Annotated in this window: 204 protein-coding genes and 4 tRNA genes (2 of these 208 cut by a window edge); 92 read left to right on the forward strand and 116 right to left on the reverse strand. The window is 60.9% G+C overall.

Features of this window, described 5'->3' with window-relative positions; genetic code table 11:
• Positions 1-770, forward strand: the 3' end of a protein-coding gene (locus tag ACSMXM_RS05895; protein WP_460314812.1) for an SLC13 family permease. It extends 988 nt beyond the left edge of the window; only the last 770 of its 1758 coding nucleotides appear in the window; the start codon falls outside the window, past its left edge; its stop codon occupies positions 768-770.
• Between the two features lie 87 nt (positions 771-857).
• Positions 858-1196 carry a PilZ domain-containing protein gene (locus tag ACSMXM_RS05900; protein WP_460314814.1) on the forward strand — a complete coding sequence of 113 codons (339 nt, stop codon included), beginning with the start codon at positions 858-860 and terminating at the stop codon, positions 1194-1196.
• Position 1197: 1 nt separating this feature from the next.
• Here ACSMXM_RS05900 and ACSMXM_RS05905 read toward each other — a convergent pair whose 3' ends face one another.
• Positions 1198-1704 carry a DUF721 domain-containing protein gene (locus ACSMXM_RS05905; protein ID WP_460314816.1) on the reverse strand — a complete coding sequence of 169 codons (507 nt, stop codon included), beginning with the start codon at positions 1702-1704 and terminating at the stop codon, positions 1198-1200.
• A gap of 28 nt (positions 1705-1732) precedes the next feature.
• On the opposite strand from ACSMXM_RS05905, the gene ACSMXM_RS05910 reads away from it, so the two are divergent.
• From ACSMXM_RS05910 to ACSMXM_RS05930, 5 genes are all read left to right on the forward strand, one after another.
• Positions 1733-2785: an A/G-specific adenine glycosylase gene (locus tag ACSMXM_RS05910; protein WP_460314818.1), complete on the forward strand. Its 1053-nt coding sequence runs from the start codon at positions 1733-1735 to the stop codon at positions 2783-2785.
• Positions 2782-3255 carry a TspO/MBR family protein gene (locus tag ACSMXM_RS05915; RefSeq protein ID WP_460314819.1) on the forward strand — a complete coding sequence of 158 codons (474 nt, stop codon included), beginning with the start codon at positions 2782-2784 and terminating at the stop codon, positions 3253-3255. Before ACSMXM_RS05910 ends, ACSMXM_RS05915 begins: the two co-directional genes overlap by 4 nt.
• A gap of 37 nt (positions 3256-3292) precedes the next feature.
• Complete coding sequence (locus tag ACSMXM_RS05920; protein ID WP_460314821.1) at positions 3293-3601, forward strand: accessory factor UbiK family protein; 309 nt, start codon at positions 3293-3295, stop codon at positions 3599-3601.
• Positions 3602-3718: 117 nt separating this feature from the next.
• Positions 3719-4234 carry a type III secretion system chaperone family protein gene (locus ACSMXM_RS05925; protein ID WP_460316360.1) on the forward strand — a complete coding sequence of 172 codons (516 nt, stop codon included), beginning with the start codon at positions 3719-3721 and terminating at the stop codon, positions 4232-4234.
• A gap of 272 nt (positions 4235-4506) precedes the next feature.
• Entirely contained in the window at positions 4507-5370 is an 864-nt protein-coding gene (locus tag ACSMXM_RS05930; RefSeq protein WP_460314823.1) for a hypothetical protein, read from the forward strand.
• Positions 5371-5623: 253 nt separating this feature from the next.
• Here ACSMXM_RS05930 and ACSMXM_RS05935 read toward each other — a convergent pair whose 3' ends face one another.
• From ACSMXM_RS05935 to ACSMXM_RS05945, 3 genes are read right to left on the reverse strand one after another with little or no spacing between them, the layout of a single operon-like run.
• Positions 5624-6571, reverse strand: coding sequence for a LysR family transcriptional regulator (locus ACSMXM_RS05935; RefSeq protein WP_460314825.1), 948 nt, complete (start codon positions 6569-6571; stop codon positions 5624-5626).
• A gap of 52 nt (positions 6572-6623) precedes the next feature.
• Positions 6624-7595: a thioredoxin-disulfide reductase gene (gene trxB / locus ACSMXM_RS05940; protein ID WP_460314827.1), complete on the reverse strand. Its 972-nt coding sequence runs from the start codon at positions 7593-7595 to the stop codon at positions 6624-6626.
• Positions 7596-7655: 60 nt separating this feature from the next.
• On the reverse strand, positions 7656-9068 hold the full coding sequence (locus ACSMXM_RS05945; protein ID WP_460314829.1) for a sensor histidine kinase: 1413 nt from the start codon (positions 9066-9068) through the stop codon (positions 7656-7658).
• A gap of 228 nt (positions 9069-9296) precedes the next feature.
• Here ACSMXM_RS05945 and ACSMXM_RS05950 point away from each other — a divergent pair, with 228 nt between their 5' ends.
• Positions 9297-9752, forward strand: a complete 456-nt coding sequence (locus ACSMXM_RS05950; RefSeq protein ID WP_460314831.1) for an Lrp/AsnC family transcriptional regulator — start codon at positions 9297-9299, stop codon at positions 9750-9752.
• On the opposite strand, the gene ACSMXM_RS05955 is transcribed toward ACSMXM_RS05950, so the two are convergent.
• The 3 genes from ACSMXM_RS05955 to ACSMXM_RS05965 form a co-directional block, all read right to left on the reverse strand.
• A complete protein-coding gene (locus ACSMXM_RS05955; RefSeq protein WP_460314833.1) occupies positions 9712-10968 on the reverse strand; it encodes a multidrug effflux MFS transporter in 1257 nt (418 codons plus the stop codon). The two genes, ACSMXM_RS05950 and ACSMXM_RS05955, sit on opposite strands and share 41 nt — an antisense overlap.
• 40 nt (positions 10969-11008) lie before the next feature.
• A complete protein-coding gene (locus tag ACSMXM_RS05960; RefSeq protein WP_460314835.1) occupies positions 11009-11458 on the reverse strand; it encodes a hemerythrin domain-containing protein in 450 nt (149 codons plus the stop codon).
• 83 nt (positions 11459-11541) lie between these two features.
• Positions 11542-11617, reverse strand: a tRNA-Val gene (locus tag ACSMXM_RS05965).
• Between the two features lie 71 nt (positions 11618-11688).
• On the opposite strand from ACSMXM_RS05965, the gene ACSMXM_RS05970 reads away from it, so the two are divergent.
• Together ACSMXM_RS05970 and ACSMXM_RS05975 are read left to right on the forward strand one after the other, a co-directional pair.
• Complete coding sequence (locus tag ACSMXM_RS05970) at positions 11689-12150, forward strand: peptidylprolyl isomerase (RefSeq protein ID WP_460314837.1); 462 nt, start codon at positions 11689-11691, stop codon at positions 12148-12150.
• A gap of 386 nt (positions 12151-12536) precedes the next feature.
• Complete coding sequence (locus tag ACSMXM_RS05975; protein WP_460314839.1) at positions 12537-14000, forward strand: oligosaccharide flippase family protein; 1464 nt, start codon at positions 12537-12539, stop codon at positions 13998-14000.
• A 12-nt stretch (positions 14001-14012) separates the two neighbouring features.
• Here ACSMXM_RS05975 and ACSMXM_RS05980 read toward each other — a convergent pair whose 3' ends face one another.
• The 10 genes from ACSMXM_RS05980 to ACSMXM_RS06025 all read right to left on the reverse strand — a co-directional run bounded on the left by ACSMXM_RS05980 (position 14013) and on the right by ACSMXM_RS06025 (position 25669).
• Entirely contained in the window at positions 14013-14984 is a 972-nt protein-coding gene (locus ACSMXM_RS05980; protein WP_460314841.1) for a hypothetical protein, read from the reverse strand.
• A 23-nt stretch (positions 14985-15007) separates the two neighbouring features.
• The gene (locus ACSMXM_RS05985) at positions 15008-16171 is read right to left on the reverse strand and encodes a glycosyltransferase family 61 protein (protein ID WP_460314843.1); all 1164 of its coding nucleotides are present in this window, start codon (positions 16169-16171) and stop codon (positions 15008-15010) included.
• A gap of 37 nt (positions 16172-16208) precedes the next feature.
• The gene (locus tag ACSMXM_RS05990) at positions 16209-17303 is read right to left on the reverse strand and encodes a glycosyltransferase (protein ID WP_460314845.1); all 1095 of its coding nucleotides are present in this window, start codon (positions 17301-17303) and stop codon (positions 16209-16211) included.
• On the reverse strand, positions 17300-19249 hold the full coding sequence (locus tag ACSMXM_RS05995; RefSeq protein WP_460314847.1) for a glycosyltransferase: 1950 nt from the start codon (positions 19247-19249) through the stop codon (positions 17300-17302). The genes ACSMXM_RS05990 and ACSMXM_RS05995 overlap by 4 nt, the downstream gene beginning before the upstream one ends.
• Positions 19250-19359: 110 nt before the next feature.
• Positions 19360-19665 carry a hypothetical protein gene (locus ACSMXM_RS06000; protein ID WP_460314848.1) on the reverse strand — a complete coding sequence of 102 codons (306 nt, stop codon included), beginning with the start codon at positions 19663-19665 and terminating at the stop codon, positions 19360-19362.
• A gap of 4 nt (positions 19666-19669) precedes the next feature.
• Positions 19670-20740 (reverse strand): glycosyltransferase family A protein, encoded by a 1071-nt coding sequence (locus ACSMXM_RS06005; protein ID WP_460314850.1) that lies wholly within the window; start codon positions 20738-20740, stop codon positions 19670-19672.
• Positions 20741-21192: 452 nt separating this feature from the next.
• Positions 21193-21267: transfer RNA gene (locus tag ACSMXM_RS06010), tRNA-Val, on the reverse strand.
• An 82-nt stretch (positions 21268-21349) separates the two neighbouring features.
• Positions 21350-21622: an HU family DNA-binding protein gene (locus ACSMXM_RS06015; protein ID WP_460314852.1), complete on the reverse strand. Its 273-nt coding sequence runs from the start codon at positions 21620-21622 to the stop codon at positions 21350-21352.
• A gap of 103 nt (positions 21623-21725) precedes the next feature.
• The gene (gene lon, locus ACSMXM_RS06020; RefSeq protein ID WP_460314854.1) at positions 21726-24104 is read right to left on the reverse strand and encodes an endopeptidase La; all 2379 of its coding nucleotides are present in this window, start codon (positions 24102-24104) and stop codon (positions 21726-21728) included.
• 194 nt (positions 24105-24298) lie between these two features.
• Positions 24299-25669, reverse strand: a complete 1371-nt coding sequence (locus tag ACSMXM_RS06025) for a tetratricopeptide repeat protein (RefSeq protein WP_460314856.1) — start codon at positions 25667-25669, stop codon at positions 24299-24301.
• A 212-nt stretch (positions 25670-25881) separates the two neighbouring features.
• Here ACSMXM_RS06025 and ACSMXM_RS06030 point away from each other — a divergent pair, with 212 nt between their 5' ends.
• Positions 25882-26850, forward strand: a complete 969-nt coding sequence (locus ACSMXM_RS06030) for a mechanosensitive ion channel family protein (protein WP_460314858.1) — start codon at positions 25882-25884, stop codon at positions 26848-26850.
• Positions 26851-26871: 21 nt separating this feature from the next.
• On the opposite strand, the gene gyrA is transcribed toward ACSMXM_RS06030, so the two are convergent.
• The 3 genes from gyrA to ACSMXM_RS06045 all read right to left on the reverse strand — a co-directional run bounded on the left by gyrA (position 26872) and on the right by ACSMXM_RS06045 (position 31772).
• A complete protein-coding gene (gene gyrA / locus ACSMXM_RS06035; RefSeq protein ID WP_460316362.1) occupies positions 26872-29454 on the reverse strand; it encodes a DNA gyrase subunit A in 2583 nt (860 codons plus the stop codon).
• Between the two features lie 150 nt (positions 29455-29604).
• Positions 29605-30741, reverse strand: a complete 1137-nt coding sequence (locus tag ACSMXM_RS06040) for a mechanosensitive ion channel family protein (RefSeq protein ID WP_460314860.1) — start codon at positions 30739-30741, stop codon at positions 29605-29607.
• 35 nt (positions 30742-30776) lie between these two features.
• Positions 30777-31772: a DNA topoisomerase IB gene (locus ACSMXM_RS06045; RefSeq protein WP_460314862.1), complete on the reverse strand. Its 996-nt coding sequence runs from the start codon at positions 31770-31772 to the stop codon at positions 30777-30779.
• Positions 31773-31882: 110 nt separating this feature from the next.
• Here ACSMXM_RS06045 and ACSMXM_RS06050 point away from each other — a divergent pair, with 110 nt between their 5' ends.
• Complete coding sequence (locus ACSMXM_RS06050) at positions 31883-32407, forward strand: type 1 glutamine amidotransferase domain-containing protein (RefSeq protein WP_460314864.1); 525 nt, start codon at positions 31883-31885, stop codon at positions 32405-32407.
• A 1-nt stretch (position 32408) separates the two neighbouring features.
• Here the strand turns inward: ACSMXM_RS06050 and ACSMXM_RS06055 are convergent, their stop codons facing one another.
• Both ACSMXM_RS06055 and ACSMXM_RS06060 read right to left on the reverse strand, forming a co-directional pair.
• On the reverse strand, positions 32409-33836 hold the full coding sequence (locus tag ACSMXM_RS06055; protein ID WP_460314866.1) for a DUF5935 domain-containing protein: 1428 nt from the start codon (positions 33834-33836) through the stop codon (positions 32409-32411).
• Between the two features lie 6 nt (positions 33837-33842).
• Positions 33843-33986, reverse strand: coding sequence for a hypothetical protein (locus ACSMXM_RS06060; protein WP_460314868.1), 144 nt, complete (start codon positions 33984-33986; stop codon positions 33843-33845).
• 144 nt (positions 33987-34130) lie between these two features.
• On the opposite strand from ACSMXM_RS06060, the gene wecB reads away from it, so the two are divergent.
• Together wecB and ACSMXM_RS06070 are read left to right on the forward strand one after the other, a co-directional pair.
• Positions 34131-35225: a non-hydrolyzing UDP-N-acetylglucosamine 2-epimerase gene (wecB, locus tag ACSMXM_RS06065; RefSeq protein WP_460314870.1), complete on the forward strand. Its 1095-nt coding sequence runs from the start codon at positions 34131-34133 to the stop codon at positions 35223-35225.
• A gap of 5 nt (positions 35226-35230) precedes the next feature.
• Positions 35231-36418 (forward strand): TIGR04063 family PEP-CTERM/XrtA system glycosyltransferase, encoded by a 1188-nt coding sequence (locus ACSMXM_RS06070; RefSeq protein ID WP_460314872.1) that lies wholly within the window; start codon positions 35231-35233, stop codon positions 36416-36418.
• A gap of 353 nt (positions 36419-36771) precedes the next feature.
• On the opposite strand, the gene ACSMXM_RS06075 is transcribed toward ACSMXM_RS06070, so the two are convergent.
• Positions 36772-38616, reverse strand: coding sequence for a TonB-dependent receptor plug domain-containing protein (locus ACSMXM_RS06075; protein WP_460314874.1), 1845 nt, complete (start codon positions 38614-38616; stop codon positions 36772-36774).
• Positions 38617-38692: 76 nt separating this feature from the next.
• On the opposite strand from ACSMXM_RS06075, the gene ACSMXM_RS06080 reads away from it, so the two are divergent.
• On the forward strand, positions 38693-40813 hold the full coding sequence (locus ACSMXM_RS06080) for a PQQ-dependent sugar dehydrogenase (RefSeq protein ID WP_460314876.1): 2121 nt from the start codon (positions 38693-38695) through the stop codon (positions 40811-40813).
• On the opposite strand, the gene ACSMXM_RS06085 is transcribed toward ACSMXM_RS06080, so the two are convergent.
• A complete protein-coding gene (locus ACSMXM_RS06085) occupies positions 40810-41157 on the reverse strand; it encodes an arsenate reductase family protein (RefSeq protein WP_460314878.1) in 348 nt (115 codons plus the stop codon). The two genes, ACSMXM_RS06080 and ACSMXM_RS06085, sit on opposite strands and share 4 nt — an antisense overlap.
• A gap of 53 nt (positions 41158-41210) precedes the next feature.
• Here ACSMXM_RS06085 and ACSMXM_RS06090 point away from each other — a divergent pair, with 53 nt between their 5' ends.
• The 7 genes from ACSMXM_RS06090 (at position 41211) to ACSMXM_RS06120 (ending at position 52145) form a co-directional block, all read left to right on the forward strand.
• On the forward strand, positions 41211-41834 hold the full coding sequence (locus ACSMXM_RS06090; RefSeq protein ID WP_460314880.1) for a DUF938 domain-containing protein: 624 nt from the start codon (positions 41211-41213) through the stop codon (positions 41832-41834).
• A gap of 54 nt (positions 41835-41888) precedes the next feature.
• Positions 41889-43310 carry a circularly permuted type 2 ATP-grasp protein gene (locus ACSMXM_RS06095; protein WP_460314882.1) on the forward strand — a complete coding sequence of 474 codons (1422 nt, stop codon included), beginning with the start codon at positions 41889-41891 and terminating at the stop codon, positions 43308-43310.
• Positions 43310-44245, forward strand: coding sequence for an alpha-E domain-containing protein (locus ACSMXM_RS06100; protein ID WP_460314884.1), 936 nt, complete (start codon positions 43310-43312; stop codon positions 44243-44245). Before ACSMXM_RS06095 ends, ACSMXM_RS06100 begins: the two co-directional genes overlap by 1 nt.
• On the forward strand, positions 44245-45108 hold the full coding sequence (locus ACSMXM_RS06105; RefSeq protein WP_460314885.1) for a transglutaminase family protein: 864 nt from the start codon (positions 44245-44247) through the stop codon (positions 45106-45108). Before ACSMXM_RS06100 ends, ACSMXM_RS06105 begins: the two co-directional genes overlap by 1 nt.
• A gap of 16 nt (positions 45109-45124) precedes the next feature.
• Entirely contained in the window at positions 45125-45985 is an 861-nt protein-coding gene (locus ACSMXM_RS06110; RefSeq protein ID WP_460314887.1) for a peptidase, read from the forward strand.
• A 92-nt stretch (positions 45986-46077) separates the two neighbouring features.
• Complete coding sequence (locus ACSMXM_RS06115; RefSeq protein ID WP_460314889.1) at positions 46078-47967, forward strand: autotransporter assembly complex protein TamA; 1890 nt, start codon at positions 46078-46080, stop codon at positions 47965-47967.
• Positions 47967-52145, forward strand: coding sequence for a translocation/assembly module TamB domain-containing protein (locus ACSMXM_RS06120; RefSeq protein ID WP_460314891.1), 4179 nt, complete (start codon positions 47967-47969; stop codon positions 52143-52145). The genes ACSMXM_RS06115 and ACSMXM_RS06120 overlap by 1 nt, the downstream gene beginning before the upstream one ends.
• Before the next feature lie 28 nt (positions 52146-52173).
• Here the strand turns inward: ACSMXM_RS06120 and ACSMXM_RS06125 are convergent, their stop codons facing one another.
• The 3 genes from ACSMXM_RS06125 to ACSMXM_RS06135 are packed head-to-tail and all read right to left on the reverse strand — an operon-like array spanning position 52174 to position 54929.
• Positions 52174-53526, reverse strand: a complete 1353-nt coding sequence (locus ACSMXM_RS06125; RefSeq protein ID WP_460314893.1) for an SPOR domain-containing protein — start codon at positions 53524-53526, stop codon at positions 52174-52176.
• A 29-nt stretch (positions 53527-53555) separates the two neighbouring features.
• Complete coding sequence (locus ACSMXM_RS06130; RefSeq protein ID WP_460314895.1) at positions 53556-54191, reverse strand: hypothetical protein; 636 nt, start codon at positions 54189-54191, stop codon at positions 53556-53558.
• A gap of 12 nt (positions 54192-54203) precedes the next feature.
• A complete protein-coding gene (locus ACSMXM_RS06135; RefSeq protein WP_460314897.1) occupies positions 54204-54929 on the reverse strand; it encodes an AAA family ATPase in 726 nt (241 codons plus the stop codon).
• Between the two features lie 181 nt (positions 54930-55110).
• Here ACSMXM_RS06135 and ACSMXM_RS06140 point away from each other — a divergent pair, with 181 nt between their 5' ends.
• Complete coding sequence (locus tag ACSMXM_RS06140) at positions 55111-56088, forward strand: SPOR domain-containing protein (protein WP_460314899.1); 978 nt, start codon at positions 55111-55113, stop codon at positions 56086-56088.
• Positions 56089-56184: 96 nt separating this feature from the next.
• Entirely contained in the window at positions 56185-56520 is a 336-nt protein-coding gene (locus tag ACSMXM_RS06145) for a hypothetical protein (protein WP_460314901.1), read from the forward strand.
• Positions 56521-56532: 12 nt separating this feature from the next.
• Here the strand turns inward: ACSMXM_RS06145 and serB are convergent, their stop codons facing one another.
• Positions 56533-57396, reverse strand: a complete 864-nt coding sequence (serB, locus tag ACSMXM_RS06150) for a phosphoserine phosphatase SerB (RefSeq protein WP_460314903.1) — start codon at positions 57394-57396, stop codon at positions 56533-56535.
• Between serB and miaA the strand changes: the two genes are divergently transcribed.
• Entirely contained in the window at positions 57395-58273 is an 879-nt protein-coding gene (miaA, locus tag ACSMXM_RS06155) for a tRNA (adenosine(37)-N6)-dimethylallyltransferase MiaA (RefSeq protein WP_460314905.1), read from the forward strand. The genes serB and miaA overlap by 2 nt on opposite strands.
• An 18-nt stretch (positions 58274-58291) precedes the next feature.
• Here the strand turns inward: miaA and clpP are convergent, their stop codons facing one another.
• From clpP to ACSMXM_RS06175, 4 genes are all read right to left on the reverse strand, one after another.
• On the reverse strand, positions 58292-58921 hold the full coding sequence (clpP, locus tag ACSMXM_RS06160) for an ATP-dependent Clp endopeptidase proteolytic subunit ClpP (protein WP_460314907.1): 630 nt from the start codon (positions 58919-58921) through the stop codon (positions 58292-58294).
• Between the two features lie 107 nt (positions 58922-59028).
• The gene (gene tig, locus ACSMXM_RS06165; protein WP_460314909.1) at positions 59029-60696 is read right to left on the reverse strand and encodes a trigger factor; all 1668 of its coding nucleotides are present in this window, start codon (positions 60694-60696) and stop codon (positions 59029-59031) included.
• Between the two features lie 51 nt (positions 60697-60747).
• Positions 60748-60832: transfer RNA gene (locus tag ACSMXM_RS06170), tRNA-Leu, on the reverse strand.
• Between the two features lie 186 nt (positions 60833-61018).
• On the reverse strand, positions 61019-61807 hold the full coding sequence (locus ACSMXM_RS06175; protein WP_460314911.1) for a TlyA family RNA methyltransferase: 789 nt from the start codon (positions 61805-61807) through the stop codon (positions 61019-61021).
• A gap of 180 nt (positions 61808-61987) precedes the next feature.
• On the opposite strand from ACSMXM_RS06175, the gene ACSMXM_RS06180 reads away from it, so the two are divergent.
• From ACSMXM_RS06180 to ACSMXM_RS06205, 6 genes are all read left to right on the forward strand, one after another.
• Positions 61988-63022 (forward strand): rod shape-determining protein, encoded by a 1035-nt coding sequence (locus tag ACSMXM_RS06180; RefSeq protein ID WP_460314913.1) that lies wholly within the window; start codon positions 61988-61990, stop codon positions 63020-63022.
• Between the two features lie 27 nt (positions 63023-63049).
• Positions 63050-63973 carry a rod shape-determining protein MreC gene (locus ACSMXM_RS06185; RefSeq protein ID WP_460314914.1) on the forward strand — a complete coding sequence of 308 codons (924 nt, stop codon included), beginning with the start codon at positions 63050-63052 and terminating at the stop codon, positions 63971-63973.
• Positions 63970-64542: a rod shape-determining protein MreD gene (locus ACSMXM_RS06190; protein WP_460314916.1), complete on the forward strand. Its 573-nt coding sequence runs from the start codon at positions 63970-63972 to the stop codon at positions 64540-64542. Before ACSMXM_RS06185 ends, ACSMXM_RS06190 begins: the two co-directional genes overlap by 4 nt.
• On the forward strand, positions 64539-66431 hold the full coding sequence (gene mrdA, locus ACSMXM_RS06195) for a penicillin-binding protein 2 (protein ID WP_460314918.1): 1893 nt from the start codon (positions 64539-64541) through the stop codon (positions 66429-66431). Before ACSMXM_RS06190 ends, mrdA begins: the two co-directional genes overlap by 4 nt.
• A 28-nt stretch (positions 66432-66459) precedes the next feature.
• Complete coding sequence (gene rodA, locus ACSMXM_RS06200) at positions 66460-67536, forward strand: rod shape-determining protein RodA (RefSeq protein ID WP_460316363.1); 1077 nt, start codon at positions 66460-66462, stop codon at positions 67534-67536.
• Positions 67537-67622: 86 nt separating this feature from the next.
• A tRNA-Lys gene (locus ACSMXM_RS06205) sits at positions 67623-67698 on the forward strand.
• Positions 67699-67756: 58 nt separating this feature from the next.
• Here the strand turns inward: ACSMXM_RS06205 and ACSMXM_RS06210 are convergent.
• Positions 67757-67972 carry a hypothetical protein gene (locus ACSMXM_RS06210; protein ID WP_460314920.1) on the reverse strand — a complete coding sequence of 72 codons (216 nt, stop codon included), beginning with the start codon at positions 67970-67972 and terminating at the stop codon, positions 67757-67759.
• A 5-nt stretch (positions 67973-67977) separates the two neighbouring features.
• Between ACSMXM_RS06210 and ACSMXM_RS06215 the strand changes: the two genes are divergently transcribed.
• On the forward strand, positions 67978-68514 hold the full coding sequence (locus tag ACSMXM_RS06215) for an AAA family ATPase (RefSeq protein WP_460314922.1): 537 nt from the start codon (positions 67978-67980) through the stop codon (positions 68512-68514).
• A gap of 180 nt (positions 68515-68694) precedes the next feature.
• On the opposite strand, the gene ACSMXM_RS06220 is transcribed toward ACSMXM_RS06215, so the two are convergent.
• The 4 genes from ACSMXM_RS06220 to ACSMXM_RS06235 form a co-directional block, all read right to left on the reverse strand.
• Entirely contained in the window at positions 68695-69714 is a 1020-nt protein-coding gene (locus ACSMXM_RS06220; RefSeq protein WP_460314924.1) for a DUF1611 domain-containing protein, read from the reverse strand.
• A 66-nt stretch (positions 69715-69780) separates the two neighbouring features.
• Positions 69781-70794, reverse strand: coding sequence for a dipeptide epimerase (locus ACSMXM_RS06225; RefSeq protein ID WP_460314926.1), 1014 nt, complete (start codon positions 70792-70794; stop codon positions 69781-69783).
• Between the two features lie 10 nt (positions 70795-70804).
• Complete coding sequence (locus tag ACSMXM_RS06230; protein ID WP_460314928.1) at positions 70805-71818, reverse strand: serine hydrolase; 1014 nt, start codon at positions 71816-71818, stop codon at positions 70805-70807.
• Positions 71819-72042: 224 nt separating this feature from the next.
• Positions 72043-73293 (reverse strand): alpha/beta hydrolase, encoded by a 1251-nt coding sequence (locus ACSMXM_RS06235; RefSeq protein WP_460314929.1) that lies wholly within the window; start codon positions 73291-73293, stop codon positions 72043-72045.
• Here ACSMXM_RS06235 and ACSMXM_RS06240 point away from each other — a divergent pair.
• Together ACSMXM_RS06240 and ACSMXM_RS06245 are read left to right on the forward strand one after the other, a co-directional pair.
• Positions 73249-73839: a response regulator transcription factor gene (locus ACSMXM_RS06240; RefSeq protein WP_460314931.1), complete on the forward strand. Its 591-nt coding sequence runs from the start codon at positions 73249-73251 to the stop codon at positions 73837-73839. The two genes, ACSMXM_RS06235 and ACSMXM_RS06240, sit on opposite strands and share 45 nt — an antisense overlap.
• A 90-nt stretch (positions 73840-73929) precedes the next feature.
• Positions 73930-75270 carry an APC family permease gene (locus ACSMXM_RS06245; protein ID WP_460314933.1) on the forward strand — a complete coding sequence of 447 codons (1341 nt, stop codon included), beginning with the start codon at positions 73930-73932 and terminating at the stop codon, positions 75268-75270.
• Here the strand turns inward: ACSMXM_RS06245 and ACSMXM_RS06250 are convergent.
• Positions 75267-76952, reverse strand: a complete 1686-nt coding sequence (locus ACSMXM_RS06250) for an amidohydrolase family protein (protein WP_460314935.1) — start codon at positions 76950-76952, stop codon at positions 75267-75269. The two genes, ACSMXM_RS06245 and ACSMXM_RS06250, sit on opposite strands and share 4 nt — an antisense overlap.
• A 324-nt stretch (positions 76953-77276) precedes the next feature.
• On the opposite strand from ACSMXM_RS06250, the gene ACSMXM_RS06255 reads away from it, so the two are divergent.
• Together ACSMXM_RS06255 and ACSMXM_RS06260 are read left to right on the forward strand one after the other, a co-directional pair.
• A complete protein-coding gene (locus ACSMXM_RS06255) occupies positions 77277-79460 on the forward strand; it encodes a TonB-dependent receptor (RefSeq protein WP_460314937.1) in 2184 nt (727 codons plus the stop codon).
• 13 nt (positions 79461-79473) lie between these two features.
• Entirely contained in the window at positions 79474-80151 is a 678-nt protein-coding gene (locus ACSMXM_RS06260) for a cysteine hydrolase family protein (RefSeq protein WP_460314939.1), read from the forward strand.
• Between the two features lie 687 nt (positions 80152-80838).
• Here the strand turns inward: ACSMXM_RS06260 and ACSMXM_RS06265 are convergent.
• A complete protein-coding gene (locus ACSMXM_RS06265) occupies positions 80839-81567 on the reverse strand; it encodes an SDR family oxidoreductase (protein ID WP_460314941.1) in 729 nt (242 codons plus the stop codon).
• A gap of 196 nt (positions 81568-81763) precedes the next feature.
• Between ACSMXM_RS06265 and ACSMXM_RS06270 the strand changes: the two genes are divergently transcribed.
• Positions 81764-84523, forward strand: a complete 2760-nt coding sequence (locus tag ACSMXM_RS06270) for a TonB-dependent receptor plug domain-containing protein (RefSeq protein ID WP_460314943.1) — start codon at positions 81764-81766, stop codon at positions 84521-84523.
• Positions 84524-84681: 158 nt separating this feature from the next.
• Here ACSMXM_RS06270 and ACSMXM_RS06275 read toward each other — a convergent pair whose 3' ends face one another.
• Positions 84682-85779, reverse strand: a complete 1098-nt coding sequence (locus ACSMXM_RS06275; RefSeq protein ID WP_460314945.1) for an isopenicillin N synthase family dioxygenase — start codon at positions 85777-85779, stop codon at positions 84682-84684.
• 309 nt (positions 85780-86088) lie between these two features.
• Between ACSMXM_RS06275 and ACSMXM_RS06280 the strand changes: the two genes are divergently transcribed.
• From ACSMXM_RS06280 to ACSMXM_RS06290, 3 genes are all read left to right on the forward strand, one after another.
• Positions 86089-87075, forward strand: a complete 987-nt coding sequence (locus ACSMXM_RS06280; RefSeq protein WP_460314947.1) for an ABC transporter substrate-binding protein — start codon at positions 86089-86091, stop codon at positions 87073-87075.
• Positions 87076-87413: 338 nt separating this feature from the next.
• Complete coding sequence (locus tag ACSMXM_RS06285; protein ID WP_460314948.1) at positions 87414-90290, forward strand: TonB-dependent receptor domain-containing protein; 2877 nt, start codon at positions 87414-87416, stop codon at positions 90288-90290.
• Positions 90291-90446: 156 nt separating this feature from the next.
• Complete coding sequence (locus tag ACSMXM_RS06290; protein ID WP_460314949.1) at positions 90447-91322, forward strand: amidohydrolase family protein; 876 nt, start codon at positions 90447-90449, stop codon at positions 91320-91322.
• Positions 91323-91325: 3 nt separating this feature from the next.
• Here the strand turns inward: ACSMXM_RS06290 and ACSMXM_RS06295 are convergent, their stop codons facing one another.
• From ACSMXM_RS06295 to ACSMXM_RS06305, 3 genes are read right to left on the reverse strand one after another with little or no spacing between them, the layout of a single operon-like run.
• Entirely contained in the window at positions 91326-91772 is a 447-nt protein-coding gene (locus ACSMXM_RS06295) for a nuclear transport factor 2 family protein (protein ID WP_460314951.1), read from the reverse strand.
• 13 nt (positions 91773-91785) lie between these two features.
• Positions 91786-92598, reverse strand: coding sequence for an amidohydrolase family protein (locus ACSMXM_RS06300; protein WP_460314953.1), 813 nt, complete (start codon positions 92596-92598; stop codon positions 91786-91788).
• The gene (locus ACSMXM_RS06305) at positions 92591-93952 is read right to left on the reverse strand and encodes an MFS transporter (RefSeq protein WP_460314955.1); all 1362 of its coding nucleotides are present in this window, start codon (positions 93950-93952) and stop codon (positions 92591-92593) included. Before ACSMXM_RS06305 ends, ACSMXM_RS06300 begins: the two co-directional genes overlap by 8 nt.
• 168 nt (positions 93953-94120) lie before the next feature.
• Here ACSMXM_RS06305 and ACSMXM_RS06310 point away from each other — a divergent pair, with 168 nt between their 5' ends.
• From ACSMXM_RS06310 to ACSMXM_RS06320, 3 genes are read left to right on the forward strand one after another with little or no spacing between them, the layout of a single operon-like run.
• Positions 94121-95140, forward strand: coding sequence for a peptidyl-alpha-hydroxyglycine alpha-amidating lyase family protein (locus ACSMXM_RS06310; protein WP_460314957.1), 1020 nt, complete (start codon positions 94121-94123; stop codon positions 95138-95140).
• 29 nt (positions 95141-95169) lie between these two features.
• Entirely contained in the window at positions 95170-96378 is a 1209-nt protein-coding gene (locus tag ACSMXM_RS06315; RefSeq protein WP_460314959.1) for a uroporphyrinogen decarboxylase/cobalamine-independent methonine synthase family protein, read from the forward strand.
• A gap of 51 nt (positions 96379-96429) precedes the next feature.
• Positions 96430-96936 (forward strand): MarR family winged helix-turn-helix transcriptional regulator, encoded by a 507-nt coding sequence (locus tag ACSMXM_RS06320; protein WP_460314961.1) that lies wholly within the window; start codon positions 96430-96432, stop codon positions 96934-96936.
• An 84-nt stretch (positions 96937-97020) separates the two neighbouring features.
• On the opposite strand, the gene ACSMXM_RS06325 is transcribed toward ACSMXM_RS06320, so the two are convergent.
• From ACSMXM_RS06325 to ACSMXM_RS06335, 3 genes are read right to left on the reverse strand one after another with little or no spacing between them, the layout of a single operon-like run.
• The gene (locus tag ACSMXM_RS06325; protein ID WP_460314963.1) at positions 97021-98388 is read right to left on the reverse strand and encodes an MFS transporter; all 1368 of its coding nucleotides are present in this window, start codon (positions 98386-98388) and stop codon (positions 97021-97023) included.
• Between the two features lie 26 nt (positions 98389-98414).
• Complete coding sequence (locus ACSMXM_RS06330; protein WP_460314964.1) at positions 98415-98741, reverse strand: carboxymuconolactone decarboxylase family protein; 327 nt, start codon at positions 98739-98741, stop codon at positions 98415-98417.
• Between the two features lie 24 nt (positions 98742-98765).
• The gene (locus ACSMXM_RS06335) at positions 98766-99581 is read right to left on the reverse strand and encodes an HpcH/HpaI aldolase family protein (RefSeq protein WP_460314966.1); all 816 of its coding nucleotides are present in this window, start codon (positions 99579-99581) and stop codon (positions 98766-98768) included.
• A 148-nt stretch (positions 99582-99729) separates the two neighbouring features.
• On the opposite strand from ACSMXM_RS06335, the gene ACSMXM_RS06340 reads away from it, so the two are divergent.
• The 3 genes from ACSMXM_RS06340 to ACSMXM_RS06350 are packed head-to-tail and all read left to right on the forward strand — an operon-like array spanning position 99730 to position 102273.
• The gene (locus tag ACSMXM_RS06340; protein ID WP_460314968.1) at positions 99730-100938 is read left to right on the forward strand and encodes a cobalamin-independent methionine synthase II family protein; all 1209 of its coding nucleotides are present in this window, start codon (positions 99730-99732) and stop codon (positions 100936-100938) included.
• Positions 100939-100940: 2 nt separating this feature from the next.
• A complete protein-coding gene (locus ACSMXM_RS06345) occupies positions 100941-101870 on the forward strand; it encodes an alpha/beta hydrolase (RefSeq protein ID WP_460314970.1) in 930 nt (309 codons plus the stop codon).
• Between the two features lie 13 nt (positions 101871-101883).
• Positions 101884-102273 carry a carboxymuconolactone decarboxylase family protein gene (locus ACSMXM_RS06350; protein WP_460314972.1) on the forward strand — a complete coding sequence of 130 codons (390 nt, stop codon included), beginning with the start codon at positions 101884-101886 and terminating at the stop codon, positions 102271-102273.
• Positions 102274-102275: 2 nt separating this feature from the next.
• On the opposite strand, the gene ACSMXM_RS06355 is transcribed toward ACSMXM_RS06350, so the two are convergent.
• The 4 genes from ACSMXM_RS06355 to ACSMXM_RS06370 all read right to left on the reverse strand — a co-directional run bounded on the left by ACSMXM_RS06355 (position 102276) and on the right by ACSMXM_RS06370 (position 107781).
• Positions 102276-102743: a GlcG/HbpS family heme-binding protein gene (locus ACSMXM_RS06355; RefSeq protein WP_460314974.1), complete on the reverse strand. Its 468-nt coding sequence runs from the start codon at positions 102741-102743 to the stop codon at positions 102276-102278.
• Positions 102740-103378 (reverse strand): c-type cytochrome, encoded by a 639-nt coding sequence (locus ACSMXM_RS06360; protein WP_460314976.1) that lies wholly within the window; start codon positions 103376-103378, stop codon positions 102740-102742. The genes ACSMXM_RS06355 and ACSMXM_RS06360 overlap by 4 nt, the downstream gene beginning before the upstream one ends.
• A 71-nt stretch (positions 103379-103449) precedes the next feature.
• Positions 103450-104787, reverse strand: a complete 1338-nt coding sequence (locus ACSMXM_RS06365) for an MFS transporter (protein ID WP_460314978.1) — start codon at positions 104785-104787, stop codon at positions 103450-103452.
• Between the two features lie 87 nt (positions 104788-104874).
• Positions 104875-107781 (reverse strand): TonB-dependent receptor domain-containing protein, encoded by a 2907-nt coding sequence (locus ACSMXM_RS06370; RefSeq protein WP_460314980.1) that lies wholly within the window; start codon positions 107779-107781, stop codon positions 104875-104877.
• Positions 107782-108003: 222 nt separating this feature from the next.
• Between ACSMXM_RS06370 and ACSMXM_RS06375 the strand changes: the two genes are divergently transcribed.
• The 5 genes from ACSMXM_RS06375 (at position 108004) to ACSMXM_RS06395 (ending at position 113437) form a co-directional block, all read left to right on the forward strand.
• Positions 108004-109407: an MFS transporter gene (locus tag ACSMXM_RS06375; RefSeq protein ID WP_460314982.1), complete on the forward strand. Its 1404-nt coding sequence runs from the start codon at positions 108004-108006 to the stop codon at positions 109405-109407.
• Complete coding sequence (locus ACSMXM_RS06380; protein WP_460314984.1) at positions 109379-110275, forward strand: amidohydrolase family protein; 897 nt, start codon at positions 109379-109381, stop codon at positions 110273-110275. Before ACSMXM_RS06375 ends, ACSMXM_RS06380 begins: the two co-directional genes overlap by 29 nt.
• Positions 110272-111078 carry an amidohydrolase family protein gene (locus ACSMXM_RS06385; protein WP_460314986.1) on the forward strand — a complete coding sequence of 269 codons (807 nt, stop codon included), beginning with the start codon at positions 110272-110274 and terminating at the stop codon, positions 111076-111078. Before ACSMXM_RS06380 ends, ACSMXM_RS06385 begins: the two co-directional genes overlap by 4 nt.
• Before the next feature lie 177 nt (positions 111079-111255).
• Positions 111256-112479, forward strand: coding sequence for a hypothetical protein (locus tag ACSMXM_RS06390; protein WP_460314988.1), 1224 nt, complete (start codon positions 111256-111258; stop codon positions 112477-112479).
• On the forward strand, positions 112472-113437 hold the full coding sequence (locus ACSMXM_RS06395; protein WP_460314989.1) for a methylenetetrahydrofolate reductase: 966 nt from the start codon (positions 112472-112474) through the stop codon (positions 113435-113437). The genes ACSMXM_RS06390 and ACSMXM_RS06395 overlap by 8 nt, the downstream gene beginning before the upstream one ends.
• A 28-nt stretch (positions 113438-113465) precedes the next feature.
• On the opposite strand, the gene ACSMXM_RS06400 is transcribed toward ACSMXM_RS06395, so the two are convergent.
• The 4 genes from ACSMXM_RS06400 to ACSMXM_RS06415 form a co-directional block, all read right to left on the reverse strand.
• A complete protein-coding gene (locus tag ACSMXM_RS06400; protein WP_460314991.1) occupies positions 113466-115139 on the reverse strand; it encodes an MFS transporter in 1674 nt (557 codons plus the stop codon).
• A 69-nt stretch (positions 115140-115208) separates the two neighbouring features.
• Positions 115209-117296, reverse strand: coding sequence for a PQQ-dependent dehydrogenase, methanol/ethanol family (locus ACSMXM_RS06405; protein ID WP_460314993.1), 2088 nt, complete (start codon positions 117294-117296; stop codon positions 115209-115211).
• Between the two features lie 57 nt (positions 117297-117353).
• On the reverse strand, positions 117354-118544 hold the full coding sequence (locus ACSMXM_RS06410) for an alpha/beta hydrolase family protein (protein WP_460314995.1): 1191 nt from the start codon (positions 118542-118544) through the stop codon (positions 117354-117356).
• A 24-nt stretch (positions 118545-118568) separates the two neighbouring features.
• Complete coding sequence (locus tag ACSMXM_RS06415; RefSeq protein WP_460314997.1) at positions 118569-119783, reverse strand: FAD-dependent monooxygenase; 1215 nt, start codon at positions 119781-119783, stop codon at positions 118569-118571.
• Positions 119784-119941: 158 nt separating this feature from the next.
• Here ACSMXM_RS06415 and ACSMXM_RS06420 point away from each other — a divergent pair, with 158 nt between their 5' ends.
• Complete coding sequence (locus tag ACSMXM_RS06420; RefSeq protein WP_460314998.1) at positions 119942-120763, forward strand: IclR family transcriptional regulator; 822 nt, start codon at positions 119942-119944, stop codon at positions 120761-120763.
• A gap of 12 nt (positions 120764-120775) precedes the next feature.
• Here ACSMXM_RS06420 and ACSMXM_RS06425 read toward each other — a convergent pair whose 3' ends face one another.
• The 11 genes from ACSMXM_RS06425 to ACSMXM_RS06475 all read right to left on the reverse strand — a co-directional run bounded on the left by ACSMXM_RS06425 (position 120776) and on the right by ACSMXM_RS06475 (position 131673).
• Positions 120776-121747, reverse strand: coding sequence for a VOC family protein (locus ACSMXM_RS06425; RefSeq protein WP_460315000.1), 972 nt, complete (start codon positions 121745-121747; stop codon positions 120776-120778).
• Positions 121748-121767: 20 nt separating this feature from the next.
• Positions 121768-123096 carry an LLM class flavin-dependent oxidoreductase gene (locus ACSMXM_RS06430; RefSeq protein WP_460315003.1) on the reverse strand — a complete coding sequence of 443 codons (1329 nt, stop codon included), beginning with the start codon at positions 123094-123096 and terminating at the stop codon, positions 121768-121770.
• A gap of 10 nt (positions 123097-123106) precedes the next feature.
• Positions 123107-124051, reverse strand: coding sequence for an SMP-30/gluconolactonase/LRE family protein (locus ACSMXM_RS06435; protein WP_460315005.1), 945 nt, complete (start codon positions 124049-124051; stop codon positions 123107-123109).
• A gap of 86 nt (positions 124052-124137) precedes the next feature.
• Positions 124138-125028, reverse strand: coding sequence for an amidohydrolase family protein (locus tag ACSMXM_RS06440; protein WP_460315007.1), 891 nt, complete (start codon positions 125026-125028; stop codon positions 124138-124140).
• Positions 125029-125268: 240 nt separating this feature from the next.
• Entirely contained in the window at positions 125269-126642 is a 1374-nt protein-coding gene (locus ACSMXM_RS06445) for a hypothetical protein (protein ID WP_460315008.1), read from the reverse strand.
• Complete coding sequence (locus tag ACSMXM_RS06450) at positions 126635-127177, reverse strand: flavin reductase family protein (protein ID WP_460315010.1); 543 nt, start codon at positions 127175-127177, stop codon at positions 126635-126637. Before ACSMXM_RS06450 ends, ACSMXM_RS06445 begins: the two co-directional genes overlap by 8 nt.
• The gene (ribB, locus tag ACSMXM_RS06455) at positions 127161-128309 is read right to left on the reverse strand and encodes a 3,4-dihydroxy-2-butanone-4-phosphate synthase (protein ID WP_460315011.1); all 1149 of its coding nucleotides are present in this window, start codon (positions 128307-128309) and stop codon (positions 127161-127163) included. Before ribB ends, ACSMXM_RS06450 begins: the two co-directional genes overlap by 17 nt.
• Positions 128299-128679 carry a carboxymuconolactone decarboxylase family protein gene (locus ACSMXM_RS06460; protein ID WP_460315013.1) on the reverse strand — a complete coding sequence of 127 codons (381 nt, stop codon included), beginning with the start codon at positions 128677-128679 and terminating at the stop codon, positions 128299-128301. The genes ribB and ACSMXM_RS06460 overlap by 11 nt, the downstream gene beginning before the upstream one ends.
• A 21-nt stretch (positions 128680-128700) precedes the next feature.
• Positions 128701-129660, reverse strand: coding sequence for an alpha/beta hydrolase (locus ACSMXM_RS06465; protein ID WP_460315015.1), 960 nt, complete (start codon positions 129658-129660; stop codon positions 128701-128703).
• Entirely contained in the window at positions 129660-130853 is a 1194-nt protein-coding gene (locus ACSMXM_RS06470; protein WP_460315017.1) for an LLM class flavin-dependent oxidoreductase, read from the reverse strand. The genes ACSMXM_RS06465 and ACSMXM_RS06470 overlap by 1 nt, the downstream gene beginning before the upstream one ends.
• Positions 130854-130863: 10 nt before the next feature.
• Complete coding sequence (locus tag ACSMXM_RS06475; RefSeq protein ID WP_460315019.1) at positions 130864-131673, reverse strand: alpha/beta fold hydrolase; 810 nt, start codon at positions 131671-131673, stop codon at positions 130864-130866.
• A 103-nt stretch (positions 131674-131776) separates the two neighbouring features.
• Here ACSMXM_RS06475 and ACSMXM_RS06480 point away from each other — a divergent pair, with 103 nt between their 5' ends.
• From ACSMXM_RS06480 to ACSMXM_RS06490, 3 genes are all read left to right on the forward strand, one after another.
• A complete protein-coding gene (locus ACSMXM_RS06480; RefSeq protein ID WP_460315021.1) occupies positions 131777-132691 on the forward strand; it encodes a LysR family transcriptional regulator in 915 nt (304 codons plus the stop codon).
• A 102-nt stretch (positions 132692-132793) separates the two neighbouring features.
• Positions 132794-133315, forward strand: coding sequence for a VOC family protein (locus ACSMXM_RS06485; RefSeq protein ID WP_460316364.1), 522 nt, complete (start codon positions 132794-132796; stop codon positions 133313-133315).
• Positions 133316-133413: 98 nt separating this feature from the next.
• Positions 133414-134214 (forward strand): IclR family transcriptional regulator, encoded by an 801-nt coding sequence (locus ACSMXM_RS06490; RefSeq protein WP_460315022.1) that lies wholly within the window; start codon positions 133414-133416, stop codon positions 134212-134214.
• Between the two features lie 32 nt (positions 134215-134246).
• Here the strand turns inward: ACSMXM_RS06490 and ACSMXM_RS06495 are convergent, their stop codons facing one another.
• Positions 134247-135755, reverse strand: a complete 1509-nt coding sequence (locus tag ACSMXM_RS06495; protein ID WP_460315024.1) for an aldehyde dehydrogenase family protein — start codon at positions 135753-135755, stop codon at positions 134247-134249.
• A gap of 207 nt (positions 135756-135962) precedes the next feature.
• Here ACSMXM_RS06495 and ACSMXM_RS06500 point away from each other — a divergent pair, with 207 nt between their 5' ends.
• From ACSMXM_RS06500 to ACSMXM_RS06510, 3 genes are read left to right on the forward strand one after another with little or no spacing between them, the layout of a single operon-like run.
• Complete coding sequence (locus ACSMXM_RS06500) at positions 135963-137609, forward strand: GMC family oxidoreductase (RefSeq protein ID WP_460315026.1); 1647 nt, start codon at positions 135963-135965, stop codon at positions 137607-137609.
• A gap of 3 nt (positions 137610-137612) precedes the next feature.
• Positions 137613-138824, forward strand: a complete 1212-nt coding sequence (locus tag ACSMXM_RS06505; protein ID WP_460315028.1) for an acyl-CoA dehydrogenase family protein — start codon at positions 137613-137615, stop codon at positions 138822-138824.
• The gene (locus ACSMXM_RS06510) at positions 138821-139909 is read left to right on the forward strand and encodes an acyl-CoA dehydrogenase family protein (RefSeq protein WP_460315030.1); all 1089 of its coding nucleotides are present in this window, start codon (positions 138821-138823) and stop codon (positions 139907-139909) included. Before ACSMXM_RS06505 ends, ACSMXM_RS06510 begins: the two co-directional genes overlap by 4 nt.
• Before the next feature lie 16 nt (positions 139910-139925).
• On the opposite strand, the gene ACSMXM_RS06515 is transcribed toward ACSMXM_RS06510, so the two are convergent.
• From ACSMXM_RS06515 to ACSMXM_RS06525, 3 genes are read right to left on the reverse strand one after another with little or no spacing between them, the layout of a single operon-like run.
• Positions 139926-140258 (reverse strand): carboxymuconolactone decarboxylase family protein, encoded by a 333-nt coding sequence (locus ACSMXM_RS06515; protein WP_460315032.1) that lies wholly within the window; start codon positions 140256-140258, stop codon positions 139926-139928.
• On the reverse strand, positions 140255-141109 hold the full coding sequence (locus ACSMXM_RS06520) for a p-hydroxycinnamoyl CoA hydratase/lyase (RefSeq protein ID WP_460315034.1): 855 nt from the start codon (positions 141107-141109) through the stop codon (positions 140255-140257). The genes ACSMXM_RS06515 and ACSMXM_RS06520 overlap by 4 nt, the downstream gene beginning before the upstream one ends.
• Before the next feature lie 40 nt (positions 141110-141149).
• The gene (locus ACSMXM_RS06525) at positions 141150-143279 is read right to left on the reverse strand and encodes an acetate--CoA ligase family protein (protein WP_460315035.1); all 2130 of its coding nucleotides are present in this window, start codon (positions 143277-143279) and stop codon (positions 141150-141152) included.
• Between the two features lie 249 nt (positions 143280-143528).
• Here ACSMXM_RS06525 and ACSMXM_RS06530 point away from each other — a divergent pair, with 249 nt between their 5' ends.
• From ACSMXM_RS06530 to ACSMXM_RS06540, 3 genes are all read left to right on the forward strand, one after another.
• The gene (locus tag ACSMXM_RS06530) at positions 143529-144458 is read left to right on the forward strand and encodes a cupin domain-containing protein (RefSeq protein ID WP_460315037.1); all 930 of its coding nucleotides are present in this window, start codon (positions 143529-143531) and stop codon (positions 144456-144458) included.
• Positions 144455-145378, forward strand: a complete 924-nt coding sequence (locus ACSMXM_RS06535) for a DUF6282 family protein (RefSeq protein ID WP_460315039.1) — start codon at positions 144455-144457, stop codon at positions 145376-145378. The genes ACSMXM_RS06530 and ACSMXM_RS06535 overlap by 4 nt, the downstream gene beginning before the upstream one ends.
• 64 nt (positions 145379-145442) lie before the next feature.
• Complete coding sequence (locus ACSMXM_RS06540) at positions 145443-146855, forward strand: aldehyde dehydrogenase family protein (protein ID WP_460315041.1); 1413 nt, start codon at positions 145443-145445, stop codon at positions 146853-146855.
• Positions 146856-146932: 77 nt separating this feature from the next.
• On the opposite strand, the gene ACSMXM_RS06545 is transcribed toward ACSMXM_RS06540, so the two are convergent.
• Genes ACSMXM_RS06545 through ACSMXM_RS06595 form a run of 11 tightly spaced genes read right to left on the reverse strand, consistent with a single transcriptional unit; the run spans position 146933 to position 160625 of the window.
• Positions 146933-148105 (reverse strand): MFS transporter, encoded by a 1173-nt coding sequence (locus ACSMXM_RS06545; protein WP_460315043.1) that lies wholly within the window; start codon positions 148103-148105, stop codon positions 146933-146935.
• Positions 148102-149274: a lipid-transfer protein gene (locus ACSMXM_RS06550; RefSeq protein ID WP_460315045.1), complete on the reverse strand. Its 1173-nt coding sequence runs from the start codon at positions 149272-149274 to the stop codon at positions 148102-148104. Before ACSMXM_RS06550 ends, ACSMXM_RS06545 begins: the two co-directional genes overlap by 4 nt.
• Complete coding sequence (locus ACSMXM_RS06555; RefSeq protein ID WP_460315047.1) at positions 149271-149690, reverse strand: MaoC/PaaZ C-terminal domain-containing protein; 420 nt, start codon at positions 149688-149690, stop codon at positions 149271-149273. The genes ACSMXM_RS06550 and ACSMXM_RS06555 overlap by 4 nt, the downstream gene beginning before the upstream one ends.
• The gene (locus tag ACSMXM_RS06560; protein WP_460315049.1) at positions 149687-150820 is read right to left on the reverse strand and encodes an acyl-CoA dehydrogenase family protein; all 1134 of its coding nucleotides are present in this window, start codon (positions 150818-150820) and stop codon (positions 149687-149689) included. The genes ACSMXM_RS06555 and ACSMXM_RS06560 overlap by 4 nt, the downstream gene beginning before the upstream one ends.
• 10 nt (positions 150821-150830) lie before the next feature.
• A complete protein-coding gene (locus tag ACSMXM_RS06565; RefSeq protein ID WP_460315050.1) occupies positions 150831-151775 on the reverse strand; it encodes a bifunctional MaoC family dehydratase N-terminal/OB-fold nucleic acid binding domain-containing protein in 945 nt (314 codons plus the stop codon).
• Positions 151775-152950: an acyl-CoA dehydrogenase family protein gene (locus tag ACSMXM_RS06570; RefSeq protein ID WP_460315052.1), complete on the reverse strand. Its 1176-nt coding sequence runs from the start codon at positions 152948-152950 to the stop codon at positions 151775-151777. Before ACSMXM_RS06570 ends, ACSMXM_RS06565 begins: the two co-directional genes overlap by 1 nt.
• Positions 152950-154764, reverse strand: a complete 1815-nt coding sequence (locus ACSMXM_RS06575) for a long-chain-acyl-CoA synthetase (RefSeq protein ID WP_460315054.1) — start codon at positions 154762-154764, stop codon at positions 152950-152952. Before ACSMXM_RS06575 ends, ACSMXM_RS06570 begins: the two co-directional genes overlap by 1 nt.
• Positions 154761-155615, reverse strand: coding sequence for an alpha/beta fold hydrolase (locus tag ACSMXM_RS06580; RefSeq protein WP_460315055.1), 855 nt, complete (start codon positions 155613-155615; stop codon positions 154761-154763). Before ACSMXM_RS06580 ends, ACSMXM_RS06575 begins: the two co-directional genes overlap by 4 nt.
• 2 nt (positions 155616-155617) lie before the next feature.
• Positions 155618-156424 carry a Coq4 family protein gene (locus tag ACSMXM_RS06585; RefSeq protein ID WP_460315057.1) on the reverse strand — a complete coding sequence of 269 codons (807 nt, stop codon included), beginning with the start codon at positions 156422-156424 and terminating at the stop codon, positions 155618-155620.
• A complete protein-coding gene (locus ACSMXM_RS06590) occupies positions 156421-158241 on the reverse strand; it encodes an acyclic terpene utilization AtuA family protein (RefSeq protein ID WP_460315058.1) in 1821 nt (606 codons plus the stop codon). The genes ACSMXM_RS06585 and ACSMXM_RS06590 overlap by 4 nt, the downstream gene beginning before the upstream one ends.
• A 5-nt stretch (positions 158242-158246) precedes the next feature.
• Positions 158247-160625 carry a TonB-dependent receptor gene (locus ACSMXM_RS06595; protein WP_460315060.1) on the reverse strand — a complete coding sequence of 793 codons (2379 nt, stop codon included), beginning with the start codon at positions 160623-160625 and terminating at the stop codon, positions 158247-158249.
• 197 nt (positions 160626-160822) lie between these two features.
• Here ACSMXM_RS06595 and ACSMXM_RS06600 point away from each other — a divergent pair, with 197 nt between their 5' ends.
• From ACSMXM_RS06600 to ACSMXM_RS06610, 3 genes are read left to right on the forward strand one after another with little or no spacing between them, the layout of a single operon-like run.
• Positions 160823-162529 (forward strand): class I adenylate-forming enzyme family protein, encoded by a 1707-nt coding sequence (locus ACSMXM_RS06600; RefSeq protein ID WP_460315062.1) that lies wholly within the window; start codon positions 160823-160825, stop codon positions 162527-162529.
• Positions 162530-162534: 5 nt separating this feature from the next.
• Positions 162535-163416 carry an amidohydrolase family protein gene (locus tag ACSMXM_RS06605; RefSeq protein ID WP_460315064.1) on the forward strand — a complete coding sequence of 294 codons (882 nt, stop codon included), beginning with the start codon at positions 162535-162537 and terminating at the stop codon, positions 163414-163416.
• Positions 163416-164414 (forward strand): Rieske 2Fe-2S domain-containing protein, encoded by a 999-nt coding sequence (locus ACSMXM_RS06610; RefSeq protein WP_460315065.1) that lies wholly within the window; start codon positions 163416-163418, stop codon positions 164412-164414. The genes ACSMXM_RS06605 and ACSMXM_RS06610 overlap by 1 nt, the downstream gene beginning before the upstream one ends.
• Positions 164415-164474: 60 nt before the next feature.
• On the opposite strand, the gene ACSMXM_RS06615 is transcribed toward ACSMXM_RS06610, so the two are convergent.
• Positions 164475-165116: a helix-turn-helix transcriptional regulator gene (locus ACSMXM_RS06615; RefSeq protein ID WP_460315067.1), complete on the reverse strand. Its 642-nt coding sequence runs from the start codon at positions 165114-165116 to the stop codon at positions 164475-164477.
• Positions 165117-165642: 526 nt separating this feature from the next.
• Here ACSMXM_RS06615 and ACSMXM_RS06620 point away from each other — a divergent pair.
• Together ACSMXM_RS06620 and ACSMXM_RS06625 are read left to right on the forward strand one after the other, a co-directional pair.
• Positions 165643-168030 carry a TonB-dependent receptor gene (locus tag ACSMXM_RS06620; protein WP_460315069.1) on the forward strand — a complete coding sequence of 796 codons (2388 nt, stop codon included), beginning with the start codon at positions 165643-165645 and terminating at the stop codon, positions 168028-168030.
• A gap of 8 nt (positions 168031-168038) precedes the next feature.
• Complete coding sequence (locus ACSMXM_RS06625) at positions 168039-168860, forward strand: SDR family oxidoreductase (protein WP_460315071.1); 822 nt, start codon at positions 168039-168041, stop codon at positions 168858-168860.
• Between the two features lie 3 nt (positions 168861-168863).
• On the opposite strand, the gene ACSMXM_RS06630 is transcribed toward ACSMXM_RS06625, so the two are convergent.
• Together ACSMXM_RS06630 and ACSMXM_RS06635 are read right to left on the reverse strand one after the other, a co-directional pair.
• Positions 168864-170483, reverse strand: a complete 1620-nt coding sequence (locus ACSMXM_RS06630) for a GMC family oxidoreductase (RefSeq protein WP_460315073.1) — start codon at positions 170481-170483, stop codon at positions 168864-168866.
• Positions 170483-171028, reverse strand: a complete 546-nt coding sequence (locus ACSMXM_RS06635) for a VOC family protein (RefSeq protein WP_460315075.1) — start codon at positions 171026-171028, stop codon at positions 170483-170485. Before ACSMXM_RS06635 ends, ACSMXM_RS06630 begins: the two co-directional genes overlap by 1 nt.
• A 142-nt stretch (positions 171029-171170) precedes the next feature.
• Here ACSMXM_RS06635 and ACSMXM_RS06640 point away from each other — a divergent pair, with 142 nt between their 5' ends.
• A complete protein-coding gene (locus ACSMXM_RS06640) occupies positions 171171-173540 on the forward strand; it encodes a TonB-dependent receptor (RefSeq protein WP_460315076.1) in 2370 nt (789 codons plus the stop codon).
• Here the strand turns inward: ACSMXM_RS06640 and ACSMXM_RS06645 are convergent.
• A complete protein-coding gene (locus tag ACSMXM_RS06645) occupies positions 173537-174355 on the reverse strand; it encodes a TIM barrel protein (RefSeq protein ID WP_460315078.1) in 819 nt (272 codons plus the stop codon). The two genes, ACSMXM_RS06640 and ACSMXM_RS06645, sit on opposite strands and share 4 nt — an antisense overlap.
• Complete coding sequence (locus ACSMXM_RS06650) at positions 174355-175410, reverse strand: alpha/beta fold hydrolase (RefSeq protein WP_460315080.1); 1056 nt, start codon at positions 175408-175410, stop codon at positions 174355-174357. Before ACSMXM_RS06650 ends, ACSMXM_RS06645 begins: the two co-directional genes overlap by 1 nt.
• 119 nt (positions 175411-175529) lie before the next feature.
• Here ACSMXM_RS06650 and ACSMXM_RS06655 point away from each other — a divergent pair, with 119 nt between their 5' ends.
• Complete coding sequence (locus ACSMXM_RS06655) at positions 175530-176087, forward strand: carboxymuconolactone decarboxylase family protein (RefSeq protein WP_460315082.1); 558 nt, start codon at positions 175530-175532, stop codon at positions 176085-176087.
• Positions 176088-176090: 3 nt separating this feature from the next.
• On the opposite strand, the gene ACSMXM_RS06660 is transcribed toward ACSMXM_RS06655, so the two are convergent.
• Together ACSMXM_RS06660 and ACSMXM_RS06665 are read right to left on the reverse strand one after the other, a co-directional pair.
• Positions 176091-177059, reverse strand: coding sequence for an alpha/beta fold hydrolase (locus ACSMXM_RS06660; RefSeq protein ID WP_460315083.1), 969 nt, complete (start codon positions 177057-177059; stop codon positions 176091-176093).
• Between the two features lie 17 nt (positions 177060-177076).
• Positions 177077-177934 carry a LysR family transcriptional regulator gene (locus tag ACSMXM_RS06665; protein ID WP_460315085.1) on the reverse strand — a complete coding sequence of 286 codons (858 nt, stop codon included), beginning with the start codon at positions 177932-177934 and terminating at the stop codon, positions 177077-177079.
• Between the two features lie 104 nt (positions 177935-178038).
• Here ACSMXM_RS06665 and ACSMXM_RS06670 point away from each other — a divergent pair, with 104 nt between their 5' ends.
• Complete coding sequence (locus ACSMXM_RS06670) at positions 178039-179118, forward strand: Rieske 2Fe-2S domain-containing protein (RefSeq protein ID WP_460315086.1); 1080 nt, start codon at positions 178039-178041, stop codon at positions 179116-179118.
• A gap of 22 nt (positions 179119-179140) precedes the next feature.
• On the opposite strand, the gene ACSMXM_RS06675 is transcribed toward ACSMXM_RS06670, so the two are convergent.
• From ACSMXM_RS06675 to ACSMXM_RS06705, 7 genes are all read right to left on the reverse strand, one after another.
• Positions 179141-180691: an AMP-binding protein gene (locus ACSMXM_RS06675; protein WP_460315088.1), complete on the reverse strand. Its 1551-nt coding sequence runs from the start codon at positions 180689-180691 to the stop codon at positions 179141-179143.
• A gap of 85 nt (positions 180692-180776) precedes the next feature.
• Positions 180777-181301 (reverse strand): flavin reductase family protein, encoded by a 525-nt coding sequence (locus tag ACSMXM_RS06680; protein WP_460315089.1) that lies wholly within the window; start codon positions 181299-181301, stop codon positions 180777-180779.
• Positions 181302-181442: 141 nt separating this feature from the next.
• On the reverse strand, positions 181443-182567 hold the full coding sequence (locus tag ACSMXM_RS06685; RefSeq protein WP_460315090.1) for a Gfo/Idh/MocA family protein: 1125 nt from the start codon (positions 182565-182567) through the stop codon (positions 181443-181445).
• Positions 182564-183409 carry a sugar phosphate isomerase/epimerase family protein gene (locus tag ACSMXM_RS06690; protein ID WP_460315091.1) on the reverse strand — a complete coding sequence of 282 codons (846 nt, stop codon included), beginning with the start codon at positions 183407-183409 and terminating at the stop codon, positions 182564-182566. The genes ACSMXM_RS06685 and ACSMXM_RS06690 overlap by 4 nt, the downstream gene beginning before the upstream one ends.
• A gap of 8 nt (positions 183410-183417) precedes the next feature.
• Entirely contained in the window at positions 183418-184176 is a 759-nt protein-coding gene (locus ACSMXM_RS06695) for an SDR family NAD(P)-dependent oxidoreductase (RefSeq protein ID WP_460315092.1), read from the reverse strand.
• A 14-nt stretch (positions 184177-184190) separates the two neighbouring features.
• On the reverse strand, positions 184191-185423 hold the full coding sequence (locus ACSMXM_RS06700) for a hypothetical protein (RefSeq protein ID WP_460315094.1): 1233 nt from the start codon (positions 185421-185423) through the stop codon (positions 184191-184193).
• The gene (locus tag ACSMXM_RS06705; RefSeq protein WP_460315096.1) at positions 185420-186676 is read right to left on the reverse strand and encodes a sulfotransferase family protein; all 1257 of its coding nucleotides are present in this window, start codon (positions 186674-186676) and stop codon (positions 185420-185422) included. Before ACSMXM_RS06705 ends, ACSMXM_RS06700 begins: the two co-directional genes overlap by 4 nt.
• Before the next feature lie 296 nt (positions 186677-186972).
• On the opposite strand from ACSMXM_RS06705, the gene ACSMXM_RS06710 reads away from it, so the two are divergent.
• Genes ACSMXM_RS06710 through ACSMXM_RS06785 form a run of 16 tightly spaced genes read left to right on the forward strand, consistent with a single transcriptional unit; the run spans position 186973 to position 201289 of the window.
• Positions 186973-187866 (forward strand): VOC family protein, encoded by an 894-nt coding sequence (locus tag ACSMXM_RS06710; protein WP_460315098.1) that lies wholly within the window; start codon positions 186973-186975, stop codon positions 187864-187866.
• Positions 187848-188750: a CoA transferase subunit A gene (locus ACSMXM_RS06715; protein WP_460315100.1), complete on the forward strand. Its 903-nt coding sequence runs from the start codon at positions 187848-187850 to the stop codon at positions 188748-188750. Before ACSMXM_RS06710 ends, ACSMXM_RS06715 begins: the two co-directional genes overlap by 19 nt.
• Before the next feature lie 7 nt (positions 188751-188757).
• Positions 188758-189543, forward strand: a complete 786-nt coding sequence (locus ACSMXM_RS06720; RefSeq protein WP_460315102.1) for a CoA-transferase subunit beta — start codon at positions 188758-188760, stop codon at positions 189541-189543.
• A 2-nt stretch (positions 189544-189545) separates the two neighbouring features.
• The gene (locus ACSMXM_RS06725) at positions 189546-190439 is read left to right on the forward strand and encodes an enoyl-CoA hydratase (protein ID WP_460315103.1); all 894 of its coding nucleotides are present in this window, start codon (positions 189546-189548) and stop codon (positions 190437-190439) included.
• Complete coding sequence (locus tag ACSMXM_RS06730; RefSeq protein WP_460315105.1) at positions 190436-191521, forward strand: NAD(P)H-dependent flavin oxidoreductase; 1086 nt, start codon at positions 190436-190438, stop codon at positions 191519-191521. Before ACSMXM_RS06725 ends, ACSMXM_RS06730 begins: the two co-directional genes overlap by 4 nt.
• On the forward strand, positions 191521-192270 hold the full coding sequence (locus ACSMXM_RS06735; protein WP_460315107.1) for an enoyl-CoA hydratase family protein: 750 nt from the start codon (positions 191521-191523) through the stop codon (positions 192268-192270). Before ACSMXM_RS06730 ends, ACSMXM_RS06735 begins: the two co-directional genes overlap by 1 nt.
• A 2-nt stretch (positions 192271-192272) precedes the next feature.
• On the forward strand, positions 192273-193436 hold the full coding sequence (locus ACSMXM_RS06740) for an acyl-CoA dehydrogenase family protein (RefSeq protein ID WP_460315109.1): 1164 nt from the start codon (positions 192273-192275) through the stop codon (positions 193434-193436).
• 11 nt (positions 193437-193447) lie between these two features.
• On the forward strand, positions 193448-194422 hold the full coding sequence (locus ACSMXM_RS06745) for an acyl-CoA dehydrogenase family protein (protein ID WP_460315111.1): 975 nt from the start codon (positions 193448-193450) through the stop codon (positions 194420-194422).
• Positions 194423-194426: 4 nt separating this feature from the next.
• Positions 194427-195581, forward strand: a complete 1155-nt coding sequence (locus ACSMXM_RS06750; protein WP_460315113.1) for an acetyl-CoA C-acetyltransferase — start codon at positions 194427-194429, stop codon at positions 195579-195581.
• Between the two features lie 27 nt (positions 195582-195608).
• Positions 195609-196523 carry an SDR family oxidoreductase gene (locus tag ACSMXM_RS06755; RefSeq protein WP_460315115.1) on the forward strand — a complete coding sequence of 305 codons (915 nt, stop codon included), beginning with the start codon at positions 195609-195611 and terminating at the stop codon, positions 196521-196523.
• A 2-nt stretch (positions 196524-196525) separates the two neighbouring features.
• Positions 196526-197677, forward strand: coding sequence for an acyl-CoA dehydrogenase family protein (locus ACSMXM_RS06760; protein ID WP_460315117.1), 1152 nt, complete (start codon positions 196526-196528; stop codon positions 197675-197677).
• Complete coding sequence (locus ACSMXM_RS06765) at positions 197678-198460, forward strand: SDR family oxidoreductase (RefSeq protein WP_460315119.1); 783 nt, start codon at positions 197678-197680, stop codon at positions 198458-198460.
• Positions 198457-198924, forward strand: a complete 468-nt coding sequence (locus ACSMXM_RS06770) for a MaoC family dehydratase (protein ID WP_460315120.1) — start codon at positions 198457-198459, stop codon at positions 198922-198924. Before ACSMXM_RS06765 ends, ACSMXM_RS06770 begins: the two co-directional genes overlap by 4 nt.
• Before the next feature lies 1 nt (position 198925).
• Positions 198926-199315 carry a nuclear transport factor 2 family protein gene (locus ACSMXM_RS06775; RefSeq protein ID WP_460315122.1) on the forward strand — a complete coding sequence of 130 codons (390 nt, stop codon included), beginning with the start codon at positions 198926-198928 and terminating at the stop codon, positions 199313-199315.
• Positions 199308-200510 carry a thiolase family protein gene (locus ACSMXM_RS06780; protein ID WP_460315123.1) on the forward strand — a complete coding sequence of 401 codons (1203 nt, stop codon included), beginning with the start codon at positions 199308-199310 and terminating at the stop codon, positions 200508-200510. Before ACSMXM_RS06775 ends, ACSMXM_RS06780 begins: the two co-directional genes overlap by 8 nt.
• A gap of 29 nt (positions 200511-200539) precedes the next feature.
• Entirely contained in the window at positions 200540-201289 is a 750-nt protein-coding gene (locus tag ACSMXM_RS06785; RefSeq protein ID WP_460315125.1) for an SDR family oxidoreductase, read from the forward strand.
• Between the two features lie 37 nt (positions 201290-201326).
• Here the strand turns inward: ACSMXM_RS06785 and ACSMXM_RS06790 are convergent, their stop codons facing one another.
• From ACSMXM_RS06790 to ACSMXM_RS06820, 7 genes are read right to left on the reverse strand one after another with little or no spacing between them, the layout of a single operon-like run.
• Positions 201327-202481: an acyl-CoA dehydrogenase family protein gene (locus ACSMXM_RS06790; protein ID WP_460315127.1), complete on the reverse strand. Its 1155-nt coding sequence runs from the start codon at positions 202479-202481 to the stop codon at positions 201327-201329.
• Positions 202478-202951, reverse strand: a complete 474-nt coding sequence (locus ACSMXM_RS06795; protein WP_460315128.1) for a nuclear transport factor 2 family protein — start codon at positions 202949-202951, stop codon at positions 202478-202480. Before ACSMXM_RS06795 ends, ACSMXM_RS06790 begins: the two co-directional genes overlap by 4 nt.
• Positions 202944-204035 (reverse strand): DUF1214 domain-containing protein, encoded by a 1092-nt coding sequence (locus ACSMXM_RS06800; protein WP_460315130.1) that lies wholly within the window; start codon positions 204033-204035, stop codon positions 202944-202946. Before ACSMXM_RS06800 ends, ACSMXM_RS06795 begins: the two co-directional genes overlap by 8 nt.
• Positions 204032-204811, reverse strand: a complete 780-nt coding sequence (locus ACSMXM_RS06805; protein ID WP_460315133.1) for an SDR family oxidoreductase — start codon at positions 204809-204811, stop codon at positions 204032-204034. The genes ACSMXM_RS06800 and ACSMXM_RS06805 overlap by 4 nt, the downstream gene beginning before the upstream one ends.
• Positions 204801-206042: an NADH:flavin oxidoreductase gene (locus ACSMXM_RS06810; protein WP_460315135.1), complete on the reverse strand. Its 1242-nt coding sequence runs from the start codon at positions 206040-206042 to the stop codon at positions 204801-204803. The genes ACSMXM_RS06805 and ACSMXM_RS06810 overlap by 11 nt, the downstream gene beginning before the upstream one ends.
• A gap of 23 nt (positions 206043-206065) precedes the next feature.
• The gene (locus ACSMXM_RS06815; RefSeq protein WP_460315137.1) at positions 206066-206830 is read right to left on the reverse strand and encodes an SDR family NAD(P)-dependent oxidoreductase; all 765 of its coding nucleotides are present in this window, start codon (positions 206828-206830) and stop codon (positions 206066-206068) included.
• 1 nt (position 206831) lies between these two features.
• Entirely contained in the window at positions 206832-207620 is a 789-nt protein-coding gene (locus ACSMXM_RS06820; protein WP_460315139.1) for an SDR family NAD(P)-dependent oxidoreductase, read from the reverse strand.
• 176 nt (positions 207621-207796) lie between these two features.
• On the opposite strand from ACSMXM_RS06820, the gene ACSMXM_RS06825 reads away from it, so the two are divergent.
• The 4 genes from ACSMXM_RS06825 to ACSMXM_RS06840 are packed head-to-tail and all read left to right on the forward strand — an operon-like array spanning position 207797 to position 211017.
• Positions 207797-208570, forward strand: a complete 774-nt coding sequence (locus ACSMXM_RS06825) for an SDR family NAD(P)-dependent oxidoreductase (RefSeq protein ID WP_460315141.1) — start codon at positions 207797-207799, stop codon at positions 208568-208570.
• Positions 208571-208586: 16 nt separating this feature from the next.
• Positions 208587-209768 carry a sulfotransferase family protein gene (locus tag ACSMXM_RS06830; RefSeq protein WP_460315143.1) on the forward strand — a complete coding sequence of 394 codons (1182 nt, stop codon included), beginning with the start codon at positions 208587-208589 and terminating at the stop codon, positions 209766-209768.
• Entirely contained in the window at positions 209765-210217 is a 453-nt protein-coding gene (locus ACSMXM_RS06835; RefSeq protein WP_460315145.1) for a nuclear transport factor 2 family protein, read from the forward strand. Before ACSMXM_RS06830 ends, ACSMXM_RS06835 begins: the two co-directional genes overlap by 4 nt.
• A complete protein-coding gene (locus tag ACSMXM_RS06840) occupies positions 210214-211017 on the forward strand; it encodes an SDR family NAD(P)-dependent oxidoreductase (RefSeq protein WP_460315147.1) in 804 nt (267 codons plus the stop codon). The genes ACSMXM_RS06835 and ACSMXM_RS06840 overlap by 4 nt, the downstream gene beginning before the upstream one ends.
• 94 nt (positions 211018-211111) lie before the next feature.
• Here the strand turns inward: ACSMXM_RS06840 and ACSMXM_RS06845 are convergent, their stop codons facing one another.
• From ACSMXM_RS06845 to ACSMXM_RS06870, 6 genes are all read right to left on the reverse strand, one after another.
• Positions 211112-211870 carry an SDR family NAD(P)-dependent oxidoreductase gene (locus ACSMXM_RS06845; protein WP_460315149.1) on the reverse strand — a complete coding sequence of 253 codons (759 nt, stop codon included), beginning with the start codon at positions 211868-211870 and terminating at the stop codon, positions 211112-211114.
• A gap of 20 nt (positions 211871-211890) precedes the next feature.
• The gene (locus ACSMXM_RS06850; RefSeq protein WP_460315151.1) at positions 211891-212349 is read right to left on the reverse strand and encodes a nuclear transport factor 2 family protein; all 459 of its coding nucleotides are present in this window, start codon (positions 212347-212349) and stop codon (positions 211891-211893) included.
• A gap of 6 nt (positions 212350-212355) precedes the next feature.
• On the reverse strand, positions 212356-213255 hold the full coding sequence (locus ACSMXM_RS06855) for an NAD-dependent epimerase/dehydratase family protein (RefSeq protein ID WP_460315153.1): 900 nt from the start codon (positions 213253-213255) through the stop codon (positions 212356-212358).
• A gap of 18 nt (positions 213256-213273) precedes the next feature.
• Positions 213274-214110, reverse strand: a complete 837-nt coding sequence (locus ACSMXM_RS06860; protein WP_460315155.1) for an SDR family NAD(P)-dependent oxidoreductase — start codon at positions 214108-214110, stop codon at positions 213274-213276.
• 146 nt (positions 214111-214256) lie between these two features.
• Positions 214257-215321, reverse strand: coding sequence for an alkene reductase (locus ACSMXM_RS06865; protein WP_460315156.1), 1065 nt, complete (start codon positions 215319-215321; stop codon positions 214257-214259).
• Positions 215321-215938, reverse strand: a complete 618-nt coding sequence (locus ACSMXM_RS06870) for a nuclear transport factor 2 family protein (RefSeq protein WP_460315158.1) — start codon at positions 215936-215938, stop codon at positions 215321-215323. The genes ACSMXM_RS06865 and ACSMXM_RS06870 overlap by 1 nt, the downstream gene beginning before the upstream one ends.
• 132 nt (positions 215939-216070) lie before the next feature.
• Between ACSMXM_RS06870 and ACSMXM_RS06875 the strand changes: the two genes are divergently transcribed.
• The gene (locus ACSMXM_RS06875) at positions 216071-217768 is read left to right on the forward strand and encodes an FAD-dependent oxidoreductase (RefSeq protein WP_460315160.1); all 1698 of its coding nucleotides are present in this window, start codon (positions 216071-216073) and stop codon (positions 217766-217768) included.
• A gap of 47 nt (positions 217769-217815) precedes the next feature.
• Here ACSMXM_RS06875 and ACSMXM_RS06880 read toward each other — a convergent pair whose 3' ends face one another.
• On the reverse strand, positions 217816-218733 hold the full coding sequence (locus ACSMXM_RS06880; RefSeq protein WP_460315162.1) for an alpha/beta hydrolase: 918 nt from the start codon (positions 218731-218733) through the stop codon (positions 217816-217818).
• 15 nt (positions 218734-218748) lie between these two features.
• Between ACSMXM_RS06880 and ACSMXM_RS06885 the strand changes: the two genes are divergently transcribed.
• Entirely contained in the window at positions 218749-219921 is a 1173-nt protein-coding gene (locus ACSMXM_RS06885) for a helix-turn-helix transcriptional regulator (protein WP_460315164.1), read from the forward strand.
• A gap of 42 nt (positions 219922-219963) precedes the next feature.
• On the opposite strand, the gene ACSMXM_RS06890 is transcribed toward ACSMXM_RS06885, so the two are convergent.
• From ACSMXM_RS06890 to ACSMXM_RS06925, 8 genes are all read right to left on the reverse strand, one after another.
• A complete protein-coding gene (locus ACSMXM_RS06890) occupies positions 219964-220737 on the reverse strand; it encodes an SDR family NAD(P)-dependent oxidoreductase (protein ID WP_460315166.1) in 774 nt (257 codons plus the stop codon).
• Positions 220734-221882: an LLM class flavin-dependent oxidoreductase gene (locus ACSMXM_RS06895; RefSeq protein ID WP_460315168.1), complete on the reverse strand. Its 1149-nt coding sequence runs from the start codon at positions 221880-221882 to the stop codon at positions 220734-220736. Before ACSMXM_RS06895 ends, ACSMXM_RS06890 begins: the two co-directional genes overlap by 4 nt.
• 106 nt (positions 221883-221988) lie before the next feature.
• Entirely contained in the window at positions 221989-223479 is a 1491-nt protein-coding gene (locus tag ACSMXM_RS06900) for an FAD-dependent oxidoreductase (protein ID WP_460315170.1), read from the reverse strand.
• Positions 223476-224513, reverse strand: coding sequence for a 4-hydroxy-2-oxovalerate aldolase (gene dmpG, locus ACSMXM_RS06905; RefSeq protein ID WP_460315171.1), 1038 nt, complete (start codon positions 224511-224513; stop codon positions 223476-223478). The genes ACSMXM_RS06900 and dmpG overlap by 4 nt, the downstream gene beginning before the upstream one ends.
• The gene (locus tag ACSMXM_RS06910; RefSeq protein WP_460315172.1) at positions 224510-225454 is read right to left on the reverse strand and encodes an acetaldehyde dehydrogenase (acetylating); all 945 of its coding nucleotides are present in this window, start codon (positions 225452-225454) and stop codon (positions 224510-224512) included. Before ACSMXM_RS06910 ends, dmpG begins: the two co-directional genes overlap by 4 nt.
• 12 nt (positions 225455-225466) lie before the next feature.
• Positions 225467-226246 carry a fumarylacetoacetate hydrolase family protein gene (locus ACSMXM_RS06915; RefSeq protein ID WP_460315173.1) on the reverse strand — a complete coding sequence of 260 codons (780 nt, stop codon included), beginning with the start codon at positions 226244-226246 and terminating at the stop codon, positions 225467-225469.
• Complete coding sequence (locus tag ACSMXM_RS06920; protein ID WP_460315174.1) at positions 226239-227054, reverse strand: alpha/beta fold hydrolase; 816 nt, start codon at positions 227052-227054, stop codon at positions 226239-226241. The genes ACSMXM_RS06915 and ACSMXM_RS06920 overlap by 8 nt, the downstream gene beginning before the upstream one ends.
• 24 nt (positions 227055-227078) lie before the next feature.
• Complete coding sequence (locus ACSMXM_RS06925) at positions 227079-228287, reverse strand: acyl-CoA dehydrogenase family protein (protein ID WP_460315175.1); 1209 nt, start codon at positions 228285-228287, stop codon at positions 227079-227081.
• 213 nt (positions 228288-228500) lie between these two features.
• On the opposite strand from ACSMXM_RS06925, the gene ACSMXM_RS06930 reads away from it, so the two are divergent.
• A protein-coding gene (locus ACSMXM_RS06930; RefSeq protein WP_460315176.1) for a TonB-dependent receptor crosses the window boundary here: on the forward strand, positions 228501-230686 show its 5' portion. The gene runs 49 nt beyond the window's last position; only the first 2186 of its 2235 coding nucleotides appear in the window; it begins with the start codon at positions 228501-228503; the stop codon falls past the right edge of the window.

Raw genomic sequence — 230686 nt, forward strand, 5'->3', positions numbered from 1 at the left:
AGGGCCGCCTTTCCATCGTAGCGGCCGGCCCCCGTGCCGCACGCGCAAAGCGGCCGTTGAGGACGATGGAAATTCAGGCTGGCGACCAGCTGTTCATTCATGGGTCGGCGTCGGTGATCGCCGAATTCATTCCCAATGCGCGATTGCTGGAAATCGGTCGCCACGACCTGCAGGATGTGGATTATCGACGCGCCGCAATGATCATTGGGATCTTTGCGACCGCCATCGCCGCCACTGCTTTTTTTGGCGCGTCGCCAGCTATCGCCTTCGTTGCCGCCGCGGCGCTGATCCCCGCTCTTCGCTTGCTACCGGCGGATGAGATCTATCGTAGCATCGACTGGCCGGTTATCGTTCTATTGGCAGCGATGATCCCCGTGGGGCAAAGTTTTGAAACGACTGGGGCGGCGTCAGACGTTTCGCAATGGCTATCGGCTACACTGTCCGATGCACCGGCGTGGGCCGCGCTATTCGCCTTGGGTGCGATTACGCTTCTGCTATCGGCCATCCTCAATAACGTCGCGACCGCGATCATCATGGGCCCGGTCGCATATCAGATCGCGGAATTGAGAGGGTTCGACAGCGATGCGGCCCTTTTGGTCGTTCTGGTCGGCGCTTCGGCGGCCTTCCTCACCCCGATCGGGCATCAGAACAATCTGCTCGTAATGCGTCCTGGAGGTTATTTGTTCAGCGACTTTGCACGAATGGGAGCGCCGCTCTCTCTTCTGATTCTGATCGTGGCCACGGCGTACCTGACGGCGTTCTCGCTCTGAGCCGGTCGATAGCGTGCTGAATTGAAAGGACTGATTAATCCTCACGCGCTATTTATTTCCCTATAAAACTGGAGCCAATGCCCGGCCATGACGGCACTGACAGAAATAAAGAAGCGCGACGAACGCGCGCGCATCCTCCGCGCCGGTATCGTCCGCGTCGACGACCTGGAGCGCAAAGTATTGATTCGCGACATTTCGGAATCGGGCGCCCACATTCAGTGCGACGTGGAATTGCAGATCGGCGAAGAAATATTGCTCAGCTTCAGCGACTCCCCGCCATTGCCGGCGACCGTACGCTGGGAGAAGGGCGATCGGTTCGGGGTTGAGTTCGAGCGGCGCATCGAGCTGGATTCCAGTGGCAAGCCCACCGCTGCGGCGCTGAACGCCGCCCGTAGCCAGCGATCCTTCGTAAGCTGGAAAAAATAGCCTAGCCGATTTTCGGCGGGCCTTTCGTCACACTGATCTGCGCTGCGAGCGATTCGAGCGCGCTGCGCAGATCGTCGTTCGCCACGGCCTTTAATTCCTGAGTTGTCTCTGCCGACAGGGGTTCGGCTTCTTGGCGAACCGCTATGGTCAGCCGCTTCGGCGCAGCCTGCCCCTGCCGGATGGCCATTCGCGATACGGCGCCATAACCGAAATAGCGGTTTACGCGTTCCAGGATTTGCGGCGCCTCGTGTTGAATGGCGAGCGCATGCGCACCGTGGACCGATAGATTAAGCGTTCCACCGGCGCGTTTGCCCTGCGGAAAGCGGATCGAATCGGGACTGGACTTGCGGGAAACATCCTCCCCCACAATCTCTGGCCAGCGCGCGACAATGGCGCTTTCGACAAAGCCGAACTTGTGGAACGACTTGCGGCCCACCCGGGTCACCAATTCGGCGACCGAGCGTGCATGTCCGATCCGGTCGGAGGAGAATTTGCCGCGCTTGCCCATTAAGTGTTCATCCTGCCAGAAGCGGGGCATGAGCACCATAGAGGCCTCAGTTTTTCAACGTGAACTGCTGGGATGGTACGATGTCCACGCACGTGCCTTGCCCTGGCGCGTACCCCCCGGATCACAGGCACGGCCAGACCCTTATCGGATCTGGCTGTCGGAAATCATGCTGCAGCAAACCGTGGTCGCGACGGTGAAGGATTATTTTTACAAATTCACGACGCGATGGCCAACGGTCGAGGCACTGGCGCAGGCCCCGGAAGAGGATGTTTTCGCCGCCTGGGCAGGTCTGGGCTATTATGCCAGGGCGCGAAACCTTGTCGCATGCGCCCGCCAGGTGGTGGCGCGGGGCGGATTTCCGGACACGGAGGAAGCACTGCGCACGCTGCCCGGCATCGGCCCGTACACCGCCGCCGCGATCGCCAGCATCGCCTTTGGCCGACCCAGCGTCGTGGTTGACGGGAACGTGGAGCGGGTCATGGCCCGCCTCTTTGCCGTGGAAACGCCGCTGCCCGATGCGAAGCGGGACCTGGCCCGCCATGCCGCCAGCCTGACGCCTGCCCATCGGCCCGGCGACCATGCGCAGGCGCTGATGGATTTGGGCGCCACGATCTGCCGCCCCACGTCCGCTTTATGCCTTGCCTGCCCTGTCCGGCCCTTTTGTAAGGCAGCCGGGCACAGTCCCGAGCGCCTGCCGCGAAAACGCAAAAAAGCGCCGAAGCCTGAGCGCGTCGGGACCGCCTGGTGGCTAACCCATGGGCCGGATGTCCTTCTGGTAACGCGCCCGGCAAAGGGGCTGCTGGGCGGCATGCGCGCTCTGCCTGCCAGCGATTTCCTCACCACCCCGCCGTCGGCGGCCATCCCTCCGGCAGCGGCGGACTGGACGCAATTGCCACGCCCGGTATCCCATATATTTACGCATTTTCGTCTGACACTTACCGTAATGGCGGCAGACATAAGCGGCAGTCCGCGTCCCGATGGGCTATGGCATTCAGTTACAGATATTGAGAATGCGGGCCTGCCGACGCTATTTGCAAAAGCTGCGCGGTTGGCAACGGCCAGCAAATGGAGCACCACATGACAGACCGACCGCTTCCCGCCCGCGCCATGCTGATCGGCGCGGCTATCGTCCTCCTGGTGGGCATCGCCCTGGGGTTTCTCTTTGGTCCGCAATCCGGTGCAGCTTGGTATAACGCCCTTCAGAAGCCGGCCCTGACCCCGCCCGGATGGTTGTTCGGCCCGGTTTGGTCAGCGCTTTACATCATGATCGGTGCTGCCGGCGGACTGATATGGCGCGACAGCTTCAACCGCGCACGTTTCTGGTATTTGTTGCAATTAGTGCTGAACTTTCTCTGGACGCCGGTTTTCTTCGGCATGCAGAGGCCTGATTTGGCCCTCGGCTTGATTCTGGCGCTGATCATTGCCGCCGTGGTTGCCACCCTTCGCATGGGCGCCGTTTCGCGTCTGGCGGGGTGGCTGATGGTCCCCTATCTTGTCTGGATATCGTTCGCTGCGGTCCTCAATTTCCGCATCTGGCAACTAAATGGCTGAATCCCTATCTGGGCCCTCACAAGACAAGGACGTTCCTATGCAAAGCCAGAACAAATTTTTCGATGACCTTTCCCGCCTCGCGACAGGCGCCGCCGGCACCATGGCCGGAATGGGTCGCGAGATGGAGGGCCGCATGAAGGAGCGGCTGCAGGAATTCGTCGGTGGCATGGACATGGTCAGCCGCGAGGAATTCGATGCGGTCAAGGAAATGGCCGCAAATGCCCGGGCAGAGGTCGAGGCACTGCGCGCGCGCCTTGAGGCTCTCGAAGGGAAAGCATCGGCGGATGCAAAGCCTGCCCCAAAGCAGCCGAAAATGTCTGCTAGCCCGCCAAAGGACGCTGAATAACTATATCTGGTAGGTCTTCCGTCCCCTTATCCACAGAAATTCCAATTGACGGGGTTGCGCGGACTCGGGATGTCCGGGCAAGCTTCACCCAATGTTGAAGGTGCCGGGGGTTTCGACCTGATGATCGATATCGAATATGCCGAGGTAGACACTGCGGCGCCGCCACTCGATATGCTCGCACATTATTTTGAGGCTCATGGTTGGGGCTTTGAGCGACTGGGCGAGGACGAGATCGTTGCCACTGTCGACGGCAGCTGGACCAAATACCAGTTGCGGGCGCTCTGGCGCGCCGAGGAGCGCGTTCTTCAGTTCATTGCTTTTCCCGACGTCCGCGTCCCAATCGAGAGCCGCAGCCGAATTTACGAGACGCTATCGATCATCAACGAGCAGATGTGGCTCGGTCATTTCGAAATGTGGTCCTCTGACGGTACGCTCGCCTTCCGCCACGGCGTGATGCTGGACGAGGGCGACGGTGATGGCGGCATCTCGCTTGGCCAGACAGAAACCGTCGTAGAGGCGGCAATTGACGAGTGTGAACGCTATTACCCGGTGTTCAATTTCGTACTTTGGGGCGCAAAGTCGCCCCGAGAGGCGCTGGAAGCCGCGTTGGTCGATACCGCCGGCGAGGCCTGACGAACGGCTGAGCGCCTGCCCGGGTGCCTTCAGCCCCCTGTCAAAGCCGAGACAGGATGGCGCCGCGAACTTGCTTTACATTAAACAATAGCGAACGGCATTTACTTCTGCCGGACTGCCCTTGGGCTATGGGCTCGAGTCTGGTACAAGCATGAAAGAATAAGGAACGACCTGCACGCTTCTTCGCGTTGCCGGACCGTTCTCGCCTGTCCACGGGGCATGTGAACGGTAAGATGCCATTACCAATTCCACCCACTCTTCAAGGAGACATTATGCCGACTACTACCACAAATAAGGAAATCAACAGCGCCAAAGCCGACATGTCTTACAGTTACGGCCACCCCGACCCCCGGAATTACTTCCGAGAGCTTCAGAAGGTCGATTACCGAATTCCGGAACTTGCAAAACCGGTTTTCACCACTTTGATTCAGCATCTGGAGGAGCGCAAGAACGCCCCAGTCCACGCATTGGATGTTGGTTGTTCATATGGCGTGAATGCCGCATTGCTGAAGCATGACCTCAAAATGGACGATCTCTATGCGCGCTGGACCGACCCCGCGCTTGACGCTGCCACGCCGGAACAGATGACGGATGCCGACCGTCGGTTCTTCAGCGCCCTGCCCGTCGCAAACCCCGCCGCTATTTATGGCCTCGACCCCTCTGCACCTGCGATCAGCTATGGCGAAAATACCGGCCTTCTCGATCGCGGCATGGCAGTAAATCTGGAAGAAGACGAATTGTCCGACGTGGCCGCGGATACGCTCGCGCCCGTCGATCTCGTAATGTCCACGGGCTGCGTCGGCTACGTAACGGAAATCAGCTTTGCAAAGATGATCCCGGCCTTTGCCGAAGGACGCCTGCCCTGGATGGCCAATTTCGTCCTGCGCATGTTTCCCTTCGACCCTATCGTCAATGAGTTGGGGAAACATGGATATGTCACCGAAAAGCTAGAAGGCGAGCAGTTCATTCAACGCGCATTCGCCTCCGCAGAGGAACAGGAAGGCGTTCTCGATAAATTGAAGGCGCAGGGGCTCGATTCGTCAGGAGAGAGCGAGGGCAATCTGATCGCTGAATTTTACCTGTCCCGACCTGCACAGGATGCGACTGTTCCTCTTCGCGAGTTGGCAATTACATAATGCGCCTAAAACCGCGTTGATAAGACGGATCGTCTAAAGATCAGCTGATGCAGGACCGCCGGGAGGCAGATGGGGAGAGACAGGTGGGGCTCCCGGCTGGGGAGGGAGGGAGGAGTAGCCGGGAGCCCAATCGAAATTCCGCGGGGAGGATGCGGAGAAGATCGATGTCTGCGGGGCAGTTCGTGACCGCCGCCGATGAAGAGTATATGCAATATCGACGAGTCGTTGTGCAGTGCACAATAATGCAGGTTAGCTATGCGACAGGTGCATGGCTTGACATGCTTCTCAGCTCCTCCGGTGCGAAATCCAACGGCTCGGACGCCATGCGTTTCAGAATGAAGTCCCGCATTACCTGCATCCGGATCGACCCGCGCAACTCTTCCGGATAGATGAAATAGGTCCGGAATACAGGCCCTTGTTCGTCCGGTAGAACCACGTTCATTCGCCCTGACGACATGATGAGATAGCTTGGCAGCGCCGCAATGCCTGCCCCGGCCTCGACAGCCTGAGCAAGGCCATAGATGCTGTTGACGGTCAGCGATGGCACGCGCGGCGGTCCGGTGCGGCCGACTTCCAATGACCAGTTCACGCCGCGAATCGGACCTGGGGCCGGTTCGCCGAAACCGATCAACCTGTGGCGGTCTAAATCTGCCGCCGTGTCGGGGATCCCCATTTCCTGCAGATAGGCTGGAGATGCACATAATCTGTACCGCACCGCCTCCAGCCGCTTTGAAACCATTCCCTGCTGCACGGGGGGGGCGAAACGGATCGCGACGTCCGCTTCGCGCCGCGCGAGATCCAGATCCTCATCGCTTAGCGATAATGAAACATAGATTTCGGGGTATAGCGGCATGAAATCCGCCATGGCGCGCGCCAGCCAGGTCGAGCCAAAGCTGATCGTCGTCGTGACGCGCAATTCGCCGGTCGGCTTCCCCAGCGATTGTTCTATCGACTGCCGCGTGCGTTCGATCTGATCGTAGGTATCCGTCGCGGTTGCCGCCAGCTTTTCGCCCTCGTGGGTCAACGCGAGGCCACGTGCATGCCGGTGGAACAATTTCGCGCCCAGCGCCTCTTCCAGTGCGCCGATCTGCCGCGACAGGGCGGGCTGGCTCATGCTGAGATGCCGGGCGCCTTCGGTAAAGCTCCCTGCCTCGGCAACTGCATGAAACAGACGCAGCTTATCCCAGTCGAACGCACTCATATTGATGTCCCCTCCCCGCGGGCCGCCGCTCCCTCGCGGCAGAACCTGGCGGCTATTCCGCTGCCAGGCTCTCCGGCTCAGCGGCTTCCTCGGCGCCCAGCAGGCGTTCGGCCTCCAACGCGGCCATGCAGCCCATGCCGGCAGCGGTGACGGCCTGACGATAAAGATGATCTTTCACGTCACCCGCCGCAAAGACACCGGCCACGGACGTGGCCGTCGAATCGGGGGCGGTACGTATGTAACCGTCGTCGTCCATATCAAGCTGTCCCTTGAACAGATGCGTCGCGGGATCATGGCCGATTGCGATGAACAGGCCGCTTACGGCCAGTTCCCGGTCCGGCGCACCGTCGGTGCCGGTCAGTCTTACACCGGTGACGGAAAGGGGATCTTCGTCGCCAATGACGTCGGCGACGGTTGAATTCCACACCGGCTCCACCTTCTTGTTGGCAAACAGGCGGGCCTGGTTCGTTGCATCTGCGCGCAATTCGTCACGCCGATGGATCAGATATACCTTTTCGGCAAAATTCGTCAGGAACATGGCTTCCTCAACGGCGGTGTTTCCGCCGCCGACGACGGCAACCGTCTTGCCCCGATAGAAGAATCCGTCGCATGTCGCGCACGCGCTGACACCAAAGCCGCGGAACTTCGTCTCGCCCTCTACCCCAAGCCAGCGTGCCTGCGCACCGGTCGCGATGATCACGGTGTCGGCCAAGATCGTCCCGCCGGATTCCAGTTTCAGGGTAAAGGGACGGCGCGACAGGTCAACCTCCGTCACCATATCGTCGCGAATATCAGTCCCCAGATGGCGGCATTGCTCCTCCATCTTCATCATCAGGTCGGGACCCATGATGGACGTTTCGCCGGGCCAGTTTTCAACGTCCGTCGTGATGGTCAGCTGACCGCCGGGCTGCAACCCCCGGATCATCACCGGCGACAGTGCCGCACGCGCCGCGTAAACAGCAGCCGTATAGCCTGCCGGCCCCGATCCGATGATCGCTACCTTCACATGTTCGTCTGTTGCCATTTGGCGGCCTGCCCTTCTGTGATTCGTCTGCTAAAAAGATTTAGGGAGGGGAAGGTGCGATTACGAGACTTCCGCGTCGAATTGAGGTCGTACCGGCGGCAGGTTCATCTCGAACGCGGTATCGCTGATCACGAAGCGCCCTCCATTCACCGCCGCCAGACGCTTGAGAATTCGCAAGGTGAAGGCAAGGCCCAGAAGCGGCGGGTCGGCATCTTCAGGTGCCGAAATACGGTCGGTCAACAGCGCTCGCTCGCCAATATTTATCAGCGCCCTTGGCATGGAAATGGAGAGGCTGCCCTGTCCGCCCGATATGCGGATGGTGGCATTGTTATCGCTGAACGCCAGGATAGCCGTCAGCAGTCGTGACACTGCCCGATAAAGCGTGGTCGGTTCCGCATGTAAAGGCGAGGCGTTTGCCGGTGCCTCAAAGCTCAAGCGCACACCGCGTTCTAACGCCAAGGGTGCGAAATCCTCGGTCAGCCTGTCGATCAATTCCTTGTGGGTTGTCACTCCAACCGAGACATCGTCGCGTCCATCCTCAAGCGCGGCGGCATCCCCCAACGCGTCGACCGCCGCCAGCAATCGTTGGGCATCCATGATAATAGCCCGGGCGCCCCTGCGATGGCTTTCCGGTGCCGGACCAAGAACCTCCCGATCTATCATTTCCGCATAGCCCAGAATGGCGTTCAGCGGCGTTCTGACTTCATGCGCGACCTCTGCGACCGTGTCGGAAGGCACACCCAGCAGAGCGACTTCGCCATCGCCCCGCACGCGGCCGCGATAGCCAAGGAATGCCCCCGTGTCGGGATCGAATTTCGGGCTGCCAGACAGCAGCAGGTAGCCCGATCCTGGTCGGGCCACCCTCTGGTTCCTGAAGGGCGCACAGCGGCGCAACAGACGGTTCATGATCTCTGGTTGGGCATATTCGAGGGTTCCCAGCCGATATTTCTGGGCGTCGCCAAATGCGGCACCTCCCAGGGTAATCAGTCCCCGCGCGTCAGACGACCATGCTACATCCTCGCCAACAGATCTGGCCGCCCCGCTTGCAGCCTTGGACCGTTCGATCCTGCGAATGAGTTCAGAGACGTTCGATACTGCCTCTCCAATAGCGGGCGACACTGTTGCAGGGGTCTCTTCGGGGGCTGAGCGCGGTGCTGGCGACGGATCCCTCGCCTTATTGTCGTCGGCGTAACTCGCGGTCCCTTCGCGGGCGTCCACGTCCTTGATCTGCGTGCGTCTGGGCGCAACTGCCAGGAACCGCTCCACCCGCTCACCCACGCCGAGAGACCGCGCGCCCTTTGACAGCCGCCGGCGCTGGTCGGCATCCAGCAGGCTTCGCAGCTGCACGAGCCGGCGCAGGGCGGTAAATCGATCGGCAGGCGGTACCCCGTCAATCTTCTGCGAGAGGACATCCACCAATTGGATGCACGCGCGGACGAGGGTACCGGCATCGCCGGCGACAGGCCAGGCCATTACGGTTCGCAGGCGCTGATCGATTCGCATGTGAAAGGAAAAACCAGACCTTTGCATCTATGGAAAGCACATATTAGCAGGGCGAGCTTAATATCCTCTTTGCAGTAGGCTTTTTAGGGCGGGCCCCTATCCATTGCCTGTCAGCAAACGTAACTTTATACCATTTTTGAATTAATTTGGGGAAAGGCATTTCTCCGGGGAGGCATATTGCGAAAGAAGACACATCAATTGGACGAAGTTGATCGGCAAATTCTCCGGCATTTGCAAACGGAAGGACGGTTAACCAATGTCGAACTGGCTCAGCGCGTCGGCCTGACCGCACCTCCTTGCCTGCGCAGGGTAAGGGCGCTTGAGGAGGCGGGCATCATCAACGGGTATCACGCAGATCTGGAACCTGCGGAGCTTGATTACGGGATTACCGTATTCGCGATGGTCAGTCTGAAAAGCCAGGCGGAGGCCGACCTGCAGGCGTTCGAGAAACACGTCGCCACGCTGGCACCGGTCCGCGAATGCCATATGTTGAACGGCGAGATCGACTTCATGCTGAAAATCGTGGCGCGCGACCTAAAGGGTTTTCAGCAATTCCTGACCAGCGAACTGACGTCCGCACCGAATGTGGAGCATGTCAAAACATCTCTGACGATCAGGACGTCAAAGCGCCTGCCTGGCGTGCCGGTGGATTGAATATTCCCCGGAACCACCAAAGGGCGAAGAGCAAGGAAACGAAGCAGACGACGGCGGTAGCCTCGCTTGCGGGCATAGGCAGCAGGGATGTGACGGTTGCCGCGATGGCACCCACGCCGAAACCGCATGCGCCCAACAGAGCCGATGCCGCGCCTGCCCGGCGTGGGTCAACGCTCAATCCCCCGGCATTCGCATTACCGGCGACAAATCCATAGGTGGCTAGGATCAGGAATAGCGCCGACATTATTCCATAAATGCCGCCGAAACCGGTGAAGGCCACCACCATGAGAAGGCCGCCAAACAAAACACCCAGACGGTTTGCAATCCGCATGATATTGTCTGCGCTATATCTATCCAGCAAAAGGCGATTGACCTGCGTGCCCGCGATCAGGCCGGCCGCATTCATCGCAAATAGCCAGCCAAACATTGTTTCCGACACGCCATATTGCAGGATCAAGATGGCAGGCGCGCTGGAAATATAGGCGAACAGGCTCGCCTGATTGAACGCCTGCCCCAACATATAACCGCGGAAACGCTGATCACCGAACAGGGCGATCATACCGGCGAAGAAATTCTCCCCCCGCGCCAGCGTGGCAGTTTCCGCTGTACGGCTCTCGCCCAGCGATAGGACCACCCAGAAGCCGAGCAGGGTCCCATAGGCAGCGAGCAGCCAGAATATGTACTGCCAGCTTGCAAAGGCCAGGATCGTTGAACCCAGCAGGGGCGCGAAAATGGGTGCGACGCCCATGACGAGAATGATCCATGAGAAAACCCGGGCCGTATCCTGATGATCGAAGCGGTCGCGCACCACGGCGCGCGCGATGACCAAGGCAGCGCAGCTTCCGAGCCCCTGAACGAAACGAAGCGCGATAAGCTGCCACGCGCTGGCGGCAAACACGCACAGGACCGAGGCAAGGACGAACAGAGCGATGCCGCCGATCAGTGGCGGACGGCGCCCTAAACGGTCTGACAGGGGGCCGTAAAACAGCTGCCCCAGCGCAAGTCCCGCCATCAGCGCGGCAAGCGTCTGCTGCATCTGGGCGGGACTCGCCCCGATATTTTCCCCAATGGCCGGTAGTGCAGGCAGATAGAGGTCAATCGACAGCGGGCCGAAAGCGGTCAGGCCACCCAGCAATATAATCAGCCAAAGCGAGGGTTTCGCGCGACCCTCATGGCTTGGGGCCGGACCTTCTGCAGGTACCGGCCCCAAAACCACTTCGGAATCTTCTTCGGGACGGCGACGCGCGCCGGTGGACCTAGGCAGCTTCTACCTCTTTCTTCTCTGCAGGCTTACGCTCTTCGAACTTGCCGCCCAGTTCCTCGGCACGCTCGTCAGAAATGTGCTTTTTGGCGTGCGGGAACATTTCTTCTTCTTCCTCATCGATATGATGTTCGTATCTGTGCTTCAGTTTCAGGAACGTTGCTTTCCAGTCCTCGCCGGTCGTTTCCATTTCCTCCAGCGTCGATACATATTCATCGATCTGCTTGTGTTCCGCCACTGAATGGCGGGCTTCATCCTGTTCGTCGGGATCTGCCATCATTTCGGCGTAGAGCGTCTGCTCTTCGGCGTTCGCATGGCTCAGCGCCTCCGCCTTGAACTTTTCGAACAGTTTCTGGCGCGCATCGGCGTCGGCCTCTGCAAGCTCCGCCAGTATCTCCCGATGCTGATCGTGATCGCGTTTCAGGAGGGTAAAGATATCGGCCATGGACGTTCTCCGCATTAGGTTTCTACACCGATGACTACGCATCAGGGCGACCTAGGTTGCGCCGGGACGGCTCACGACGGGGATGGTGGGCGCTGACGGGCTCGAACCGCCGACCCTCTCGGTGTAAACGAGATGCTCTACCAACTGAGCTAAGCGCCCCTTCCCAGCCTTCTGCCAAGCCGTTATGGCCTGTGCAATCCCATTCCCATTATTATTTGGAGACCCCCGACATGGCGGACCCGACGACCCTGATCCTTTCGCTCGACACCTCGGAAGATGCGGAGGTGTGGATCAAGCTGCGTCCCGATCTGGCACCGAATCACGTCGCACGTATTTCGGAACTCGCCAGCGACGGTTTTTATGACGGCGTCGTATTCCACCGCGTCATTCCCGGCTTCATGGCGCAGGGCGGCGATCCCAGCGGCACCGGCATGCACGGCAGCGACAAGCCCGACCTGAAGGCGGAGTTCAATTCAGAGCCGCACACGCGCGGCACGTGCTCCATGGCACGGGCGCAGAACCCCGACTCGGCAAACAGCCAGTTTTTCATCTGCTTCGAGGATGCGGAATTTTTGGACGGACAATATACCGTCTGGGGTCAGGTGACCGAAGGCATGGAGCATGTCGATGCGCTGCCAAAGGGAGAGCCCCCCGCAAAGCCGGGCAAGATCGTCAAGGCGCGCGTTCAGTAAGGCACTTTTCTTTGAAGGGGGGGCGTGGGAGTCCGCTGCAGTTCAGCTGCGATCAGGCCGGCTGACCCCACTGCTCCCTCCGGGATCGCACCTCCGACCAAGCGGTGTATTCGAACAGGCGCCAGATCCCGCGTTGAATAACGAATCTGGTTGGCCAGCGCGCAGCCGAAGAGGCACGCCGTCTGGCCACCAGAACGCCACTCGATCACTGAAGAAGGCCTGAGAGCGGCCATCCTTCCAAAGAGTCACCGAGCGGACAGACCGCTGGTTTTCAGACGATTGGAACGCGTCGCTTCTCTATGGGAAAGCGCGTATCCAGTCAGCCGGACCCAGAGCCGGGCAATAGCGCCCGATACTGAACAGGAGTGTACGAGTTGACGCTGGGGATGAAAACGCTTCGGGGCGCGAGCGTGATGGTCAGTTCCCAGTTGATCGCTCAGCTTGTCAGACTGACCAGCACGGTCATTCTGGCCCGCCTGCTCATGCCCAGCGATTTCGGCATCCTGGCGATCATGGTTGGCGTGAAGGAGGTTGTCGGCCTTGTGCTGTCCTTTGGGCCTGGCAGCTATCTGATCCGTGAAGCCGATATCGACGAGCGGAAATATAATACCGCCTTCACGATTAATGTCATTCGCGGGCTTTTGATGGCGCTCGCAATAGCGGCCCTTGCTTACCCGGTTTCGGTTTTTCTGGAAAATGAGAAACTGATGCCGATCCTCTTGGCTGGATCGCTGGGATCAGTCTGCATCGGCTTCGTCAATCCCGGCCTGCTGATGCACAGCAAAAACATGAACTTCGGCCCTCTGGCCAAGGTTTTATTGTATAATGCCCTGTCCACGGTTCTGATGACCATCGCGCTGGCTCTCATTATCGAAAGCTATTGGGCGCTGGTGATAGGGTCTATCTGGGGGTCGGTATCGGAAGTCCTGTTCAGCTATCTGATGCACAAGTTCCGACCGAAATTCTCCCTCTATGGCGTCAGGGAGATGTTCTCTTTCACCGTATGGGTATCGCTTGGATCCTTCCCGGTGGCCCTGGCGACGCGAGTAGATACATTCGTGCTGGAGCGGTTCGTCGGGACGGCGGCCGTGGGCATTTTCTCGACGGCCAAATCCTTTGCCCAGATGCCCAATACGATCTTGCTAAGCGTCAGTCAGAAGGTGTTTTACAGCACGTTCAGCGCCGTTCGTGAGGGCAAGCAACGCGAAGCCTATGTCTACATGGAGTTGATCGGCACGATCATCGCCATTCTTGCGCCCCTGATGGTTGGGTTCGCGCTGTGTGCCGCAGAAACCGTACCGCTGGTGTTCGGCGAAAAGTGGCTGGCGATGATCCCGCTGGTGCAGTTCCTCCCGATTTTCTTTCTGGCACAGCTAATCGTCAACAATGCCCATTCCCAGGTTCTGAAGGACGGGCGCACAAAGCTGCTGACCGTGCGAGGCTTCGCCCTTTTGGCCATTCGCGCACCTCTGCTGATCACTGGCGGCATCCATTATGGTTTCAACGGGGTGGTCGGCGGCTTTCTGTTGTCCGGCCTGCTGATGATCCTGTTCGATATATGGCTGGTACGCACCGTTCTGCCGGTCCGTGTGGCGGACTATCTTTCGCGCCTGTGGCGGCCAGTGCTGTCCGTATCTGCCATGGCAGCGGCCTGCCTTGGCATTCCGGAGTTGCTGAACATCGACACCGGCATCCTGTCCCTGGCGATCAAAATGGTGGTGGGCGCGGCGGTCTATCCGGCGGTCAGCTTTGCCCTGTGGAAGCTTTCGGGATCGCCGCAGGGCCCGGAGCGGCGGATCGTGAATTTGACCGAGATGGCTCTGGCCAAACGAAAACGGCGCAAAGCCTGAGCCCCCGCCTCCCTACTGGCGGGGTTCGCGCGCCCGACGATGCGCGGAGATCATGCCGCGAAAGGAATGCCAGCGGCTGGTGCTTCTCCGCGCGCGCCCGACAGCCACCGCAAGCTGCGCGCCGCCGTCCCCGGCAATACGCCGCACCGCCTCCATACCCGCCTGATTGACGTTGGTTGCGGCCCTGAAATCCGCCAGCGCCGCGTTCACCGACTCTGCGTCCGTCGCGTACCAGCACCCCTGCAAGGGCCAGGAATATATGACGTATTTTCCCTGCCCGAGCGCATCCAGAACCATGCGAGGCAGGCCATCATGCTGCGTAAGGCGCAGAAGCACCCCTGCCCGGTTCCATACGCCCTGCATGTCCGACACCCACCCGAGGCTCTCGACATTCCCGAAATGCGCCAGACAATGTGTATCGTCGCCCACAATGATGAAGGAGAGATCCGGGTTCGCCGCAATAGTCTCGGCAATCAGAGGTTCGCGGTAAAATTCCTTCCTGCTGGCGGGCAGATATACGAGGACGGCCGGGCACGGCCTGGTATCATCGGGAACACTGTCAGGCTTTAGCTGGCTTACCGACGGAACGAACACGGCATCGACACCGATTTGGGCCAGTTCCAGAACCAGATGTTCGGCCATGGCGATGTTCAGATCGATGGCGCGACCGAAGAAATGCGTCAGCTCTACGGCTTCTGCATCGTCGGCAGCCCTTAGGACGTCCGTACCCACCCAGACGCGGATGATACGACAGCCGAACAGTCGCGCCATGTGTAGTTGGCGGGCAAAATAGCGGGTGGGCTTGCCGTAGACAGTGACGATGACAAGGTCGTGCGAACGCACCAGCTTTAGCCAGCGGCGCTGGTCGGTTGTTTCGGCGCCCTCCGAAAAGCTGACCTGCAGCCCCTCCTCCTGCAATACCGACCCGATGCTGAGGGCGGGCGCTGAATGGGTCGCCGGCTCGCCCGCGATAAGGACACGCACAGGTCCACGTGACGCGACGCCTCTCACGGCAGGCGGGACAATACGTCCTCCAGACGAGCCGGATCGACGGACATATCCTTTTCCAGCGGATGCCCGCTGCCGACGGAGGTGCTCGCAACAATGTAATAATCATGGCCAAGAGCGGCGGCGAGAGCATAGAAATTGGGATTGGGGAAACCCGGATCCGCCATTTCGATGATGACTGCACCCGGCGGACAGAAAAGCATGTTTGTCATCCCTGCGCCATGCGGAGCGCAGATGACGCTGGCATCCTTCATCAAGGCGAGCTGCTGGCGAAAATCGAGTTCCTCCATGAAAACCTTTTCGAAGCCAGCGGGCTCCAGAAGTTTCCACAATTCATCCTCATTCAACAAACGCCTCCGCTCGGCGCGTTCCCTGCTGATAAATATGCGGCGGCCGATGACCGGGCGGCTGGGTACGCCAAAGGCGACGGGCACTTTACGCAACAGATCGGGCCGGAAACGGTCAGTCTCCAACAGGGTAAGTTCGCCAACCAGAAGGGGCGAATTCATGTCGAATTTAGGGAGGCTGTCGAAATCGATGCCGATTATGTCAAGGGAGTCCCGCATCGTCTTTGGCAGATCCGCTGGCATTAGCAGATCATCCGTCAAGCCAAGCTCCTGCATCAATATCAATTTCGGCAGATGCGCGGTCAACCAGTGCGAATAATTGTGATATACCCTTTCCGCAAACCATGTGGCTTTTTCGATGCGGCGCGGCGGCCCCGCACGTCTGATGAATTCACCATGCCAGAACCGGTAGCGGATTTCCCTTGTGATCAGCGCTTTGCTGTCTTCGTTGATGATACAGGGTACAAAATCGTTGCTGCGCGCCGGATCGCGGTAAAAGGATATCAGGCAGTTCGGCATTGTCGCCCGCAGGGTCTCGCCGCTTTGCCGGGACGGCACATCCCGGAATGAATAGCCCCACCAGCCGGGATCGGCTGGAAGGGTCCGGAGATTCTCTACATTTTTCGGCAGGGGATTGGTCGCGGGCTCAGCGGTGTGGACCACTTCTAGTTTGACCCGATCGCCTGCGCGCCCGGCATATTCCTTCAGGCTTTCCTGCTGCACGGAGCGATAGCCGACCCAGCGACCGGGAATACCCGCCGCAACGGCGGCTTCAGCGATCGGCTGCACCAAGGGTCCGAGCAGAGACTTTATCATCGATGTTCTGCGATCATCGGCATCGCCGCCCGAATCCTCACGCCGCAATAGCTTCCACGCGGTTCGTCGGCCATAGGTCGGTCAGCAAAGATATATGGTTATTAATGTTGGATTTTTCGGCCTGAACGAAGCCAGCCTCGCGTATGTCCTCAGGAACCGGCTGGCTGATGATCTTTCGTGCCTCGTCGATGGTGTCGAACAGGAAGCCGGCATCGCCGATATATTGCTTCAGATCCGGCCTGATATTTGCCATGCAGACGCCGACGCCTGCCGCCTGCGCCTCTGCGATCGCCATGGGCCATCCGACTGTCGCCATGTCGAAATTCGCGGTATAAACAAGCCATTGATGCTTCTTATATTCGGGGGGCATCTCTTCCGGTTCCAAAAGCTCACTAAAGTGGACCGGGCTGCCATGCGCCTTGTTCACGTCTTCCAGACGTTCGGAATGATAGCCGACTGGATAGAGATTGAACTGCCGGCTGGGCATTGAGGCGGCCAGTTCTATGAAATCATCCATCTGTTTTTTCGGCGTTACCACCCCGGTATTCATTATCGCATCGCCATTGGGGGAGCGATCGCGAAAACTTTCGACATCAACGACGGGAAAGCAGTCGATAATCTTACCTTCGGCTACCCCCTCGCGGATCAGCCACGGGCGCTGAAAGGGAAAACCAAGAACTCCCAGACATTGGTCGTCGTTCAGCAGGGGGAGCGCTCTTCGGATGCGATCGGCAGATCCATGTAGCGCATCGGGACGTCCCACCAGCTTTTTGATGCGTGGTTTTAATCCGCGCGGACGAAGGGGAAGCACGTCGAATGAGTGGGAACGGATCGTATAGGGTACGCCCAGCCGCTGGGCTATTTCCGCAACCAATTCGACGCCAAAGAAATAATGGCCATGGATGACGTCGGGTTTGAATTCCTGGCCGAATTCCACGGCTTGATCCGCGGACTCCAGGGCCGTGAAAGGCAGGTGGTTCTTATACGGGCGATCGGCCGGCTTCATCGACAGGATCGCCACCTCGTATTCATCACCCAAAGCTTTCAGCTCATTCTTCACATAGGTTTGTGAAAGCTGTGGAAATTCTCGGACGACGTAAAGCACGCGGATTTTCGAATTGGCGTTTATCATGACGTTCTCCGGGGCTTGAATGGCCTTTTAATCGTGTCAGGCACCAAAAGAGAGGCGAGGACCGAAACGGTTCTTTTATCGAAAGGCTTTTGGCGAAACGCATTAAATGCCAGGCGTCGCCCGGCAGACGGGTTTCGAACGGACGGACGCATTGTTCGATCCACACTTTCCAGTAAATATTCATGCGCCAATGAATGTCGTTTCAGCGCATCCTTGTGCTTGGCGAAATATTGATCCCGCGCTTTTCGATTTCGTTCTGCGTGACGCGAGCGACGCTCCCCGGTCCCACCTTCTTGCTCATCATGATGGATGATTAGGGGTTCGCTGACGCATGCGATCTTGTACTTGCGTGCAATCCGGGTCCAATAATCATGATCTTCTATGGCCAGCAGATCAGTGTCAAAAAACCCTACGTCTGCTGAAACGGAACGCCGCACCATTCCGCTGGAGGGTGCCCCATGCAAAATGTTCTTCAGAAGAAGCGTGTCGTACAGATCACCTTGCTGACACGCTTCATCGCGCAAGATGGTATCCTCCGATTTGTAGGTCAGCGAACCTGTGTACAGCATACCGACGTCACATGATTGCTCATCCATCATGGCCAGTTGAAGGCTTAATTTGTCCTGCAGCCATTCATCATCGTCATCGAGAAAGCACACCAGGGCGGCGCGTGCCTCTCTCAAACCCCTGTTGCGTGCGGCAGCTACGCCCATGTTTTCCGGCTGGGGGATATATCGAATGCGCGCATCGTCGAAACTGGTCACCAGCGCTTCGATAGCCGCGGACGGTTCATCGTCCACGACCAGGAGTTCGAAATCCGCCATGCTCTGGCCCAGGACGCTACGCATTGCACGTCGCAGTTCATCTGGGCGGGCATAGGTCGGTATGATGACACTGACACGGGGAAGTTTGGTCGGATTAGCAGTTACCAGCGTCGAAGAAGAGCTGGCCGGGATGCGTGCGGCGGTTTCCAATCCCCATTCCGGGGCGCGTCCATAAACTGAACCGTCGGCTGGTTCAGGCAAGCTCCGAGGCTTCGAAGAGCGCCCACCAATTTTCCGTAGCCGCTCGCCCAAGGGCAGCAGGTTCGACGCCTTATCCTTGAAATCCACAGCGATGGCGGGATCTACGGATGCGGCATCCTTGGCAAGCAGCCAATAGGCGTCGGATAGAGCGGCCCGACATTCCTGGAACCTCCCCGCCGCCTCGATCGCCTCTCTGATTTCGAGGAGACTGCTCGCGCGGCTATGCAATCCATCCCGCTCGTTTCGCTGGCTGCTGACCGACTGCTGGCCCCCCTCCGGCACTCTGCGATACAGGGAGATGCAGTCCCCGCTGAACTGCAGCGACGTACCGCGTGCGAAGGCCCGCATCATCAGTTCCCCGTCCTGATTGACTTTGAGCCTCTGATTCCATCCCCCGCTGTGAAGGAAAGCGTCTCGCGACCACAGCACACCACAAGGGGGAATGTACCAGCCCCTTAGCCACGCCGAGATCGGGTCATCGCCCCGCCTTCGTGGTGCACAGGACGGAGGCCGAACCATCCAATCATCATCCTCCAACTGAAGGCGACACCAGCTACCTGTTGCTATACCGGGCTGGATACGAAGGAGGCTTGAAAGCTCGCTCAGTACGTTCGGCCCAAGCACATCGTCGGCATCCATGAACATGACATGTTCTGAACTTGTACACGCAAATCCAGTATTTCTCGCGGCGGGGGCGCCCTTCTCCTTTACCTCGACTACAGCGATCTTATCGGAAAGAGCGCGAAGGGCACAGGCAATCTTCAGACTGTCATCCGAAGACCCGTTGTCGGCGATGATGATTTCAGAAGGGGGGAGCGTTTGCTCCAGGACAGAGCCGACGGCCTGAGCCAAATAGGGCGCGGCATTGAAGCATGGAATCACGACCGCGACGTCATGAGGAGTGGCAACAAGGGGATTCATCTACAATATATGCCGCCCATTACAGGCATCCTCCGCTCCCGCCGGGAATAGCGCGCCTTGCCCAGATTTCTGCCAAAATAACATCCATGAAGAGCGAACGACTATGGCAATCAAACCGCAACGACGGATCTCTGCGATGACGCTTCCACAACGATGAAATCGGAATAAGACACGCCGCGCTTCGCAAGCGCCTCCTGCATTACTTTTCTGATGGTCCTCAAATTTTCCTTCAGAACTACTTTCATGCCCTGCTTGTCCATTGGGGAAATCTGGCGTTGCGTTACTCTAGAAACCGGCACGTGAAAAAGCACGCGGCGGTTCTCCACAATCGCGGGGATGGAGCAGGTTGCGCCATCTTCCTTCATTTCAGCTTGGCTGATCATAATGACCAGCGATTTGCCGACGCGTGAACCCATGTCCCTAGCGGTCACTGGCAACCTCACACTCTTGTGCCCCCGCCGCCTGACGACCCACAGGCGTTCTGCGAAGGGTATCGAGGAAATTTGTTCTTTCGGAGAGGGGTCGATTTAGCGGTGCCCGGAGAAGACTCTCGATTAGCCGCCTTCCATATAAAAAATATGCCTCAGCATCCTTATGCCGCGAGGGAATGGCCAAAAAGGTTCGATGAACAAAAGAGGGCCCCTTGGCGCTTGCCCAATAAAGCGCCTTTTCCATACTTTCTTTTTCAGCGCCCAACAGAATTTCCAGGTGCGCACCCTTCTCAGGCAAAAAGTTTCTATACTTTTCCAGTACGTTCAGAGCATTCATCGAATGGCGTATAGCATTGTCGCGAGAGCTGAGGCTGTTCGACTGATAATGGATTGTCGCCAGTTTTGCCCACGTGAAGGCCCAAGGCCCTGAGCAATGCAGCGCGACATTCAGAAACATGTCCCGATCGACTGCCGAGGGCAGTTTCGGATCGCAGGGCCCTGCCGCCGGAAACGCATCCCGCCTGATCATGAACGTTCCAGGCGCGATGAATGCGCCCGGAAGCAGCTGCCGAAAGGGATCCACCAGCTTGAGGGAGCTTCCGTCACGGATGAAATCCACGCCCTCTTCAACCAGCTTCGGACGCAAATAACTTTGATTTCCTATTGTGCCGTTTTCGCGGCGCAGCGCGTCACCGAAACAAACGACGGCATCTTTGTTTTTCGAATGAATAGACTTAAGGCTGGCTAAAGTGTCCGCGTGATATTCATCATCTGCATCGACAAAGCTCACGAAATCACAATGTGCGTGCGAAACCGCATGGTTCCGCGCATTTGCAACGCCAGCATGCTCCTGCCGCAGTAAGGTTATTTTAATTCCAAGGGAAATTGCGGCGGATTTGACAACATCAGCAGTTCCGTCGGTGGACCCATCATCGCAAACCAATATCTGGTCAAAAGGTATACTTTGTGAAGCAACACTTCGAAGACATCTTTCAATAGTCTTCGACGCGTTGAAACAAGGTATAACTGCAGTCACTGTTGGATAGGAATTCACCTTCATCTTAAGTAACACCGCGCAAAAATATGATTTACAGTCACAAAAAGCTACTTACGGCTTATCCTGAAATGATGCATTAACTTAGATCATTTTGGACATATATTTGTACCACTCAATCAAACTGAAGGATCCGCTAGCCAATAGACGCGATGCCTGATCGTTCCGCGCCGCCGCGGCTGAACCAGTTTGGAGGCTATTCCCGAACCGGGCTGAGCGGGGCCAAACCACCTGCTCAAGGAAAGATTAGAGGCTCGTCGTCGGTAACACGGGCAAGCTAGCCGTTCCGGTCAAACGGACGGCAGAGACCGAAATTTAAAGGAAACGGGCGGTCGACGAAGTGGATTGAACGGAACCCTGCCCGGGTCCGCAACGCCAGGATGCCTGAGCCACATATGTGCGGCGAGAGGGATGCAGATTTAGCAGGCAGGTGATCGCAGGCTAAATCACTGAAATCATGGTGGGCGCGGCAAGGTTCGAACTTGCGACCCCTGCCGTGTGAAGGCAGTGCTCTACCGCTGAGCTACGCGCCCACATATGTCAGAAGCTGGCGCGTATAATGCCAAGGCTGCGACGCGTCCACAAGCAACAGGCCGGCCCTGGCATTTGGATAGTTTAGTTGACCGCGTCCTTAAGGCCTTTGCCAGCCTTGAATTTCGGTTGGGTCGATTCTTTGATCTGCATCGGTTCGCCGGTGCGCGGGTTGCGCCCCGTCGACGCTTTGCGCAGCGCTGTCGAGAAAGTTCCAAATCCGACTAGGCGGACTTCATCCCCGGACTTCAATGCAGACTGTATACTGTCGAACACTGCGTCTACCGCCTTACCCGCATCGGCACGGCCGATCCCCGCCTGATCCGCTACCGAGGCGATCAACTCCTGCTTGTTCATCAACACTCCCCTTCATACACACCGGCCGCTCCTGCAGCGGCGGGAACCTTAAACGTCCCGGCCCGCTGCAAGTCAAAGGCTTTCCCGGAATAATTCGTGGCGCTTAATGCCGAATTGACGGCGCCTGGGGGTCAGGCTCGGTGGCAAGTGTCTCCGGCTCTATCCACTCGATCGCCTCCAATGGTGCCGTCAGGGCCAGTTCCAGCACCTGATCGACATGGCTGACCGGATGAATGTCCAGCCCTTCCGTGATGTTCTTGGGGATCTCTGCCAGATCCTTCTCATTCTCCGCCGGGATCAGAACCGTCTTGATACCGCCGCGCAGGGCAGCAAGCAGCTTTTCCTTCAACCCGCCGATGGGCAGGACGCGGCCCCTCAGTGTGACCTCACCCGTCATTGCCACATCCTTGCGAACGGGAATGTCGGTCAGCGTGGAGATAATGGCCGTGACCATGCCGACACCGGCGGACGGACCATCCTTGGGCGTTGCTCCTTCAGGAACATGAACGTGAATGTCCCGACGCTGAAAAATATCGGGCTTTATGCCATATTCCGGCGCGCGCGCCTTGATGAAGCTCAGCGCGGCCTGAATCGACTCCTTCATCACGTCGCCCAGCTTGCCCGTTGTCCGGATCTGCCCCTTGCCGGGTACCGTAACCGCCTCCAGAGTCAGCAATTCGCCGCCGACCTCCGTCCAGGCCAGCCCTGTCACCGCGCCGATCTGATCCTCTTCCTCGCTTGCGCCGAAGCGGAACTTCCGAACCCCGGCATATTCGCCCAGATTATCTGTCGTGACCGTCACGCTTTCGGTGGCGTTCTCGATGATCTGGCGCAAGGATTTGCGCGCCAGTCGCGCGATTTCCCGCTCCAGCGTGCGAACGCCCGCCTCGCGCGTATAATAGCGGATCAGGTCGCGCAGTGCGTCATCCTCAAGGGCGAACTCGCCCTTCTTCAGGCCGTGTTCCTTGATCTGCTTGGGCAGAAGGTGCGACTTGGCAATCTCGACCTTCTCGTCCTCAGTGTATCCCGACAACCGAATGATCTCCATCCGATCGAGCAGCGGCTGAGGCATGTTCAGCGAATTGGCCGTCGTGACGAACATTACGTTCGACAGATCATAATCGACCTCCAGATAGTGATCGTTGAATTTCGAATTCTGCTCCGGGTCCAGGACCTCAAGCAAGGCAGAGGACGGATCGCCCCGGAAATCCTGCCCGAGCTTGTCGATTTCATCCAGCAGGAACAGTGGATTCGACGTACCCGCCTTTTTCATGTTCTGCAGAACCTTGCCAGGCATGGACCCAATATAGGTGCGCCTGTGGCCACGGATTTCCGCTTCGTCGCGAACGCCGCCCAGCGATTGGCGAATGAATTTGCGGCCGGTCGCCTTCGCGATGGAACGACCCAGCGAGGTCTTGCCGACGCCGGGCGGGCCGACGAGGCACAGGATCGGCCCCCTGACCTTCTTGGCGCGGGTCTGCACCGCCAGATATTCGATAATCCGCTCTTTTACCTTTTCCAGACCATAATGGTCCTCGTCCAAAATGCGCTCCGCCTCGATCAGATCCTTGCGCGTGCGGCTCTTCTTCGTCCAGGGCAGGCCCAGCAGGACATCCAGATAGTTGCGAACAACCGTCGATTCCGCAGACTGCGCCGCCATCGATTTCAGCTTTTTCAGCTCGGCCGTGGCCTTCTCCAGCGCTTCCTTGGGCAGGCGCGCCTCGACCAGCTTTTCCTCATATTCCGAGATTTCATCGACGTCGTCGTCGCCCTCCAGCTCACGCTGGATCGCCTTCATCTGCTCGTTCAGATAATATTCGCGCTGCGTCTTCTCCATCTGACGCTTGACGCGGCCTTTGATCTTTTTCTCGACCTGCAGGACACCAAGCTCGCCCTCCATCAGGCCCAGAACCATCTCCAGACGCTTACCGGCATCCGGCTCGGCGAGTAGTTTCTGCTTGTCGGGAATCTTGACGTTCAGGTTCGACGCGATTGCATCCGCGGCGCGTGCGGGGTCGTCCAGCTGCTGCACCTGAACGACGACTTCCGGTGCGATTTTCTTGTTCAAACGGACATATTGCTCGAACTGTTCGCCAGCGGAGCGCTGAAGCGCCTCGACCTCGTCGCTCGCCTCTACCACATCTTCCAGGGGGCTGAACTGACCCGAGAAGAACGGCCCTTCGGTCGACAGGCTTTCAACCTGCGCGCGCTTCTGTCCTTCGACGAGCACTTTAACCGTCCCATCGGGCAGCTTCAGCAGCTGCAGAACAGTGGCGACTGTTCCCACCTCGAATAGATCGTCGCCATCCGGATCCTCCACGGACGCGTCTCGCTGCGACAACAAAAGCACGCGCTTATCGCCCGCCATCACGGCCTCCAGCGCCTTTACCGATTTGTCGCGCCCGACAAACAGGGGCACGATCATCTGCGGGAATACGACGATATCGCGCAAGGGAAGTACGGGAAGGGTTTCGCTTGTCATGAAATCTGCTTTCTCAGCTCCAAATTTGGAGCCATGGTAGGTGTGTCGTCGTCCATATGGGAGCCACTTCGCCTCCCTGCAATAAACCGATTATCGCAAGAAAGCGTGTACGCACGGCCGGCTTGTCGCTGCAGTCCCAAAAAAAGGGGCTGCGCCATTCAGCGCAGCCCCTCAATATCCACTCCTGAGGTTACTCAGCTACCGCTTGAATCCGGGTTAGCTGGCGCTGGGGCGGGAGCTGGCGTCGGTGCGGCTGCCGGGGCGGCAGCTGGCGTCGGCGCGGCAGCGGCGGGCGACTCCAGATTGTCCACATGCGCCTCCCAGAAGCGTGCGATGCCACCCTGCGTACCGCCCGTAACCTTTGCGAAGGCCTCGCGGGCGCCGGCAAGATCGCCCTGGCGGGTGAGCGCGATGCCCAGGCGGGTGTTGGCCTCGGCTTCGTCGATTCCGCCCTTTTCCATGGCCAGACGGTATAGACGCGCCGCCTCTTCGTTTTCGCCATATCCCAAATAGGCCGTGGCCGTAGAGAGGGCGAGCCTTCCAGTAGCCTCGCCCTCTGCTTCATCTGCAAGACCAGACAGTTCGCTGCGGTCCCTGCCGAGACGATCCTGGATCACGGAATTCACGTCCTGCGCGAAGGAGGTGGAGGCACCCGGATCGCCGGCAGCTTTTGCTTCTTCCATGATGGCATTCGCCTCACCGACATAGGCTGCGCTGTTCGCGGTATCCGCATAGTCAATATAATCGCTGCGGGTACGCTGACCATTCACCTCACCCTCCGGCTGCAGCGCACCAGTGTCGTGCATCAGGCGAAACACATCGAGATCGGACTGATCGGTCGTTTCCGCCCCGTCGCGGAACAGTACCAGCGTGTCACGCCAATGCGACTCGGTGGGGTGCGCGCGCACCAGCGACAAGGAAGGCTGCATAATATCCTGCTGATTGTCATACGCGATCTTCAGCACCTGACGGTACCAGGCGGGATCCGCGGGCTCGCCGGTGGCTTCCTGCAGTTCGATGGCTCGCTGGAAACGAGGCATTGCGCCCACCTCATCGCCGGCCTGCAACTGCATCACGGCGACATTGAACACAGCCGTCGGATTTTCCGGGTCCGCAGCCAGCAATTGCTCAAAATACTGAGTTGCCGCGGCTTGGTCGCCACGCTCCAGCGCCAACCGGCCAAGTTCCTGATACAGGCTGGAACGGGCGGTTGCCGACATAGCCTCACTGTTTGAATCCAGCATTCCCTTGATCGCGGTCTCACGCAGAGCGGCGTCGCCGGTCTGGTCGGCGATATTGAAGCGGAACTGATTGAGATAATAAAGGTCGTCCGGCTTCTCAGCGACGCCCTCGGCTTCTGTCAGTTTCTGGGTTGCCGTGGCCATATCACCAGCCTGGATCGCTTCCTGAGCTTCTGAAATTGGCTTCACAAACTTCCTCGAGAAATCCGGCGAATAGGCTTCGGCTTCCTCCTGCGCAGCTACCGCCGTTGCGGGCAGAACTGTTGCGGAAAGTCCGCCCATGGCAAGTGCGGCACCAAGGGCGAAACGGGATACGAATTTCATATGCTAGACTCCAATATCGTCAATTTCAGCGGGCGTATCTTTGCCACCCTCAAACCCTAATATGAAGGGGCCGGGGTGAATACGCCTTGAACGTGCAACGTGCTGCTGCACCGTCCGTTGCATGAATATGGTCTGGTCGGAGGAGAATAGTCATTCAACAGGATCGATCAGCAAATGCCGTCGACGCGACCATTCGGCAGCCAGCGGAATTGGTGAACGAGCAGTTGCGAGAGATCGTCGCGGGTTTTTACCGTTCGATACCCAACATCATTGCTGGCATCATCTTTTTGCTGATTGCCTGGCTTGTGGGAAAACTCGTCAAGCGCGGCATTGCCTCGCTTGCCGCGCGCCGGGGACGCCCCGATCTTGGAACGTTGATCGGCACGTTGGTTCAGGGCGTCTTTATGATTGCCGCCCTGCTGACGGCCGCTGCCATCGTCTTTCCCAGCGTACAGCCTGGCGACGTGCTGGCGGGTTTGGGCGTCGGGTCGGTGGCAATCGGCTTCGCCTTCAAGGACATATTGCAGAATCTTTTCGCAGGATTGCTGATCCTCATTCGCCGCCCGTATGGCATTGGCGACCAGATCGTCGTCGACGAGTTCGAGGGCACCGTGGAGCAGGTCGAAAGCCGTGCCACGATCATAGAAACCTATGATGGACGGCGTGTCATCATTCCGAACAGCGACATTTATACAAAGGCCGTCATCGTGAACACGGCACATGCCCAGCGTCGTGACGAATATCTTGTCGGTATCGGCTATGGTGACGATCCGCTTGCCGCTGCGGAGATATTTCGCGTGGCTATCCGGGATGTGCCCGGAGTCCTTATAGAGCCGCCCGCGGAGTGCTTCCCCTGGGAATTGGCCGATAGTACGGTCAACCTGAAGATGCGCTGGTGGGTGCTTTCCAGAAGAACGGATATGGTGATGACCCGCGCCCGTGTGCTCGCGGCTGTCTATAATGCAGCCAAGGAGGCGAGCATCGATTTGCCCTTTCCAACTCAGGTCATGCTGTTTCACGACCAGACCGAAGAAACCGACGGGGACCGCACCGCGCAGCGGGAGGGATGGCCCGCAGGAGAAAAGCCCCCGCGTCCCGCCCGGCGGGCAAGGGGCGCGATGTTGGAAGAGGCAAATGTCGAAATGGAGATTGGTGACGGCAAGGGGCAACTGGCTGGGTAGGCCGCTGCCCCCTATCCCAACTTATTCTCCGTCCGGAATTTCCGTATCGATGATTGAGGAATCCGCCTCTACCGTCTTCGTGCCGGTCGACTGATCGTCGGAGTGGTCCTCGTCCTCGTCTTCTTCCAGGATCTTTGCGGCGGACACGATCTTCTCATTCTCCGCCACCTTGAACAGCGTCACACCCTGCGTGGTACGGCTGGTAATACGAACGTGGGTCGTCGGTATGCGGATCAGTTTGCCCTGGTCGGTGACGAGCATCAACTGCGCGCCTTCCTCAATCGGGAAACTCGCCACGACCGGCCCTGTCTTGGTCGTCATGTCGATATTGGCAACGCCCTGCCCGCCCCGCTTGATACGACGATATTCCTTGGATGAGGTCTGCTTGCCAAAGCCGTTCTGGCTGACTGTCAGGATCATGTCGGCACTGTCATCGCCTGAAATCACGGACAGTGACATGACCTTGTCATCGTCCTTCAGCGTAATGGCACGAACGCCCGTCGAGGTGCGGCTGGTAAAGGACCGCACGTCGGTGGACGAAAAGCGTATGGCCTTGCCATTGCGTGTCGCCAGGAAAATATCCTGATCGTCTGTGCAAAGCGCCACGCCGACCAGCGCGTCGTCCGACCCTTCGTCGAAACGGATGGCCAGTTTCCCTCGCGTCGGGATGTTCGTGAACTGGTCCATGGAGTTACGGCGCGCAGAGCCATTCTTGGTAACGAATATGACGCTCAACGCACCCCACTCCGCCTCATCTTCGGGCAGCGGCAGGACCGTGGAGATCGTCTCCCCCTCCTCCAGCGGCAGCAGATTGGCCATGGCGCGGCCGCGAGACTGCGGAGTGCCCTCCGGCAGTTTCCAAACCTTCAGACGGTAAACCTTGCCGGCTGAAGAGAAGAACAGAACCGGGGTGTGAGTGGACGTCACGAACAATTGCGTGACGACATCCTCGTCTTTCATGTTGAGACCCGAGCGACCCTTGCCGCCGCGCCGCTGCGCCCGATAAACCGACAAGGGCACACGCTTGATATAGCCGGTCATCGTCACGGTAACGACCATTTCGTCCCGCTCGATCAAATCCTCGTCGTCTATGTCGTCGAGGTAAGGCAGGATTTCGGTCCGGCGCTCGGTCGCATAGGCGTCGCGAACTTCCATCAGCTCGTCGCGCATGACATTGTAAAGCCGGGCCCGATCGCCCAGAATGTCGAGCAGATCCTCGATGGTGTAGCTGATTTCCTTCAGCTCCCCAGCGATCTCTTCACGGCCGAGTTGAGTCAGGCGATTAAGGCGCAGATCCAGGATCGCCTTCACCTGCACATCGGACAGACGATAGGAATCGCCGTCGACCGCCGCGCCGCGCACCCCCTCACCTTCGACGAGAGCGATATATTCCTCGATCTCTGCCAGGTCCCATTCCTTGGCAAGCAGCTCGTCGCGCGCGACGGCGGGACTAGCCGCACCGCGAATGATGCGCACCACCTCGTCCATGTTCGAGACGGCAACGACCAGGCCGAGCAGGATATGTGCCCGCGCCCGCGCCTTGGCGAGCTCGAACTTGGACCGGCGGGTAATCACTTCCTCGCGGAACCGAATGAACGCCTCGATGATGTCGCGAAGGTTCAGCAGCTCCGGCCGCCCGCCGCGAATGGCAAGCATGTTGAAGCTGAAGGACGTTTGCGCCGGGGTATAGCGATATAACTGATTGAGGACGACGTCCGCCGACGCGTCCCGCTTCAATTCGATAACCATGCGCACGCCGTTGCGGTTGGATTCGTCGCGCACTTCGCTGACGCCCTCGATGCGCTTGTCCTTTACCGCATCGGCGATCTTCTCTTCCAGATTGTCGAGACCGACCTGAAACGGCACCTCTGTAAAGACAATGCGTTCCGCCCCGCCCGGGCGCTGTTCGATGACCGAACGCCCCCGCATGATGACGCTGCCGCGGCCGGTCGTGTAGGCTGACGCCATGCCGCCCTGCCCCATGACGTACCCCCCGGTGGGAAAATCAGGAGCGGGCACGAATTCCATCAATTCCTCGGCGGTAATCGCCGGATTTTCGATATAGGCCAGCGCAGCATCGATGACTTCGCCCAGATTATGCGGCGGAATATTGGTGGCCATGCCGACGGCGATGCCGCCCGCGCCGTTCACCAGCAAATTAGGGAATCGCGCCGGCAGGACAGACGGTTCGCTCTCCGACCCGTCATAATTGTCGATGAAGTCCACCGTATCCTTGTCGAGGTCGGTGGTCAGCTGTTCCGTCACGCGCTCAAGCCGCGATTCCGTATAGCGCATGGCCGCGGCCGCGTCGGGATCCTGGCTACCGAAATTGCCTTGGCCGTCGACCAGCGGCACGCGCATCGACCAGGGCTGCGCCATCCGGACGAGGGCATCGTAGATCGCGCTGTCGCCATGGGGGTGATATTTACCCATGACATCGCCGACGATACGCGCCGACTTGCGATAGGGCCGCCCGGCGACATAGCCGCTTTCGAATGCGGCATAAATAATACGCCGGTGCACCGGCTTCAGACCGTCGCGCACGTCGGGCAGCGCCCGGCTGACGATCACGCTCATGGCATAATCGAGGTAGGAGGTCTTCATCTCCTCCGTGATGTCGATGGGGCGGATATCGTCATCGCCGCCGCCGGTAACGGGCGTGTTATCGTCCAAGTTTTCTGGGTCCTGCCATCGTGGAAGTTCGTGACAATTCCCTTACGGCAGCAGCCCCTGAAAGGCCAGCAAAAGCTCCCCTTAGCTGACTGCCTCCGCAACGCCACGGGGGTCGACCGGACGACCGTCCGGGCCAGCAAGGAACTGCGTCTGCGTGGGATAGGCAAAATCGACGTCCAGTTCGGCGAAGCGTCGCGCCATGGCGAACATGATATCCTGCCGCCGCTGCATCATTTCGCCGTAATCCGCACTTTCCGAATAGAAAACAAGCTCATAGTCGATCGAACTGGCACCAAACTGAAATGCGTGGTTGCGGTCGAATGTGGCACCCTCCGTGTTGGCGACAATGGTTTCCACCTCCTTCTGCAACTGTTCCAGGAGATCGGGTGTCGTCTGGTAGGTAACACCATATTGCAGGATCACGCGCCGACGCTGAAACAGAGCAAAGTTGCGGATATTATCTTCCAGCAACTTGGTATTCGAGATGATCACCTGCTCCCCGTCGAGGGCGCGAATGCGCGTTGTTTTCAACCCGATATTTTCAACGGTTCCGGTCGTTTGTCCGTAATTGATGACGTCCCCTTTCTTGAAGGGCTTGTCAAAGATGATCGACAGGGCGGCGAACAGGTCGGAGAAAATGCCCTGTGCCGCAAGGCCGATCGCGATGCCGCCAACGCCAAGACCCGCAACCAGTGCCGTGATATCGACACCCAGATTGTCGAGGATCAGGATGACGGCCAGCGCCCAAACGATGATCGACACGAGCAGACGAATGATCCCCATTGCGGTCTGCAAGGTCGATTCGTCGCCATGGGGGTCATTGGCCTTGCGGGCGATGACCGCCAGGACGAATTCGCGCGCCCAGATGGCCCCTTGAACGACGGTCGCGACGGTAAAGAGGAAACTGATGAATGTCTGGAAACCAGCGGGCGCATCCGCCGTCAGCATCACACCCTCGGCCGCCACCGCCGCGAGGAAAAAACTGTTTGTACGCTGAATGATACGCGCGAAGATTCCGCGCCAGCTGTAAACGCCGTGTCGGTCAGGATCGCCGGCAATTTTCTTCAGCCCCTCGCGTATGAGGACCAGGACCAGATAGAGGACGACAGCCGCACCCACATAAAGCAAGGCATCCTGGGAATCCTCGCGCGCCCACACTGCGATCTGATCCAGCGACTGCGTGACCCGCGAAACGGGTTCAGTAATCTTCTCTTGCATCGGGAACCCCTCGGACATGTCCCCGCGATCGGGGTTCAGGCGGCTTCGCGCCTCAGAAATTCAATGAGACCACGCTCGTTTGCCGACAGATAAGCCGTCCGTCGAGGAAGTTTCAACCCCGCTGCCGCCTTGCACCCGTCCTCCTTGACGCACGCGATCAAGGCAGGATGCACATATGATTTACGGCTGATCGCCATGGTGTTGCCCAATTGCTCCGCCACCGGGGTCAACATCGCCTTCAGGGTCAGGCCTCCGTCTGACTCGATGATCTGCTGAAAGGCGATCACACTGGCATGCCAGGTGCGGAAATGCTTGGCCGTGAAATCAGTGCCCATCGCCGCCCGGATATAGTCATTCACTTCGCAGGAACTGACGCTGTGCGCCTCGCCATCATCGTCGCGCCAGGCGAACAGGCGCTGTCCGGGCAGGTCGTGGCAGCGCCGGGCAAGACGCGCCAGCGCCGCATCCTGCACGCGCAGGCACCGCGCCTTCCCGCCCTTGCCGACAAAATCCAGATAAAGGCTGTCACCGCGAACCACCGCGTCGTCCTCCGTCAGCGTCGTCGCGCCCCGCGTATCGTTTTCCTTTGCATAACTGTCATTTCCCACCCGCAACTTGCCAATATCCAGCAATCGCACGGTCGCAGCGAGCATCCTTTCGCGCGACAGGGTCCGGCGGCGCAGATCCGCCTCCACCTGCTTCCTCATGGCCGGAAGGGCATCACCAAAGGCTGCGGTTCGGGAAAACTTGTCCGCCTCCTGCGCTTCGCGAAATTGCGGATGATAACGATATTGTTTGCGCCCACGGGCATCGCGACCGGTTGCCTGCAAATGTCCGTTCGGCCAGCGGCAATACCAGACATTTTCATAGGCGGGCGGAACGGCGAGCGAATTCAACCGCTGAATCTCGTCTTCTTGCGTAACCCGATGCCCCTCAGGCTGAAAATAGTGCCAGGATTTATAACGCCAACGACGGGTCAGGCCCGGTTCGCTGTCGTCAACATAACGGAGTTTGGGGATCGGATGGGGCATCGGTGATGATGCAAACGCCGACCCGGCCATCCGGGTTCCCAGCGCCTGCCTGGAACTAGAAGCCGATCGACATGTTGAGGGAAAAGCCCCTTATTACAAAGGATTGATATATGTCAAAGCGTGTTCTCATTATCTCCATGGAGGCTTTTGAAAAGTCCGAACTCTTTTACCCTCGCAGTACCCTGATCGATGCGGGCATCGAAGTCGTCGTGGCCTCGAAGGAGATGGGCGAAATTCGGTCAATGGACGGCCTCGACTGGTCCGATCCAATAGAGGTGGATAGTACATTTGGCGATGTGAGTGCGGCCGATTTCGACGCCCTCCTGATCCCCGGCGGGGTCGCCAACCCCGATACCATGCGTGTCGAATCCCAGGCCGTCGATCTGGTGCGTGCTTTTGTTAAGGCAGGAAAGCCGGTGGCCGCCATTTGTCACGCTCCGTGGATGCTAGTTGAAGCAGACGTCGTGAACGGAAAGACCGTCACGTCCTATCCCACCGTTCGCACCGACCTGAAGAACGCTGGCGCCAAGGTGGTGGACCAGGAAGTGGCAACCGACGGCAATCTTATCACCAGCAGGAATCCCGACGATCTGCCGGCGTTCACCAACGCCCTCATCGCCGCCCTGAACAAATAGCTTATTCGGCAGGCAGCGCGCCGGGGCGCAATTTTGTATTTTGATTACGTGCCCCGGGTTTGGCCCGCTTGACGATAACCGGGACATTCCTTGCGGCGGCGATTTGATCGGAACGCAGATAGGTCATGGCGACAGTCAGCGCGACGAAGTGATAAAAGGCCGGTTGCAGCGCGATGCCGACGAACAATGATCCGGTCATATAGACGGGGATCGTCGTCGACATCGCCGTGCCGAACGTTCGAAACCACTCGCTTTCTTTCAAAAGGGGACTGTCCTCCGGCTCCGTCTTTTGCAGTTTGCGCTCCGTCTTCACCAAGTTGCGAGACCTGATCCAAACGAGGACCACGATACTGATCCAGAGCAGAAAACCGGGAATGCCCTGCTCGCCCAGCATTTCGAAATAGCTCGAGTGAAATGCGCGCGCGCGGTCTTGAACGGAGTAACTGGTCGTGTCGGTGTTCCCGGCCTCACCGGTAGTTTTCGACATATCGATAGTAACATTATTGATTTTATAGACGTTAAAGCCGCCCCCAAGCGGGTTTGCTGCCACGTAACCCAGCGTCCAATCCCACACCGCCAAACGCGTCGACGCGGACTGATCCGATTGCACCGCCTCCAGGGTGGACATGCGGTCGGTGAAGCTTTGCGGCAGAAAGGGTATGGAGATCAGAGCGACAAGCACCAGCGCCGTTGCGCTGATCATCTTGTTCTTGCTCCGCAGCCACACGAACCCAGCCAGTGCGGCCATCGCGACGAGGCCGGTTCGTGCCTCGGCACCGATCGTGACCAGCACCATCGACAGCGTGATCCCCAAAGCGGCCAGGAATGTAACCTTCGAAGGCTTTATGAAGCTGTTATATTTGTAGAACCACCATAGCAGCGGTACGATTGCCAGCGACGTGGTTGCCAGGGTCGATCCCTCGTAAAGCCCAGTATTATTGTTCACCAGGAACAGTGAAGATCCATAGCCGCCGCCGCCCATCAGAACCTTGCCACCAGCTGAAAGCGTAATGGCGCTGATCGAAAACAGAATGACCGCAAGCGCGGCTTCGATCCGCACACGGGTGGTCAGGACGAGCGGTATGAAAGCCGAAAACAGCAGCGCTTTCGTTACCCAGTCGAGCTTCACGGCACCGTCAGGGACAACCATCCACCCGTAGGTGGACATAGTCATATACCCAACCAGCAGAACAACGAGCGTCTGCAGGGCGCTGAAGCGAAACTTCTTTTCCTTATCGAGAAACAGAAACGACAGAAACGCGCCTGCGCCCAGAATCATGGCAACCGGAATCTGGTTGAATACATAATAGCCGAGACGCTGCGGCTGTAGAAAGTCGATCCACAAATATCCGAGGGCCATGAAATATGGCAGCCGAAAGTTCACCAGGATAAACGAGAACAGGATCGCCAGAAGAAGGAGGTCGCGCATTGCCGGTCAGCGTCCGCGATTTTTGCGCGTTTGATTTTTCAACGGATTTTTTCGCTTCTGCCTTGCTTGTTCATTCTCGAATTTGAGCACCTTCCACAGGAAGACGGCCATCATTCCGTGGGCGGCGAGAAGAGCAAGATTGTCGATCATGGGGCGGTCGCCTGAACCCGAATTGCGGGCAATTGCCCTTAAGATTGCCGTAGCATAGCGGCATTATGTTGCCGTCAGGTTTACAGCCTCGCGCTACCTCCGCATAGGGGGTCCCGCTCTCATTATCAGAAGGCCCCTACGATCATGCCCGCAATCGTCCATCTGATCGCCGCCGCCCGGCCCAATTTCATGAAGGTCGCGCCGCTTTATCACGCGCTCGCCGGGGCGGACGACTTCACGCCTGTCCTTATCCACACCGGGCAGCATTACGACGCAAACATGTCCGACGACATTTTCGAGGATCTAGGTCTGCCGAAGCCGGATCACCACATGGGGGTCGGCTCCGGCAGCCATGCCGAACAGACGGGCAACGTCATGATCGCATATGAAAAGATCGCGATGCAGCAGCGCCCCGACTGGCTGGTTGTGGTCGGCGACGTCAATTCGACCGCTGCCTGCGCCATGGTGGGGGCAAAGCTTCATATTCCCGTCGTGCACCTGGAGGCGGGGCTGCGTTCGCGCGATCGCGGCATGCCAGAGGAGATCAATCGCCTGGTGACGGATGTGCTGTCCGACGTCATGTGGACCCCCTCCCCCGACGGCGACGAGAATTTGGCCGCAGAGGGAATTCCCGCCAGCCGCGTCACCCGCGTCGGCAATATGATGCTGGACAGCCTGGAGATCATCCGGCCGAAACTGGACGCGGAGAACAGCGCGGCGAAGTTCGGTCTGACCCCCGGAAAGTACGGCATCGTGACTTTGCATCGTCCGTCCAACGTCGACGAACGCGACAAATTCACCGCCATATGTCACCAATTGGCGGAGGCGGCGAAGCATGTGCCGCTGATTTTCCCCATGCACCCCCGTACGAAGGGGAAAATGGCGGAGTTTGGACTGGAGAGCGTTCTGACCGACGCCGGCATCCAGATTGTGCCGCCGCAAAGCTATCTGCCCTTCATGTCCCTGATGAAAGACGCGGGCATCGCCATTACCGACAGCGGCGGATTGCAGGAGGAAACGACCTATCTGGGCATTCCGTGCCTGACCCTGAGGGACAATACAGAGCGGCCCATCACGATCACGCAGGGCACCAACCGGCTGGTCACGGCTGAAACGCTGCTTTCCGAACTGAAGGCGGCGTTTGCCGCCGACGCGCCCGCGCCGATAAAGCCAGAATATTGGGATGGCGCGACCGCTGGCCGGTGTCTTGACGACCTGCGGCGCCGTACTGCGGCGTAAAGCCAGTGAAAATCCTGCATGTCCTTGACCACTCGCTGCCGCTTCACAGTGGCTATTCCTTTCGCACACGGGCGCTGGTCGAGGGGCAGAAGCGGCTTGGCTGGCACCCCATCATGGTCACGACGCCGCGCCATACAGGGTCGGGGCCGGACCCGGAGACCGCCGAGGGGCTGACATTCTACCGCTCGCCCACCGCTGGACGGCTCCCCCTGCTGGGTGAACTGAACGCGACCGGCAAAAGGGTCGCCCAGTTGATCCGCCAGGAGCGTCCGGACATCGTTCATTGCCATTCCCCGGTTCTGACCTTTCTGGGTGCCCAGAAGGCCGCCCGCGCAGCGCGCCTGCCGCTGGTCTATGAAATCCGCGCCTTCTGGGAGGATGCAGCGGTCGGCAATGGCACCGGCACGGAGGGCGATTTCAAGTTTCGCATGACAAAGGCCATGGAAACCAGTGCCTGCCGACAGGCAGATGCGGTCGGCGCGATCTGCGAGGGGCTGCTGCACGACCTTAAGGGTCGCGGCATCGATCCCGCCAAGCTGTTTACCGTTCCCAATGCCGTCGACCTGGAGCAGTTCGGGACGCCCGTTCCAAAGGACCATGCGCTTGCCGCAGAATTGGGATTGGCGGATGCGGATGTTGTTGGGTTCCTTGGTTCCTTTTACGATTATGAAGGACTGGACGACCTGATCGCCGCCGTGCCCCGACTGACAGCCGCCTGCCCCAAAGCCCGCCTGCTGCTGGTCGGCGGCGGACCACGGGAGGACGCGCTGAGGGCGCAGGCCGCCGCACTGCCAGAGCCGGACCGCGTCATTTTCACCGGCCGGGTGCCGCATAATGAAGTCGACCGCTATTATTCGCTGGTCGACGTGCTGGCCTATCCGCGCAAGCCGATGCGCCTGACGGAACTGGTTACCCCGCTGAAGCCGCTGGAGGCCATGGCGCAGGAAAAGATGGTCGCCGCGTCGGACGTGGGTGGCCATCGCGAACTGATCGAGGACGGCGTGACCGGCACCCTGTTCCGCGCGGGCAGCAGCGACGCGGCAGCCGACGCCCTGATCCACCTGTTCGCGAACCGGGACATATGGCCGGGCCGTATTCGGACGGCGAAGAATTGGGTTGCGGCAAATCGAAACTGGGATCGCACCGTTCAGAATTACGTGCCTGTTTACGAACGGCTAAGCCGCAAGAGCTAGAAAGCCGGAACCGCCAAATCCGGGCGTTTCCAGCCCCGTATGGCGAAGTGGACAGCCCCTGTGCGGTTCCGCAAACCGGACAAAGTGCACACTCAGCGCGCGCGCGGGCGCGGCGGACGCTGACCCGGCGCGTGACCTGACCGATGATCCACCGCGACGAGTAAAACCAATGAAATGGTGTCGTCCGAAATCCTATTTTTCAAACAAATTTCATCAGTTCGTGACGATTTCTTCTAGCCTGTGGCAAGACGGACACCAATCTGTGCGGTTGGTGTCCGCTTCCCTGCAAGGCTCGTGTCCGCTTCCCTACATGGCGGCAGGAGCAGCTTTGTTGAGGACCGCGAATCGACCGGTCAGAACCTGACCCCGGCGCCAATGCTGGCGGTTATGCCGAGCGCGGGGACGCCGGCACTTTCCTGATAGGTTTCGTCGAACAGATTGCGCAGCTGCGCGCGAACGAACAGGCTGTCGGTGACGGGCACCTCTGCCGCCGCGTCGACGGTGACGAAGCCGCCCAATTCCGTGACGCCCGTCGGGATTGAGGAATCCACGCTGTCGGATGCACCCAGGAGGGAAAGGGCAAGGTTCACGCCGTTCTGCCATGCCCGCGAGACATACAGGCTGCCCTGCCATTCCGGACGGCTGCGTAGAGACGGCGTTCCCGGCGGCACATCGACGTCCAGCCAGGACACGGTCCCCCGGATCGACCATGGCCCCAGATAGATATCGGCCTTTGCCTCTGTGCCGCGCGTATCGACCCCTGCCCGGTTGACGTTGGTGAACTGTGCGGGGTCGAAATCGATCAAGTCGGTATAGCGCGTGTCGAAATAGGTCAGCGTGACACGGCTGCGGGTTCCCACCATCTGGCTGATGCCCGCTTCCCAGGTCCGGCTGCGCTCTGGCCGCAGGTCGGGATTCGCCAGCAATGGATAGGCCAGCGCGAAGAGGCTGGGGAGCCTGTAGCCCTCAGCATAGGAGGCGAAAACCGATGGCCCCGCCAGGGCAAGCTGCCATTCCGCGGCGGTACGGAAGGTCCATTCGGCGGACAGATCCTCGGGATCGTCCATGCGCACACTGCCAGTCAGCGCAAGCCGCTCGACGGGGACAGTCGTGGCCTCCGCAAAGACGCCGACGCGTTCCCGTGAAATATCGAAGGCGGTGGGCACCATCATGCCGAAATCCACCATGCCTTCGCTGTCGCCCGTTTCCCGGACAAAGCCCGCGCCAGCCGCAACGGAAAGGATCTGGCCAGCATCCCACCTGATCGCGGCATCGGCCTGGTAACGGTCGAATCGCGTGTCGCTGGTCAGCGCCGGAACGGCATCGAACACGCCGGCAAAGATCGCCGGCGTGTCGATCTGCGCATCCGTCCGCGACCAGCTGGCACGCAATTCCGGACGCAGAGCGCCTTTGGTTGCCACGGCATCGACAGCCATCAATGTAAAGCTGCCCTCCCGCTGCTCTCGCTCGCGATTTGCAGCGAGGAGAACGCCGCCGCTGTCTTCTGGAAATGCAGAGCGGTCATGATCGCTGCGCAGCGCCGTCGCGCCCAGTGCGACCGGCCCTGCCGACGCCGTTGCCCGGCCGATGAATTGCGTCCTTTCGAGGCCTGACTGCTGTTTCTCGCTGAACCGGTCATAGCGATTGGCACCAAGAAGAATTCCGCCATCACCGATCGGCACGGACAGCGTGCCGGCCAGATCGCTGCCACCATCAGTGTCGAAGTCGGCGGACAGATCGCCGGCCAATGTTTCCCCAGGTGAACGCAAGCGTATGTCAACGACGCCCGACAGCGCCTCGGCACCCTGCACGGCGGACAAGGCACCGGGCACAATCGCGACTTGCTCCACAAGATGCGGCGAGAGCTGGGAAAGGTCGAAGCCACCCCCCTGTGTGTTGGTGGGATCTGTCACCAGTGCCCCTTCGAGAAGGACGGCAGTGAAATTCGGTTCGCCACCACGAAGGGCCAGATAGGTGCTGCCGCCAAGTCCGCCCTTGCGAAAGGCGCGGACGCCGGACGCGCGCGAAAGCGTATCGGTCAGGCTGGGTGTATTTATCGCCGCCAGATACCCCCGTTCCAGAACCGTCGCGCTGGGCGCGGGTGGTGCCGTCCGTGCGGCGGACACCACGACATCCGGTTGGGCAAAAGCGGGTGCAGCAAGCAGCGTCGCCGCTGCAATGGCAAAACGCACGGTCATCATTATTCCTTTTGTAGTGAGGTTCGCCTATGGGCGCGCTATGGCCCGGCGACGGTAGAGGAAAGAGGATCGCTTCATGGCGAAACGCGCTGCAATATTGGCACTTCAAATGCTGCTCGTCACCCTCGGCGTTCGCCTGGGCGCGGAAATGGCGCAATCGGTCAGAATCATTCCAAAGGCGCTGTTGCACCTGCCGGAGGTCGTGTTCGGCGCGGCGGACATGCGTACCGTCATCCTTAGCGTTTTTGTCGCCGTCCTGCTGGCATTCATCGCCAATCGATTCATCAATGGCTGGGACATATTTGCCAGCGCGCGACGGTTCGCGAAGGAGCTATACGCCTTTCTGACGGGCATTATCGCCGCATCGCTGTACCTGTTCCTACTTACCGGTGTGAACTTTTCGCCGGAACTACTTCTCGACGCGACCATATTCAGTGTCCTGTTCCTGCTGATCGCCTTTGCGATCGTGCGTCATGCGCGGAAGGTGGAGAGCGCGCCGAAGGCGTTCGGCGCGGCGTTCATCAATATCTTTACCCTGCTGAAATCGCCCTGGGCATGGCTGGTGGTCACATTCGCGCTGACCCCGGTCGTGATGGCGTACAAATTCACGACCGACCGCGATTTTGCCGCTGCTGTCACGAATCTGCGCGTGTCGGCCAATTCCGCCAGCGATCTGCCCTACACGCTGGTCAATGCGGTCGGTGACACCCGGTTTGAAACGCCCATCATGGTGCAGTTCGCCGACAGCGACCCATCGACAATGTATGTGCTGGAGCGGAACGGGCGACTGTATCGCACCGATTATCCCAGCGGAATGAACAAGACGCTGCTGCTGGACCTGCGCGCCGCCGTGGGCGACGTGGAAATGGAAAACGGCGCGCTGGGATTCGACCTGCACCCGCAATTCGGCACCGACAGCGAAAACAGCGCCTTTCTGTATGTCTATTACACCGAATTCCGCGCCGATGGGCAAACCAACCGCCTGGAGCGTTACGACATGTCCCCGTCGACAGAGGAGGAGCGCCGCGCGACGCGCCTGCCGCTGATCGCGCAGGAGCGGAACGCAGATGGCTATCATAATGGCGGGTCGGTGGAATTCGGCCCCGACGGCATGCTGTATCTGGCGCTGGGCGAAGCATCCGACGCCAGTTGCCATCAGCGCATCGATTGCGGGTTCAAGGGCGGCATTTTCCGCATCGATGTCGACATGCAGGGTGGCACGATTTCGAAGCCGATCAGCCGCCAGCCCGAAAACGGCAGCAGCGCAAATTATTACGTCCCTGTCGACAATCCCTTCGTCGGCACGCCCGATGCGATGGAGGAATTCTGGGCACTGGGCCTGCGCAACCCCTTCCGCATCGGATTTGACAGCGAAACCGGCGAATTATGGGCGGGCGAAGTCGGCTCTACTGTGTGGGAGGAGGTAAACCGCATTGAAAAAGGCGGCAATTACCAGTTCCCCTATATTGAAGGCCGGGAAGTTCAGGACGGCAAAACGAAGCCCGAGACAATCATCGGCACCGAACATCCACCGGTCTACACATATAAGCACACGGCATTCCTGCGCTCCGTGATCGGCGGATCGCCCTATCACGGGTCTGTCGTGGCAGAGGCGGATGGACATTATGTCTTCCTCGACAATTATTCCGGGGAGGTCTTCACACTGCCGCTGGATGCGGAAACCGTTGAGACGGTCGATGTGCTGGCGCGCGCCAAGAATGTCGCACAACGCGGCCCGACCAGCCTGATCCAGGCACCCGACGGCAATATCCTGATCACCGTCATGGGCGACAATGACCAGCCGACCGGAATGGTCGCAAAGCTGGTTTCATCCGACAGCGATGAGGGCGAAGCCGCCGCGGAAGAGGCTCGCGTCGCGGAGAATGCCGCCCCCGCCACCGCACCGCTGAGCCCCGCGCAGGTCAACAGCCTGTGGGGTACGAACTGCGCCCGTTGCCACGGTGCAGAAGGCAGAGGCGATGGTCCCGATTCACAGGAACTGGGCGCCTATGTCCCCGACTTCACGGATCCGAATTACCACAAATGGCGCAGCGACGAGGCCCTGAAGCAGGTGCTGATCGGCGGCGGCAGCGCGGTCGGACAATCGCCGATGATGCCGCCGTGGGAGGGCGTGCTGTCCGACCGTGAAATGGACAGCCTGATCCAGCATGTCCGCGACTTCGAGGATGAAGGCTAGGCGAGGAAGCTCTCAACCTCGCTGGCCGGACGGCAAAGGCGGGCGCGGTCACCGTCTATGACAATGGGGCGATTGATCAGCACGGGATTTGCGGCCATCGCGTCGAGAATCGCGTCCTGATCGTCCGACCCTCGCAAACCGAGGTCCTGTGCCAGCGCCTCCTTCGAGCGGAACAGGTCCGTTGGCTGCATGTCGCCGTTTGCCAGTACGCCCGCGATTTCTTCTCGGCTGGGCGGTTCCTTCAGATATTCCCGCAGCACATATTCGTGCCCATTATCGTCCAGCCACTGGCGCACCGTGCGCGCGGTACCGCAACGGGGATTGAACCAAAGCGTTACGCTCACCCTTAATCTCCTTAATGGGATAAAGGGACCGAACTACAGCAAGGGCGATCGGCATGACAAATGATCAGGAATCTGTAGCGCTGCGGTCTTCCCCAGCGGCGCTTCGCAACCGGCAGCCGATCGCCGATGTTTTGGAGGGATTCCTGCCAGATGGCGGCCGGGTTCTGATGGTGGCCGAGGGGTCAGGCGAACATGCCGTCTATTTCGCGCGCCGGTTTCCGCACCTGCAGTGGCTGCCGACCGACCGGGACGAGGAGTCGCTTGCCTCCATCGCGGCATACCGCGCGGCGGAGAAACTGGACAATCTCGCCGCGCCGACCCTGCTGGATGCGGCGAGCGGTGGCTGGCCGTCAGAAAGCGTCGAGGCGATCCTGTGCATCAACATGATCCACATCTCGCCATGGTCGGCGACCATTGGCTTGATGGAGGGCGCGTCCCGGAATCTGGCAGGGGGCGGTCATCTTTATCTGTATGGCCCTTTCTTGCGGGACGGCGTTGCGACCGCGCCGTCGAATCTTGCTTTCGATGAAAGTCTGAAGATGAGAAACCCCGACTGGGGCATACGCCGACTGGACGACGTGGTGACGCTGGCAAAAGCGAAGGGGCTGACACTGGAAGATGTCGTTGAAATGCCTGCAAACAACTTGTCGGTTGTTCTTCAACGGAACAATGCGTGACGTTCATTTTGCTGCGCTGCGGAACTTTGTAGCTGCGCAGCGCTTGATATAGCGATGCCATTGCAAGAAAATTTCAGTGAGATGTATGGGACCAGCGGCGAAGTCCGCGCGCCCTATGCCGGTTTGTCCGAATGGCTGAGCGAAATGTCTGTCGAGGAACTGGCCAAGCGGCATGGCGCCGCTGAGCTCGCCTTTCGGCGCATGGGAATTACCTTTGCCGTCTATGGCAGCAATCAGGGCGATGAAAAGATCATCCCCTTCGACGTGTTGCCACGCATCGTTTCCGCCAGCGAATTTTCCGATCTGGAAGCCGGCATTGTGCAGCGCATCAATGCCCTGCAAATGTTCCTGGCCGATATTTACGGGCCGCGGGAAATATTGAAGGCGGGCATCATCCCGCCGGAACTGGTGCTGGCCAATCCGCAATTTCAGCCGGCCATGACGCAGATCAAACCGCCGGGCGGCATCTATTCCCATATCAGCGGCATCGACATGGTCCGTACCAAGGACGATTTCTTTGTGCTGGAAGACAATCTCCGCACTCCGTCGGGCGTTGCCTATATGCTGGAGAACCGGGAGGCGATGCTGCGCCTGTTTCCCGCCCTGTTCCAGGAACACCGCATCCGGCCGGTCGACATCTATATCGACTATCTGCAGGACATGATCCGCGCCGTCGCACCCAAATCTGCACGGGGAGAGCCGACCGCCGTTGTCCTGACGCCGGGTTCGCTGAACAGCGCCTATTATGAGCACAGTTTCCTCGCCGACCGTCTGGGCATCGAGCTGGTCGAAGGGTCGGATCTGTTCGCCGATAATGGCTGCATGTACATGCGCACGACCGAGGGACCGCAACGGGTCGATGTGATCTATCGCCGGATCGACGACGACTATCTGGACCCGCTGGCTTTCCGCCCCGATTCCATTCTGGGGATCGCGGGCCTGATGGATGCCTATGAATGCGGCAATGTCACCATCGTCAACGCCCCCGGCACCGGCGTGGCGGATGACAAGGCGATCTATTCCTATGTCCCCGAAATCGTCGAATTTTATACCGGTGAGGCGGCGGCGTTGAAGAACGTCGAGACCTATCGTTGCCGCGAGCCGGATGCGCTCAAATATACGCTCGACAATCTGTCGGAACTGGTCGTCAAGCGCGTCGATGCGTCGGGAGGATATGGCATGTTGATCGGTCCTGCAGCCACGCGGGCGGAGATCGACGAATTTGCCGAGCGCATCAAGGACGATCCCGACGGTTATATCGCGCAACCGACCCTGTCGCTTTCCACCTGCCCCACGGTCGTCAGTTCGCAGATTGCCGAACGCCACGTCGATCTGCGCGCATTCGTGGTGTCGGGCGCGGAAAAAACCTGTGTGGTTCCCGGCGGTCTGACGCGGGTTGCATTAAAAGAGGGATCGCTGGTGGTAAATTCCTCACAAGGTGGCGGCACCAAGGACAGCTGGGTGCTTGCAGACTGATGCTTAGCCGTTCTGCCTCATCCCTGTTCTGGCTTGGCCGTCATGTCGAGCGCGCCGACTTCATGGCGCGTCTGATGGAGGCTGCCTATCGCTTTGAAACGCTGCCACAACCGGACAAGAATTCCGGCTGGGCAAGCGCGGTAAAATCCTCCGGCACTGCCGAGCTGTTCGACGCGAAGGATGTGCCGCCAAATCGGGATGCCGTGACGCAGTTCCTAGCGCTGGATCCCGATAATCCCAGTTCGATCCGTTCCTGCGTCATGAAGGCGCGTAACGATGCGCGCATCGTCCGTGCAGCCCTGACGCGGGAGGCGTTCGAAACCCTGAACCAGGGGTATATCGAATTGTCCGAGCGCATCAGCCAGAAGGGCCGGCCGGTGGACATGGTGAACTTGGTCGACCGGGTGAAACAGGAGGTCCGCAACTTTGAAGGGGCCATTTGGCGGACCCTGGTTCGCGGAGAGAATTTCTGGTTCATCCGGCTGGGAACGCTGGTGGAGCGCGCCGACAATACCGCGCGCCTGCTGGACGTGAAATACCACACGCTGCTGCCTGAGGGAGAGGCGGTTGGCGGCGCACTGGATCAGGCGCAATGGACCGCCGTGTTAAGGTCGGTCAGCGCGGTGACCGCATATCGTCACATCTATCGCCAGAACCTGAAACCCTGGCTGATCGCCGACCTGCTGATCCTGCGTGAAGACCTGCCGCGTAGCTTGTGCCACTGCATGGAGATCACCAACGAATATCTGCAGGATCTGCGCGCGGCGCACGGACGGGTCGGCCCTGCAGATCGCCTGGCAAAATCAATCCTGATGGACCTGAGGCGCACGGACGTGGACGAGATCTACAAGAAGGGGCTGCACGAATTCCTGCAATCCTTCATCAACGACAATAACCGGCTAAGCCGACAGATCGGGGAGCAATTTTCGTTCTGATGCGCATCACGGTCAGCCATATCACCACCTATCGTTACAGCCTGCGCCCCAAGCGGGTGATGCAGTTGCTGCGTCTGACACCCGAAAGCTTTGAGGGGCAGAACGTGGGGAAATGGTCGGTCGACCTGAACTGCGATGCCAGGTTGCGGTCGAAGCGAGATGCGCATGGTAATATCGTGCATCTACTGACCGTCGATGATGTGCCAGATGAGCTGACAATCACGGCGGGCGGTACGGTCGACTGCGAAAATACCAGCGGCGTGACGGCGGGACTGGCCGACCCCCTGCCCGCGCTCGTTTATTTACAGACCACCGATCTGACCAAACCCAACGCCGTCATCACTGAATTTGCGAAAGACGTGACATCAGGGACCAGCAATCAACTGTCCCAGACGCACAAGCTGCTTGCCGCAATATATGAACGGATGACCTTCGAAACGGGCGCGACAGATGTCACCACCAGCGCCATCGAGGCATTCGAGCGGCAGAAAGGCGTATGCCAGGATCTGGCGCATCTGTTCTGCGCAGCCTGCCGCTCCCTGGGGATACCGGCACGCTATATTTCGGGACATTTGTTTCGTCAGGATGGGATGAACGATCAAAGCGCGTCGCATGCCTGGGCGGAGGCACATGTGAACGGTCTGGGCTGGGTCAGCTTCGATCCCGCACACGGAATTTCGACCGACGAACATTATGTGCGGATAGCGGCAGGCATGGATTACCGGCAGGCGGCCCCCATCGTTGGAACCCGAACGGGCGGAGGCATGGAAACGCTGGATGTTATCGCCAGAACAGGCGCCACCCCCCTTCGACAGTCGCAAAAGCAGACGATGGGCGCTATGAGTCAGTCGCAACAACAATAGTTCGCGAAGGGCTTTCATGACATATTGCGTAGGGATGCGGGTCGACGCCGGGCTGGTGATGATGGCGGATAGCCGCACCAATGCAGGCGTCGATAATATCAGCGTTTATCGCAAGCTGCATATTTATGACCGGCCGGACCGCTTCGTTGCGATATGCACGGCCGGCAGCCTGTCCGTAACGCAGGCTGCACTGTCGCGTCTGGACGAGGGTCTGGAGATGGAGAAGGGCGACGAAGAACGTGCCACCATCGATAATCAGCCGAACATTTTTCGAATAACGCAACTGGTGGGACAGGCCCTGTATCGCAGCCGCAACGAGGTTCGTGACGCGCTGAAAAAGGACGGCATCCGCTCTGGAGCATCGATATTGCTGGGGGGCCGTGTGGGGCGGGAACCGATCAAGCTATTCCGCATCTACGATGCCGGAAACGCCATCGAATGCCGCCCGGAGAACCCGTTTCTTCAGGTAGGCGAAATCAAGTATGGCAAGCCGATCCTGGACCGCGCGCTCAGTTACGATACCAGCATGAACGAGGCGACGAAGATCGGCCTGATCAGCTTTGATTCCACCATGCGGTCGAACCTGGCGGTCGGACTACCGATCGACATGGTCATGCTGCGCGATCACGAAGGGTCGAAGCCGATCGAACATACGATCGAGGAGGGCGATAAATATTTTACCCGCCTGTCCCGTACCTGGTCGAACAAGTTGCGAAGCGCGACGGCGAGCATCGAAAGGCCGTCCTTCGTTCCCGAGCGCCCCAATGATGAGCCCCGCGACGCCGAGGAAGTCACGCCGCCGAAACGTAGAACGGTCGGCGTACCGCAAGCGCAGGAACAAGAGGAAACCGATAATACGCGGCAACAGCAGGGCTGAGCGGCACCGGCCCGCCGCCGCCGGGCGCGGCGACCGCTCATATCGACGAAATTCAGCTTTCGTGCAGACAAGAGAGCGTTAGGGGCGTTGGCATGCGCGTCCGGCTCAGCATCCTTGCCCTTGCCCTATCGGGCACCACCGGAGTGTGGGCGCAGGAAGCCACGCCCCGACGCACGCCCTTGCCCCCTATTCCAGAGATCGAAGCCGACTGGCGCAGCCTGTTCGGAGAGCTGGAGGAAGAGGATGAGGACGTAGAGGCCCTGACGGCAGATGCGGCACCGCTGCGCTATCAACTGTCGCGCGCATCGCTTTCGCAATTGCCGTTCGCGGCCGAGTTCCGCGATCTTTCACTGCTGGTGGCGGGCGAAGGCGATGTGGTCCCGTCGCTGGCCGAACTGAACCGCCGCGTGCGGGTGGACCGTGACGTCCTGATGCAATTATTGCGTGCGGAAGGATATTACGACCCGCTGGTCGACGTGCGGGTAACCATTCCCGAAGGCGAGCCCAACCGCCGATCAGTCGTTTTTGAGGTCGATACCGGCCCGCTCTACCGTTTCGGCGAGGTAGACGCACAGGGGCTGGACATTGCCGAGGGCGACCCCGTGCAGGCAGAGGAGGTGCTGGCCGCCGTCACCGAACTGAACCTGCGCCTTCCCCGGGAAGGCTACCCATTCGCCGAGGTTGCGGAGCCGGAAATCGTCATCGACCACGAAACCAGGCTGGCATCGATGGATCTGGCGGTGGACCCGGGACCGCGGGGCAGGTTCGGCGACATCGTCGTATCGGGGGACGATCCGCCATTTGGTGCCCGTCACGTTGCCCGCCTGACCCGGTTCAAGCGCGGCGATGTCTATAATGCCGAGGAAATCGACGATCTTCGCCGCGCTTTGATTGCCACCGGACTGGTCGGCAGTGCGGATATCACGCCTGTGCGGGGCGACACGCTGCCCGAAGGTGAGACCGAGGTTGAGTTGAATGTCGCGCTGAGCCCCTCGCCGCCACGCACACTGGCGGCGCAGATCGCCTATGACACCGAGGATGGCTTTCGTATCGAAGGAAGCTGGCAACACAGGAACTTCGTGCGACCGGAGGGCGCCCTGACCGGCAGCCTGGTGGTCGGCACGCAGGAACGGCTGGCGGCAATCGACTTCGTGCGGTCCAATTATAAAGCGCGCGACGTCGCCCTTGGCGGCCGCATCGCGGCATTTCAGCAGGACCGCGATGCGTTTTACAGCCGCGGATTTGCGCTGTCCGGCTTCTATGAGCGGGAAACGAACCTGATCTGGCAGAAGCGCTGGACCTATCGGCTGGGGCCGGAGCTCGTACTGGCACAGGAACGCGATCGGTCGGCCATTGTCGGCGTACCGGCGGCGCTTCGAACCTATTATATCGCAGCGTTCCCGGCGCAGCTTTCCTTTGATGCAAGCAACGATCTGCTGAACCCCACAGAGGGCGTTCGCCTGCTGGGCCGACTGAGTCCCGAAGTTTCTTTCGAGGGCGGATCCTTCTTCTATAGCCGGGCAGAAGTCGCCGCCTCTACCTATTTGCCGCTGACAGAGGATGACAGCACCGTCATTGCCCTGCGCGGACTGGTGGGCAGTATCCTCGGTTCCAATCGGCGTAACATCGCGCCGTCCCGCCGCTTCTATGCCGGGGGTGGCGCGTCGGTGCGCGGATATGGGTTTCAGAATGTCGGCCCCAGCGATGCGGACCGTGACCCCCTGGGCGGGCGCAGCAAGGTCGAGGCAAGCATCGAGGGGCGTTACCGCTTCGGTGATCTGGGTGCCGTCGCCTTTGTCGACGCGGGGCAGGTTTATACCGGCGCCGCGCCGACGTTCGACAGCCTGCGCTATGGCATCGGCATCGGCGCACGCTATTTCACCCGCTTCGGCCCCGTCCGCGCGGACATTGCGACACCGATCAACCGCCGGCCCGGTGAAGCGCGTGTCGCGGTCTATGTCTCTATAGGTCAGGCGTTTTGATGCGGGCGCGCGCGATCTTTGGCTGGGCGGCCCTGTCGGCCTTCGCCCTGGTGCTGCTGGGGATCCTCCTGCTGCTGCTTGCGGATACGCAGGCGGGTCGCAACGTCCTGGCCCGCCAATTGTACCGGATCGCCCCCGAAAGCGGCCTGCGCGTGGAGGTCGGGCGCCTGGAGGGTTCCATCTATGGCGACCTGATCATCCACGATTTGAAACTGAGTGACCCGCAGGGGATATTTCTGACGAGCCCTCGCATCCGGCTCGACTGGCATCCGCGGCGCTTTCTGTTCGACAATATTCTCGACATTGACGAAGCCAGCGCTGCGCGCGTCGATCTTCTGAGAATTCCCGAACTGCGCCCCGGCGAAGAGGACGGGCCGCTGCTGCCCGATTTCGATATCGACGTCGACCGCGTCCACGTCCAAAATCTTGTCCTGGCGGAGGCGGTGGCGGGAGAGTCACATCGCCTGTCGCTCAACGGCAATTTGCTGACCAAGAACGATCGTGCGCGCGTGGCCTTGGCCGCGACGAGCCCCACGGGCGGCGATCATGTGCAATTTTTGCTTGATGCGGTGCCGGATGCCGACAGGTTCGTCTTGGAAGGGCAGGTTCGCGCGCCCCCCGGCGGAGTGCTGGACGATATGACCGGCCTTGGCCGAGGCCTGCTCCTGAACGTGGATGGGAAGGGCCGCTGGTCGCACTGGCGTGGTACGCTTGTCGCGCAACTGCTGAATGCAAGCGGGGATGGCAATGAAGGTGCGGGCAGGATCGCCAGTCTGGGCGTTGATGCCGTCGACGGTCGTTTTCGGGTGACCGGCCAGATCAACCCCGCGCTGTTGGCAGGCGGAATGGTCGAACGGATGGCGCCCAATGGCGTTCGCATTGACGCCAGCGCGGCAGCGAATGAAGAGCGCATTCCGTTCATCCTGCAGGCGCGGGCGGACAGCTTTAGCCTGGACGCGCGCGGCGCGACCGACAGACAGCTTGGGAATTTGTTTGATGCGCAGGCGCGCATCGCCCTTCTGGATCCCCCCGCGCTGATCAGGACGCTGACAGGTCGAGATATCTGGATGCAAGTGTCAGCGGAAGGACCACTGACGGGACCGGAGGTGGGCTATGAGTTGAGCGCCGATTGGGCCGCGCTGGGCGATCAGCGCGTGGACCAACTTACCACAACGGGCCGCGTCCACGGCAGCGATTCACTCGCCGACTTCACGCTGGATGCCCGCTTCGACCGGTTGAGAGGTGCGGGCGACCTGGTCGAACAGCTGAGCGAGCGCGCGCGGATCAGCGGCCCGCTAACCCTGGACGACCTGGTGGTGCGTGGCAGCGGCACGAAGGCGACGACACGCATGCTGTCCGCGACCGCAAATTTCGCACTGGACCTGCAAACCGGGCGCTTTGACGTGCGTACAAAGATGAACCTGCCAGCTTATCAGGTGCCGGGCCTGGGGGTGGCAGCGGTCGATGGACGCCTTCGCCTGCAGCCGGATCCCGCACAGCCGCGAAAATTGCGTATCTCCGGCCCCGTCAACGCGCGGCTGACCCGGCTGGACAATGAATTTCTCCGCTTCGTCTTTGGTGGCCTGCCGCGCGGGGAAGCGAACATCGTCAGAACCCCGGACGGAACCATCGCCCTGTCGCAAGTCGTCGTCAGGGCGCCCGAGCTGTCGATGCGGGGATCGGGATATTACCGTCTGGGGCAGCAGATCGAATTCAGCGGACGCGGCGTGCAGGAGCGGTTCGGCGATCTGGCGGTCACGCTGAACGGCGACATCGGCAGGCCGCGCGCCGACGTCGTGGTGGACAATTACAGCCTGGGGCTGCCCATCTCGAACATCTCCGGCACCTTCATTCCTGCCCCCGACCAATATGATTTCACGGCGCGCGGCAGCACCATTCTTGGACCGCTGACGGCAACGGGCGCGATCGACACCAGGCCAGGTCAAATTCGCTATCTGCTGCAAGACATCGAACTGGCGGGGGTGAAGGCAAGCGGCGTGCTGACGCCGACGGACGGCGTACCGGTTACCGGAACCTTGGCAATTTCGGGTTCCGGTGTCGACGGAACCGCAAGATTTTCCGAGGTCGACGATAATCAGCGCATCGTCATCGCCGCAGGTGCGAAGGCGGCCAGCTTCGACCTGGACCCGTCGGTCGGGATAAGGCGCGGCAGCGTGCTGGCCAATTTGTTGATTACGCCCGACGGCAATCGCACGGACGGACGCTTCGATCTTGCCGGTCTGCGATTTGGCGCGCTGACCCTGTCCAGCGCGCAAGGGAAGTTCGATCTGGCGGAAGGCGGCGGCAGGATCAGCGGCAAGGTAGAAGGCAGGCGCGGCACATCCTTTGCCCTCAACATGAACGCGGAAATGGCGAGCGACAGGATTGCCGTGCTGGCCGACGGCGATGTCGGTGGCGCACCAATCAGTCTCGAATCCCCTGCGCGCATCACCCGCAGGGAAGGCGGCGGCTGGAGCCTGGCACCCGTCACGCTGGACCTTCCCCGCGGCGATGCCACGATCGAGGGTAGTATAAACGGCGAAGCGGTGCTGAACGCGACGTTCCGGCGGGCAGGCCTGGAGGTGCTGCAGCTGGCACTACCCGACATTCCGCTGTCAGGCATCGCCACCGGAGAGGTGCGAGTCCGCTTTGCGCCGGGAACGCTGCCGCGCGGGCGTGCAACCTTCGAAATCAATGATTTCACCCGCCAGACCGGCATTCTGGCCCAGCCCGTCGACATCGCGATGATCGCGGTCATCGACGAGGACAGCGCCGCCATCCGTGCAGCGTTCAAGCAGGACGGACGACCCATGGGGCGCTTTCAGGCACGTCTGCCGTCGATCCCGGGCGCGGCGGCCGACCCGGTCCTGCAGCGGATTGCGAGAGCGCCCGTCTCTGCCCAATTGCGCTTTCGCGGACCCGCCGAGGCGATCTGGCCGCTGGCAGGTATCGACACGATCGGCGTGGGCGGCCCACTTGCCGCACGTATCGATATTGGCGGCACTGTCGGCGAACCTGATCTGCAGGGCGCGCTGCGGTCACGCCGGCTCGGCTTTGAAAGCGTCGCCAGCGGAACCGTGATCGAGGATATCGTTCTGGAGGGGCGCTTTGACGGATCGCGCCTGGTTCTGGATCAATTTTCTGGCCGCGACCGAAAGGGGGGAACGGTGACAGGTTCCGGAACCGTCGATCTGTCGCTGTCGCGCGGTTTCCCCATCGACGTCCGGTTGCAGACGCAGGACACCACGCTGGTCGATATCGATACGCTGGAAACGCGCGTGACCGGCCCCATCACGATCAAAAGCAGTCCGGAAGAAGGCGCCCGAATTGCTGGCGATCTTAATGTGGATCGCGCAAGCTATACGGCCGGGCGCGAACTGAGCGAACAGATCCCCGTCCTGAAGGTCCGCGAGGTTAATTCGGATCTCGTTCGAGCCCCGCCCCAAGCGCGCGCCGACACCACATGGCAGCTCGACGTGCAGACGACCGCCAATAACCGGCTTTATGTCAGAGGACTTGGCCTTGATAGCGAATGGTCCTCCGCACTGCGCCTGGGCGGGCCCGTCACGGAACCGCGCCTGACAGGCACTGCCAGACTGTTGCGGGGCGATTATGATTTTGCCGGACGACGGTTCGAGCTGACAAGCGGAGAGGTCCGCTTTGGCGGCGCCTACCCGCCTGATCCTGTCCTGAACATTCGGGCGGAAGCGCGCGTGGAGGGTTTGACCGCGCAAATCGCCATCCGCGGTCTTTCCAGCCAGCCGGAGGTTACGCTGTCCTCCGTCCCCGCCCTGCCGGAGGATGAAATCCTCGCCCGGGTATTGTTTGGAACGTCGATCCCAAATCTTTCCGCCCCGGAGGCGTTGCAATTGGCCGGAGCGGTGGCGGCGTTGCAAAATGGCGGTACCAGCGCGCTGGATCCGATCGGCGCCGTCCGGCGTGCCATCGGCATCGATCGCCTGCGCATCAGCGCTGCCGACGCGCAGACAGGCCGGGGGACCGGTGTCGCCGCCGGCGAATATCTGGGAAGGCGGACCTATGTCGAAGTGTCGACAGACACGGAAGGGGTATCCGCCACGCAGATCGAATTCGCTCTGACGCGCGCTTTCTCACTTTTGGGCCGCGTCGCCAGCTTTGGCGGCAGCAGTGTCGCGATCAGGGTTTCAACGGATTATTAGAGTTTCCGAGAGACGTTAAATCAATGTTTTACGCATTATTCTTGCTTTTCCGTACAAAGCAATTGCCCCCTGCGGCTTTTACCGCATCGCACAGGATCCCGGCATCGTCGCAATTGTCGAAACGCCCTACGGAGAGCCGGTAATAGGTACGCCCCTCGACGTCCGCTTTCGACTGGATCGGCTGGTAATTCGATAGAAACTCATTGCGAATCTTCAGCGCCTTCCAGTTTTGAGTGAGGCCCTGCGGACGATCATAAGCGCCCAATTGAACTAGCCAAGATCCCTGACCTGCCTTTGGCAAAGTCTCTGGAGCCGTCGAAATTTGCGAGACCTTTTCAATTTCTGCCAAGGGTTGAGGTTCAGACTTCGCTTGTGACGAAATGTCTTCGTTTTGCGACTCTTTCGGCGCTGTCGGTGCCGTGGACATGCGTGCGGACTGCTGAGTCGGGACAGGAACGTCCACCTTGTCGATCCTGGGCATGGCGCTTTCGCGAGCCGCATCGACAGATAAAGGCGCTGGAGAAAATTGCATGTCCCCTTCGGCGCTTTCGGTCGCGGCAGATGCCGTTTGCACGGAAGAAGGGTCTGCAGGCGGTATCCACGCCAGGGCCTCCGGGCGGCCCGGATCGCCGAATACCGGATTCAGCTTTAGCAGCATTGCTGTCCGCCAGGCCGTATCCTCACTGATGGAGAGCGCGGCCCATTCGGCGACGCGCTGGTCCACCTGTGCAGGTGGCAGATCGATTCCCGCCGTCACCCGGGCAAGGCTCCAGTCACCCGACAGAGCCTGCGCCAGCGCAAGATTCTGCCGGGTTTGCGATGTCGACGTGCCAGAACGAACCGCCGACTCCAGCAGGGATTTGCCACGGTGCATCTCACCCAGCAGAACATAGGCAAGGCCCACGTCGCCCGCCAACGCCGGCTGAGCCGCAAGTTCGCCAAGCAGGACATGTGCCCGCGCGGTATCACCGCCAGCGAGCGCCGTGAGCGCCGCGCCGAATTTGTAAGTATCGGAGGCGGGGTTCATCGCGATCAGGTCGGCATAGGCCTCTGCGGCGCTTTGCAACCGTCCTGCGGCGAAGTAGCTGGTGGCAAGCGTGCGCCGCGCCTCTTCATCCTCCGTGTCAAAAGCGACCGCATTTTCGGCTAGGTTTACGGCGAGATCGAGATCGCCGGCCCGCCGCGCCTGCTCAGCCCTCTCTGCAAGGCGTTCGCCGCCACGTTCCGCCCGACTGGCAACTTCCTCAATCAGCGCCTTGGTATGAACCGCGTTTTCCAGTGATGCGGCTTCATTCTGCTGCATGCTTTGGCAGGCGCCGACAGCCAGTCCGGCCAGGGCGATGGCAGTCGTCGCAAATAGCCTTGCTCCAATGCTTGGCATGTTATGCTCCTTGAAGCTCTGAATAAGCATCATGCGGGAAGATCAGGAAAATGCTTGCTTAGATATTCATCGACCGCCTGAGCCACGAGCTTTTGCGCGCTTTTGTGCGCAAAGGCCGTGGCCAAGCGCAGACGCAGATGCTGCGGGCCGTCCAGCCGCAATGTGAAGGCCGATTTCGCCTTCGACCCCGGAGCCGCGCGCGTGACGGGCGGCCGCTCCCGGCGCGCGGGTTCCGGAATGCTGAGCGCATCGTCGGGTTCGCTTTCCCGTGCCAGCCGCGCGAGAAACGCCGACTGTTCCGCCAGCGCCTGCTCATCCTCGGCAAAATCCTGCGCCGGTGCGCCATGGTGCGATGCGACGGGAGCAGCATGTTCCTCCCTGCCCGGCTGAGCAATATCATCGGCGCTAGCGCGCATCTGCGCGGGCTCAGGCGTTGCCTGCGGCTGCGCGCCCCGCCCGTCTGCCGAAGGAAGTAGTGTTTCTCTTTGTTCGGGCGTCAGCATGTGTGCGCCTCCCATATCGTTCCACCCGCAATCGTCCTCGGCGGCGGTTCTGTCGCCCTGGTTGAACCGATACGCCTGGGGGCGCATTGCGGGCCTGGCGCCGCCCTTTCGTGCAAGCAGGCTGCCCGACAGGGATCCGAAGGATGCTTCCGGTGTCATCATCGTTCCCGCCCCCTAAAATGCGGCCTTGCGGCCAAAGCCCCCGGCGGCGCGCGGATGCGAAGTCGCGACAGCGCCGACCATCGGCTGGCCCGGAACATTGAACACGGTGCGCCGGAAGTTCCGTTCCAGCCTGTCGGCGACGTAGGACCAGAGTTCCTGGATCTCGAGAGCGGATTTGCAGTTTGGATCGATCTCCATGACGGTGCGGCCGTCGATCATGGAGGCTGCATAATCGGTCCGCTGATGCAGCGTGACCGGTGCAAGCGTGCCATGCTGAGACAAGGCGACGGCAGCCTCATATGTGATTTTCGCGCGCGGGGTCGCGGCATTGATGACAAAGATCAGGGGCTTTCCGGCGCGCTCGCACAGATCGACGGTGGCCCCCGCCGCCCGCAGATCGTGTGGGCTGGGCCGGGTCGGTATGACGATCAGCTCGGCGACGGAAAGAACGCTCTGGATCGCGACGGTGATGGCGGGCGGCGTGTCGATTACGGCCAGGCGGAAACCCTGTTGCCGCAGCGCCTCCAGATCGGCGGCCAGGCGCGCGACCGTGGTCTGCGCAAAGGCGGGGGCATCGTTTTCGCGCTCGTTCCACCAATCGGCCAATGACCCCTGCGGATCGATATCGATCAGAACGACCGGGCCGGCACCGGCCCGCTCCGCCTGTACGGCCATATGACCGGACAGGGTGGTTTTGCCAGATCCACCCTTCTGTGACGCTATCGCCAGCACCCGCATTTGGACGACCCCAATCCATAGACACGAAACCTTGTCGGCCGGGTTTAACCGGCAGCAGCCTAATTTTCGGTAAAGGCCGAGTTCAGCGCGGCTGTGCCATGATCGTGCGATGACGGGATAGACCCGCAGGAGGAAAGGCGGTTAGGTAGTCTTGCACCACCATCAACACGGAAAGAATATCGTGCGGATCACCGCCTCCCTTCTCGCTACGTTCCTGCTCGCCCTGTTCATCACGGGGCCTGCACCGGCGTCGACGAAGGAGGGCGTCGAAAAATGGAAGCAAGGCGCCTACAAGGAGGCCGTGATGGCCTGGCTGCCCCCGGCAGCGCGGGGCGACGCCAATGCGCTGTTCAATCTAGGCCTCGCCTCCCGCCAGGGGCGCGGATTGCCTAAGGACTTGGAAAAGGCCGAGGATTTCTTTCGTCGCGCCGCCGAAAAGGGTCACAATCCGGCGCGCACCTATCTGGGCATCTTTCTGGCGCGAAAGGGCCAAGATGACGAGGCAATTCGCCTGTGGCGGCAGGCGCAGCGCGCGGGGGAACCCTACGCGCACTATATGCTGGGCATAAAGATGTTCAACGGCGAGGGGGTGAAGAAGGACTGGCCCCGCGCCTATGCCTATATGCTGGTCGCGCGGAATTCGGGGCTGGCGCAGGCGGAGCGCGCGATCGTCAAGATGGATGCGAATATGCCGCCCGCCGTGCGGGAACAGGGACGCAAACTCGCCGATGACATGATGGCCGGCCGCAGCGATGGCGGCGGCGCGGAGCCAAAGGCCAGCAATGCGGAGCGGGCCGTTGCGGAGACTGGCGGCGACACGCCCCCCGCCCCGCCAACCACGCGCGGCGACAGCGTCCTTGCCAATCGCGAGGCCGTCCCCATCGACGCGGAAACCAACTCGACTGCATCCGTGCGACGGGCCAGTGGCTACCGCGTCCAACTGGGTGCCTATGGCCGAGAACCCCTTGCGAGAGAGGCGTGGGCGGCCATGCGGGCCGCAAACCCCGAGATCCTACGCGACATGCAGCCTGTATTCCTGCAATTCGATGGCGGGATCCGCCTGCAGATTGGCGAGTTCGCAGATCGTTCAGAAGCCCGCGCGCTGTGCGGGCGGCTGGAGGCGGCCGGGCGGGCCTGCTTTGTCGCGCCAATCGTCTGAAAGACGCCCATGATCGTGTCGGTGGCTTAACGAAAAATTTGTGACAGGCGTCCTAAGCCGCGCCGAACGATCAGATTCAGGATCCGGGGGAAAAGCGTGGCTGAACCGATTTGGCTGCACGACAGGGTGAGCGAAAAATCCGCGCGCCCGATATGCATTCTCTCAACGAAAGCAGCCCGCTGGCCCTGCCGCATCGGCAGGCTGAGTGCCGCAGGCGCCTTCGTCGAAACCATGGCGCGCCCTACGCTTGGCAGTCCGCTCGTCCTTGTTCATCCGGTCATTGGCGGCATTACCGGCACCGTCGCCGGTCACGCCCTGAATGGCGTATCGCTGTCGTTTGAATTGACCGAGGAATCGTCGGCCTTCGCGCTTGCTGTCACAGCCAATGACATGACGATTTCACCACCAGCCCCAGTGCGCGCTCGCGAATAGGTTGCCCGGACCCTAATTAGGTGCGCCGGCGCCCAGCCCCACCGCATAGAGCACCGTCGACAGGTCGCCATTCCGAATCCGTACGTCGGCCGCCTTCGCAAGCGCGGGCTTGGCGTGGTACGCGATGCCGAGCCCGGCCGCCTCGACCATCAGCAGATCATTGGCGCCGTCCCCGATCGCGATTGCCTCGTTACGGGTGATGCCGAGCGCAAAACATTCCTCGTCCAATACGGCCAGCTTGCGCGCCGCATCGACGATGGGCCCCTCCGTCAGTCCGGTCAGTTGTCCATCCTGCCGTTGCAGCACATTTGCCACAACCCGGTCGAAGCCGAGCGCCTGCCCCACCGGTTCGGCAAAGGCCGTGAAGCCGCCCGAGACGAGGACGGTGCGGATACCGGCCGCCTTCAGGCCCGCGATCAGCTGTTTAGCGCCCGAGGAGTGCTTCACACGCATGTTCAAACAGTCGGTGATCGAGCTTTCGGCGAGGCCCTTCAGCAGCGCGACCCGTTCCCGGAGGGCGCCCTCGAAATCCAGTTCGCCACGCATCGCCGCCTCCGTCACGGCGGCGACTTCCGCCTTCAGGCCAGCATAATCAGCCAGTTCGTCGATGCACTCGACGGTGATCATGGTCGAATCCATGTCGGCAACGAACAGCCGGTGGGCGCGGGTATCCTGCCGCTGCACGAAGATGTCGGCGTGCGGGAGGGCATCCTCCAACCGGTCGCGCAGGTGGCGGGGTTCGTCCGTCTGGCAGATCAGGTCGACGGCCCGCCCCTCCTGAATCCAATTCAGGTCGTCGCTGCCGCAGGTTTCGCTGGCAAGCGCGGCGTCGCGGACCGATAGTGCCGGGGTGCCGACGATAGTGACGACGAACATGAAGACCTCCGATAAGCAGATGGTGGCGGTCATCGCAGGACCGACCGCCACGGGCAAGTCCGCGCGCGCGCTGGAGCTTGCGAGATCGCGTAATGGCGTCATCATCAATGCCGACGCGTCGCAACTGTACCGCGACCTGCGCATTCTGTCGGCCCGCCCCTCTCCGCATGAGGAGGCTGCCGCCCCGCACCGCCTTTATGGTGCCAGGGACGGCGCCTCGCCCGCGTCGGCCGCGGAGTGGGCGGATATGGCAAAGGAGGAGATCGCGGCGGCGCATGCTGCCGGGTGCCTGCCCATTCTGGTGGGCGGCACCGGACTATACCTAAAGGTTCTGTTTGACGGGATTGCGCCCGTTCCCAACATCCGCGCCGACATAAGGGACGAGGTGCGCGCGCTGTCTACCGGCGATCTGGCAGCGGCGCTGGCACGGGAAGATCCGATCATGGCGGGACGGCTGCGGCCCAGCGATACGCAACGGCTGGCGCGGGCGCTGGAGGTGCGGCGATCTAGCGGTCGATCGCTCGCGGACTGGCAGGAGGAAACGGCGGGCGGCATTCGGGCCGAAGTCGAGGCCGAGGTCCACCTGATCGACTTGCCAAGGGCGGACCTGTTTGCGCGCTGCAATACGCGGTTCGACGCGATGGTGCAGGCAGGGGGGATGGAGGAAGTCAGGGCTCTGGCGGAACGGCAGCTATCGCCAGATGCGCCGGTCATGAAGGCGATCGGCGTGCCGCCCCTGCTCGCCTATCTGAGGGGCGAGGTAGCCTTGGACGAGGCAGTGGATCAGGCGAAGCAGGACACGAGGCGCTACGCCAAGCGCCAGCAGACCTGGTTTCGTACGCAGGGGCCGAAGCTTAATTCGGCCCCTGCGCGTTAACCTTTACTTTACAATAATTTAGCTTTTTTCGTCGGCATCTTCGGCGGGTACGGGGCGCTTCTCCATCACCTCGTCGACCATGCCGAACTCCTTTGCCTCATTGGCCGACAGGAACTTGTCGCGCTCAACGGCGGTCTCGATGGTGCCGATGTCCTGCCCGGTATATTTCGCCATCAGCTCGTTCATACGATGCCGGATGCGAAGGATTTCCTTGGCGTGGATCTCGATATCCGTGGCCTGACCCTGCATGCCGCCAGATGGCTGGTGGATCATGATGCGCGCATTGTTCAGCGCGACACGCATGCCGGGCTCGCCTGCGGCGAGCAGGAATGCGCCCATGGACGCGGCCTGACCCATGCAGACCGTCCCGACGCGAGGACGGATATATTGCATGGTGTCATGGATCGCCATGCCGGCGGTGACGACGCCGCCCGGCGAGTTGATGTACATGTAGATGTCTTTTTTGGGATTCTCGCTCTCAAGATAGAGCAGCTGCGCCGTGATCAGCGTCGCCATGTGATCTTCGACCTGCCCCGTCACGAAGACGATGCGTTCCCTGAGCAGGCGGGAATAAATGTCAAAGGAGCGCTCGCCCCGGTTCGACTGTTCGATGACGATAGGGACGAGAGCGGACATCGGGTCTTGCATAGTGGGTCTTTCGTTCGGGAACTGCGTATCACAAGAAGTCGGATGACCGCGCGCCCAAGTCAAGGGCGGCCGCCCCCCGTCTCGTGACGAAACGGGGGGATTGGCTCCTACTTCTTTTCAGCAGCCTTCTTCGCGGCCGGCTTTTTGGCGGCAGGCTTTGCGTCGGCCTTTTCGTCAGTCTTGGCTGCGGCCTTCTTGGGTGCGGCTTTCTTGGCCGGTGCTTTTTTGGCGGGGGCTTCCGCATCCGCAGCAGGCTCGGCCGCCTTCTTGGCCGGAGCTGTCTTCTTGGCTGCCGCCTTCTTTGCAGCGGGCTTGCTGTCCTCGGCTTCGTCCTTTTTCGCGGGAGTCTTCTTTGCCGCCGCCTTGCTCTCTCCGGCTTCGCTGTCCTTTGCCGGAGCTTTCTTTGCAGCGGCCTTTTTCTTCGGCGCCGCCTTCTTCGGTTCCGGCGTTTCGTCCTCGTCCTCAATTGCGGCGGTCAGGTCTTCGCGTGTGACCTTGCGCTCTTCGAGTTCCGCATTTTCAAGAAGGAAATCAACGACCTTGTCCTCAAAGAGAGGCGCACGCAGCTGGGCAGCGGCCATCGGATTTTCGCGGAAATATTTCACGACCTCTTCCTGCTGGCCCTGATATTTCTGCGCTTCCTGGAAGATCAGCTGGTTCATTTCCTGCTGGGAAACCTGCACGCCCTGCTGCTGGCCGATTTCCGACAGAAGCAGGCCGAGGCGCACGCGGCGTTCCGCAATACGACGATAATCGTCCTTCTCCGCCTCCAGCTCCTTCATCGCCGCGTCCTTGTCGTCGGCATGGGACGCTTCGTGCTCAAGCTGCTGCCAAATCTGGTCGAATTCAGCCTCAACCATGCTGGGGGGCACGTCGAAATCGTACCGCGACGCCAGCGTGTCGAGAAGCTTGCGCTTCATGTGCGTGCGGGTGAGGTTCTGCAGTTCCTGATTCAGCTGACCGCCGAGCAGTTCCTTCAACTGATCCAAGCCTTCGAGGCCCAGATTCTTTGCCATTTCGTCGTCGACCTTGGCTTCCTTCGGCTTGCGAACCTCGTTCACCGTGACGGCGAATTCGGCATCGCGACCCTTGAGGTAGGCGACGTTGTAATCTTCGGGGAAAGTGACCTTCACGGCTTTCGAATCATTTGCCTTCACGCCGACAAGCTGATCCTCGAAACCGGGAATGAGACGGCCGGAGCCAATCTCCACAGTCATGTCTTCGCCGGTGCCGCCCTCGAAAGGTTCCCCGTCGACCGTGCCGACAAAGTCCATGGCGACGACATCGCCCGTTGCGGCCTTGTAGCTCTTGGGCGCTGCCTCAAAGGATTTTTGCTGCTCGGCAAAGCGCTGCAGCGCCTCCTGCATTTCGTCCTCGCCCGCCTCTACGACGAGCTTTTCGAGCTTGATCGGTTCCATGTCACCGACATCGACGGAAGGCAGGACTTCCAGCTCCATGCCGAATTCGACATCCTTGCCCGCCTCACCGGATTTCAGGTCGACCGAAGGCTGGCTTGCCGGGCGCAGTTCCTTTTCGGACATGACCTTCTGCACGCCCTCCTGAACGGCCTTTTGCAGGGCTTCGCCATACAGCGCCTCTCCGTGCATCTTGCGCACCAGATTGGTCGGCACCTTGCCGGGGCGGAAGCCGGGCATGCGAATCGTCTTCGAAACCTGCGTCAGTTGCGCATCGACACGGGCATCCATGTCCGCCGACGGAATGGTGACGGTGTAGGCGCGGGCGAGGCCCTCGTTCTTCGTTTCTTCGATACGCATGGGTATATGTCGGCCTTCTGTTATTCTGAGCTGTCGCGAGCAGCGGGCGAGTGGTGCGGACGAAGGGACTCGAACCCCCACATCTTTCGATACCTGGACCTAAACCAGGCGCGTCTACCAATTCCGCCACGTCCGCATGTGAATAGGAAGCGCCGCGCTCTATAAGAGATGGACGAATAGGGCAAGGCGGGAGGCGTTGGCCTGATGCAGACACGCCATGGCCGGCTCTAACGCCGCGAAGCTGGCGAGATTGCCCTGGTTCGCGGCGTTTGGCTGTCGGTGATTGGGCTCGAGTCGGGCTGTGGTCGGCACCGGGCATTTCCTACGTCCGGCATTCACTGCCGAACATTCGAAGTTTAAGTCCGTCTGCGGCGTCCAGGCGGGCGCCTATCAGAAACTCTATATTGCCTGCCGGGCCGGTGATCGGGCTTTGCGTGATGCCGAGGACGGTCCAGCCCATAGTGGTGGCCAGCCATTCACGCACATCCGAGCAGACGCGCTCGTGGATTGCGGGATCGCGGACGACGCCGCCCTTTTCGACATGGGCGGGTCCAGCCTCGAACTGCGGTTTGATAAGCGCGACCAGAAAGGCGCCGGGGGCAGCGAAACCGAGCGGAGTTTCCAGCACCTTTGCAAGCCCGATGAAGCTGGCATCGCAGACAATGATATCGATGGCTTCGGGGATCTGGTCGGGTGTCAGGTGACGCGCATTGGTCTGCTCGTGCACCAGGACGCGCTCGTCCTGGCGCAATTTCCAGGCGAGCTGGTTGGTACCGGAATCGACGGCATAGACACGCCGCGCGCCGTGGGTCAGCAACACGTCTGTGAAGCCTCCGGTCGAACTGCCGACATCGAGGGCGACCATGCCCGCCGGGTCGATACCAAAGTGTCGAAGCCCGTGTTCCAGCTTCAACCCACCGCGAGAAACCCACGGGTGATCCTTTCCGCGAACCTCCAGCGGCGCATCCGCGGCCAGCACATCGCCGGCCTTCGCGATGCGGCGCTCGCCCGAAAAAACGAGCCCCGCCATGATGAGCGCCTGCGCCCGCGAGCGGCTTTCCACGAGGGCGCGCTCGGTCATCAGGAGGTCGACGCGTTTCTTGGCGGGCATGACAATCGGGCCTTGGTATATACTCTTTTAACCCCCTCATGACATGGTCGCGAGCGGGATGCGACGGGAAGGATATGACGTCTTGCCGACGCGAACTCTTCCTCGCAAAGCGGAAGTTGCTGCGTTAAGGATATGCGATCCCGAAACAATGCGTTTTCGCAACGAAAGTTTGATTCCATCATGTTCAGCCGATTTCTTTCTTTTCTGAGCCAAGACATGGCCATCGACCTCGGCACGGCGAACACGCTCGTCTATGTGCGCGGTGAGGGGATCGTGCTGAACGAACCGTCCGTGGTTGCCATCGAGATGATCGACGGCCGCAAGAGCGTGAAGGCGGTCGGCAGCCAGGCGAAGATGATGATGGGCAAGACCCCCGGCACGATCGAGGCGATCCGACCGCTGCGCGACGGCGTCATCGCAGATATCGACGTCGCCGAGCAGATGATCAAATATTTCATCCAGAAGGTGCAGAAACGGAAATTTTTCTCCAACCCCGAAATCGTCATCTGCGTGCCGTCGGGCTCCACCAGCGTCGAGCGACGCGCCATTCGCGACGCGGCAAACAATGCGGGCGCAAGCTCTGTCTATCTGATCGACGAACCGATGGCCGCTGCGATCGGTGCCGGCATGCCGGTAACGGAACCGATCGGGTCCATGGTGGTGGATATTGGCGGCGGCACGACCGAAGTCGCCGTCCTGTCGCTGCGTGGGCTTGCCTATACGACGAGTGTCAGGACCGGCGGCGACAAGATGGACGATTCCATCGTGTCCTATGTGCGGCGCAATCATAATTTGTTGATCGGCGAGACGACGGCAGAGCGGATCAAGGAAACCATCGGCACCGCAAAGCCGCCGCGCGACGGAGTCGGCGAAACGCTGGACATCAAGGGCCGCGACCTGATGAACGGCGTGCCAAAGGAAATCACCATCAACCAGGCGCAGATCGCCGAAGCATTGTCGGAACCGGTCAGCCAGATCGTCGAAGGCGTGCGTCAGGCGCTGGAAAATACGGCGCCGGAACTTGCCGCTGACATCGTCGACCAGGGTATCGTCATGACCGGCGGCGGCGCGCTGCTGGGGCAATTGGACGAGGTGATCCGCGACGCAACCGGCCTGCCCGTCACGGTCGCCGACGACCCCCTGACCTGCGTTGCCATCGGCACCGGCCGTGCGCTGGAAGAAGATGTCTATCGAGGCGTGCTGACCACGCAGTAATCGCCGCGAACAGGGAGACAAGCGACTGTGGCCTGGCCGCCCCGAAAGGTACGAAGCGGCACGACGCGGCGACAGCGGACTCTTGCCTTCCTGGGACGCAGCTTTCTGCTGCTGGTCATCGGGATGGCGCTGGGCCTGCTGATCATGAGCCGGTTCGCGCCGGACCGGTCCGAAGGGCTGCGCGGCATCGGCGCAGACATGGTCGCGCCCGTCTGGCGGGTCGTGCAGGTGCCGGTGGAAACGGTGGCCGGGATCTGGAACAATGCCAGCGCCTATATGGACGCTGCCCGTCGCGTAAAAGTGCTGGAACGGCGCGAGGCGCTGTACCGGCAAGAGCGTCTGAAATACGAAAACGCGCTGCGCGAAAACCGCGAGATGAAGCGCCTGCTGGACGTCGTCGATCCGGCACCCGAGCAGGTAGGCGTGTTTGCCGTTTCTGGCGCGGCAGGAGGCGCCTATGCCGCGCAGGCCCTGATTTCCGGCGGGTCTCGTAATGGCGTCGATGCAGGCCAGCCGGTCAGAAGCGACGTCGGCCTGATCGGTCGTACGCTGGAGGTCGGGCGCTCCTCCTCCCGCATCATGCTGATCACCGATCCTGCCAGCCGTATTCCGGTCCGCGTTGTCAGGACAGGCCTGCCCGCCCTCGTCATCGGGACCAACCGACCGACAATGGATGTCGACCTGACCGGGCCAACGTCCAACCAGGTGGCGATCGGCGACCGGCTGGTGACGTCGGGTGACGGCGGCCTGTTCGCCCCTGGCATCCCCGTGGGCACCATCGTCGCCACGGGGGGAGAAATGCCCCGCGCCCGTCCCGCAGCCATCCCATCCCTGGCCCAAATGGTGATCGTGGACCGACCCTATATCAGCGAGTTGACCCCGTCGCCGCCTGTCGACGATGACAATGCGCCGGAGCAGGCGCTGCCGCAGGCTTCGCCGTCCGCCCCATGAAGCCACCCATCAAGGACCGGGGCTATGTAAGCCACCGACCATGGGGATCGCTGTCCAACCGGGAACGCGGCACCATCGTCGCCAGCAGCCTGCGTGCGTTCATCGCCCCCATCATCGTGTTCGTGGGACTTTGCCTGTCCACCGCGCCGCTGTTCACGCCCTGGCCGGCCTGGCCAAACCTGGGCCTGGCGCTCGTTTTTTTGTATGCGCTGTACCGGCCCAATCAATTGCCGGTCTGGGCGGCCATGCCGCTGGGTATCGTCGCGGATGTGGTCTTTGCAATGCCGCTGGGCGTGAATGCCGTGCTTCTGCCCCTGTTCATGTTGGCCATCATATGGATGGATCAGCGAACGGCGCGCGTGCACTGGTTGGCCGACTGGCTGGTATCGGTCCCTTTCATTTTGGGATATCAGCTTATCTTATGGAGGCTGTGCCTGCTGGTGGGCGAGGTGGATGCCCCCGCCCTGCCCTTCATAACGCAGGGCCTTGCCACGCTGGCGGCCTTTCCGCTGGTCGCGTCAATTTTCGTCAGGACGCAGCGCCGCTTTGTCGACAAGGTCAAGGAATGAAATCGGACGTCGAAAGAGACCGCACATTTACGCGCCGCGCGCTGTTCGTGGGCGGTTTGCAGGCGGCCGCGGGCGCTCTGATCGGCGGGCGGATGGTCTATCTGAGCGTCTTCGAGGGGGAAAAATACGCGACGCTGGCCGAGGATAATCGGGTTGCGGTCCGCCTGATTTCCCCCCGCCGCGGCTGGCTGACCGACAGGACCGGGCAGCCGCTGGCCATCAACCAGCCGGAATATACGCTGGAACTGATCCCTGAACAGGTGCCCGATATCGCGGCCACTCTGCGGCAGTTGCAAGAACTGATCGTACTGACGCCGGAGGAAATCAAACGGATCGAGGAGGAGGCGGGAACGCGCCCTGGCTATCTGCCCATACAGGTGGCGGGGAACGTCGATTGGGAGGCCTATACCGCCATCAATGTCCGCCTGCCCGAACTGGACGGTGTGCAGCCGGTGCGCGGGTTCAGCCGCTATTATCCAGATGGCGAGGCCGTCGGCCATCTGATGGGCTATGTCGCCGCCCCGACCCGCGAACAATATCTGGAGGCGGATAAAGACCCGCTGTTCCTGCACCCTGCCTTCAAGGTGGGCAAGGACGGCGTCGAACGCACAATGGACGAACGGCTGCGCGGTGAACGCGGTGCCCGGCGCGTGGAGGTCAATGCGCGCGGACGTATCATTCGCGAACTCGATACACGCCCCGACACGCCGGGCGAGAATATCCGCCTGTCCATCGACCGCGATTTGCAGGTTTTTGCGGCCCGGCGGATCGGACCGGAATCGGGTTCCGTCGTTGTTCTCGATACGATGACGGGCGAGGTGCTGACGATGGTGTCCATGCCCGCATTCGACCCCAATGCCCTGTCCGACGGCATCAGTTACAAGGAATGGGACGCCCTGACCGGGGACGAGATGAACCCCCTGATCAACAAGAGCATTCAGGGGCTTTATCCGCCGGGATCCACCTTCAAGCCGGTCACGGCACTGGCGGCGCTGGCCAATGGCGTCGACCCGCTGGACCGGGTGATCTGCAATGGCGGCTATCAGCTGGGTCGGCACCGGTTCGCCTGCTGGCGTCGCGGCGGCCATGGCTATGTCGACCTGGACAAATCCATCTACCAAAGCTGCAACGTCTATTATTACACGCGCGGACGGCAAATCGGCATCGACGCTATCCACAGCATGGGCGCCAAGCTGGGCCTGGGCCAGACCTATGACACGTTGCAATTGCCGAACCAGAAGGGCGGTATCCTGCCCGACCCGGCCTGGAAGCAGGAGCGCTACGATCAGGACTGGCTGGTGGGCGAGACGCTGAATTCATCCATCGGCCAAGGTTATAATGCCCTGTCGCCGCTGCAACTGGCCGTAATGGTGTCGCGCGTCGCATCCGGAAAGAAGATCATGCCGACGCTACTGGCCGGCGTTGGCGAAACCAGAGAAGCGGTGGACATCGACCCGGAACATATGGCCGCCGTCCGGCATGCCATGGATCTATGCGTCAACGGACCCGCCGGCACAGCCGGTCGATCGCGCCTGCCACTGGAAAATGTGCGCATGGGAGGAAAGACCGGTACGGCGCAGGTGCGCGCCCTCGCGAAAAACCGGGGCGGTTCGATCCCCTGGAAATACCGGGACCACGGCCTGTTCGTGGCGTTCGCGCCGGTCGAAGAGCCGCGCTATGCGATCAGCGTCACCATCGAACATGGCGGTGGCGGGTCGGTGGCGGCGGCGCCTGTCGCGAAGGATGTGATGACGTTCCTGTATGACAAGGACAAGGCGATGCAGTCGCTGACGCGGCTGGAGGAAGGCTGGAACCGCGACCGCATTTCCGCCGAGCTTGTTCCCTCCCCTGAAACGGAGGCCGCGCGTGGCGACCCTCGCCCTACCTGATCGCATAGGCCGCCTGCCCTGGCTGCCTATGGGGGCCATATTGGCGCTCGGCCTGTTCAGCCTGCTGGTGCTTTATTCGGCGGCGGGTGGATCGACTGCGCCGTGGATGACGAACCAGGGCATACGTTTTGCCGCACTGTTCGTGATGATGCTGGTGCTGAGCCAGTTCGACGTCACCTTCTGGCTGAAATGGGCCTATCCCTTCTACGGCGCATGCTTCGTCATGCTGGTGGGGGTCGAGGCGGTCGGCCAGTTGGGCGGCGGTTCGCAACGTTGGCTGAATCTGGGCATCATCAATCTGCAGCCGTCCGAACTGATGAAGATCGCCGTAGTGCTGGCCCTGGCGCGCTATTTCCACACTCTGCCACGGGTAAGGACGGCGGCGCTAAGCAGTCTTGTCCTGCCCGCCATCGTTATCGCGTTTCCTGCAGCGCTTGTCATGTTGCAGCCCGACCTCGGCACGGCGCTGACCATAATCTTGGGCGGGGCGACGATCGTCTTTCTGGCGGGCGCGCGCCTGTGGCTGTTTCTGACCGCCGGTGCCGCGGCCATCGTCGGCGTCCCGCTCGCCGTAAAGTTCCTGCTGAAGGAATATCAGCAGCGGCGCGTGCTGATATTCCTGGACCCGGAAGCGGATCCTCTTGGCGCAGGCTATCACATCACGCAGTCCAAGATTGCCATCGGATCAGGCGGCGTCGGCGGCAAGGGTTTCCTGTCGGGCACACAGAGCCATCTGCAATATCTGCCAGAGCAGCACACCGATTTCATCTTTGCGACGATGGCAGAGGAATGGGGCCTGATCGGCGGATTCTTTGTGCTGTTCTGCTATGCGATCATTCTTAGCTGGGGCGCCCATACGGCACTGACAGCGAAGGCGGTGTTTTCCCGCCTGGCTGCGATGGGGCTGACCGTGACGCTGTTCTTCTATGTCTTCATCAACCTTGCCATGGTCATGGGCTTCGCGCCGGTGGTGGGCATCCCCCTGCCGCTGATGAGCTATGGCGGCAGCGCCATGCTGACGGCGCTTCTGCTGATGGGAATCCTGATCTCCATCCATCATCAGAAGGACCGGGTACGCCTGCGCGACGGGCCGGGGCGCTTCTAAGCCTTTACAAGCGTCGCACACGCCCCTACATGCGCCGCTTCCCGGATGTACCACCTCCGGACGGCGGCCCCTTTCGCGGCCCCAGTGGATGCATAGCTCAGTTGGTAGAGCAGCTGACTCTTAATCAGCGGGTCCTAGGTTCGAGCCCTAGTGCATCCACCATTATTTTTATTGGCGTTTTTCCGGTTTCCAGTCAGACGCGCCATCCTCAGTTGGGCGGTCAGTTGGGAGCTTTAACCCTATTTTCGAGCTTCCGAATGGCGCTTGCCGCCAGCCCGGAATCGCGTTTCAGATAGTGCGCGTCGAGTATCGCGCCGACATCCTTAAGGCTGTGCCCGGTGATCGTCGCACTCTCCGCTTCGCTACACTCCGCCAGCGCCAGTCGGGTCACGGCGGTCCCGCGCAGATCGTGGAACGTGACGCCCACGAAGGACACAGAAAATGACTGACCATCTTCACGTCCTCACGGGCGGTCCGGGTTCGGGCAAAACCAGTCTGATCAATGCCCTGGCCGCCGAGGGAATCCGAACCATGCCAGAGGCTGGCAGGGCGATCATCCAGGATCAAACGGACATTGGGGGCACCGCTTTGCCTTGGGATGATCGAAAAGCCTTTGCGGCATTGATGCTAGCATGGGAAATGCGTTCCTACCGTGAGGCCGCGAGCGCGGACGGCCCCGTCATCTTTGATCGCGGCATTCCTGACGTAATCGGCTATCTGCGGCTGTGCGGGCTGCCCGTGCCCACTACCGCGATTCGGGCAGCCGAGCAGCGGCGCTATGCAAGCAAGGTCTTCATCGCTCCGCCTTGGCCAGCCATCTTTCAGGAGGACGCCGAACGCAAACAGAGTCCGGCAGAAGCTGAAGCGACCTATAATGTGATGATCGATGTCTATTCGGAGCTAGGTTACACGCTGGTCACGCTCCCTCGGATATCAGTTGCCGCACGAACGAAGTTTGTTCGCGAGCAGATAGGCTAATTTTCCAACCTGTCATTGTTCTTGGAGCGGCAGCCATGATTAGCTGTCTGTCATATGGATGGACTTCCAGCGCCGGTTTGACAAATCCGTAGCCGCCTCAAATGATCGGGGCCCTCAGGGCGAAGTCGGGAAGCATTCGCCTGTCCAGAGCCTTTAGTGTTTGCGGTCCAATTCAGCGCATCAGGCCAAGCACGCGTCGACCAGGCGATCAAATTGCTCCCCACCCCGCATCGGATCGGCAACAGGCATTCCCAGCCGCGCGCTTTCACGCTCCATCAGCGCAACCGCATCTTCTGCGGACAGGCGGGAGGTATTGAACGAGACGCCTGCACATCGCACTGCCTTGTTGGTGAGCGATGCATGGCGAAGGTTCAGGTCGAGGGCGTCTTCAACCGTTGCGACGGGGAAGCCTGCGGTGCCCAGCATTCTGGTGCGGCCGGGCTCATGACACACGACCAGCACGTCAGGTTGGCTTCCGTGGAGAAGCCCTAGCGAAACAGGCGCATAGCCAGGATGGAACAGCGATCCTTGCCCTTCGATGACATCCCAATGATCCTCCGCAGCGGCGGGCGAAAGGATTTCGGCGGCGCCCGCTTCGAAATCTGAGACCACCGCGTCCATCGGCATGCCGCCGCCCGCAATCATAATGCCGGTCTGTCCGGTCGCGCGAAAATCCGTGCTCTTGCCACGGGCAACAAACGCAGCGGTCAGCGCCATCGCGGTATATTTTTTCCCGAGATGACAATCCGTGCCGACGGTGAGGAGGCGTTTGCCCGTCCGTTTCGCGCCTGTTGCCACGGGAATATTTGCAGGGGGTGTGCGGATGTCGATGAGCCTGCGCCCGTGGCGGGCTGCCGCTTCGACCAGTTCGGGAATATCGCCAAGCCTCGCATGAAGTCCATTCACCAGGTCGAGCCCGACGGTGATGGCTTCTAACAGAGTAGGAATCCAGGCGGCGGAAATGAGCCCGCCGCGATTCGCCACCCCAATCACGAGCGAGCGGGCACCTCGCTCGGCGGCTTCAGCGAGGCTGATGCGGGGTAACCCGGTCGCAACTGCATCGTCCGAGGTCACATATTCGCCGATGCATTTCTCGGGCGCCCAATCGCGAAGGCCAAAGGCTGTCTTTGCATAGCCGGGTTCGGTTTCGTCACCCAGAAACAGCAGATAGGGCTGTGGCAGAACGACAGTGGTGGTCATGAGAATCCCTTTGTCAAAGATGTTGGTTTCGCGCTCGGCAAATAGCGTTTGTCGGAAGGGGCCGGGTTAGGCGGCGCCGATACACCAGCCCCAGACAGTTTCGGGGCACCAAACGGTTCCGTCCCGATATTCGATGCTAAGCTCGCGATCCTGAGCGAGAAATGTCGGCCCATCGAGATCGACGATGTCGCACAGCTGACCGAGAATGAAGGCTGGCGCCATCGCGAGGCTCGATCCAGTCATGTTTCCGACCATCACGTCCAGGCCGAGTTGGCGGGCGGTCTCCGCCATCGCAAGCGCCTCGGTCAGGCCGCCGCTCTTGTCGAGCTTGATATTGACGACATCGAACCGCCCGACGAGCCCGGAAAGATCGGCGCGTGTCAGTGCGCTCTCATCTGCGGCAAGGGGAATGGAGCACTTAAAGCCGTCGAGATCAGCCTCGGCACCCCGTGGTAATGGCTGCTCAAGGAGCGAAACGCCTGCGGCCTCCAGAACGGGAAGGAGTTTCGCGAGCGCCTTCACATCATAGCCTTGATTGGCGTCCACCCCTAGCCAACAATCGGGGCGGGCTCGACTGACCGCCCTTACGCGTTCACTGTCCACCGCGAGGTCGCCCGTCAGTTTGAGCTTAAGCGCGCGGGCGATCGAATAATCAGCCGCGGCATTCGCCATCAGATCGGGCGCTTCGGCACCAAGCGTGAAGGCTGTCAGGAGGGGGCGTGGCTCGCCAATACCAGCAAGATCCCAGACTGCGCGTCGGGTCTGGCGAGCCTCGAGTTCCCAATATGCGCAGTCGAGGGCATTTCGCGCGCCGCCGGCGGGCAAGCGATCTTGCAGGCCAGCGCGACCGATTCCCGCTTCAATGTCACCCCGCACGTCTTGGAGCGCGGCAATCATCGTGTCGAGATTGTCGTCAAGATAATAGACGCCGGTTGCCTCACCGCGCCCCGCATTGTCACCGTCGCTTAATGTCACGACGGCGACCGGGGTACTTGTGAACAGATGCCCTGAAATACGAAACGGTTTGTTTAATTTCAGATCTTCAACGGCGATACTCATCGTCAGCCTGTCGGTCGACATGACTGGCTCCTTATCGATCCAGGAAAGGGCTGTTGAACAGGAAATAGTCGCGAATCGACCGGGACATGTCGGCGATGACTGGCTCGCCGCCTTCTTCCCCCAAAGGCCCCTTTTTGATGAAAGCCACGATGACGATCTGCCCGGCGTCGTCCGGCAGCGTGACGACGCCCACATCATTGACCGAACCGCCGAGCGTTCCCGTCTTGTCGGCCACGACCGTTCCCGCGGGCATGCGACCCCGGATGCGGGCGACGCCGGTGGTTGTCCGTTCCATTATACCAGTTAGGATTTCCGTACTTTCCGAACTCAGGAACTTTCCCGAGAAGAGGCCGGTAAGAAGCGTCGCCATGCCGCGGGGCGTCGCCGTGTTCTGAGGTGCATTGTAATAATGCGGGTGCGGTGTGTGACTGCCGTCCGGAACCTGGCCGGCATCGACGGCCGCCTTGTAGACCGCGTTGAAGGGGCCGCGCGGCAGTTTCAGAAACCGCTGAAGCGATGCCGCTGTGTCCTCGTCTACGCGGACGCCCGTGATGTCATTTTCCCGCAACCAGGCCGTGACAGCAGGCGCCCCGCCCGCGATTTTCACCATGACATCGGTCGCCGTATTGTCGCTGACTGTGAGCATGAGTTCGAGCCAGTTGAGGAGCGAGAGGCTGACCCCGGGATGTATCAGGTGATCGGCGACGATGGGGGACGGCACGCGCATATCCTCTTCAAGAAGGATCATCTGATCGAGGCGCAACCGGCCGGCATCCACATCGGCAAATATCTTGCCTGCAACGGCGACCTTGAACGTGCTTGCCATGGGGAATGGCTCATCAAGCGCCATTCCGATTACCGGCCCCTCTCCATCGAGACGCCAGGCAGCGACGCCGACAACGCCTTGAGACTCCTTCGCGATGCGTTCGAGTTCATTCGTGAGCAAGGCAACGGCGGCATCGCCCGCTGGCGGATTCGTCTGCGCGTTGCTGACTGTCGCGCAGCTCAAAAGCACCGCCAGCGTCGTTCCTAAAACCATCTTCATGCCGAATTCCTCTCGAAAATCTGAAAAAGCCTAAATGTGAGTTGACGGATGAATGGCGAGGCCGCCGGTAAATGGCGCTGCCCGCTGCCATGAATGATCAGGCCACCCCGGATGACAAACTCATGTGTCGGGTTGGGTCGGGACCAGGCGTGAAAGTTCGGACTGGTCGGCAATGCGGCGACCGCACGTGTCATGAAGGTGAGAATTCGCATTCTGGGTGACCTCTATTTTTTGGCGGGCGTCGATTGGAAAGGACGGGTACAGGCCAGCAGGTCCGTCGACGGCGGCGCAGAATTGGAGGAGCGCAGGCCACGAGACCTGGCTTGTTCAAGCACCCCCGAACTTGCAAAGCGCACAGCGCGGGCAAGGAAGGATGGCACCACAGAGAGATGGTCCTCATCGTCAAATTCTACGTACTGGACCTCAAGTTGCGGCGGCCCCGCGTCGCGTAATCTTTGCGCAAGCCAGCGAGCATGATCGACCTGCGCCATCTCGCGCGTGATACAGCGGCTCATCTTCACCACGGCGGCGCGATCTTCTGCCGCTACCGAGGATGCCGCCAGTGTGTCCTGCGCGGGAGATGATTTTTGCTCGAGCCCTCCTACAGTGATCAGCAAGCGTCGGGGAGCAGGTAAGTCGCGTTGTGCAAAAGCCTGCAATTCCCGGTTTATGGCGCGGTCCCCCCACCAGATGCTCGGACTGCCCGCGGCATAGGTCTGGAATGAATCCGGGCGGGTGAACAAGGCGTGCAGGACCAGCAATCCGCCGAGCGAATGCCCCGCCAGGGTTTGCTGCGACCCGTTGATCGGAACGCGCTTCGCAACCGCTGGTTTGACCATGGTTTCGATGAAGGTCAGGAACGCGTCGGCTCCGCCAATCGCGCCATAGGGCGGATCGAAACGGTTGTTCGGCAAGGTTGCACGATCCGCCGGGATCGTCATGTCAAATATCCGGCGGTCGTTGCTGAACTGCGGATATCCGATCCCCACGATCACGGTGGGACCGAGCAAGTCTTCTTGAAGCCGCGCCGTTTCGACAAGCGTCGCAAAGGACCACTGGGGATCGAGTGCATAGATGACCCGATATCCTGTGGCTGGCGCCGGGGTTTGCGGGAGGGCGATGGAGACCGAATAGACGTCACCTTTCCGAGAGGTCATCGACCATTGCTCTGTTCGCTCGATGCTGAAATCGGCTTCGGCGCGGGCGGGCAAGGCGACTAATGCCAGCAGCAACGCGCCGACCAAACCACCTGCCCCGCCCTGCCGCCCGGGCTGCAACGGGCCGTTCAAGAGAGTAATGCGTTCGAAGAGCTTTGCGCGGAGCTCGCGACGTTTATCCCGTTCCAGAATTTCATCGTTTATGTTTTTCGAGACAGCGCGCCCCCCGTCCTCACTCAAACCAATCTCGGCTTGCCATGGCTTCAGAACCGGATGAGCGATTATATAAATGGCCTTTATGCGCTCGACCCGTTTCATCGGCTGACCGTGGAAGGTGCAACCGGTCTGTTCCGGATGCAGGACATCATGCCAGAGGCGTTTCTAAAGTCAGAATATTTCAAACACTTCTACCATGACACGAGCGTCGTCGACGAGGTGCGCTACGTCGTCCGGGCATCGCCGGACACATCGATCCACATCTTCATCGAGCGCGAAGGTAAGGACAATCTGTTCAACAAGGCGGAGATGCAGATTCTCCAAGATTTGACGCCGCTCGTCTGCGCCTTCGTCGAAGCGCAGCAAAACTGGCAGCGTCAGACGCTTCAGGCGCCCGCATCGGGCGCCCCATTATTCGATCTTCGCACGCAGATCGAAGGGCTGAACGGTGGCGTCTTGACCCCTCGGGAGGTGGACACCGTCGAGCTTATGCTCAAGGGGCATTCGACCAAGTCGCTCGCCCGTGTCCTCGGCATCGACGGCGGCACGGTCGCAAATCACAAGCGCAATATTTATTTCAAGCTGGATGTTCATTCAGCCGCCCAATTGTTCGACCTGTTCCTGCGAAGCCTGACGCTGGACGGTTAGGCGATCTCACCGCCCTTCTGTGCTATCTTTGATATTTCGCCCCCCCGCGCGCGGGCCTAGCCTCGGCCTTTTCCGGCCAAGAGGCGAGCTTTGACCCAGGAATTTTCCAATCTTCCTCGCCGCCTGAGTGGTTGGTCGCTGGGCGCGATAACAATCGGAATTGTGATCGGCAGCGGAATATTCCGTTCGCCTTCGGAAATCGCCGGACTGGTCGGAACCCCTGGCAACGTCCTTTTGGTCTGGCTCGCTGGCGGACTGGTCACGATGTGCCTCGCGCTCAGCCTCGCCGAACTTGCCGCCATGTTTCCGCGCTCGGGCGGACTTTATTCTTATTTGCAGGAGGCTTTCGGCAACCGGTCCGCGTTCCTGTTCGGTTGGACCTTTTTCCTTATCAACCCCGCTAATTGGGCGGCGGTCTCACTCATTTTCGCGGACTATATTTCCGCCGTCTATCCACATGGCGCCGGTTACGCAAAATGGCTCGCAACGGGCGCCATCCTGCTTGTCAGCCTTGTGAACATCGTTTCGATACGGCTCTCCAGCCAGTTCAACTGGCTATTCACGGTCATAAAAGGCCTGGCCCTTCTTGGTCTTTCGGCTGGAATCCTGCTTTCGTCGCAAGGCGTATCCTTGCCTGGGGTCGACCCGGGATTCAGCCCGACCGTGGGCGGCTGGGGTGCCGCGCTCATTGCGGTGCTCTGGCCATTCGAGGGCGTTGCCGCAGCAGCTGCGCTGGCCGGTGAAGTCAAAAATCCGCAGCGCAACCTTCCGCTTGGGCTGATCGGCGGCACGCTTTTCGTCATGCTCACCTATTTGCTCATCAATGCCGCCTTCCTGAGCGCTCTTTCCGTTCCCGCGATCGCGGCCTCCCCGTTCGTGGCCGCTGACGCGGCAAGAGCCGTAATGGGGGACTGGGGCAGTACCATTATCGCCGTTGCCGCCATCATCGCTACATTCGGCGCGCTCCTTGCGGGCGGGACCTGTGACCCGCGCGTGCTCTTCGCGATGGCGGAAGACAGGCTCTTCTTTTCAAAGGTCGGCGCAGTCCATCGTCGATTCCAGACGCCGCATGTCGCCATCATCGTCACCGCCCTGTTGGCGGTGGCCTATGTGTGGGTTCGTACGTTCGAAGAGCTAGCTGCGCAGTTCGTGCTCGGCATGTGGGTTTTTTACGGCTGGTGCGTCATCGGGCTCATCAAGCTACGCATAAGTCGTCCCGACCTGCCGCGACCCTATAAAGTGCCCTTGTATCCCTTCCTGCCTGTCATATTCGTCCTTGCAAGCGGTGCCTTGCTGGCCAATGCCTTTGTCGAGATGCCGGTCACCAGTCTCGCCAATCTTGTCGTTATTCTCCTCGGACTCCCGATATATTGGCTGTGGGTCTCTGCGAGAGGCAAGCAGGATTCCGGGGCAGCCGACCGCAGCGGCTAGTCGGCGGCAGGCAACTCGGGCCGGCGGATGGGGCGTCCCGGAAAGGCGCTGCGGTCGAGCACCCCCTTTGCGATCACCGGGGTTCCCGAGACAATGACCCATCTCATCCCTGAAGAGGATTGCGACGGTGTGCTGAAGGTCGCACGATCAGTTACTGCTTCGGGATCGAAGACGCTGATGTCGGCATCCGCCCCCACCTGAAGTCGGCCTTTGGAACGCATTTGCGGAACCGCTTTCTCGAGAATTTGCGCAGGCACCAGCGTTATGCGTCGCAGCGCATCGGGCAAGCTGATGAGGCGACGCTCCCGGACATATTCGCGCAAGAAGCGCGAAAAGGTCCCGGCGCTGCGCGGATGGGAAAAAGCATTGGCAGGCAGAGGCCATTGATCGCCCGATTGCATTTTTCCATCCACTGTCCAGGGCATCGTGTCCGATGCGATCGCACTGCCAGGGAACAGAACCGCCTGATCGAGCATGGCTTGGTCCTGAGGCGAACTATCGGTGCGAAGATATTTATAGACGATGATCGCACCCGGATCCTTTGCCTGCAGCGCTTTGAACGAAGCCTCGTCCAGCGCCCTGCCTTCATATTCGAAATCCTCGTATCGCACCCCGCCAAGGCGTTCCTGCCAGTTCGGACCCCGGAACATCGCGGCGCCGATAACAGTCGACGCGGCCGGATAGGGATAGGATTCGACCGTGATCGGCACTTGATGGGACTGGGCATCGGCGATCAGGCGAAGGACACGCGGGATGTCGCGGAGCGTCGTACTGTTGAGGTGCGACACATGCATATGCGCGCCGGTAGAGGCCGAGACCGCCACCATCTCTTCGAATGCTTCAAACGAACTCAGCGGCTCTTCGGTGCTGATAAAGCGGACATGGGTAAATGTCGGCACGTCGTAGCTGGCGGCGAGACGATTGATTTCATAATATTCCTTACGACCGCTGGGTGGCGCATAGCCGAGATTGAACCCGATGCCGAGCGCGCCCTTGTCGAGAGCCGTGCGCAATATCGATGCCATCGATTCGATCTGGGCGTCCGATGCGATCTTGCTGGACCAATTTGGAAAATGGGCTGCCTTCTGAAACGCTTCGATGGAAGGCGTGAGCGGCAATTGGTCCATGACGGCCTGCCGAGCCGCGGCCCAAGACGCCGACGCCCCATAGTGAATGGGACGCCCTTCGCGCGCCATCTCGGCATAATAGCGATCGATCGGCAGCATGCCGAGTTCAAGTTCGAGGGCGGTGGTCACCCCGTCAAACGCCTGCATGCGCGCCGCCGGCAATTGTTGCCCATGAGAGTGAAGATCGATGAAGCCGGGCGAGACGACCAGGTTGCGCGCATCGATTAGCCGGCGAGCGCGAATATCGTCTGTGGTAACGGCGACAATCTTGCCGCCGCTGATTCCGACGTTGCGGATCGCATCCAATCCCGTTTCGGGATCGATGACCCGGCCACCGATAATCGCAAGATCAACATCGGCCCTAGCGCTTGCCGTGCCGCCAACCGCGAGGCTAATGGCAAAGCCAAGCAGCAGAGCTGCGCGACGCAGTCGAGAAACTCGACGGCTCGCCGAGGCGCCTGCCGCCACCTTGCGGTTCCGCCCGCTGATGCTTCGCAGGCCGTGTCCCGGACACGTCCCTGCACCCCGCACGAGGTTTCGTTTCGTTGTGGTCATGGCGATGGCCCCCGTTTCTGTTCGGGCGCTTGCCGCACCCCGTTTTCGGCTTCGAATATGCTAATGGGCCGATCGGGGATGATCCATGACATGAACATGACGGTCGCCGCCTGGAAGGCCGTCGCCCTCCGATCAGTGTCATCAACCGTCGCAGGCCGCAGCGCAGGGCGCCGGGGAGTGCCGCAGGATGCGGCCGCCCACCCCGACCGTCATATTTACGACATATCGGCCCCTGGTGGGCCTCGATAGACAATTTGAGCAGGCGAGAAGCTCCTCACCGAGCACGCCTGTGATTTTGACTATCGCTAAATGGGGGAAAACCACGTGACCAAAGCCACTGACGCTCTGACTGGGATTTCGCGCCGGACCAAATCCTTAGTGGCGCTGCCGCTCCTCGCTTCGACGATGATGATGCCCAGCCCCTCCTTCGCCCAGGCTTCAAGCGCCCAAGCTTCAAGCGCCGATGCCGACGAGCAACTGTCGGGCGAGATTATCGTGACAGCGCGAAAGCGCGAAGAGCGCGCGATCGATGTTCCCGCTTCGCTCAACGTCTTTTCAGGAACCGCGCTCAAAGACAGTGGCGTGAACTCGTTGACCGACCTTCAATATCGCAGCCCGGGACTGAACATCGCGGTTTCGGGTGGGACATCCCGAATTTCGTTGCGCGGCGTCGGGACCAACATCGCATCCGGGTCCGCATCCGTTGCTGTCCATGTCGACGGAATTTACATTCCGCAATTGCGATTTGCCCTCGCGGAAATGTTCGACATCGACCGGGTGGAAGTACTCAAGGGCCCGGAAGGTACGCTTTACGGCCGAAACGCCACCGGAGGCGCCATCAACCTGCTATCGAAAGCGCCCGGCGATAGGTTTGGTGTAGACGGTTATGTCGGCTACGGGTCTTATAACCTTGTGACGGCGCAGGCCGGCGTAACCGTTCCCTTTGACGAGCGCGGGGGCGTCCGCATCAGTGCGGCCTTTGCGAACGACGATGGCTATACGCGTAATCTCAATGCGCTGGGCGGCGAAATTGATGACCGCAACTATATGGGCCTTCGCTTGCGCGGTCGCTATGACCTGACGGAAACGCTGACGGCCGACGTGACTGCGCAATATTCGCGGGACAAGGGGACGTTGGGATTCGGCAGCAGCAACAACCCCGATTCGCCAGTCTACGCCAGCCTTCCTCCGCAGCGGGAGTCGCCCCGCCGGATCAACGTTGACACCCTGCCCAGCTTCATTGGCGAAGGTCTGTTATTGTCGGGTACGCTGACCCTCGATCTTGGCGACGTGACGCTCAAGTCGATCACCGGCCATCTCGACTATGACACCGACAATATCGCGGATGTCGACGGATCGGGCGGACACATCGGCTATACCGATTCCACCGCCACCAATAATTTCTTCTCTCAGGAATTTCAGCTCTCCGGTGGAACGCCCGGCGTGGTGAACTGGACGGCAGGAGCCTATTATTCGCGCGAAACCTCCAACAGCCGAGGCATCGAGATCGATGCGGACTACCCGGATCCGACCCCCTACCTCTACACAGATCAAAGCTTGCGCACCGGTGGCAGAAGCTATGCCGTCTTCGGGGAAATCACAGTTCCGCTCGGTGAAAAGCTCTCGGTTCTCGCCGGTGCCCGATACACGCACGAGAAGCAGGACGCGGAGAGTTCATTTGCGGCTCCGCTCTTTTTTCCGGAGCCCATCGACACATCGGGTTCGACCAAGGACGATGCCTTCACGCCAAAGCTGCTCGTGGAGTATCGTCCGTATGATGGCGGGAAACTCTATGCGAGCGTGACTCGCGGCTTCAAGAGCGGCGGCGTCAACCTTGGTACGACGGCCAACACCTATAAGCCGGAGAAGATCTGGGCCTATGAGATCGGAAGCAAGAACAGCTTTGCGGATGGTCAGTTCGAACTGGGGCTCGCTGGCTTTTACTACGACTATACCAACCTGCAGCTGCGGTCGGTCCTGTTTACGCCAAACGGCATCATCATCGAGGTCAACAATGCGGCAAAGGCGCCGATCTATGGCGCGGAGGCTTCGCTCGTTGCGCGACCCGCGGACGGTTTCACGATCGACGCGAATGCCGCCTATCTCAATTCCGAGCTCAAGGGCTTTGTGTCGCCTGTCACCTTGACGGAACTAACCGGGCTGCCGCTTCCGCTGTCGCCGAAATGGAGCTTCACCGCCGGCGCCGAATACGCCGCAACACTCGGCAATTCGGGCAAGATCACCTTGCGCAGTGAAGTCACCTACCAAAGCGCGGTCTATTTTCCTCAATTCGCGGACATCGACCGTGAAAGGCAAAAGGGTTACGCGCTGCTCAACGCCAATTTGCGCTATGACCTGCCAGGCGACGACATCTACGTCGCGTTGATCGGGCGTAACCTGACCAACACCACCTACAAACAGCAACGTTTTTACTTTGCCGGCTTCGCCGACATTGAAAACTACGGCCCGCCGCGCATCGTCGAAGCGCGCGTAGGCTTCAAATTCTAGATCGAGACAGACCATGATCCGCGCCCAGCCCTTCAACTACCCTTATGATGAGCAGTTCGACCCCAAGAAAACGGCTTTGCTGGTCATCGACCTTCAGGTGGATTTCCTTCATGAAGACGGATATTTCGCGCGCAAAGGCTATGATCCGGCGCCACTTCGTTCGATCATTCCCGTTGTGAAAGAAATGGTAGCTGCCGTTCGCAATGCCGGCTGCCGCATTATCTGGACGCGGCAAGGTTATCGATCCGACCTGGCCGATGTTACGCCCTATGATCATTGGCGAACTCGGCGTGCCGGCATCGACCTGACCGATCCTGAAAATACTGCGCTGGTGCGCGGCGGACCCGGATACGAAATCCTTCCGGAACTGATGCCCGCACCGGACGATATCGTGGTCGACAAAACAGCCAATGGGGCCTTTTACCAGACGGATCTCGAAATCATTTTAAAGTCACAGGGTATCTCGCATCTTCTTTTTTGCGGCATCACCACGGATGTATGCGTCCATACTACGCTTCGCGAAGCGGCGGACCGCAAGTTCCAGTGCCTGCTGGTACCTGATGCTTGTGCGAGCGCAGACGCATATGCCCATGATGCGGCGATCCATATGGTAACGGTGGAAGACGGCGTCTTCGGCGTCGTTGCAACCGCTCGCGACGTAATCGAAGGACTGGCCCGCGTGCGCGGATAGGAGCTTTTTAGGTCTTCGTTCGCAAAAAAGACCCGCGTTCCCGATGCGCCGCGTCAGATCGCGCCGTGTGGCAACGCGAGTGAACCTTGACGAACAGTATCTTTGCACGGCGAGGGGAAATTTCGTAGCGCGGCTTTGTTCTGGAGCGGGGCGATTGCGGATCAAGCTTCACGCTGGCCCGTGCCGATTAAGCCGGCCTACTTCCGGAAAGGATGTTGGTTATCAGCAGCCTGCATCTTCGCATGTTCCGACATGGCGTAAGCGTCAGGTCGCCCCGGGTCGCTTCCACGGCCACCTTCGCCTTGAACTGCGCGCTGTAGCGCTTTCTCGTCGTCTTCATTCCCGCCCATTCCTTCAGGTCGGGATGAGCTTTGCACCCTGTAGGAATTTCCGGGACCACCTCGCATCCATCCGGCTTGCTCTTTCAAGATCCTAGCCACGTCTGAGCATGCGACTTCGTCGAGGGCGGCACGCGGGACGGTCGCAAGTTCCGGGGTCCGAACAAGACGTCGTTATCGTGTCTAGACGCCCCCAAGACAGTTGGACTTTCGTTTGTAACCGATTGATTCTCGGCAAGCCATTCTTCCCCAGGTTGGGGAAATATCTTTTCAAATCAACACTCCTTCAAGGGCTCTTAATCAGCGGGTCCTAGGTTCGAGCCCTAGTGCATCCACCATTTTCCGCCCCTCAGCCCCGGCCCAGATAGGGTTGCTCTATCGGGAGCAGCGTTGCCGACAGGAGGTTCGCTTCATCCGGCATGGAGGCCATCGTCACTATGGCCTGCGCGACCGTCGAACCGGCCATGGTTTTCGGGCCGACCTTTGACAGATCCTCTGGCTTTCCGGCGAGTTCGGTAGCTGTGGAGCCTGGGTGGATGATGGAGACGGTAATGCCGTGCGGGCGCCCCTCCAGCGCGAGGCCGCGGGTCAGTCCTTCAAGTCCGTATTTGCTCGCCGTATAGGCGATGGCATTGTCGCGCGGCGCCTGCGCGGAAATGCTGCCGATATTGATGATGCGGCCGCGACTGCGCGGAACCATGGCGCGCATCGCCTCCCGTGCGCAGATAAAGGCCGCCGTCAGGTTCAGGTCGAGCGTCTGCCGCCAGGTGTCCAGCGGCATGTCGATGGCGGAACCGTGGGTGGTGGCGCCGGCATTGTTCACCAGCAGGTCCACGGGCCCCATCTCCCCGGCCTGGGCGAACAGCGTCTTTACCTGGCCCTCGTCGGTGACGTCGGTCGGGCATATGCGCACATCCGCAGGCCCTAGCTCATCTGCCAGTTCCTGCAGCCGTTCCCGCCGCCGTGCTGCCAGGACGAGCCGCGCACCCTCTGCCGCGAACGCCCGCGCCACTGCCGCACCGATGCCCGACGATGCGCCGGTGATGATCGCGATACGTCCGGATAATCTGTCTGTCATGATTTAACGCTCCTGCTGGCGATCGATCGCCGGTCTCTGCACGGTTCGACAATGATGGATAGCCAAGGTCCGTAAATATGACAATCGCGAACGATTGTTGTTCATGACGAATTGTTCTTGCACATTTGATATTGTCAGCGCATGAGTCCCGCCCGACTCAAAAAATAAATAAACATTTGAGCTGGGGAGATCTCCGATGGCACATTTCAAGTCCTGCCTGCTATTGTCCGGTATCAGTCTAATATCTATTGGGTATGAACAGGCATCAGCCCAAGTTGTTGCCGACACTCCTGCTGTTGCGAACGAAGGCAGCGCATCTGACAGCGAAGCCATTGTCATTACCGGAACTCGTATTTCGGAATTCGATGCGCCAACGCCTGTAACCGCGATCAGCCAGGACGAATTACAGTATAAGGCCGTTCGCAGCGTATCGGAGTTGATGAGCGATGTTCCGGCACTGCGCACGAACCAGAATACCGGCCAATCCAGCGAACCGGTCGGCGCCAGTAATCTCGATCTGCGCGCACTTGGCCCCTCGCGTACTTTGTTGCTGCTGGACGGGCGCCGCGTCGCCGCGACCGATCCGACCGGCGCATTCGACACGAACGTTATCCCCACAGCGTTGATCCAGAGGGTCGAAATCGTCACCGGCGGCGCATCCGCCGCCTATGGCTCCGACGCTGTTTCGGGTGTCGTCAACATCACCCTCGACGACCGCTTCTCTGGCGTGAAGGGGGACGTTCAGAAGGGCATTTCCACCTATGGCGACGTGGCCATCACCGCGGGGTCGGCGGCGGCGGGGCATGGCTTTGCCGACGGGCGTTTCCACGTCGTCGGGTCCATCGACTATTACAAGAATGACGGCCAGCTGTTTCAATCATCCCGCCCTTGGGGCCGCGATGATTATGCACTGGTCAGCAATCCCGGCGACGGCCCTGCCCGTATCACCGCCGCCAATGCCAGATTTTCGCAACTGACCTCCGGCGGTGTCACCGCACTGAACAGCATCCCGGCCCTACGCGGCCTGCAATTCGGCCCCGGCGGCACCGTTCGGCCATTTGAATATGGAACCCTGGTCGGCACGTCCTTCATGGTCGGCGGCGATGGCGGAACGCTGGCACCGCAGGCCAATATCTTTCCAGAAGTAGAGAGGCTTTCGGGCTTTGGGCGCGCGACATTCGACGTGTCGGAAAGCGTGAGCCTGTATGCCGATGCGCTGATCTCCAAGATCGACATTTTTTCCGACGGCACCACGGCCACCGATCGCGGTACGCTGACGATCCAGCGCGACAACGCCTTCCTGCCGGACGAAATCGGGTCGATCCTGGATGCTAACGATCTGACATCGTTTCGCATGGGCCGCATCGCCACCGAGGAAGGCCCCTTTTCCAACACAGTGGATTCGACCGTCCGGCGCTATGGCCTGGGCGCCAATGGCGCGTTCGCGGGATGGGATTGGAACGTGGGGGCGCAATTCTTTCGCAATGACTACGACCGCGAAGATGGCAATAACCGCAACCTTCGCCGCTTTAGCCTCGGCATAGATTCCGTGCGGGCCGGCGGTCAGGCGGTGTGCCGCGCGCAGGTGCTGAGCCCCGGCAGCAGCGACCCCGACATCGCGAATTGCGTCCCGATCAACGTGTTCGGCGACGGCTCCATCAGCCAGGAGGCGCTTGATTATTATCTGGGTACAGCCGTCCTGCAATCGCGGCAGGAGCAGGACCTTTATTCTGCCAGCATCTCCGGTTCCCCGTTCCGAACATGGGCGGGCGACGTGGATATTGCCGTGGGAGCGGAATATCGAGAGGATCGCATCGACGCCTCTTCCGACCCGATTTCCCAGGCGAGCGGATATATCACCGTCAACCCGAAACCGCTGAGCGGATCCGTCAATGTAAAGGAAGCCTTTGCAGAGATCGTCGTCCCGCTGCTGGACGATCAGCCCTTCGGATATCTGCTGGACGTGAACGGCGCGGTTCGCCTGACCGATTATTCGACGAGCGGCACGGTGACGACGTGGAAGGTGGGCGCCAATTATTCACCCTTTGCCGATTTGCGCCTGCGCGGCACCTATTCCCGCGATATTCGGGCGCCGAGCGTCAACGAACTGTTTTCCGGGCAAAACCAGCTGATCCGTAATTTGATCGATCCGCGCGACGTTGCGCCGGACATCAAGAACCCCACTGTGACGGAACTGACCGGCGGCAATCCCAACCTGACGCCGGAAACGTCGAAGGCGTGGACCGCAGGATTCGTTTATACACCCGAATGGGCCGGCAACCTGCGGCTGTCGTTCGACTATTATTCGTTCGATATCAGCGATGCGATCGTATCGCTGACAGGGCAGCAGATCGTCGATAATTGCTTTAACCTGGGCCAGGATGCGCTGTGTAGTGCAATCAGCTTTGGCGATGGCGGCGCGATCAACAGGGTGGAGGCGACGCTGGTGAACGCTGGCGCGCTGAAGTCGGATGGCTTTGACGTTGCGCTCGATTATCGCGTCCCAATCGGGAACGGCGACATCACCTTCCGGGGGCTTGCGACCTATATTGACGAACTGACCACTACCGTCAGCGGCCAGGACAGCGATGTCGCGGGACAGGTGGGTCGCAGCGGCGGAGTACCGCATTGGCGCGGCAATCTTTCCGCCCGTTACAGTGATGACCTGTTGGCCGCCGGCGTTCAGGTGCGTTACGTCGACAGCGGCACATATCAGAACGATTATGAGGAGGGTGTCGATATTGACGACAATTCCATCCCATCGCGAACTTATGTCGACATCGACCTGACGGGCAAGATCGGCGATCATTGGCAAATCTATGGACAGGTCGACAATATCTTCAACGTGGACCCGCCCCTGGCGCCTCTGCCCATCACCTCACCCAGCTATAATGGATCCCCGTTTCACGACGCGATTGGACGGTATTTCCGCGTTGGCGCACGCTTCGCGTTCTAGGACGCCAAAATCCAGTGATGACCGGGTGCACATTGCGACCTCCGGACCCGTAGGGTGTCCGGAGGCCGCCTCCGCATCATGCCCTCCGACAAGCAATCACGCGGAGCGCCATCCCCCATGCCATGCCGGGAGGCGTGGGCATGTGGGATGAAACTGGATCAGACCATTTCTGGATAATGGATATTCGCGACGTCGGGGTGCGAGCGGATGCGCGCCTTCAGGTGGTTCATGCCCACTTCGCGGAAAATGGGGTTGGCGGGATCCGTGCTGACGCCGCGTTCCACCTTCTTGAGTTCAGGCGGCAGCTCGATGACGGGCACCGTTCCGTCATGACTGGCCCCCAGGAAGAAGGCCGCTGAAAAGCGCTCCGTTCCCGGTGGCGGCGTGTCGACGGCATGAACATCTGCGCGTACGAAACCGTTGGTGGCCAGCTCAAGCAACTCACCCGTGTTGACGACGAAGGTATTTGGAATGGGGGGCGCCTCTATCCAGCTGCCATCCTGCGACTGCACGCGCAAACCCGGGAGGACATCCTGCAGAAGGATGGTCACGAGGCCGCCATCCTTGTGTGCCCCAACACCCTGCCGCGAGCCGGAACTGTCGCGCCCCGGATAGCGGAGAATTTTCAGATGCTGGCGCGGGCCGGAGCGATACAGCGGCGCAAAGACGTCCTCCGTCTGGCCAAGCGCCAGTCCAATGGCCTTCAGGACGTCGATACCGAGCTGCGTCACGGCCTCCTGATAGCGCAGCACGATCGATTTCAATTCCGGCATTGCAGGCGGCCATTGATTGGGGCCAAGCGCCCTTTTCCAGATGGCCGCGCCGGAGTCATCGGACACCGCCTCTTCCTCGCGGTCGAAATCGACCTGCTCTCGCCAATCCTGCTGGCCGCCGGTCAGTTCAAGGCCCGCGCGATTATAACCGCGGAAATGCGGAGAACGCGTCATTTCGATGGCGAGCTTGTCCTGCGCCGGCAAGGCAAAGAAACGCTTGGACGCGGCAATGAATTCGGAAATCAATTCCGGGTCGACCCCATGGCCTGCGATGTAGAAAAAGCCATGTTCGTGCAGAACTGTCCTGAGTTTTGCAATCAGCTCCTGGCGCTCCCGCTCCGCCCCATGCATCTTGGAAAAATCAAGAATAGGAAGCGATTCCGTATCATCGGATGGTGAGATAAGACTATCAACAGCCTTGGGCGAACATTCTGCAGAGTCCAGATCGACAAGTTCTGCGTGCTCTTCTTCAAGAACGGCCATTGTTTATCCTCCTACCCAAAACTCATTATCTTTATCATCAGCTGCGTGCCTACTTTGACTATTTGCAGCCAATTTTTTCTAAGAATGACGTTTGGGTGTCAGAGAATAAACCACATTCGTTCCCACACATCGCAGTGGGCGATGGCCCACTATTCCTCAGCGACGATATTCGCAGCGGGCGGCCTTTGCCTGTTGTCGGGGCGCTGGCATTATTTCTTACCCCCGCAGAAGATCACTCCGCGGCGTGCCCCTTGCCAAACCGGTGGCAGCATCTAGACGTTATCACCCTGGCTGTCATTGGAGCGAGATATGAGACGACCCCGTTTTGCTTTTTGCGCGCTGGTCACAATGATGGCGGCGTCTCTTATCGGCTGCAGTACGCCGGGGGCCCCCTCGCCCGACGGCCAGGATCTGCGCATACGGGCAAATACGGGGGCGATTGAATCGGCGCCCCTCCTCTATGCGGCACGCGATTTTTACCCCGGTGGGCTGCCGGTCGAGAAAGGCGCCATCCCTAATCTGGTCGGCGCGGAGAATATTGCGGGCGTGTTCGATGCCGGCCCCGCCGATGTCGCCACGCATGCCGAGACGCAGGCGTTGCGCTATTCCATCGAGCACCCGGAAATCCGTATCATCCTGACCCTGACGGAGGGGCATTACCGCATCGTCGCCCGCCGATCTGCCGGGATCGAAACGCTTAGCGACCTGAAGGGGAAACGCATCGCGACGATCCCCACGACGTCAGCGGGCTATTTCGTTCACCGCATGCTGCAAAAGGAGGATCTGGGCTTTTCCGACATCGAGGCGGTTCGCGTCCCGATTGACGAAATGGCGAACGCCCTCGCCACCCGCCAAGTGGACGCCGTAGCGATCTGGGACCCCTATGGCGAACGTGCCGCCCAGGCAGTGGGCGACGATCTGATCAGCTTTACCGATCCAGAAGTCTATAGCGAGATGTTCAATCTGAACACGACCACGGCGCAACTGCAGGACCCCGCGAAGCGCCAGCAGATCGTCACGCTGGTACGCGCCATTATCGATGCATCGTCAGCGCTTCAGACGGACCCGGAGGCGGCGCAGCGCTTGGCTGCGGAACGTACTGGCTTCGCGTTGGAAGACGTGACTGGCTCTTGGTCGCACCTGTCATTTCCCGCCGCCATTCCGGACAAGCTTCTCGACATCATGGTCGCCGAGGAAGTGTGGCTAGCGCAGCAGGAGGGCCGTAGCCCACGCAGCAGAGAGGCGATCAAAGGCCTAATAGATTCAAGTATCTATGAAGAGGCGCTGGCGCGCTGATGCAGGGTCCCGGTACCTCCGCTCACCGCCGCGCCCGCGCTTACCTGACTGGGGGCGGTAGCTGATTGGCGAACCGAGCCGCTACTGCCTTGGTTCGCGCGCTTGCCCCGCCCTCGTCGCGAACGGGCGAAGTGGAAGAAGAAGGGCTGCGCGGCGCACTGTCCTGAAAGGCGAGAATACCGCAGCGTGGGGCTGTGAAGACGTCCTGAGATGAGACAAATATATCATATTGCATTCGTCATCAGCTAATTTTAAGGCGGATCAACGTTGCGTTTTTACGAATGCGATTCAACAAAGACGAACCTTAAGTTTCGTCAATCGATGGGGAGGAATTAGCGATGATACACGCCTGCGAGCGCTCGACCCGGCAATGGCTGAAGGTCCTGTCACTGACCACGGCAATGACAGCGATCGCTGTACCCGCCTGGGCACAGGAGGGCGCCCCCGACGAGGGCGCCGCGGCGCCAGCCACCGTCCAGGCGAATGACGGCGATGTTGCGGAGATCGTCGTTACCGCGTCCCGAACAACGCAGGACGGTCTGCAGGCGCCGACGCCGACACAGGTGGTGGGAGACGCTACGATCGAGCGGCAGGCTGCCACGACCGTCATGGAGGTCCTGAACCAGAACCCGGCATTCAAGGCGACCCGCTCGCCCGGTGCCAATGCGACCAACACATCCAGCCCGGCGCAGGCCACTGCGGATCTGCGGGCGCTTGGCGGTCAGCGGACGCTGGTTCTGGTGAACCAGTCGCGCGTCGTGCCCTTCGCACCCGCAAGCAATCTGGGTACGCCCACGACGACCGACCTTAACCTGTTCCCAACCATCATGATCGAACGCGTGGACGTCGTCACAGGCGGCGCCTCGGCTCTATATGGTTCGGACGCGGTCTCCGGCGTCGTCAATATCATCATGAAGAAAGAATATGACGGGGTTCAGGTCGTCGGACAGACAGGTATTGCCGAAGAGGGCGACTATCGTACATTCCGCGGCGGCTTCATCGCCGGCACCAACTTCGACGATGATCGCGCAAAGGTTGTCATCAGCGCCGATTATTCCGACAATAACGGCGTTCCCGACATCTACAGCCGCGACTGGGGCCGCGAGGAGCAGTTGATCGTCAGCAACGGACAGCGGGCGAGCAATGGTCGAGAAGCCTATATCCTTGCCCCCAATGTCCATAATAATCTGGGCCAGGCGGGCGTCATCACCAGCAATATTCCCGGCCTGCGGGATATGACGTTCAATCCGGACGGGACGCTGCGCCCCTTCCAGCGCGGGGAAATTTCCGGCGGTTCGACGATGATCGGCGGCGAAGGCCAATCCATCATCACCGACACCTCCCTGGTCCCCGCAGTCGAACGCCTGACCGCCTATGGCTCCATCTATTATGACATATCCGACAGGGTGACGGCATATGTGGAGGGCGGCTGGTCACGGTCCGTCGGCACTCTGGCTGGCGTTCCCATACGTCTGGCGAATGTCACGATCCAGCGCGACAACGCCTTCATCCCTCAAGGCGTGCTCGATCGCCTGCCGGATGACGTCCAAAGCTTCAACATGAGCCGTATCGCCTATGATATCGACAATAATTTGTACGAGATCACCAATGAGACACCGCACGCAGTGGCAGGCGTTGAGGTTGAGCTGGCCGACACGTGGCGCATGGATGGACACGTATCCTACGGGGTTAACAACTACACATCCAAGACATTTGAAAATCCCATTCGCGCGAACCTGAATTTTGCGCTGGACGCCGTGCGGGACCCCAACACCGGCAGCATAGTGTGCCGCGGCGTTCTGGAAGGAAACCCCGCTGCCGCCGGCTGTCAGCCACTGAACCTGTTTGGCGAAGGCAATTCCACGATCGCGTCCCAGGAATATATCTGGGGCGAAGGCATCAATAAAGTGAAGTACGATCAGCTGACGGCCGCTGCGAACGTTGTCGGCGAACCCTTCGACACATGGGCCGGCCCCGTCGTCGTGGCGTTCGGCGGCGAATATCGCCGGGAAACGCAGGAACTGACGGCGGACGAAGTGGCCTCGAACAACGGCTTTCTGACAGCAGGTAACGCCGTCCCCTATGAGGGCAAGTTCAACGTGAAGGAAGGTTACGTCGAGGCGACCGTGCCCCTGCTGGACGATCTGCCGGGCGCCCGCACGCTGAACGTGAACGGCGCGGTCCGCTATGCCGATTATAGCAGCGTAGGTGGTCAGACGGCCTGGAAACTGGGCGGCGTGTGGGAGCCGTTCGACGGGTTTAATATTCGCGTTGCGCGCTCCCGCGATATTCGTGCACCTGCAATCAACGAAATAGCGAGCCCGGGCAGTAATGTGACGAACAATGTCACTCTGGTCGTGGACGGAGTGACCAAGAACGCCGTCATTCCGCAGAATACCAGTGCTGGCAATCCAAACGCAGAAGCGGAAACCGCAGATACCTGGACGGCAGGTTTCGCCTATCGCGGTAGCGGAGCGCTGCGTGGACTGGGTGCGTCGGTGGATTACTATAATATCAAGATCAACAACGCGATTACCAACCTTTCCACGGTCAATATCGCCAATCTGTGCAGCCAGGGCGAAGATTATTTCTGTAGCCTGTTCAGCTATGGCCCCGACACGAGCACGGCCGACCCGAACGACCGGATCCAGACGGGCCTGGTCGCCGGATCCCTGAACGTCGGCGCGTTCGAGCAGGAAGGCGTCGACATGACGCTGAACTATAACACCAATGTCGGCTTCATGGGCGATGGCGGGCGTTATTCGATCAATGCCAGCGGCACCTATATCTTCCACGCATATGTGGATTCAGGTACTGGCGCGCCGCCGGTGGACAGGGCGGGCGAGAATGGCTGGGCCAATCTGGGCGCAATCCCGACCTTCCGGGGAAACCTGTCGCAGACACTTGGCAATGACAGCTTCGAGCTGACCCTGCAGACGATTTTCATCAGCAAGGGTAAGCAGGACGTGCTTTACAACACGCAGCCGTCGAACACGATCAACGACAATACGGTTCCCGCCATCACCTATTTCAATTTGTTCGGCAAGATCTTTGCCGGGGTAGACCGGGACTTCGAATTGTTCGGCGCCATCAATAATCTGTTCGACAAGGATCCGCCCCCCACCCCGTACATCATCCTGAACGGACCGGTGAACGGCCAATATTACGACAAGGTTGGACGGAATTTCATGGTCGGTGTGCGCAAGAAATTCTGATCCACCTCGCCTCCCCCGCCTGGAGGGCATCCTTCATGGGTGCCCTCCTTTTCGGAAGGTTCGAGATCCGTGCAACGCACTGTCAGGACATGGATGGCATTCGTGCTGCTGACGTGCCTGCCGGGATTTAGGGCGTCAGGAGAAAGGCACGAGACAATGCTGTTCGATACACACGCGCATTTCTTTTCCAATGATGTCGCCAGATATCCCATAGATACCGCCGGTGCGCGCGAGGGCGCCGACGAACTGCGAAAGCGTGTGCTCAGCGCCCCGTCAACGGCGGAGATCATCCTGAAATCATGGGATGGCCTCCATGTGGAGGGCGGCGCCGGGGTGCAGTATAACAGCACCTATAAAACCGATAATCGCTATCTGATGGACGTGTGCGACTCCCATCCCGATCGGATCGGGGCCGTCGTCATTCTGGATCCTCAATCGGCCGATACACCCGCCCTGTTGCGCAAATTCGTCACCGAACGCGGCGTGACCGGAATCCGTATGACGGGATTTCCGGACAGCACCGGCCATTATTCCTATCTGGAAAGCGAGGCGGCGCTCAACGTCTGGGCAGAGGCCGACAAACTGGGCATTGCGGTCGTCCTGATGTACCTGCCGGGACGACGGCCGAGCGAGGCGGCGCTGACGCGGATTGGCCAACTGGCCGCACGCTTCCCACGCCTGCCGGTCGTTCTTGACCATATTGGCTGGCCAGCGGCGGAAAATGCGCCCGATTTCGGACTGGGTGCAGCCCACCACGCCCTGGCGGCGAAGAAGAATGTCTATTTCAAGCTGACGACGATCAACCTGAACGTCCTCGACGCCGCAGGCATCCCCTCTGACCAGTTCCTGCGGCACGTCGTCGATCTGTACGGCGCCGACAGGCTGATGTGGGGATCGGATTTCGGCAATACCAAGGGGGAGTTCGCGGATATGGTTCGCCGGGCGAACGCCGCCACCGGCCTCCTTACCGAGGAGGAGCGGCGCAAGGTCTTGCACGATACGGGCAAGCGCCTGTTCGCGCGGCGTAACTAGCGCTCAAGTAAAATTAAGCTGCGCACCGCCGCGAAACAGGTTTTCCAGCGTCCGGCTGGTGCACAGCCACCGCCCCTCTTCATCGTCCCAGCGAAAAATTTCCTTTGCACGGCTGATGCGGGTCGGCGCGGTACTTTCCAACGGCGCCTCTCCATCGGCGGCCCATAGCAGCATATACCATGTCGCCTCCGCCGTGCCGTCATCGGAGAAGTCAGCGCGAAAATTGCTGTAAGCGTGAACGGCAACGCGCGCGCCGCGCGCTTCACGCCAGGAATAGAAATCCTGAATGGCCTCGCGACCCTCCAGATTGAGCTTGCCCGAGCGGTAAACACCCTCCGGGGCGTAATATTCCCCAGCGCGACGACCCCAGTTCGTATCGACGTCATGCCAGAAATCGGCCACCCCCATCTCCAGTTCAGCCGACGCAATTGCGCGCTCTTTGCGGTTCATGGGATACTCCCCTTCAGGAAAAATAAAGTTCAATAGCGGTGTCGTCGATGGCCGCGCGCACATGGCCATCGGGAACGAGGCGGCGGTAAAGCGCCAGCGCGGCAGGAAAATCGACCTCCGCCTCGTGATTTATGAAGGGGGCGTCGCTGCCCCATAAGAGGCGCTCAGTCCCCGCCTCTGCCAGCAGGCGATCCGTGCATGCTTGGGCGTTCGCAAATGGCAGGCGAAAGCCCGCCGAGATCTTCACCCAGCAATCGCCGGCGGCCACCGCCCGAAAGAGCGCGTCCATGCCTGGTCCGCTCGCCCCCTCCTCACGCAAAGGAACGCCGAAATGATCGACCACGACCCGGACGCCACTTTCGATGAAGGGTGGCAGGAGGGCGGGCAGGTCGGCGGCACCGGCGAGCAGTTCGACATGCAGCCCCGCATTCGCGAGCCGCTGTAGGAAGCCAGCCCACGGTTCGGATGTGAGGTCAGGAAACTGCTGCAGCCGGCGCCAGACCAACCGCACCCCGACTACACCCACCGCTGCCAGATCGCGCAGGCGGGCGGCGGATGTTTCCGGCGTCAGGATCACGGTCGCGCGCAGATTTGGCGCCGTGCGAAGTGCCTGTAGTGTGTAGTCATTATAATCACCGTAAAGGCTGGCAGCAGCGATCACCCCGTGGGAAAGGCCGTTTGCCCGCAGATCGGCAAGGTAGTTTTCCACCGAATAATCATAGTCGGGCCGAGAATGCGCCCCTGCCGCGAACGGCATGTCACAGGTAAAGATATGAGCGTGAGCGTCGACCTTGGGCGCGGTAGCCCCTGCCCCATCCTCAGCCATGTTTCAGATCGGCCCGCGTAATTTTCGGCGCATCCCGCAGGCTCATGAGCCAGAACGAGAAGAGTCCTGCGGATGCCAGCGGCACGGCCAACAATGCGAAAATTCCGATAGGCCCGTAATTGCCGTTCAGGACGACATTGCCGAACAGCGGGGCGAAGATCGAGGCGACCCGCCCTGCGCCATACGCCCAGCCAACGCCGGTCGCCCGGTGACTGGGGGGATACAGCGCAGCCGCCATCGCGGCGATGCCCGCCTGTCCGCCATGCTGAAATATGGCCATCGCGCCCACGGCGACAAACATGCCGATGCCGGGCGCGAGCACGCCAATCATTACCGCGCCGACGGCGGCGAGCAGGAAGGTGCCCGTCATGACGATCTTGAACCCAAAGCGGTCGATGAACACGCCGATGAAGATCATGCCGAAGAAGCCGGCGATGGTGTTCGTTGCATTGATCGTGGCAACCTGCTGCCAGTCGAGGCCGATCACATCCTTGAATATGGTCGTCTTCCAGACTCCGGCGGTAATGAACACGAAACTGGAAATCGCGACCGCCCACATCAGCAATGTCTTCATGCGATGACCGGGTCCGAGAATGTCGGAGACCATGGTGTGCTTCTTGCCGTCCCGGGTCGGTCGCGGCTGCGCCGTTACGAGAACCGGGGCCGCACCGCGCGGCTGCATCCGCTTTGCCACACGGTTGATCTCCGGATCCTGGGGATTGCGGGCTGCGATCGAGCGCAGGGATTCCGGCATGAAAAACCAGATGAGCGGCAACATCACTCCCGGCAGCACGACCGCAATCCAGAAGGCGCCTTGCCATCCATAGGGTTCGAGCACGAAGCCCTGCATTCCCGCGCCCAGAAGAGCGCCGATCATGGTTCCCGAAACGGTAATCGTGCTCATGGTCGACCGCAGGCGTTTTGGCGCAGCCTCTGACGCCAAAGTTACCAGAATGGGGATCATCGCCGTTCCGCAAAGGCCCGCGATGAAACGGCAGATCGTAAAGGGCACCAGCGAGGTGGTATGCAGAATGGCAAACGCACTCAACGTCATGCCCGCATAACAGAGGAACAGAACGCGCGGCCGACCGAGACGGTCGGCGAGGGGCGGAATGACGAAGGCACCCAGCAGCATACCGATCTGCTGCGCGATCATCGCCGAAGTAATGTCTGTCCGGGCGACCCCGAAATCCTCAGCCAGGTTCGGCAGCACCCATCCGACGACATAAAGCTCGTAACCGTCAATGGCCGCGAGCGCCGTGCACATGATCAATATGGTCAGGTGAAACCTGTTGAATTTCAGATTGTCGAGGAATTCCTCGACATCAACTGTTGCCGTGCCCTTGTCGGACATTCCGGTCCTCTCCCCACAGGTGTAACCCCGACCTGAGCAACAGGGAGGGCAAATTGTCAATCGCCGTTATCATATGGCATTCATCATTTGCAAACGCGAACTGAGGTCGCCATAGTCGCCGCAATGACTGTCCGTGTCGTCTGGACGCGACGCATCTTGGGGAACGATATGCCGCCTGCCGCGGAAATGGCCGTGCCGATATTTGACGTCGACGCGCATTGGGAAAAAATGCCTGCAGGCTTCAGCCACCGTGACGTTACCGGCGTCGCCACAGATTCAAAGGACAGGGTTTTCCTGTTCACGCGTTTCCCCCATCGGGTGCTGATTTACGATCGGGGCGGCAATTTCATCGGCGCGTGGGGGGACGAAATCTTCACCATGGCGCACGGCCTGACCATCGGACCCGACGATCGGGTATATTGCGTCGACAATGGTGACCACAGCATCCGCGTCTTTTCCCTGGAGGGAGAGGCGATCATGACGCTGGGTGTGCCGGGCGAGCCATCGGATACTGGATATGAGGCGAACCCGCCCTACGAAGTGCATGCCTGCGAATGCATCCGCTATCCGGGAGGACCTTTTAACGGTTGCACCAATCTTGCCGTGGCGCCGAACGGTGAGTTGTTCGTGGCGGACGGATATCGAAATTGCCGCGTCCACCGCTTTACGGCAGAGGGCGAGCTGATCGGATCCTGGGGCGAGATTGGAACCGGACCGGGCGAATTCCACCTGCCGCACGGTATTGCCTGTGACGCCGAAGGGCGGGTTGTGGTCTGTGATCGCGAAAACGACCGCATCCAGATATTCTCTCCAGAGGGGGAATTTCTGGAGGAATGGACCGACGTGCAGCGCCCCTGCGATATCGCCTTCGACGGCGATGGCCTGGCCTATGTCGCGGAATTATGGCGGCCAAAGGGAAAGAAAAGCTTCGTCCATGGTGAAATGATGGAAGACCGGCCGGGCCGCGTCAGCGTTCTGGACCGAAATGGCAAGGTGCTGGACCGGTGGGGCGGCTCGTCATCCGCGCGTCACGAACCGGGCAATTTCATCGCCCCACATAGCATTACCGTTGACGGCCATGGCGATGTTTATGTGGCCGAAGTCACCTACAGCTTCGCGCTGCGTCCCGGCTGGATCGACGAAGCCCATGCCGATCATCAAATTCAGAAATTCACCCGCCGGCGCTGACGCGCCGCACGCTACCCACGGAGATAATTATGCGTCGTTCCACAGATCATATCCTTACCACGCACGGCGGAAACCTGCCTCGACCCGCGGATCTGGACGAACTGCTGGTGGATGCCGGCAGCAATCGCGATGCCATCGACAAGCGGCTGCCCGTTGCGGTTCAGGAGGTCGTCGACAAGCAGATTGAGTGCGGTCTGGATGTCATCAATGACGGCGAATATGTGAAAGCGGCCAATATGGGCAGCTACACAGGCTATGTGCAGGCGCGCGTGAACGGCTGGGAGACGCTGCCCAAGGATCCGTCCGCCACGCCGAAGCGCGCCGGGCCAGGCGAGCGCGACCGGCGCGACTTTCCCGGCTTTTATGACTCCGGCCTGTGGTTCGCGGGCGCGGGCGGACCCGTCCGCCCCGGATTCATGACGCCGGGCAAGAAACCACAGCCCAAGACCGACGAGAAAGTGTGCACGGGCAAGCTGGAATATGTCGGCCAGGAGGCAATTCAGGCGGACATCGCCGCGCTGAAAAAGGGGCTGGAGGGAAAAGGCGAAGTCGACGGCTTCATCGCCGCGCTGGGTCCGCTGAGCGCCGGTGCGGGCGCGCGCAACGCATATTACGACAGCGAAGAAGACTATATGATGGCCGTCGCCGAAACGATGCGCGAAGAATATAAGGCCATTACAGATGCCGGCCTGGTCGTGCAGCTGGACGAGCCCGAATTCGCCACCGCGTGGATGTTCTATCCGGACTGGTCCGTCGATGACTATCGCAAGCATCTGGAATTTGCGGTCGAGGTCATCAACCATTCGCTGAACGGCCTGCCCGAGGAGCTGGTACGCTTTCACATGTGCTGGGGCAGCGGACATCGGCCGCACGTGCACGACATCGAATTCCGGCACATCGTCGACCTGCTCTACAAGGTGAATGCGCAATGCTACACATTCGAGGCGAGCAATGTGCGGCATGCCCATGAATATCATGTGTTCGAGGATGCCAGGCTGCCCGACGGAAAGATGATCGCGCCAGGCGTCGTCGGCCATTTCACCGATCTGGTCGAACATCCGGAGCTGGTAGCGGAACGGCTGGTCAATTATGGCCGCCTGGTCGGCATGGAAAATCTGCAGGGAAGCACCGACTGCGGCATCGGGTCCCGCGTCGGTCATCCAGAGATTGTGTGGGCAAAGCTGTCTGCGCTGGCAGAGGGCGCGGCGCTGGCGTCCAAGCGGCTGAAGGCGGGCTGACAAGGCGGGCGGCAACTGGACACGGACCGCGCGATCCGACAATAGGCGCGCATGGCAAAAGCCACGCAAAACAAAGCCCCCGCCAGCACACATTCCATACTGCACCTGGTGAAACAGGTGCAGTACAAGGCCTATGTGCGCTTGGAGGACGTGTTTCAGCCGTTGGGCATTACGGCCGTTCAGTTCCGCCTGCTGACCACGCTGTCGACCATGCCCGGCACATCATCGGCAGAACTTGCGCGTCTGTACGACGTCAAGCCGCAGACGATGATCAAGCAAATTGCGATGCTGGAAAACAAGGAACTGATCGAACGCCGGGTCAGCGACACGAACAAGCGTCGCCTGGAATTGCGGCTGACGCAGGCGGGCGCGGATACTCTGGCCGAATGCCGCAGGGATTCACGCGCGATCGAGCGCGATATTCTGAAAATCCTGAGCGCCGAAGAGCAGCGCGACCTACGAAGAAGCCTGACCAGGCTGCTGAATTCGTTGGAAGACAGTGCCAAGCCGGAAGAATTTACGCCGGAATATAGCCGTCCCGGCGTTCAACGCGGCTGATCCACAAGAAATTTGAAAGGGAGATCGCCACCTCCCCCACCGCCCGGTTGTAACTGGGGGGCGGGAGATAATGAGCGAAACCGTCTAGTGCGCGGTCGCGCGTCCAATGGTGGTCAGGGGTTTGACGGTCAGCAGGAACAGGATCACCAGACCAGCGGATGCCAGCGGCGCGGCGAGCAAAAGGAAATAGCCCAGTGCCCCCCAATTCTGATCCAGTGCCAAGGCTCCATAAAAGGGCCCAATGGTAGATGCCGCCCTGCCCGCGCCGTAAGCCCAGCCGACGCCGGTTGCCCGATTCCTGGTCGGATAGAGCGTAGAGGCAATGGAGGCGAGCCCGGCATGCGCCGCATGCTGCGCCGCCGCATTAATGGCCAGGGCCACGTACATCCCCCATCCCGGCGCGAAGATCGCCATGCCAATGGCCGCAGCGGACGCGATCAGGAAGTAGGACGGGACGATCGCCTTAAAGCCAAAACGGTCGATCACCATGCCGATGGTCACCATGCCGACGGCGCCGAATATCACGCCGATTCCGGTGGTGATGCCCACCGCATGCCATTCGAGCCCTACAAGATCGCGGAACACGGTCGTTTTCCACGTGGCGGCGCTGATAAAGGCAAAGGAGCTAATGAAGCCAAGCCACAACAATATGGTGGGAAGCGCCAGCCCCGGAGCAAAGAGATCCTTTACCAACGTAAAACCGCCCTGGCGCTTTTCCGTTACCTGGCGCGGGGCAATGGTGATGGGATCATTGTTCGGGTTCAGTTCCGCGAGGATCGCCAGCAGCCGGGGATCCTTCGGGTCGCGCGTCGCGATGAACTTTGGCGATTCCGGCAATAATGTAATCATCACCGGTACAAGGATCAGCGGCAAAGCCGCACCGATGTAAAAGGCGATGTGCCAGCCAAAGGGCTCCAGCAGAAACGCCTGCATCAGCGAACCCAGGATCGCGCCCGGCATGGATCCGGCAAGCACGATCGTCACCATCGTCGAGCGCTTGCGCGCAGGCGCCAGCTCGGACGACAGTGCAACCATATTGGCAATGACCGCACTGGCAAACATGCCGGTGACAAGCCGCGCAATCGCCAGCTGCCACACGGTCTGGGTGAAAATCGTCACGAAACAGCAAGCGGATACCGCAAGCAGGCAATAGATCAGCAGGCGTTTACGCCCGATCTGGTCGGCGATTGGCGCGATGAAATAAGCGCCCAGGACCATGCCCGCCATCTGCATGGACAGCACCCAGGTCAGATCGGTCCGCTCCACGCCGAAATCGTCGGATACCATCGGTAGCACCCAGCTGAGTACGCCTAGGTCGAAGCCGTCCACCAGCATCGCCATCGCGCCGATCAGCATGACGCGCCAGTGAAAGGCGGAGAATTGCACGTTGTCGATAAAGGTTTCGATGTCGACCGGCTCGGAACGAGGAGCGGTGGCGTCGGCTTCTGTCATCCCAGATACTCCCCTATATTGGCTGCTTATTCAGCGGCCTTTGCGTCGACGATGGTCTTCAGCTTTCGGGCCGCGCTGACCGATACCGGCCAGCCGGCGTAGAAGGCGATATGCGCAATGGCCTCCCCCAGTTCCTCCACCGTCAGACCGTTTTCGATGCCATATTCCATATGGCCCTGGGCCTGATCGCGGTTCAGCGCGATCAGGCAGGTGATCGTAATCAGGCTGCGATCGCGGGGTGATAATTCCGAGCGCTCCCACACCTTCCCGTAAAGAATGTCCTCTGTCAGTTCGTCGAGCAGAGGCGCGACGTCCTTTAGTTCGCGGCCACGTCCACCAGCGGGTCGTTTCATCTTTTATGTCCTATCTCTGCTGTGTCAGGATTTGCGGTGCGCATCGAAATTCGCGGCCGCCGATTTCAGCGCGCCACGCAGGAGGCCGAGGTCCGATAGCCAGGCGATATATTTGACACCGCGGGCGACGTAGCTTTCCAACTGCTCGGCATTGCTGACGACGGTGCCGATATGCTTTCGCCCGGCAGCAACCTCGATCACGCGGTCGATGGCTGCCACCACATCGGGATGACCGGCATTGCCGGGATGGCCGAGCGACTGGCTGAGGTCGCCCGGGCCGATGAACAGGACATCGAGATGCTCCACTTGGCAGAGCGCCTCTATATCCTCGACCATTTCCTTGTTTTCGACGTGGACGCTGACCAGCGTTTCCTTGTTCGCCCGCTCCTCATAATCCGGACCGGACATACCGTAGCCTGCGGCGCGGCAGGCGCGGGCCGAACCGCGTTCCCCGATAGGCCAATATTTGGCATAGCGGATCACCTCCTCAACCTGCGCAGCGCTTTTCAGGGATGGCACCTGGATGCCGCCGGCGCCGCTGTCGAGAACGTGAAGGATATTCGCCTCGCCCGCGTCCGGGGTACGCACGACGCTGCCCATGCCAACGCGCTCGCAGGTGCGAATGATATTTTCGATGCCCGCATGGGTGTAGCAGCCATGCTCTGCATCGATGATCAGAAAGTCGAAGCCGGACAAGCCGAACAGTTCGGCAATCGCGGGCGAATCGAACTTGAAAAAACTGCCAAAGACGGTGTCTCCCGCCTCCAATTTGCGCCTGACAGACCCGTCGAACACTGCTTTCTCCCCTTCTGGCACCCCCGTCTGCCATGTCTCACGCATGGTCTCCAGAGTCGCTATTTACAAACTTCATTCAACATGGCACCAAAGATACTATAAGCCAAGCTTTCATAAATCGGCACTTTTAATCGGCATTTCCTTCTCCGTCTGCCGGTCAGTGAAGTCGATAGCATCAGAAGGGGAGTATCGTATGAAGCGTAGCACCGATCGCATCCTAACCACGCATGTCGGCAGCCTGATCCGGCCCGTAAACGTGTTGCGGCACATGATGCACAAGGCCCTGGGCGAGCCGGTGAACGAGGCGGAATTCGAAGCCGATGTTACAGCAGGCGTGGCCGAAGTCGTCGCGAAGCAGGCCGAAATCGGCATCGACATGCCGAGCGACGGCGAAATTTCAAAGCCAAGCTTTCACAATTATGTGACCGATCGCCTAGGCGGGCTGGAACAACAGCCGCCAGAAAAACGCGGTGCCTATTATGCGAAGCTGAGCGAGGAATTCCCCGGCTTCATGAAGCAATATAATGCCATGTACAAAACCATGTGGATGTCGCCGGAGCTGGACGAGGAAAAGGTCCGAGAGGCCGTTTCGATGCCGATGCCACGCAGCCATGTGGTCGGCCCCATCACCTATGAGGGCCATGACGCACTGCAGCGGGACCTCGACAATTACAAGGCCGCGCTGGAGGGCAAGGAGTTCGTCGAAGCCTTCATGCCGTCGGCAACCCCCGCCCGCGACGATGCCGAGGCAGGCGAGGTTTACGAAAGCACGTCCGCCTATCTCTATGCGCTCGCTGATGCGATGCATGAAGAATATAAGGCCATCGTCGACGTCGGCTTCGTCGTTCAGTTGGACTTGGGCCTGCCCTCGCGCAATCAGGTGCTGCCCGGAAATCCCAATCCCTCCCCAGAGGATCTGCGGCGCGCATCCGAAATGCAGATCGAGGCCTATAATCACGCCTTGCGCGGCATACCCGAGGACCGCGTCCGCTATCATATGTGCTGGGGCAGCATGAATACGCCGCATACGACCGACGTGCCGCTGACCGAGGTCGTCGATCTGATCCTGAAGATCAATGCACAGGCCTATGTCATCGAAGGCGCCAACCCGCGCCACGAACATGAGTGGACGGTGTGGAAGGATGTGAAGCTGCCCGACGGCAAGATCCTGGTGCCCGGCGTGGTCAGCCACCAGACCAATGTGGTCGAACATCCGGAACTGGTCGCCATGCGCATCGAGAATTTCGCCAGTGCCGTAGGCCGCGAAAATGTCATCGCGGGCACGGATTGCGGCTTTTCCCAGGGCTGGAACATGGCGCGGGTCCATCCAGAGGTTCAATGGGCCAAACTGTCCGCCCTGGTTGAGGGTGCGGCGATCGCCTCGCAGCGCCTCTGGAACTGAACTTGGCGGCACCCCCCGAACTCGCAGACGGACTGGCGGAATATATCGAGACGGTCCGCGCCGGCACGGTGGGGCGGACGCTTTCGCTGGAACAGTCACGCCTGATCGCCGATCGGGATGCCGCCGCCATCGCCTATCCGCGGCCACAGGGGATGACGGTGGTCGACAGTTTCGTCGTTACCGCGGGCCGGGAAACGCCCGTGCGGATCTATCGCCCGAAGGTGGAGACTCGCGCGGCGCTGGTGTATTTTCATGGTGGTGGGTTCACGACCGGCAGCATCGAGAGTTACGATGCACTCGCCACCGCCCTCGCGGAAGCTGCGGAGGCCGTCGTCATCAGCGTCGGTTATCGCCGATTGCCCGAGGCGACGACGCGGGCGCTGCTGGATGAAGCGGTCGATACGCTCGCCTGGACAGTGCAAATGGCGGACCTGCTGTCGATCGATCGTGACCGCATTGGCGTCGCAGGCGACAGCGCCGGAGCCTTCATTGCGACGCAATTGGTGATCGCGGCACGCGACGGTGCCGCGCCCCTGCCCTGCTGCCAACTGCTCTGCTATGGCATGTTCGACATTGACGAGACGCGGACTGCGTATCGCGAGGCCGCTGATCCGGTTCTGCCCCTGCCCATTCTGGAAGCAATCATTCAAACCTATCGCGACCGCGACCGCGATGATCCCGCACCACCACCGCCGCTTCAACGCGACGGTCTGCACGGCCTGCCGCCGACGATCATACTGGCTGCCGAGCATGATCGGATGCGCGAGGAAAATGCGGAATATGAGGATCGGCTTCGCGCCCACGGCGTGACAACGACATTTCGCGTGGCGCAGGCAATGCCGCACGGCTTTTTGCGCGCGGTGCGCTTTTCAGAAGCGGCCAGAGACGAAATGCAATGGCTGGGCAACGCCGCCCGGCCCTATCTTAAATAAAGAGGAACCAGACATGGCATTAAAGACAGATGATCCCGCCTTCCAAAAGGGCCGGGAAATGCGGAAACAATTGTTCGGCGAAGCAAGCGTCGAACGGCTGGACGCGGCCGACGATTTCCACGAACCGCTGGAAAATTTCGTAACGTCCGCCTGTTTTGGCGAGACATGGTCTCGCGAGGGCCTGACGCTGCGCGAACGCAGCATGATCACCATGGCAATCTGCGCGGCGCTGAACCGCCATGTGCCGCTGAAACGCCTGACCAAATGCGCGGTCCAAAACGGCGCGACGAAGGAGGATATCCGCGAAACGCTGTTGCAGACGACACTTTATATCGGCGTCGCGGGCGGCGTCGAAAGCTGGGGCCTGGTGGCAGAGGCGCTGAAGGAAATCGACGCCTATTAGGGCTATTCGGGGCGGCTGGCGCTGAGCCCGGCCGCCTCTACCCCGGCCGTGCCGCAGGCAGCATCCTCTTCGGATTTTGCGCCGGACGTCCCTACCCCGCCCAGCAATATGCCATCGGTCGTATAAATGGGAACGCCGCCGCCAATAGCGGCAACCGTCGGCATGTTCGCGGGCGGTTTCATGGCGGCGAGATCCGCCGTCTTGCGACCGGATTTCGACGAAGATTCAGCTTTCCATCGTGCGATTTCGCCTGCTGCGGTCGATACACCATCCATATGCGCGGATGTGATCGGCCGGCCGTGTGCGTCCATTACGAAAAGCGTTATTTTCAGATCACGCTCCCCCGCCCAGGCAATGCAGGTATCGCGGATCGTCGCCGCGCTGGCATAGTCGAGCGCGGGACGCAGGGACTGCGCCGCAGCGGGCCCAGCGAGCGCCACGCCCGCTGCAATGATCGCGATTGTCTTCATGTCCGTGCCTCCAGATAGTCGATGATCTCGTTTCTTTTGCTCGCATCGTTCATGCCGGGCATCAGCATCTTTGTCCCGGGAACGAAGCCCTTAGGATCGGCGAGATATTGATCGAGCGTTTCGCGCGACCAGCGAACATCCAGATCACGCATTGCCGGCGAATAATTATAGCCGCTCTGCGCGCCCGCCTCAGCGCCAAACACACCATTGAGATTTGGTCCCAGCTTCTTCGGCCCATCGCGTTCAACGCTATGGCAAACCGCACACATCGCAAATGATGCGGGCGGCTTTGCCGGTGACGATGCCTGCATTGCGGGTTCAGCCTGCGGCGCGATATGCGTCGCTGAAGTAACGGCGGCCGCGGTAGTGGGAGCGGTCGCATATGACGCGAGTTGCACATTGCCGGCATCCGCCACCGGCTGCTCCTCAGCAGGTTCATCCAGTGCAGCATCCTGCAGGCCGTATTCGTCTGCCTCAGCAGGCTGAAAGCTCGGAGTGCTGGCTTGCCGTACGACTGGTTCGCCCATGTCTTTGGCCGTTGTAACCGCGCCGCTATCCTGTTCGCCGCAGGCCGAGACCAGCAGCCCAGCTATGCAGACCGCTGTGAAGGCCCCGACAGGTACAACATGCTTCATGAAATCATCTTTCCGGTGGACCGCTTCAGAGGCGGCAGAGTTACTACGCATCGCCCGTGCCTCGGCGCGTTTTACGACGCAATGCCCTGGTCACGACGAGTCATGGCGAGAAAGAATGCCGACAAGGCGGGAATGATCAGGATCGACCCGAAGATCGCCAGAACCCAGAAGCGGCCCAGGTCAGCACCGATCGCGACGCCGCCGGCCAATGGCCCGACGATCCCGCCTATGCGTGCAAACCCCATCATGATGCCGAGGCTGGTGTTACGCAGAGTGGCGTCGAAAAAGTTCAGATTGACCAGGATCAGCGCCGTATAGCTGCCGACATTGAAGAAGCCCCAAAGTGCTGCCGTTGCGATGAGCGCCATCACGGCACCAGTTGGAACGCTGGTCAGGATGAACATGGCCACCGCTGTCGCAAGCAGGAAGATGATCGTGATCCTGATTTCGCCCACGCGTCGCGCCAATGCGCCGACGCTGACATGGGCGATGATGCCCGCCCCAGAGGAAAACATCCCGGCGATTCCGATGCGGGTCATGTCGAGACCGGCCATCTCGAGAATCTGCGGCTTGAACCCGGCCATGAACGCGCCGCTGCTGGTGAAGCTGAAGCCCGCGAGACACAAAAGCCCAAGTGCCAACCAGAGGCTTTTGGGAAAGACGGAGAAGCCGCGCCTCTTCTTTGACTGGGGCGCTGCTTCTCGAGGGGCTGGCGGCATTTCGGCATATTCCGGCTGCCCCATTCGGCGGAACGTCGCGTTCAGCCGTTCAAGCGCACGAGCGGGTCGACGCGCGACCAGATAGTCGGGGGATTCGGCAAGTAGAAAAAATGCGAGGATAAATGAGCTGAAATTGAGAACCGCGGCCGCCCAAAAAATCGCCCTCCATCCATAGGGTTCGATCAAAAGCGCCGCCAGCGCCCCACACAGCATGCTGCCAAAGGAATATCCGGTATGCAAAATGCCGACGAAAAAGTTGGAGCGCTTCTCATTGCTGAATTCGGCAACCGTAACATTCAGGGTAACCACCAGGGCGCCCAGCAAAATGCCGGTTACGAAACGCAGGCCGAGAAGCAGGGGTAAATTGTGAACGATGGCCGTCGCCACAAGCAGCACCGACAACAGGCCAAGGATCCAGACCGTCATGGTGCGGCGCCCGACACGGTCGGCGAAGGGAGACAGAAATATCGAACCCACCGCAATGCCAACGGGCGTGGCGGTGTAGGCAACACCGAACGCCGCCGGGGATATGCCCCATTCGGCGATCATCACCGGACCCGCATAAGCAAGCGTGACGACATCTACTCCGTCCGCCGCATAGGCAAGCACGCATAGGGCGACGACGGCGTATTGATACCAGCCCATGGGCGCCTGCTTGATACGGCCTTGGGGCGACGCTGGGTCCATCATCTTGAATGCTCTCCGACATGATCAGGAACAAGCGCACCGGGCGCGCCCAAAGGGACACCCGGTGCGCAAACTGAGCCTGCAGGTCGGCTAGAAGCGAAGACGGACGCCTCCCACATAATAGCGACCGATCTTGTCGAACATTTGGGAGTTGGCAATTGTCGGCTGCACGATGAAGTTCGGTGCGATCGGTGGGTCGACGTCAAACAGATTGTCGATCTTGCCATATAGTTCGATGCCGTCGGTCAACTGATAAGCCGCGGAGATGTTGGTGTAGAGGCGGCCGTTAATATCGTTCTGGTCGGCAGGCAGGTTGACGTCATCAACATAGAAGGAACGGAATTTGCCGCCACCGATATAGCGGAAGAAGAGACCCGCCCGCCACGTATCGGCGGTATAGGTCAGATCCAGATTGGCTTTCCATTCCGGTTGTCCGGAATAGTCGGTGGCCAGGTCGCCGACATAGTCGATCGTGCCGCCCTCAGTACCAAGAAGCAGCTTGTCGACCCAGTTTACGAGAAGCCGCGAGCTGAACGAGCCCGGCCCGATCGGCATGCGATAGGTCGCCTCGAAATCTATACCCGACGTTTCGGCAGTATTTACGTTCAAAAGCGTTGCCTGCACCGAATTGATCAGGTTATCGGCGCCCAGGGTGATGAAATCGCAATATGAATCAATATTGGCCACGAAACAGTTGGAAATGATCGTCGCTGCCGGCAGCGCCGTAATCGCATCATCGATTTTGATGGAATAATAATCGATCGACGCGTTGAAGCCCGGCAGGAATTCAGGCTGTACAACCACACCGATGGAGCGCGTGTCCGCCTTTTCCGGTGTCAGGTTCGGATTGCCGCCCGTCAGCGACGTAATGAAATAGGACGGCGGGATGGAGTTGTTGGAATTCGACCGGGGATCAGGTTCGCCGCGGATGACCTGATTCTGTCCGGAGAACAGTTCGTTGACATTGGCGGCGCGGATGTCGCGCGAAATGGTTCCGCGGAAACGCACTGACGGTATCGGCGAATAGTTCATGCCGATCTTCCAAGGGACGACGCCGCCGCTGGAACTGTAATCGGCATAGCGAACCGCGCCGTTGATTTCGAGATTGTCCGCGAACGGCTTCCCCTCGGCAAGCGGAACGCCGACCTCCATATAGGCCTCTTTCACGTTCAACTTGCCCGAGAAAGGCTGCTGGTTAATCGACCTCCAGTCCCGCATTTCGGACCGGGGGTCGCTGACGCTGACGATTTTTTCCCGGCGATATTCGGCACCGACGGCGAATGCCACGGGGCCAGCCCAGGTGGAAAGCGGCGTACCCCGGAAGTTCAGACCGAAGACATCCTGATCCATGTCCGCCTCGTAAAAGGACGTGCCGCGGTAGTAATCCTTTGCCGCGTTGCTGATCGAGCCGGGGCCGAATACGTTGATCGGAACACAGGCCGGGTCGTTATTCGCCGCGTTACCGTCCGCGTTCACGCGACAGACTGGCTGCCCGCTATTGGGATCGATGACCGAGTCGATTCCGCGCACCCAACGGCTCTCGCTGCGGTTGTTGACGGATTCCTGATAAAAGGAGTTGCGCGAAATTTGCGCATAGGTGTCCCAAGACCAGCCACCCGCAATGTCACCCTCTGCGCCAATGGCGAAGCGGCTGACCTCGGTATCGCTATTATTTTCGGAAAAGCCGTCATCCAGATTCATGCGACCGAAACCAAACGACTGAATGTCATTATCGATCATTATCTGGCGAATGCCTTCGTCGAGAAATGCATTGTCCTGCTGGATAGTCAGCGTACCATTATCGTAATTCGGAGCGAGATCGGACAGAACCTGGACCTTGCTGTACAGTGCGTCGGCCCAGATGCTGGTGCTGTTCGATACTTCGAACGAAAGACGCCCGAAACCCGAATAGCGTTCGATATCGACGCCGATATTCCCTTCGTCGGTAATATTCACGCCATCACCGTCAAGCTGAAAAACGGTACCGACCGGATTGCCGAACTCGAATGGCTGCGGCTCGCCATTTTGGCCAAACTGGATACCGTAGAGCGGGCTGGTCGTCGGCTGGCCTGTGATAAGACCGCCGAAGGTCATCCTTGAAAATGTCGGAAAGTCGGCAATCATCTGCGACGGAACGGTGCCCGGCGGATTCGTGAACAGGACCGATTGATTTCGGCCCCATGGGCGGCTTGCCACCGCGGTCTGCCCGGTATTGTGATAATAATCACCCGCGACGGTTACATGCAGCCGGTCATCCAACAGCCTGTCGCCATATGCGGCGGAGAGGATGGGCCGCTTGAAGTCGCCATATTTGGATTCGCCATAAGAAGCATCGACCTTCAGTCCCTCGAGACGTTTATCGAGGTTGAAGTTGATGACACCCGCAACGGCGTCCGAACCGTAAGCGGCCGACGCACCGCCGGTAACGACGTCGACACCACTAAGGAGAGCGACCGGGAATACGTTCGTATCGATGCCGCCAAAGGGGTTCGTCGCCGCAATGCGCCGACCATCGAGCAGGATCAGAGTTTTCTCGCGACCGAGCGCGCGAAGGTCGGGCTGGTTCTGGCCGACCGGCTCGCTGGAGCGCCCAACGTTCCAGTTCATGCGCAGCTGCGGAATGTCGGCCGCTAACTCGGCGACCGCACCGAAGACCCGATCCTCGATCTGCTGTTCACTGATCGAGGTAACCGGAGTCGGCGCACTGAACCCGTCCCCCAAACGCGAGCCAGTGACAACGATTTCCTCAGCGGAAGAATAGCTTACCGGATCGGCAGGGGTGGCTGCCGTATTTACGCTGACATCCGGAACCGCCCGATCGCTGAGGTCGGCAGCGGGGTCGACGCGGCTGTCGGGCGGCGTCGCCTGTTGCGCAAGTGACGGCGCCGACGTCATCATTGTTATTGCAGCAATGACGGAAAAGCTGGCTCCCGTCAGCCCCCGCCGGGGCAATCCGCTCGTGAGCCGTACGTCGGTTTCCAATTGTTCGCGCGTCATTTCGTACCTCCCCAAATTCCTTGCCAAGAGCGGCTAGTTTTCATCCCCGGATCGTTCGACCGGGCTAGCGTCGCCTGAATGTTTTCATTCTAGGATGACGGACATCGGTCGATTATGACAAACACATATTCGAGACAAGAGCTAATTAGTCAAAGACGAATTATGTTTGACATTTGCGGATGGTCCTGATCCGATCAACTGTCAGTCGCTTGGGAGGCAAATGTGGCAGCGGTACAGAATAAGTCGCGCGGGTGGTCGCCAGAGACCATGAGCCCCTATCAATATGCAATTATTGCGCTTTGCTGTATCGCCAACATCGCTGACGGCTTCGACGTGGTGTCGCTGGCTCTGGCCGCCCCTGTCCTGTCGACGGAATGGGCGATGGACCCCGCCGTCCTCGGTTCGCTGTTCAGCGCCGCCGCCGTCGGCCTGACGGTCGGGGCCTTTCTGGTTGCCCCTCAGGCAGACAAACTCGGTCGACGACCAGTCATGCTGATCGCGCTTGGATCTCTGGCCGCAGCGCTGCTGCTGACCAGTATCGTCTCAAATATTTGGCAGCTCCTCGTGCTGCGCTTCATCACCGGCATCGGTTTGGGCACGCTGGTCGTCTGCCTGAACACTACGGTCGCCGAGTTCGCGAGCGAAAAAATGCGAAACCTTGCGCTCGCCATTCTCCACACGGGTTTTACAGTGGGCATGATCCTTGGCAGCGGGATCGCAACGCTCGTTCTGGAGCCGATTGGCTGGCGCGCGATCTTTTTTACGGCAGGTCTGCTGAACGTCGCGACCTTTGTCTTGGGCTTCATGCTGCTGGGAGAATCTCCTGCCTTTCTGGCAGCGAGGAAGCGTGCACGCGATCTGGTCAAGCTGGACCGGCTGGGAAAGCGGATGCGCATTCTCAATCTGCGGGAATTGGTGATTTCCGGACTGTCGACCTCAGCGGACCCTTCCGAAGGGAAATTCCGCATGCTGCTTTCCAACGACCTGCGTAACCGTACGATCCTGCTGTGGCTGGCGTCGCTGACATATGCCATCGTCGGATATTTCCTGATGAACTGGAAACCGACGATCCTCGCCAATGCGGGCCTGTCGCCCACGCTGGCGGCGGCGAGCGGTATGGTGACGGGGTTGTGCGGCGCGCTGGGCCACCTCGCCATGGGCATCTGGGGGCGCAAGGTGGGCGAGGGGAGGCTTACCGCGATCTTCTTTACCGCATCGGCGGTGACGCTGGTCATGTTTGGATTGCAACCGCCCGTGCCGATCATCCTGCTGGCCATTGCTGGGCTGACGACGTTCTTCGTCGTGGGTGCCTATACAGGGCTGTTCCTGGTTTCAGTGCTTATGTACCCGCCTGCGGCCCAGAACACCGGACTCGGTTTCGTTGTCGGCTTCGGCCGCATCGGCGCCATTATCGGACCCATGATCGGCGGTTTCCTGTTGAGCGCCGGGTTCGACCGCATGGCGACCTACTTTATCTTCTCCGCGATCGCGATCATTCCGGCCATTACCATGCATATGGCCAACCGCCTGGCCGCCCGCGACCTGCGCGCGGCGGAGGAAGATGCGCGGGCGCCCGCCAATCCGGAAAGGACACCCGATGCCGAACGCAGCGGTCAAGCTGTTTGATACCCACGCGCATTTCTTCACCAGCGACACCGACGCCTTTCCGGTGGACGTCACCGGTGCACGCGAAGGCGAAGATGCAATCCGGCAGCGTATTTCGAAAGACCCTATAGACGCGGAACGGCTGTTGAACCTGTGGGACGAGACCGGCGTAACGGGCGGCGCGGCGGTTCAGTACAACACGATCTACAAAACCGACAATCGCTATGCCCTGGCTGTGGCGGATCAGCACCCGGATCGCGCGTCCACAGTCCTGATCCTGAACGCCGCCGCACCCGATACGCCGGCGATCATCCGCGAACTGGCAAAGGCGCACAATGTCGCCGGCCTTCGCCTGTTCGGATATCCTGACGAGAGGGGCGAGTATCCCTGGCTGGATTCCTCGGCTGCTCTGAAAAGCTGGGAAATGGCCGCGTCGCTGGGCCTTTCCATGGTCGTCATGTACGCACCGGGTCGGCCGTCTGCAGCGGCGTTGCAGCGGATAAAGGGGCTGGCCCGGCGCTTTCCATCCACGCCGATCGCGATCGATCATTGCGGCTGGCCAGCGGTGGACAGCGGCGACGAAGGAACCGTCGGTGCCGAGCATGCCGCCCTTGCCGATGCAGCCAACATCCATTTCAAATTCACGCAAATAAACCTGAACCGCTTCCAGGAAAACGGCATCGACCCTGCCCGCTTCGTACAAGAAATGGTGCACGTTTTTGGCGCGCGCCGCCTGATGTGGGGGTCGGATGTGGGCAATACGACCGTGACGTATGGGGACATGGTCGCCCAGGCGATTGCCGCGACCTCTCTGTTGAGCGAGGAGGAGCGGGTGCAGGTTCTGCACGACAATGGACAAAGGCTGTTTGGGCGGGGAGTCGCGATTTGACCAGCGAGGTTGCCGACCCCCCGATCATCGACACACACTGCCACGTCTTCACGCAGTCGATGCCGCTGACCGATACGGCGTGGACACGGCCCGGCTATGATTATCCCGTCGAAACCTATCTGGCTGACCTCGATGCCCATGGTGTCGCCTTTGGCGTGGTGACAGCGGCCAGCCTGTTCGGCGATTATAATGATTATACGCTGCGATGCCTTGACGCCCATGACCGGCTGCGCGCAACGGTCATGCTGGACCCTGCCACAGGTGCCACGGAACTGGCTGACTTGCGCCGGCGCGGCGTGCGGGGGGTACGTTTTCAGATCGCGATGAGCGACGCCCTGCCCGATCTGTCATCCTATGGCTTTCGCCGCTTTGTCCGCCGCCTTGCCGATGCGGATCTGCATCTGGAACTGAACCTGTCAGGGCCGCAACTGGCGAAGATGCTGCCGGCGCTCCAAGATCAAGGCGTAAAGATCGTCATCGACCATTTCGCCCTGCTGCGATCCGAAGGGGAGATGGAGGGCGAGGGTTTCGTCGCGGCGATGAAGTCCATCGAAAACGGCCGCACCTGGATAAAGCTGTCCGCCGGCTTCCGCCTGCCGCCCGCAGCAATCGCCGGTTATGCTGCGCGACTGCTGCAGATGGCTGGCCCGGAACGGCTGCTGTGGGGAAGCGACGCGCCCTATGTCGGGTGCGAAGACCGGATGACCTATGCCGCCGCGCTGCAGATGTTTTACGATATCGTACCCGATGGGCGCACCCGGCGGGAAATTTCAGACAGCGGCCTGCGGCTGTACTTTTTCTGATCCCTGCCCTGCCCTGCCCCGGTCCTGTCCGGCGGCGCGTGGGTCATGGCCCACAGCCGGGTTGGGAGCGAATATGGTTCACCTGCCGCGGGCGCCGCCGCATCGTGCAAATCAACAGCAGTGTTCGACGACGGGATACCCTGAGGACAAACGAACTGCATAGCCGAGGGGACGATCATGGCCGAAGCCGCGACTGCAGCGAAATATCCGCATCAGGGACAGGACCCCGATCACGATGCAGCGGTCCATGCCCCGGATAGCAGGGCACCCAAGGATTTCCGCTTTTACGACAATCGTCAGAAATACCTGATGTTCGTGAATACCTGTTCTGAAAAATGGGTCGTCGCAGACCGGGCCGCCCGCGAGCTGACCAAGCTGAAGCCACAGCCGCCCGCCGTGCGGTTCTTCGATGCGGGCATGGGCGACGGCACGGTGCTGGCGCGGGTGATGCGGTCCATGCATGCGGCCTATCCGCGTTTCCCCTTCCTCATATCCGGAAAGGAGATCAGCCTGGAAGATGTCCGCCTGACGCTCGACAAGATGCCGGACCGCTTTTTCGAACATCCCGAAACGGTTTTGGCGATAACCAATATTTCCTATGCAGACGCGCCCTGGCTGGTTCCCGCCAACAAGGAATTGCGCGACCGTATGGTTTGGAAAACCGTCGCACTGAAAGGTGAAACGACTGCGGAATTCGAGCGTCAGATCCTGCAGCTGCAGACGTTTCTGGCCAGCAATTGGCGCACGAAGGTATCGGAAAAGACCGGCAGTCTGGTGCCGGAGACGCCCACCACGCTGATCCTGTATAGAGAGGATTGCGCGTTCCTGCTGAACGACATCATTCCGCAAAAGGACGCGCCGCGCGCCGATTATGATCTGATCATCGCCAGCCAACCCTTTCGGCTGAGCGCCAGCATAGAGTTCAAGGCCGGGCGTATCCTGGCGCCGCTCGCCCGGGGGCTTCGCGAAAAGGGGCGGCTTCTCGGCATTCATTCCGCGGGAAATGATCCAGGGCTGGAGATCATTCAACAGGTCTGGCCGCAGGAGGACCCGTTCACGACATCGCGCTTCATGCTGCTGGATGCCACGCGCGCGGCGCTGGGGGACGAGGCGAAACAGTTCAGTTTCAACCCATTGCCAAGTTCCGAGGCGCTGTTTCGATATGAAATGCATACCCTGCCCGACGAGATCGACAATGAGGCCGCCTCCATCGGCACGTCGACGCTGCTCGCCGCGTGGAATGCCGCAACCTACGTCGCCCAGATCGACGAAGAACGCCTGTCAGAGGCGATGACCAATTCGGGCTATCTGGACGCCACCCGAAAGATCCTGCGCAAGAACGGCGAGCTTTGGTTCAACGACGAGAGCTACGTTGTCGTGCGGGAGAGCGGCAGTGTCTGAGCGCCCACTGCGCGCAGAGGCTGGACCGGGCGCGCGAGCCGCGAGGGCGGCGCCCGAACAACTGCACAGCAGGATCGCCGCACTTGCGCGCAATGCATCCTATGAAATCGCGGCGGGCGAGCCAGACACACTCGATGCCGCGGCGGAGATGCTTCCGCCGGGTTGTGCGATCTCGATCACCTGGTTGCCAAAGGACGATGACGTCACCCGCATTACCGCCGCCCGCCGGGTTCGAGAGAGGGGATTTGTGCCCGTACCGCACATCGCCGCCCGCATGGTGGAAAGCGAAGCAAATCTGGCATCCCTTCTGGGACGGTTGAGCGATGCTGCCGGTGTCGGGAAGATACTCGCGATCAGCGGGGATGCGCGACATTCACACGGGCCATTTGCCGACAGCAGCGCGATGATCGCCAGCCACGCCTTTGCCGAGGCCCGTCTTGAGGAGGTGGCCCTCGGCGGTTATCCCGAGGGTCATCCCGGCCTGGATCGGGGGGAACTGAATCATATACTTGATGCCAAGATCGCGAAGCTGCGCGAGTTGGCGATCCGGCCCAGTATCGTCACGCAATTCTGCTTCGACGCCAAGCCCATCGAATGGTGGCTGCAAGATTTCCGCCAGCGATATGAGGAAGTGCCCGTGCGCATCGGACTGGCAGGGCCTGCGGGAGTACGCACGCTGATGCGCTATGCCCGCATTTGCGGCATCGGCCCGTCTGCTAAGGCACTAGTGTCGAGGGGTGCATCTATTGCCCGCCTGCTTATGGAATCGACCCCCGACCCCATCATCACCGACCTTGCCGGCTCACCAAATTATCAAAGCTTCAAGCCCGTAGGCTTTCATTTTTTCCCATTCGGCGGGTTAGAGCGCACCGCTGAGTGGGTTACGGCAATTGCCGCCGGGCGATTTCGTCTGCGATCCTCTGAATCGGGTTTTGCAGCAGATATAGCCAAGCCCTAGCGAGGTGGCGTAGAACTTCATCACCGCGTCAGCTTGCATGCTCGTTATAATCTCGCGCCACGAAGCCGTCGCTTCCGGGCTGTGCCTCCACATAATGGGCGGGGTGAACCTCCAGCATGCGGTGCACCTCAGGCTGTCCCGGACCCTTATGCAGGGCGAAGATTCGCTCGCGAAAACCGCTATCGGCATGGGTTCGCCGCTGATTATGGCGGACATATTCCAGCCAGGTCGACACGTGATAGCGCTCTATCCACAATTCGGGATCGGCGAGATCGCGGTACAGCGCCCATCGGCGTGCGCCGTCGCGCCGTCGCACGCGCCGCCATTGCCGCATCTCGTTCAGGAATTCTGGAACGTCCGCGGGGGCGATGCGATACAAAATACTGACGGCCACCGGCCCATTGCGCGCCTCCACCGGCACGGCCGTATCCGGCGTCGTCCAGCGGCGGAGCGGGTCGAGGTTCAGGTCCTCGAATTCCGGCAGAGGGAGGAAGCGACCGACAATGATGCTGCCCAAATGAAGCGCGGCGCAAATTGCCAAGGCAAGCGGAATGCCCATATTGTCGGCAGCAATGCCGAACAGCCAACTGCCAAGCGCCATACCACCAAAGATCGCGGTTTGCTGCACCGAGATTGCCCGCGCGACGACCCAGCGTGGAGAGGCGAGCTGTATGGTCACGTTCAGCGTCGACATGCCCAGAATCCAGCCGCACCCCGCCAGCGCCAGCGCCGGCATCGCGGTAAACAGGCTGCCGCTTAGTGCTGTTCCGGCCGCGCCGATAGCAATCAACAATGATGCAATCGCCACGATCTTTTCAATATTCAGGCTGCGGCGCAGGCGCGCGCTGGCGAAGGCGCCGCCTACGGCACCGGCACCGAAAGCGCCAAGCAGCAGGCCGTAGATCAGCGCGCCGCCGCCGATAATGTCCCGGGCGATCACGGGCATCAAAGCAGTAACCGCGCTGGCGGAGATGGCGAAGATGGCAGAACGTGCGATGACGACCAAATGATGCGGCGACATCACGAAGTAGCGCAGGCCACTGGTGACCGCATTGCCGATCCGTTCCGGCGGCAATTCTTCATCTGTTGGCGGCACCTTCCATCGCAGCAACACCGCGATCAGGGGCAGATAGCTGAAACAGTTTACTGCAAATGCGGCGGCAGAGCCCGCCGCCGCCACGATCGCGCCGCCAATGGCAGGCCCCCCACTGCGCGCCACGTTGAAGGCGATGCTGTTATAGGCGACGGCCGCAGGCAGGACCGGCTTTGGTACTATATCCCCGACGGTCGCCTGCCACGCGGGACTGTTCAGTGCCATCCCGCAACCGATCATGAACGTAAAGCCGAGCAGCAGATAGGGGGTGATCAGGTCGCTAGCTGAGAGAAAGACGAGGGCCAAAGATACGAACAGCATCAGCCCCTGCGCGACCAGCATTACACGGCGCCGGTCGAAACTGTCGGCAATGGCCCCCGAAAGGAGTGCCAGCAACATGATCGGCAGCGAGGTCGAGGTCTGCACCAGCGCAACCATAGCGGGTGAGCGGGCAATTTCCGTCATCAGCCACGCCGCGCCGACCGATTGAATGACGTAGCCGAGATTTGACACAAGGTTCGCCAGCCATAGCGAACGGTACAGAGGAATACTGAAAGGAGATGCAGGAGGAGACGTTTCGGCCAAGCTGTTCGCACCTCCACCGGTCATCCGTCTGCCCCACCCGATCCAGACTATGCCTATACAGGTTTTGGAAGATCTTGCCTTATCATCCTGCGATCAGTCCGCGATAATTTCATCCCAGTCTTCATTCGCACGACCCACCAGATAAGCGCGGATCGCCTGCGCATCGTCTTCGCTGATCAGATCGGCAAAGCTGGCCATGCCCATTTCGCGCCGAGAGCCGCCAATGACGATGTCCATGAATTCGGCGTGGGTTTCCGGCGACATCATACGCAGATCCTTGATCCCGCCGCGCGCCTGTTCGCCGTGACAGGCGGCGCAATAATCGGCGTAGAGCTGTTCGCCCTGTGCAATGACTTCGGCAGAGGCGCCCGTATCCTCCGGCCGCGTTAGGCCGGGACCATCGTCGGCGACCGGCGGCAGTTCAGCGGTTCCGCCCAATTTGAACACCAGCAGGCGTGGCGATTCCGACAGGGGAAAGCCGAGCGATTTCGCGCTTGTGGAGTGGGCGAGACCGCCGCCCCAACCGGCATTGACGGCGATATATTGCTCGCCATCAATCTCGTAGCTGATCGGCGCTGCAATCGGCACCTGCTGGACCGGCATTTCCCAGACCTTTTGCCCGTCATCGGCGCGATAGGCGGCAAAAGTGCCGCCCACCGTGCCCTGGAATACTAGATTGCCCGCCGTCGCCAGGATGCCGCCGCTCCCACGAACCGGATAGGGTACGCGCCAGCTTTCTTTCTGGGCCACCGGATCCCAGGCGGTCAGCCAGGTCTTGTTATACTTCGCGGCAAATTCGGCGGCAGCCTTTCGCGTCAGATCATAGCCGGTGGTCGAAATACCCAACTGGCTCATCTGTCCGGGCGTCTGCTCGAAATCCGGGTTGACCGAATAGGCCATATACATTTCGGTGACTGGAAAATAGGCGAGGCCCGTCTGCGGACTGTAGGCCATGGGGTTCCAGTTATGGCCGCCCGCTGGCCCTGGCGACACGATTACCGGCGTCTCTCCATAACGCGCTTCGGGATTGACGATCGGTCGGCCATCGTCGTCGATACCCAGCGCCCAGTTCATGGCCACGTAGGGTTCCGCCGAAATCAGTTCGCCGGTCGCACGGTCCAGAACATAGAAAAAGCCGTTCTTCGGGGCCTGCATCAAGACCTTGCGCTGCCTGTCGTCGATGTCGAGGTCAGCCAGGATCATCGACTGAGTCGCGGTATAGTCCCATTCGTCGCCGGGCACCGTCTGATAGTGCCAGACGTATTCGCCGGTATCCGCCCTTAATGCGACGATTGAGGACAGGAACAGATTGTCGCCCCCTTCCGGGCTGCGATAGCGCAGTGGCCACGGGCCGCCATTGCCGACGCCCAGATAAACGAGATCGAGTTCGGGGTCGTAAACGATGGAATCCCAAACGGTACCGCCACCACCGCGCTTCCACCATTCGCCGGTCCATGTCTTTGCGGCCATCTCCATAGCCTCGGACTCAAAGCCGTCGGCCGGGTTGCCAGGGACCGTGTAAAACCGCCAGATCTGTTCGCCGGTCTCAACATCATAAGCGGTAACATAGCCGCGCGCCGCACCCTCTGCGCCGGCATTGCCGATGACAACCTTACCGTCATAGACGCGCGGGGCGCCGGTGATCGTATAGGGCCACACCGGGTCGAAGGTTTCAACACTCCAGACGGGGCTGCCCGTCTTCGCATCGACGGCGATGACGCGTCCATCCAGCGTGGCAATGATGATCTTGCCATTCCACGCAGCAAGGCCGCGTGTGACGATATCGCAGCAGGCGTCGCGCCCCTTTTCACGATCCACCTGCGGATCGAAGCGCCAAAGCTCCTCGCCCGTTTTCGCGTCATAGGCGACGGTCACATTCCAGGGTTCGATATTATAAAGCACCCCGTCAATCATCAGAGGCGACGCCTCGACGCCGCGATCGACGGGCAAATCGGCGAACCATGCCAGATTGAGATTCGACACATTATCGGCATTGATCCTGGAAAGCGGGCTGAACCGCTGCTCCCCATATGTGCGGCCCGGCGCCATCCATTGGCCGGGAAACTGGTCCGCCGCCGTCAACCGATTATGATCGACCTCTGCCGGCCCGGCCCAGGACGTCATATGGATCGCCAGCGCTGCCGCCCCCGCCGTAAGAAATAGCTTTTTAACCTGCCTCATAGCGATCTTCTAATTCCCTGGTTTTCAGCGGTCGAACAGAAGGAGCGACGCCTGCGATCATCGCTGCAACAAGCCCTTGCGCTCGCTCCAGTCTATTACGGTGTCGATGCACTTCTTCAGATGTTCAGGCTGGCCGACATAATAATGCGTCGCCCCCTTCAGGCTGAGATATTCCTTATCGGGGGTGGCAAGCGCATCGCGGATCGCGGGATTGTGCGTCGCGGGTACCGCTTCATCAGCCGTATTCTCGATCTGCAGAACGGGCGTTTCATGGATCTTTGCCGCGTTCATCGGCCCCTTGGCATTTGACAGATCATAGCTCCACTGGCTGAGCCACGACCGCAGCGTGCTGTAACGCGCCAGACCCACCGGCCCCACGTTCACCGTCTGGGGATCACCCATATAGGTCCAGTTCGGCCGCCGCTCCGACGGATCGATTTGGGGGTCCAGCCAGCGAACGTCGCACATGGTGCGATGCGTGACGAAGGCGCGTTCCCGCTCTGGTCCGTCCTTCGCATTCAGGCGCGCCAGCTCGTCCTGGGCCCATTTCGTAATACGCCGGTTGCGCGCGCGCTGCGCCTCCCGAAAGCGCATTACAAATTCGTCGCTATAGGGCGGCTGATGCAGGCAATCGGGCGAATAAATATCGAATTCGGGGTCGCGATTGTCGGGGTCGAGTTCGTCTGTAACCGACGGGTCCAGCCACTCAGTCAGCGTTTCGGCCCGCGACAGATGTGCGGCAATGAAGATCACGCCGTCCGCCCGCGGCAGCTTTGCCGCGATCAGGTCGACGGGATCGCCGGCCGGGGTTTCGGTGATGTCAGGGTTCTCGGCCTGCGCCTGATAGAAGAGCGACAGGGATCCGCCGCCCGACCAGCCGACCAGAACGACCTTCTCATAGCCCAGCTCTTCGCGAGCAAAACTGATCCATTTGCCGAGATCGATTGCAACCTTTTCAAAGATAAGGGCGGTGTCGTTCCGCGGATAGCGGCTCGCCGCGCAAAGAACGTCGAGCCCCGCATCCGCAAGCGCCGTTGGCATCGGCAACAGATGCAGAACCGACGTCGGGTGCATGAATATATAGACCGCCTTCGAACGTGAATTGGGCACGCCGAGCAACTGCCCTTCCAGGTTCACGGCGCCGGAATTTCCTGCAAACCCATAGGTTTCCGTAAATTTCGGATTATCGGCAAATGAGACGATGAGCGGCGTTCGCGTCCACGCGGCCTTGCTGTCGTTCAGGGACATAGGTTCAATTTTCCGTAATTCAGTTCAGGCCGAGATAAGGTCGTCGAAGGGGACGCTGGTTGCGTCATATTCGAACAGCCATTCATAGCGGTCGACCACCTTGTCCGCGGCCCATTGTTCGTCGACATATTTCTGCGCACCGGCAGGGTCGGCGAGCGCAGGATTATGGAAACGCTCCGTATTCGCGTTCGCACCCTGCACAGCCTTTGTCGCACGCGGAATGCGCAGCCGTTGATAGGCGTCCAGCGCCTGATCCATTGAATCGAACTCCTCGAATGCTCGGGCGAGGATGCAGCCATCCTCCAACGCCTGAACGGCACCCTGAGCGAGAAAGGGAAGCGAGGGATGACACGCATCCCCCAAGAGGGCGATGCGCCCCTTTACCCATTCCTGCATCGGCGCACGCGCGATCAACGCCCATTTGAAGGGCGTCGGGATCGCCTCGATATAGGCGTGCACATCCTCGTGCCAGCCCGGGTAATCCTCGTGGAACTCCTGATTTGTTCCGGCGGTGGACCAGGATTCCACCTGCCAGTCCTGCCGCTCCACAACGCTGGTGAAGTTCATCAGTTCGCCGCCCCGGATCGGGTAGTGAATGACGTGTCCGCCCGGCCCGATCCAGTTGACCCCCACGGGCTTTGCCAGCGCGGGCGGCAGTTTCTCCATCGGAATGACACCGCGCCATGCAACAATGCCGGTAAATTGCACGGGGCCTGAGCCGAACAGCTGCTCTCGCATCTTTGAATGCACGCCGTCGGCGCCGATGACGACGTCGAATGTCTCGGCCGGCTTACCGTCCAGATTGACCGTGACCTTCGATCCATCCTGCTCGACGGAGGTGCAACGACTGGCGAGGCGCACCGCCTGAGGATCCAGCGTGTTTACCGCCTTGTAGAGGATCTGATGAAGATCGTTCCGATGAACGGTGATGTAGGGATAACCGTAGCGTTCCACGGATTCGGTTCCGAGGTCGAACAGCTTCCACGTGTCCCCGGTATTCCACAGCCGGATCTCCTTCCCCTGCGGGACGAAGCAGGCCTTCATCAGTTCTTCCTCAATCCCCAGAGCGGCAAGAATCCTGACACCATTGGGGCTGACCTGCAGCCCGGCCCCAACCTCCTGCAGCTCGGGAGCTTGTTCGAAAACGGAAACGTGGAAGCCACGACGCATCAGCGCCAGTGCGGCGGTCAATCCGCCAATACCCCCACCGACGATTCCGATCTTAATATTTTTTTTCAAAATTTCGGCCCTTCCTACGGACGATTTGAATAATCATAACGAATAGTGTTCGTCAATATCATACACATCTAAACGTCGCCGCAAAGACCAATCCCGCCATGACTGGACACGGATGGCTTGCGACGGCAGGTAGGCCGCATGCGAGAAATGGAGCGACAATGCGCAAGGCATTGAGCGAGGCTGGAGGAACCAGTCGCCGCGTTCAGTCAATTGAAGTTGGGTTTCGGATCCTGCGCGTCCTGAGGATGAGCAGCGGGCCGCTGCCCTTGCGCGAAATCGCCTCAAGAAGCGGCATGCCGCCCAGCAAGGTGCACCTGTATCTGGTCAGTTTCGTGAGGGAAAAGGTCGTCTATCAAGAGGCGGATACCGGGCATTACGGCTTGGGATCCTTCGCCATTCAACTGGGCCTGGCGGCGATACGCCAACTGGATGTCGGCGAATTGGCAAGTGGCGTCCTGAGCGACCTGAGGGACCGCACGAAATGCGCGATCTACCTGTCCTTGTGGGGTGACCGGGGGCCGTGCATCGTGGCAAAGGCAGACGGCGCTCTGCAGGGCGCATTCGCCGTGCGACTGGGATATATTCTGCCGCTGACAACAACTGCTACGGGATTGATCTTCTTGGCGCATTTGCCAAAGGCGGAAACCGAAGGAGCGCTTGCCGCGCAGGTCGGATATGAAGGGGGCCGCGGCGCCGGCAAGCCGGTTGGAAAGCGCGACCTGGCCAAGGTTCTGGCAAAGGCGCGCAAGGATGGTTACGCTTCGACCGTGGGGATGTTGCACCGCAATTTTTCCGGCATTTCTGTACCTATTTTTGATTATAACGAACAGATTGCAGCGACCCTGACCCTGCTGGGTCCCGCGGAATTCATGCTGGACGACAAGCAGCAGGAATTATTGTCGCTGCTGTCTGCCGCCGCCGCCGAAGTGTCGCAGCGGCTTGGCGCCCCCGGCGAACTGCCAAGCGAGGGAGCGGCCTGAATCAGACCGAGGCTATCTGCCCGGCGCGGACTTGTTCGTTTCGAGTATAAAGTCCGGCGCTCTTCGGCCTGCCGCCGCCGCCTCCAGGCGCAGTTTCAACGCCTCGGCACGTTTTTCCGGGCCGAGCCAGGATCGCTCGTGCCCCCAAAAACTGGGGCCATAGTCGCACTCGAACGGCTGCCAGTTTTGCGGATCGATCGAGCGGCCACCCCAGCCATATTCGACCATGAAGGATGAGGGCGTGCGCGCGTAAAAGGACGTCATGAAATCATTGGTATGGCGGCCAAGTGTGACCCCAATCCGCTCTTCTTCCAATTGCGCCAGATCGTACGCCTGACCGACATCGTCCATGGAATTAAGTTCAACCATCAAATGGTGGACCCCGTCCTCGCCGGTCTGGACCACGGCGAAGCTGTGATGGCGGCTGTTGAGGTGAAAGAAGAAGGCGCGAAAGGGGCGCAGCGAATAGTCGCTGAGGCGAAACCCAAGCAGATCGGTGTAGAACGGCAATAACTGATCGGCGGACTTTGCCGTCAGCACGACATGGCCGAGGCCAAGCGGGCCGGTCCGAAATCCACTGATCGCCCTGCCCGGAGCGAATTTGTCTGTAGCCCGGGCGGCACCATGGAAGAGTTCAAGGCGATTGCCCAGCGGATCGTGCGCAACGATCAGATCGGCGACGCGGCGTTGTTCGATCAAGGATGCGGACGCCCTTTCCACGCCGTGCCCTGCATCGCTGAGCCGGGCCGCAACCTGCGCCAGGGCATCGGCGTCCGCGACCTCCCACCCCATGGCGGAAATGCTTTCCCGGTCTCCCTCGGTGACGAACAGGCGTCCGGCGCGCTCGTCGGTACGCAGGTTGAAGCCGGTCGCCGCACGATCCGCCAATTGCATACCAAGAAGGCCGGTCGCGAAGCCGCCCCAATCGTCCAGCCGCCGCGTTTCGATCACGACGTAACCCAGCGATTGAAGAAGCGGCTCCATTCCTAATTTTTCATCGTCGCTCAACCCTTTGCGGACTGGGCGGCCTTGCGCTTGTCCTCTGGATTTTCTGCGACCGGCGCCATGGGATCGTCCGCAACGACGGCCAGTCCGCCGCCACGATCGGAACGGGTATTCTCGAACTGGCCGGCCTCCTTCTTTCGCAGGCCATAGCTGCGGACGTCGGGGATTTGATCGGCGGTCGGCTCCGGCATGCGCTTCTTCCGGGCCAGGGCCTTTTCGACATAGGGTGCGAGTTCAGCCTCTTTCTTGGCGAGGCGTTCCTCTTCTCCTTCGTGCAGGCGCGGCATCGCGGTGTTCGCGAACAGCTCAAGGGACTCGCAGATATGATCGTGATTGGCGGGCCCTGTCTGCTGCACAAAGATGATCTGATCGACGCCTACATCGGCATAGGCCTTGCAGTGATCGTAAACCTGTTCCGGCGTGCCGATGCCGCCATTGCCGTGATTGTCCTCAATCGTGTCCTCGGCTTTCAAAAAGCCTTCCCAGACTTTGGAATGACCCGGCTTGGACTTCCCGAAAGCTGCGTAATGGCCAAGCGAATAGCCGAAATATTTAAAGCCTTGCGAGCCGCGGTCGATCGCGACCTGCTCATCCTCGTTCACGGAAAGCGCCGTGACGATGGCGAAGTTCGGGTTTACCGCGTGACCGATCGGCACGCATTCATCAGATTTGATGATGTCATAATATTCCTTCACCCATTTGCCGGCCTGTTCAGGGGCGGCAAAGCCGAAGACCAGCGCGCCCATGCCGTTGCGCGCAGCATGGAGGATCGTGTCGCGGCGCGAGCAGGCAACCCACAAGGGCGGGTGCGGTGCCTGTATCGGCTTCGGTACGACGTTTCGGCAGGGCATTGAGAAATGCTCGCCCTCATAACCCGGATAGGGGTTCATGGTCAGCATGTTGGCGCATTGTTCCGTCGCCTCTCGCCACATGCCCTTTTTCAGGTCCGGGTCGACGCCAAATCCCTCCAGCTCCATCGCCGTCCCGCTCTCTCCGGTACCCCATTCGATGCGGCCGCCAGACAGGAGGTCGAGCGTCGCAATACGTTCCGCGACACGGGCAGGGTGATTGATGAGCGGCGGCATGACCGAAATACCATGTCCCAGCCGCATGCGCTTCGTGCGCTGCGTCAGTGCGCCGAGAAAAACCTCGGGGGCGGAAGAATGCGAATATTCCTCAAGAAAATGATGCTCGACCAGCCAGGCATAATCATAGCCAAGCTTGTCGGCGAGCTCGAGCTCATCGAGCGCATTGTTGAAGATCTTCATATCCTTCTCGGCACTGAAGGGGGCCGGGGATTGATGTTCGTAGAAAAGGCCGAATTTCATGATTCTGTCCTCACTTATTGTCCGGCTCGGCGGGGAGTGGCCCACGCGGAACCGGAATGCCGGTGATTGAAAGGCGGATGCGGTGCAGGCTGCGCGCACCGGTGAAATAGAGGGTGCGCCAATCCTCATCGCCCCAGTTCAGGTTCGATGTGCGCCCCTCCAGAAGGATGGTGCCAAGGTGCTTACCGCGAGGGTCCATGACCCAGATGCCCCCGGGCCCGGTGCAATACACATTACCCCGTTCATCGACCTTCATCCCGTCGGGGCCGCCGGGGCGGTCGTCGCCGCGCATGTCGCAGAAGAGGCGCGCACTGCCGAGGTCGACCATGCCGTCCTTTTCGACATTATAGGCCATGATCAGCTTGCGATGCTGATTGCTGTCATTGACGTAGAGGATGCTTTCGTCCGGCGAGAAGCACAGGCCGTTTGGGTTGATAAGATCCCGCACCACCATGTTGATGCGCTTTAGGTCGGGCGAAACGCGATAGACCCCCGCCGCGTCGATTTCCGGCGGATGATCCACCGGCGTGAACGGCACCTTTGGTGGCGGATCGGTGAAATAGACCGCGCCGTCGGATTTGACGACGACATCGTTCGGCCGGTTGAGTTTCATGCCGCGATAATTGTCGGCGATGACCGTCACGCTGCCATCCGTTTCCTCGCGGTCTACGCAACGGCTGAAATGGTGACAGACTACCAGGCGCCCTTCCCGGTCAAGTGTCTGGCCATTGCCGTTTTTCGTGTCTTCCTTGTCGACCGTAACGCCGGCGTCCGGATCCCAGCGCATGCGGCGGCTGTTGTGAATGTCACTGAACAGCAGATAGCCGCCGTCCGAAATCCACACGGGCCCCTCCGCAGGGCCGGTCGGCCCGCCATATCCGCGTCCAAGTTCTTCGCTGTCGACACCAGGGGGAATGAGGGCATCAATGGCAGGATCTAATCGTTCAATAGGCATAGCTGGCGTCTCTCCCCGCCTGCTGCATTTGTCAGTCAGGCTTATAACAGCCTAGCTGACACAATCATGCCCGTTTGTAAAGGGGATCAGTCCTCCCTCTGCCGGGCCGATGGATTCCATCCCAGCAATCTCATGCAGTTACCCCCCATGATTGCTGCCTTTTGCTGGGCATCAATTTCGTCGCTGTGAAGCAGCATGTCGCGTGTCTCGCTGTAGAGTCGGCCTCGATCCCGAAGGTCCTCCCCCGTCTTGGCCATACGAAGGCGTGTATAGTCGCTGGCCCACATCAGCCGCTCGGCCCCGAAGGCGGCGATGACGCGGTGCATATATGGCCAGGTGTCGGCGAACGGATATGATTGCCGCGACAGCAGTGGAAGCCCGCAGATCTTCACGTGAACATTTGGAAATTGTGCAAGGCGCAACAGCCCATCCAGCCGATCCCAAGGATCGTCTCTGGGGGGAGAGACAGGATGCTGGCTGACGCCAAGATGGTCAATCACGACCGGCAGGTTCGGATACCGTTCAATGAACGGTTGCATCGCGGCTGCCTGACCATGGGTCGACAGAAAGAGAGGCAATCCAAGTGCCGCCGCCGTCTCAAATCCCGGGTCCATCGCGCCGGAAAGGAACCCCTCCGACAATTCCGTCGTCCGGAAATCGGTAACGAGCAGACGCCCCGCAGCTATGTTCGCGTCCCGGTGCGCCCGCTCGATGGCCCCGGCAAGTTCGTCGCCCTTTTGCTGGAACGTCTCCACCCCAATGAAGCGATCGCCATAACGGGCAACGCATGCCTCTATGTAGGGAGCCGCCGCCACGACCAGCGCGGCATCGACGCCAACGCAGTCCATCGCCTCCCGCGCGAGTTCGACGTTGATGAGCAGTCGCGCCGCATCGGGCAGATCGTCCGGCACGTCGCGCGGCGGCGACGGTTGGTGAATCTGAGCATCTACGATGGGAAATGCGGCGGTTTCGGTCATTTTTAAATCCTCAGTGCGTCCGTGAAGGCGGCGCGCGAAAAATAGCCCGCCCACAGGCCGCGCATTTGATATCTTCCGATGGCTCCCCCGCGCCGGTCGCGGGTTCGGCGGCGGAGTGGTCACAGCAGGCGCAGCCGGAATGGACAGTCGCCCGGTCGAGGGCCGCCAGCATGTCCTCCGTCCAGGCTGCACCGCAAAACGGGCATTGAGGGCCGGGTTCAGCATTGGAAGTCATAGAGCTCATTGCAGACGCCCGCGGCGCGCTATCATGAAAATCTCGTCATTGAACCACAGACCACCATGGCGCTGCAGCACGCTGCGGGTCGCCTCAAGATATTTGTCGTTCGCCAATGCAGAGGCCATTCTCTTGTCTTCGATCTGCGCGACATAGCTGGCAGCGTTCCAGGCGCCGAACAAAGTGGAACTGCCGATCGGCATATCCTCACTGATTTCCGAGGGCAGCGCGCGGATGTCGTAACGGAATAGAGCCTTTTCGTCGGTCAGGTCGAGAAAGCGGTAATCCCGCGCCGCCGGCCCCAGATCATCGGCCACGGCATTCATGATGGTCTTTCGATCCGTGTCGAACGGGGTTTCATCGGGCCAGATCTGGCGGATGATCTCCATGCCGGGATCATTTCCATGGCTATGAACGCCCATCAACGTACCGTTGGGGCGCAATGCCTTCACAAGCGGCGTGACAACACGGCCGGTTTTGAATTCCAGCGGCGCGCGGGCGCGATACGGCTGCGACAGCAGAACGAAATCGAAATTCGCCTCCGCATAACCGCGCCTTGGCACAATTGGATTCAGCATGAAGCCATGATCCTTGCGATAAAGGATCAGCACCACGGGCGTCTTGTAGAGGGGATTGCCGGTGGAGGACGCAATGCGGGTCTGCCAATGCTGCGCCAGAAACGGCTCAAGCTGCGATATCTGCTCCTCGAACTCGCCGGCCGAGGTTCCTTCGAGGGCGACCTCCTTCCACACCATGTTACTGGCGGCGGCCGCATTTTCGGGCTGCAGGTTCGCAGCCTCTGAATATTTCAGGTTGGTCATGACCAGGACCGTGGCGGAATGTTCGCGCAGGCGATCCGGCATTTTTTCAAGGGTCAGCCGGATATTCTCCATGCTGATTTCCTTGGCGACCACGTAAAATGGGACCCAGGGATGGCGCCGGTGCAGTCCGCGCAACATGCGCGCCAGCGTAGTGCCGTCGCCTGCGCCGCCATCGAACAGTCGAATTGCGGGCGGACGCGGCTGCGTACGGCTAATCTCCTCCACTGCCCGGTCAGCAATGATGTGTTTTTCCGTCGTCGTATTGACGAACATCAGATATTTTTGACGATTATCGTAAAAGCGGAATGTCTGTTCGGGGCGCAATTCCGTGCGCAGGCCGCGAATACCGGAGCGCAGGGCATCCGCCGACGCGCCGCCCTGTTCCTCGATAAACCTGTGGACCCGCTCGACCGTCTGGATGGTGACACGACCACCCTGCTGCAGCCGGGTTACAAGCTTGCCGTCGTTGACAGCCAGCCGACCAAAGGTCGACTGAGCCATCTTCATGCGGCGGCAGGCATGGTCTATTTGTTCAAGCAGTACTTCTGCGTCATTCACCTTGCGCCGCCGTCCCTTCCGGCGCCAGCGGACATGCCCGGGTATAGCAGCCGTCCAGATAGATCAGTGGATCGACGTCTCCGCAAATTCGCACCTCGTCGACGCGTCCGATGATGATCGCATGCGTCCCATATTCCAATATGTCCTGATATTCGCATACGAAATTCGCCTGCCCCTCGCGCAGCAGAGGCGTCCCGCACGCGGCGGAATCCCAATGTCCAAGCCGAAACCGCGCCTCCCCCTTATTATCGCCGAAGCAGGCCTGGGAAATATTGGCCTGGTCGGAATGAAGGATATTGACGCAAAAGTTCGAACGCAGCGACAGCGGCTCGTACAGGCTGGCATTGCGATTGACGCAGACCAGCAGGGACGGCGGATCCATGCTCAGTTCGCTGACGGCGGTGGCGGTCATCGCCCACCGCTTTTCCCCATGCCATGCAGTGATGACGGCAACGGCCTTGCCCAGACGGCGAAGGCCCATTCGCATTTGTTCCGGCAAGGGCAGGTCCGCGAAATTCTCAATAGTCGTTGCCATCATCGCTAAGCCTTTCTCTGCCAGTGATGTTGAGTCCGTACCCCTCGATGCCGGACAGGCGCGCTTCGCTGTCCGTCAACAGGGTGATATCCCGTACCCCAAGGTCCAGCAGGATCTGCGCGCCCACACCATAATCGCGGATGCGCTGGTCGCTGGTTGGCAGGGCCGAATTTGTCCGCCTTTCCGACACAGCCTTGGCCGAAGGGTCACGAATGAACACCATGACGCCGGGATCGTCGCTCTGTCCGATGCGGGTCAGCGCGCGGGCCACATATTCTCGCCGCGCAGTAAAAGGGCCAAGAAGATCGGAGACCAGATCCATACGGTGCATTCGCACCAATGTTGGACGGTCGGCGGCGATCGATCCGCGTACCAGCGCGACATGTTCCAGATCGTCGATCAGACTGCGAAACACCGTCAGCCGGAAATCGTCGCCATAGATGGTTTCGAACTCTTCCTCATGGACACGGGCGATCGACCGTTCCGTGCGGCGGCGATAGCTGATCAGGTCGGCAATCGTGCCGATCGGCAAATCATGCTCGCGCGAAAATTCGATCAGCTGCGGCATGCGTGCCATGGTGCCGTCTTCGTTCAATATCTCGCAGATGACACCAGCCGGCAGCACGCCGGCCAGGCGCGAAACATCGACGGCAGCTTCTGTATGGCCTGCACGCACGAGCACCCCGCCAGTGCGCGCGACCAGCGGAAAGACATGGCCGGGGGACACCACATCGTCGCATCCCTTTGATGGATCGATGGCGACCGCGATGGTCTGGGCGCGATCATGCGCAGAAATGCCGGTGGTAACGCCTTCCCGCGCCTCTATCGAGACCGTGAAGGCCGTGCGGTGGCCGGAGCGGTTTTCCGCCACCATTGGAGGCAAACGCAGGGTTTGCGCCCGCTCCGATGACAGAGCGAGGCAAATCAGGCCGCGGGCGTGCCGCGCCATGAAATTGATCGCCGCGGGCGTCGCGAACTGCGCCGGAATGATGACGTCACCCTCATTCTCGCGATCCTCGGCATCGACCAGAATATACGGCCTGCCGTTCCGCGCCGCCTCGATAATGTCTTCAATAGGGGATACGGCCGACGTAGTGTCGGTGTCCGTAATCTCCGCTTCCTCAATAAGCACCGGATTCCTCCAGGGCCTGCCGGACGTGGCGCCAGCTATCCGAGACGGAGGGAAGCCCCGTGTAGATCGAGGCGTGAACGAGGATCTCGCGCAGCTCCTCCTTGGTAACGCCATTGGCAAGCGCGCCCTTTACATGGTTGCGCAACTGGTCGGGGCGCGACTGGCCGATCAGCATGGCGATGGTCAGCATGCTGCGCGTACGCCGGTCGAGGCCGGGGCGGCTCCACACGTCACCGAAGCACAGACGGGTGACCAAATCCTGTAATGGATCGGTGAAATCGTCAGCCTCGTCTATACCGCGCACGCCCGGTTCGCCGAACATATCCTGCCGCATGGCGCGACCGCGTTCGTAAAGCTCATCCTTTTTCAAGATCGTCTCCTTCTCCGCCCGTCAGGCGGACATTTGTGATGTGAGGGCCGGTATCGTCTGGACGGCCAGGCGAACTTCTTCGCGGACAGCCGGCGAAACACCGGCGGCGCGCAGAAAGCCGTGGATCATGCCAGGCGCGATACGAAAGGTAACGGGCACCGACGCAGCGGCGAGTTTCTGTTCAAGCCGCCGGGCATCGTGCAGCAGCGGATCATGTTCCGCCGCGACGATATGGATCGGCGGCAACCCTGACAGGTCGCTGCGATCGACCGGTGCAGGGCCGCCATCCGGGCCACCGCATTCGCGAAACAGCCGCGTATAATTTTCGATGCGATCGGGGGTAAGTAGCGGGTCGAGCGCACCCCGATAGGCTGGATCGCCACCATCCATGGCAAATGCGCCATAGAATAGCAGCAGCGCCGAGGGGGCTTTCTGTCCGTCCGCGTCGCGGGCGTTGGCGGCGCTGACGAGGGCAAAGAGGGCGCCGACGCTGTCTCCGGCAAGGAACAGCGCGTCCGAGTCCGCGCCCAGCAATCCCGCATTGCGGCACACCCAGGCAAAGGCTTCGTCACAATCCGCCTGCGCGGCAGAATAGGTGTTTTCCGGCAAGCGCCGATATTCTACGCTGACGACGATGGCGCACGCTGCGTGGGCAAGTTCCGCAGCCACGATGTCGAAACTTTCGATACTGCCGAGGGCGAAGCCGCCACCATGGAAGTAGCAGATCGCAGGCCGCTGACTCTGACCACCCGGATCGAAGACGCGGACCGGCACTTCGCGGCCGGGCAATGAAATGGCGGTGTTGAAGCGGCGAACGTGCCGCTTGTGCTGTCCATCGAACCGGCTCGCCATAAGATCGCCGTTCAAGCGTATTCCCGATAAGTCGGCCGCCGCTGGCTGGGCACGGAACAGCTCGACATAGCGGGCGATGCCCTCGGCCAGGTGAGGCGGATCGTCTCGAACGGGCTGGGCCGCAGCCATCAGCCGACCGCTTCGTACCGTACGTCTTCGACGGGTACGTCCGTCAGTTCAGCAAGGCGCGGCGCGACTTCGCGGGCAAACAGGGTCAAATTGTCGACCGTGTCCTCATGGCCCAGTTCGCCCGCCTGCCCCATCATCAACAGATTGCCGAAGCCGCCTGTCTCATCATGGAAACGGGCAAGTTGGTCATAGACCTCGTCCGGCGTTCCGACGAACATCAGGCCCGCCTCCATATATTCCTCAATGGTGCCATCCACCGGTAGCGGCTTGCCATTGCGCATCTTTGGCCGCATCGCGTTCGGGTCCGATTTTACCATGCGGACATTTGCCTCGACCGGATTGAAGCCGCGCGGATTGCGGAATTGCGGGTCGAGCCTGGCCGCCGTGGTGAAATAGCTTTTCATTTCCTCAGCGCGCCGAAACGCCGTCTTGCGATCCGAAGCGCAGGCGATCAGCGCCAGATAAGCCAGCTTGTCGCGTTCCGGCTGCCGCCCGAATTCCTGCGCATAGGCCTCCCGATAGCCGGCGAACACCGACCGGGCGATGGCACCCGACAGGAATGTCGCGCAGGTATAGCCAAGCTTGCCGTAATTGCGTCCGCTCGACGCACTGGATGCAGTCATCCAGATCGGCGGATGCGGCTGCTGGATCGGGCGCGGCCACATGCTCGCCGTACGATAATGAAAATGCTCGCCTTCCCAGGAAAAATTGTCACCTTCATTTCCCAATGCCGCGAGGATCAGGTCATGCGCCTCCCAGAAACGGTCCATGAAACCGGTGGGCTGACGGTTCGACATGAAAAGCTCGTAGGAAGCCCCCTTGACCAGACCGACCTCGAGCCGCCCGCCGGACAGCGCGTCGACCATCGCGATTTCCTCTGCCACTCGTAGCGGGTTGGAACGGTTCGCGAGCGGAATACCGAGAGCGAGAAGCCGTGCATTCTGCGTCTGCCGCGCCAGGATCGCCAACGTTGTCATGCAGGACGTCGACATGCATGTCGCCGCTGCATGATGCTCGTTCACCATGATGTTCAGCCCAAGCTCGTCGGCGAGCAGATATTCGTCGAGATAGCGGTTGAGCAATTGCCCGGCCGTCTGCGGGTCGCAATGATGCTGCGGCAGGGTGACGCGCATCGCGCCAGGTACCTCGAAGGCGGGGTGGTAGGCCTGCTCGCTGAACTGCCAGACTTTCATGCCGATCTCCTCAGGCTTTGTTTTTGACGCCAGCGAAATCGCCGATCAGCGTGCCAAGCTGCTCGGGCTGGTCGGCGTGGACGCAGTGCCCGGCATCCGGGATCTCGCGGACCTCGGCCCGGGGCAGCGCCTTGGCAAAACGGTTACGATATTCGCTGCGAACCAGGCGGTCATCCGCGCCCCACACGATCATGGTCGGGCAGACGATGCGATGCAGGCGGCCCGACAGCTTCGGATTGAACATATAGGGCGACCAGCCATAGAGGCTGAGCGCCTCTTCCCCGCGCATTTCACGGCGCAGACGATCCTCCGGAAGGGCGCTGAGCTCCGGCTCGTGTCGCCCAATGCGCTCATTCAACTCGGGCCGGGACAGCATGAAGATGTCGGTGACGTGGCTTTCGCGGCGGTGCGACGTACGCAGTCCAAGCGGCGAAATCAGAACGAGTTCCGAGGCGCGGCCGGGTTCTTTCGTAAGCGTTTCCGCTGCCACCCAGCTGCCGAACGAAGAGCCGACCACCGTTGGCCGCTCCAGCCGCAGCGCAGCCATCAGGTCGAGGTAAAAATAGCCAAGATCATCCACCCGGTCGAGATTTTCGGGACGCTGAGAGGCGCCAAAGCCCGGGTGCCACGGCGCATAGACGCAGTAAGATCGCGCAAGCTCTCGCAACAACGGCGCGGCGCCCTCGACGCCGTCAATTCCGTGCAGGAACAGCAAGGGAGCGCCGGACCCGGCAGTGAACAGCTCCACGTGCGTGCCTAGGACATCGAGCGTCGATATCGTTCCGAAATCCAGCTCCTGAAGTGCCGTCGCGGTCATCATCGCTTCCCAAGGTTCCTTCTTTGCGATGAAACTCTCTTTCAATGACCGATAGGTCCAATTCTTTGTTATTGATCTTTCGATAACCGAAAGGCATCTATCGGCGATGGAGCTTCGCCATCTTCGCTATTTCCGCGCCATAGGGCGGGAGGAGCATTTCGGCCGCGCGGCCCTGCAGCTGCGTGTGGCACAGCCGGCTCTGACTCGGCAGATCCGCGACCTGGAGGAGGAACTGGGCGTCGAGCTGTTCGAACGGCTGCCCCGCGGCGTCAGGCTATCGGACGCCGGTCATGTCTTTCTGCGCGAAACCGAAGAAATACTGTCGCAGGTGGACCGCGCCGTCGATCGCGCCCGCAAGCTGGCGAGCGGCCACATCGGCACCATTCGCGTGGGGTTGAGCGAGATCATTTCCGGCCATGATTTCATATCCAATGGACTGCGCGCCTTTCGCGAGCGCGAACCCGGCGTGGTTCTGGACCTGAGATCGATGAGCTCGATGCAGCAGATCATGGCGATCAAGGACGGGCTGCTGGACGCAGGCATTGTTTACGACGCGCATATCGACGATCGCGATGCGGCGCTGCTGGCGCAAAGCCATCTCGGTAACGGCCGAACCATGCTGGCGGTGCACGACGGCCATCGCCTGGCAGAACGTGCGTCCGTCGCCATGGCGGAGCTGAGCGAGGAGCCGGTGTTGTGGCCGACGCGCAAAACCGCGCCCGGCTATTACGACCGGCTGATGGCGGCGTGTCTGGCTGCGGGGGATCCACCGCGCGTGGTGCAGGAATGCACGACCAATTCCATCATGCTGAGCCTGGTCGCGGCCGGCATGGGCATTGGATTCGTCACCGCGACGCCGCCCCTTTCGACCTTTCATAACATCCGACTGGTGCCGATCACCGACTTGGACCTGAGTTTCGACGTCTTGCTCGTATCCAGAATTCGTGACAATTCCGCCGCCCTGCACCGCTTCGTTGAAATGCTGAGTGGCGATCGAGAACTGGCCTCTGGTTCAGATTAACTGACGCCGTCGGATCCCCAATTTGTGGTTGACAAGCGGTTACTGCTGCCGATGCTATTGGCGCACGGGCATCGTCCTGCTGACCCAATTTTTGAGGATATCATGACAGACGCACGAAAGCTTAATGGGCTGTATCACTTCGCCTATCCTTGCAGGGATGCTGAGGAGACCCGGCACTTCTATGAGGATATTCTAGGATTACCTCTCGTGAATTGCATGATTAGCGAAAAGGTGCCGAGTACTGGCGAAGAGCAGCCATATGTTCACTTTTTCTTTGAATTGGGCGACGGCTCGTACATCGCGTTCTTTGACCTCGGACATAATGAGAAACCCCTTCCCTCTCCGAACACGCCTGCGTGGGTAGAGCATTTTGCCATGGAGACCGACAGCGTCGAAAATGTCGAGGCCATGCAGAAACGGCTGGCAGAGCATGGCGTCGAGACCACGCCCGTCGTCGATCATGGATTCGTTCGGTCGGTATATTTCTTCGACCCGAACGGACTGCGCCTTGAAATCGGCACTCGCACAGAAGAGCCGGGTTTTCTGAAGAAGGCCGCGGACGAGGCGCACGATATACTGAACAGCTGGACAAAGCGGAAGCAGGCCCTGCTGGAATCCGCCTGATCCCCTGTTGCGACTGCCTGCGGAGAGGATCGCCATAAACTGGACAGAAGCACCACGTCCGGGCAGGAAGGCGCGACCATAATCGGGCGAAGGTTTTAATGGCGGCAAGCGGACAATCTCGTCGACGCGTCCAGTCGATCGAAGTGGGATTTCGGGTGTTGCGCGTCCTGCGCATGGCCGACGGCCTGTTGCCGCTGCGGGAAGTTGCGAAGCGTGCCGAAATGCCGCCCAGCAAGGTCCACCTGTACCTGGTCAGCTTCATCCGCGAAAACATGGCCTACCAGGACGCCGCCACCGGCTATTATGGGCTCGGCTCCTTCGCCATTCAGTTGGGGCTGGCCGCCGTCCGGCAGGCGGACGTGGTGGGGATAGGGTCGCGTATGCTGGGGCCGCTGCGGGACGAGACGCAGTGCGCGGTCTATCTTTCCCTCTGGGGCGATCGGGGTCCCTGCATCGTGGCAAAGGCCGATGGGAACCTGCAGGGAGCCTTTGCGCTGCGACTGGGATATATACTTCCCGTGGCGACATCCGCGACGGGCAATGTGTTCCTGGCGCATCTGCCGCGCGAAGACGTTGAACGGGTCATGGAGATCCAGGACGATGCCAGCGCCAGCGGAGTGTCGCGACGGCTTCCAAAGGAAGAACTCGACAAGATCGCAGCAAATGTTCGTGAGCAGGGTTTTGCGTCGACCGTAGAAAGTCTCAACAATAATTTTGCGGGCCTTTCCGCGCCGATCTTCGGCCCCGGCGGAGATATTTCGGCCGCCCTCACTCTGCTTGGATCGGCGGATTATATCACTGGAGAGCGCAAAGATGCGTTTCGCGATCTGCTGCTGGAGGCAGCGGAGACGGTAACCGACCGCCTGGTAGAGGCAAAGGCCGAACCCGCCGACGCGTGATTAAGCGCGCCGGCACCAGGTTGAAAGCATGCCTATAGCGCCATCGCCACCGCCTTCGTCTCCGTATAGGCCTCGATACCTTCGCGGCCATTTTCGCGCCCCCAGCCGGACTGCTTGAAGCCGCCAAAGGGCAAGGCCGGGTCGAGGCCGCCGCCGTTCACACGGACTGTGCCTGCCTTCAGCTTGCGTGCCAGTTGGTGCGCAGCAGATAAATTGTTGGTCCAGACAACCGCCCCCAGGCCATAATCGCTGTCGTTCGCCTCTGCCGCGATGCGGTCGAGGTCTTCGTCGCTGAAGGACATGGCGCAGAGGACCGGGCCGAAAATCTCTTCACGCCGCACCGCCATGTCGGCGGTCGTGCCGGTCAGGACTGTTGGCGGCACGAAATTGCCGGCGCCGCCAATTTCATGCCCGCCGGTGTGCAGATTGGCGCCCTCCTCTACCCCATGCCGGATATATCCATGAATACGATCGCGTTGTGTGGGAGAGATCACCGGTCCCATCTGCGTATCGGATGCCAGGCCCGGACCGATCTTCAGCCCCTGCGCGATCTTCGATACGCCCTCCACGACTTCATCGAAATGGCGCTCGTGGACGAACAGCCGCGAACCGGCATTACAAATCTGGCCGGCATTCGCGAAAATGGACATGGCCGCGCCGGGAATCGCCTTCGTGACGTCGGCGTCCGGCATGATGATCACGGGCGTCTTGCCACCTAGCTCAAGCGTCACACGTTTGAAATTTCCGCCAGCCGCGCGCAGGATCAGGCGACCAACTTCCGTCGATCCGGTAAACGTCACTTTGTCGACCCCCGGATGTGTCGTCAGCGCAGCGCCCGCCGTTTCACCAAAGCCGGTCAGCAGGTTGAAAACGCCAGGAGGGAAACCGATTGCCTCAATTAACCTTGCGAGACGCAGCGCCGTCAGCGGCGTTTCCTCTGCGGGCTTCAGAATGACCGCGCATCCAGCGGCAAGGGCCGGCGCAATTTTGGAAACCGCCATCGCCAGCGGCGCATTCCACGGGACAATCTGCGCCACTACGCCAACCGGCTGCTTCAGTGTATAGGCGTGCCAGGTTCCCGGCCCGGAAAGAGAAATCGTTTCTCCGTTCAGTTTCGTCGCCCAGCCGGAATTATAGCGCAGTGTGCCGATCGCATGCGGCAAATCGAAATTGCGCGCGTCGCGGACGGGCTTGCCATTGTCCAGCGTTTCGAGCGCCGCAAACTCGTCCACAGACGATTCAAGCGCATCGGCAAGACGTTCCAGCAGGCGCGCCCGTGCCGCAGGCTTCATGTCGATCCATGCTGGGTCGTTCATCGCGCCCCGTGCAGCCTCCACCGCGCGATCGACATCGCGTTCTCCGGCCTTTGCGACATCCGCCAATTTATCGCCGGTTGCCGGGTCATGCGTGGCGAAGGTTTCCCCCTCCAGCGCGTCCACCCAGGAACCGCCAATGTACAGTTGATGACGCTGCGCTGCGAAGGCGCGCGCTGCATCCAGAGATGGGATCTCAGCCAATTTCGGCGTTGCAGAAGCGGTCATACAAGTCCTCCCAATTCAAATATTTCGACACCAGAATGCTTTTTCCGACGTTAATTTACAGTGTGGGACCTAACCGAAGGTGTTAGCTGTTGTCGAACGGTATTTGTCATGGCAAAACGTTTGCAGCTTATAATCGGTCCGCACAGGATCGGGTGCGCGGGGAGGCACGGATGGACGCGGTTTCAGGAATGCGCACGATTCAGATGATTGATCCGAGCCATTCACGTCATGGATGAGGAATTCGATTATATCATCGTTGGTGCCGGTTCCGCCGGATGCGTACTCGCAAATCGCCTAAGCGCGAGTGGCGATGACCGCGTCCTGTTGCTGGAGGCAGGGGGAAGCGACCGCAACTGGCTGTTCAGCATGCCGCTGGGCTTCATGATGACGGCATCCGACCCAACCTATGATTGGGGTTATGAAAGCGAGGCCGACGAGAAGCTGGGCGGGCGCAGCCTGCCCATTCCGCGCGGGCGGGTTCTGGGCGGCTCCTCCTCTGTCAACGGAATGATCTATATGCGCGGCCATTCCGGCGATTTCGATCGCTGGCGGCAAATGGGCTGCCGGGGCTGGAGCTATGACGATGTGCTTCCCTATTTTCGGCGCATGGAGACCAGCTGGCGCGGCGCTGGCGAATATCACGGCGACAGCGGCCCATTGCATGTAACTCCGGTCGAGGGCGAACGCCTCCTGTCACGGGAAATTGCCGCGTCAGTGCAGGCCGCAGGCTATGAGGAAAGTCCCGACCTGAGTGGTGAACGGCAGGAGGGATTTTCACGCTGCGAAGTCACAGTCGACCGCAACGGCCGCCGCGCAAGTACGGCACGCGCCTATCTGAAACCTGCGCTCGGACGTTCGAACCTGACCCTGCGCGACAGATCCCACGCGCGGCGCATCATCATCGAGAACGGCCGCGCGTGGGGCATCGAATATGAACGGAGCGGCGTGCGGCACCGCGTCCGCGCGAAGAAGGAGGTCATCCTGAGCGGCGGCGCGTATAATTCGCCGCAGATGCTCATGCTGTCCGGTATCGGCCCGCGCGAACAGTTGGAGCAGCACGGAATCGAGGTCATCGTAGATGCACCCTCAGTGGGACGCAATCTGGCGGAACATCCCCTCGTCTACATGACCTATGCGGCCAGTCGGAAAAACACCTTCCTCAATGCGCTGCGGCTGGACCGGGCAGCGCTTTCCGTCCTGCGCTGGGCGCTTACCGGCGGCGGTCCGTTCGCCAGCCAGATCACCAGCGGCATTCTGATGCTGAAAACACGCCCCGAACTGGCGCAACCCGACATCCAGCTGGTGTTCCTGCCCGTACGGCTCGACGCCAAGCTGTGGACGCCCCTGATCGGCAAGCGGCAGGAGCATGTCTTTTCAGTCATGGTCATGCAATTACACCCGGAAAGCCGAGGCACCGTGGAATTGCGCTCCGCCGACCCGCTGGAACGGCCGCGCATCGACCTGAACCTGCTGTCCACGCCGCGCGATTTCGCCGACATCAGGGGCGGCATTGAGGCGGTTCGGAAAATTTTCGCCGCCCCACCCCTTAACGACATGGTGTCGCGAGAGATTTCGCCCGGTGCGGAGCGTGAGGGGGACGATGAACTTGACCGCTTCATCCAACAGGGCCTTCGCATCACGCAGCACCCGTCGGGGACATGCCGTATGGGTGAAAATCCGGACGCCGTGGTCGACAGCGAACTGCGCGTGCGCGGCGTGGAAGCGCTGCGCGTCGTCGATGCTTCGATCATGCCCGCCATTCCCGGTGCGAACATCAATGCGGCCGTCATCATGGTGGCCGAACGGGCTGCCGACCTGATCCTCGGTGCCACACCCCTGACCTCGGAAGACTGATATATGGATTTGGGCTTTTCGCCAGACGAAGAAGAATTCCGCGCAGAGGTGCGGAACTATCTGCAGCGGAATATACGCGCCTGCATCCGCGAGGTCGTTCTGGAAGAGCAGCCCCTGCCCCGCGAATGGAACGTCGAGGCGCAGCAGATATTGAACCGCGCCGGCTATGCCGTGCCACATTGGCCAGTGGAATGGGGCGGGCGAGACTGGTCTGCGGTGAAGCGCGCCATCTTGTCCGAGGAAATCGACAGCATGGGGGTGCCGCGGCCGCTGCCCTTCAATGTCGCCCTGATCGGCCCCGTCATCGCGGCGTTCGGCAGTGAGGAGCAGAAGCGCCGATTCCTCCCTGCGATCGCCAATCTGGACATGTGGTTCTGCCAGGGCTTTTCAGAGCCGGATGCCGGTTCCGATCTGGCATCGCTGAAAACCAGTGCGGTTCGCGAGGGCGATGGCTATCGGGTCAATGGCCAAAAGACCTGGACCACCTATGCCCAGCATGCCGACTGGATCTTCTGTCTGGTTCGCACCTCGCGGGAGGAGCGCAAGCAGCAGGGGATTTCCATGATGGTGATGCCGATGAACAGCCACGGGATAACCGTCCGGCCCATCCGATCGATCGACGGAATCCACCACATCAACGAAGTGTTTCTGGACGATGTCCACGTTCCCGCAGAGCATTTAATCGGAGAGGAAGGCAGAGGCTGGGACTACGCCAAATATCTGCTGGGTCAGGAGCGGACATCGATGGGCAATGTCGGCTTTTCCCGCCGTCGGCTGGCCCGCATACGAGCGCGGGCGAGCCAAACCTCAAGCAGAGGCTGCCGGATCGATGAACCCGCCTTTCGCAGGCGGCTGACCTGGGCGGAAATAGAGCTGCAGGCTCTTTCCATCACTCAGATGCGCGTGATCGACGAGGGCAGCGCTCGTGCCACGGGCTCAGCCGGCCCGGACCCGAAAACGTCGATCCTGAAAATGAAAGGGGCGGAAATGCTGCAACGGGCCTCGGAACTGCTGCTGGACACCATGGGGCCGGAAGCCATGTGCAATGGCACCAGTTTTGAGGGAGGCGACCCTCTCAGGGAGGAGGGCAGTGAACGATCTGCTATCGTCTCCGCCTATTTCGGCTCTCGCAAATATTCGATCTTTGGCGGTTCCAACGAGATCCAGCGCAACATCCTCGCCAAGGCTGTGCTGGGACTGGGGAAGCGCACATGAACTTCGGGTTGAGCCATGAACAGCAGATGCTTTCCGACAGCGTTGACCGGATGATGACGGGGCACGCCCAAGCGGCTGCCGCAGATCCGATTTCACATTGGCAGGATTATTGCGACCTTGGCCTTCCGGCGCTCAGCCTGCCTGAAGCGCAAGGCGGATATGGCGGTGCCGAAGAAGTGATGATCGCTTTCACTGCCTATGGGCGCTATCTGGCGGAGGCGCCTTTGTTGCAGACCCTTCTTTCAGGGCGTGTACTGTCGGAAGCGGGCGGTGAACGGGCACATGATTTGCTCGCCCGGATAATCTCAGGACAAGCCCGCGTCGCCCTGTGCCTGTGGGAACCGAATAGCGGCTGGCACTGGGACGCGCCCCAAACCAAGGCTGATCCCATGGCGCAAGGTTGGCGTTTAAGCGGCCAGAAAACGGCCGTGCTCGACGCAGATACGTCCGTGTGGCTGCTTTGCCCTGCCCGAATGGCAGATGGCATCGGCCTGTTTCTGGTGCCGCCCCACAGTGATGGCGTAAAAATCAAAACTATGCGCACGCCGGACGGGCGTCGCGTCGCCAATTTTGCCTTTGACGGCACTTACCTGCCCGCGGACGCAGACATTGGAGATCCGACCAAGAACGGCGCACTCCTCGCCCGCGCCATTGACGAGGGCATTGCCGCTGTTTGCGCAGAAATGGTCGGGGCGATGGATCGACTGCTGGAAATCACCGTCGAATATATGGAGACGCGTAAGCAGTTCGGCGTGTCGATCGGATCCTTTCAGGCGTTGCAGCACCGCGCGGCGGACATGCTGATCGAAATCGAGCAGGCAAAATCAATGACATTTCATACGGTTGCCGCTCAGCGCAAGGATGCGGCCAACAGATCATGCAACGTGGCGGCCGCAAAGGCATTGGTGAACCGCGCGGCGCGCTTCGTCGGGCAGCATGCGATCCAGTTGCACGGCGGCATGGGCATGACGGAGGAATATCCGGCCGGACGCTATTTCCAGCGGCTGACAGTGCTGGAGATGATGTTCGGAGACACCGACCACCACCTGTCGCAGGTCGAAAAGGCGGGCGGGCTGACCGGCTAACCGGAATGCCCGCCGCTCAATCGGCGGCTTCGCGCTTCTTCACCACCTCAAGAAAGATGCGCGATGCAGTGACCGATGCAGGCCAGGATGCGTAGAAGGCGAGATGAAGGATCGCCTCCCCCAGTTCCTCCTTCGTCACGCCATTGTCGAGCGCGAGGCCGATATGCGCCTCCAGCTGCTGGTGCCGGTTTGCGGTCGCAAGAGCGGCAATGGTCAAGAGCGACCGGTCACGCTTGGCCAGTCCCTCCCTTTCCCACACCTCACCATATAAAATGCGGTCGGTCATCTCCGTGAATGCGGGAACAACCTCGCTCAGTTCATCTCCGCGCTTTCCGCTGGGCCGCTTCACTGCTCTGTCTCCGCATCGCGATGATAATGACCGAGACCGGGCTTGTAGGTCTTTTCATCCAGGAATTGCTTCATGCCCTTGTCGCGGCCCTTTTCGGTGTCCACGAACGTGGTCTGGTCGCCCTTTGCCGTCAGATATTCCGCCGCCTGTTCCCAATCGAGATAGCGGGAATATTTATATGCCATGCGCGCCTGGCGAAGCACGGTGGGGTTCTTTTCCAGAAGCACCTTGGCAAGTTCCCGCGTCCGCTCGACAAGTCGATCCGCAGGTACGGATTCGTTCACCAGGCCCAGTTCCTTGGCGCGGACACCGTCGAACTTCTCTCCGGTCATGACGTAATACATCGCTTCACGGTCGCCCATGACCGTTGCGATTGCCTTTGACACCACGCCGCCCGGGATGATGCCCCAGTTGATTTCTGACAATCCATACGTGGCATCATCCGCCGTCACGGCCAGATCGCAGCAAATGAGGGGGGTAAAGGCGCCGCCGAAGCAATAGCCGTGCACCATCGCGATAGTCGGTTTCGCATAGTGCATCAGGGTGCGCCACTGCCACGCCCGCGTTTCGCGATAGGCGCGATGCCGCTCGACATCGGAAACGGCGTCGGTGTTTCTGAAAAATCCCTGCAGATCCATGCCCGCCGAAAAGGCCTTGCCCTTGCCGGAGAGCACGATGACGCCGCAGCGATCGTCAAGCTCCAGCTCGTCGAGCACCCGGTTCATGTCGCGCGCCAGATCGACGCTCATGGCGTTCCGCTTCTCCGGGCGGTTCAAATAGACCCAGGCGATGCCGTCCTCGAATTCTACGAGGACATTGTTCCCTCCCGGTATCGGTGCGCTGTCGTTCATGCCGTTTGTTCCTTCCATGACTTTGTTCTTGCGAGGCGGGTCAGCGGGTTACGACAAGGGCATCCAATGCCGTCACGCCCTCGCCCACACCGTAGACCATCAACGGGTTGATCTCGATTTCCTCTATGCCGATGGGCGCGCGCACGGCGGCGCCCAGGCGCACCACTGCATCTGCCACGGCCTCCACGTCGCGGGCGCTCCGGCCCCTGAACTCCTCCAGCAGTCGGGCGCCGCGAAGGCCGCGAATGCGATCGACTGCCCGCGCATGAGAAATATCGGCAGGCAGCAGGATCGTCGCGTCGAGCGCCTCTGTCAGCACACCCCCCAGACCCACTAGCAGCGAAGCCCCCCATTCGGCGTGATGGCGGGCTCCGACGATCATCTCGACGCCCGGCGCGCTCATCCGCTCGACCAGAACACCGTCGATCTCGGTCGTGCCGATATTCGCCATCAGCCGGTCCCATTCCGCCAGCAATCCCGCCTCGTCGCCAATATTCAGGATAACGCCGCCCGCGTCGCTTTTATGCGACAGTGCCGCCGCCTGCGCCTTCAACACGACGGGATAGCCTATTTCCTGAGCTACGGTGCGGGCAGTGTCCCGATCCTTGACCAGTTTTCCGTCCGGCACCCGAATACCCAGATCACGCAAAAAAGCCTTGCCGACATATTCCGGCTTAACGCCCGCAGCCGGCCAAGCTGATAGGCCCGTCGCGGGTGCGGTACGATCGTCCGCACCCTTCAGCGCATCGGCATAGCGCGAAGCCGCCGCAAAGGCTCGCATCGCGCGCTCTGGCGAGCGGTATAGCGGCGTTTCGCTTTCAATCATGGCCGCGCGAAAATCGGGGTCGAGTGGCGATTCATCGCCGATGACCGCCACCGCGACCGGCTTTGAGGAGGTCAGCGCCTCCGGCACGATGGCGTCGGCCTTGGCCCGCTGCTGCGCGGGGCCGCCGCCCGTCACCGACAGCAACAAGCCGCCGACCTTCTCATCCGCCAGCATAGCGGCCGTGGTCGTGCGGAAAATCGTGGCGTCGGCATAGCCCGTCGTGCCGATGTCGAGGGGATTGTCGATTTCCATATTGGCAGGCAGCAATCCGGCGATACGCTCCCGGGTCATGTCCGTCATCGGCGCCAGCGTCAGACCGACATCCTCTGCGAAGTCAAAGCTCATCCCCCGCACCGCGCCGGAATTCGTGATAATCCCCAGATCGCCGGTCGCCGGCTTTGGAAAGCGGTGGAGCAGCGCAACCGTATCCAGCAGTTCGTCCATCGTATCGACCACGACGACAGCTTCGTTCTCGACCGCCGTACGCATCAATGCATGATCGCCGACCATCGCGCCCGTGTGGGATTGGGCCGCTTCGCGTCCACGGCGGCTACGGCCCGGATGCAGAACCACAACTGGGATGCCGGCGTTTCTCGCCCCGATAGCGGAGGCCAGGAACGCCGCTGGCTCACGAATTTGTTCGGCATAGATCGCAATGGCGTTGGCGCTGCGCTCCTGAACGATGAAATCGATGACATCACTCGTCTTCGAAACCGCTTCGTTTCCGGTGGCTGCCGCCAGAGAGACCGCCACGCCGCGCCCCAGCATGGCCGCGCGAATGGCCGACGAGACAGCACCGCTTTGCGCTATGACGGCAACATTGCGCCGCTGTCCGACGGGCATCGGGTGCAGGGGTTCAAAGCTGAGGGCAGCTCCGTCGAGATAATTGACATAGCCGAGGCAATTCGGCCCCAGCATCGCCATCCCCGCCCCCCGGCAAATACTGGCAAGCTCCTCCTGGACGGCAAGCCCCTCTTCACCCGCCTCAGCAAAGCCGGATGCGAATATGACGAGGCCGCCGACGCCCCTGTTCGCGCAGGCCCGCGCCGCGTCCAGAATGGCCTTTTGCGGAATGTTGAGAACCACGGCATCGACACCCTGTGGCAGTTCATCCGCAGACGGAATGCAGGGGCGACCGGCGATCTCGCTGCGCGTCGGGCTGATCAGGTGGACAGGCCCGTCAAAATCGAAACGGTCGCAATTGGCGAGGATCGCGCCGCCCATCGTCTTGGGATCAGGCGAAGCGCCCGCAATGGCAATCGAGCCGGGACGAAACAGCCGCGTCAGGCCACGTTGCGCCGCTTGCCGTGGGGTGTCCGCGTCCTGCTTCTGCACCGTCGCCATCAATCCAGCTCTCCTATCCCCAAATCAGCGTTCTTGCGTGACGCCGAACGCAATTTCCCGCCGCGGACCGATATGTCCAATGCCGTTTCTACAGCACTTCGATAGTAGCCAGATATGGATACACGAGAATAAGTTTTGATAACGATGAGGTATCGGCCTGCCTTTGGGAAGGAATTGGACCCATAGCTGCCCCCCGGATAGTCTGGACCAAGGCTGGCAAGAACAGCACAGCGCTTGGGAGAGGATTTTATGTACGGTCGCAACGATTTGCGGACGAGTCTCACGACGAGCGCTGCCAAACCTACTGCGACAAGTTTTCAGTCCGCCAGTTATGCACCGTTCTACGATACGGATCCCCAGGAAACATCTTCATCCGCACGCACATGGTATGCGCGCGGTCAGACCATGATCGTCGCGTATAGCGAAGTTGAGGATGGAGCCGTTCTGGAGCGGACAGGGCAGATCGACGAATATGCCGTAGTCCTGCCGGATGAGGGTGCGGAACTGGAAATCGAATTCGAGGACGAAACCAGCGTGATGAGCGGCCGCGCCGTCGCTTTTGTACCTGATGGCGACAGCCGCGTCACGGTACGGAAGGGTGGCCGGATGCTGCGCCTCTTCACGACCCGCTCCACTGACCTGGCAGAGCGTTGCGTGAATGCCGCCGCCTACAGGCAGCCCGATCCCAATGTCGCCGAATTCCAGCCTTGGCCTGACCCCGTCGGCGGCCGCAAGGTGCGCGTCTATTCCGGCAGCATCCCGGGAGAGGAGGGCCGCTTTGGCCGTCTGTATCGGGGCTCCACAATCATGGTGAATTTCGGCGACGGACGCGTCGGCCCCCGCGCGGCAGACAATCTTTCGCCGCACCATCATGATGATTTCGAACAATATTCCATTGCCCTAGACGGTGATTACATTCACCATCTGCGCTGGCCCTGGATTAGTGATTCCACGAAATGGCTGGACGACGATCATGAACATATCGCCGCCCCGTCCGTGGCGGTCATTCCGCCACCCGCGACACATACGTCGCAGGGCATCGCCCCCGGACTTAACAGACTGCTGGACGTCTTTTGCCCGCCGCGCATGGACTTCTCAATGAAGCCGGGCTGGGTGCTGAACGCGGATGAATATCCAATGCCAGAGGACACGACCAAAACACAGGAATCCGACCAATGACCGACCGCATCGAAAACCTGCTGAAGGGCGCCATCGACCTGCATTGCCATTCCGGCCCGTCGGTGATGCCCCGCCGGCTGAACCATGTCGAGGCTATCAAGGAAGGTGAAGCCGCCGGCCTGCGCGCAATCCTGTTCAAGGATCATTATTATTCGGTGACACCGGTCGCGGCCCTGCTGGACGAGATCATGCCGGGGAAGGTCAAATTGCTGAGCGGCGTTCCGCTGAACAATACAACGGGTGGCCTCAACCCCTATGCGGTCGAGCATGGATTCAAGCTGGGCGCGCGACTGGTGTGGATGCCGACCTTTTCCGCGGCGAACCACATTCGCCATTCCCACCGGAAGCAGTTCCTTCCCACCAAGGAGAAAATGCTCGACCCGACCATGCTGACCGTGATTGACGAGCGCGGCGCGCTGAAGGACGAGGTAAAGCAGATCCTGGACCAGATCGCCGAATATGATGCCGTCCTGTCGGCGGGCCATTTGCACATCAGCGAAATCTGGCCCCTGTTCCGCGAAGCGAAGGAACGCGGTGTTACCCGCCTTCTGGTGAATCACCCCAGCTTTCTGATCGACGCGAACCACGCCGATCTGGGCGAACTCGCCTCAATGGGTGCCTATCTGGAGCATAGCTGCTGCATGTGGGCCGGCGTTCAGGGAAAGAATTACACCGCGGAGGGCCTGAAGGGCCTGATCGAAGCGGGCGGCGTTCCCAACACAATCATCGGCTCCGATCTGGGCCAGGTCGGTAATCCGACACCGGTCGAAGGACTGCGCTACGTTATCCAGATGCTGATCGATCTGGAATATGACGATGATGATATCCGGCGCCTGATCGGCACCAATGCCGCAACGCTGATGGGTCTGGAGACTGCCGAGGCGGAAGAGCAGACCTCGCGAGTATCGGCGGTCGCGTAAAAGCGACGGTCGGGTTTTGTGTAACAATGCCAGGGCCTGTCGCCCCTCGACGGAGAATTCGAAAATGAAGCGCGAGTACCACCTTACCATCGATGGTCAGCCAGTACCGGGCGCCAGCGCATTCGACGTCATCAATCCGGCAACCGGTGAAGCCTTCGCACAATGCCCAAAGGCGGATGAGGCGCAGCTGGAACTGGCGGTCGCCGCGGCGCGTCGCGCGTTTGCCGCCTGGGCTGCGACGCCGATCGAGGAACGCGGCAAAAAGATCGCCGCGATCGCCGACGCCATCGAAGCGCGCATTTCAGAATTCGCATCCCTGCTGACCGAAGAACAGGGAAAGCCGCTAGACCAGGCAACGGGCGAAATGAAGGGCACCATCAATGTGCTGCGCGCATTTTCGGAGATGCGGCATGAGCCAAAAACCATATTGGATGGCGGTGGAAAGCAGGCAGTCGAATATCGCAAGCCGCTGGGCGTGGTCGCGGCCATCGTGCCATGGAATTTTCCGGTCATCCTGCTGGCGAACAAATTTGCGCCCGCCCTGGTCGCTGGCAACACGATCATTATAAAACCAGCGCCCACAACACCGCTCACCGCGCTGTTGTTCGCGGAAGTGTGCCGAGACATTCTGCCGGCCGGTGTGGTCAATCTGATCTGCGACGAAAACGACTTGGGGGCGCTGCTTTCCTCTCACCCAGAGGTGGACAAGGTGTCCTTCACCGGTTCGACAGAGACCGGCCGGAAGGTGATGGCGTCAGCAGCGGCCGGCCTGAAACGCATAACGCTGGAGCTGGGCGGCAATGATGCTTCCATCGTCCTCGACGACGTCGACCCCATCGAGACGGCGCAACAGGTGTTCAACGGGGCAATGCGAAACGCCGGCCAGATCTGCGTTGCCATCAAGCGCGTCTATGTGCCGGAGGCGATTTACGACGAGTTCTGCACCGAACTCGCGCGGCTGGCGGAGGAGGCTATCGTCGACGATGGCGCCCGGCAGGGAACGCAGATCGGTCCCATCCAGAACCGGCAGCAGTTCGAAAAGGTTTCCGCGCTTTTGGATGAAACGCGGGGGCATGCCCGCATCATCGCGGGCGGCAAGGCGCTGGATCGGCCGGGCTATTTCATCCCGCCCACCATCGTGCGCGATATTGCCGACGACGCCCTGCTGGTAAGGGAAGAACAGTTCGGCCCCGTCCTGCCAGTGCTGAAATATACCGAAATTGACGATCTGATCGAGCGCGCGAACGGCACACCCTACGGTTTGGGGGGGACGATCTGGAGCAAGGACGTCGCGCGGGCGACGCAAATCGCCCAGCGCCTGTCGACCGGCACGGTCTGGATCAATCAGTTGATGGCAATCGATCCCCGCATCCCGTTCCGTGGTGCAAAGCAATCCGGCATTGGTGTCGAGGGCGGCCAGGCGGGTTTTGAGGAATATACGCAGGCGCAAATCATCAACACCGCCCTGCCCGCCTGACACGCCGCAGGCCGCCACCCTGTTCCATGCCTCCAAGGACCCACCCGCCCCACGGTGGCGGGTGGGTCTTTAGGTTTTCAGTTCCGGCGCCGCATGTAGCGATATAGCGTGAATAGGAACGATAAGAAGGTAAAGGCCGCCACCGCCCGGAAAGCGCCGTGCCGCGTCAGGGCGACACTCATCGGTTCGACAACGAACGGGTTCAGGAAGTCGCCCAGGAAGATCGCTGAATAAAGCATCGCGATGGCGCGATCACGGATTTTGTCATCCGCCTTCACCGCCAGGGTGGAGATCATGTGGGGCATATAAAGCCCCGCCGAAATACCGGTAATCACGCACCCAATGGTCGCCGCCAACGGGGTTTGTGCGAAGCCGAGCAATCCAAGGCCCAGCGACCAGTTGAGGAACGCGACAGGAAAAATACGTTCAAGCCCGATCCATGCAGCAAGCCGTCCATAGCCAAAACCGCCGATCATCGCCCCGACTGACGCCATCACCGCGATACGGCTTACCTGCGATGGTTCATCGATACCGATTTCATCCAGCAGGAAGGACAATTGTGTTGTCGTCATCATCAGCACGACGCCGAAAACAACGATAACCAGATAGAATGGCCACAGCGACAGCAGGCTCGCATCCGGCTTCATTGCCGTGCCCGGTGGTGGAACGGCAACAGGCGCAGGCTGCGTCGCCTTTCCACGCGCAATGAATAGCAGCGCGAGCAACAGAAAGCCGAAGCCGTAAACCGCGAAGGGCAGCCGCCAGCCCCCTAACGAGCCGAGTTCGCCGCCCAGGAGGATACCGCTTATTCCGCCGACGGAACCCAAGGCCCCCTTGATACCTAGCAGCTTCGCCCGTTTTACGGCCTCATAACGTGCGGCGATCAGTGCTGTCGTCCCGATCCCGACGAAAGACGCCGCAACGCCCAGCAGGAACCGTGAGCCGAGCATGAGCGGCGCGCCCGAAACATACAGGCCAGCCGTGCCTGCAAGCCCATAGAGCGCGAGGCCGGCCAGCAACAGGCGGAAGGTACCGACGGCCTTCACCGCAGCCGCACTGAGGAAACCGCCCGCGATCAATCCCAGCGCCGGAGAGGTCATCACCGCCTGAGACAATTGCGCGCCCTCACTGCCGCCACCGAAAGATTCGGCGAGCATCGGCAGCACCGGGATCAGCACCACCAGGACAAGCGCGGTGGTCGCCGACCCGGTCATCAAGACGCCGACGAATAGACGCTCGCGGAGGGTCAAGCGGGGCCCAGTATCAGACCGCTGGTCGGAACGCCCGTCCCCGCCGTCACAAGCACGGGGCCGTCACCCGGCACCTGATTGACCGACGTTCCGCGCACTTGGCGCACACCTTCGGCAATGCCGTTCATACCGTGAATATATGCCTCACCAAGCTGGCCACCATTTGTGTTGACCGGCAGCCGTCCGCCGATTTCCAGATTGCCCTCTCGCACGAACTCCTTTGCCTGACCCTTTGGCGCAAAGCCAAATGCTTCGAGCTGTGTAAGGACATAAGGCGTGAAGTGGTCATACAGTGTTGCCGTGCGGATATCGGCGGCCTTGACGCCCGCCTGTGCATAAAGCTGCTCCGCAACCAGATCCATTTCCGACAAGCGGGTTATGTCCTCTCGATAATAGCTGGTCATCATCTGCTGGTCGTCCGCTGCCCCCTGTGCGGCTGCCCGAATGATTGCGGGCGGCTGGCGCAGTTTCTTCGCGCGTTCGGCGCTCGTGACGACGATCGCTTGCGCACCGTCCGATTCCTGGCAGCAGTCGAGAAGGTGGAGCGGCTCCACGATCCAGCGCGATTGCTGATGCTCCTCCAGCGTGATGGGCTGTTCGTAGAACCAGGCGTTCGGATTATTGGCGGCATGCCGCCGGCAAGCGACGGAAACACGCCCAAAATCTTCCGACGTCGCGCCGCTTTCGTACATGTAGCGCTGCGCCGCCATGGCGACCCATGATGCGGGCGAGAGCAAACCGAATGGTACATAATAGCCGTAATGGGCGGATTCCGCGTTCGGTACGGGCGGCGGCGTGTAACCGCTGCCAAAACGGTACTGCGACCGCTCGTTCATCGCTCGGTAGCACACCACCACCTCCGCCACACCCGTTGCAACCGCCATGGCCGCCTGCATGATCGGCGCGCAAGCCGCTCCGCCGCCATAGTGAACGCGGCTGAAAAACTTCAGCGACTTGCCACCGATGTTACGAAAAACCTCGATCTCGGGGTTATTGTCCATCGTGAAAGTGGACAGGCCATCCACCTCTTCGCGGTCGATGCCGGCATCTTCCAGAGCCGTGGTGATTGCCTCTACGGCCAAGCGCAATTCGGATCGGCCGCTATTTTTGGAAAATTCGGTCGCGCCAATGCCGACGATTGCGGCCTTTCCGGATAGAGTTCCGCTCATGCCGCACCTCCGAAGTTCAATTTCACCGTCGCGCCGACATGTTCGCCGATCGCATTGCGGCCGCTGACACGCACTTCGACCTTGTCGCCCTGAACCTCGGTGACTTCGCCGGTCAATTTCATGGTATCGCCAACGAAATTTGGCGCGCCAAGCTTGATATCAACACTGTCGATACGCGCCGCAGCGCCGCACCAGTCGCTGACAAAACGCTGTACGAACCCGTTGGTGGTCAGGATGTTCATAAAGATATCCGGCACGCCGGTGGCCTGCGCCGCCGCCTTATCGTGGTGCACATTCTCGAAATCATTGGTCGCAATCGCGCTCGCGACGATGGCCGAGGCGGTGATCGGCACCACCAGTTCGGGAAGTGACTGGCCGACGGCGATGTCGGAAATGTTCACAGTCTGATTGCTCATGTCAGTGTCTCCGCGCGTTTATCCGCAATGGCCGCGCCAATGACGGACAGCATGGGATTGGCGCCACCCAGCGTCTCGCCGATCTGCGTCGCATTCAGAAAGAAACGATGGATGGGATAGGTAATGTCTGCCCCCATGCCGCCGTGCAGATGCTGCGCCGTATGGACGACACGATGGCCACCCATCGCTGCCCAATATTTGGCGCTGGCAATATCCGCCGGTTTCAGCTCGTCGCGGTCCAGCTGCCATGCCGCCAGCAGCGACGTGGACCGCATCGCCTCTACATCGATAAAGGCATCGGCGGCGCGCTGTTGCACTGCCTGCATGGAACCGAGCGGCTTGCCGAACTGAATGCGACCGCTGGAATATTCAGCGGTCCGGCGCAGCGCCTCTGCGGCAACGCCGACCTGGCGCTGGGAAAGAGCGACCTGGCCGCGCGCGATCAGGTCAGCAACGATCTGCGCGCCATCTTCGATATTCCCGATTAGCGCGTCGCCGGAGATGGACACATCGTTCAGCGTCAGGAGACCCTGCGGCTCGCCATTCGTGCCCGTCTGCGCTTCGATGCTCACTCCGCTTGCGTCGGGTTCGATCAAGAAAAGTGCCGGACCCGTTTCAGCCTGAGCGGTAACAAGGATCGCTGCGGACTGAGCGGCATAGGGAACCGCCGTCTTGACGCCCGAAAGGCGCCAGCCATTGCCGTCCGCTGTCGCCTTTGTCATCGGGGCATGAGGATCGACATTGCCAACCTCCTCTACCGCCGCAGTGATCAACAAGTCACCGGCAATGACGCGGGGCAGCCAGGCTTCTTTCTGCTCAGCGCTGCCGTGGCGGTCGATCGCCGTGGCAGCCATCGCGATGGTCGGCGTCAGCGGCAGTGGTGCCAGGGTACGGCCCTGCTCCTCGAGCAACAGGCCGAGATCCACGACGCCCAGGCCAAGGCCACCCGCCTGTTCCGAAATGGCGAGGCCGAGCAGGCCCGCTTCCGCAAGCGTACGCCATAGATCAGCATTATAGGGTTCGTCGCCAGCGGCGAAATCGCGCAGCGCTTCATCGCTGGTGGCATCGCCCAAGATGCGCGCCGCCAGATCGCGCAATTCGCGCTGATCATCGGAAAGGGTGAAATCCATTTAAAATTCCTCAGGAAAGACGGAAGGCGGGCAGAATGTAGCCGGGTTCGACCTCGACAAAGTCGACCTCAACCTTGCGGCCAATCTCCACCTCTTTCGGGTCGGCATCGAGGACATTGGCGACGAGGCGCACGCCCTCTTCCAGCTCTACCAGCACCACCGGCAGGGGATATTCGAAGCCAGGCAGACGCGGTTGGTGCATCACGACGAAACTGTGGATCGTCCCGCGACCACTGGATTCAACGATGTCGAACTCCAGCGAGCCGCTGACCGGGTCCATTGGCCCCGGCGGATGGCGAAGACGCCCATCCGTGGATTGAAACAACAGCTTACGATTGGACAGACCCTCCCAGTAGAAGGCGTTGTCATGCGTAATTGCCGGACGGGGATGCGGGAATTTGTTCTCGCCGCCCTCTTCCGTCGCTTCCGCTTTCGGCTGTGCCAGGTTCGGCTTGAACTTCAGGACGCGGAACGTCATCCGCCCTACCCGCTTGTCCGAGGCATCTGTGAATTCATAACGCAGTGTCACGAAATGCCCGATGCCCAGCGCGGTACGCTTTTCATCGGAAACATCGTCCACGATCGGCGTCGAGGTAATGACATCCCCCGGCACCAGATAGCGATCATATTCCTGGCGCGTATTGGTCGCGACAACGCCGGTATAGCCCGCCTCGTCAAAGAGGTTCAGCACCGCCATACCCTCCTCGGCGGTGCGTCCGCCGGGCCGATAGGGTGCCATCGTCCACACCTCCAGCATCGCCGGCGGTGCGACGATACCCGGATGACCGGCCGCCTTTGCGGCGGACTCGTCAAAATATATCGCATTCGTCTCGCCCATCGCTTCGCACCAGCGACGGATCATCGGCACGTTCACCGGGTCGCGCGCCGTCGCCGGCTGATTGGCGGCACGGCCAACCCATTCGCGGGCCTGTGCCAGCAAGCTGTCGTCAGTCATCAGCGCGCACCCCGCGGCATGCCAAGGCCGACCTGCGCCACCATGTCCCGCAGCACCTCGGCGGTGCCGCCGCCAAAGGTGTTGATCTGGCACTTGCGATATTCACGCTCTATCCTGCCGCGCAGCACCGCACCCGCGGATCCGTCACGCACCAGACCCGCCGGGCCAAGCACGTCGAGCAGCAAACGCATCACCTTGATGACGCTTTCGGTACCAAACACCTTCAGGCCGCTGGCGAGATCCGCACGGGTCGATCCCTGCGATACCTGAGCGGCAACGCGATTGCCCATCACCTCGACCGCACGCAGCAGGGCATAGGATTCACCCAGCGCCGACTGTACCCAGGGTACGTCGATCAGCTGCTTTCCATCGCCTGCCTTTGTCTCCCGCGCCCACGCCGTGACCTGATCAAAGCAGCCATTTGCGCCGTAGGTTAAGGCGGCAAGACCGATACGTTCGTGGTTGAGCTGCTCCGCGATCAGGCGCCAACCGCCGTTCACTTCGCCAATGACCATGTCCGCAGGAACGCGCACGTCTTCGTAATAGGTGACGTTCGTGCGGAAACCGCCCACCGTCCAGATGGGCGAGACCGAAAAGCCTGGCGCCTTCGTGTCCAGCATCAGGATCGTAATGCCCTTGTGCGGCGGCGCGTCGGGGTCTGTACGTGCGGCAAGAAACACAAAGTCCGCGCCCTCAGCACCGCTGGTGAAGATCTTCTGTCCGTTAATGACGTACTCGTCGCCATCCAGCACGGCGCGGGTCTTCAGGCTGGCAAGGTCGGTGCCTGCACCCGGCTCCGAATAACCGATGGCAAAGATCAGTTCGCCAGCCGCAATACGCGGAAGGATGTCCGCCTTCTGCTGTTCCGTACCCAGCCGCATCAGCGCAGGGCCCACCGTGTTGACGGTGACGAAGGGGAACGGCGCCTCTGCCAGCACCAGTTCTTCCAAGAGGATTTTCTGCGTCAAGGGGTCCAGGCCGCGACCACCATATTCAACGGGCCAGCCGGGCGTCAGCCAGCCATCTTCACCCATTTGCTTGATGACCGCGCGGTAGGCGGGGCCGCTCTCCGCGTCACGAGTGGCCTCGCGCACTTCGTCGGTCATGATTCCGTCAAGATATTCACGGAATTCCTTCCGCAAGGCCTTCTGCTCGGTCGTGTAATCGACGTCCATCATTGCGCTCCTTCGAAGGGGGAAATGCCGAGACGCTCGAGCGTCTCGGAGGTGACTGGTTGATAGGTGCGTGCTTCCGGATCGGCGACGAACAACACGTCGTCGCCGGCTTGCGCAGGGTCATATCCCTCACGCTGCAATTCCACTTTTCGCAATTTGAAAGTGGTGGTCATTTCCGGCGCGGCCGAAATGCGGACAAATACCGGCACCGCATAATGGGCGAGATGCTCCTCCGCGAAGCGATAGAAAGCCTCCGGGTCGAAATCGGTCGCATCCGCATAGGTCAGCGATACCATACCGGCCCGGCCCTCCGTCTGCGGCACCTTGACGCCATAGACGTTCACGATCGACGGCCCGGGGAAATCGGACAATACCGTTTCAACTTCCAGCGTCGCGACATTCTCGCTCTTCCAGCGGAAGGTATCGCCCACCCTGTCGACGAAAAAGAAATAGTCCTCCTCGTCGAAACGCACCAAGTCGCCTGAGCGGAACCACGCATCGCCGGGCTTGAACAGATCGCGGATCAGCTTTGCCTCGGTTGCCTCCTCGGACGTATATCCTTCAAAGAAGCCACCGACCCCATTGCCGCCCAGGACCTCCGCGACCAGCTCACCCACTTCATGCGGCTTAGCCTCTATAACGTTTCCATCGGCGTCGCGGGCATGATCGTCGGCCTCCATATCCCATTTCAGGATGCGGATGTTCGTCGCCTCCGGATAGGGCAGCCGCCCGACCGAGCCGACGCGATTATCGACGTTTGTGATGCCGTAATTGGCCTCCGTCGATCCAAGCCCCTCGATGATCTTCTCGATACCGAAGCGCTCTACAAAGGCGGTCCAGACTTCGGATTTCAGCCCGGCGCCGCACATCACGCGCAGGCTGTGGTCGCGGTCATTGGGTGCGGGCGGCGTCGCCAGCAGATAGCGGATGACCTCGCCGATATAATAGGTCGCGGTGATATTGTGACGTTTCACGTCCTCCCAGAAACCAGACCGGCTGAACTTGCGTCGCAAGACAAACGGACGCCCCTCCGCCAGGGCAACCGACGGCACGACCATTCCGCCCGCGCCATGGTAGAGCGGCAGGAAACAGTAGAACGTGTCCTCCTTGCCGAAGCCCATCAGGCCCGCCATCATCTCCCCCGCATTCAGGAAACGCATGTGGCTCATGCGTGCCGCCTTGGGCAGGCCGGTCGTTCCGGACGTGAAGATATAATAGAGGGGATCCGACATCACGATGCCGTCGCGCACTGAAGGGTCGGGATCCTTGTCGTCCACGGCCTCGACGGCTGCGTTCCAGTCACGCCAGCCATTGTCGCTGCGGTCCTCGCCCGTTTCCGACTGTTCGAAGATCAGGGCGGGACGCTCTTCCTCGCTCAGATCTGCGATCGGCTCGGCAAGTTCAGACCCTACCAGCACCGCCTTCGCCTTTACCTGGCGCAGGGCATGCGCCAGCACCGGCCCCGTCGCACTGGTATTCAACAACGCTGTAACGATCCCCGCCTTTGCCAGGCCCAGCCATGTCAGCACGAATTCCGGCCGGTTGAGCATCATCAGCGCAACCACGTCGCCGCGCTTCAGCCCGGCCTGTGTTGCGGCATGCGCAATGCGGTTCGCGCGCGCGTTCGCCTCGCGGTAGGTAATCGCCTCATCCTCGAACAGGATGAAATTCTCATCGGCGGAATCGGCAACACGCTCCTCCAGCCGGTCGGCGACGGTGTAGCTCTTGTCGCGGGCAAAAGGCGCCACCCGCTCATAGCCCTGCATCAGGCGACGCATCGTTTCTTCGCGCGGGGGGGCGACGAACTCACTCATACTGCTTCTGCTCCCTCATGTTCCAGGAAGGGCATCAGCGCGTCCAGGAATGCATCATTGTCATCGCCCGCGACCATGTGATGCGCACCGGCGATCTCCACGACTTTTCCCGTGGGCAATAATTCCCGGAATCGCTGGACGCCCGCGTCCGATACGATCTCGCTGTTCGTGCCACGCACCAGCAGCAGCGGGACCGGCACGGCCTGCACCGCCTCGGTCAGGCGGCGATTTACATCGTCCATGTTCCAGCCGTCCTGAGGCGCGACGAAGGCCGGATCCCAGTGCCAATACCAGCGGCCGTCGGATTTCTTGCGCATGTTGCGCTTCAGACCGTCCAGCCGCTCCGGTCGTGGTCGGTGCGGCAGATAATCCGCCACTGCATCCGCCGCCGCCTCCAGCGTGTCGAAACCTCGGGATGTGTTACGCATGAAACCGACGACCTGTTCGCCGCCCTTCGGCTCCATCCACGGCACCACGTCGACCAAAACGATTGAGCGCGCCGTGGCATGCGGCGCCTCTCCCACTGCGAGCAGCGATGCGAGGCCGCCCAGCGATGCACCCACCAGAGCAGGTGGCTGGTCAAAGGTTGCAATCACCTGGCGAAGGTCGTCCGCAAAGGCGCCCAGCGCATAGGTGCCGTCGGGCGACCATTCGCTGTCGCCATGTCCGCGCATATCAAGCGATACGGCGTTGAAGCCGCGCGCAGCCAGCGCCTCCAGCGAACTGCCCCAGGCATTTCGTGTCTGCCCGCCGCCGTGGAGCAGCAGGACGGGGGCACCATTCTGCGGACCCTGCTGGCTTGCCCGAAGCTCCAGGCCGCTCGCACCCGTGTAGGACAGCGTCGATACCATATTCAGGTCCACAGAGCCGACGGCGTTGCCGTATCAGCCTCGCGCGCGCCGCGAACGCCCAGCTTTTCACGCGCTTCCTCGATGGGCAGGTCGAAGACGTCCTCATATTTCATCAAGTAGAGAGGCTCGGATTCGCGGCCTACTTTCGAACCACGCTCGACAGCATCCAGCACGCTCAGCCATGTTTCGGGATAGTGCAGCACCGCCCGCGTCAGGATGCGGGTCGATCCGAAAATCGAAAAGGCGGACAATTCGCCTGCCAATTCGGGGCTCATATGCACGAACAGGTTGGTCAGACGCATATAATAGGGCACCAGCTCACCAATGAAGTCAAAGCCCCCGGCGCCCATGATGTGCTCCAGATCGTGCGTTTGCCCGGCGCGAAGCTGAAAATATTCGAAATCGTTCTTCGGCTCAAAACGGGGGACGATCTCAACCTCCAGATCGTTCTGCTTCAGCTGATTGTAGAATGTGCCGCCGACGGTGCCTTCGGCATATCCCGCGAGATCCTCTCTTTCGAAGGTCGATGAAAATCCTTCCTTGAACCAGGCATCAAGCGCCGGGTTCTTTTCGCGCTCGGCGGCAAAGAGGGCGTTGATGTGATCGACGTCCTGGATCTCGCGCATGATCATGACCAGCTTGATCGAATCCGATGGCGTCGGGACGTCGGGCCCATTGCGCCGCAACAGGTGCGTCGACACCCAGTCGCGCAGGCGCGGATCGTTCAGATATTTGGACGAGCTGACCAGCGTGCTGCTTTCCGTCTCGATCTGCTGGATGCCCTTCATCAGGTAGGAATAGTCGTTCATTTTAACGCTCCGGATGCTTGATGCCGCGACGCTAGCCCGTCCGCGACGGATTTCGGGACCGGGACCGGGAATGGCAGGAGGACCTGCCCCATGCCCTTCGCCGCAGGGTCGACCCCCGTGCCCGTCAGGATACCACCGCCCAACGAGTCATGCAGAACGAAGTTCAGCGCGGAAAGGCCCGGCACGTAAAACCGCTCTACGCGCGGCGGCTGTCCATCGCTGCCGCAATGGGCGAACCATTGCGATACCGCCCCCTCGTCCATCGCCGCTGCGATCCAGGGAAGATATTCGGGTTTGCGGGCGATCACCGCGACGTTGAACAGGCTGCCCTTGTCGCCGCTGCGCGCCCAGGCGAGGTCCACGAGTTCCACCTCCACCATCGGCTCTTCGGCGGCGGGCGCCGCTGGATCGGGCGTCGGGTGCGGAGTCGTTTCCTTCCCGGCTACGTCGGCGACATCCCAGCTTTCCCCGCCCATCGTGACCTTGGCGGTCACCCGTGTACGATCAATCAGACAGGCGAAAATGCCGGTCAGCGGCAGGACCGTCGTGGCAAGATTGATGGCCGTCCCCACCGACATCGTGGTGATGCCGGATGCCTGTTCTCGGGCGAACAGACCGGCACCCTGCATCGTGGGGTGATCCACGCACAATTTCAGCACGACCTCGCGCGAGCCCGTGACACGGGCGTTCGCGCCAAAGCTCGCTTCCTCTCCGATCACGAATGCGGAGGTGCGGGTGAAATCTGGCATATTGCTACCGCGCAGCAAGGCGCGGCCGCGTTCGATAAGCGCATCAGCCTGCCGCCGCGCCTTGTCACCAGCTGACTGACCGATAATCGGCGTCAGCGCAGTTGTGCGCCAGCCCGCATCATAGGTGGCGCTGACCTTTAGATATGGGGTAGGCGGGCGCCCCTTGGCACCGTCAACCTTTACGCGATCCGGACCGACGCCCTCGATCCGCACATCGCTGAAGTCGCAAGCAACATCAGCGACCACATAATCTGCGGGGTTGCTGACCTCATAAAGCAATTGTTCTGAAACGGTCCCGACACTTACCAGGCCGCCAGTCTCTTTCGGCTTGGTGATGATGACGGATCCGTCGGCATGACACTCCCCGATAGGAAAGCCGATCCGGTCCCACCCATCTACCTCCTGCCAGTCGGTGAAGGTGCCGCCAGTGATCTGGGTACTGCATTCCAGAAGATGCCCGGCCAGAGTTCCCGCCGCGAGCAGATCGTGCTGATCGCGGGTCCAGCCGAATTCATGGATCAGCGGACCTAGCACGATCGCGCTGTCCACAATCCGCCCGGTGACGACGATATCAGCGCCTCTTGCAAGCGCCTCGGCGATCGGAAAACCGCCCAGATAGGCGTTGCATGTAAGCAAGCGGTCGGGAAGAGGCGCGCCGGTGAACATGTCCCGTACGCCCTCGGTGCGTAACGTATCCGCCAGCGGCAACAATTCGTCGCCGCCAATGGCGGCCACCTTCAGCGACAGGCCCTCTTCTGCAATCTTCGCTTCCAGCGCCTTTGCCAGACCCAGCGGGTCCAGCGCGCCGGCATTCGCAACCACCCTGATGCCCTGACGAGCGATTTCATGCAGGTGCGGCCCGACGTGAACCGTCAGGAAATCGTCGGGATAGCCCTTGGCCGGGTCCGCTTCTCGAATCCGACCGAGCATGCCCATGCTTGCTTCGGCCAGATAATCGAACACCAGATAGTCGAGGTTCCCCGCCCCCAATAATTGGGGGACGCCGAGCGCGCTGTCAGCGAAATAGGCTGATCCGCCCGCTATGCGAATTGCGCGCTCGACACCCATTCCCATTAATACTCGATGCGGAAGTCGATACCGAACGTCCGCGGCAAGCTATATGTATTGGTTGCGAAATTCAGCGATCCGAAATCGATCCCGGATACGCGATACTTCTCGTTGGTCAGGTTCTTCGACCAGATGCCGATCTGCGTATCTACCCCGCCGATTTGCAGTTTCGACAGGCTGATCCGCCCATCCAGCAGGCCAATTCCGCCCGATGCGATGTCGTCATCGAACGGAGCGAAACGCGGCACGACGTTGAAATTGATCTTACTACGATAGGTGTAATCGAGCCGGGCAGAAAGATCGCCGCCCATGACGTCATACATCGTATATTGCGCGCCCAGATTGGCAGTCGTGCTGGCAGAATAGCTGAACTGCGCTTCGTCCGACACATCGACTTCCTCGCCGATAGCAGGATCGAACACGTTGAAAGTGTCGAAATCCCGGTCGGTATAGCCCACCGAGCCGTTGATCCTGAGACCGTCGACCGGGGCCGCGTCGAATTCCAGTTCGACGCCCGTGAAGCTAGCGCTACCGGCATTGACCGTGACGCTGGCAGCGCCGCCCGTTCCCGCCAGGAACTGGTTCAGCTGCTTGTCCTTCAACTCGGCGTAGAAAACCGTACCGTTCAGACGCAGCCGACGATCGAACAGCTCCGACTTGATACCGGCCTCGTAATTGGTCACCTCCTCGGGGTCGTAACCCGAGTTGACGGAGCGCGCATTGAAGCCGCCCGCCTTGTACCCCGACGCAACGCGGCCATAGACGAGGACGTCTGGTGTGGCCTGATACTGCACCGTTGCGGCATAGTTGGTTGCGTCGAAAGAGCGCTCAAGGTTGCGGACCAGCGATGCCGGACCGGTTTGCTCAAGCTCTTTCTTGTCCTTCGTATAGCGAAGCCCACCGATCAGGCTCAGCTTGTCGGTTACTTCGAACGTAGCCTGTCCGAAAACGGCCTTCGATTCATTGATCGTGGAATATTCCAGCAGGTTCGTCAGGTTTGCGCCGCCCAGGCCGAGGCCGGGCACCTCGAGCACGAACGTATAGGCCTGAGGATTGGACTCCTCCGCCTTCTCACGGAAATAAAAGGCACCGACGACATATTCGAACCGATCGCCGATATTGCCGAGAATATTGAATTCCTGGCTAAACTGGTGCTGCTCGTCGAACTTGTCCGCGCCGAACAGCGAAACCGGCCGAACGCCTGGGGTTCCGGGGCTGACCACCAAACCCAGCAAGCCTTGATTGCCATCCAGGTCGGTGTTGAGCGTGTCATTGTCCCACTCCCGGTAGCCGGAAATGGACCGCAGCATAAGATCGGGCGTGATATCGAGCTCTGCCGTCAACGTATGGGCGAGCGTCTTGTCCGTCACAAACGTGCCTTCGGAGCGGATGGTGTCAATACGATCCAGCGACGGGCCAACAAGCGGGGTTCCGCCGAAGGACGGGGAATTGCCGAAAAATTCAAGCTGATTGGGGCCAACGACCGCCAACTGGCTGGCTGGCGCAACGGCGTCGGATCTTGTCCAGTCGAACGTGTAGTTCAGACGGATTGCAGTGTCATTGTCGAACGCCACGGCGACGCGCGCTGCTTCATTATTATAGGCGCCCGGATCCTGATCGTCCGACCTGTTTATGTCGTCGACATATCCGTCGCGTTCCTTGTGAAAATAGGATGCGGTGGCGCGAATGCCACTGTCACCCAGATTGCCGGTATCGACGGTCACGCGCCCTTGCAGGGCATCATAATTGCCGTAGCTCAGCAAGCCGCGAACACCGAATTCCTCAGAAGGTTTGCGCGTAATGAAATTCACCGCGCCGCCCGTGGTATTGCGACCGTAAAGCGTACCCTGGGGCCCGCGCAGCACCTCGATACGCTCCAGATCGACGATATCGAAAATTGAGCCGGTGGAACGTCCAACGACGACGCCATCGATATAGACGCTGACGGGCGCATCGGCGGTCAGGATCGGCTCGGACTCGCCGATACCGCGAATGTGCACGATCAGGTGCGACGTCGAATTCGGACCCTGCGTCGTCGTCAGGTTCGGCGCGATCGCTCCCAATTGTTCAGCAGAGGTGATGTTACGCTGCAGGATCAGGTCTGAATCGACCGCGCTGACCGCCAGTGGAACACGCTGCAGCGATTCGCTGCGCTTTTCTGCAGTGATAACGATCTCCTGCAGACCACCGCGCTGCGGCGGTACGGACGGATCATCGGCCTGCTGGTTTTGCACCGCGGTGTCGCCGATGACCGCATCATCCTGAGGTGTCGTTGTCTGAGTTGTCGTTGTCGCGTCCTGCGCCGCGGCCGGCATCGCGGCCAGCGCCAGATAAACTGCCGTTCCAACTGAAAGCGCACTCATGCGCCGTGCACGATTTGTCATTATCTCTCCCCACCCGAATTTGTTTTCTCTGCTCCGCACGGGCCGGCGTCGCGAAAGCAGTATCCTAGGGGAAGGATGTCGCCGGGTGTGGCCGACGGATGTTCGAATCTCCGCATCTATGTTCCAATCGAATCATCAAGTGGCCGAGCGGAGCTGTGGACGTTGCTGTTCGCCGGTTGTCGGGGGATAGTGAATGCATGCAAAGTCCATCTTCCGAAGAGCAGATTTCTGCTTCGACATGGCCAGACCCCGCCAGGGATCAGCTGACCGCCCCCGGTGCGCCGTTCGAACTTCACGAAATTACTCTGGACGGCCGACGCCTGCGCGCATTTCGCAACGCCCCCCGCTCGCTCGGCACGATCTTTCAGGAGGCGGCCTGCCATGGAGACCGGATCTGTCTGACGGGGCTGGATTATTCGCTGACTTATGCGGAAGTGCTGCGGCGCGCGGCCATTCTTAAGGGGGAACTGGAGGCGGCAGGACTCGCGCAGGGCATGCGTTGTGCCGTCGCCATGCACAACAGGCCAGAATGGGTGATCGGCTTCATCGCCATCGCGGCCCTCGGCGCCACCCCCGTCCTCATCAATTACAGGGCCTCTCCTGCCGAACTGGCAAGTGCCATAGCGGAAACCGAATCGGCTGGCCTGATCGCCGAACCGGAAATAGTTGCCAGACTGGCACCTGATTCAGTGGTACGCGAACGTCTTTGGCTGACCGCCGGATCGGATGTTTTTCCAAAAGCTGCGGTGCTTCCGGATCTTTTCGAAAGCGCGGCGGCGCCTGCTCTGGATCCCGTTATCCAGGAGCCGGAAGATGAAGGTGTTATTATCTTCACCTCCGGTACGTCGGGCCATCCAAAGGGCGCGCTGATCTCACATCTCGCGCTGATGAACATGGCGGCTGCTATCGACTATGCGACGCTTTACGGTGCCGCACAGGCGGGCATGGATATCGCGGCGCTGGCAAAAATGGCGGCACAGTCGCAGCCCAGCGCCATGCTGGTCTTCCCCCTGTTCCATACGGCCGGCGTGATCGCCGTCCTGCTGCCAAATCTGCGGCGCGGCGGAAAGATGGTGATGCTGGAACGCTGGCGGGTAGAGGATGCTCTCACGCTGCTGGAGCGAGAGAAGGTCAGTGGCTTTTCCGGAAGCCCCGCGATGCTGTGGGACCTGCTGAAGGCAGACCGGCAGGACCGGGATCTTTCCGGCCTTAGATTCCTGTCGATCGGGGGCCAGGGCATCAGCATGCGGCTGCTCGACGAATTGCGGGCCGGCTTTCCCGGACTGTCCGTCGGCATCGGCTACGGCCAGACCGAAACGGGGTCGGTGAACGGCATTAGCGGCGCAAACCTGATACAGCGGCCAACGGCCACCGGGCGGCCGCTACCCATCGTCGATCTGCGCATCGTTGACGAGGAATATGCCGATGTCCCACCCGGCGAGGTGGGCGAAGTGCTGGTCGGCGGGGTGACGACCATGCGCGGCTATTGCCGCCGCCCCGCGGAAACCGCGGAGGTGATGCACGACGGGTACATCGCCACCGGTGACCTCGGCCGCATCGACGAGGACGGTTACCTTCACATTTCGGACCGCAAGAAGAACATCGTCCTGTGCGGGGGCGAAAATATCGGCTGCGGAGAGGTCGAGGATGCGGCCGTCAGCCATCCCGAGGTCGAACAGGCCGTGGCCTTTGGCCGCCCCGACGACCGGCTTGGCGAAACGCTGCACCTCGCGATCATTCCAGCAGACGGCTGCGATCCCGACCCGGAGGCGGTTCAGGCGCATATCGGCGGCCAGCTTGCCCGCTACAAAATACCGCGCTCGGTCCACCGCGTGGACGGTTTCCCGATGAATGCCATGGGCAAGGCGGACCGCCGCGCTTTGGCAGCAAAGTTCAAGGAGTAGCCCAAATGGCATTCCCCACAGATGTTCGCGTGATCGATACCCTGCTGGGCATTCCCGTCAGCGAGACGAATTCGGAATGGTACGAAGCGTTCAAGCCACTGCTGATGGACCAGGAAAGCCGCGATCAATTCGCGATGCCGGCGCAGTACATGTTCAAGAATGTGCCGAAGGCAAAGGGCGTCGACGATTACGCCGCCTATACGATCGAGCAGATGGATGCCCACAACATCGCGGTTGCCCTGACGGGCGTTGACGACGGTTCCCCCGTCCTCGACGCTGCCAAGCGTTTTCCCGGTCGCTTCGCATTCGACCTGCCGATCAATCCCAATCGCGGCATGGAGGAGGTGCGGAAAATACGCCGCCTGAACGAAGAGGTGGGCCTCAGCAGCGTCTCCGTCTTTCCCTGCGGCCTGAACCCGCAGGTGCCGATCGACGACCGCAAGATGTACCCGATCTATGCAACCTGTGTTGAGCTTGACCTGCCGATCTTCGTCAATGTCGGCGTGCCAGGCCCGCGCGTGCCGATGTTTCCGCAACATGTAGAGCGCGTGGACGAGGTCTGCTGGTTCTTCCCCGACCTGGTTTTCGTGATGCGTCATGGCGCAGAACCTTGGGAGGATCTGGCCATAAAGCTGATGCTGAAATACCCGAACCTCTATTACGCAACCAGCGCCTTTGCACCGAAGCACTACCCGAAGGCGATCATCGACTACGCGAACACGCGCGGCGCCGACAAGATCATCTATGCCGGCTATTTCCCGGCGGGCCTCTCCCTCGAACGCATTTTCCGCGAACTGCGCGATGTTCCCTTCAAGGACGAGGTGTGGCCCAAATTCCTGCGCGACAATGCGGCGCGCATCCTGAAAATCGATCCGGAGACGCTATGATGACAGCTACAGCTACACGCACGCTGAGCGCAGAAGAACGCGGCATCACCCTTCCTTTGCCCTTTGGCTGGTATGTCGTGGAATATGGCGAGGATCTTGCCGTCGGCGAGGTAAAGGCGATCCGCTATTTCGGCAAGGAGCTGGTGCTCTGGCGCGGCGAAGACGGCCAGGCCCGAATGCTGGATGCCTATTGCCGTCATCTGGGCGCGCATCTGGGTCATGGCGGCCGGGTCGAGGGCAATGCCGTCGTTTGTCCGTTTCACGCCTGGGCCTATGACGAGCGCGGAACGGTCGTCGACATCCCCTATTCCAAATCGATCCCGCCCCAGGTGAAGCGTCCCTGCATGCGGACCTGGCCGGTAGTCGAGCGTAACCGGCTGATCTGGGCGTGGTACCATCCGGAAGGCGCGGACCCCATGTGGGAAGTCGAAACGCTGCCTGAGGCCACGGACCCGTCCTGGTCGGAGTGGCAGCGCCGCGAATGGCACGTCAACGTGCACATTCAGGATATGGCCGAAAACGGCGCCGACACGGCGCATTTCCGCTACACCCACGGCACGGCGGACTTCCCCGACCAGAAGTCCGAATTTGACGGCCATGTCCTCCGCACGCTGATCTCCGCCAAGATGGAGACGCCGCGCGGCACGGTGGATGGTGCTATCCGCGCCGTCAGCGTGGGACCGGGTCAGTCATGGACCCGCTTTACCGGCATTTCCGAAACGCTGTTGATCGCGGCCGTTACGCCGGTGGATATCGACATGGTACATGTCCGCTTCAACTTCTCGCAGCCGAAGGAACAGGCAGAAGGACCCGGCGCGCGCGTCGCTGCGGCGATCATCGCCGACGTCAACAAGCAGCTGGAACAGGACAAGCGCATCTGGGAGCACAAGATCTATGAACCGCGCCCGATCCTGTGCCAGGGCGACGGCGAAATCGACCGGTGGCGGCGTTTCTATTCGCAATTCTATGCCGAACCAAAGCGCGAACAGGCTGCCTGAATCACGTGCAGCAGGTGGGGAAGTTCGACGGCGGCCTACCGTCCCGCTTCCCCACATCCGTTAGTTGAGTACGGGCTGCTCGCTGCGGAAGCGTCCGGGGGTTGTCCCCATGGATTTGCGAAAGGCCAGAGAAAAACTGCTCGTCGACGAGAACCCGAGCGTCGCGGCGATCTGCTTTAGCGGCTGATTGCCAGACCGCAGCAGCATGCAGGCGCGTTGCAACCGCACCTCCTCCACGAACTGGTGTACGGTGCGGCCGGTGGTGCGCTTGAAGGTACGGACCAGATGGCCCGGGCTCACCTCTGCAATGGATGCCAGGTCCGCAATCCGGACGCGTTGACCCTCCGCCGCGTAGACGAACTCCTCGATCCGCTTCAACTGCCAGGATGCGAGCGTTCCGGTATATTGCTTCAGCCGGACCTTCGCCGCCTCGAAATAACGTCGTATGTCCACCTGCAGGGCGGTGGCGAGCCCGTCGACAAGAATATCGCTGCCAAAACCTGGGCAACTTGCCTCGCTGCTCAGGCGCTGCATCGCGCTCCAGATGTTGGTATCGCGGACATCGCCGCACATCGCCAGAAAGCGCTGGTCCGCAGGATCGAAATTCGCTGGCAGGAAACCTTCCGGCATGGTGCAGACGGATAAATGGCGATCCCCGCCGGGACCGGTGGCGCTGATCGAGGCGCCGGCCGGAACGAACATCAACTTCCCCATAGCGATCATGCGACTTCGCGCATTATCAGTATAATAATATCCGACGGAACTTCGCGGTAGATCGGAACAGAGTGCAAGGAGGTCATGGCCCGGCGAGCGGGTATGATTGGATGGGCGCTCATATTGATACGTATATACGTGTATACGCGCCCGGTCAGTTACGAGCTCGGATAACGTCCGGCCTGCTGCCATTACTGTTCCTCCCAAAGACCCATCTTTTTGCGGACCTGGGGTCATCTATAGCCGATCCCGGCACCCTCGCCACCATTGAAATTAAGCATATGCGTAGCAACCAGTGCCGATGGTTGCGCAAGTCGTTAGTACCGGAGCAAGCGTCCCATCGCGCAGTTTTTCAGGCCAGAGCGACGCAACGTTGTAAAATCATCACAATGCGTAGGCATCTTGCCCGTGTTGTACGCGAACATGGTTGACCGGGATAAAAGTTTCTCGCATTGCGTCGCGGCACAAAAGACGACCGGCCGGGTGCCGGCTATTTTCTTGAGGGGATAACATCATGCTGCTGCAAAAAGCTTTATTCTATCGTTGCACGACCGCAATAGCGCTCGTCATTTCTGCTGGCACCGCTCATGCGCAGATTGCCCCCGTCGAGGAAACCGCCGAACCCGCCGCGCCGAATGCGGACGTCAACCGCGGACAGATCGGAGAGATCGTCGTTACCGCGCGTCGCCAGTCGGAATCCCTGCAATCAACACCAATCGCAATCACGGCACTCGACAGTGGCGCCATCGCGAAACTGAATATCACCGAGGTCGACAAGATCGCGGATGTCGCACCAAACCTGATCATCAGCCAGCAATCCTCTTCGCTATCGGCGGCATCGATCAATATTCGCGGCATCGGCCAGACCGACCCTTCGCTGGGCCTGGACACCGCGGTCGGCATCTATCTCGACGGTGTCTATATCGCCCGCAGCGCCGGCTCGATCTTCGACCTTGTCGATCTGGAACGGATCGAGGTTCTGCGCGGTCCGCAGGGAACTCTCTTTGGCCGCAACACGACCGGTGGCGCCATCCAGCTCGTGTCGCGGGAGCCTGAAGACGAGTTCGGACTGTCGCTGAGGGGCGGCTACGGCTCGCGTAACGACTGGTTCGGTCATGCCCGCGTCGATACAGGCCGCACCGATGGATCGCCCTTTTCTGCTTCGATCAGCTATTTTCACCGTGAACGCGACGGATATTTCGACAATCTCTTGACCTCGTCGGACAAGGATCCCGGATCACTGAATGCCGACGCCGTTGCCGTCGCCATCAAGGCCGACCTGAACGATGTGCAGCTCTCATACGGCTTTGACTTTGACAATCGTGTCGGCGCTCCAGGCTTCTTTCAGACGGTGGCTCTCAGCCCCGCCGCGCTCGAATATTATGGCAATTCCCCCAATTTGGGCGGCGCACCACTGCAATTCGTAGGTGCGGACGAGCGGCTCGATTCAGGGCTTCAGGCGCCAGGCGCTCCCGGCGATTTCCGGTCGCGCACGCGCAGCATGGGCCACAATTTCACTGCCGAGTGGGAGGTTTCCCCGGCAATTACGCTAAAATCGATAACCGGCTATCGCGATCTTCTGCTCGATAATGTGCTGGGGCTTAGCGGCCAGGGCGATCTGAAGGGACTGGTCCTCGACCCCGTCACAGGCGGCGTGAGTGTTCAGTCCGTCACACCCTATAACGGCGTCAACGCTCCGCAGAAGCAGGATCAGTTTTCAGAAGAGCTGCAATTGCTCGGCAATACAGGCGACTTCAGCTACGTCCTGGGCGCCTATTATTTCGAGGAACAGGTTTCTGAAGATAACCAACAGAAACTTACGGCGATCATTGACGCGAACGCGGGCACGGGAAATCCGCCACTCTATCTCGGCATCAATCTGAACCCCCGGGCGCGCTATAGCCAGGAATCGAAATCCAAGGCCGTATTCGGGCAAGTCAGCTGGAAGCCGAGCGCACTTGAGGAAAAACTCGAGCTAACCGGCGGCGTTCGTTACACGGAGGACGAGAAATCGGTTCTGCTTCAGAACGAGGCAAATGGCGTGTCTTCAGTGATCGGTCCGGCAGAGGGCACGGTAAAATATGATGATATTTCCTTCCTCGCATCCGCCAGTTATCAGGTCACACCGGATGCGCTTCTTTATGGTAAGTTCTCGACGGGGTATAAGTCGGGCGGCTTCAACCCCCGTGCGGACGAATTGAACTCGTTCGAACCTGAGAAGCTGAAATCATACGAAGTCGGTGCAAAACTGGACCTGTTCGATCGCCACCTCCGCATCAACGCGGCGGCGTTTCTCAATCAATATGACGATCTGCAGGTGCCGCAATTTGCTGCGGGCACCGGCGGCGCATCGACCTTGCTGGTCAACGCTGGCGAGGCGGAGTTCAAGGGCGTGGAGCTGGAGGTCACGTTGGTTCCCGTTGACGGCCTCACTTTGTCTGGGGCCGTCGGTTATACCGACCCTACTTACCAACAGTTCCTGTTTTTGGACCCGACAACGAATACGGTCAGCGATATCGCGGACTCAGCCCGTTTCCCGAACGTAGCGAAGGTCAATTCCAACATCGCCGCCGAATACATCTTCCCGCCGATGGAATTTGGCGAAATCCAGACCCGCGTTTCCTATTCCTACCGCAGCAAAGTGTTTTTCTATCCTAACGATGCGGTGAATCCTTACCAGCAGCAGGTCTCTTCGCCCGCTACGAACACTGTGGATGCGCGAATTGCCCTTGCCGATATTCCGCTAGGGGTCCGCCTAAGGGGTGAAATCGCGGCAATCGGCGAGAATTTGCTGAATGAGGATCAGGTGCTCTACGGTATCGACTTCGGCGCGCTGGGCTTCGGCGGTAAGTTCTACTCGGAACCGCGCCGTTTCGCTGTCCAGTTCAAGCTGAACTACTGAGCGACGGCATGAGCGAGGCCGATAATCAGTGGCGTGACAAAGGCGCCGTTATCACCGGTGCCGCCAGCGGCATCGGACTCGGCCTCGCACAGGCCGCCCATGAACGCGGCATGCGTGTCATGCTGGTGGACCGTGATGCTGATGCGCTGGCGGATGCGTGCAAGACTTTGGACGGCGCCATCGCGGTCCCGACGGATGTTACCGACCAGGCGGCGATGGATACCCTGGCAGAGCGCGCGTTTGGCGAACTGGGCAACGTCGCCCTGCTGTTCAATAATGCCGGCATCATGGCGACCGGCTTCAGTTGGGAAATAGAGCCCGCACGTTGGGAGGCGTCCTGGCGCGTAAATGTGGAAGGCGTGCTGAATGGTATGCGCGCCTTCATTCCCAGGCTGCTGAAGGCGGGCACGCCCAGCCGGATCATCAACACGGCATCGGTTGGCGGCTTTCTGCCCAGCCCGCTAATGAGTCCCTATAGCGCCACGAAATTCGCGGTCGTTGCGCTGACCGAGGGACTTAAGGGCGAACTTGCGATGATCGAAGCCCCCGTGTCCGTCAGCCTGCTTGCGCCCGGACCGGTTCGTTCGGCGATCTTCGACGATCCATTCGGCGAAATCGTCGATCCTGCGACGGGCGGCTTCGTCGAACATTTGCGCGGCATGATCGGCGCACACGGCATGGATCCGGGCGACTTCGCAGACAAGGTATTCAAGGCGCTGAACGCGGGCGAATATTGGATCGTGCCACAGCCCGAGGCGCTGGATCCGGCGCTGGAAGCCCGCTATCGCATGATAGCAGAACGCTCCCAGCCCGACTTCAGCCTCGGCTGAACCTTATTTTAGCATCATTTCTGCGGCCTTTTCGGCGATCATCATCGTCGTCGCATTGGTGTTGCCGCTGACGATTCTGGGCATGACCGACGCGTCGGCCACACGCAATCCATCGATTCCACGCACCTTCAACTGAGCTGTTACAACGGCATTGGGATCGTCCGCCTGGCCCATGGAGCAGGTGCCAACGGGATGGAAGATCGTATTGGATTTCTCGCGCAGCCATGCGTCCATGACATCATCCTCCACAATGTCGGCGCCCGGCTCGTCCTCGGCGATGCGCCAAGGCGCTAGCGCCGGCTGCGTTCCAATCTTACGCGCAATGTGGATTGCCGCGCGCAACGTCGCCATGTCGCCGGGTGTGGCCAGATGGTTTGGCTCGATCCGCGGCGGTGCCATCGGGTCCGCCGAACTCAGCGAAACGCGCCCACGGCTTTCCGGATGCAGCGCCACCATATCCAGGGAAAACCCGTCAAAAGGTTCGATCCCCTTGCGACCATGGTTTGCCATGACCCCGGGAATGAACTGGATTTGCAAATCGGGTCGATCAAGTTCGGGTCGGCTGCGGAGGAACCCGCCTACCTCCATCGAATTTTCAGCGCCCAGCCCATCGCGGCGCAGCAGATAACGCAGTCCGATCAAAGCGGCGCGAAAGCCCTTCGTGCGCGACCAAAGCAAAGGCAGCGGCGAACGATAGGTAACGGCAACATCCACATGATCTTGCAAATTGCGCCCTACGCCCGGCAAGGCGGCGACACTCTCAACGCCGACGTCGCGCAGAGCCTCCGGATCGCCCATACCTGACAAAAGCAGAATTTGCGGCGATTGCATGGATCCGGCTGACAGAACGATCTCTCGCCGCGCCGTGATACGCCGGACTTCCGGAGAGTCGCCTAGCCTGTATTCCACCGCCGTGGCGCGCCCCGCCTCCGTCACGATACGCGTGACGTGCACACCCGTCGTCGCCATCAGATTATCACGCGAAAGCGCGGGGATCAGGAACGCGCGCAAGGCCCCCGCCCTGCGCCCACCTTCGATATTTACCTGATAACGGCCAACGCCAAATTGGGATTCGCCATTGAAGTCCGCGCTTTCCTCATATCCCGCCTGCTTTCCCGCATCGATAAACGCCTGATACAGCGGCTCTGAAGAATGGCCGAACCGCACCGGCAAAGGCCCTCCCTTGCCGTGGTAGCGGTCGGCCTCTCCCGGCCCGTCTTCCGACCGGCGGAAATAGGGCAGCACGTCTTCATAGCTCCACCCCTCCAGACCCATCTGCCGCCACTGGTCGAAATCGGCGGCATTGCCGCGCACGTACAGCATGCCGTTAATGGATGAGGAACCGCCCCAGCCCTTGCCGCGCGGAACAAAGGTCGCGCGTCCGCCCAGCGCCTCCACGGGTTCGGATTCAAAAGCCCAGTTGCTGACATTTCGGTCACGCATCAGCGTCGCCATGCCCGCCGGCATTGTCGTCAACAGGCCGTTATTGCGTCCCCCCGCCTCCAGCATGACAACCTTATTTGCGCCATCGGCGCTCAGGCGGTTGGCCAGGACACAGCCGGCCGATCCCCCGCCAATGATGACGAAATCGGCGCTTTCTGGTGGTATCTTGCTGTGGGGCATCAGGAATCGGCCGCCGCGTTCATGTCGATCTCCCTGATCGGATCGCCGCCCGACCAGGCTTTCGTTTCCGCAATTCCAGCATCGATCATGGCGCGCATTTCCTTTCCTTCGATCAGTTCGAACAGCACGTTTGGTTCGTCGGGATCTTCCATATAGGCGACCTGTACTGCCGCATTGTTCGCCTTGAAAACGGGGGTGAGACCGCGGCTGGACATTTCATCGATCGCCGCATCAAGATCGTCGACCAGCCAGGCTGTATGATGGATCCCCTTCAGCGGAGCGCCGTTCGCATCCTGATAGGGGTTCGGTCCGCCGCCCTTCAGCTGGATCAGTTCGACCTGCACATCGCCCTGATAGGCAAGCGCCACGTCGATCTCCACCCGGGTTTCCCGGCTGCGATAGATTCCATCGAGAACCGTGTTGCGATAGATCGTCCAGGGGGCGAGGCCGACGCGTTCGTGCCATCGGTTCACCGCCTCATCGATATCGGCGACCAAATATCCCACCTGATCTAGCGTGCGTTTCCTTGGATCGGCGTGCGCCATCCCATCCTCCCCCTCGGATATTTTCGTCTTTCGTAACCATTTGCCTGATCGCGTAGCAGATGCAACGCTCTCGTACGCATTTTGTTGTCGATCCCCAAAAAATGGTTCATGATCGTCAGAAAAAACGAACCGGGAGGGAATCATGAAAAGCAGTAAGACGCGCATTATTACGAAGTTGATGTACGGCATCAGCGGCCTCGCCCTGCTGCCTGCGGCAGCACAAGCTCAGGAGGACAGGGTTCAGGCACCCGCGGATGCAGGCCAGGTTGCGCCTTCCGCCGTGCAATCCGGGGGCATCGAGGAGATCGTTGTCACCGCGCAGCGGCGAGAGGAAAACCTTCAGCAGACGCCAATCGCCATTACCGCGATCACGGCGGACAGTCTGCAGGCGCAGGGCATCACCGACCTGAGGGGCGTCGTGCAGGCATCCCCCAGCCTTTATTTCGCGCCCTACCCCAGTTCAACGACCACGCTGGTTCTGTTCATGCGCGGCCAGGGCATCGGCGACCCTAATATCATCACAAAGGATGGCGGCGTCGGCCTGTATGTCGACGGCATCTACCAGTCGCGACCGCAGGCATCCACGTTCGACCTGGCCGACGTAGAGCGCGTCGAGGTTCTGCGCGGGCCGCAGGGTACGCTATATGGTCGCAATACGACCGGCGGCGCCGTCAATATCATCAGCAAGAAACCGACCGGCGAGTTTGGCGTCGATGGGCTCCTTTCACTTGGCAATCTCGACTATCGGCGCGCCTTGGTGAATGTGAATCTCGAGGAATTCGCAAATCTGAAGGTAAAGCTGACAGGTCTTTACAGCCAACGCGATGGTTGGGCGGAAAATGCGCCGGATACGAGCGGCGTGCCGGACGCGAACGACTTCCAGGCAGATCGAAAGCACGCGATCCGCGGCGCCGTTCGCTGGGAACCCGATCCCGACGTAACGGTGGATTTCTCTGCCGATTACAGCAACCAGCGCACGACACCGGTGCGCTATGTCACGGAAAACGAGTTCGCTCCTATGCTGTTCCCCGGCTATGATTCCGATCCGGAGCAAAGCTATCGGCCAGTCTATCTGCCCTACAGCTATGTGAAATCAGACGGCATGACGCTGATCGGGGAATGGCGTCCTTCGTCGAACCTGACGCTGCGCTCTCTCAGCTCCTATCGGAAGATCGACGTCAACACACGGCAGGATTACGTGGAAGCGTTCCTGGCGCCATTCTGGGCGTTCGATGACGTGCAGTCGACCACATATACCCAGGAATTTCAGGCAGTTGGAGGGTTCTCGTCCTTCGAATATGTCTTTGGCGTCTACTATTTTAACGAGGATGCAAGCCATGTCCTGCAAGCGGACATCGGCACCGGCACGCCCGGCCAGCGCCTCCTCGTCGATCGTACGACGAATGCTGATTCCATATCCAAGGCTGTCTATGGCCAACTGACCTGGACGCCAGAGTTCGCGGAGGACAGACTGGATATCACCGTTGGCGGCCGGTACACAAAGGACGAGCGATCTGCCGACCGCATACGCATTTCGCGTCTCTTCCTCGGCGAAACCTCTCCGCTGGTAGCGCGTCGTTTTAACGGCGCCGGTACGATCATACCTTTGGCAAACATCCCTGGCGAAACCGACGTCGACAACACGAAGTTCAATCCATCGGCAATCGTGAACTTCCGCCCCAGCCGCAACCTGACCCTCTATGGAAAAGTTGTCACGGGCTATAAGGCGGGCGGGTCCAACGAGGCATCGCCAACCTTCACGCGTACCTTTGGTCCGGAATCCGTCACCAGCTACGAACTCGGCGTGAAAAGCGATCTCCTCGACCGGCGGCTACGCGTAAACCTCGCTGGCTTCGTCGCAAAGTATAAGGATTTGCAGCTCGATATCTCGGCGGACGCACAAGACGCCTCGTTGTCCGATACGTTCAACGTCGGTCGCGCCACCGTTAAAGGGCTTGAAGCGGACGTTACCGCCCTTCCCTTTGACGGGCTAACGTTGCAGGCGAGCTATTCCTATATAGATTCAACGATCAAGGGCGTTGACGCTCCTGCTGGTTCGATCTTCGATCCCGCGGTCAATCCCGGATCGCCTGTCAATGTTGGCGACGACATCACCGGCTATTTCGTGCTGCCCTTCACACCCAAGCACAGCGTGCGATTGTCAGGCGACTGGACCATCCTGGAAAATGCCAGCGGTACGCTTGCAGCGCACGCCGATTACACGTGGAAGGACGAAGTGTTTACGACCGCCGGCGACGGTCCATCCGTGCCGTTCGGTCGCGATGCTCCGATCAACGAAAGCTATGCGCTGCTGGACGCGCGATTGACCTACACGTTCGAGCTGAGCGGCGGGCGTGCAATATCTGTCGCCGCGTGGGGCAAGAACATACTCGACAAACGTTACCCTGGGTTTGTGATCGGGTCTGGCTCAATCATCGACGGTTATCAGAACCAGGCAATTTCCTACGGTGATCCAGCTACTTACGGAATAGATCTGGGCTTTTCCTTCTAAAGCAGGCCCAGGCGGGTGAGCCGCGACAGCATCGCGCGCTCGCCCGCCGCTCCAGGCTCTGCCGGTTCGAGTTCCAATTCCACCAGGCCGGAATATTCCGCCTCTCCCAGGGCAGCGATGATTGCTGCCCAGTCGAGCGATGCACTCCCTGCCCCCGGCTCCACACGCCCCGGCAGATCCGCGATCTGGACCATGCCGAGCACAGACGGGTTTTCAAGGATGGCCCCGGCCGGGTCGATGCCGTGCATGGCAAGATGCGCCACATCGACATTCAGCCGCACGCCGGGATGCGCTGCGGCGCTCACAACGCCTTTCGCATCGGCAAAGCTCTCGATTAGCGCACCGGGCGCATATGCGGCATGTGTCGTCTCCACACACAGCATGATGTCGCTTGGCGCAGCCCGGTCAGCCGCCCGCGCAAGATTTTCCGCCATCGCCTGCAATTGCTCGGGTCGGCCCCGCCCCCGGTCCAGACCGGTGACGCAATTGATGGTACGACTGCCGCTGCGCCGCGCTGCATTCAGACTGGCAGGCAAGGCGTCCAGCGCCTCTCCGCTGCTCCAGCACGGCTGATCCCATCGCAGCGGATCGTGGACGAACGACCCCATCGCCATACCGCGCGCCGAAAGCCCCTCGCCCATCGCGCTCTGTACCTTTGGCGGACGCAGGGTGAGGAAATTATCGAAGACCCCAGCCAGGCCGTATTCCGCCATCGCCGCGATCTGCGTCAGCGGGTCCATAGCTGCTGCACTTTTCGCGAACAGCGGCTGGTCGGGCGCGCGCACGCCCAGATGACCTGCCACACGCAGGGGCATCACGGCGCCAGCGTTTCAAGAAAGGCAAGCAGGGCCGCATTGAACGCTTCCGGCCGCTCCTGCTGGACGAAATGTCCCGCCCCCGGAATGGCGATCATATCCCGCAGGCCGGGAACGCGCTGCCGCATGCGCACCTCCCAATCCGGAAAAAAGCCGAATGACGGGTCGTCCGCTCCATAAAGGAACAGCGTGGGCACTTCGACATCGGCATCTGCCCATTCATACCCCTGCCGCCAGTTCATGTCGGCAGTTCTGTAGGAATTCAGCCCTCCGATCATGCGTCGCATCGGGTCGGCATGGTCGTACCCCGCGACGAAACTGGCGAACTCCTCCTCGCTCAGCCACTGCCAGGGCAAAGGCGGCGCGGGCGGAAGAACGTCAAGATAGCCGGTGCCCTCCATCGGCTTTTGTTTCCACGACCATAAATCGCCCCCCGCGCTGAGCGCGTGAAAGATCCGGCGCAAGAATTCAGGAACAGCCGCACCCAATTCTCTGTCGGCGGGGCCTACCCTCTGGAAATAATGGAAGTGAATGAAATGTTCGGCTGCCATCGCGGCGAAGCGTTCGCTTGGCAGGTGATCGGGCGATGCGACCAGCGGCGCAGCCGGCGCGTCGGGCGCGGCGGTTTCTTTTCGGCCGAGCAGCGCGCGTCCGGCCAGATCGAAATCATAGGGTATGGTCGCCACCAGCGCTTGCGTACGCTCGGGACTACGCACGGCGAAGTTCCACGCATATTGTGCGCCGAAGTCCTGGCCTACAATGACGGCGCTCTCGGCACCGAAATAATCGAGAACGTCATGTAGATATTGGTGAATGCGATCTGCAGCATAGGCTCGCGGATCCAGCGGCCGGTCGCTGCCGCCATAGCCCAGGGAATCGATCGCGACTGCGCGCCAGCGCGCCTCGGCCACCGGCGCCATCTGGTACCGCCAAGACCAGGCCAGGCCAGGAAAGCCGTGCAACATTAAAACCAGCGGCCCCTGCCCCTTCGCCACCGCGCGCAGGGCGACATCGCCGCACTCTATCCGGTGTTCAATCAGGCCTTTCTGTGACATGCTTCCTCCCCAGCCACGCAAATCATGGTGTCTTGTCGTTTTTACTTAGGGTATACGTAGCCGATAATGACAACAATGCTGCAAATGCTCGTGCGGCATCACGACGAGGGAGATGGAATATGCGGATCGATGTACCTGCGGATCATGCCGACAACCCCTATGGCTACGCTGCCGAGCATCTGGCGCCTGAGATCATGACGGCCGGCGGCCACTTCTCCCACGCGGTCTACCAACATTCGAAACTGTCATTGCGAGAGTTCGAGGGTGCGCGCGTCCGCACGGCAGAAATCAATGGTTGCATGGTCTGCCAGCAATTCCGCGCAGCGCGCGACGTGGGCGCGATGTTCGCCGCGAACGGCATGCGCGACGCGCACACTGTTGCCGACAATGGACCTGCCCCGGACGAGGCATTCTATGCCGCCGTGCCCGAATGGCGAACGTCGCCGGTTTTCAGCGAACGGGAACGGCTGGCGATTGAATTCGCCGAACGCTTTGGGACGGAGCCAAAGGCGCTCTCCGCGGATGACGCATTCTGGACGCGGATGCACGATGCCTATTCGGATGCGGAAATCGCCGACCTTGCCAACAGCGTTGCTGCGTGGGTCGGCCTTGGCCGCGTCGCGCATGTGCTCGGCTTCGATCAGGTATGTCTCCCCTTCGCCGAGGCCGCCGAGTAGGGCTCAGCGAAGCTCCGCCAGGAATTCCACCATCAGGCGGCCGACATCGTCCGGCCTTTCCAGCTGGATCATGTGGCCGGCCTTAGGCAGCATCTCGATCCGGCGCACATCGCTATATTGCTCCTGAATTGCGCCAATCGGGTCGTCGCCGTGCCACGCCTCCAGGTCGACATCGTTTTCGCTGCCTATGAAGTAGAACGGGCGCGTATTGGGTTTTCCGCGCCACGGCGCACGCTGGTGCCAGCGCAGATCCATGGCACGATACCAGTTCAGCCCGCCGGTAAAGCCCGACCGGCTATATTCCGACACATACCATTCCAGTTCCCATTCCTGCAGCCATGACCATGGCAATGGCGGCGTTTCCGGCAGTGCATCCAGATAGGTGGTGCCAGGCGGATGCTTCCATACGTCGAGATAATGATAGTCGCCCGACAGGGCGTAGAATACCTTGCGCAGAAATTCTCGCGGCGCTGCGTCGAGCGCCGCATCCGCAGGGCCGACGGGCCGAAAATAGTCGATATGAACGAAATGATCCTGTGCCCATTTCGCCGCCTCCTCCAGCGGTGAAATGTCGGAGCGATCCGGCCAGGCGGGGTTTTCCAGCGCGATGATCCCGCGCACCCGCTGCGGATCGCTAAAGGCCAGATCGTAAATGGAAAACAGTCCGAAATCGAGACCTGCGAACACTGCCTCCTGCTCTCCCAGATGGTCCAGCAGGCCCCTCAGGTCGCCGACGGTATGTGGCACGTCGTAGGCGTGATGATCGGCGGGCGCCTCTGTCTGCCCCATGCCGCGCATGTCGGGCGCCACCACGCGCCAGCCCGCCGCCGCCAGTCGAGGGATCTGGTGGCGCCAGCTAAGCCATAAATGCGGGAAGCCGTGGCACAGGATAAGCAGCGGCCCCTCCCCCTGCTCGACATAATGCATCCCAATCCCATTGATCCTCGCATATCGGTGCTGCCAGTCCGCCATGATCCATCTCCCTACCCCTATTCCTGCCCCGCGATGAACTGCGCCACAATGTCTGCCGCCGCATCGCGAAAAGCCGCGACCGCCGGCTCGATCGCAAGATCGCCGCGATGTACGACCCACAAGCCTGCCGCGGCAGAGGCAGGTGCCTTGGTTTCAAGCCGTCTCAGCCGTTCATCGGCATCGCCGACCACATGCCAAATCCATGCCGATCCCAGTCCAGCGCGAACCGCGTCCACCATCGCCGGCATAGACCCGACTTCCACGCCCGCCGTGCGGTCTCGCGGTGCGTTCAGGCGCGCCCATGCTTGCGGGTTGGCCAGCATCATGGCGTGGCTCCAGGCGACACGGCGGGCCGGATCCACATCGACACGGACGTAGCGCGCCTGATCGAAATCAGCGATGCGTGCACCGGCCAGATCCGCCGGCTTCGTTCGCGCGATGGTAATGCCGATGTCGGCATGGCGCTGCTGAACAGCCGCCGTCGCATCCTTTGCACTGACGATCTCTATCGCCACTTCCGGCCGCAGGGCAACAAAGGGACCGAAATAGGGCAGCATCAGATTGGCGATACCGGCGGTCCCCGCCAAACGTAATGGGCTGCCTGCCTCTCGCCCGCTGCCGTCCAGATCCCCCTGCAAGCGCGTCATCGCCCGCTCCATCGCCGCTGCGGCGCGCAAGACGGCCTGTCCCGCCTCGGTGGGCCGATATCCGGACACCGTCTGCTCCCATAAGGAGCGCTCCGTCGCACGCTCCAGTCGCGCAAACCGACGCCCTACCGTCGTGCGATCCATTCCCAGCTTACGCGCGGCCGTGCTGTAATCGCCGGCCCGCACCGCCGTCTGGAATACCCTTATGTCATCCCACTCAATGGCCATATGTGCATGGTTGCACAGACGGTGTGCATTCCACAAGCGCCCTCGACGTGGTAAAATCCTTCCCAAAGAACTATATTCTACCCCATGGGAAGAGGAGATTTATAATGGCAACCACCGCCGAATACAGGCTGGGCGATCATACGTTTGCACGCGGCTGGCACATGATCGCCGACGCGTCGAAACTGGGCAAGGCGCCCATGTCGCTGCGCTTCTTCGCGAAGGATCTGGTCCTTTACCGCGGCGAATCCGGCACGGCCCGCCTTGTCGACGCCTATTGTCCGCACATGGGCGCGCATCTGGGCCGCAACGAAACGTCCTATATCGTCCGCGACGATGAGCGTATCGAGGGTGAGTCCATCCGCTGCCCCTTCCATGGCTGGCGCTTCGGCCCCGACGGCCGCTGCAACCATATTCCGTACAGCGATCAAAAGCCGCCAAAGGCCGCCTTCATCAACACCTATCAGGTGGTTGAGCGCGCCGGCATCATCTGGATGTGGCACGATGAAGAAGGCAATGAGCCGGATCATCCCCTGCCGGACTTTGAAATGTGGGACGATCCGTCCTGGGTGCGCTGGGAAATCGACGATCTGGGCGAGTTACCGCAACACCCGATCGAGGTCGTGGACAATATGACCGACTTTGCGCATTTCGGGCCGATCCATGGCTCTCGCGATGTCGAATATTTCTACAATGAATTCGAAGACCATGTGCAGTGGCAGATCTTCGGCGCCGGTCACCGCACCCTGGTAGAAGAAGGTGCAGGCCTGCTGGAGCTCGACACCTGGTACACCGGTCCCGCAATCCTGCAATCCTATATGCGCGGCACCTTTCCCACCCATATGCTGATCGCCCATACGCCCATTGAGGACGGCAAGATCCACGTATGGCATGCGTTGATGGTGAAGACCGACAAGGAGCAGGCGACGGAGGAGGATATCCCCACCGCCCGCGCCTATCAGAAGGCAAGTGCCGATGCGTTCGGCCAGGATTTCGAAATCTGGTCGCATAAGCGCCCCTGCTTCGCGCCCCTGATGGTGCGCGGTGACGGACCGACGGACAAGTGCCGGATCTGGTACAAGCAGTTCTACAACCCGATCGGTCGCGCCGACGAATTCCAGAAGCGCGTCAACGGCCGCCACGTCATGGTCGACAAGCGCAGCGACGAGGATCTGAAAGTCGCCTGATCCCGCTTCCCGCTGCCGCGGATTACGCAGCGCTCTCCTGTTTTAACAGGAAGCGCTGCACCTTCCCGGAGGCATTCAGCGGCAATTCGGCCACCCATTCCACGGAACGGGGCGCCTTGTAATTCGCCATCGCCTCCCGGCACCATTTTAGAAAGGCGTCGCTGTCCTGCGATGCCCCCGGCGCGGGCACGATAACGGCATGGGCCACCTCGCCGAGCCGGTGGTCAGGCTTTCCCACGACTGCCGCGCGTGCCACGTCGGGATGGTCCAGCAGGCGTGCCTCGATTTCTGCGGGATAGCAATTGAACCCGCCCGAGATGAACATGTCCTTCGCACGGTCGGTTATGCGCAGATACCCGTCGGCGTCCTGTGTGGCGATGTCCCCGGTACGCAGCCAGCCATCCGCGTCAATGGTTTCAGACGTCGACTTTGGGTCATCGAGATATCCCTTCATGACGTTGAAGCCGCGCACCAGCAATTCACCCGGCTGGCCCACCGGCACCTCATTATCTTCAGGATCGACCAGCTTCACCTCGACACCCGGGATCGGCGTTCCGCAGCTGTTCGCAACCAGCTCAGGCGGGTCGCCCGAATGGGTTGCGCTAACGACGCCGCAGGCTTCCGTAAGGCCATAAGCCGTCAGCACGTCGGAAATCCCCAGTTCGTCGCGCATCCGGCGGATCAGCGTCGGGGGGACGCTCGCCGCGCCCGTCACCGCCAGACGCAGGGACGACAGATCATGCGACGCACGGTCCGGCGCGTCCAGCAAGGACTGGAATATGGTCGGCGGGCCAGGCAGCACCGTGACCCCCGCAGAGGCAACGCGCGAAAGTATGCCGCTCGCATCGAAACTGGCGACCGGCATTGCGGTCGCGCCGCGCAGCAGACAGGCGAGCCACCCGGCCTTGTAGCCAAAGCTGTGGAAGAACGGATTGACGATCAGATAGCGGTCGCCCGCGCGCAGGCCAACGGCATCGCTCCACGCTTCAAAACTGCGCAGATTTTGCTCATGCGTACTCATCGCGCCCTTCGGGCGGCCAGTCGTACCCGATGTGAAAAGGATGTCCGCAACATCATCCGGCTTCACCGCGTCCACATGCCGGTCGAGCTCGTCCGCGGATACGCCATCGCCAGCGGCACACCAGCCGGCGAAATCATCGTCCAGAAACACCGTTTCTTTCAGTGCAGGCAGGTCCGCGTCTTGCAGCATCGCCGCGAAATCAATTCCCAGAAAGTCGCGCACCGTGAACAGCCACGCCGCCTCGACCCGGCTCAGTGTCTCGCTGGCCTCGCCGCCCTTGAAACGCGTGTTAATGGGCACCAGAGACATGCCGATCTGTTCGGCACCGGCGGCGGCAAAGATCCACTCGGCACTATTGGGCGCCCATATGGCAATGCTCTGGCCCGGCCCTGCGCCCCGTGCCAGTAGAGTGCGGGATACCGCATCGGCACGGGCACGCAGCTCAGCAAAGCTCCAGCTTTCGCCGCCTTCACACTCGATCGCCGGATGATCGGACCACGCCGCCGCCGCGTCGCGCAGCAGCGCGCCCATTGTCGCGCGTTCAGGAATCATATACCGCACCCTCTCCAATTTTTGATTACGCAATAGGAGAGTATTTAGGCTTCCGCAACGCGATTTGCGTAGCAATTTGCCGCGATCATCCCATCATCAGAGCATTCACGCCGGTATAGCGACCGTCAATATAGACCAGCGGATCGATGACGCCATGCGTGCGCACATCTTCCACCTTGCCGACAAAGATGCTGTGGGTGCCATATTCGAAATGCGCATCGGATCGGCAGAGAATGGCGGCCTGCGCGTCGGCCAGCACGGGAACTTCGCCATCATGATCCCAACTGCCGATTTCAAAACGCGCCTCGCCCTTCACACGGCCGCCGCAATGATGCGACAGATCCTCATGCGCGCGGCTGAGAATGTTGATCGCAAAGCGTTCGGCTTTCAGCAGCACTGGATGAATGGACGCGTTCTGGTTCACGCATGCCAGTACGGATGGAGGCTCCATGGAAAGCGCGTCTACCGCAGTCGCCGCCATCGCATAATTAACGCCGTCCTGGCGCGCAGTGATGATCATGACGGATTTTGCCAGCCGCCGCAGCGCCAGCTTCGTCTTGTCTGCAATCGCTTCCAGCGTCGGATCGGTTTCTGCCGTTACCTCTGTCATGCCAGCACCTCACCAACGATTGGCCCACACATCTTCATCTGCAACATTATATCCCTCACCATTCTTCGCGCATCTGCTGCGCACGTTTGAATTGCACTCCTGTCTGTCAGGAATGCCGTCGTTCCGCATCGTCCAGACGGACTATATTGACGGCGGAATGTCCACCCATTGGCTTTCCCTGGCCGACCGTCGGCAGGCGTCCAGAACCGCCTGCCCCTGCACAGCATCCTCAAATGTCGCGGCAATTTCCGGCGCATCGACATCCTCCCCCTCCATTCGCTTACGCAGTTCACGGAACAGACGGGCATAGGGTTCCACGTCGATCCCCATCGTGTGCCAGCGGTCCTGCTCGGTCTGGATCAGATCGGCCACTGGGAAAGGCGTCGGCGGCGGATAGACGAGGTCGTCCGGCATCGGCACTTGCCTGCTTCCCTCTGTATCCATTAGCCAAACCTGCTCCGGATCGCCGAACTGCGCGCCGCTCTGGATCCAGGCACCGCCCTTCGTGCCGACCACCTTGGTGGCTACGATCAGCGGGCCGGCCGCCGCCATTGCCGCCATCAGCGTACCGCGCAGCCGCCCCTCGCCGGCGAACTGCACGACATAGCTGTCGTCGGCGGTCATATGCGGACGGCCGGGCGCCATGGTTTGCAGGACGGCGCTGACGCGCTCGATACGCCCAAAGGTCGAGAGCACCTGATCTATCATGTGCGTACCGAATGCGCCCAGAAATCCGCCACCCTGTTCCGCATCCTCCCACCACGGGCTCAGAGCCTCTGCCGGATCCTGCAGACCGGGCTGATGAAAGATGCGCAGAAACTGCAGCGGCTCGCCAATGGCGCCCGAACGGACCACCCGCCGCAACAGGGCCTGCGCGCTGTCGAAACGAAACTCCGCGCCCAGCATATGGATGATGCCGGCCTCCCGCGCCGTCGCCAGCATTTCGCGCGCCTGATCCAGATCGCGCGCAAAGGGCTTTTCGCAGACAATATGCCGCCCTGCGGCGATCGCAGACATTGCCGGCGAATGATGTGCGTGCGGCGGCGTGGCGACTGTCACGACCTTGTTTTCGGGATCTTCCAGCGCCTCTTCCAACCGGTCGGTGGCCAGCGGAATATCCAGGGGGGCGGCACGTTCCTGCGTTCGCGCACGGTCGCGGCCCACAATGGCACGCACCTCGAATCCTGCCAGCCGCAGCGCGCGAACATGCGTGAACAGGCCGAACCCGGTTCCGACGACGATAGCGCCCGGTTGTTTTTCGCTCATTCCTTGTCCCCTTCGATCAGACCTTTTGCTGCGCGCATGCATTCCGTCGCCACCTCTTCGGCACTGCGACCGGCAAACGTATCTGAGAATACCTCTACCGCCACCGGGGCGGCTGTACCGGTCTCTGCCAAAGATGCCTGCAGCGCGGACAGATTCATCTCCCCCGCCCCCGGTACCAGCCGCGAATGCGCCATTGCCTCATCGAGATCAGCCTCCGCAGCGGCGGGGCCGTCGCCGATCTGAACGGCAAAGATCCTGTCGCCCGGGATCGACTCCAGCGTTTCCAGCAGCGAGCCACCGCGAAAGAAATGCCAGCTGTCGATCATCAGCCCGCCGTTCCGCGCACCAGCGGCGTCGACCACGTCCCACGCAGCCTCCAGGGTCGGAACGCTGCCCGTGGGAATGAATTCCAGCGCCACATACAGCCCCGCCTGCGCGGCCCTTTCGCATATGTCCCCAAAATGCCGCGAAATCAGCGATGACGGATTCGCGGCGCCCAGCAGGTCCGCTATGCTGACGCCGCGCGCGCCTACCCGCTGGGCCAGATCAAGGACATGATCGGGCGTCATTCGCCGCAGAAATTCGACCAGCCACTGCGGCATGTCCTGCTTTCCGGACGCACCCGGCAGCCAATTGCCGATGATCTCCACCTCGCTGATCCACAGGCCGGAATCGGCGATACGGGCGCCCACCGCCTCCGCATTTAGGCCCTCCGCTGCCCATTTTTCCAGATCTGCGGCGAACAGGGATATGCCGGCGAACCCGGCTGCACGCGCTGCATCCAGTCGTTCCTGCAGACCGAAGGCCTGCATGGTGCCTGCCGCAAGGACGAGGTCGGGCATCACGATGTTCATCCCGAGACGGTAAATCCGCCGTCGACCGGCAAGACCTGGCCGGTGATCCAGCTTGCCGCTCCGCTCGACAGAAACAGCACTGCCGCGGCAATGTCGTCCGGTTCGCCCAGCCGCCCCATGGGCGTGCGTTCCAGCGTCGGCGCGGTCCAGCGGGGATCGTCGAACGTGCCGGCCGTCATGCGGCTGCGCGTCAGGCCCGCGGCCACCGCATTGACGCGTATGTTTCGCTTGGCCCATTCGACCGCCAGCACACGCGTAAGACCCAACAGGCCGGTCTTCGCCGTACCGTAGCCGGGGATCAGTCCAATGCCGAAGAAGGAGGTCATCGACGCAATACCGATCACCGACCCCCCGCCGTTAAGCTGGCTCTGCGACAGCGCATCCGAACAGCCGCGCGCCATGCGAAAAGCGGAAGAAAGATGCATCGACAGCGCGCGGTCGAAAACCGCCGGGTCCCATTCGTCGAGTCCGGTCGATGCAAGCGCCAGACCGGCATTGTTCACGAGGATATCCAGCCGCTGCTGCTGCGCCGCGACGGCATCGATCTGGTCGCCCTGCTCTACATCCAGTTGCAGATAGCGATAGCCGCCAAGGTCGGAATCATAATCGCCCGGACCGGCGCGTGTGCCCGTAATGGTCACATCCGCACCAGCCTCCCGATATGCTGCGGCAATGGCGGCGCCCAGTCCGCTCGTGCCGCCCGTCACCAGCACATTGGCCCCGGAATAATCAAAGCTCAGATTTTGAAACGCCATATCCGCTCGCTCCCTCAATCGGTGATTTCGCCACTCACAATAGGCGTTTCACCCTGCAGCATCTCGCGCCCGCCCTGCTGAAGATCGGACAGCTTCACGCGGTACAGGGTCACTTCGGGCGGCTCGCTGTCTGTCTTGATAAAGCGCAGGCTCATGCCACCATGGGCATGTCCGTCAGGCGAGATCCAGTTGCCGCCAATGCCCGGATCGGTGGCGGCGACGACAATCAAAATGCTGCCATCGGGTTCGGCAGTGGCGCGGTACTTCTGCACATGCCCGCCGCCATCCTCATAATTGTCGAGATTTTCCTGCCAGATATTACATAGCTGAAAGATCCAGTAGTCGCATGGCACCGGCATGAAGCGGATCACCAGGGCCTCGTCGCTTGCGCACTCCCAGGTGCCGAAGCCATGATGACGATCGGGCACGCCACCGTTCGACAGATAGACGGCACGGCTGAAGCGTATGCGATTGGGACGCTTGGCCAGATTGTCCTGCCACCAGCGCCGCACCAGTTCGCAATAGCCCAGTACCACCTGCCCTGCCTTGGCGAGCGCGTCCGCCATGTCTGCGGGACGCAAGGGGCGCGGCGCGGCGCCGTCCAGCCGCTCTATGCACATGCTGGGCGCAATCGTTTCCTCGCGCAGATGATAGACGGTACGTACCAGCAGGCCGACACAATCCTCTGTGATGGGCAGCCAGGCGACGTCGCCCTCCGGCTTTTTCCGACTTGCGATGACTTCGAAGTCGCCATTGGCGTCGAACGGGATGGCATCGCTCTGTATGAAACCGGTGGTGGTCAGCGTTGCCGGATCGAATTCCTTCAGACCCTCCGGTCCCGCCTCCGCCCAATCGCGCGCGCCAATGTCACCCGGCTGCGGCGCGCGCCACGACGCGATGACGAAATAGGGGATGGAGCCGCGATTGCCGGTGATGCGATAATCGTGCCGGCCATCGACAAATTCTGCCAGCAAATGGTCCTGATCCGGCGACTGAAAATTTATCCCCTGCCGCCATGGCGTATCGCGCAGCCGGGGCCGCTCCGGCTCGCAATTCTCGACGAAGCGTTCGAAACCGTTTCGCATCAACCGAGTCACGAAGCGGTACCATTCGGCACGATCCAGATCGTCGATATCGTCACCGAAGCGATCGACCAGACCGCCCGCGCGCCGGACCTGCTCGCAATAATCATCCCAGGCGCCGCCGCTAAGCAGGCGTTCCGCCTTCCTGCTTTCCAGCTTGCTCATATCCGCTCCCCTTTCACCGTTTCGCGTTTCACGGGAAAGCGGTCGTAGTAGAATTGGAAACGCTCCCTCACCGCGCCAATATCGACACCGAAATCGCCGATCAGGTCATAACTGACGCGGCCGTGTTTCCCGCGCGGATTATCTGCCAGAAAGCCGTCAATGCGCGCCTCTGCCTCCGTCGTCAGCTCCAGGTCGGCCTTTGCATAGACGCGGGCGACGGTGGCCTTCTGATCGGCCATATATTCATGAAACAGGATGTCGATCGACTGGTCATCCGGCACCACGTCGCGGTCGCGCACACAGGCCCGCAGCAGCCGCTCGATGCGGTCGATCCAATATTCGGCCAGCTCCGTCAGATCGATCCGCGACCGCCGAATTCTGTCGCCATAGGCCAGCATCGTAATCGCCGACTGCAGCACGGCGACGGGGTCGCGATGGGTAATGGGCACGACCGCGCCGGGATGCACGCGCATCAGTGCCGGCAGGTTTTCCATATGCGGCGGCGACTTCACCACCCAGCGATTGGGTCCACGCAACCAGGTCAGCGCCTGCATCACGCGCCGGGCATAGCGGTAATGCGGCGTCTGGTCGTGGGCATCATAATAGTCACGCCAGCGGTAGGGTCGGCTCAACCATTCCGGCAGATAGGAGGAAAAGTCCGGCCCTTGCAGCTCGATATCCTCGTGAACATGCTCGGGTGCCATTTCGTGCATCGCCGGCATCAGGGGCAGTACCGCCTCGAACCCGCCCCACATCTCGCGCGTTCGCACATGCCTCGGGTCCGGCTCGCCCGCTTCGCCCGGCACGGGGATCGGCTCCATCGTTTCCCATAAGGGCGTGGAGCGCAGGCGCGGATCCGTAGCCAGGATGTTGACCAAGTGCGTCGTGCCCGATCGCGGCAGGCCGGCAACCATGATGGGCCGGTCGATGTCGACCTCGCCGATTTCTGGATGTCGGCGGAACAGGTCCTCGATCCGCAGCCGCGTGCTCGCATAGCGCACACACTCGCCAAACAGGGTCGCGCGCCCCAGGGGGCCAAGTCCGCCATCCTCGTCGAAGCTGCGCAGCCAGACCGCCAGCCGTTCCTTGAAATCGTCCTCGCCGAAATCCCGCAGCCCGGTGGCAGCCCGGGCCGCGCCGAGAACAGCCTCGACATCCATGTGCACTTCGGGGGCGGCGGCGATGGCGTCGCGCTGCATCCGGGTCAGCTCGGGGTGGGCCAGATCGTCGATCAGGATCGTATCTTCAGCCATTGGCCATACCCGCCATGGGTCCGATACGAATTTCCGGGATGCACAATTCGGCCGAGCCCTGCATCATCCTTCCTCCTCCCATTGTCGGTTTTCCGACTTGGGACGAAGCATAGCGCGCGCTCGCACACAGAGACAAGGCAGAACAGCGCCCGATATTTCGCGACACGTAGTATTTTTGCGCCTTTTGCTACAATGTGCGTACTGATTTCCAGATTTTGAAACGTAAGCTGCTTGAAACGGCGATTGCCTGCGGATAGGGAACCGGCAAGCAATAATAATCGGAGACGCATTTCGACATGGGGGTTCGCTCGCTCGCTTACATACGCATCGAGGCACAGGATCTTGATGCCTGGCGCAGCTTCGGTGAAGGAGTCGTCGGTGCTGCCGCGACCGCCGAATCAGACGCCGACACCTTGTTTCTGCGCATCGATGACCGCCCCTGGCGGTTCTGCATAGAGAAGGGGTCGCGCGATCACTTCATTGCCGCCGGTCTCGAATTCCCTACAGAGGAGGCCTTTCGCGAAGGCGTGGCAAAACTGCGCAATGCGGGCGTCGAACTGACGGAAGGCGATGCCGCCACCATCAAGCATCGCCAGGTGAAGGGCATGGTCATGTGCCAGGATCCGGGCGGCAATCATCTGGAGCTTGTTTGGGGCAATCCGGTGGCGGGCACGCCGTTCGTTTCACCGGCCGGCGTTTCGCAGTTCGTAACCGCCGACATGGGCCTGGGTCACGTCGTATTTCCGACCGACAAATATGAGGAGACGCGCAGTTTCTATAAGGATCTGCTCGGCTTCGGCGACAGCGACGAGATGCGTGTCATGTTGCCCGATGGGCCGGAACAGGGGCTGGGCATGAGCTTCATGCACGCGACAGGACCGCGTCACCACACAGTGGCTGTCACCGAATTCCCCTCCCCCACCGGCCTTATCCATACAATGGTAGAGGTCAGCACCATCGACGAGGTCGGCCTGGCGCTTGACCGCGCGGTGAAGGCGGGTGTGCATATTTCCTCGTCGCTCGGCCGGCACACGAACGACAAGATGATCAGCTTCTACATGCGAACGCCTTCCGGCTTCGACATCGAATATGGTTGCGATGGGATCCAGACGCACGACTGGTCGCGCTACACGCCGACCGTAACGGCCAAGGAAGACCTTTGGGGCCATACATGGGATTTCGGAAATTGAGTGCCGCCCTCGACAAGCGCCTGACCGCCGATGCGGCTATCGAAACGCTGCGCGACGGCATGACCATTGGTATTGGCGGCTGGGGACCGCGGCGCAAGCCCATGTCCCTGGTCCGCGCCATCATCCGCAGTGATCTGAAGGATCTGACGATCGTCGCCTATGGCGGCCCGGAAATCGGCATGTTGCTCGCCTCCGGCAAGGTGAAGAAGCTGGTCTACGGCTTTGTTTCGATGGACTTGATTCCTGCCGATCCATTCTTCCGACAGGTCCGCCAGAACGGCGGTGTCGATGCGCGCGAACTGGACGAGGGGTTGCTGCAATGGGGCTTGCGCGCTGCCGGCATGCGGGTCCCCTTCCTGCCGACGCGCACCGGCCTTGGGTCCGACGTGATGACCGTCAATCCGGACTTTCGCACGGTCACCTCGCCCTATGACGATGGAGAGGTGCTGCTGGCGATGCCGGCCATCCACCTGGACGTAGCTTTGCTGCACGCGAACGTCGCCGACCGGCTCGGCAACACGCTCGTTCAGGGCGCCGATCCCTATTTCGACGAATATTATGCCCGCGCTGCGGAGCGGACTTACGTCTCTGCGGAGAAGGTCGTGGAGCGCATCGCCGTCGATGCCGACACCGCCAAGGCCAACCGGTACGAACGCTGCTTCGTCACCGGCGTGGTAGAGGCGCCGGGCGGTGCCCATCCCACCAGCAACCCTGACGATTATGGGTGGGACGTGAAAGCGCTGAAGGCCTATGCTGCCGCCGCGGACGCGGAGGATGGATGGCAGGGCTATCGAGACACTGTGATCGGCGACAGTGAGGCCGATTATTTCGAACGCTTCGGCGGCACCGATGCCGTCTCCGCCATTCCGCTTCCTGTTTTCTGAGGCTCTGATGACCGACGAATATACTCTTGCCGATGTGGCGATCGTCGCCTGTGCCGATGCATTTCGCGGCAATGGCGAAATTATTGCCTCCGCATTCGGCGCCATCCCTCGCGTCGGCGCGGGCCTGGCCAAGCTGACCCATACGCCCGAGTTGATGATGACGGACGGAGAGGCGTTCCTGGTCGAGGAACCGCGCGTGATCGGCGGCAAGGTCGAAACGCCGGAATTGTCCGGCTACATGAATTATTCCCGGGTGTTCGACATTGTCTGGTCCGGCCGTCGCCATGTGATGATCGGCCCGCTGCAAATCGACCGCTGGGGACAGACGAACCTGTCTGCGATCGGAGACTATAATTCTCCGAAGATCGCCATGCTGGGCATGCGTGGCCTGCCGGGGAACAGCATCAACCACATCAATTCCATGTATGCCGGCCACCATTCGAAGCGCATGTTCGTTGAGGGCGAGGTCGATGTTGTATGCGGCGTTGGCTATAATCCCGACCGATGGGCGCCCGGCATGAACCGGGACGCGGTTGATATGCGCCGGATCGTCACCAATTTGTGTGTCATGGATTTCGAGGGGCCGGACCACGCAATCCGCGTGCGCTCCCTTCATCCGGGCGTGACGTTCGATCAGGTGCAGGAGGCAACGGGCTTTCCGCTGCTGCGCGCCGACGATCTGGGTGAGTCCCCGCCGCCGACGCCAGAGGAAATGGCGGTGATCGAACGGCTTGATCCGAAGAACACCCGCGCCTCTGCGTTCAAGGAAAACCAGACCTTCCGGAGGAACTGACAATGGCAGATGCGTCCGCCGCGCCGGAGGTCCGCTACGAAACGGACGAGCCGGTCACCTATAATGTCGTCGACAATGTCGCCTGGGTCATGATGAACCGGGTGCAGTACAATAATGCACAGAACAGCCAGATGACCTATGCCATCGATGCGGCGTTCAAACGCGCGGTCGACGACGAAAATGTGCGGGCGATCGTTCTTGGCGGGGAAGGCAAGCATTTTTCCGCCGGTCACGACATTGGCACACCCGGACGGGACGTCTCCAAAAGCTTTGATCGTGTTCACCTGCTGCCGGACCATGTCGGCAAGAAGGGCGCGGAGTTCCTCTACACGCGCGAGCAGGAGGTCTATCTGAGCATGTGCCGTCGCTGGCGCGACATGCCGAAGCCGACAATCGCCATGGTTCAGGGTGCCTGCATCGCCGGGGGGCTGATGCTCGCCTGGGTATGCGACCTGATCGTTGCATCGGACGACGCCTTTTTCCAGGATCCCGTCGCAAAGATGATGGGCATTCCCGGCGTCGAATATTTCGCACATGGGTATGAGTTGCCAACGCGCGTTGCCAAGGAGTTTCTCCTTTTGGGCGAACGCATGCCCGCCGACCGCGCCTATAATTTCGGCATGGTGAACAAGGTCGTCCCGCGCGAGGAGCTGCGCGAAGCAGTGACCGCTATGGCGGCCAAGCTGGCAGCGCAGCAACAGCTCGGCCTGTGGCTGACAAAGCAGGCGGTAAACCATGTCGATGAGCTGCGCGGAAAGCGCGCGGCGATGGATGCGGTATTCCACATGCATCATTTTGCGCACGCCCAGAACGATCTGACGACCGGCCACAGCCTGGGCGGCGTCACGGGCAAGAGTGCTGCGGCGTCGAACAAGTCCTCGGAAAAGGACGGATGAGCGATCCCCTGTCCACCCGGCTTACCCAGCTTCTCGGTTGCAACTATCCAATAGTGCAGACCGCCATGGGCTGGGTGGCGACGCCGCCGCTGGTAATCGCCAGCAGCAATGCCGGGGCGTTCGGCTTCCTGGCTGGCGCGGTCATGACACCTGCCGAACTGCGGGGCGCGCTGGCAGAGGTTCGTGCCGGCACCGACCGCCCGTTCGGCGTCAATTTCCACATGTTCCAGCCGGGTGCGGCGGAAATCGTCGACATCATCATCGAAAACGCAGACCAGGTTCGCGCCGTTAGCTTTGGACGCGGACCGGATGCCAAGATGATCGGCCGGTTCAAGGATGCCGGTATCCTCTGCATGCCGACCGTCGGCGCCGTGAAGCACGCGCAGAAGATGGTTCAACTGGGCGTCGACATCATCACCGTTCAGGGCGGTGAAGGCGGCGGCCACACCGGTTCTGTCGCCACGACGATATTATTGCCTCAGGTTCTCGATGCGGTGGACGTGCCCGTGGTTGCCGCGGGCGGTTTCGCCGACGGTCGCGGACTGGCCGCCGCGCTTGCCTTTGGCGCTGTGGGTATTGCCATGGGAACGCGCTTCCTGATGACCCGCGAAAGCGCGCCGCCGGATCCGGTGAAGGCGCGCTATGTCGGCGCGGGAACGGGGGACATCACCGTCACAACGAAGGTTGACGGCATGCCGCAGCGCATGATCCGCAACCCTGCCCTGGCGGAAATCGAAAAATCCACCGGCATCGGTCTGTGGCGTCGCGCCGTCGAGAGTGGCCTCCGCATGAAGCGTCAGACCGGTGCCAGCTATGGCGACCTTTTGAAGGCGGCGCGCGGCATGACCAGCCATGGCGGCCTCAGCCTGCCGCAGGCGATGATGGCCGCCGCAGCGCCCATGATGATCCAGCGCGCCGTTGTGGAGGGCGATGCCGATGGCGGCCTGATGGCAACCGGTCTCGTTGCCGGCCGCCTCGACGACCTGCCGTCCTGCGCCGACCTTATCCAGTCCATTGTCACCGAGGCACGCGCGCGGATCGATGCGCTGACCGGTGAAACCTCTCTTTCGGGAGCAGCCTGATGCCGATCAATATTGAACGTTCCGGTTCGCTTGCAGAGGTCATCCTCGACCATCCGCCGGTGAACGCGCTGGACAGTGCCGGATGGAACAGCCTGCCCGGCACCATTACCGATCTTGGCGAAGACGAGAGCGTCCGCTGCATTCTGATCCGCGCCGAGGGGCGCGGCTTCTGCGGCGGCGTCGACATCAAGGAGATGCAGGCACATCCGGAGCGGATTGTCGATCTGAACCGTGGCAATTTCCGTACCTTCCGCGCGATCCGCAATTGCCAGGTGCCGGTCGTCAGCGCCGTGCATAATTTCGTCATTGGCGGCGGCATCGGCATATGCGGCGCCTCCGACGTCGTCATTGCCGCAGAAGGAGCCTATTTCTCTCTGCCGGAGGTCGACCGTGGCGCAATGGGCGGCGCCAGCCATTTGCAACGAATGTTCCCCATTCAGAAGGTGCGCGCCGCATTCTTCACCGGCGGCCGGATCAGCGCGGAGGAGGCCTACCGCATCGGCTCTATCGAAAAGCTGGTAGCACCGGAAAAGCTGCTTGAGGAAGCACGCGCCTTCGCCGGTGTGATTGCGTCCAAATCACGCAAGGCCCTTGTGCTTGCCAAGGAGGCGCTGAACGGCCTGGAACCGCGCGACGTCGACCATGGCTATCGGTTCGAACAGGGCTTCACCCTCGAAATGTACATGCACGAGGACAGCCAGAAGGCACGCGACGCCTTCGTCGAAACCAAGAAGACGGCGAGTTACTGAACGTGGATCTCGCTTTTACACCCGAACAGCAGGAATTCCGCGCCGAGGTTCGCAGCTGGATGGAGGCGCACGTTCCGAAGGCGCCGCTGAAGACGCTGGAGGGGCGCGAGGGCTTCGATGAGCACGTCGCGTGGGAACGGGAACTGGCGTCCGGCAATTGGGGCATGGTCACCTGGCCGGAAGCCTATGGCGGCCGCGGCCTCGACCTTATCCGCTGGCTGATCTTCGAGGAGGAATATTGGCGTGCCGGCGCGCCGCTGCGCGCCAATCAGAACGGCATTTTCCTGCTCGGCCCGACGATCATGGAATATGGCACTGACGAGCAGAAGGCGAAGTTCCTGACGCCAATGGCGAAGGGCGAACTGATCTGGGCGCAGGCGTGGTCAGAACCGAATGCCGGGTCGGACATGGCGGCCATCCGCAGCCGCGCCGTGCGCGACGGCGACGATTATGTGATTTCAGGGCAAAAGACCTGGTCCAGCCGTGCCGCCTTCGCCGACTGGTGTTTCGGATTGTTTCGCACCGACCCCGACAGCAAGCGCCACAAGGGCCTGTCCTTCATCCTGTTGCCGCTCGATGCGCCCGGCGTGACGATCCGGCCCATCCGCCAGCTTCATGGCGAAACCGGCTTTGCCGAAATCTTCTTTGACGAAGTGCGCGTACCGGTGGCGAACCGTATCGCCGGAGAGGGCGAGGGCTGGAGCGTTGCGATGGCGACGGCCGGGTTCGAACGTGGGCTTATGCTGCGCTCGCCCGCCCGTTTCCAGGCAGTCGCCCAACGCCTCGTCGCGCTTTACCGCCAACATGCCGATACAGCATCGCCCGATACCCGTGCGGCGGTGCTGCAGGCGTGGATGGATGCGGAGGCATATGCGCTCAACACCTACCATGTCGCGTCGCAAGTGATCGCCGGCGCGCATATCGGCGCAGAGGCCAGCCTCAACAAGATATTCTGGTCGGAACTGGATCGGTCGGCGCACCGCGCCGCGATGAGCCTGCTGGGGGCGACGGCGGAACTCCGTACCCTTCCCGGCAGAGCAGGAACCGGCGAGGAGAATGCCTGGCTGGAAGGGTATATTTTCTCCCTCTCCGGTCCGATCTACGCCGGTTCGAACGAAATTCAGCGCAACATCATTGCCGAGCGCCTGCTCGGCCTGCCGCGATAAAGGGGGCGCGCATGGATTTCCGCCTGACCGAAGATCAGCGCAATTTGCGTGACGTCATCCGCGATTATCTCGACAAGGAGCATGGGCCTGAGGTGCTTCGCCGCCTGGACGAAGGCGAGCGCCGCGACCCGGCCATCTGGGCCGGCCTCGTCGAAATGGGCATTGCCGGTCTGCTGGTGCCGGAGAATCATGGCGGCCTTGAAATGGGCCTGATCGAGGCGGTGCTGGTCGCGACCGAGCTGGGACGTGCGAACGTTTCCGAATCGATCGCAGACACCGCGCTGATCGCCGCGCCGCTGCTAGCCGGTGATCGGCAAGAGGCATTGGCTGCCGGCGAACTCCGCGTGGCCCTTGCCCACCCGATCAATCCCTGGATTGCCGATCTGGCGAATGCCGATTTGGTCCTGACAGGCGGCAAGACAATTGCCGCGCCAGAACAGTGCGAAGCACTGGAAAGCGTCGATCCGCTGCGTCTGCTTTACACGCCCATATCGGCAGACGCCGACGACGCCCTTCTGGATCGCGCCGCACTGATCACGGCGGCCCAGCTTTTGGGAGCGGGTGAGCGGATGCTCGATCTCGCCACCGAATATGCCAAGATGCGCGAACAATTCGGACAACCGATCGGCTCGTTTCAGGCGATCAAGCATCACCTTGCCAGCGTCGCGGTGAAGCTGGAATTCGCCCGTCCGCTTATCTGGCGTGCCGCCTATGCCGCCCAGCATGGCCACGCCCGCGCGCCCATTCATATCAGCCACGCCAAGGTCGCCGCCACCGATGCCGCAGTCTTTGCGGCAGAGACCGCCATTCAGGTTCATGGCGCAATGGGATATACTTACGAGGTCGACCTGCACTTCTGGATGAAGCGCGCATGGGCGCTGGCCGGTGCCTGGGGCGACCGCGCCTTTCATCGGCAGCGGGTCGATGAGGCGGTCCTTGGCGGCACCCTTCCGATTACCCCCGACCAGACATTTGCAAGCGAGTAACATCATGGCCGAAGCCTATATCATCGACGCCATCCGCACCCCCACTGGCCGCAAGAAGGGCAGCCTGGCGGAATGGCATTCCGCCGATCTTGGCGCCATCCCCATGCGCACCCTTATCGAGCGCACGGGCGTCGATCCCGCTGCCGTAGACGATGTGGTCTGGGGATGCGTCGACGCCATCGGGTCGCAGGCCGGCAATATCGGTCGCAGCTGCTGGCTGACGGCGGGTTATCCGGAATCGGTTCCCGGCGTTACCATTGACCGCCAGTGCGGTTCTTCTCAGCAGGCCATCCATTTCGCCGCCCAGGGCGTCATGTCCGGTACGCAGGACCTGATCATGGCGGGCGGCGTCCAGAATATGAACGCGATCCCGATTTCCGCAGCCATGTATGCTGGCCAGCCCTATGGCTTCGACACGCCCTTCTCGACCTCCCCCGGCTGGAAAGAGCGCTATGGAGACGAGGAGGTAAACCAAATCTACGCGGCCGAGAAGATTGCCGATAAATGGGACATCAGCCGCGAGGACATGGAAAATTTCGCGGTGCAGAGCAATGCGCGCGCAGAGCAGGCGATCGACAGCGGGCGCTTCGCCGAGGAGATCGTTCCCGTGGGCGATTTCACCATGGATGAGACGGTGCGGCGCGGAACCACGGCTGAGGGTCTGGCGAAACTCAATCCAGTGCGAGAGGGCGGCAAGATCACCGCTGGTGTTTCCAGCCAGATTTCCGATGGCGCGGCCGCCGTCCTGATCGCCAGCGAGGCGGCGGTGAAGGAACATGGTCTGAAACCCCGTGCGCGCATCCACCATCTGACGGTGCGCGGCGACAGCCCCATCATGATGCTGACCGCGCCCATACCGGCGACGCGGCATGCGCTGAAGAAGGCAGGACTGCAATTGTCGGATATCGACCTCGTCGAGATCAACGAGGCCTTTGCAAGCGTCGTCCTTGCCTGGGCAAAGGAAATGGATGCCGATCTGTCGCGCGTCAACGTGAATGGCGGTGCCATTGCACTCGGCCATCCGCTCGGCGCCACCGGTGCAAAGCTGATGACGACGCTGCTGTACGAGCTCGAACGCCGCGGTGGCCGCTTTGGCATGCAGACCATGTGCGAAGGCGGCGGCCTGGCAAACGTAACGATTATCGAGCGGCTCGACTGAGACCGCCAACCGAACGGGAGAGAGACATTGGGAATATGTGAAGGCAGGGTGGTTATCGTCACCGGCGCAGGCGGCGGCCTCGGCCGCGCCTATGCGCTGGGTCTCGCCGCCGAAGGCGCGAGCGTCGTCGTCAACGATCTGGGTGTCGGCACCCATGGCGAAGCGGGCGAAACGAAGGGCGCGGCACAACAGGTCGTCGAGGAAATCCAGGCGATGGGCGGCAAGGCTGTCGCCGATACGGGCGATGTGGCAGACTGGGATGCCGGCAAGCGCATGGTAGAGGCCGCCATCGACACGTTCGGAAGCCTGCACGCGGTCGTCAACAATGCGGGCTTCGTACGGGACCGCATGTTCGTGTCCTGCACGCCAGAGGAATGGGATGCCGTAACGCGCGTACATCTGCGCGGGCACTTCTGCACCAGCCGCCACGCCGTCGATTACTGGCGTTCGGAAAACAAGGCCGGACGTCCCATCGATGCGCGCATTGTCAACACGACTTCCGGTGCCGGTTTGCAGGGCAGTATCGGGCAAAGCGCCTATTCAGCGTCGAAGGCAGGCATTGCCTCACTGACGCTTGTTCAGGCGGCGGAACTGGGGCGCTATGGCATTACCGCCAATGCGCTGGCACCGAACGCGCGCACGCGCATGACCATGACTGCTTTTGCAGATACCATGACGTCGCAGCAGGAAAGCGCCTTCGATCCGTTCGCGCCTGAAAATACTGCACCTCTTGTCGCCTGGCTGGCGAGCGAGCAGTCCAGAAATGTCACCGGACAGGTGTTCGAACCCTTTGGCGGCACCATCCGCATTTCTGAGGGGTGGACCGACGGCCCGACCTCCGATGACGTTGGTCGCCGCCTGCGCCCGGACGAAGTGGGCGCGGTCGTTGAGAAGCTGGTCGCTGGCCGTACACCGGCGAAGCCCGTCTATGGAGCGAGCTGATCATGGCCATGGCGCTGACTGAAGATCAGGCGGCGCTGCGAGAAGCAGCGCGCGACTTCCTGACCGACAAGGCCGGGTTTGAGCGGCTGCGTAAAACCATCGAAAGCGAGGCCGGTTGGGACGAGGAGCTATGGCAGGGCTTCGCTGTCGAGATGGGCTTTGCGGGTGCCGGGATCGCGGAAGCTGACGGCGGCATCGGCCTCGGCGTCCTCGAACAATCGCTAATCATGGAAGAGTTGGGCCGCGTCCTCGCCGCCATTCCCTGGTTCGAAAGCGTCGTCCTGGCGGGCGGAATCCTCGCCGCCTCCGAAACGCCGCGTCGTGCCGAATGGCTTGGCGGTATCGCGAGTGGCGAGACCATCGCAACGCTGGCGATGCGTAGCGCTGCCGGATCTCCCATCCCTGACGGAATCGGCCCGGTCATTACCAGTTCTGGCGATGAATGGAGCCTGTCAGGCGAAGCCCATTATGTGCCGTTCGGTCATGTGGCGACGCTGCTGCTTGTAGCCGCACGGAATGAAGGCACCACTGGTTGGGACGGCATTACGCTATTGGCCATTCCCGCCGACAGCGCCGGTGTCTCGGTGACGCGACAGACAAGCCTGGATCTTACGCGCCCCTACGCCACCATATCCTTCGACAATGCGAAGGTGGCGTCGGATGCCATCGTTGGACAGCCGGGCGACGGCGGCAAGGCACTTCGGACGGCGCTCACCCGCGCTGCCGCGCTTCTTTCCGCTGAACAGCTTGGCGGTGCCGCGCGCTCCCTTCAGGAGACGGTGGCCTATTCCAAGGAGCGCATCCAGTTCGGTCGGCCCATTGGATCATTTCAGGCTGTCAAGCATCGCCTCGCCGATATGAAGCTGATGGTCGACAGCGCCCGCACTGCCGCCGATTGGGCGGTCCGTTCGCTGGAAAGTGGCGACGAGACCGAAACAGCGGCGGCCGGTGCACGCACCTATTGCAGCGATGCATTCCTTCACTGCGCGGGCGACGCCATACAATTGCATGGCGGTATCGGCTTTACCTGGGAACATCAGGCGCATCTGTTCTTCAAACGTGCACGAGCCTCGGCAACTTTGCTCGATCCGCCCGCGCACCACCGTGAAACCATCGCACGTCACCTGTTCGACGATCAGCAAGAGGCAGCCTGAATGAGTTTGAATCCCCCGCCCTACCCTGTCGGCCGCAACCTGCTTGCCGGCAAGGCCGTCCTCGTCACCGCCGCCGCCGGTACCGGCATCGGCTATGCCGTCGCCAAGCGCGCGGCAGAGGAAGGCGCTACGCTGATGATCAGCGATTTTCACGAACGTCGCCTGGGGGAGGCAGCGGATCGCATTGCCGAGGAAACCGGCACCCGCCCCGCGCTGCAGCTGTGCGATGTCACCAGCGAAGATGCCGTGCAGGCGCTGCGCGAGGCTGCGGAGAAAGAACTCGGCCAGGTCGACGTGCTGATCAACAATGCGGGCCTTGGCGGCACCGCTGACGTGGTCGACATGACCGATCAGGAATGGGACAATGTGCTGAACGTGACGCTCACTTCGGTGATGCGAATGACACGCGCCTTCCTGCCGGCAATGTATGCGCGCCAGTCCGGCGCGATCGTCAATAATGCCTCCGTGCTGGGCTGGCGCGCGCAGGAGGGGCAGTCCCACTATGCTGCGGCAAAGGCCGGCGTGATGGCCTTCACGCGATGCTCCGCGATTGAGGCCGCAAAACAGGGCGTCCGCATTAATGCCGTCGCGCCGTCCATTGCCATGCACGCGTTTCTGGCGAAGGTCACAACCGACGAGCTGCTCGCCGAACTATCTTCGCGGGAAGCATTCGGCCGTCCGGCGGAAGTGTGGGAGGTGGCGAATGTGATGCTGTTCCTGGCAAGCGATCTTGCCAGCTATATGAGCGGCGAAGTGCTTTCCGTTTCGAGCCAGCGCGCATGACCGAAGCTGCTGTCTTTGAATCCCCCCGCGACCTTATGGGCGCAGAAGGAACCGCTCTCGGCCCGACCGACTGGCTGACAATCGCGCAGGACCGCATCGACCGTTTCGCCGACGCCACCGATGATCATCAGTGGATCCACGTCGACCCCGAACGCGCCGCCGAAGGACCGTTCGGGAAAACCATCGCCCATGGCTATCTGACAATGTCATTGGCCAATGCCTTCCTGCCGGAACTGATCGAAGTGCGCGGCTTCTCGCATGGCGTGAATGTCGGGACCGACCGGATGCGCTTCCTGGCCCCCGTCCCCGTCGGTTCCCGCATTAGGGGCGTCGGCGAAATCACCCATGTCGAGGAGATCAAGGGCGCAATCCAGTCGACGGTTCGTATAACCATAGAGCTGGAGGGCTCTGACAAGCCCGCCTGCGTCGTCGATACCATCAGCCGCTATTACCCGGAGACCTGAAATGCCCAGCACCGAACATATGCTCGCAACCGTCAACGCCTATTTCGATGCCTTCGATCGCGGCGATGCAGAGGCTGTGCGCGACCTCTTCGCTCCCGACGCCTCGGTCGAGGACCCCGCCGGCACCCCACCAAAGGTAGGCCATCAGGCAATTCTCGATTTCTACAAGATGTCGATGCAGACCGGCGCGAAGCTGAAGCTGGAGGGTCCGGTTCGCTGCAATGCCGATACCGCCGCCTTTGCCTTTTCCGTCCATCTGGAGCAGCAGGGACAGCCGATGCGTATCGACGTTATCGATCTGTTCAAATTCGCGGACGATGGAAAGGTCAGCTCCATGATTGCTTATTTCGGTGAATCAAACATGCATATGGGGGCCCAGGCAAATGCGTGAGGCGGCAATTGTTTCGACGGCGCGCACTGGCATTGGCCGCGCCTATAAAGGCGCGTTCAACGATACCGAGGCGCCGGTTCTGTCCGGACATGTCGTCCGCGCGGCGGTGGAACGCGCCGGCGTCGATCCGAAACGCGTCGACGACATCTTTTTGGGCGTCGGAACCCAGGCTGGCACACAAAGCTATAATCTCGGCAGGCTAACCGCCGCTACGGCAGGCCTCGGCCAGTCCGTTCCGGGCTTTGCACTGGATCGCAAATGCGGGTCTGGTTTAACCGCGATTGCGCTCGCCGCGCGCTCCATCATGGCAGACGATATCGATGTCGCCGTGGCTGCGGGCGTTGAATCCATCTCGCTGACCCTCAACAAACACATGATGACTTACCGCAACCGGTCGGAGGCCGTGATCGCTGCGGAACCGCACGCCTATATGCCGATGATTGAGACGGCCGAGGTCGTGGCGGAACGGTACGATATCAGCCGGGAAGCGCAGGACGCGCTCAGTGCCTCCAGCCATCAGCGCGCCGCCGCCGCGCAGGCGGAGGGCCGCTTTGCCGATGAAATCGTGCCGATTACCGTGGAAAAGGCATTGTTCGATAAGGAAGGCAATCGTACCGGCAGCGAGAGCGTCACGCTGGACCGTGACGAGGGCATCCGCCCGGACACCACGGCCGAAAAGCTGGCCGGCCTGAAACCCGTTTACAAGAACGGCACGTTGGTGCCGGAGGGCAGCAACATCACCGCCGGTAATGCCAGCCAGCTGTCCGACGGCGCCTCTGCTCAGGTACTGGTCGCACGGGATGTTGCCGAAAAGGAAGGCATGCCGATCCTTGGCATCTATCGCGGCTTTCAGGTTGCAGGCTGCGCGCCGGAGGAGATGGGCATCGGACCAGTCTTCGCAATCCCGAAGCTACTGGATCGTGCAGGCTTGTCGGTCGACGATATCGACCTGTGGGAAATCAACGAGGCCTTTGCCAGCCAGTTACTCTACTGTCGCGACAAGTTGGGCATCGACGATGCAAAGCTGAACGTCGACGGCGGCGGCATTGCCCTTGGCCACCCGTTCGGCATGACCGGCAGCCGCCTAGTCGGCCATGCTCTGCTTGAGGGGCGTCGCCGTGGTGCCCGCCGGGTTGTCGTGTCGATGTGCGTCGCGGGCGGCATGGGCGCCGCAGGCCTTTTCGAGATCGTCTGACAAAACATAATAGGGAAGGATCGCGGCACATGGAAAAGCTGCTTGAGGGAAAGATCGCATTCGTCACCGGCGGTGCCGGCGGGATCGGTCAGGCATCGGCAATCGCCTTCGCCAAGGAGGGCGCGAAGGTCGCAATTGCCGACCTGAAGGATCCGACGGAAACGGTTGCCGCCATCGAGGCTGCGGGCGGAGAGGCCTATGGACTGTCGCTCGACGTGACCGATGAAGCGGCAGTCAACGCCGCCGTCGACGGCGTCGTTGAAAAATGGGGCAAGCTCGACATCGCGTTCAACAATGCCGGCATTTCTCTCGAGGAAATGTCCACGCCCTGGGAAAGCGTCGACATTTACGACAAGGTCGTTGCGGTCAATCAGCGGGGCGTCATGCTGTGCATGGCGGCAGAGCTGCGTCACATGACAAAGGCCGGATCGGGCGCGATCGTCAACACTGCCTCCGTCGCAGGTCTCGTCGGCCTGTCGGGCGCCGGTTATTGCAGCAGCAAACATGCCGTTATCGGCCTGACCCGTTCCGCCGCGATGCGCTATGCCGCCGAAGGTATTCGCGTAAACGCCGTCTGCCCCGGCGCAATCGAAACGCCGATGACCTCAGGCCCTCATGTGCCGGAGGATAGCAAGGCATTCATGGCACAGATGCACCCGATGAATCGCATGGGTAAGGCAAGCGAGATCGCCGACGGCGTCGTTTTCCTTGTCTCTGACCGTGCCAGCTTCATTACCGGCCACCCGCTACCCATAGACGGCGGTTTCGTCGCGCGCTGATTGGCGCGCCATTGATTACCCGGCTGCCGGCGGGACGCTATTGCGTCCCGCGCGGCTCCCGCGGCAAACCCAGGCCGCGTTCCGCGATCAGATTGCGTTGGATCTGGCTGGTCCCGGCATAGATCGTGTCGGCACGCGAACTCAGATACAGTTGGGTGAGCTTGCCGAAGCGATAATCCTCGTCCGGCATTCCGATTTCACCGGTCAGGCCCTGGACGTCCATGGCCAGATCGCCAAGTCCCCGCCGCCAGCGCGACCAGTATAGCTTCGACGTCAGCCCTTCGTCGCTAAGCTGTTCTGCGGACTCATCGGATAAAGTTCGCACCAGCCCGTGGCGCATCACCTGCAGCCCGATCCACGCATCCGCGATACGCTGGCGAACGACGGGATCTTCCGCCCAGCCGTTTTCACGCGCAGTATCGATCAGCACCTGCAGCTCGTTGGCGAACTGCATCTGCTGGACGACGGTCGAAACGCCGCGCTCGAAGCCCAGCGTCGCCATTGCCACGCCCCAGCCCTGTCCGGGTTCACCGACGATATTCGCCGCATCGGTCGTGGCGCCATCGAAGAACATTTCGGCAAACTCCGCCTCGCCCGTCATCTGGCGGATCGGACGTATCGTAACTCCCGGCTGATCAAGCGGCACGAGCAGATAGGACAGGCCTTTCGGCCCCTTTGAGCCTTCTTCGGTCCGCGCAACCACGAATGCCCAGTCGGCAATCATGCCCAGCGACGTCCAGATCTTCTGCCCGTCCAGCACCCATTTGCCATCCTGCAGCCGTGCGCGTGTCCGCACATTTGCCAGGTCGGACCCTGCATTCGGCTCGGAATATCCCTGCGCCCACAGCTGGGTCCCGGCGGCAATTGGCGGCAAAAAGCGTTGCTTCTGCTCTTCCGTGCCAAAGGCGATGATGGTGGGACCGGCCAACTCGACGCCGATATGGGCAATGCGTGAGGGTGCCCGCAGCCCCGAATATTGCTGCGCGAAATCCACCTGCTCCGCGATGGTGGCGCCCCTGCCGCCATATGCCTTTGGCCAGCCGATAACGGCCAGTCCGGCCGCGCCCAGTTCCTTCTCCCATTCGCGGCGGCGGTCATGGCCGCTGCTCAGGTCGGTGATGCCGCGCACGTCGGCGAACCGCCCTTCCAGCGCCTCCGTCAGCCAGTCCCGCGCCTCATCAAGCAAATTCATGCGTCGACCCAGCCAGCCGTTACCGCATCGTCGCCCAGAACACCGTCAACGATGCTGCGCGGATGCGATTCGGAATAGGTGATGCGCCAGCCATCATCGGTCAAAACATAACGGTCGGTGTAGAAATTGCTCAGCAGGCGAAACGCCTTGTTGCGCGGATCATAGGTGGCAAAGCCCAGATTCCATCGCGCGCTTGCGCTCTTGGCATCGCCCGCAATGTCGATCTCCGCATTGTGGCCGTGATGCGTGTCGACGATCGGCGTTTCAGCCGCCATTTGCGTGAACACCTCGATCAGGCCATCGACCCCGAATTCCCCGATGGGCGGAAAGACCAGCTTGGCATCGGGCACGAAGCATGCACGAATGGCGTCGACATTCTTCGCATCGCAGGCGTTCAGGTAACGCGCCTTCAGCTTGCGAATTTCGCTCTCGGCTTCCAGCCGCGCAATTCTCAGTTCCAGATCATCCATCTACTTTCACCACTTTCGTCGTCGGCACGGGGTGCTCCTTCGCACCGGTCCAGCGCAGCAGCATCGTGCCCTGTTGATGACCGGCCGTGTCGATCCAATTGCCGTATCCGGGGTCACGCGCCGCCAGCACGATGGTAATGCTTCCATCCTTATTATAGCTCGCGCCATGCTTGTTCACGTGGATGCGGTGATGGCGGTAATCCAGCGATTCCATCCACACATTGTCGCACTGGAAATTCCAGAATCCGCATTCCGGCACCTCGGTCTCGATAACCAGCGCTTCACCCTCAGCCAACTGCCAATAGCCGTGCAGGTAAAAGATCGTCGGATCACCCCCAGCACGAAAAAACATCGATTGATCGATGGTTTCCAGCTTGTTGCACTGCTCTTCCTTGAACTGGTCCGTCCAGTTCAGGAATGTTTTCGCCGTACCCTCGACGAAGGCAAGCGACCGTTCCAACCCGCCGGACAGCTTTTCCAGCGTCAGGGGGTCGGGCGTCGGCTGTGGGGGGTCCAAGGTTTCGATCTGAACGCGCGCCGGCTGTTCACTGTCCCGGTCCAGGAACGTCTGCCGAACCAGCAGCATCGAAGAATCGTCGGCCAGCGGCAGCCAGTTTCCGTCGACCTTCTCCCGGCTGGCAATCACTTCGAAATTACCGTCCGCATCGAAAATCATGTCGCCAGCATCGAGTTCGCCGGTCGATGCCATGCTGCCATCGATGGCATAGCGGTTTGCCTTCGACCCAAAGCTGAGAATGGGAACACCGCCGCGATTGCCGGTAATGCGATAGGTCCTGTCCGCGTTAATCGACGCATTCATGTAGATATTGTCGGGATTATCGGCGCCGATCTTGGCGGTCGGATGCGATGCGGCATAAAATCCCGGAAAATCGGTATCCGCATTTTCGAGATTCATATCGAGCGCGATACGCAGCAGACGGGTCAGATACCGATAGCCTTCTGCCTGGTCGAGGGCGGTATCCGCCACCTTGGCATTAGCCACGATTTCGCCGGCGGCCTCCAGCCGCCGGCAAAAATCCTTCCATGTCTGCGCCGCATTCTGCGCCTGTTCGTTCCCGCTCATGGCGCCATGTACTGGCCGCCATTGACGTCCAGCGACGCGCCGGTGACCACCTTTGAATAATCGGAAACCATGAACAGGACCGCTCTTGCGCAGTCGTCCTCGGGCGGAATGATCCCAATCGGGATGCGCGCCGTGATCTCGCCGACCACCTCGTCGCGGTCACGACCGGATTCCACCTCGCGGTCGATATGTCCCATTACGGGCGCGCCGCCGATCCAGCCCATGCGGGTGACATTGACGCGGATATTGTGGGCACCGAAATCCTTGGCCATGTGCCGGGTCAGCGCGTTCATGCCGCCCTTGCCCGCGGAATAGGCGCCCTCGCCTGGGAACGGGTTCACCGTCGACATGGTGGACACGTTGACGATCGCGCCGCCGCCCGCACGCTTCATCGCCGGCAGGCAGGCCTGCGCCATGCGCAGGGCACCGGAACAATTGACGTTGAAGACAGAGGTGAATTCCTCGACATCGGCGATGTCCGTCGGCTTCCATTCACCATGGGCATAGGCGCTGTTCACCAGGCCATCGATCCGCCCGAACGCCTTTTCGGTTGCTTCGGCCAGCGCCTTGCACTGATCAGCATTGGTCACGTCCGTGGACATGGCGACGACTTCGCCGCCATCCTTCTTGATCTCCGCTGCGACCTCATCCAGGAATTTCTGGTTACGGGCGCCCATGCCGACCTTGGCGCCTTCCTTCGCTGCCAGTTTGGCCAGCGCCTGCCCCATACCCGGTCCGACGCCGCTGATGATGATAACCTTGTCTTTAAGTAGCATGTTCGATTTCCTCTCCTGCGAATATTTTGTTCAGCCGCGGGTCGACCGGATTGTCGACAAGCGGACAATATGTTCCCGCCGGGCCGTACATCGCCGCCACGCAGCGATTGCAGGCAATGCAGCCGGAATGATGTTCGGGATCGGCGCGGAAGCGGTTGACCAGTTCAGGATCGTGAACCAGCGCGCGTGCCATCACGACCGCATCAAAGCCGTCGTCCAGCGCCGTCTCGGCGCCTTTCAGGGATTGGACGCCGCCCAGATAGGCCAGCTTCGTATTCACTGCGGCCCGCACCTGCCGCGCCGCATCGAGCAGATACATTTCACTGAATTTCAGTGATTTAGGCGTATTCGCCTTCAATATCTTGAACTGCAGCTTGGCAAAGAGGCCCGATTGCATTTCAGCCAGATCGTCATAGGGCATCGGGCTGCCGAAAATCTGCCACACCGACTCGATGTTGCGACCAGCGGTCAGGACCAGCATGTCTGCACCCGCAGCCTCCAGCGCCTTTGCGGTTACGATCCCCTCTGCCACCGTCTGGCCGCCCTTGGCACTGTCCATCAGGTTCATTTTCGCCAGCACGGCCATGCGGCTGCCCACAGCCTGCTTTACCGCCGCCATCACCTCGGCCGGAAAACGTACGCGATTTTCTGCAGATCCGCCAAATTCATCCTTCCGCTTGTTGGAAAGGGGAGAGATGAATTGGTTGAGAAGATAACCGTGGCCCATGTGGATTTCGACCGCATCGAAGCCCGCCTCTGCAGCACGCTCGGCCGTATCGACGAATTCCTGCGTTACCTGCTTCATTTCCTCGCGGGTCATCTCGCGTTGAAAGAAGCGGCCCATCATCACACCCATCTGATCGATTCCAGCGCTCGCCGACATGGCGCGCGGGGTCGATAGACTTTTGTGCTGCACGAAACTGCCGGCATGGGTGATCTGCGCAGAAACCTTGGCACCTTCGGCATGAACCGCGTCGCAAACGGCGCGATAATGCGGAACCGATGCCGCATTCAGCACGCCCTGATGCTCGAATGTCCGCCCATCCATGCTGACGGCGATATAGGCAAGTGTCGTCATGCCGATGCCGCCGCGCGCGATTGCGCCATGCAGTTCGACCAGCGACTGCGTCGGCTTGCAGTCCCGCACCATCATCTCGTTCGCCCCGGAACGGATGAAGCGGTTGCTCAGCGTCACCGGCCCGATCGCCACGGGGGAGAATGCATCAGCCATGGCGCGTTACCTCCAGTCGTTGATCAGTCGAAATTGGCCTGCCCGCCATCCAGGGGAATGGTTGCACCGGTCAGATAGCCGAATTCCGGCCCGCACAGCGCGGCGACAGCCTCACCGATATCCTCTTCGCAACGGCCGACACGACGCAGGGGTATCGTCTGGAAAAAGGCTTCCGCCTCTTCCGGACGACTGTCGATCCACGATTTCAGCGCCGGTGAATCGGCATGCGGTGCAATGGTGAGAACGCGAATACCGTCTACACCCCACTCGGCCGCAGCCGCCCGTGTCAGAATACGGGTCGCCTCCTTGACCGCTGCATAGGGACCGTAATTGGTCATATCCCAGCGCCGCGCCGCCGACGTGGCCAGGTTAAAGATAACGCCGTCGCCGCTTTTTTTCAGATGCGGGTGACAGGCTTTCATTAGTCGGAAACTGGCAAGCGGCCCGGAATCGAAGCCGGCTTCGAACGCCGAATCCTCTACCGAAAGAAGCGGGCCAAGCGGCACTTCCTGCGCATTGTTGACCAATATGTGCAGGCCGCCAAGCGCCTTGGTGATCTCCGCGACGGTTGCTTCGATCGCCTTGGCATCCTTTACGTCGCAGACAAAGGCCTGCGCCTTGCCGCCTGCGGCGACAATCTCGTCGACCACTTCTCCCGTATTCTGTGCGCGGCGTCCCACCGCTGCGACAGCCGCACCCGCTCGGGCAAGGGCCAGCGCAATGCCGCGACCCACGCCCTGCCCCGCGCCTGTGACCAGCGCGACCTTGCCAGATAGATCGACCGCCATATCAGTTCTGCAGATGCGCGGGCGCACCGGGCAGGGCCGGCTCGTAATGGCCTGCCGTCCACCCGCCATCGACCGCGATCTCCGCGCCTGAGATGTAGCTCGCCTCGTCGCTGCATACGAACAGTGTCGTCCGTGCGATTTCTTCCGGCTCGCCAATCCTCTGCAGCGGAACGCGACGGTAATGACGGTTCAGATCTTCACCGGTCTCGTTCGCCGGATTGCCCATCTGCGTGTTGACGCCGCCCGGATGTACCGAAACGACGCGAATACCGCTGGGGCCATATTCATAAGCCAGCGACTTCGTCATGCCACGCACCGCCCATTTCGATGCGGTATAGGCAATCAGGCCGTTGCAGCCGCGCAGGCCGTCCACGGACGAAATATTGACGATAACGCCGCCGCCATTCGCCTTCAGGGACGGGACAGCGTGCTTCACGCCCATCATCGTCCCAATGACATTGATGCCCAGCACGCGCTCGGCATCTTCCTTCTTCAATTCTTCCGATGCGCCGAAATGCGTAACGGCGGCATTGTTCACGAGGATGTCCAGCTTGCCGAACTTGTCGGTGGCGGCCTTTACGACGCGCTGCCAGTCGCTCTCTTCACGCACGTCCAGTTTCTGGAACAGAGCCGCATCGCCGATTTCCTCCGCGACTGCCCTGCCCTTTTCTTCGACGACGTCGCCGATAACGACTCGTGCGCCTTCCTGGGCGAACAGGCGGGCGGTTGCCGCGCCCATTCCCTGCGCGCCGCCACTGATGATCGCGACTTTACCTTCCAACCGTCCCACGGGCACTCCTCCTCCAATTGTCCGGTTATACCCCCGGCTCATTACGCATCCTTGCCGTTCGGGGGCGTTTGATGTCAATATATGCGTGTTGATTTAGAGCTTTTAGTCTGCAATTTGTCACAAACAACGATCATCCGTCGCGAATCGCGTCAGGATGACGGATCGAGGGGATGGAGATGGCAGGACAGGATTTTCCCGGTGGCGCCGCGCTGGTGATCGGTGCAACCGGCGGACTGGGCGCAGCGAGCACGCGGGAGCTGGCGCGCGCCGGCAGCGACATCGCAATCGGATATCGCAACAAGCAGGAGGCGGCGGAAAAGCTGGCCGAGGAGCTGCGGCAATTGGGCCGCAAGGTATCCATGCACCAGCTTGACGCCACGCAGCCCGAAACGATCGAGGCCGCGCGCGATGCGGCCATCGCGGAACATGGCCGCATCCACACCATGGTTTGGGCCGCCGGCCCGCTGGTTGATCAGTTGATGCTGTCGGAAACGCCCATCGAAAAATGGAAACGCGCCATCGATGTAGAGGTGCACGGCTTCTTTGCCGCGACCCAGGCCCTGCTGCCGCATTTCCGCGACTCGGGTGGCGGCTCCTTCGTGCATCTGGGATCCGCAGGCGATCTGCGCTGGCCCGACCGCGACGGCCTGTCCGTCGCGCCCAAGGCGGCGAATGAATCGCTGGTCCGCGGGCTTGCGCGGGAAGAAGGCAAATACGGCATTCGCGCCAACAGCGTGCTTGTTGGCGTCATCGACGCCGGCATGTTCCACGATCTGATGGCGAAGGGACAGTTCGACGACGCATGGGTCGCCGAAGTGCAGAAGGCGCTCGCGCTGAAACGCTGGGGACAGGCGGAGGAGATCGGCCATGCCGTCACCTTCCTCGCTTCCAGCCGCGCGGGATATACCACAGGACAACAGCTCGCCGTCGCCGGCGGCTACGGCATCTAGACGGGGAGTATTCAGTTTGACCGACACCAAGAGCGCGCAGGTACCTGACCGCGATACGTTGATGGAGCAGGCCCGCGACGCGACCGGCCTCACCGATTTCGGCAATCCCTGGATGCTGGAAAATCTCGGTGCCCTGATTCCGATCCTGAACAGCGAGGCGGAACTGACGGAGGTCGGTGCGGCCGGCGCTCAGGCGATGATCAACACCGCGCTGGTGAACCGCCTGCGCCATGTCGACCTGATCAAGCGTCACCCGGAGATTCTGGAGGAGGAGGTCGACGTGGCCGCCGTGGTGGTCGGCCTGCCCCGCACCGGCAGCACCCTTCTGCACCGCATGCTTTCTTCGGCCCCCGGCATGACCGGCGTCAAATGGTGGGAGGCGCAGAACTATGCCCCCTTCCCCGACGAGACCCCCGGCGATCCGACCCCGCGGCGAGAGGCTGCGAAAGCCTACCTCGATTACATGCTGGAACATGCGCCCGACCTCATGTCCATCCACCCGATGAGCATCGACCAGTCGGACGAGGAGCTGATCATCCTCGGCCTGATGTTCTCCAGCACCATGATCGAGGGCATGTATTATGTGCCAAGCTATGCACGCTGGCTGATCGAGAACAGCCGCACGCGCTGCTATCCCGACCTGAAGGAGGCGCTGCAATCGCTGCAATGGCAGGACAAGTCGCGAAAGGGCGCCCGCTGGGTGCTGAAGACGCCCGGCCACCTGATGGCGCTGGACGGTGTCATCGAAACCTTCCCGGGTGCGAAGATCGTCATGACGCACCGCGATCCGCTGTCCACCGTGCCATCCTATTGCAGCATGATGGCCACGCTGTACGGCATGGCGTCGACGGTCGACCGGAAGCGCATCGGCGCCTTCTGGGAAAAGCGGCTGGCGGAACTGCTCGATCTGTTCATGGAAATGCGTGCAAAGGCTGGCGACGCGGATTTCGTCGATGTGCGCTACACAGATCTGACGTCCAACCCCATTGACGAGGGCAAGCGCGTGCTTGCGGAAACGGGCGTTCCCGTCACTCCGGAAATCGTCGGCGGCATGCAGGAATGGATCGAGGCGAACCAACGCGAAGATCGCGCGCCGCACAAATATTCCGTCGACGATTTCGCGCTGGATCGGGAGGAGATCAAACGCGACTTCGCCGCCTATCGTGAAACCTATCTGGACGAGGATGGCAGGGCATGAACGACATCGAACGTCTGGTCGCGATCGAGGGTGTGAAACGGGCAAAGGCGGAATATTTCCGCTGCATCGACGAACAGGATTGGGACGGCCTGCTGGCTATCTTCACCCCCGATGCCGAGACCGACATGCGCGAGGCGGTCGAACCTCACGACCCATCGCTGCTCGATCACGATCCAAAGGCGTTCGCGCAGAATAATGCCTATGTCCTGAATGGCGTAAAGACGGCGCATTTCGGCTATATGCCGCGCGTCGACGTGGTCAGCGCCACGGAGGCGAAGGCAATCTGGTCGATGGAAGACTGGTTGTGGATTCCAGAGGGGAACCCCGTGATCCCCGCCGGCGTCATGCACGGCTGGGGGCATTATGAGGATCGCTATCAGAAGGTTGGCGATCGCTGGCTGATCTCTGCAACGCGGCTGACGCGCGTAAAGCTGGAACACACCGCGTGACGCGCCCGCTGCAGGGGAAGCGCGCACTTGTCACCGGCGCAAGCTCGGCCCTTGGTGCGGGAATTGCGGCGCGGCTGGCGGAAGACGGTGCAAGGGTTTGCCTGCACGGACGCAATGAACAGCGGCTTGAGGAACAACGCGCAGCCATCGCGGACGCAGGTGGCGATGTCTGCACGGCGGCGGGCAGCCTTTCCGACGATGCCAGCGCTCGGACCGTCTTCGACGCGGCGGAGGCTGCGCTGGGCGGGGGGATCGACATTCTGGTCAATAATGCCGGTGGTGAGGCTGCAGGCAATGCACAGGCACCCTGGCTCGACGCGAGCCCCGACGAGTGGGTCGCCACCTATAATTCCAATGTCGCATCGATGGTGCGGCTGATTCAGGCGGCCGTCCCTGGCATGAAATCGCGCGGCTGGGGTCGGTTGATCCAATTGTCCAGCGCGTCCGTCGACACCCCCCTGCCGATCATTCCGGATTACCAGGCCGCGAAGAGCGCGATCCGCTCTCTCACGCGCAGTCTCGCCATGTCGCTTGCCCATACCGGTATCACCGCGAACAGCGTCAGCCCGGGTCTGACCCTATCTGACGGGCCAGAGGCGTGGTTGAAACGTATCGCCGAAGAGGCGGGGTGGGGCGATGACAGGGACACCATCCTGGAACGCGCCAACGAGGAAATGGCGAACAATTTTGCAGGTCGCATCGGCGTGCCGGCCGACATCGCCCATGCCGTATCCTTCCTTGCCGACCCCCGCGCGGATATGGTCAATGCCATCGACATTCGTATCGACGGCGGCCGGTAACCCACCGGCGGCATTGTCCGTCGCCGGTCGATTAAATTCGCTCCGAATCGATTAAATACGCTCCCAAGCGCCAGAGAAGATCAGACGTTCGTTCCTAAACGGGCACATATAGCTGTGGCAGCTTACCGCCATCCACCGGCAAACATGCGCCCGTGATATAGCTGGCCTCATCGCTCAGCAGGAACCGGATCGCATATGCTACCTCTTCCGGGCGCCCGCCCCGTCCCATCGGGATCGCTGCGGAAACACGCTTTTCGCGCGCAGGATCGGCCGCGACGAAAGACGCGGTCGCCGGTGTCATGATCTGGCCGGGTGCGATTACGTTGACGCGCACGCCATGCTCCGCACCCTCAAGCGCCGCGACGGCACTGAAATGCTGCAACGCCGCCTTCGACGCGGAATAGCTTGCCATTGCCGGCATCGCCTGCAGCCCGTTCAGAGAGGACAGGTTGACGATGGACCCACCGCCCGCCTTCCCCATGATTTCCATCGCCGCCTGCGTACCGACGAACACCGCCTCGCTATTCACCCGGAAATCCTTGCGCCAGTCCTCCAGCGTGAGCTCCGCGATCGTCTTGTAGGTGGCAGCCATCGCATTGTTCACCAGGCCGTCCAGCCGCCCGCGATCCTGTGCGACACCGGTGATCAGCGCGCGAAATGCCTCACTATCGCCGACATCCAGTTGCCGAGCCTCGACCGTGCCATGTTCGGCAATGGCCGCCCGCGCCTTTTCCAGCGCATCCGGCCGACGCGCGCAGATCACCACGTCGGCGCCCTCGGTGGCCAGCAATTTCGCCGTGGCGAAGCCGATCCCCTCGCTGCCACCGGTCACGATGACGACACGTCCGGACATGTTCCCCATTATCTTTCCTCTCAATTATGTGTTGCGGCCGCGTCCTCGGGCATCAGGATGGAAAAATCCCCCATGTGGATGGCCCAGACGGCATCACGCCGAACGATGCGCCAGCCCTCTGGTCGTTCCTCCCATCGGTCGACATATTCGCCGTTAGTATCCAGAAAACGGTCGGCGCGCCCGCCCGCCCCCTGGTGCCGCGCCTGCACATAGGCGCGAGAGACCAGATGATCGCCATCGCGGTTCAGGATAATGCTGCCGATCAAATGCTGGGTCGCCCCGCAATTATCCAGATAGCGGCGAAACTGGTCGCGCAAGGCGGCAATGCCCCGCTCCTCTCCCAGATCGCCATAGTCAAAGACGACGTCATCTGCGAACACGTCGCTGACAGCATCCCAGTCCTTCGCATCGACCACGCGGGCAAAGCGGGCCAGTTGGTTCAGGATTTCTCCGCGTGAGTGGGGATCAATCGGCGTCATCGCTGATCAGCCGCCGCGATATTGCGCCACGATCTCCTCGACCGCGCGTTTCACATCATTGCGCTGATAATCGAGTAGCGCCACGGTCTGAGGGTCGGTCTCGTAATACAGCGTATTGCCGCGGCCAAAGAACAGCGCGGAATCCGGCAACATGGGGTGTTCCTTGTCTATGATGGGGGGTTTTTCGCGCCCAACCGCCTCAAAGAACATTCCGAAATAGTCCTGGAATGTCAGGTTCTCGTCGCCGACCAGGTAAGACGCACCGGCCTCTCCCCGCTCCAGACCGCCTGCGACCGCTTCTGCCAGAGAGCGCGTGGAAATGAAATTGGTGCCGCCCGGCGGTACGAATTCCTCCATGCCCAGCTTGCCCTCGGCATATTGGGTGTAGGCGGCAAACATCGGCACCACCAATTCCGGCACCGACCCGAGAACGAACGGAGCATTGATGCTCATCGGCACAAAGCCGGATGTGGCAAGCGCCGTGACGCCATCGTCGGATTCCTTGCGCGAACGGACATAGGCGTTCGTCTCGACCAGCGATGGCATCGCCTGCGGATAAAAACTGCCGACATTGACGGCCCGGCGGATACCGGCATCGCGCGCCGCCTCGAAAAAGCGCGGTACCCCGATGGAATTCGCTTTTTCCCAGAACCCGTCGTCCTCGTCGGCGGGGACGTGGCGAATATCGTTGCCGGCGCAGAACACCATGGCATCGTGTGCCGCCAGCGCATCCCGGTCGAAATCCATTGCGACATAGTCGATTCGCTGAAACGGCAAATTTCCCAGCGGTGTCCCCGCCTGCGGCGAATTGCGCCCGGCGATCGTCACCTCGTGACCCAATTCCTTCAAATGCAATGCAGCAGCGCCGCCGATCATGCCGGTTCCGCCAACAACGAGCGTTTTCATCGCTGTATCTCCCTTTTCCTAAAAATTCAGGCCATTGCCGGTGGTGACCGGCAGATTGGTCCAGGTTCCCTTATTGTCTCGATACCAGCCTGCCGCAGCCAGCGCCCCGCCATCGATATGGAGAGTCGTGCCGGTGATCCACGCGGCGCGGGGGCTTGCCAGAAACAGCACGCCATCGGCCATGTCCTCGACCGTTCCGAAACGGCCCAGCGGGATCCACTTGTCGGTATGCTCTTTATGTTCAGGCGCAATCATCTGCGAAACCGGCACCTGCGGCGTATCGGTGGTTTCGGGCGCGATCAGGTTCACCCGAATGCCGGCCGGCCCCAATTCCAGGGCAAGACTTTGCGTAAATCCGGTCATACCTGCCTTGCAGGCTGCATAAACGGCGCAATTCGGTATCCCGCGAAACCCCTCGATGGACGAAACGCTGACGACATTGCTTCCCGGCGCGCGCTTGCGCAGCAGCGGGATCATCGCCTTCGTCACTGAAAAGACATGGCGCAGATTGGTGGCGTAGAGTCGCTCCACCTCTTCGTCGGTCAGCATTTCCAGCGGCTTGTGCAGCATCAGGAAATCGCCGACATTATTGATCAGAATGTCGAGGCCGCCAAACTTCGCCTCGACCGTGGATGCCAGTTCCGCAACCGTGTCTGCAGAACAGACGTCCCCTTCGATCACCATGGATCGGGAATCCGCATTCGCGAGTTCCTCGCGCAGCGCATCCGCACGCTCGCCATCGATTTCGACGCCGACCACACTGGCGCCGGCCTCCACAAATGCACGGACAATGGCCAGGCCAATTCCCGCGCCGGCGCCCGTAACCACCGCGACGCGGCTCTCAAAATCACTCATCGGATCCTCCCCATCCCTGCGGTCATACGCCGCCTTCCATAATGCCTATCACAATGCGTCGCATGGGCAAGTCACAGGTTCGCAATACATGTCATATTCTATCGCTACCGCATTTTTGCGTAGCAACGACGAAAACCATTTACGCGTCAATCAGCCAGTGTGGGATAATCCGAATACCCCTCCGCACCAACGCCATACAGCGCCTTCGGGTTGAACGGCGCCAGTGCGGCGTCCCTGCGAAAGCGCTCCACCAGATCCGGGTTCGCGATAAACGCGCGCGCGAAGGAAACCGCATCGCAGGCACCCTCGGCCAGCAATTGCGCCGCACGGTCCCGGTCCAGATCATTGTTCAGAATGGTCGCCCCATTCCATTCCGCCGCCACCAGTGCGCGCTGATCCACTTTCTGCGGCGTCGGCATTGCGATGACGTGACAATAAGCCAGTCCCAGATCGCGGACGCCTCGCAGCAGGACGGCGTGCGTCTCTGGGGGGTCCTCGTCGAACAGATCGTTGAACGGATTGCCCGGACAGATGCGAAAGCCCGTCCGCCCGGCCCCAATCGTCTTCGAAATGGCCTGCAGCGTCTCCACGGCGAAGCGCGTCCGTCCGGCGGCATCGCCGCCATAGCCATCGGTCCGCTGGTTGGTACCGCTCGCCATGAATTGCGCCGGCAAATAGCCAGAGGTGCAGTGCAACTCGATGCCATCAAATCCCGCCTCAATGGCCCGCCGCGCGGCGTCCGCATAATCCGCGATCACGCGCTGTATTTCTTCCGTCCCCAGCGCGCGCGGCATTTCGGTCGGCAACTCTCCTGCCTCCGTCCACATCTTCGCCTTGGCCGCGACGGCGGATGGCGCCACCACCGGAACGTCTGCCTGCCGGTTGGCGGCATGGGCGATCCGTCCGACGTGCATCAACTGAGCGACGATCCTGCCCCCGGCCGCATGCACGGCGTCCGTTACCCTGCGCCAGGCGGCGACCTGTCCATCATTGTAAAGGCCCGGCGTCCGGGCATATCCCTTCCCCTCCGCGCTCGGTTGCACACCCTCCGTGACGATCAGGCCCGCGCCCGCCCGTTGGCGATAATAATCGACGACGATGTCGGTGGGGCGATCCTCCTCGTCGGCGCGGCTACGCGTCATGGGCGCCATCACTACGCGATTGGCGAGGTCGAGATCGCCCATCCGCACCGGATCGAACATGCCAGCCATCAGCGCACCCGCACGCGGGGTGGGGCCGCGCCCTTTCTCATCGTCTTCAAAAAGCCCTCCAGCGGCGCCGGTTCCGCAACGGGCGAGCCATCGTCGCCGCTTCGTTCCCAGAACGCCTTCCAGGACGGAAAATATTCATGATAACCGCCGTCATATGGCTCCTCACCCGGCCAGCGCATCTTGCGCTCGCCCAGCGGCGGCCGGTTCAGGTCCGTGGCATACCAATAGAGCGGCAGGCGCCTCCGAAAGAACCAGCGCCCGTCGATGCGCTCATAGCGGTCGACATACATCATCTGCATGATGACCCATTCGTCGCCGGTTTCATGCTCGTTCTTGGAATAGACGACGCCCTGCGCCTGATCGGGGTCGTCGAATTCGATGATATGCCCGCCAATATGGTGGGAGGTGCCGGTAAACTGTCGGCGCATGGTGTCGTCGAACCACGCCCGCAGTGCCGTACGCCCGCTCTTTCCGTCGCCGACGCGCACATCCTCCGGAAACAGTCCCACCCATGCGTTTGCGTCGCGCATATCCAGCGCCAGGCTGTATTTTGCTGCCAGTTGACGGATCGCGTCGATCGATTCCAGCCGATCGATCCGCCGTTCCAGATCCTCCATAACCATCCTCCCCAGACCTATGCGCCCTCGGGTCGCAACGAGTCTGGCACCGCCTTGCCCGATTACTATCGATTTGCGTTCTAATAGCGCCTATAGACTGCGCATAACGAAATCAAAGAATATGGGGCAGGAATGGCATTCGACCGGGAAACAGACGTCCTCGTAGTGGGTTCTGGCGCGGGCGGTCTCGTCGCGGCGCTGCGGGCGGCGAAGGCGGGGGCAGAGGTCCTCGTTGTCGAAAAAGGCGATTTGTGGGGCGGCACATCGGCCACGTCGGGCGGCGGCATATGGATTCCCGGCAGTCATCTGGCAGAGGCTGCGGGACAGGCCGACAATCTCGACGATGCCTTCCATTATGTGCGGCAATTGACGGCCGATAATGTCGATGACGCGCAGATCCGCGCCTTTGTCGAAAATGCGCGCCACATGCTCGCCTGGATCGAGAAGGAGGCGGACATCCAATATGCCGCCCTGCCCTATCCCGATTATTATCCAGAGGTTGAGGGCAGCCGCGAGGGATTCCGCACACACCTGATCCCCGGCCAGATGCACGCCAGCCAGATGAACCGCGCCGCGTTCGACACGATGCAGCGCGCCTCCCCCGCCGCCAGCCTGTGGGGCCGCATCAACTGGAAGCTGGAGGAAACGCATATCGCGCTGTTCCGGCCAAAGGGCTGGTGGAAAACCATCGGCAAGGTGATGGCGGGTTATATGCTGGACATTCCGCAACGGCTGCGCAGCCCGCGCGACCGGCGCCTGACGCTCGGTACCGCGCTTCTGGGCGGCCTGCGCAATGCGCTCGACCAGACCGGTACACAACTATGGCTGGAAAGCCCCATGGTCTCCCTGATCGAGGAGGGCGGAAAGATCGTCGGGGCGGAGGTAAAGCACGAAGGCAAAACCGTCCGCATCGGCGCGCGCAAAGGCGTCATCCTTGCCGCCGGTGGATTCGAACGTAATGCGGAGCTTCGCAAGAAATATCTGAAGGCGGCGAACGACACGCCGGTCGCCAGCGGATCGCAGGTGAATAATGCCGGCGATACGCTGGTTGAGGCCGAACGCCACGGTGCCGCAACGCGCAACATGGATTCCGCCTGGTGGGCGCCGATGTTCCGCGTGCCTGGCGAGGATCGCAGCCGATTGTCGACGGTGGAGCGCGCGCTCCCCTATTCGATCGTCGTCAATCAGGCGGCCAAACGCTACGCGAATGAGGCACTGTCCTATCACCGCTTCGGTGAGGCGATGATGACGGAAAACAAGCCCGGCGCCGCGACGGACCCCAGCTGGCTGATCTTCGATTCGCGCTACCGCGCCAGCTATCCTGCCGGCCCGGTAATCCCGGGAATGCCCGAATCGATGCTGCCGGCCGGTGTGCGAGAAGTGCTGGTAAAGGGATCGACGATCGAGGAGCTCGCGGCGGCTGCAAAACTCGACCCCGCAACGCTGAAGGCTACGGTCGACCGCTTCAACACGATGGTCGCCAATGGCAAGGACGCCGATTTCGGACGCGGCGATGCGGCCTATGACCGGCTTTACGGCGACCCCCGCGTGTCACCGAACCCCAGTCTCGGCAGCATTGGGAAGGCGCCCTTTTACGCCATCCCGCTACACCTGGGCGACATCGGTACGAATGGCGGCCTGGTCACGGACGAACGTGCCCGCGTCCTCCGTGAGGACGGCTCCACGATCCCCGGCCTTTACGCGGTCGGCAATGTCGCCGGCTCTGTCATGGGCTATTCCTATCCCGGTGCCGGCGCGACGCTCGGCCCCGCCATGACGTTCGGCTATCTGGCCGCCGCCGACATTTGCCGGATCAACGCCCGGGATTGATGGGGAGGGGGCAGGCCGCGTTCCAGCGGCCGCCCCCCAACAGGTTGCTATCCCGCCGCCAGCCCCTGGCGCAGCGCCGCCGCCGCCAGGCCGACGGCCTGATCGGCAATGGGCGCCACGCCCGCCATGCTGGCAAACCCGTGAATGCCACCGGCGAAGTCGTGCAGGTTGGTCGGCACGCCCGCTTCGCGCAGCGCAACCGCATAGGCGAAGCCCTCATCGTGCAACGGATCGTGGCCGGCCAGAATGATCGTCGCAGGCGCAACGCCGGACAGGGATTTCGTGCGGATCGGCGCCGCCAGCCCATCGGGCTCTGCATCGCCGACATATTGCTGCCAGAAAAAGCGCATCATATCCGTGTTCAGAAATCCCCCCTCTGGCGCGTTGCGGTAGGAGGCGGTTTCAAAATCGCGGTCGATGACCGGATAGAGCAGGACCTGGCACACGGGCGCGTCGGCTGAACCGGCAAGCGCAATCGATAGCGCCGCCGCCAGGTTCCCGCCCGCACTATCGCCGACCACCGCATAGCTTCCGGCGCGCACGCCAAACTCCTTCGCGCGCGACGGCAGTTCGCGCACCGCCGCCAGACAGTCGTTGAGGGGCGCGGGATACGGATGTTCGGGTGCAAGGCGGTAGGCGAGGGACAGGATCGCGCAACCGCTTTCCCTCGCCAGAACGCGCGCCAGTCCGTCATGCGTGTCCAGCGTGCCGATCACCCAGCCGCCGCCGTGCATCATGACCGCCAGCGACCGTTCCTCGCCCGGCGCGGGGTGATACAGCCGCGCCGCAATGGTCCCTTCCGCTCCCGCGATTGTAACATCGCGCACTTCGCCAACCGGAATCGGCTCGCCCTGAATCGGCATATCCAGTACCGCGCGCATCGATTCCGCCGTCATCGGCTCGGGCAGGGCAAAGCCACTCTCGGCCATCTGGTCAATCACATGCTGCAAAATCGGGTCAATCATTCTAACTCTCCGCTAATGTCCGAACTCTATGCTTCATCAGAACCCGGCGCCGACGCCGTCTATGACAATCTGCCCGCCGTACTGGCGGCGCTGTTTGACAGTCTTATGGACGAGGAACCATGGTCCGCGTTTCTGGATGTTCTGTCGGCTGCCTCGGGCGCGACCTGGGCCACTCTGATCCTGACGCCGGGGGCGGCCGACCGGCCCGGCATCATTTTGACGCCCGGCGCGGACCCCAGCATCGGGCAGGACTATGCCGCACGCCTGTTCGCCGGCGATCCGTTCACGGGCCTGCCAGAGGGCAAAGTCATGCATTTCCGCGACTTCGTTTCTGACGATACGCTGCGCCACAACGCCGCCTATCGCGCCTTCCTGACCGAAACGAGCAGCGATGAAGTCATCGGTGTCGACATAGGGGAGGCGAGCGGCCTGGAACTGCGCCTGCGGCTGACCCGCGATGTCGACCAGCCGCCATTCGACCGCGACGATCATGCGCGTCTGGAATCCCTCGTTCCCCACCTTCGCATCGCGCTGCGCCTCTTCGACCGGCTGGCCGCGGACAAGATGGAACAGCAGATCTATGCGGGCGCGATTGCGCAGATGGCCGTCGGCATGATCATCCTGGATCGAGAGGGGAAGGTGATTCGGCTCAACGCTCGTGCCTCCACCCTCCTCAACGAAGGAGACGGTATTCATCTCAATGGTGATCGTGTCACCTTCGACGTCAGCGCGCATGCGCGGCATTTGCGCGACACGGTAAAGGCCGGCGACCTCGCCGCCCCGGTGACGATCCGCATCGAGCGGCCGTCTGGACGTGGGGACCTGTTGCTTGTCATCGGCGGCGCCAATGCCCCCGATTATGTCATGGCCAGCGGCGGGCCGGCATTCGTCCTCTTTCTGAACGACCCCGTGCATCCGCCCGAAATATCCGCCGACGCCGTACGCGAGACATTGGGGCTGACGCAGGCGGAGGCGGCCACCGCGACTGCCATCGCCAGTGGCGCTTCGCTGGCCAATACGGCCCAGGCGCTCGGCGTTTCCCTGAACACGGTCCGCGCGCATTTGCGGGCGATATTTGCCAAGACCGGGGTGAAGCGACAGTCGCAATTGGTGCATCTGGTGCATCACAGCCTGCCGGGCCTCAGCCGCGGCAGCGCCGCACCGCCAGAGGCTGATAGCGACGCCTGATGCCGAAGCCTGCCTGCAATCGCTCCCCAAGCCCGCAAACCGTCAGGTGGGGAGCGGCGGGAATGACGACAGCAGCGCCGCATCCACCAGTTGCGCCTGTCCATTGACGCCGGCGGCACGCTGGCTCAGCAGGAACAGTGCTACCTCGGCCACGTGCTGCGCGGACAGCCCGCCCCGATAATCGGGATTGCTCAAAGCGTCGGCATTTTCGACCTCGTCCGAACCGGAAAAGTCGTTCATCGGCGTCAGAACCATCCCCGGGCAGATCGCATTGACCCGCAGGTCGCGCGCCGCAAAGGCGGCAGCCGCCGAACGGACGAGCCCGACGACGCCATGCTTCGATGCCGAATAGGCCGCCGCTTCTGCAAAGCCGATCATGCCTGCGGATGAAGAGGTGACGACACAGGCACCGCCGGGGCGAAGTCGCGCCAATGACTGTTGCAGTCCCAGAAACGTCCCGCGCAGGTTCACACCCATCACGCGGTCGAACATGTCGTTGGTGACCTGGTCGAACGGCAAATAGGGCTGCAGCATGCCTGCATTCAGAAAGGCGAGGTCGATGCCGCCAAAGGCCTCCTCGCCCGCCTCGAACATCCGCACATTGTCGGACTCGCTGGCAATGTCGGCACGCACGGCAAGCGCCTTGCCGCCCGCCGCCTCGATCAGAGAGACGGTATGCTGCGCCGATTCCTCGTTCAGGTCGGCCACGATGACGGCATTGCCGTCGGCGGCGAGCCTCTGGCTCGCCGCCCTGCCGATTCCCGATCCGCCTCCCGTGACGAGTGCGACGCGCCTCTCGAACGCGGAGGCGCTCATTCGGCTGCGATCGCTTCTTGATTGCCTTCGCGGAAGTGCGGGATCACCTTTTCGCCGATATTGCGGATCGTCTCCATGATCGTCTCATGCGGGATACCGCCCATCTGGAACAGGAACAGCACCTCGTCCGCGCCGGCTTCACGCAGACGGGTAACATAACGGATGCAATCCTCCGGCGTGCCATAGGCGTCCTGCGCGACGGCATAATTGCTGGTGTGCTCGTCGCCGATCTCGATCTTCTCTTCGGACAGATAGGTGACAATTGCCTCCTTGCTCTGACCCAGCGCGGCTTCCTGCTCCTCGGCGGACAGGTCGACCGGGGTCGGCTTCGGACCGCCCTGATACCAGTGCGCGATGGCCTCTGCGAAGAATCGCTGACCGCGCAGTCCGATACGCCGTGCCTCGTCCCGGTCGTCTAGCACGCAGGCTGCACAGAATGCCGCCAGATGCTCGGTGGGGCGATAACCTACCTGGTCCTCCGCCTTTCGGTTGGCGAATGCTTCGCGATAGATCTTGTTCTTCTTCGCGATCTCTTCCGGACCGGAGAAGCCCAGAACCAGCGCACCAATGCCGCGGCTGCCAGCCAGCGTCAGCGTCGCTTCGCGCGTGCAGGCATAATAAAGCGGCGGATGCGGATTCTGCACCGGCTTCGGATGGATCGGGCGGCGTGGAATCTTGATATATTCCCCGTCATGCTCGATCTCGTCCTCGACCATGATCTTCGGGATCAGGTACATGCTCTCGTCGATCATCGGCTGCAGGTCGGCCAGGTCATAGCCGAAGGTGCCGGCCTCCTGCTGAGTGCCGCCCTTGCCCATGCCGAAATGTACGCGGCCGCCCGAAAGAATATCCAGCGTCGCGATGCGTTCGGCGACCTTTACCGGATGGTTCATCGCCGGCGGCAGGCAGACAACGCCATGGCCGATGCCGATGGTCTTGGTGCGACCGGCGATATAGGCCAGGAATGTTTCCGGCGCGGACATGTGCGCATATTGCGTCAGTGCGGTGTGCTCGACGGCCCAGATGGTGTCAAAACCCACCTCCTCGGCCAGCATGACCTGCTCGACGATCTCCTCAAAGCAGCGAGCCTCGGCCTCGCGCGAGGTGTCCACCATCTGCGCTTCATAGATAATTGAAAATTTCATGTGTCATTCTCCTCACCATCCGGTCTCGTGCCGGTCCGGTCCCACCCTAATGGCCCCCAAGGCCCGCGCATCGTCCGTTTGGACTAGACGGGCGAACACCTCTGGTTCAGGCGATCTGGCGTGCCTTCGTGCCGGCTTTCGCCGCCGCCGCGCTCAGTCCCGCGCGCCGTCCAAAGAACGTGCAATCCGCCAGGCTCATGCCGGAACTATAGCCATGTCCCCATGCCGGCAGGCCCGATGTGCAGCGCCCGGCGGCGAACAGGCCCGGGATCGGCGCGCCGTCCCTGCCCCGCACCTCGCCATCGACGGAGGTGTGAAGGCCGCCCAGCGTGAAAAAGCTGAAATAGGTCGTCGCGAAATTCAACTCCAGCGCCACGAACGGCCCCTTGTCCAGCGGGGTCAATATGGGCGCGCGTTTTCCAAACAGCGGGTCGCGACCTTCGCGGGCATGTTCATTGTAAAGCGACATGGTCGCCGACAGCGTACCGGGCACCATTTCCAGTTCCGCCTCAACCTCTTCCCAGCTGTCGCCGGTTCCTGCGATGGACATTGCGGCCAGGTCGATCGGCTGCAGGAAATGCGCCTGATCCAGCAGCAGATAGACACGGTCGCCCAGCTGATCGACGGCATAGCGGCTGACCCTGCCGTGATAGCAATCCTCGTTGATGAAACGCTGTCCCGCCTGGTTCACGAAAACACCATGCGCGTGCGGTTCCGGCATGGTCCAGGGACAGGTCGTGAAGAACTGCTCCATGTGGATCGCATCGCCGCCGACACTCATCCCCAACAGGATACCTGAGCCATCATCCTTGTCGCCGATGGGCGAGTTGATGCGAAAGGTTTCGGGGCAATAACGCCGCCGCATCTCTTCGCTCATCACGAAGCCGCCAGTTGCCAGCACCACGCCGCTGCGGGCGCGCACATAGCGGTCGACATTGTCGATGCGCATGATCGCACCGACAACGCGGCCATCATCCTCAATCAGGGCGACCGCACGCGCATCGGGGATAACTTCCACACCCAGTTCGCGGGCACGCCGTTCCAATATGTCGACGAACGGGCGGCCCCCGCCCCATCCCATATGCTGGATAACGTGACCGCGCGGCGCCGGCTTTGCGATTTCGCAGAACGGATAGGCCGCTTCGCTGCCGGACCAGATCAGCGTTGAATCGTCGGTCGGCTCGATGACTTTCCCGGGCAGATAATTGCCGCGATACGGAACCCCCTGCGCTTTCAGCCAGTCAAAGTGCTTCAGCGATTCGTGCGCATAAAGATCGCACTTCGCCTCATCCACGCATGGTCCGCCTGCCGCCTTCAGATAGGCGGCGAAATCCTCGGTCTTGTCCTCGAAGCCTGCAGCACGCTGCGCATCGCTGCCGCCGCTGCCGCCGACATAGATTTCTCCCCCCGACAGGCCGGAGGCGCCGCCGCTGCCCGAATTGCGCTCGAACAGCAGCACCTCGGCGCCCGCGCCCGCCGCCTCGATAGAGGCGCAGGCACCGGCGGCGCCAAAGCCGATGATGGCGACATCGGTTTCGTAGTCCCATGCCGGTACTTCATCGGCCGGACAGGGCTTGTGCAGCGAGTAGCCGCTCACGCGGCTTCCTCTCGCGCCTTTACCAGATCGAGCGCCACGTCGACGATCATGTCCTCCTGACCGCCCACCATTCTGCGGCGACCCAGTTCGACCAGGATCGTACGCGTATCGAGACCGTAATCCTCGGCAGCCTTTTCCGCATGCCGCAGGAAGCTGGAATAGACGCCTGCATAGCCCAGCGACAGCGTTTCCCGGTCAACGCGGACGGGCCGGTCCTGCAGCGGCCGCACCAGATCCTCTGCCGCATCCATCAGGGACATCACGTCGCAGCCATGGTCCCAGCCCTTGCGGTCAACGGCGGCGATGAAGACTTCCAGCGGCGCATTACCTGCGCCCGCGCCCATTCCGGCGAGGCTGGCGTCAATGCGCACCGCCCCTTCCTGCGCGGCGACGATGGAATTCGCGACGCCCAGGCCCAGATTATGGTGCGCATGCATGCCGCGCTCCGTCTCGGGCTTCAGGACCTTTTCATAGGCGCGGAACCGTTCGCGTACGCCGTCCATGTCCAGCGCACCGCCACTGTCGGTCACATAGACGCAATGCGCGCCATAGCTTTCCATCAGCACGGCCTGCTGCGCCAGCGCCTCGGCGTCGATCATGTGGCTCATCATCAGGAAGCCGGATACGTCCATGCCCAGATCGCGCGCGATGCCGATATGCTGTTTCGACACGTCTGCTTCCGTGCAATGCGTCGCAACGCGCACGGAGCGCACACCCAGATCATAGGCGCGGCGCAGTTCCTCGACCGTGCCCAGCCCCGGCAGGATCAGCGTCGTCAGAACCGCCTTGTCCAGCACCTCCGCCACGGCTTCCAGCCATTCCCAGTCGGTATGCGCGCCAAACCCATAGTTGAAGCTGGTGCCCGACAGGCCGTCGCCATGCGCGACCTCGATCGCGGCGACCCCTGCCTTATCGAGCGCCTTGGCGATGTCGCGCACATGGTCCAGGCCGTACATATGGCGGATGGCGTGCATGCCGTCGCGCAGCGTAACGTCCTGAATATAAAGCTTCTGGCTGTTCACATCGAAAGTCATGCCGCTACCTTCTTCCCTTCCAGGATCCGCTCCGCCAGCAATTCGCCGGTGGCCTTTGCCGCGGCGGTCATGATGTCCAGATTGCCGGAATAGCTGGGCAGATAATCGCCCGCCCCCTCTACCTCCAGGAATATGGAGGTTTTCAGACCGGTAAATTCGCCCTGCCCCGGAATCTTCAGCGGGTGATTGTCCCCGAACCGCTCAAACTGCACCGCCTGCTTCAGGCGATAGCCGGGAACATATTTCTGCACGCGGGCAACCATCGCCTCCACCGACGCGCGAATGGCATCCTCATCGGCGCCTTCGGACAGGGTAAAGATGGTGTCGCGCATGATCATTGGCGGTTCGGCGGGGTTCAGAATGATGATCGCCTTGCCGCGCGTGGCGCCGCCCACCTGCTCGATGGCGCGTGCCGTGGTACGCGTGAATTCGTCGATATTGGCGCGCGTGCCCGGCCCTGCCGAACGCGACGAAACCGACGCCACGATTTCGGCATAGTGGACGGTCGCAACCTGACTTACCGCAGCCACCATGGGAATTGTCGCCTGACCGCCGCACGTCACCATATTGACGTTCGGCTGGTCTAGGTTCGCCTCCATATTGACCGGCGGAATCGTGAAGGGGCCAATCGCGGCGGGCGTCAGGTCGACGACCTGCTTGCCGTCTGCGCGAAGCACCTCGTCATGCTTCTTGTGCGCCCCGGCGGATGTGGCATCGAATGCGATCGCAATATCCGCATAGCAGGGCAGCTTGCGCAAACCCTCGATGCCCTCATGCGTGGTGGCGACGCCGCGTTCGCGCGCCATCGCCAGCCCCTCGGACTCCGGATCGATGCCTACGACCGCCACCAGTTCCATGTTCTGCGGCGACTTCAACATCTTCATCATCAGGTCGGTGCCGATATTCCCCGAACCGATGATAGCCGCCTTTACCTTAGCCACATTGCGTCTCCTTCATTCGAAGCGGACGGCGCAGGTGCCCACGCCCGCCAGCTCCATTTCAAACAGGTCGCCGGCACGTGCATTTTCCAGCGGCACGAGGCTCCCCGAAAGGATGACATCGCCCGCGTCCAGTGTCACGCCATAAGCGCCGAGCGTATTTGCCAGCCAGGCGACCGCAGCCAGGGGCGATCCCTGCACTGCCGAACCATAGCCCTCGCTCAGCGGCTCGCCGTTCTTGCGCACCGTCACATGCAGTCCGGGCAGGTCCAGGCCGCGCGGATCGACCCGCGCATCGCCCAGCGCAAAGACACCACAAGAGGCATTGTCCGCAACCGTATCGACGATACCGATCTTCCAATCCGCGATGCGGCTGTCGACAATCTCGAAGCACGGCGCGATCGACTCCGTCGCCGCCAGCACGTCCTCATTGGTGACGCCCGGGCCATTCAGCGAATCCTTCAGGATGAAGGCGATCTCCGCCTCCGCACGCGGTTGTATCAGACCATGCTTCTCAATGTTGATCGTCTCGCCATCGATCCACATGCGGTCGGTCAGAAAACCGAAATCCGGCTGGTGAACGCCCAGCATGTCCTGCACGGCCTTCGACGTGACACCGATCTTCTTGCCGACGACCTTTTCGCCGTCCGCGCGGCGCCGCTCCAGCGTGCCCAGTGAAATGGCATAGGCATCGTCGATGGACAGCGACGGGTCCACGGATACCAGCGGCGCAATGGTCGTACCCGAACGCAGCGCCTTATACAGCTTTTCTACCCATTTATCCGTATCAACCATCGATAAATGCCAGACTGTAACGGTTGAACTCCGCCGAGCGTTCGACCTGAACCCAGTGGCCGACCTTGTTGAAAGTCATGAAGCGCACGTCCTCGCACGCATCCAGGAACCGCTGCGCGCCGCTTGCAGGACAGAATTCGTCCTGCAGTCCCCAGAAACCCAGGATGGGCATGTCCAGCTCACCCAGGCGCGGTGCCAGATTGGGGGTCTTCATGCGCGACAGCACATCCTTCGGCTGGGTACGCGCGACCGCATAGCGTTCAGCGACCAGTTCGTCGGTGATGACTGATGGATCGTAGACCAGATTGGATACCAGCTTGCGCTGATCGTCCTCGGTGAAGTCGGGATTGGTGAAATCGCCCACCATCTTGCTGATGCCGGGCATCGCGAAATACACCGGCAATTCCTCAATGCAGCCCGGTGCCATGACCACCATCTTGGTAACGAAACCGGGATGGTCGAACGCAATCTGCATGGCAATGCCGCCGCCCAGCGAATTGCCGACCAGAACGGCGGACTCCACTCCCGCCGCCACCAGCGCCTCGTAGACACTGCTCGCAAACAGATCGAGCGTGTAGTCGACACCTTCCGGCTTCGACGACTCTCCATAGCCAATCAGGTCGGGCAGCAATACGCGATGCCCCGCCGCCGCAAAGGCGTCGACATTGGTACGAAAATTGGACGCGCCGGAAGCGCCGGGGCCGCTTCCGTGCAGGAAGACGATGGGCGTCCCCTCACCCTTTTCCGCGATACTGATCTCATAGCCATTCGCCACGGAATAGCTCTTGCGGCGCAAATCCTGCGTCATTCCATCCTCCACTTTTTCCAAGAATTACAGGAACAGGAAGGAAGGCGGCTCGCCCATCAGCCCGTTCACCAGGTCTGCGGCCATATTGTTTGGATCGTTCGCCACATGGGCGCGCGCCGCATTCAGGTCCAGCCAGGGCTGAACGATCGGGCTCGACATATAGATGGCCCGTCCGCCCAGCAGTGGCAGCAGTTCGTCGACCAGCTCAGCAGAGCGGCGCACGACGGTCGAGGAATGGTAGCGATAGGTCGCGCGCTCATCCAGCGTTAGCTCGTCGCCACGCTCCGCCTTGTCCATCATCGTGTCAAAGCTTGTCGCCAGCATCAATTCCATCTCGGCAACCTGGGCATGCGCGCGCGCAATGGCCGCCATCAATATGGGGTCGGCCTTGGACGCCTTGCCGGTATTCGTGGAAATGCGGCTCTGGGCGATTTCCACCGCTGCCTTTACCGCCGCGTGCGCGCCGCCAAGAGCAGCTGTCGAGACGGAGCGGACGAACACCTGCGCCCATGGCAAGCTATACAGCGGCCCGTCATTCTCCTTCTGACCGGGATTCTGGCACATGAAGCCGTCGCTTGCCTTGTGGGTGCGATAATCCGGAACGAAGGCATTATCCACGACGACATCGTGACTGCCGGTGCCCTGCAGACCGAACGTTTCCCATGTTTCGTCGATCTGATAGTCGGACCGCGGCACCAGGAACGTGCGCATGTCCGGCGGGTTGCCCTCTTCGGTCGGAACCATCGCGCCCAGCAACACCCAGTCGCAATGCTGCGATCCGCTGGAGAAGCCCCAGCGGCCGGACAGACGGAATCCGCCTTCGACATGCTCGACCTTGCCGACCGGCTGGTAGGAGGAGGACACCAGGACGCTATTGTCCTCGCCCCACACATCCTGCTGCGCCTGATCGTGGAACAGCGCCATCTCATAGGGGTGGCAGCCTACGACGCCGTAAACCCAGCCGGTGGACATGCAGCCTTCTGCAAGAAGCTTCTGCACGTCGAAGAAAACATTCGGGTGCATTTCATAGCCACCCCAACGCCGCGGCTGAAGGATGCGGAAGAAACCGGCCTCCTTCATCTCGGCAATGGTCTCTTCAGGAATTTTCCGGTCCGCCAGCGCCTTTGCAGCGCGGGCCTTCAGGGTCGGAATCATTTCGCGTGCGCGTTCCACCAGCTCGTCGCGTGTTGGCTCCGTCGCATCAACCTTTTTCAGCGCCATCCCCATCGTCATTCTCCATTTTTCAGCAGCCGTGCCGGCCCTTCCGCGGCCGATCTCAAACTCACCGAATTCGTAAGATGAGCTAAGGTTTACTACGCAAATCGTCAACCAGCTATCGGCAATTCGCCGATTGCAGAGTGACGGATGAGCGGCTAGGCTCTTTCGTAGTGAATTACCGGGGCGGCGAAAGACCGACGGAATTCCTAGTGAGGGAGGGGAATTAGAATGCAAAAATCTGTCTGGCTTCGCTGTTTTGTCAGCGTCCTGGGGCTAATGGCCGCACCGGCCGTGGCGCAGAATGGTCCACAGTCCTCCCCGTCCGACGAAATTGCCGACGACCGCATCCAGGACATCGTCGTCACCGCTACGCGCATGGGCGAAACCGCGCTTCAGTCCACTCCGATTGCGGTGTCCGTCCTCTCCGGCGAAGATCTCCAGAATCGCGGTGTGCGCGACGTGCAGGATCTCGACACCTATGTCCCCAGCCTGCAGGTTTCTGACCTCTCCGGCTATACGCAGCTTTTCCTGCGCGGCATCGGCTCCAACATCGTGTTCATCGGGTCGGATCCCAGCACGACGATCCATCTGGACGGCGTCTATCTGGCGCGTCCGCTCAGCTATCTCAGCGACTTTCTCGATGTGGAGCGGATTGAGGTTCTGCGCGGTCCGCAGGGAACGCTTTACGGGCGCAACTCCGTCGGCGGCACGATCAACGTCATCTCGCGGCGTCCTTCGTCCACGCTGGAGGGGCAGGTCCAGGCAGGTTACGGCACCTATGACCGCTATGCCCTGCAGGGCTATGTCTCCGGCCCCATCGCCGGCGACATCCGCGCCAGTCTCGCCGCGGATGTATCGGGCCACGATGCCTACAGAGAGAACGTCTCTACCGGCAATGATCTGGAGGACATGAAATCGCGCGGCGTGCGCGGTCAGATCCTGGTTCCGCTTGGCGGCATTGGCGAATGGCTCGTGCGCGCCGACTGGTCGCGTCAGTCGGGCGCATTCGGTGCCTATCCAAAGCTGATCCGGCCGACGGGCAACCCGGTCGATGATGCCATCCTCGGTGATTTCGACAAGGTCTCGATGGACCGGGATAATCACACGGTGCTGGAAAATTACGGCGGCTCCAGCGATCTCAGCTTCGACCTTGGTTCGGGTATCGAATTGCGGTCGCTGACCGGCTACCGCGAATTTCGCGGTTCGATCATTGCCGACGCCGACGCCAGCGCGACTGACATGCTGCTGAACCAGTTGCGCCCGATCCGGCAGCACCAGTTCAGCCAGGAGCTGACGCTGACCGGCGACAGCGACACTCTGAACTGGGTGGTCGGCGGCTATTACTTCAGGGAAAAGAACCGCGAGCCGCTGACGCTCACGCTTTTCCCGTTCGGCGCATCCCACATTCAGCGCCCGGAGCTGAAGGCCAGATCCTATGCCTTCTTCGGCCAGGCCGAATATAATTTCACCCAGCAGCTCTCCGTTGTCGCCGGCCTGCGCTACACGAAAGAGCGGAAACGCTATTTCCTGTCGGACTATTTCACCGCCAGCACCGACACCGACCCGGATGTGGCGGAGGACGGTTTCGTGCTTGCCGGCGTTCCCGGCCTGCCCGACCCCTTCATCGTCGACACCAGCCGGACGGACGATGCGCTGACGCCGAAATTCGGCATCAATTATACGCCGAACGATGATGTGCTTCTGTACGTTTCCGCCACTCGCGGCTTCAAAAGCGGTGGCTATGATTATGGCGCCAGCAATGCCGCCGACGCGTCTGCGGGATATGGCCCGGAAAAACTCTGGTCCTACGAGGCGGGCCTGAAAAGCGATCTGCTCGATCGCCGCCTGCGCCTCAACTTAACGGGCTTCTACTATGATTATACCGACCTGCAGGTGCAAAGTTACGTGCAGATCGGCGCCTCCTTTGGCGCGCGCACTGAAAACGCCGCGACAGCGCGCGTTAAGGGCATTGAGGCAGAGATCGTCGGCCGTCCCGTAAACGGTCTGGAGCTGACAGCCAACATCGCCTACCTCGACGCCAAGTACCGCGACTACCCCGATGCGTTTGTCACAACCTTTGGCAACTTCGATGCGTCGGGCAAGCGGCTGAACAACGCCCCGGAATGGTCGGCGACCCTTGGCGGCAGCTACACGTTCGACCTGGCCGACTCAGGCGAAATCGCCATCGGCGCCGACACCCACGTCCAGTCGGCGGTCTATTTCACCGCGGCCAATGACGGCATTGGCGGCGTCAGCGATTATCCAGAACAGCAGGGCAGTTACGGCACCGTCAATGCGCGCCTCGGCTGGACCAGCGCAGACGGAATCTGGCGCGCGCAGCTGATCGGCACCAATTTGTTCGACCGCGATTATATTGTCGGCACAGCCAATTACACCGCCGCCATCGCTGCCCG

It is taken from the genome of Pacificimonas sp. ICDLI1SI03 (genome assembly GCF_054740865.1).

What these genes read in the sequence shown, in the direction of transcription:
- ACSMXM_RS05900 (WP_460314814.1), top strand. Translation starts at nt 858, where the DNA reads ATGACGGCACTGACAGAAATAAAGAAGCGCGACGAACGCGCGCGCATC.
- ACSMXM_RS05905 (WP_460314816.1), bottom strand. Translation starts at nt 1,704, where the DNA reads ATGGGCAAGCGCGGCAAATTCTCCTCCGACCGGATCGGACATGCACGC.
- ACSMXM_RS05910 (WP_460314818.1), top strand. Translation starts at nt 1,733, where the DNA reads ATGAGCACCATAGAGGCCTCAGTTTTTCAACGTGAACTGCTGGGATGG.
- ACSMXM_RS05915 (WP_460314819.1), top strand. Translation starts at nt 2,782, where the DNA reads ATGACAGACCGACCGCTTCCCGCCCGCGCCATGCTGATCGGCGCGGCT.
- ACSMXM_RS05920 (WP_460314821.1), top strand. Translation starts at nt 3,293, where the DNA reads ATGCAAAGCCAGAACAAATTTTTCGATGACCTTTCCCGCCTCGCGACA.
- ACSMXM_RS05930 (WP_460314823.1), top strand. Translation starts at nt 4,507, where the DNA reads ATGCCGACTACTACCACAAATAAGGAAATCAACAGCGCCAAAGCCGAC.
- ACSMXM_RS05935 (WP_460314825.1), bottom strand. Translation starts at nt 6,571, where the DNA reads ATGAGTGCGTTCGACTGGGATAAGCTGCGTCTGTTTCATGCAGTTGCC.
- trxB (WP_460314827.1), bottom strand. Translation starts at nt 7,595, where the DNA reads ATGGCAACAGACGAACATGTGAAGGTAGCGATCATCGGATCGGGGCCG.
- ACSMXM_RS05945 (WP_460314829.1), bottom strand. Translation starts at nt 9,068, where the DNA reads ATGGCCTGGCCTGTCGCCGGCGATGCCGGTACCCTCGTCCGCGCGTGC.
- ACSMXM_RS05960 (WP_460314835.1), bottom strand. Translation starts at nt 11,458, where the DNA reads ATGGCCGATATCTTTACCCTCCTGAAACGCGATCACGATCAGCATCGG.
- ACSMXM_RS05970 (WP_460314837.1), top strand. Translation starts at nt 11,689, where the DNA reads ATGGCGGACCCGACGACCCTGATCCTTTCGCTCGACACCTCGGAAGAT.
- ACSMXM_RS05975 (WP_460314839.1), top strand. Translation starts at nt 12,537, where the DNA reads ATGAAAACGCTTCGGGGCGCGAGCGTGATGGTCAGTTCCCAGTTGATC.
- ACSMXM_RS05985 (WP_460314843.1), bottom strand. Translation starts at nt 16,171, where the DNA reads ATGATAAAGTCTCTGCTCGGACCCTTGGTGCAGCCGATCGCTGAAGCC.
- ACSMXM_RS05990 (WP_460314845.1), bottom strand. Translation starts at nt 17,303, where the DNA reads ATGATAAACGCCAATTCGAAAATCCGCGTGCTTTACGTCGTCCGAGAA.
- ACSMXM_RS05995 (WP_460314847.1), bottom strand. Translation starts at nt 19,249, where the DNA reads ATGAATCCCCTTGTTGCCACTCCTCATGACGTCGCGGTCGTGATTCCA.
- ACSMXM_RS06000 (WP_460314848.1), bottom strand. Translation starts at nt 19,665, where the DNA reads ATGGGTTCACGCGTCGGCAAATCGCTGGTCATTATGATCAGCCAAGCT.
- ACSMXM_RS06005 (WP_460314850.1), bottom strand. Translation starts at nt 20,740, where the DNA reads ATGAAGGTGAATTCCTATCCAACAGTGACTGCAGTTATACCTTGTTTC.
- ACSMXM_RS06015 (WP_460314852.1), bottom strand. Translation starts at nt 21,622, where the DNA reads ATGAACAAGCAGGAGTTGATCGCCTCGGTAGCGGATCAGGCGGGGATC.
- lon (WP_460314854.1), bottom strand. Translation starts at nt 24,104, where the DNA reads ATGACAAGCGAAACCCTTCCCGTACTTCCCTTGCGCGATATCGTCGTA.
- ACSMXM_RS06025 (WP_460314856.1), bottom strand. Translation starts at nt 25,669, where the DNA reads ATGAAATTCGTATCCCGTTTCGCCCTTGGTGCCGCACTTGCCATGGGC.
- gyrA (WP_460316362.1), bottom strand. Translation starts at nt 29,454, where the DNA reads ATGAAGACCTCCTACCTCGATTATGCCATGAGCGTGATCGTCAGCCGG.
- ACSMXM_RS06040 (WP_460314860.1), bottom strand. Translation starts at nt 30,741, where the DNA reads ATGCAAGAGAAGATTACTGAACCCGTTTCGCGGGTCACGCAGTCGCTG.
- ACSMXM_RS06045 (WP_460314862.1), bottom strand. Translation starts at nt 31,772, where the DNA reads ATGCCCCATCCGATCCCCAAACTCCGTTATGTTGACGACAGCGAACCG.
- ACSMXM_RS06050 (WP_460314864.1), top strand. Translation starts at nt 31,883, where the DNA reads ATGTCAAAGCGTGTTCTCATTATCTCCATGGAGGCTTTTGAAAAGTCC.
- ACSMXM_RS06055 (WP_460314866.1), bottom strand. Translation starts at nt 33,836, where the DNA reads ATGCGCGACCTCCTTCTTCTGGCGATCCTGTTCTCGTTTATCCTGGTG.
- ACSMXM_RS06060 (WP_460314868.1), bottom strand. Translation starts at nt 33,986, where the DNA reads ATGATCGACAATCTTGCTCTTCTCGCCGCCCACGGAATGATGGCCGTC.
- wecB (WP_460314870.1), top strand. Translation starts at nt 34,131, where the DNA reads ATGCCCGCAATCGTCCATCTGATCGCCGCCGCCCGGCCCAATTTCATG.
- ACSMXM_RS06075 (WP_460314874.1), bottom strand. Translation starts at nt 38,616, where the DNA reads ATGACCGTGCGTTTTGCCATTGCAGCGGCGACGCTGCTTGCTGCACCC.
- ACSMXM_RS06080 (WP_460314876.1), top strand. Translation starts at nt 38,693, where the DNA reads ATGGCGAAACGCGCTGCAATATTGGCACTTCAAATGCTGCTCGTCACC.
- ACSMXM_RS06090 (WP_460314880.1), top strand. Translation starts at nt 41,211, where the DNA reads ATGACAAATGATCAGGAATCTGTAGCGCTGCGGTCTTCCCCAGCGGCG.
- ACSMXM_RS06095 (WP_460314882.1), top strand. Translation starts at nt 41,889, where the DNA reads ATGCCATTGCAAGAAAATTTCAGTGAGATGTATGGGACCAGCGGCGAA.
- ACSMXM_RS06100 (WP_460314884.1), top strand. Translation starts at nt 43,310, where the DNA reads ATGCTTAGCCGTTCTGCCTCATCCCTGTTCTGGCTTGGCCGTCATGTC.
- ACSMXM_RS06105 (WP_460314885.1), top strand. Translation starts at nt 44,245, where the DNA reads ATGCGCATCACGGTCAGCCATATCACCACCTATCGTTACAGCCTGCGC.
- ACSMXM_RS06110 (WP_460314887.1), top strand. Translation starts at nt 45,125, where the DNA reads ATGACATATTGCGTAGGGATGCGGGTCGACGCCGGGCTGGTGATGATG.
- ACSMXM_RS06115 (WP_460314889.1), top strand. Translation starts at nt 46,078, where the DNA reads ATGCGCGTCCGGCTCAGCATCCTTGCCCTTGCCCTATCGGGCACCACC.
- ACSMXM_RS06120 (WP_460314891.1), top strand. Translation starts at nt 47,967, where the DNA reads ATGCGGGCGCGCGCGATCTTTGGCTGGGCGGCCCTGTCGGCCTTCGCC.
- ACSMXM_RS06125 (WP_460314893.1), bottom strand. Translation starts at nt 53,526, where the DNA reads ATGCCAAGCATTGGAGCAAGGCTATTTGCGACGACTGCCATCGCCCTG.
- ACSMXM_RS06130 (WP_460314895.1), bottom strand. Translation starts at nt 54,191, where the DNA reads ATGATGACACCGGAAGCATCCTTCGGATCCCTGTCGGGCAGCCTGCTT.
- ACSMXM_RS06135 (WP_460314897.1), bottom strand. Translation starts at nt 54,929, where the DNA reads ATGCGGGTGCTGGCGATAGCGTCACAGAAGGGTGGATCTGGCAAAACC.
- miaA (WP_460314905.1), top strand. Translation starts at nt 57,395, where the DNA reads ATGAAGACCTCCGATAAGCAGATGGTGGCGGTCATCGCAGGACCGACC.
- serB (WP_460314903.1), bottom strand. Translation starts at nt 57,396, where the DNA reads ATGTTCGTCGTCACTATCGTCGGCACCCCGGCACTATCGGTCCGCGAC.
- clpP (WP_460314907.1), bottom strand. Translation starts at nt 58,921, where the DNA reads ATGCAAGACCCGATGTCCGCTCTCGTCCCTATCGTCATCGAACAGTCG.
- tig (WP_460314909.1), bottom strand. Translation starts at nt 60,696, where the DNA reads ATGCGTATCGAAGAAACGAAGAACGAGGGCCTCGCCCGCGCCTACACC.
- ACSMXM_RS06175 (WP_460314911.1), bottom strand. Translation starts at nt 61,807, where the DNA reads ATGCCCGCCAAGAAACGCGTCGACCTCCTGATGACCGAGCGCGCCCTC.
- ACSMXM_RS06180 (WP_460314913.1), top strand. Translation starts at nt 61,988, where the DNA reads ATGTTCAGCCGATTTCTTTCTTTTCTGAGCCAAGACATGGCCATCGAC.
- ACSMXM_RS06190 (WP_460314916.1), top strand. Translation starts at nt 63,970, where the DNA reads ATGAAGCCACCCATCAAGGACCGGGGCTATGTAAGCCACCGACCATGG.
- mrdA (WP_460314918.1), top strand. Translation starts at nt 64,539, where the DNA reads ATGAAATCGGACGTCGAAAGAGACCGCACATTTACGCGCCGCGCGCTG.
- rodA (WP_460316363.1), top strand. Translation starts at nt 66,460, where the DNA reads ATGGGGGCCATATTGGCGCTCGGCCTGTTCAGCCTGCTGGTGCTTTAT.
- ACSMXM_RS06215 (WP_460314922.1), top strand. Translation starts at nt 67,978, where the DNA reads ATGACTGACCATCTTCACGTCCTCACGGGCGGTCCGGGTTCGGGCAAA.
- ACSMXM_RS06220 (WP_460314924.1), bottom strand. Translation starts at nt 69,714, where the DNA reads ATGACCACCACTGTCGTTCTGCCACAGCCCTATCTGCTGTTTCTGGGT.
- ACSMXM_RS06225 (WP_460314926.1), bottom strand. Translation starts at nt 70,794, where the DNA reads ATGTCGACCGACAGGCTGACGATGAGTATCGCCGTTGAAGATCTGAAA.
- ACSMXM_RS06230 (WP_460314928.1), bottom strand. Translation starts at nt 71,818, where the DNA reads ATGAAGATGGTTTTAGGAACGACGCTGGCGGTGCTTTTGAGCTGCGCG.
- ACSMXM_RS06240 (WP_460314931.1), top strand. Translation starts at nt 73,249, where the DNA reads ATGAGCGATTATATAAATGGCCTTTATGCGCTCGACCCGTTTCATCGG.
- ACSMXM_RS06235 (WP_460314929.1), bottom strand. Translation starts at nt 73,293, where the DNA reads ATGAAACGGGTCGAGCGCATAAAGGCCATTTATATAATCGCTCATCCG.
- ACSMXM_RS06250 (WP_460314935.1), bottom strand. Translation starts at nt 76,952, where the DNA reads ATGACCACAACGAAACGAAACCTCGTGCGGGGTGCAGGGACGTGTCCG.
- ACSMXM_RS06260 (WP_460314939.1), top strand. Translation starts at nt 79,474, where the DNA reads ATGATCCGCGCCCAGCCCTTCAACTACCCTTATGATGAGCAGTTCGAC.
- ACSMXM_RS06265 (WP_460314941.1), bottom strand. Translation starts at nt 81,567, where the DNA reads ATGACAGACAGATTATCCGGACGTATCGCGATCATCACCGGCGCATCG.
- ACSMXM_RS06270 (WP_460314943.1), top strand. Translation starts at nt 81,764, where the DNA reads ATGGCACATTTCAAGTCCTGCCTGCTATTGTCCGGTATCAGTCTAATA.
- ACSMXM_RS06275 (WP_460314945.1), bottom strand. Translation starts at nt 85,779, where the DNA reads ATGGCCGTTCTTGAAGAAGAGCACGCAGAACTTGTCGATCTGGACTCT.
- ACSMXM_RS06280 (WP_460314947.1), top strand. Translation starts at nt 86,089, where the DNA reads ATGAGACGACCCCGTTTTGCTTTTTGCGCGCTGGTCACAATGATGGCG.
- ACSMXM_RS06285 (WP_460314948.1), top strand. Translation starts at nt 87,414, where the DNA reads ATGATACACGCCTGCGAGCGCTCGACCCGGCAATGGCTGAAGGTCCTG.
- ACSMXM_RS06290 (WP_460314949.1), top strand. Translation starts at nt 90,447, where the DNA reads ATGCTGTTCGATACACACGCGCATTTCTTTTCCAATGATGTCGCCAGA.
- ACSMXM_RS06295 (WP_460314951.1), bottom strand. Translation starts at nt 91,772, where the DNA reads ATGAACCGCAAAGAGCGCGCAATTGCGTCGGCTGAACTGGAGATGGGG.
- ACSMXM_RS06300 (WP_460314953.1), bottom strand. Translation starts at nt 92,598, where the DNA reads ATGGCTGAGGATGGGGCAGGGGCTACCGCGCCCAAGGTCGACGCTCAC.
- ACSMXM_RS06305 (WP_460314955.1), bottom strand. Translation starts at nt 93,952, where the DNA reads ATGTCCGACAAGGGCACGGCAACAGTTGATGTCGAGGAATTCCTCGAC.
- ACSMXM_RS06310 (WP_460314957.1), top strand. Translation starts at nt 94,121, where the DNA reads ATGCCGCCTGCCGCGGAAATGGCCGTGCCGATATTTGACGTCGACGCG.
- ACSMXM_RS06315 (WP_460314959.1), top strand. Translation starts at nt 95,170, where the DNA reads ATGCGTCGTTCCACAGATCATATCCTTACCACGCACGGCGGAAACCTG.
- ACSMXM_RS06320 (WP_460314961.1), top strand. Translation starts at nt 96,430, where the DNA reads ATGGCAAAAGCCACGCAAAACAAAGCCCCCGCCAGCACACATTCCATA.
- ACSMXM_RS06325 (WP_460314963.1), bottom strand. Translation starts at nt 98,388, where the DNA reads ATGACAGAAGCCGACGCCACCGCTCCTCGTTCCGAGCCGGTCGACATC.
- ACSMXM_RS06330 (WP_460314964.1), bottom strand. Translation starts at nt 98,741, where the DNA reads ATGAAACGACCCGCTGGTGGACGTGGCCGCGAACTAAAGGACGTCGCG.
- ACSMXM_RS06335 (WP_460314966.1), bottom strand. Translation starts at nt 99,581, where the DNA reads ATGCGTGAGACATGGCAGACGGGGGTGCCAGAAGGGGAGAAAGCAGTG.
- ACSMXM_RS06340 (WP_460314968.1), top strand. Translation starts at nt 99,730, where the DNA reads ATGAAGCGTAGCACCGATCGCATCCTAACCACGCATGTCGGCAGCCTG.
- ACSMXM_RS06350 (WP_460314972.1), top strand. Translation starts at nt 101,884, where the DNA reads ATGGCATTAAAGACAGATGATCCCGCCTTCCAAAAGGGCCGGGAAATG.
- ACSMXM_RS06355 (WP_460314974.1), bottom strand. Translation starts at nt 102,743, where the DNA reads ATGAAGACAATCGCGATCATTGCAGCGGGCGTGGCGCTCGCTGGGCCC.
- ACSMXM_RS06360 (WP_460314976.1), bottom strand. Translation starts at nt 103,378, where the DNA reads ATGAAGCATGTTGTACCTGTCGGGGCCTTCACAGCGGTCTGCATAGCT.
- ACSMXM_RS06365 (WP_460314978.1), bottom strand. Translation starts at nt 104,787, where the DNA reads ATGATGGACCCAGCGTCGCCCCAAGGCCGTATCAAGCAGGCGCCCATG.
- ACSMXM_RS06370 (WP_460314980.1), bottom strand. Translation starts at nt 107,781, where the DNA reads ATGACGCGCGAACAATTGGAAACCGACGTACGGCTCACGAGCGGATTG.
- ACSMXM_RS06380 (WP_460314984.1), top strand. Translation starts at nt 109,379, where the DNA reads ATGCCGAACGCAGCGGTCAAGCTGTTTGATACCCACGCGCATTTCTTC.
- ACSMXM_RS06390 (WP_460314988.1), top strand. Translation starts at nt 111,256, where the DNA reads ATGGCCGAAGCCGCGACTGCAGCGAAATATCCGCATCAGGGACAGGAC.
- ACSMXM_RS06400 (WP_460314991.1), bottom strand. Translation starts at nt 115,139, where the DNA reads ATGACCGGTGGAGGTGCGAACAGCTTGGCCGAAACGTCTCCTCCTGCA.
- ACSMXM_RS06405 (WP_460314993.1), bottom strand. Translation starts at nt 117,296, where the DNA reads ATGAGGCAGGTTAAAAAGCTATTTCTTACGGCGGGGGCGGCAGCGCTG.
- ACSMXM_RS06410 (WP_460314995.1), bottom strand. Translation starts at nt 118,544, where the DNA reads ATGTCCCTGAACGACAGCAAGGCCGCGTGGACGCGAACGCCGCTCATC.
- ACSMXM_RS06420 (WP_460314998.1), top strand. Translation starts at nt 119,942, where the DNA reads ATGCGCAAGGCATTGAGCGAGGCTGGAGGAACCAGTCGCCGCGTTCAG.
- ACSMXM_RS06425 (WP_460315000.1), bottom strand. Translation starts at nt 121,747, where the DNA reads ATGGAGCCGCTTCTTCAATCGCTGGGTTACGTCGTGATCGAAACGCGG.
- ACSMXM_RS06430 (WP_460315003.1), bottom strand. Translation starts at nt 123,096, where the DNA reads ATGAAATTCGGCCTTTTCTACGAACATCAATCCCCGGCCCCCTTCAGT.
- ACSMXM_RS06435 (WP_460315005.1), bottom strand. Translation starts at nt 124,051, where the DNA reads ATGCCTATTGAACGATTAGATCCTGCCATTGATGCCCTCATTCCCCCT.
- ACSMXM_RS06440 (WP_460315007.1), bottom strand. Translation starts at nt 125,028, where the DNA reads ATGACCGAAACCGCCGCATTTCCCATCGTAGATGCTCAGATTCACCAA.
- ACSMXM_RS06450 (WP_460315010.1), bottom strand. Translation starts at nt 127,177, where the DNA reads ATGGCAACGACTATTGAGAATTTCGCGGACCTGCCCTTGCCGGAACAA.
- ACSMXM_RS06465 (WP_460315015.1), bottom strand. Translation starts at nt 129,660, where the DNA reads ATGGCTGCGGCCCAGCCCGTTCGAGACGATCCGCCTCACCTGGCCGAG.
- ACSMXM_RS06470 (WP_460315017.1), bottom strand. Translation starts at nt 130,853, where the DNA reads ATGAAAGTCTGGCAGTTCAGCGAGCAGGCCTACCACCCCGCCTTCGAG.
- ACSMXM_RS06475 (WP_460315019.1), bottom strand. Translation starts at nt 131,673, where the DNA reads ATGATGACCGCGACGGCACTTCAGGAGCTGGATTTCGGAACGATATCG.
- ACSMXM_RS06480 (WP_460315021.1), top strand. Translation starts at nt 131,777, where the DNA reads ATGGAGCTTCGCCATCTTCGCTATTTCCGCGCCATAGGGCGGGAGGAG.
- ACSMXM_RS06485 (WP_460316364.1), top strand. Translation starts at nt 132,794, where the DNA reads ATGACAGACGCACGAAAGCTTAATGGGCTGTATCACTTCGCCTATCCT.
- ACSMXM_RS06490 (WP_460315022.1), top strand. Translation starts at nt 133,414, where the DNA reads ATGGCGGCAAGCGGACAATCTCGTCGACGCGTCCAGTCGATCGAAGTG.
- ACSMXM_RS06495 (WP_460315024.1), bottom strand. Translation starts at nt 135,755, where the DNA reads ATGACCGCTTCTGCAACGCCGAAATTGGCTGAGATCCCATCTCTGGAT.
- ACSMXM_RS06505 (WP_460315028.1), top strand. Translation starts at nt 137,613, where the DNA reads ATGGATTTGGGCTTTTCGCCAGACGAAGAAGAATTCCGCGCAGAGGTG.
- ACSMXM_RS06510 (WP_460315030.1), top strand. Translation starts at nt 138,821, where the DNA reads ATGAACTTCGGGTTGAGCCATGAACAGCAGATGCTTTCCGACAGCGTT.
- ACSMXM_RS06520 (WP_460315034.1), bottom strand. Translation starts at nt 141,109, where the DNA reads ATGAACGACAGCGCACCGATACCGGGAGGGAACAATGTCCTCGTAGAA.
- ACSMXM_RS06525 (WP_460315035.1), bottom strand. Translation starts at nt 143,279, where the DNA reads ATGGCGACGGTGCAGAAGCAGGACGCGGACACCCCACGGCAAGCGGCG.
- ACSMXM_RS06530 (WP_460315037.1), top strand. Translation starts at nt 143,529, where the DNA reads ATGTACGGTCGCAACGATTTGCGGACGAGTCTCACGACGAGCGCTGCC.
- ACSMXM_RS06535 (WP_460315039.1), top strand. Translation starts at nt 144,455, where the DNA reads ATGACCGACCGCATCGAAAACCTGCTGAAGGGCGCCATCGACCTGCAT.
- ACSMXM_RS06540 (WP_460315041.1), top strand. Translation starts at nt 145,443, where the DNA reads ATGAAGCGCGAGTACCACCTTACCATCGATGGTCAGCCAGTACCGGGC.
- ACSMXM_RS06550 (WP_460315045.1), bottom strand. Translation starts at nt 149,274, where the DNA reads ATGAGCGGAACTCTATCCGGAAAGGCCGCAATCGTCGGCATTGGCGCG.
- ACSMXM_RS06555 (WP_460315047.1), bottom strand. Translation starts at nt 149,690, where the DNA reads ATGAGCAATCAGACTGTGAACATTTCCGACATCGCCGTCGGCCAGTCA.
- ACSMXM_RS06560 (WP_460315049.1), bottom strand. Translation starts at nt 150,820, where the DNA reads ATGGATTTCACCCTTTCCGATGATCAGCGCGAATTGCGCGATCTGGCG.
- ACSMXM_RS06565 (WP_460315050.1), bottom strand. Translation starts at nt 151,775, where the DNA reads ATGACTGACGACAGCTTGCTGGCACAGGCCCGCGAATGGGTTGGCCGT.
- ACSMXM_RS06570 (WP_460315052.1), bottom strand. Translation starts at nt 152,950, where the DNA reads ATGGACGTCGATTACACGACCGAGCAGAAGGCCTTGCGGAAGGAATTC.
- ACSMXM_RS06575 (WP_460315054.1), bottom strand. Translation starts at nt 154,764, where the DNA reads ATGAGTGAGTTCGTCGCCCCCCCGCGCGAAGAAACGATGCGTCGCCTG.
- ACSMXM_RS06580 (WP_460315055.1), bottom strand. Translation starts at nt 155,615, where the DNA reads ATGGTATCGACGCTGTCCTACACGGGTGCGAGCGGCCTGGAGCTTCGG.
- ACSMXM_RS06585 (WP_460315057.1), bottom strand. Translation starts at nt 156,424, where the DNA reads ATGAACGACTATTCCTACCTGATGAAGGGCATCCAGCAGATCGAGACG.
- ACSMXM_RS06590 (WP_460315058.1), bottom strand. Translation starts at nt 158,241, where the DNA reads ATGGGTGTCGAGCGCGCAATTCGCATAGCGGGCGGATCAGCCTATTTC.
- ACSMXM_RS06595 (WP_460315060.1), bottom strand. Translation starts at nt 160,625, where the DNA reads ATGACAAATCGTGCACGGCGCATGAGTGCGCTTTCAGTTGGAACGGCA.
- ACSMXM_RS06600 (WP_460315062.1), top strand. Translation starts at nt 160,823, where the DNA reads ATGCAAAGTCCATCTTCCGAAGAGCAGATTTCTGCTTCGACATGGCCA.
- ACSMXM_RS06605 (WP_460315064.1), top strand. Translation starts at nt 162,535, where the DNA reads ATGGCATTCCCCACAGATGTTCGCGTGATCGATACCCTGCTGGGCATT.
- ACSMXM_RS06610 (WP_460315065.1), top strand. Translation starts at nt 163,416, where the DNA reads ATGACAGCTACAGCTACACGCACGCTGAGCGCAGAAGAACGCGGCATC.
- ACSMXM_RS06615 (WP_460315067.1), bottom strand. Translation starts at nt 165,116, where the DNA reads ATGTTCGTTCCGGCCGGCGCCTCGATCAGCGCCACCGGTCCCGGCGGG.
- ACSMXM_RS06620 (WP_460315069.1), top strand. Translation starts at nt 165,643, where the DNA reads ATGCTGCTGCAAAAAGCTTTATTCTATCGTTGCACGACCGCAATAGCG.
- ACSMXM_RS06625 (WP_460315071.1), top strand. Translation starts at nt 168,039, where the DNA reads ATGAGCGAGGCCGATAATCAGTGGCGTGACAAAGGCGCCGTTATCACC.
- ACSMXM_RS06630 (WP_460315073.1), bottom strand. Translation starts at nt 170,483, where the DNA reads ATGCCCCACAGCAAGATACCACCAGAAAGCGCCGATTTCGTCATCATT.
- ACSMXM_RS06635 (WP_460315075.1), bottom strand. Translation starts at nt 171,028, where the DNA reads ATGGCGCACGCCGATCCAAGGAAACGCACGCTAGATCAGGTGGGATAT.
- ACSMXM_RS06640 (WP_460315076.1), top strand. Translation starts at nt 171,171, where the DNA reads ATGAAAAGCAGTAAGACGCGCATTATTACGAAGTTGATGTACGGCATC.
- ACSMXM_RS06645 (WP_460315078.1), bottom strand. Translation starts at nt 174,355, where the DNA reads ATGCCCCTGCGTGTGGCAGGTCATCTGGGCGTGCGCGCGCCCGACCAG.
- ACSMXM_RS06650 (WP_460315080.1), bottom strand. Translation starts at nt 175,410, where the DNA reads ATGTCACAGAAAGGCCTGATTGAACACCGGATAGAGTGCGGCGATGTC.
- ACSMXM_RS06655 (WP_460315082.1), top strand. Translation starts at nt 175,530, where the DNA reads ATGCGGATCGATGTACCTGCGGATCATGCCGACAACCCCTATGGCTAC.
- ACSMXM_RS06660 (WP_460315083.1), bottom strand. Translation starts at nt 177,059, where the DNA reads ATGGCGGACTGGCAGCACCGATATGCGAGGATCAATGGGATTGGGATG.
- ACSMXM_RS06665 (WP_460315085.1), bottom strand. Translation starts at nt 177,934, where the DNA reads ATGGCCATTGAGTGGGATGACATAAGGGTATTCCAGACGGCGGTGCGG.
- ACSMXM_RS06670 (WP_460315086.1), top strand. Translation starts at nt 178,039, where the DNA reads ATGGCAACCACCGCCGAATACAGGCTGGGCGATCATACGTTTGCACGC.
- ACSMXM_RS06675 (WP_460315088.1), bottom strand. Translation starts at nt 180,691, where the DNA reads ATGATTCCTGAACGCGCGACAATGGGCGCGCTGCTGCGCGACGCGGCG.
- ACSMXM_RS06680 (WP_460315089.1), bottom strand. Translation starts at nt 181,301, where the DNA reads ATGACAGAGGTAACGGCAGAAACCGATCCGACGCTGGAAGCGATTGCA.
- ACSMXM_RS06685 (WP_460315090.1), bottom strand. Translation starts at nt 182,567, where the DNA reads ATGAGCGAAAAACAACCGGGCGCTATCGTCGTCGGAACCGGGTTCGGC.
- ACSMXM_RS06690 (WP_460315091.1), bottom strand. Translation starts at nt 183,409, where the DNA reads ATGCCCGACCTCGTCCTTGCGGCAGGCACCATGCAGGCCTTCGGTCTG.
- ACSMXM_RS06695 (WP_460315092.1), bottom strand. Translation starts at nt 184,176, where the DNA reads ATGGCGTTTCAAAATCTGAGCTTTGATTATTCCGGGGCCAATGTGCTG.
- ACSMXM_RS06700 (WP_460315094.1), bottom strand. Translation starts at nt 185,423, where the DNA reads ATGAGCAAGCTGGAAAGCAGGAAGGCGGAACGCCTGCTTAGCGGCGGC.
- ACSMXM_RS06705 (WP_460315096.1), bottom strand. Translation starts at nt 186,676, where the DNA reads ATGGCTGAAGATACGATCCTGATCGACGATCTGGCCCACCCCGAGCTG.
- ACSMXM_RS06710 (WP_460315098.1), top strand. Translation starts at nt 186,973, where the DNA reads ATGGGGGTTCGCTCGCTCGCTTACATACGCATCGAGGCACAGGATCTT.
- ACSMXM_RS06715 (WP_460315100.1), top strand. Translation starts at nt 187,848, where the DNA reads ATGGGATTTCGGAAATTGAGTGCCGCCCTCGACAAGCGCCTGACCGCC.
- ACSMXM_RS06720 (WP_460315102.1), top strand. Translation starts at nt 188,758, where the DNA reads ATGACCGACGAATATACTCTTGCCGATGTGGCGATCGTCGCCTGTGCC.
- ACSMXM_RS06725 (WP_460315103.1), top strand. Translation starts at nt 189,546, where the DNA reads ATGGCAGATGCGTCCGCCGCGCCGGAGGTCCGCTACGAAACGGACGAG.
- ACSMXM_RS06730 (WP_460315105.1), top strand. Translation starts at nt 190,436, where the DNA reads ATGAGCGATCCCCTGTCCACCCGGCTTACCCAGCTTCTCGGTTGCAAC.
- ACSMXM_RS06735 (WP_460315107.1), top strand. Translation starts at nt 191,521, where the DNA reads ATGCCGATCAATATTGAACGTTCCGGTTCGCTTGCAGAGGTCATCCTC.
- ACSMXM_RS06745 (WP_460315111.1), top strand. Translation starts at nt 193,448, where the DNA reads ATGGATTTCCGCCTGACCGAAGATCAGCGCAATTTGCGTGACGTCATC.
- ACSMXM_RS06750 (WP_460315113.1), top strand. Translation starts at nt 194,427, where the DNA reads ATGGCCGAAGCCTATATCATCGACGCCATCCGCACCCCCACTGGCCGC.
- ACSMXM_RS06760 (WP_460315117.1), top strand. Translation starts at nt 196,526, where the DNA reads ATGGCCATGGCGCTGACTGAAGATCAGGCGGCGCTGCGAGAAGCAGCG.
- ACSMXM_RS06765 (WP_460315119.1), top strand. Translation starts at nt 197,678, where the DNA reads ATGAGTTTGAATCCCCCGCCCTACCCTGTCGGCCGCAACCTGCTTGCC.
- ACSMXM_RS06770 (WP_460315120.1), top strand. Translation starts at nt 198,457, where the DNA reads ATGACCGAAGCTGCTGTCTTTGAATCCCCCCGCGACCTTATGGGCGCA.
- ACSMXM_RS06775 (WP_460315122.1), top strand. Translation starts at nt 198,926, where the DNA reads ATGCCCAGCACCGAACATATGCTCGCAACCGTCAACGCCTATTTCGAT.
- ACSMXM_RS06780 (WP_460315123.1), top strand. Translation starts at nt 199,308, where the DNA reads ATGCGTGAGGCGGCAATTGTTTCGACGGCGCGCACTGGCATTGGCCGC.
- ACSMXM_RS06785 (WP_460315125.1), top strand. Translation starts at nt 200,540, where the DNA reads ATGGAAAAGCTGCTTGAGGGAAAGATCGCATTCGTCACCGGCGGTGCC.
- ACSMXM_RS06790 (WP_460315127.1), bottom strand. Translation starts at nt 202,481, where the DNA reads ATGAATTTGCTTGATGAGGCGCGGGACTGGCTGACGGAGGCGCTGGAA.
- ACSMXM_RS06795 (WP_460315128.1), bottom strand. Translation starts at nt 202,951, where the DNA reads ATGGATGATCTGGAACTGAGAATTGCGCGGCTGGAAGCCGAGAGCGAA.
- ACSMXM_RS06800 (WP_460315130.1), bottom strand. Translation starts at nt 204,035, where the DNA reads ATGAGCGGGAACGAACAGGCGCAGAATGCGGCGCAGACATGGAAGGAT.
- ACSMXM_RS06805 (WP_460315133.1), bottom strand. Translation starts at nt 204,811, where the DNA reads ATGCTACTTAAAGACAAGGTTATCATCATCAGCGGCGTCGGACCGGGT.
- ACSMXM_RS06810 (WP_460315135.1), bottom strand. Translation starts at nt 206,042, where the DNA reads ATGGCTGATGCATTCTCCCCCGTGGCGATCGGGCCGGTGACGCTGAGC.
- ACSMXM_RS06815 (WP_460315137.1), bottom strand. Translation starts at nt 206,830, where the DNA reads ATGGCGGTCGATCTATCTGGCAAGGTCGCGCTGGTCACAGGCGCGGGG.
- ACSMXM_RS06825 (WP_460315141.1), top strand. Translation starts at nt 207,797, where the DNA reads ATGGCAGGACAGGATTTTCCCGGTGGCGCCGCGCTGGTGATCGGTGCA.
- ACSMXM_RS06835 (WP_460315145.1), top strand. Translation starts at nt 209,765, where the DNA reads ATGAACGACATCGAACGTCTGGTCGCGATCGAGGGTGTGAAACGGGCA.
- ACSMXM_RS06845 (WP_460315149.1), bottom strand. Translation starts at nt 211,870, where the DNA reads ATGTCCGGACGTGTCGTCATCGTGACCGGTGGCAGCGAGGGGATCGGC.
- ACSMXM_RS06850 (WP_460315151.1), bottom strand. Translation starts at nt 212,349, where the DNA reads ATGACGCCGATTGATCCCCACTCACGCGGAGAAATCCTGAACCAACTG.
- ACSMXM_RS06855 (WP_460315153.1), bottom strand. Translation starts at nt 213,255, where the DNA reads ATGAAAACGCTCGTTGTTGGCGGAACCGGCATGATCGGCGGCGCTGCT.
- ACSMXM_RS06860 (WP_460315155.1), bottom strand. Translation starts at nt 214,110, where the DNA reads ATGAGTGATTTTGAGAGCCGCGTCGCGGTGGTTACGGGCGCCGGCGCG.
- ACSMXM_RS06865 (WP_460315156.1), bottom strand. Translation starts at nt 215,321, where the DNA reads ATGGCTGGCATGTTCGATCCGGTGCGGATGGGCGATCTCGACCTCGCC.
- ACSMXM_RS06870 (WP_460315158.1), bottom strand. Translation starts at nt 215,938, where the DNA reads ATGGAGGATCTGGAACGGCGGATCGATCGGCTGGAATCGATCGACGCG.
- ACSMXM_RS06875 (WP_460315160.1), top strand. Translation starts at nt 216,071, where the DNA reads ATGGCATTCGACCGGGAAACAGACGTCCTCGTAGTGGGTTCTGGCGCG.
- ACSMXM_RS06880 (WP_460315162.1), bottom strand. Translation starts at nt 218,733, where the DNA reads ATGATTGACCCGATTTTGCAGCATGTGATTGACCAGATGGCCGAGAGT.
- ACSMXM_RS06885 (WP_460315164.1), top strand. Translation starts at nt 218,749, where the DNA reads ATGTCCGAACTCTATGCTTCATCAGAACCCGGCGCCGACGCCGTCTAT.
- ACSMXM_RS06890 (WP_460315166.1), bottom strand. Translation starts at nt 220,737, where the DNA reads ATGAGCGCCTCCGCGTTCGAGAGGCGCGTCGCACTCGTCACGGGAGGC.
- ACSMXM_RS06895 (WP_460315168.1), bottom strand. Translation starts at nt 221,882, where the DNA reads ATGAAATTTTCAATTATCTATGAAGCGCAGATGGTGGACACCTCGCGC.
- dmpG (WP_460315171.1), bottom strand. Translation starts at nt 224,513, where the DNA reads ATGACTTTCGATGTGAACAGCCAGAAGCTTTATATTCAGGACGTTACG.
- ACSMXM_RS06915 (WP_460315173.1), bottom strand. Translation starts at nt 226,246, where the DNA reads ATGGTTGATACGGATAAATGGGTAGAAAAGCTGTATAAGGCGCTGCGT.
- ACSMXM_RS06920 (WP_460315174.1), bottom strand. Translation starts at nt 227,054, where the DNA reads ATGACGCAGGATTTGCGCCGCAAGAGCTATTCCGTGGCGAATGGCTAT.
- ACSMXM_RS06925 (WP_460315175.1), bottom strand. Translation starts at nt 228,287, where the DNA reads ATGACGATGGGGATGGCGCTGAAAAAGGTTGATGCGACGGAGCCAACA.